The 221,570-nt window shown below is 63.4% G+C and carries 217 protein-coding genes, 1 tRNA gene and 1 riboswitch (1 of these 219 running past the window's edge); of the genes, 128 read left to right on the top strand and 90 right to left on the bottom strand.

Annotation, left to right across the window (positions count from 1 at the left end):
• Positions 1–32: 32 nt before the first annotated feature.
• The 5 genes from AC3IR3_RS16500 to AC3IR3_RS16480 all read right to left on the bottom strand — a co-directional run bounded on the left by AC3IR3_RS16500 (position 33) and on the right by AC3IR3_RS16480 (position 6,001).
• Complete coding sequence (locus tag AC3IR3_RS16500; RefSeq protein WP_489193711.1) at positions 33–722, bottom strand: response regulator; 690 nt, start codon at positions 720–722, stop codon at positions 33–35.
• A gap of 178 nt (positions 723–900) precedes the next feature.
• Positions 901–2,817: an ATP-binding response regulator gene (locus tag AC3IR3_RS16495; RefSeq protein ID WP_489193709.1), complete on the bottom strand. Its 1,917-nt coding sequence runs from the start codon at positions 2,815–2,817 to the stop codon at positions 901–903.
• A gap of 132 nt (positions 2,818–2,949) precedes the next feature.
• A complete protein-coding gene (locus tag AC3IR3_RS16490; RefSeq protein ID WP_489196949.1) occupies positions 2,950–3,660 on the bottom strand; it encodes a TVP38/TMEM64 family protein in 711 nt (236 codons plus the stop codon).
• Positions 3,661–3,719: 59 nt separating this feature from the next.
• Entirely contained in the window at positions 3,720–4,274 is a 555-nt protein-coding gene (locus AC3IR3_RS16485; RefSeq protein ID WP_132144142.1) for a nucleoside deaminase, read from the bottom strand.
• A complete protein-coding gene (locus AC3IR3_RS16480) occupies positions 4,274–6,001 on the bottom strand; it encodes a glutamine--tRNA ligase/YqeY domain fusion protein (RefSeq protein WP_489193706.1) in 1,728 nt (575 codons plus the stop codon). Before AC3IR3_RS16480 ends, AC3IR3_RS16485 begins: the two co-directional genes overlap by 1 nt.
• A gap of 121 nt (positions 6,002–6,122) precedes the next feature.
• Here AC3IR3_RS16480 and AC3IR3_RS16475 point away from each other — a divergent pair, with 121 nt between their 5' ends.
• The 3 genes from AC3IR3_RS16475 (at position 6,123) to msrA (ending at position 7,659) form a co-directional block, all read left to right on the top strand.
• Entirely contained in the window at positions 6,123–6,392 is a 270-nt protein-coding gene (locus AC3IR3_RS16475; RefSeq protein WP_489193704.1) for a putative signal transducing protein, read from the top strand.
• 37 nt (positions 6,393–6,429) lie between these two features.
• Positions 6,430–6,948 (top strand): adenine phosphoribosyltransferase, encoded by a 519-nt coding sequence (locus AC3IR3_RS16470; RefSeq protein ID WP_132144149.1) that lies wholly within the window; start codon positions 6,430–6,432, stop codon positions 6,946–6,948.
• Positions 6,949–7,011: 63 nt separating this feature from the next.
• Complete coding sequence (msrA, locus tag AC3IR3_RS16465) at positions 7,012–7,659, top strand: peptide-methionine (S)-S-oxide reductase MsrA (RefSeq protein WP_489193702.1); 648 nt, start codon at positions 7,012–7,014, stop codon at positions 7,657–7,659.
• 19 nt (positions 7,660–7,678) lie between these two features.
• Here the strand turns inward: msrA and AC3IR3_RS16460 are convergent, their stop codons facing one another.
• Positions 7,679–8,281: a hypothetical protein gene (locus AC3IR3_RS16460; protein ID WP_489193700.1), complete on the bottom strand. Its 603-nt coding sequence runs from the start codon at positions 8,279–8,281 to the stop codon at positions 7,679–7,681.
• Positions 8,282–8,293: 12 nt separating this feature from the next.
• Positions 8,294–9,259, bottom strand: a complete 966-nt coding sequence (oxyR, locus tag AC3IR3_RS16455; protein ID WP_489193698.1) for a DNA-binding transcriptional regulator OxyR — start codon at positions 9,257–9,259, stop codon at positions 8,294–8,296.
• A gap of 150 nt (positions 9,260–9,409) precedes the next feature.
• On the opposite strand from oxyR, the gene AC3IR3_RS16450 reads away from it, so the two are divergent.
• From AC3IR3_RS16450 to AC3IR3_RS16435, 4 genes are all read left to right on the top strand, one after another.
• Positions 9,410–9,958: a peroxiredoxin gene (locus AC3IR3_RS16450; protein WP_132144157.1), complete on the top strand. Its 549-nt coding sequence runs from the start codon at positions 9,410–9,412 to the stop codon at positions 9,956–9,958.
• Positions 9,959–10,147: 189 nt separating this feature from the next.
• Entirely contained in the window at positions 10,148–10,690 is a 543-nt protein-coding gene (locus tag AC3IR3_RS16445) for a carboxymuconolactone decarboxylase family protein (RefSeq protein ID WP_489193696.1), read from the top strand.
• 85 nt (positions 10,691–10,775) lie between these two features.
• Positions 10,776–11,132: a DUF1428 domain-containing protein gene (locus AC3IR3_RS16440; RefSeq protein ID WP_489193694.1), complete on the top strand. Its 357-nt coding sequence runs from the start codon at positions 10,776–10,778 to the stop codon at positions 11,130–11,132.
• A gap of 97 nt (positions 11,133–11,229) precedes the next feature.
• Positions 11,230–13,911, top strand: coding sequence for a M1 family metallopeptidase (locus AC3IR3_RS16435; RefSeq protein ID WP_489193692.1), 2,682 nt, complete (start codon positions 11,230–11,232; stop codon positions 13,909–13,911).
• A gap of 70 nt (positions 13,912–13,981) precedes the next feature.
• On the opposite strand, the gene AC3IR3_RS16430 is transcribed toward AC3IR3_RS16435, so the two are convergent.
• Positions 13,982–14,500: a DUF4879 domain-containing protein gene (locus tag AC3IR3_RS16430; protein ID WP_489193690.1), complete on the bottom strand. Its 519-nt coding sequence runs from the start codon at positions 14,498–14,500 to the stop codon at positions 13,982–13,984.
• Positions 14,501–14,742: 242 nt separating this feature from the next.
• On the opposite strand from AC3IR3_RS16430, the gene AC3IR3_RS16425 reads away from it, so the two are divergent.
• The 4 genes from AC3IR3_RS16425 to AC3IR3_RS16410 all read left to right on the top strand — a co-directional run bounded on the left by AC3IR3_RS16425 (position 14,743) and on the right by AC3IR3_RS16410 (position 17,678).
• On the top strand, positions 14,743–15,156 hold the full coding sequence (locus AC3IR3_RS16425) for a hypothetical protein (protein WP_489193688.1): 414 nt from the start codon (positions 14,743–14,745) through the stop codon (positions 15,154–15,156).
• A 124-nt stretch (positions 15,157–15,280) separates the two neighbouring features.
• Positions 15,281–15,652: a hypothetical protein gene (locus AC3IR3_RS16420; protein WP_489193687.1), complete on the top strand. Its 372-nt coding sequence runs from the start codon at positions 15,281–15,283 to the stop codon at positions 15,650–15,652.
• A gap of 102 nt (positions 15,653–15,754) precedes the next feature.
• Complete coding sequence (locus AC3IR3_RS16415; RefSeq protein WP_489193686.1) at positions 15,755–16,798, top strand: LacI family DNA-binding transcriptional regulator; 1,044 nt, start codon at positions 15,755–15,757, stop codon at positions 16,796–16,798.
• A gap of 181 nt (positions 16,799–16,979) precedes the next feature.
• Positions 16,980–17,678, top strand: a complete 699-nt coding sequence (locus tag AC3IR3_RS16410; protein WP_489193684.1) for a hypothetical protein — start codon at positions 16,980–16,982, stop codon at positions 17,676–17,678.
• Positions 17,679–17,726: 48 nt separating this feature from the next.
• Here the strand turns inward: AC3IR3_RS16410 and AC3IR3_RS16405 are convergent, their stop codons facing one another.
• Together AC3IR3_RS16405 and AC3IR3_RS16400 are read right to left on the bottom strand one after the other, a co-directional pair.
• Positions 17,727–18,206 (bottom strand): DUF4879 domain-containing protein, encoded by a 480-nt coding sequence (locus AC3IR3_RS16405; protein ID WP_489193683.1) that lies wholly within the window; start codon positions 18,204–18,206, stop codon positions 17,727–17,729.
• Between the two features lie 217 nt (positions 18,207–18,423).
• The gene (locus AC3IR3_RS16400; RefSeq protein WP_489193681.1) at positions 18,424–19,551 is read right to left on the bottom strand and encodes a Gfo/Idh/MocA family protein; all 1,128 of its coding nucleotides are present in this window, start codon (positions 19,549–19,551) and stop codon (positions 18,424–18,426) included.
• A gap of 134 nt (positions 19,552–19,685) precedes the next feature.
• On the opposite strand from AC3IR3_RS16400, the gene AC3IR3_RS16395 reads away from it, so the two are divergent.
• Entirely contained in the window at positions 19,686–20,585 is a 900-nt protein-coding gene (locus AC3IR3_RS16395; RefSeq protein ID WP_489193680.1) for a phytanoyl-CoA dioxygenase family protein, read from the top strand.
• A 3-nt stretch (positions 20,586–20,588) separates the two neighbouring features.
• On the opposite strand, the gene AC3IR3_RS16390 is transcribed toward AC3IR3_RS16395, so the two are convergent.
• Positions 20,589–21,464, bottom strand: a complete 876-nt coding sequence (locus tag AC3IR3_RS16390) for an alpha/beta hydrolase (RefSeq protein ID WP_489193679.1) — start codon at positions 21,462–21,464, stop codon at positions 20,589–20,591.
• Positions 21,465–21,513: 49 nt separating this feature from the next.
• Between AC3IR3_RS16390 and prmC the strand changes: the two genes are divergently transcribed.
• Both prmC and AC3IR3_RS16380 read left to right on the top strand, forming a co-directional pair.
• On the top strand, positions 21,514–22,356 hold the full coding sequence (gene prmC / locus AC3IR3_RS16385) for a peptide chain release factor N(5)-glutamine methyltransferase (protein WP_489193678.1): 843 nt from the start codon (positions 21,514–21,516) through the stop codon (positions 22,354–22,356).
• Positions 22,357–22,491: 135 nt separating this feature from the next.
• The gene (locus AC3IR3_RS16380) at positions 22,492–23,652 is read left to right on the top strand and encodes an alginate lyase family protein (protein ID WP_489193676.1); all 1,161 of its coding nucleotides are present in this window, start codon (positions 22,492–22,494) and stop codon (positions 23,650–23,652) included.
• 51 nt (positions 23,653–23,703) lie between these two features.
• Here AC3IR3_RS16380 and dxs read toward each other — a convergent pair whose 3' ends face one another.
• Positions 23,704–25,599, bottom strand: coding sequence for a 1-deoxy-D-xylulose-5-phosphate synthase (gene dxs, locus AC3IR3_RS16375; protein ID WP_489193673.1), 1,896 nt, complete (start codon positions 25,597–25,599; stop codon positions 23,704–23,706).
• Between the two features lie 75 nt (positions 25,600–25,674).
• Positions 25,675–26,283, bottom strand: coding sequence for an HNH endonuclease (locus tag AC3IR3_RS16370; RefSeq protein WP_132144671.1), 609 nt, complete (start codon positions 26,281–26,283; stop codon positions 25,675–25,677).
• Positions 26,284–26,557: 274 nt separating this feature from the next.
• On the opposite strand from AC3IR3_RS16370, the gene AC3IR3_RS16365 reads away from it, so the two are divergent.
• On the top strand, positions 26,558–27,313 hold the full coding sequence (locus AC3IR3_RS16365) for a SapC family protein (protein ID WP_489193671.1): 756 nt from the start codon (positions 26,558–26,560) through the stop codon (positions 27,311–27,313).
• A gap of 96 nt (positions 27,314–27,409) precedes the next feature.
• Here the strand turns inward: AC3IR3_RS16365 and AC3IR3_RS16360 are convergent, their stop codons facing one another.
• The 3 genes from AC3IR3_RS16360 to AC3IR3_RS16350 all read right to left on the bottom strand — a co-directional run bounded on the left by AC3IR3_RS16360 (position 27,410) and on the right by AC3IR3_RS16350 (position 30,297).
• Complete coding sequence (locus tag AC3IR3_RS16360; protein WP_489193669.1) at positions 27,410–27,889, bottom strand: GNAT family N-acetyltransferase; 480 nt, start codon at positions 27,887–27,889, stop codon at positions 27,410–27,412.
• Positions 27,890–28,007: 118 nt separating this feature from the next.
• Positions 28,008–29,783, bottom strand: coding sequence for an acyl-CoA dehydrogenase C-terminal domain-containing protein (locus AC3IR3_RS16355; RefSeq protein WP_489193667.1), 1,776 nt, complete (start codon positions 29,781–29,783; stop codon positions 28,008–28,010).
• Between the two features lie 22 nt (positions 29,784–29,805).
• Entirely contained in the window at positions 29,806–30,297 is a 492-nt protein-coding gene (locus AC3IR3_RS16350; RefSeq protein WP_489193665.1) for a hypothetical protein, read from the bottom strand.
• A gap of 188 nt (positions 30,298–30,485) precedes the next feature.
• On the opposite strand from AC3IR3_RS16350, the gene AC3IR3_RS16345 reads away from it, so the two are divergent.
• A complete protein-coding gene (locus tag AC3IR3_RS16345; protein ID WP_489193663.1) occupies positions 30,486–30,965 on the top strand; it encodes an SET domain-containing protein in 480 nt (159 codons plus the stop codon).
• Positions 30,966–31,134: 169 nt separating this feature from the next.
• On the opposite strand, the gene AC3IR3_RS16340 is transcribed toward AC3IR3_RS16345, so the two are convergent.
• A complete protein-coding gene (locus tag AC3IR3_RS16340) occupies positions 31,135–31,623 on the bottom strand; it encodes a GreA/GreB family elongation factor (protein ID WP_489193661.1) in 489 nt (162 codons plus the stop codon).
• Positions 31,624–31,683: 60 nt separating this feature from the next.
• Positions 31,684–33,723 (bottom strand): elongation factor G, encoded by a 2,040-nt coding sequence (gene fusA, locus AC3IR3_RS16335; RefSeq protein ID WP_489193659.1) that lies wholly within the window; start codon positions 33,721–33,723, stop codon positions 31,684–31,686.
• A gap of 340 nt (positions 33,724–34,063) precedes the next feature.
• Here fusA and AC3IR3_RS16330 point away from each other — a divergent pair, with 340 nt between their 5' ends.
• A complete protein-coding gene (locus tag AC3IR3_RS16330; protein WP_489193657.1) occupies positions 34,064–35,098 on the top strand; it encodes a hypothetical protein in 1,035 nt (344 codons plus the stop codon).
• 44 nt (positions 35,099–35,142) lie between these two features.
• Entirely contained in the window at positions 35,143–37,113 is a 1,971-nt protein-coding gene (locus tag AC3IR3_RS16325; RefSeq protein ID WP_489193655.1) for a hypothetical protein, read from the top strand.
• On the opposite strand, the gene AC3IR3_RS16320 is transcribed toward AC3IR3_RS16325, so the two are convergent.
• Entirely contained in the window at positions 37,106–37,585 is a 480-nt protein-coding gene (locus AC3IR3_RS16320) for an RDD family protein (RefSeq protein WP_489193653.1), read from the bottom strand. The genes AC3IR3_RS16325 and AC3IR3_RS16320 overlap by 8 nt on opposite strands.
• A gap of 113 nt (positions 37,586–37,698) precedes the next feature.
• On the opposite strand from AC3IR3_RS16320, the gene xerD reads away from it, so the two are divergent.
• From xerD to AC3IR3_RS16295, 5 genes are all read left to right on the top strand, one after another.
• Positions 37,699–38,592 (top strand): site-specific tyrosine recombinase XerD, encoded by an 894-nt coding sequence (gene xerD, locus AC3IR3_RS16315; RefSeq protein ID WP_132144211.1) that lies wholly within the window; start codon positions 37,699–37,701, stop codon positions 38,590–38,592.
• Positions 38,593–38,686: 94 nt separating this feature from the next.
• Positions 38,687–39,442 carry a DsbC family protein gene (locus tag AC3IR3_RS16310; RefSeq protein ID WP_489193651.1) on the top strand — a complete coding sequence of 252 codons (756 nt, stop codon included), beginning with the start codon at positions 38,687–38,689 and terminating at the stop codon, positions 39,440–39,442.
• 266 nt (positions 39,443–39,708) lie between these two features.
• Entirely contained in the window at positions 39,709–43,569 is a 3,861-nt protein-coding gene (gene purL / locus AC3IR3_RS16305; protein ID WP_489193650.1) for a phosphoribosylformylglycinamidine synthase, read from the top strand.
• A 93-nt stretch (positions 43,570–43,662) separates the two neighbouring features.
• Positions 43,663–44,532 (top strand): glycosyltransferase family 2 protein, encoded by an 870-nt coding sequence (locus AC3IR3_RS16300; RefSeq protein ID WP_489193648.1) that lies wholly within the window; start codon positions 43,663–43,665, stop codon positions 44,530–44,532.
• The gene (locus AC3IR3_RS16295; protein WP_489193646.1) at positions 44,529–45,425 is read left to right on the top strand and encodes a DMT family transporter; all 897 of its coding nucleotides are present in this window, start codon (positions 44,529–44,531) and stop codon (positions 45,423–45,425) included. The genes AC3IR3_RS16300 and AC3IR3_RS16295 overlap by 4 nt, the downstream gene beginning before the upstream one ends.
• 155 nt (positions 45,426–45,580) lie before the next feature.
• Here AC3IR3_RS16295 and AC3IR3_RS16290 read toward each other — a convergent pair whose 3' ends face one another.
• Both AC3IR3_RS16290 and AC3IR3_RS16285 read right to left on the bottom strand, forming a co-directional pair.
• Complete coding sequence (locus AC3IR3_RS16290; RefSeq protein WP_165973578.1) at positions 45,581–45,787, bottom strand: YbdD/YjiX family protein; 207 nt, start codon at positions 45,785–45,787, stop codon at positions 45,581–45,583.
• A gap of 11 nt (positions 45,788–45,798) precedes the next feature.
• On the bottom strand, positions 45,799–47,874 hold the full coding sequence (locus AC3IR3_RS16285) for a carbon starvation CstA family protein (protein WP_489193643.1): 2,076 nt from the start codon (positions 47,872–47,874) through the stop codon (positions 45,799–45,801).
• A 335-nt stretch (positions 47,875–48,209) separates the two neighbouring features.
• Here AC3IR3_RS16285 and def point away from each other — a divergent pair, with 335 nt between their 5' ends.
• Together def and AC3IR3_RS16275 are read left to right on the top strand one after the other, a co-directional pair.
• A complete protein-coding gene (gene def, locus AC3IR3_RS16280) occupies positions 48,210–48,746 on the top strand; it encodes a peptide deformylase (protein ID WP_489193642.1) in 537 nt (178 codons plus the stop codon).
• A 42-nt stretch (positions 48,747–48,788) separates the two neighbouring features.
• The gene (locus AC3IR3_RS16275) at positions 48,789–49,067 is read left to right on the top strand and encodes a DUF427 domain-containing protein (RefSeq protein ID WP_489193641.1); all 279 of its coding nucleotides are present in this window, start codon (positions 48,789–48,791) and stop codon (positions 49,065–49,067) included.
• Here AC3IR3_RS16275 and AC3IR3_RS16270 read toward each other — a convergent pair.
• The 4 genes from AC3IR3_RS16270 to AC3IR3_RS16255 all read right to left on the bottom strand — a co-directional run bounded on the left by AC3IR3_RS16270 (position 49,064) and on the right by AC3IR3_RS16255 (position 52,950).
• A complete protein-coding gene (locus tag AC3IR3_RS16270; RefSeq protein ID WP_132144227.1) occupies positions 49,064–49,447 on the bottom strand; it encodes a helix-turn-helix domain-containing protein in 384 nt (127 codons plus the stop codon). The genes AC3IR3_RS16275 and AC3IR3_RS16270 overlap by 4 nt on opposite strands.
• A 100-nt stretch (positions 49,448–49,547) precedes the next feature.
• Entirely contained in the window at positions 49,548–50,378 is an 831-nt protein-coding gene (pyrF, locus tag AC3IR3_RS16265) for an orotidine-5'-phosphate decarboxylase (protein WP_489193639.1), read from the bottom strand.
• 69 nt (positions 50,379–50,447) lie between these two features.
• Positions 50,448–52,106 carry an energy-dependent translational throttle protein EttA gene (gene ettA, locus AC3IR3_RS16260; protein WP_132144231.1) on the bottom strand — a complete coding sequence of 553 codons (1,659 nt, stop codon included), beginning with the start codon at positions 52,104–52,106 and terminating at the stop codon, positions 50,448–50,450.
• Positions 52,107–52,281: 175 nt separating this feature from the next.
• Positions 52,282–52,950 (bottom strand): hypothetical protein, encoded by a 669-nt coding sequence (locus tag AC3IR3_RS16255; protein WP_489193637.1) that lies wholly within the window; start codon positions 52,948–52,950, stop codon positions 52,282–52,284.
• A 280-nt stretch (positions 52,951–53,230) separates the two neighbouring features.
• On the opposite strand from AC3IR3_RS16255, the gene AC3IR3_RS16250 reads away from it, so the two are divergent.
• Positions 53,231–54,355, top strand: coding sequence for a hypothetical protein (locus tag AC3IR3_RS16250; protein WP_489193636.1), 1,125 nt, complete (start codon positions 53,231–53,233; stop codon positions 54,353–54,355).
• 148 nt (positions 54,356–54,503) lie between these two features.
• Here AC3IR3_RS16250 and AC3IR3_RS16245 read toward each other — a convergent pair whose 3' ends face one another.
• Together AC3IR3_RS16245 and AC3IR3_RS16240 are read right to left on the bottom strand one after the other, a co-directional pair.
• Entirely contained in the window at positions 54,504–55,427 is a 924-nt protein-coding gene (locus tag AC3IR3_RS16245) for a zinc metalloprotease (protein WP_489193634.1), read from the bottom strand.
• A 199-nt stretch (positions 55,428–55,626) separates the two neighbouring features.
• Positions 55,627–56,730, bottom strand: a complete 1,104-nt coding sequence (locus AC3IR3_RS16240; protein WP_489193632.1) for a hypothetical protein — start codon at positions 56,728–56,730, stop codon at positions 55,627–55,629.
• Between the two features lie 287 nt (positions 56,731–57,017).
• On the opposite strand from AC3IR3_RS16240, the gene glyA reads away from it, so the two are divergent.
• The 12 genes from glyA to AC3IR3_RS16180 all read left to right on the top strand — a co-directional run bounded on the left by glyA (position 57,018) and on the right by AC3IR3_RS16180 (position 67,596).
• The gene (glyA, locus tag AC3IR3_RS16235) at positions 57,018–58,274 is read left to right on the top strand and encodes a serine hydroxymethyltransferase (RefSeq protein WP_489193630.1); all 1,257 of its coding nucleotides are present in this window, start codon (positions 57,018–57,020) and stop codon (positions 58,272–58,274) included.
• An 18-nt stretch (positions 58,275–58,292) separates the two neighbouring features.
• Positions 58,293–58,811, top strand: coding sequence for a transcriptional regulator NrdR (gene nrdR / locus AC3IR3_RS16230; protein WP_489193628.1), 519 nt, complete (start codon positions 58,293–58,295; stop codon positions 58,809–58,811).
• Positions 58,812–58,948: 137 nt separating this feature from the next.
• A complete protein-coding gene (ribD, locus tag AC3IR3_RS16225) occupies positions 58,949–60,049 on the top strand; it encodes a bifunctional diaminohydroxyphosphoribosylaminopyrimidine deaminase/5-amino-6-(5-phosphoribosylamino)uracil reductase RibD (RefSeq protein ID WP_489193626.1) in 1,101 nt (366 codons plus the stop codon).
• Positions 60,046–61,026 carry a Gfo/Idh/MocA family protein gene (locus AC3IR3_RS16220; protein ID WP_489193624.1) on the top strand — a complete coding sequence of 327 codons (981 nt, stop codon included), beginning with the start codon at positions 60,046–60,048 and terminating at the stop codon, positions 61,024–61,026. The genes ribD and AC3IR3_RS16220 overlap by 4 nt, the downstream gene beginning before the upstream one ends.
• Positions 61,027–61,089: 63 nt before the next feature.
• Positions 61,090–61,262: riboswitch (FMN riboswitch) on the top strand.
• A 124-nt stretch (positions 61,263–61,386) separates the two neighbouring features.
• Complete coding sequence (locus AC3IR3_RS16215; protein ID WP_489193622.1) at positions 61,387–62,028, top strand: riboflavin synthase; 642 nt, start codon at positions 61,387–61,389, stop codon at positions 62,026–62,028.
• Between the two features lie 50 nt (positions 62,029–62,078).
• A complete protein-coding gene (ribB, locus tag AC3IR3_RS16210) occupies positions 62,079–63,176 on the top strand; it encodes a 3,4-dihydroxy-2-butanone-4-phosphate synthase (RefSeq protein WP_132144249.1) in 1,098 nt (365 codons plus the stop codon).
• A 52-nt stretch (positions 63,177–63,228) separates the two neighbouring features.
• Positions 63,229–64,170: a muramoyltetrapeptide carboxypeptidase gene (gene ldcA, locus AC3IR3_RS16205; protein ID WP_489193620.1), complete on the top strand. Its 942-nt coding sequence runs from the start codon at positions 63,229–63,231 to the stop codon at positions 64,168–64,170.
• A gap of 45 nt (positions 64,171–64,215) precedes the next feature.
• Positions 64,216–64,683, top strand: coding sequence for a 6,7-dimethyl-8-ribityllumazine synthase (gene ribH, locus AC3IR3_RS16200; RefSeq protein WP_132144253.1), 468 nt, complete (start codon positions 64,216–64,218; stop codon positions 64,681–64,683).
• Positions 64,680–65,123 carry a transcription antitermination factor NusB gene (gene nusB / locus AC3IR3_RS16195; protein ID WP_207906828.1) on the top strand — a complete coding sequence of 148 codons (444 nt, stop codon included), beginning with the start codon at positions 64,680–64,682 and terminating at the stop codon, positions 65,121–65,123. The genes ribH and nusB overlap by 4 nt, the downstream gene beginning before the upstream one ends.
• 46 nt (positions 65,124–65,169) lie before the next feature.
• Positions 65,170–66,123 (top strand): thiamine-phosphate kinase, encoded by a 954-nt coding sequence (thiL, locus tag AC3IR3_RS16190; RefSeq protein WP_489193617.1) that lies wholly within the window; start codon positions 65,170–65,172, stop codon positions 66,121–66,123.
• Entirely contained in the window at positions 66,120–66,617 is a 498-nt protein-coding gene (locus AC3IR3_RS16185; protein WP_489193615.1) for a phosphatidylglycerophosphatase A family protein, read from the top strand. The genes thiL and AC3IR3_RS16185 overlap by 4 nt, the downstream gene beginning before the upstream one ends.
• 10 nt (positions 66,618–66,627) lie before the next feature.
• The gene (locus tag AC3IR3_RS16180) at positions 66,628–67,596 is read left to right on the top strand and encodes a potassium channel beta subunit family protein (protein WP_489193613.1); all 969 of its coding nucleotides are present in this window, start codon (positions 66,628–66,630) and stop codon (positions 67,594–67,596) included.
• A 37-nt stretch (positions 67,597–67,633) separates the two neighbouring features.
• Here AC3IR3_RS16180 and AC3IR3_RS16175 read toward each other — a convergent pair whose 3' ends face one another.
• Positions 67,634–68,365, bottom strand: coding sequence for a 16S rRNA (uracil(1498)-N(3))-methyltransferase (locus AC3IR3_RS16175; protein ID WP_489193611.1), 732 nt, complete (start codon positions 68,363–68,365; stop codon positions 67,634–67,636).
• 82 nt (positions 68,366–68,447) lie between these two features.
• On the opposite strand from AC3IR3_RS16175, the gene AC3IR3_RS16170 reads away from it, so the two are divergent.
• Positions 68,448–69,074, top strand: a complete 627-nt coding sequence (locus AC3IR3_RS16170) for a 2-hydroxychromene-2-carboxylate isomerase (RefSeq protein ID WP_489193609.1) — start codon at positions 68,448–68,450, stop codon at positions 69,072–69,074.
• 228 nt (positions 69,075–69,302) lie between these two features.
• Here AC3IR3_RS16170 and AC3IR3_RS16165 read toward each other — a convergent pair whose 3' ends face one another.
• Positions 69,303–70,676, bottom strand: coding sequence for an adenosylmethionine--8-amino-7-oxononanoate transaminase (locus AC3IR3_RS16165; protein ID WP_489193607.1), 1,374 nt, complete (start codon positions 70,674–70,676; stop codon positions 69,303–69,305).
• Between the two features lie 59 nt (positions 70,677–70,735).
• On the opposite strand from AC3IR3_RS16165, the gene gspN reads away from it, so the two are divergent.
• The 5 genes from gspN to mazG are packed head-to-tail and all read left to right on the top strand — an operon-like array spanning position 70,736 to position 74,472.
• Positions 70,736–71,509 carry a type II secretion system protein N gene (gene gspN / locus AC3IR3_RS16160; protein WP_489193605.1) on the top strand — a complete coding sequence of 258 codons (774 nt, stop codon included), beginning with the start codon at positions 70,736–70,738 and terminating at the stop codon, positions 71,507–71,509.
• Positions 71,506–72,306 (top strand): inositol monophosphatase family protein, encoded by an 801-nt coding sequence (locus AC3IR3_RS16155; RefSeq protein ID WP_489193604.1) that lies wholly within the window; start codon positions 71,506–71,508, stop codon positions 72,304–72,306. The genes gspN and AC3IR3_RS16155 overlap by 4 nt, the downstream gene beginning before the upstream one ends.
• Complete coding sequence (gene nudE, locus AC3IR3_RS16150) at positions 72,303–72,860, top strand: ADP compounds hydrolase NudE (RefSeq protein WP_489193602.1); 558 nt, start codon at positions 72,303–72,305, stop codon at positions 72,858–72,860. Before AC3IR3_RS16155 ends, nudE begins: the two co-directional genes overlap by 4 nt.
• Positions 72,857–73,666 carry a 3'(2'),5'-bisphosphate nucleotidase CysQ gene (gene cysQ, locus AC3IR3_RS16145; protein WP_489193600.1) on the top strand — a complete coding sequence of 270 codons (810 nt, stop codon included), beginning with the start codon at positions 72,857–72,859 and terminating at the stop codon, positions 73,664–73,666. The genes nudE and cysQ overlap by 4 nt, the downstream gene beginning before the upstream one ends.
• An 8-nt stretch (positions 73,667–73,674) precedes the next feature.
• Positions 73,675–74,472, top strand: a complete 798-nt coding sequence (gene mazG, locus AC3IR3_RS16140; RefSeq protein ID WP_489193598.1) for a nucleoside triphosphate pyrophosphohydrolase — start codon at positions 73,675–73,677, stop codon at positions 74,470–74,472.
• A 122-nt stretch (positions 74,473–74,594) separates the two neighbouring features.
• Here the strand turns inward: mazG and AC3IR3_RS16135 are convergent, their stop codons facing one another.
• Positions 74,595–75,113 carry a hypothetical protein gene (locus tag AC3IR3_RS16135; protein WP_489193596.1) on the bottom strand — a complete coding sequence of 173 codons (519 nt, stop codon included), beginning with the start codon at positions 75,111–75,113 and terminating at the stop codon, positions 74,595–74,597.
• A 171-nt stretch (positions 75,114–75,284) separates the two neighbouring features.
• Between AC3IR3_RS16135 and AC3IR3_RS16130 the strand changes: the two genes are divergently transcribed.
• Positions 75,285–76,049, top strand: a complete 765-nt coding sequence (locus AC3IR3_RS16130) for a DUF4097 family beta strand repeat-containing protein (protein ID WP_489193594.1) — start codon at positions 75,285–75,287, stop codon at positions 76,047–76,049.
• Positions 76,050–76,263: 214 nt separating this feature from the next.
• Entirely contained in the window at positions 76,264–77,406 is a 1,143-nt protein-coding gene (locus AC3IR3_RS16125) for an SLC13 family permease (RefSeq protein ID WP_489193592.1), read from the top strand.
• Here AC3IR3_RS16125 and AC3IR3_RS16120 read toward each other — a convergent pair.
• The gene (locus AC3IR3_RS16120) at positions 77,395–78,291 is read right to left on the bottom strand and encodes a LysR family transcriptional regulator (protein ID WP_489193591.1); all 897 of its coding nucleotides are present in this window, start codon (positions 78,289–78,291) and stop codon (positions 77,395–77,397) included. The genes AC3IR3_RS16125 and AC3IR3_RS16120 overlap by 12 nt on opposite strands.
• 128 nt (positions 78,292–78,419) lie before the next feature.
• Here AC3IR3_RS16120 and AC3IR3_RS16115 point away from each other — a divergent pair, with 128 nt between their 5' ends.
• The gene (locus tag AC3IR3_RS16115) at positions 78,420–79,481 is read left to right on the top strand and encodes an aldo/keto reductase (protein ID WP_489193589.1); all 1,062 of its coding nucleotides are present in this window, start codon (positions 78,420–78,422) and stop codon (positions 79,479–79,481) included.
• 62 nt (positions 79,482–79,543) lie between these two features.
• On the opposite strand, the gene AC3IR3_RS16110 is transcribed toward AC3IR3_RS16115, so the two are convergent.
• From AC3IR3_RS16110 to AC3IR3_RS16090, 5 genes are all read right to left on the bottom strand, one after another.
• Positions 79,544–80,827 (bottom strand): polyhydroxyalkanoate depolymerase, encoded by a 1,284-nt coding sequence (locus tag AC3IR3_RS16110; RefSeq protein WP_489193587.1) that lies wholly within the window; start codon positions 80,825–80,827, stop codon positions 79,544–79,546.
• Between the two features lie 148 nt (positions 80,828–80,975).
• Entirely contained in the window at positions 80,976–81,737 is a 762-nt protein-coding gene (locus AC3IR3_RS16105) for a class I SAM-dependent methyltransferase (protein WP_489193585.1), read from the bottom strand.
• Between the two features lie 10 nt (positions 81,738–81,747).
• A complete protein-coding gene (locus tag AC3IR3_RS16100) occupies positions 81,748–84,024 on the bottom strand; it encodes a xanthine dehydrogenase family protein molybdopterin-binding subunit (RefSeq protein WP_489193584.1) in 2,277 nt (758 codons plus the stop codon).
• A complete protein-coding gene (locus AC3IR3_RS16095) occupies positions 84,021–84,569 on the bottom strand; it encodes a (2Fe-2S)-binding protein (RefSeq protein WP_489193583.1) in 549 nt (182 codons plus the stop codon). Before AC3IR3_RS16095 ends, AC3IR3_RS16100 begins: the two co-directional genes overlap by 4 nt.
• Before the next feature lie 47 nt (positions 84,570–84,616).
• Entirely contained in the window at positions 84,617–85,930 is a 1,314-nt protein-coding gene (locus AC3IR3_RS16090; RefSeq protein ID WP_489193581.1) for an amino acid permease, read from the bottom strand.
• A 190-nt stretch (positions 85,931–86,120) separates the two neighbouring features.
• Between AC3IR3_RS16090 and AC3IR3_RS16085 the strand changes: the two genes are divergently transcribed.
• Genes AC3IR3_RS16085 through murD form a run of 3 tightly spaced genes read left to right on the top strand, consistent with a single transcriptional unit; the run spans position 86,121 to position 91,367 of the window.
• Positions 86,121–88,682 (top strand): bifunctional aspartate kinase/diaminopimelate decarboxylase, encoded by a 2,562-nt coding sequence (locus AC3IR3_RS16085; protein ID WP_489196948.1) that lies wholly within the window; start codon positions 86,121–86,123, stop codon positions 88,680–88,682.
• On the top strand, positions 88,679–90,025 hold the full coding sequence (gene murL / locus AC3IR3_RS16080) for a UDP-N-acetyl-alpha-D-muramoyl-L-alanyl-L-glutamate epimerase (RefSeq protein WP_489193579.1): 1,347 nt from the start codon (positions 88,679–88,681) through the stop codon (positions 90,023–90,025). Before AC3IR3_RS16085 ends, murL begins: the two co-directional genes overlap by 4 nt.
• Complete coding sequence (gene murD, locus AC3IR3_RS16075) at positions 90,012–91,367, top strand: UDP-N-acetylmuramoyl-L-alanine--D-glutamate ligase (protein WP_489193577.1); 1,356 nt, start codon at positions 90,012–90,014, stop codon at positions 91,365–91,367. Before murL ends, murD begins: the two co-directional genes overlap by 14 nt.
• A 153-nt stretch (positions 91,368–91,520) precedes the next feature.
• Here the strand turns inward: murD and AC3IR3_RS16070 are convergent, their stop codons facing one another.
• Both AC3IR3_RS16070 and fliK read right to left on the bottom strand, forming a co-directional pair.
• Entirely contained in the window at positions 91,521–91,790 is a 270-nt protein-coding gene (locus AC3IR3_RS16070) for a flagellar biosynthesis protein (protein WP_489193576.1), read from the bottom strand.
• Positions 91,787–92,941, bottom strand: coding sequence for a flagellar hook-length control protein FliK (fliK, locus tag AC3IR3_RS16065; protein ID WP_489193574.1), 1,155 nt, complete (start codon positions 92,939–92,941; stop codon positions 91,787–91,789). Before fliK ends, AC3IR3_RS16070 begins: the two co-directional genes overlap by 4 nt.
• 158 nt (positions 92,942–93,099) lie before the next feature.
• On the opposite strand from fliK, the gene tgt reads away from it, so the two are divergent.
• The 4 genes from tgt (at position 93,100) to secF (ending at position 97,631) form a co-directional block, all read left to right on the top strand.
• Positions 93,100–94,230, top strand: a complete 1,131-nt coding sequence (tgt, locus tag AC3IR3_RS16060) for a tRNA guanosine(34) transglycosylase Tgt (protein ID WP_489193572.1) — start codon at positions 93,100–93,102, stop codon at positions 94,228–94,230.
• Positions 94,231–94,387: 157 nt separating this feature from the next.
• A complete protein-coding gene (gene yajC, locus AC3IR3_RS16055; protein ID WP_489193570.1) occupies positions 94,388–94,732 on the top strand; it encodes a preprotein translocase subunit YajC in 345 nt (114 codons plus the stop codon).
• Positions 94,733–94,777: 45 nt separating this feature from the next.
• Positions 94,778–96,652 (top strand): protein translocase subunit SecD, encoded by a 1,875-nt coding sequence (gene secD, locus AC3IR3_RS16050; RefSeq protein WP_489193568.1) that lies wholly within the window; start codon positions 94,778–94,780, stop codon positions 96,650–96,652.
• 16 nt (positions 96,653–96,668) lie between these two features.
• Positions 96,669–97,631 carry a protein translocase subunit SecF gene (gene secF / locus AC3IR3_RS16045; RefSeq protein WP_489193566.1) on the top strand — a complete coding sequence of 321 codons (963 nt, stop codon included), beginning with the start codon at positions 96,669–96,671 and terminating at the stop codon, positions 97,629–97,631.
• 826 nt (positions 97,632–98,457) lie between these two features.
• Here the strand turns inward: secF and AC3IR3_RS16040 are convergent.
• Positions 98,458–98,697, bottom strand: a complete 240-nt coding sequence (locus tag AC3IR3_RS16040; protein WP_489193565.1) for a hypothetical protein — start codon at positions 98,695–98,697, stop codon at positions 98,458–98,460.
• A 169-nt stretch (positions 98,698–98,866) separates the two neighbouring features.
• On the opposite strand from AC3IR3_RS16040, the gene AC3IR3_RS16035 reads away from it, so the two are divergent.
• Positions 98,867–99,157 (top strand): hypothetical protein, encoded by a 291-nt coding sequence (locus tag AC3IR3_RS16035; RefSeq protein ID WP_489193563.1) that lies wholly within the window; start codon positions 98,867–98,869, stop codon positions 99,155–99,157.
• Between the two features lie 4 nt (positions 99,158–99,161).
• Here AC3IR3_RS16035 and AC3IR3_RS16030 read toward each other — a convergent pair whose 3' ends face one another.
• Positions 99,162–99,530: a response regulator gene (locus AC3IR3_RS16030; protein ID WP_165973580.1), complete on the bottom strand. Its 369-nt coding sequence runs from the start codon at positions 99,528–99,530 to the stop codon at positions 99,162–99,164.
• A 168-nt stretch (positions 99,531–99,698) separates the two neighbouring features.
• Between AC3IR3_RS16030 and AC3IR3_RS16025 the strand changes: the two genes are divergently transcribed.
• From AC3IR3_RS16025 to AC3IR3_RS16010, 4 genes are all read left to right on the top strand, one after another.
• Complete coding sequence (locus AC3IR3_RS16025; RefSeq protein WP_489193561.1) at positions 99,699–101,036, top strand: two-component system sensor histidine kinase NtrB; 1,338 nt, start codon at positions 99,699–99,701, stop codon at positions 101,034–101,036.
• Between the two features lie 129 nt (positions 101,037–101,165).
• Positions 101,166–102,020, top strand: coding sequence for a flagellar motor stator protein MotA (motA, locus tag AC3IR3_RS16020; RefSeq protein WP_489193559.1), 855 nt, complete (start codon positions 101,166–101,168; stop codon positions 102,018–102,020).
• A 9-nt stretch (positions 102,021–102,029) separates the two neighbouring features.
• Positions 102,030–103,061: a flagellar motor protein MotB gene (gene motB, locus AC3IR3_RS16015; protein WP_489193557.1), complete on the top strand. Its 1,032-nt coding sequence runs from the start codon at positions 102,030–102,032 to the stop codon at positions 103,059–103,061.
• A gap of 291 nt (positions 103,062–103,352) precedes the next feature.
• A complete protein-coding gene (locus tag AC3IR3_RS16010; protein WP_489193556.1) occupies positions 103,353–103,595 on the top strand; it encodes a hypothetical protein in 243 nt (80 codons plus the stop codon).
• On the opposite strand, the gene murU is transcribed toward AC3IR3_RS16010, so the two are convergent.
• Positions 103,592–104,269 carry an N-acetylmuramate alpha-1-phosphate uridylyltransferase MurU gene (murU, locus tag AC3IR3_RS16005; protein ID WP_489193554.1) on the bottom strand — a complete coding sequence of 226 codons (678 nt, stop codon included), beginning with the start codon at positions 104,267–104,269 and terminating at the stop codon, positions 103,592–103,594. The genes AC3IR3_RS16010 and murU overlap by 4 nt on opposite strands.
• Positions 104,266–105,279, bottom strand: coding sequence for an aminoglycoside phosphotransferase family protein (locus tag AC3IR3_RS16000; protein ID WP_489193552.1), 1,014 nt, complete (start codon positions 105,277–105,279; stop codon positions 104,266–104,268). The genes murU and AC3IR3_RS16000 overlap by 4 nt, the downstream gene beginning before the upstream one ends.
• Positions 105,280–105,541: 262 nt before the next feature.
• On the opposite strand from AC3IR3_RS16000, the gene AC3IR3_RS15995 reads away from it, so the two are divergent.
• The 4 genes from AC3IR3_RS15995 to AC3IR3_RS15980 all read left to right on the top strand — a co-directional run bounded on the left by AC3IR3_RS15995 (position 105,542) and on the right by AC3IR3_RS15980 (position 109,340).
• Complete coding sequence (locus tag AC3IR3_RS15995) at positions 105,542–107,119, top strand: flavin monoamine oxidase family protein (RefSeq protein ID WP_489196947.1); 1,578 nt, start codon at positions 105,542–105,544, stop codon at positions 107,117–107,119.
• The gene (locus AC3IR3_RS15990; protein WP_489193550.1) at positions 107,116–107,514 is read left to right on the top strand and encodes a c-type cytochrome; all 399 of its coding nucleotides are present in this window, start codon (positions 107,116–107,118) and stop codon (positions 107,512–107,514) included. Before AC3IR3_RS15995 ends, AC3IR3_RS15990 begins: the two co-directional genes overlap by 4 nt.
• Positions 107,511–107,999, top strand: coding sequence for a RidA family protein (locus tag AC3IR3_RS15985; RefSeq protein WP_489193548.1), 489 nt, complete (start codon positions 107,511–107,513; stop codon positions 107,997–107,999). The genes AC3IR3_RS15990 and AC3IR3_RS15985 overlap by 4 nt, the downstream gene beginning before the upstream one ends.
• A 63-nt stretch (positions 108,000–108,062) precedes the next feature.
• Positions 108,063–109,340 carry a nucleotide sugar dehydrogenase gene (locus tag AC3IR3_RS15980; protein ID WP_489193546.1) on the top strand — a complete coding sequence of 426 codons (1,278 nt, stop codon included), beginning with the start codon at positions 108,063–108,065 and terminating at the stop codon, positions 109,338–109,340.
• Between the two features lie 784 nt (positions 109,341–110,124).
• Here AC3IR3_RS15980 and AC3IR3_RS15975 read toward each other — a convergent pair.
• Positions 110,125–113,139: a TonB-dependent receptor gene (locus AC3IR3_RS15975; RefSeq protein WP_489193544.1), complete on the bottom strand. Its 3,015-nt coding sequence runs from the start codon at positions 113,137–113,139 to the stop codon at positions 110,125–110,127.
• A gap of 328 nt (positions 113,140–113,467) precedes the next feature.
• On the opposite strand from AC3IR3_RS15975, the gene AC3IR3_RS15970 reads away from it, so the two are divergent.
• The gene (locus AC3IR3_RS15970; RefSeq protein WP_489193542.1) at positions 113,468–114,091 is read left to right on the top strand and encodes a glutathione S-transferase family protein; all 624 of its coding nucleotides are present in this window, start codon (positions 113,468–113,470) and stop codon (positions 114,089–114,091) included.
• Positions 114,092–114,274: 183 nt separating this feature from the next.
• On the opposite strand, the gene AC3IR3_RS15965 is transcribed toward AC3IR3_RS15970, so the two are convergent.
• Positions 114,275–115,606 carry an ammonium transporter gene (locus AC3IR3_RS15965; RefSeq protein ID WP_489193540.1) on the bottom strand — a complete coding sequence of 444 codons (1,332 nt, stop codon included), beginning with the start codon at positions 115,604–115,606 and terminating at the stop codon, positions 114,275–114,277.
• Positions 115,596–115,934: a P-II family nitrogen regulator gene (locus tag AC3IR3_RS15960; protein WP_132144347.1), complete on the bottom strand. Its 339-nt coding sequence runs from the start codon at positions 115,932–115,934 to the stop codon at positions 115,596–115,598. Before AC3IR3_RS15960 ends, AC3IR3_RS15965 begins: the two co-directional genes overlap by 11 nt.
• A gap of 247 nt (positions 115,935–116,181) precedes the next feature.
• On the opposite strand from AC3IR3_RS15960, the gene AC3IR3_RS15955 reads away from it, so the two are divergent.
• The 11 genes from AC3IR3_RS15955 (at position 116,182) to AC3IR3_RS15905 (ending at position 126,971) form a co-directional block, all read left to right on the top strand.
• Positions 116,182–116,625: an SUF system Fe-S cluster assembly regulator gene (locus tag AC3IR3_RS15955; RefSeq protein ID WP_132144349.1), complete on the top strand. Its 444-nt coding sequence runs from the start codon at positions 116,182–116,184 to the stop codon at positions 116,623–116,625.
• Between the two features lie 26 nt (positions 116,626–116,651).
• Positions 116,652–118,112 carry a Fe-S cluster assembly protein SufB gene (sufB, locus tag AC3IR3_RS15950; RefSeq protein WP_489196946.1) on the top strand — a complete coding sequence of 487 codons (1,461 nt, stop codon included), beginning with the start codon at positions 116,652–116,654 and terminating at the stop codon, positions 118,110–118,112.
• Positions 118,113–118,162: 50 nt separating this feature from the next.
• On the top strand, positions 118,163–118,948 hold the full coding sequence (gene sufC, locus AC3IR3_RS15945) for a Fe-S cluster assembly ATPase SufC (protein ID WP_489196945.1): 786 nt from the start codon (positions 118,163–118,165) through the stop codon (positions 118,946–118,948).
• Positions 118,945–120,282, top strand: a complete 1,338-nt coding sequence (gene sufD, locus AC3IR3_RS15940; RefSeq protein WP_489193537.1) for a Fe-S cluster assembly protein SufD — start codon at positions 118,945–118,947, stop codon at positions 120,280–120,282. Before sufC ends, sufD begins: the two co-directional genes overlap by 4 nt.
• Positions 120,283–120,307: 25 nt before the next feature.
• The gene (locus tag AC3IR3_RS15935) at positions 120,308–121,555 is read left to right on the top strand and encodes an aminotransferase class V-fold PLP-dependent enzyme (protein ID WP_489193535.1); all 1,248 of its coding nucleotides are present in this window, start codon (positions 120,308–120,310) and stop codon (positions 121,553–121,555) included.
• A gap of 32 nt (positions 121,556–121,587) precedes the next feature.
• A complete protein-coding gene (locus tag AC3IR3_RS15930; protein WP_489193533.1) occupies positions 121,588–122,148 on the top strand; it encodes a GNAT family N-acetyltransferase in 561 nt (186 codons plus the stop codon).
• A complete protein-coding gene (locus AC3IR3_RS15925; RefSeq protein WP_132144357.1) occupies positions 122,145–122,459 on the top strand; it encodes a non-heme iron oxygenase ferredoxin subunit in 315 nt (104 codons plus the stop codon). The genes AC3IR3_RS15930 and AC3IR3_RS15925 overlap by 4 nt, the downstream gene beginning before the upstream one ends.
• Positions 122,460–122,757: 298 nt before the next feature.
• The gene (locus AC3IR3_RS15920) at positions 122,758–124,161 is read left to right on the top strand and encodes a TolC family protein (RefSeq protein WP_489193532.1); all 1,404 of its coding nucleotides are present in this window, start codon (positions 122,758–122,760) and stop codon (positions 124,159–124,161) included.
• The gene (locus AC3IR3_RS15915) at positions 124,161–125,294 is read left to right on the top strand and encodes an ABC transporter permease (protein ID WP_489193531.1); all 1,134 of its coding nucleotides are present in this window, start codon (positions 124,161–124,163) and stop codon (positions 125,292–125,294) included. The genes AC3IR3_RS15920 and AC3IR3_RS15915 overlap by 1 nt, the downstream gene beginning before the upstream one ends.
• A 4-nt stretch (positions 125,295–125,298) precedes the next feature.
• A complete protein-coding gene (locus AC3IR3_RS15910; RefSeq protein ID WP_489193530.1) occupies positions 125,299–126,063 on the top strand; it encodes an ABC transporter ATP-binding protein in 765 nt (254 codons plus the stop codon).
• Positions 126,060–126,971, top strand: coding sequence for an HlyD family secretion protein (locus AC3IR3_RS15905; protein WP_489193529.1), 912 nt, complete (start codon positions 126,060–126,062; stop codon positions 126,969–126,971). Before AC3IR3_RS15910 ends, AC3IR3_RS15905 begins: the two co-directional genes overlap by 4 nt.
• 19 nt (positions 126,972–126,990) lie before the next feature.
• Here the strand turns inward: AC3IR3_RS15905 and AC3IR3_RS15900 are convergent, their stop codons facing one another.
• Positions 126,991–127,725: a MipA/OmpV family protein gene (locus AC3IR3_RS15900; RefSeq protein ID WP_489193527.1), complete on the bottom strand. Its 735-nt coding sequence runs from the start codon at positions 127,723–127,725 to the stop codon at positions 126,991–126,993.
• Positions 127,726–127,905: 180 nt separating this feature from the next.
• Here AC3IR3_RS15900 and AC3IR3_RS15895 point away from each other — a divergent pair, with 180 nt between their 5' ends.
• Positions 127,906–128,610, top strand: coding sequence for an MtnX-like HAD-IB family phosphatase (locus tag AC3IR3_RS15895; RefSeq protein WP_132144367.1), 705 nt, complete (start codon positions 127,906–127,908; stop codon positions 128,608–128,610).
• Positions 128,611–128,625: 15 nt separating this feature from the next.
• Positions 128,626–130,029: an aspartate aminotransferase family protein gene (locus tag AC3IR3_RS15890; protein ID WP_132144369.1), complete on the top strand. Its 1,404-nt coding sequence runs from the start codon at positions 128,626–128,628 to the stop codon at positions 130,027–130,029.
• A 64-nt stretch (positions 130,030–130,093) separates the two neighbouring features.
• On the opposite strand, the gene AC3IR3_RS15885 is transcribed toward AC3IR3_RS15890, so the two are convergent.
• Both AC3IR3_RS15885 and AC3IR3_RS15880 read right to left on the bottom strand, forming a co-directional pair.
• Positions 130,094–131,323, bottom strand: coding sequence for a beta-ketoacyl-[acyl-carrier-protein] synthase family protein (locus tag AC3IR3_RS15885; protein WP_489193524.1), 1,230 nt, complete (start codon positions 131,321–131,323; stop codon positions 130,094–130,096).
• Between the two features lie 56 nt (positions 131,324–131,379).
• Positions 131,380–131,643, bottom strand: coding sequence for an acyl carrier protein (locus AC3IR3_RS15880; RefSeq protein WP_489193522.1), 264 nt, complete (start codon positions 131,641–131,643; stop codon positions 131,380–131,382).
• 90 nt (positions 131,644–131,733) lie between these two features.
• On the opposite strand from AC3IR3_RS15880, the gene AC3IR3_RS15875 reads away from it, so the two are divergent.
• On the top strand, positions 131,734–132,804 hold the full coding sequence (locus AC3IR3_RS15875; protein ID WP_489193520.1) for a GNAT family N-acetyltransferase: 1,071 nt from the start codon (positions 131,734–131,736) through the stop codon (positions 132,802–132,804).
• The gene (locus AC3IR3_RS15870; RefSeq protein WP_489193518.1) at positions 132,785–133,663 is read left to right on the top strand and encodes a hypothetical protein; all 879 of its coding nucleotides are present in this window, start codon (positions 132,785–132,787) and stop codon (positions 133,661–133,663) included. Before AC3IR3_RS15875 ends, AC3IR3_RS15870 begins: the two co-directional genes overlap by 20 nt.
• A gap of 696 nt (positions 133,664–134,359) precedes the next feature.
• Here the strand turns inward: AC3IR3_RS15870 and AC3IR3_RS15865 are convergent.
• On the bottom strand, positions 134,360–135,379 hold the full coding sequence (locus tag AC3IR3_RS15865; protein ID WP_489193516.1) for a YeiH family protein: 1,020 nt from the start codon (positions 135,377–135,379) through the stop codon (positions 134,360–134,362).
• Between the two features lie 90 nt (positions 135,380–135,469).
• Here AC3IR3_RS15865 and AC3IR3_RS15860 point away from each other — a divergent pair, with 90 nt between their 5' ends.
• Entirely contained in the window at positions 135,470–136,345 is an 876-nt protein-coding gene (locus tag AC3IR3_RS15860; protein ID WP_489193514.1) for a LysR family transcriptional regulator, read from the top strand.
• A gap of 75 nt (positions 136,346–136,420) precedes the next feature.
• Here the strand turns inward: AC3IR3_RS15860 and ptsP are convergent, their stop codons facing one another.
• From ptsP to AC3IR3_RS15800, 12 genes are all read right to left on the bottom strand, one after another.
• Entirely contained in the window at positions 136,421–138,196 is a 1,776-nt protein-coding gene (ptsP, locus tag AC3IR3_RS15855) for a phosphoenolpyruvate--protein phosphotransferase (RefSeq protein WP_489193512.1), read from the bottom strand.
• A 32-nt stretch (positions 138,197–138,228) separates the two neighbouring features.
• Entirely contained in the window at positions 138,229–138,498 is a 270-nt protein-coding gene (locus AC3IR3_RS15850) for an HPr family phosphocarrier protein (protein ID WP_489193510.1), read from the bottom strand.
• Positions 138,491–138,883 (bottom strand): PTS sugar transporter subunit IIA, encoded by a 393-nt coding sequence (locus AC3IR3_RS15845; RefSeq protein WP_132144387.1) that lies wholly within the window; start codon positions 138,881–138,883, stop codon positions 138,491–138,493. Before AC3IR3_RS15845 ends, AC3IR3_RS15850 begins: the two co-directional genes overlap by 8 nt.
• Before the next feature lie 39 nt (positions 138,884–138,922).
• The gene (gene rapZ, locus AC3IR3_RS15840; protein WP_489193508.1) at positions 138,923–139,819 is read right to left on the bottom strand and encodes an RNase adapter RapZ; all 897 of its coding nucleotides are present in this window, start codon (positions 139,817–139,819) and stop codon (positions 138,923–138,925) included.
• A 7-nt stretch (positions 139,820–139,826) separates the two neighbouring features.
• Positions 139,827–140,729 (bottom strand): HPr(Ser) kinase/phosphatase, encoded by a 903-nt coding sequence (gene hprK, locus AC3IR3_RS15835; protein ID WP_243649262.1) that lies wholly within the window; start codon positions 140,727–140,729, stop codon positions 139,827–139,829.
• Positions 140,730–140,918: 189 nt separating this feature from the next.
• The gene (gene hpf, locus AC3IR3_RS15830) at positions 140,919–141,239 is read right to left on the bottom strand and encodes a ribosome hibernation-promoting factor, HPF/YfiA family (RefSeq protein WP_132144393.1); all 321 of its coding nucleotides are present in this window, start codon (positions 141,237–141,239) and stop codon (positions 140,919–140,921) included.
• A 123-nt stretch (positions 141,240–141,362) separates the two neighbouring features.
• Complete coding sequence (locus tag AC3IR3_RS15825) at positions 141,363–142,835, bottom strand: RNA polymerase factor sigma-54 (RefSeq protein WP_489193506.1); 1,473 nt, start codon at positions 142,833–142,835, stop codon at positions 141,363–141,365.
• Between the two features lie 148 nt (positions 142,836–142,983).
• Entirely contained in the window at positions 142,984–143,703 is a 720-nt protein-coding gene (gene lptB / locus AC3IR3_RS15820; RefSeq protein ID WP_489193504.1) for an LPS export ABC transporter ATP-binding protein, read from the bottom strand.
• A 2-nt stretch (positions 143,704–143,705) separates the two neighbouring features.
• Complete coding sequence (lptA, locus tag AC3IR3_RS15815) at positions 143,706–144,326, bottom strand: lipopolysaccharide transport periplasmic protein LptA (RefSeq protein WP_489193502.1); 621 nt, start codon at positions 144,324–144,326, stop codon at positions 143,706–143,708.
• The gene (lptC, locus tag AC3IR3_RS15810; RefSeq protein ID WP_489193500.1) at positions 144,289–144,894 is read right to left on the bottom strand and encodes an LPS export ABC transporter periplasmic protein LptC; all 606 of its coding nucleotides are present in this window, start codon (positions 144,892–144,894) and stop codon (positions 144,289–144,291) included. The genes lptA and lptC overlap by 38 nt, the downstream gene beginning before the upstream one ends.
• Positions 144,891–145,439 carry a KdsC family phosphatase gene (locus tag AC3IR3_RS15805; protein WP_489193498.1) on the bottom strand — a complete coding sequence of 183 codons (549 nt, stop codon included), beginning with the start codon at positions 145,437–145,439 and terminating at the stop codon, positions 144,891–144,893. The genes lptC and AC3IR3_RS15805 overlap by 4 nt, the downstream gene beginning before the upstream one ends.
• A gap of 69 nt (positions 145,440–145,508) precedes the next feature.
• Entirely contained in the window at positions 145,509–146,522 is a 1,014-nt protein-coding gene (locus AC3IR3_RS15800; RefSeq protein WP_489193496.1) for a KpsF/GutQ family sugar-phosphate isomerase, read from the bottom strand.
• A gap of 153 nt (positions 146,523–146,675) precedes the next feature.
• Here AC3IR3_RS15800 and AC3IR3_RS15795 point away from each other — a divergent pair, with 153 nt between their 5' ends.
• Positions 146,676–146,915, top strand: coding sequence for a BolA family protein (locus AC3IR3_RS15795; RefSeq protein ID WP_132144407.1), 240 nt, complete (start codon positions 146,676–146,678; stop codon positions 146,913–146,915).
• Positions 146,916–146,956: 41 nt separating this feature from the next.
• Positions 146,957–148,216 (top strand): UDP-N-acetylglucosamine 1-carboxyvinyltransferase, encoded by a 1,260-nt coding sequence (gene murA, locus AC3IR3_RS15790; RefSeq protein ID WP_132144409.1) that lies wholly within the window; start codon positions 146,957–146,959, stop codon positions 148,214–148,216.
• Between the two features lie 47 nt (positions 148,217–148,263).
• Here the strand turns inward: murA and AC3IR3_RS15785 are convergent, their stop codons facing one another.
• The 3 genes from AC3IR3_RS15785 to purM all read right to left on the bottom strand — a co-directional run bounded on the left by AC3IR3_RS15785 (position 148,264) and on the right by purM (position 150,763).
• Positions 148,264–148,977, bottom strand: a complete 714-nt coding sequence (locus AC3IR3_RS15785; RefSeq protein ID WP_489193494.1) for a DUF3108 domain-containing protein — start codon at positions 148,975–148,977, stop codon at positions 148,264–148,266.
• Between the two features lie 71 nt (positions 148,978–149,048).
• On the bottom strand, positions 149,049–149,720 hold the full coding sequence (gene purN, locus AC3IR3_RS15780) for a phosphoribosylglycinamide formyltransferase (RefSeq protein ID WP_489193493.1): 672 nt from the start codon (positions 149,718–149,720) through the stop codon (positions 149,049–149,051).
• A 5-nt stretch (positions 149,721–149,725) separates the two neighbouring features.
• The gene (gene purM / locus AC3IR3_RS15775) at positions 149,726–150,763 is read right to left on the bottom strand and encodes a phosphoribosylformylglycinamidine cyclo-ligase (RefSeq protein ID WP_489193491.1); all 1,038 of its coding nucleotides are present in this window, start codon (positions 150,761–150,763) and stop codon (positions 149,726–149,728) included.
• Between the two features lie 298 nt (positions 150,764–151,061).
• Between purM and AC3IR3_RS15770 the strand changes: the two genes are divergently transcribed.
• The 3 genes from AC3IR3_RS15770 to hda all read left to right on the top strand — a co-directional run bounded on the left by AC3IR3_RS15770 (position 151,062) and on the right by hda (position 154,004).
• Positions 151,062–152,051 (top strand): DUF8605 domain-containing protein, encoded by a 990-nt coding sequence (locus AC3IR3_RS15770; protein WP_489193490.1) that lies wholly within the window; start codon positions 151,062–151,064, stop codon positions 152,049–152,051.
• A gap of 112 nt (positions 152,052–152,163) precedes the next feature.
• Entirely contained in the window at positions 152,164–153,312 is a 1,149-nt protein-coding gene (locus tag AC3IR3_RS15765) for an AI-2E family transporter (protein ID WP_489193488.1), read from the top strand.
• Positions 153,309–154,004, top strand: a complete 696-nt coding sequence (hda, locus tag AC3IR3_RS15760; protein WP_489193486.1) for a DnaA regulatory inactivator Hda — start codon at positions 153,309–153,311, stop codon at positions 154,002–154,004. Before AC3IR3_RS15765 ends, hda begins: the two co-directional genes overlap by 4 nt.
• 41 nt (positions 154,005–154,045) lie before the next feature.
• Here the strand turns inward: hda and AC3IR3_RS15755 are convergent, their stop codons facing one another.
• Both AC3IR3_RS15755 and AC3IR3_RS15750 read right to left on the bottom strand, forming a co-directional pair.
• Positions 154,046–155,062: a metallophosphoesterase gene (locus AC3IR3_RS15755; protein WP_489193484.1), complete on the bottom strand. Its 1,017-nt coding sequence runs from the start codon at positions 155,060–155,062 to the stop codon at positions 154,046–154,048.
• 199 nt (positions 155,063–155,261) lie between these two features.
• Entirely contained in the window at positions 155,262–156,065 is an 804-nt protein-coding gene (locus AC3IR3_RS15750) for an inositol monophosphatase family protein (protein ID WP_489193483.1), read from the bottom strand.
• A gap of 131 nt (positions 156,066–156,196) precedes the next feature.
• Between AC3IR3_RS15750 and AC3IR3_RS15745 the strand changes: the two genes are divergently transcribed.
• Positions 156,197–156,976, top strand: coding sequence for an RNA methyltransferase (locus AC3IR3_RS15745; protein ID WP_489193482.1), 780 nt, complete (start codon positions 156,197–156,199; stop codon positions 156,974–156,976).
• On the opposite strand, the gene AC3IR3_RS15740 is transcribed toward AC3IR3_RS15745, so the two are convergent.
• The gene (locus AC3IR3_RS15740; RefSeq protein WP_489193481.1) at positions 156,955–157,089 is read right to left on the bottom strand and encodes a hypothetical protein; all 135 of its coding nucleotides are present in this window, start codon (positions 157,087–157,089) and stop codon (positions 156,955–156,957) included. The genes AC3IR3_RS15745 and AC3IR3_RS15740 overlap by 22 nt on opposite strands.
• Positions 157,090–157,461: 372 nt before the next feature.
• On the opposite strand from AC3IR3_RS15740, the gene AC3IR3_RS15735 reads away from it, so the two are divergent.
• The 3 genes from AC3IR3_RS15735 to AC3IR3_RS15725 all read left to right on the top strand — a co-directional run bounded on the left by AC3IR3_RS15735 (position 157,462) and on the right by AC3IR3_RS15725 (position 161,608).
• Complete coding sequence (locus tag AC3IR3_RS15735) at positions 157,462–158,004, top strand: RNA polymerase sigma factor (RefSeq protein ID WP_489193480.1); 543 nt, start codon at positions 157,462–157,464, stop codon at positions 158,002–158,004.
• On the top strand, positions 158,001–159,059 hold the full coding sequence (locus AC3IR3_RS15730) for a FecR family protein (RefSeq protein WP_489193478.1): 1,059 nt from the start codon (positions 158,001–158,003) through the stop codon (positions 159,057–159,059). Before AC3IR3_RS15735 ends, AC3IR3_RS15730 begins: the two co-directional genes overlap by 4 nt.
• A gap of 110 nt (positions 159,060–159,169) precedes the next feature.
• A complete protein-coding gene (locus AC3IR3_RS15725) occupies positions 159,170–161,608 on the top strand; it encodes a TonB-dependent siderophore receptor (protein WP_489193477.1) in 2,439 nt (812 codons plus the stop codon).
• Here AC3IR3_RS15725 and AC3IR3_RS15720 read toward each other — a convergent pair.
• Together AC3IR3_RS15720 and AC3IR3_RS15715 are read right to left on the bottom strand one after the other, a co-directional pair.
• Positions 161,596–162,567, bottom strand: coding sequence for a DUF535 family protein (locus AC3IR3_RS15720; protein WP_489193476.1), 972 nt, complete (start codon positions 162,565–162,567; stop codon positions 161,596–161,598). The genes AC3IR3_RS15725 and AC3IR3_RS15720 overlap by 13 nt on opposite strands.
• A gap of 73 nt (positions 162,568–162,640) precedes the next feature.
• A complete protein-coding gene (locus AC3IR3_RS15715) occupies positions 162,641–163,960 on the bottom strand; it encodes a hemolysin family protein (RefSeq protein ID WP_489193474.1) in 1,320 nt (439 codons plus the stop codon).
• A gap of 128 nt (positions 163,961–164,088) precedes the next feature.
• Between AC3IR3_RS15715 and AC3IR3_RS15710 the strand changes: the two genes are divergently transcribed.
• Both AC3IR3_RS15710 and AC3IR3_RS15705 read left to right on the top strand, forming a co-directional pair.
• Positions 164,089–164,718, top strand: coding sequence for a DUF47 domain-containing protein (locus AC3IR3_RS15710; RefSeq protein WP_132144440.1), 630 nt, complete (start codon positions 164,089–164,091; stop codon positions 164,716–164,718).
• 13 nt (positions 164,719–164,731) lie between these two features.
• Complete coding sequence (locus tag AC3IR3_RS15705) at positions 164,732–165,856, top strand: inorganic phosphate transporter (RefSeq protein ID WP_489193473.1); 1,125 nt, start codon at positions 164,732–164,734, stop codon at positions 165,854–165,856.
• Between the two features lie 13 nt (positions 165,857–165,869).
• Here AC3IR3_RS15705 and AC3IR3_RS15700 read toward each other — a convergent pair whose 3' ends face one another.
• Positions 165,870–166,274, bottom strand: coding sequence for a hypothetical protein (locus AC3IR3_RS15700; protein ID WP_489193471.1), 405 nt, complete (start codon positions 166,272–166,274; stop codon positions 165,870–165,872).
• A 91-nt stretch (positions 166,275–166,365) separates the two neighbouring features.
• Between AC3IR3_RS15700 and AC3IR3_RS15695 the strand changes: the two genes are divergently transcribed.
• From AC3IR3_RS15695 to AC3IR3_RS15670, 6 genes are all read left to right on the top strand, one after another.
• Entirely contained in the window at positions 166,366–166,728 is a 363-nt protein-coding gene (locus AC3IR3_RS15695) for an MGMT family protein (RefSeq protein WP_489193470.1), read from the top strand.
• Between the two features lie 59 nt (positions 166,729–166,787).
• Positions 166,788–168,602, top strand: coding sequence for a DNA helicase RecQ (recQ, locus tag AC3IR3_RS15690; protein WP_489193468.1), 1,815 nt, complete (start codon positions 166,788–166,790; stop codon positions 168,600–168,602).
• Positions 168,603–168,913: 311 nt separating this feature from the next.
• Positions 168,914–170,632 carry a YbaL family putative K(+) efflux transporter gene (gene ybaL / locus AC3IR3_RS15685; RefSeq protein ID WP_489193467.1) on the top strand — a complete coding sequence of 573 codons (1,719 nt, stop codon included), beginning with the start codon at positions 168,914–168,916 and terminating at the stop codon, positions 170,630–170,632.
• Positions 170,633–170,682: 50 nt separating this feature from the next.
• A complete protein-coding gene (locus AC3IR3_RS15680; protein WP_489193465.1) occupies positions 170,683–172,497 on the top strand; it encodes a glycoside hydrolase family 15 protein in 1,815 nt (604 codons plus the stop codon).
• Between the two features lie 59 nt (positions 172,498–172,556).
• A complete protein-coding gene (gene zwf / locus AC3IR3_RS15675; RefSeq protein WP_489196944.1) occupies positions 172,557–174,377 on the top strand; it encodes a glucose-6-phosphate dehydrogenase in 1,821 nt (606 codons plus the stop codon).
• 118 nt (positions 174,378–174,495) lie between these two features.
• Positions 174,496–174,939 carry a hypothetical protein gene (locus AC3IR3_RS15670; RefSeq protein ID WP_489193464.1) on the top strand — a complete coding sequence of 148 codons (444 nt, stop codon included), beginning with the start codon at positions 174,496–174,498 and terminating at the stop codon, positions 174,937–174,939.
• Here the strand turns inward: AC3IR3_RS15670 and AC3IR3_RS15665 are convergent.
• Entirely contained in the window at positions 174,914–175,123 is a 210-nt protein-coding gene (locus tag AC3IR3_RS15665) for a hypothetical protein (protein ID WP_489193462.1), read from the bottom strand. The two genes, AC3IR3_RS15670 and AC3IR3_RS15665, sit on opposite strands and share 26 nt — an antisense overlap.
• Before the next feature lie 157 nt (positions 175,124–175,280).
• On the opposite strand from AC3IR3_RS15665, the gene AC3IR3_RS15660 reads away from it, so the two are divergent.
• The gene (locus AC3IR3_RS15660; protein WP_489193460.1) at positions 175,281–175,544 is read left to right on the top strand and encodes a hypothetical protein; all 264 of its coding nucleotides are present in this window, start codon (positions 175,281–175,283) and stop codon (positions 175,542–175,544) included.
• Positions 175,545–175,587: 43 nt separating this feature from the next.
• Here the strand turns inward: AC3IR3_RS15660 and AC3IR3_RS15655 are convergent, their stop codons facing one another.
• From AC3IR3_RS15655 to AC3IR3_RS15620, 8 genes are all read right to left on the bottom strand, one after another.
• Positions 175,588–176,103 (bottom strand): molybdopterin-dependent oxidoreductase, encoded by a 516-nt coding sequence (locus tag AC3IR3_RS15655; RefSeq protein WP_489193458.1) that lies wholly within the window; start codon positions 176,101–176,103, stop codon positions 175,588–175,590.
• A gap of 126 nt (positions 176,104–176,229) precedes the next feature.
• Entirely contained in the window at positions 176,230–176,925 is a 696-nt protein-coding gene (locus AC3IR3_RS15650; RefSeq protein ID WP_489193456.1) for a tetratricopeptide repeat protein, read from the bottom strand.
• Between the two features lie 111 nt (positions 176,926–177,036).
• Positions 177,037–177,774 (bottom strand): LytR/AlgR family response regulator transcription factor, encoded by a 738-nt coding sequence (locus tag AC3IR3_RS15645; protein ID WP_489193454.1) that lies wholly within the window; start codon positions 177,772–177,774, stop codon positions 177,037–177,039.
• Positions 177,774–178,880 carry a sensor histidine kinase gene (locus tag AC3IR3_RS15640; RefSeq protein WP_489193452.1) on the bottom strand — a complete coding sequence of 369 codons (1,107 nt, stop codon included), beginning with the start codon at positions 178,878–178,880 and terminating at the stop codon, positions 177,774–177,776. Before AC3IR3_RS15640 ends, AC3IR3_RS15645 begins: the two co-directional genes overlap by 1 nt.
• Positions 178,881–179,078: 198 nt before the next feature.
• Positions 179,079–179,519 carry a hypothetical protein gene (locus AC3IR3_RS15635; protein WP_489193450.1) on the bottom strand — a complete coding sequence of 147 codons (441 nt, stop codon included), beginning with the start codon at positions 179,517–179,519 and terminating at the stop codon, positions 179,079–179,081.
• A gap of 106 nt (positions 179,520–179,625) precedes the next feature.
• Positions 179,626–180,432, bottom strand: coding sequence for a TolB family protein (locus AC3IR3_RS15630; protein WP_489193448.1), 807 nt, complete (start codon positions 180,430–180,432; stop codon positions 179,626–179,628).
• 338 nt (positions 180,433–180,770) lie between these two features.
• Positions 180,771–181,658: a class I SAM-dependent methyltransferase gene (locus AC3IR3_RS15625; protein WP_489193446.1), complete on the bottom strand. Its 888-nt coding sequence runs from the start codon at positions 181,656–181,658 to the stop codon at positions 180,771–180,773.
• A complete protein-coding gene (locus tag AC3IR3_RS15620) occupies positions 181,655–182,152 on the bottom strand; it encodes an EamA family transporter (protein ID WP_489193445.1) in 498 nt (165 codons plus the stop codon). Before AC3IR3_RS15620 ends, AC3IR3_RS15625 begins: the two co-directional genes overlap by 4 nt.
• A 59-nt stretch (positions 182,153–182,211) precedes the next feature.
• On the opposite strand from AC3IR3_RS15620, the gene AC3IR3_RS15615 reads away from it, so the two are divergent.
• Positions 182,212–183,333, top strand: coding sequence for an acyltransferase family protein (locus tag AC3IR3_RS15615; protein ID WP_489193444.1), 1,122 nt, complete (start codon positions 182,212–182,214; stop codon positions 183,331–183,333).
• Positions 183,334–183,475: 142 nt separating this feature from the next.
• On the opposite strand, the gene AC3IR3_RS15610 is transcribed toward AC3IR3_RS15615, so the two are convergent.
• The 6 genes from AC3IR3_RS15610 to ftsY form a co-directional block, all read right to left on the bottom strand.
• The gene (locus AC3IR3_RS15610) at positions 183,476–184,534 is read right to left on the bottom strand and encodes an acyltransferase family protein (protein WP_489193442.1); all 1,059 of its coding nucleotides are present in this window, start codon (positions 184,532–184,534) and stop codon (positions 183,476–183,478) included.
• A 173-nt stretch (positions 184,535–184,707) separates the two neighbouring features.
• Positions 184,708–184,783: transfer RNA gene (locus AC3IR3_RS15605), tRNA-Phe, on the bottom strand.
• Positions 184,784–184,851: 68 nt separating this feature from the next.
• On the bottom strand, positions 184,852–185,130 hold the full coding sequence (locus tag AC3IR3_RS15600; RefSeq protein WP_489193440.1) for an oxidative damage protection protein: 279 nt from the start codon (positions 185,128–185,130) through the stop codon (positions 184,852–184,854).
• Positions 185,127–186,173, bottom strand: a complete 1,047-nt coding sequence (gene mutY, locus AC3IR3_RS15595) for an A/G-specific adenine glycosylase (RefSeq protein ID WP_489193439.1) — start codon at positions 186,171–186,173, stop codon at positions 185,127–185,129. The genes AC3IR3_RS15600 and mutY overlap by 4 nt, the downstream gene beginning before the upstream one ends.
• A 1-nt stretch (position 186,174) precedes the next feature.
• Positions 186,175–187,224 (bottom strand): AsmA family protein, encoded by a 1,050-nt coding sequence (locus tag AC3IR3_RS15590; RefSeq protein ID WP_489193437.1) that lies wholly within the window; start codon positions 187,222–187,224, stop codon positions 186,175–186,177.
• Between the two features lie 81 nt (positions 187,225–187,305).
• Positions 187,306–188,457, bottom strand: coding sequence for a signal recognition particle-docking protein FtsY (ftsY, locus tag AC3IR3_RS15585; RefSeq protein ID WP_489193435.1), 1,152 nt, complete (start codon positions 188,455–188,457; stop codon positions 187,306–187,308).
• Between the two features lie 76 nt (positions 188,458–188,533).
• Here ftsY and rsmD point away from each other — a divergent pair, with 76 nt between their 5' ends.
• The 7 genes from rsmD to AC3IR3_RS15550 all read left to right on the top strand — a co-directional run bounded on the left by rsmD (position 188,534) and on the right by AC3IR3_RS15550 (position 194,278).
• Positions 188,534–189,118 (top strand): 16S rRNA (guanine(966)-N(2))-methyltransferase RsmD, encoded by a 585-nt coding sequence (gene rsmD, locus AC3IR3_RS15580; protein ID WP_489193433.1) that lies wholly within the window; start codon positions 188,534–188,536, stop codon positions 189,116–189,118.
• A gap of 26 nt (positions 189,119–189,144) precedes the next feature.
• The gene (coaD, locus tag AC3IR3_RS15575) at positions 189,145–189,648 is read left to right on the top strand and encodes a pantetheine-phosphate adenylyltransferase (protein ID WP_132144481.1); all 504 of its coding nucleotides are present in this window, start codon (positions 189,145–189,147) and stop codon (positions 189,646–189,648) included.
• 22 nt (positions 189,649–189,670) lie between these two features.
• Entirely contained in the window at positions 189,671–190,174 is a 504-nt protein-coding gene (locus AC3IR3_RS15570) for a hypothetical protein (protein WP_489193430.1), read from the top strand.
• A 92-nt stretch (positions 190,175–190,266) separates the two neighbouring features.
• Complete coding sequence (locus AC3IR3_RS15565; RefSeq protein WP_132144485.1) at positions 190,267–190,521, top strand: YfhL family 4Fe-4S dicluster ferredoxin; 255 nt, start codon at positions 190,267–190,269, stop codon at positions 190,519–190,521.
• Between the two features lie 79 nt (positions 190,522–190,600).
• Positions 190,601–192,301, top strand: a complete 1,701-nt coding sequence (ggt, locus tag AC3IR3_RS15560) for a gamma-glutamyltransferase (protein ID WP_489193428.1) — start codon at positions 190,601–190,603, stop codon at positions 192,299–192,301.
• Between the two features lie 54 nt (positions 192,302–192,355).
• The gene (locus tag AC3IR3_RS15555; protein ID WP_489193426.1) at positions 192,356–193,207 is read left to right on the top strand and encodes an MBL fold metallo-hydrolase; all 852 of its coding nucleotides are present in this window, start codon (positions 192,356–192,358) and stop codon (positions 193,205–193,207) included.
• A 21-nt stretch (positions 193,208–193,228) separates the two neighbouring features.
• Positions 193,229–194,278 (top strand): TMEM43 family protein, encoded by a 1,050-nt coding sequence (locus AC3IR3_RS15550; protein WP_489193424.1) that lies wholly within the window; start codon positions 193,229–193,231, stop codon positions 194,276–194,278.
• A gap of 304 nt (positions 194,279–194,582) precedes the next feature.
• Here AC3IR3_RS15550 and AC3IR3_RS15545 read toward each other — a convergent pair whose 3' ends face one another.
• From AC3IR3_RS15545 to AC3IR3_RS15525, 5 genes are all read right to left on the bottom strand, one after another.
• On the bottom strand, positions 194,583–195,857 hold the full coding sequence (locus tag AC3IR3_RS15545) for an EAL and HDOD domain-containing protein (RefSeq protein ID WP_132144493.1): 1,275 nt from the start codon (positions 195,855–195,857) through the stop codon (positions 194,583–194,585).
• A 48-nt stretch (positions 195,858–195,905) separates the two neighbouring features.
• On the bottom strand, positions 195,906–196,349 hold the full coding sequence (locus tag AC3IR3_RS15540) for a flagella synthesis protein FlgN (protein WP_132144495.1): 444 nt from the start codon (positions 196,347–196,349) through the stop codon (positions 195,906–195,908).
• Positions 196,346–196,651 (bottom strand): flagellar biosynthesis anti-sigma factor FlgM, encoded by a 306-nt coding sequence (flgM, locus tag AC3IR3_RS15535; protein ID WP_489193421.1) that lies wholly within the window; start codon positions 196,649–196,651, stop codon positions 196,346–196,348. The genes AC3IR3_RS15540 and flgM overlap by 4 nt, the downstream gene beginning before the upstream one ends.
• Before the next feature lie 105 nt (positions 196,652–196,756).
• On the bottom strand, positions 196,757–197,452 hold the full coding sequence (gene flgA, locus AC3IR3_RS15530; RefSeq protein ID WP_489193419.1) for a flagellar basal body P-ring formation chaperone FlgA: 696 nt from the start codon (positions 197,450–197,452) through the stop codon (positions 196,757–196,759).
• Complete coding sequence (locus tag AC3IR3_RS15525) at positions 197,449–198,774, bottom strand: methyl-accepting chemotaxis protein (protein WP_489193417.1); 1,326 nt, start codon at positions 198,772–198,774, stop codon at positions 197,449–197,451. Before AC3IR3_RS15525 ends, flgA begins: the two co-directional genes overlap by 4 nt.
• A 178-nt stretch (positions 198,775–198,952) precedes the next feature.
• Between AC3IR3_RS15525 and AC3IR3_RS15520 the strand changes: the two genes are divergently transcribed.
• The 22 genes from AC3IR3_RS15520 to fliG form a co-directional block, all read left to right on the top strand.
• Complete coding sequence (locus AC3IR3_RS15520) at positions 198,953–199,870, top strand: chemotaxis protein (protein ID WP_489193416.1); 918 nt, start codon at positions 198,953–198,955, stop codon at positions 199,868–199,870.
• 219 nt (positions 199,871–200,089) lie between these two features.
• Positions 200,090–200,509, top strand: coding sequence for a flagellar basal body rod protein FlgB (gene flgB, locus AC3IR3_RS15515; RefSeq protein ID WP_489193414.1), 420 nt, complete (start codon positions 200,090–200,092; stop codon positions 200,507–200,509).
• Positions 200,506–200,925 (top strand): flagellar basal body rod protein FlgC, encoded by a 420-nt coding sequence (flgC, locus tag AC3IR3_RS15510; protein ID WP_489193412.1) that lies wholly within the window; start codon positions 200,506–200,508, stop codon positions 200,923–200,925. Before flgB ends, flgC begins: the two co-directional genes overlap by 4 nt.
• Before the next feature lie 12 nt (positions 200,926–200,937).
• On the top strand, positions 200,938–201,588 hold the full coding sequence (locus AC3IR3_RS15505; RefSeq protein WP_489193410.1) for a flagellar hook assembly protein FlgD: 651 nt from the start codon (positions 200,938–200,940) through the stop codon (positions 201,586–201,588).
• Between the two features lie 18 nt (positions 201,589–201,606).
• Complete coding sequence (flgE, locus tag AC3IR3_RS15500; RefSeq protein ID WP_132144511.1) at positions 201,607–202,830, top strand: flagellar hook protein FlgE; 1,224 nt, start codon at positions 201,607–201,609, stop codon at positions 202,828–202,830.
• A gap of 68 nt (positions 202,831–202,898) precedes the next feature.
• Positions 202,899–203,639: a flagellar basal-body rod protein FlgF gene (flgF, locus tag AC3IR3_RS15495; RefSeq protein WP_489193408.1), complete on the top strand. Its 741-nt coding sequence runs from the start codon at positions 202,899–202,901 to the stop codon at positions 203,637–203,639.
• A 61-nt stretch (positions 203,640–203,700) separates the two neighbouring features.
• Complete coding sequence (gene flgG / locus AC3IR3_RS15490) at positions 203,701–204,486, top strand: flagellar basal-body rod protein FlgG (protein WP_132144515.1); 786 nt, start codon at positions 203,701–203,703, stop codon at positions 204,484–204,486.
• Between the two features lie 8 nt (positions 204,487–204,494).
• Entirely contained in the window at positions 204,495–205,175 is a 681-nt protein-coding gene (gene flgH / locus AC3IR3_RS15485) for a flagellar basal body L-ring protein FlgH (protein ID WP_489193406.1), read from the top strand.
• Between the two features lie 74 nt (positions 205,176–205,249).
• On the top strand, positions 205,250–206,353 hold the full coding sequence (locus AC3IR3_RS15480; RefSeq protein ID WP_489196943.1) for a flagellar basal body P-ring protein FlgI: 1,104 nt from the start codon (positions 205,250–205,252) through the stop codon (positions 206,351–206,353).
• On the top strand, positions 206,353–207,375 hold the full coding sequence (gene flgJ, locus AC3IR3_RS15475; protein WP_489193404.1) for a flagellar assembly peptidoglycan hydrolase FlgJ: 1,023 nt from the start codon (positions 206,353–206,355) through the stop codon (positions 207,373–207,375). The genes AC3IR3_RS15480 and flgJ overlap by 1 nt, the downstream gene beginning before the upstream one ends.
• Positions 207,376–207,399: 24 nt before the next feature.
• Entirely contained in the window at positions 207,400–209,271 is a 1,872-nt protein-coding gene (gene flgK / locus AC3IR3_RS15470; RefSeq protein WP_489193402.1) for a flagellar hook-associated protein FlgK, read from the top strand.
• Positions 209,272–209,273: 2 nt separating this feature from the next.
• A complete protein-coding gene (gene flgL / locus AC3IR3_RS15465; protein WP_489193400.1) occupies positions 209,274–210,479 on the top strand; it encodes a flagellar hook-associated protein FlgL in 1,206 nt (401 codons plus the stop codon).
• Positions 210,480–210,838: 359 nt separating this feature from the next.
• Positions 210,839–212,269 (top strand): flagellin N-terminal helical domain-containing protein, encoded by a 1,431-nt coding sequence (locus AC3IR3_RS15460; protein ID WP_489193399.1) that lies wholly within the window; start codon positions 210,839–210,841, stop codon positions 212,267–212,269.
• A gap of 328 nt (positions 212,270–212,597) precedes the next feature.
• Positions 212,598–214,028, top strand: coding sequence for a flagellin N-terminal helical domain-containing protein (locus tag AC3IR3_RS15455; protein ID WP_489193398.1), 1,431 nt, complete (start codon positions 212,598–212,600; stop codon positions 214,026–214,028).
• A gap of 141 nt (positions 214,029–214,169) precedes the next feature.
• A complete protein-coding gene (gene fliD / locus AC3IR3_RS15450) occupies positions 214,170–215,543 on the top strand; it encodes a flagellar filament capping protein FliD (RefSeq protein ID WP_489193396.1) in 1,374 nt (457 codons plus the stop codon).
• Between the two features lie 27 nt (positions 215,544–215,570).
• Positions 215,571–215,987 (top strand): flagellar export chaperone FliS, encoded by a 417-nt coding sequence (gene fliS / locus AC3IR3_RS15445; RefSeq protein ID WP_489193394.1) that lies wholly within the window; start codon positions 215,571–215,573, stop codon positions 215,985–215,987.
• A complete protein-coding gene (locus AC3IR3_RS15440; RefSeq protein ID WP_489193392.1) occupies positions 215,984–216,280 on the top strand; it encodes a flagellar protein FliT in 297 nt (98 codons plus the stop codon). The genes fliS and AC3IR3_RS15440 overlap by 4 nt, the downstream gene beginning before the upstream one ends.
• A 28-nt stretch (positions 216,281–216,308) precedes the next feature.
• Positions 216,309–216,878 carry a PilZ domain-containing protein gene (locus tag AC3IR3_RS15435; protein WP_489193390.1) on the top strand — a complete coding sequence of 190 codons (570 nt, stop codon included), beginning with the start codon at positions 216,309–216,311 and terminating at the stop codon, positions 216,876–216,878.
• A gap of 294 nt (positions 216,879–217,172) precedes the next feature.
• A complete protein-coding gene (locus AC3IR3_RS15430; RefSeq protein ID WP_489193388.1) occupies positions 217,173–218,588 on the top strand; it encodes a sigma-54 dependent transcriptional regulator in 1,416 nt (471 codons plus the stop codon).
• A gap of 128 nt (positions 218,589–218,716) precedes the next feature.
• On the top strand, positions 218,717–219,046 hold the full coding sequence (fliE, locus tag AC3IR3_RS15425; RefSeq protein WP_489193387.1) for a flagellar hook-basal body complex protein FliE: 330 nt from the start codon (positions 218,717–218,719) through the stop codon (positions 219,044–219,046).
• A 36-nt stretch (positions 219,047–219,082) separates the two neighbouring features.
• Positions 219,083–220,783 (top strand): flagellar basal-body MS-ring/collar protein FliF, encoded by a 1,701-nt coding sequence (gene fliF / locus AC3IR3_RS15420; RefSeq protein WP_489193385.1) that lies wholly within the window; start codon positions 219,083–219,085, stop codon positions 220,781–220,783.
• A gap of 13 nt (positions 220,784–220,796) precedes the next feature.
• Positions 220,797–221,570: the 5' portion of a flagellar motor switch protein FliG gene (gene fliG / locus AC3IR3_RS15415; protein WP_489196942.1), read on the top strand. The gene runs 216 nt beyond the window's last position; 774 of the gene's 990 nt are visible here — the first part of the coding sequence; it begins with the start codon at positions 220,797–220,799; its stop codon lies beyond the right edge, outside the window.

Here is a 221,570-nt window from a genome sequence, read left to right as displayed (position 1 = left end):
GCTCGCGGCGCAGTGCCCTGTCCGGCAGCAGCTTACGACGAAACTTGCTGGCTTGGGGCGGGGAGGTCCAGTTTGGCGGCTACCGAGACAGCCTCGGTGCGATTGCGGACGCTGAGCGCGCGGAAAATGGCGGCCAGGTGGATTTTCACTGTGCCCTCGCTGATTCTCAGGTCACGGGCTATGACCTTGTTCGGGCTGCCCTTCTTAAGAAGGAAAAGGACTTCCATCTGGCGATCGGTCAGCAGGAGTGCCAGCTGGTGGTGCAGAGGAGCCCTGCCGGGGCCGCCCTTGCCGGGATAGGCTGCGCCGTCGCCGGCCGCATCGATTTCCGCCAGGGCCATCTGGGGTACGTAAACGCCGCCGGAAAGCACCAGGCGAATCGCGCTCAGCATCACGTCGGGGGAATAGGACTTGGGGATATATCCGCGTATGCCGATATGCAGGACATCGCGGATGACTGCAGGGTCTTCGGAACCGGACAGGACGAGGATGGGCAGGGACGGCAGCGCGGCATGGAGTGCTTCGAGATGGTCGGTGCCGTGGGCGCCGGGCATGGCCATGTCGACCAGAGCCAGATCGGGAGGAGGTGTCTGGCCGCTTGCGGCGCGTATTTCGTCGGCATTCGACGCGACGACAAACTGAGTGTCGGGGCCCAATTCGGCAAGCTTAACCTTGACCCCCTCGACAATCAGCCGATGGTCATCCGCAATTAGGATCAGCATAGTTTGTACTTCTCTGCCGGCTGAAAGCCCGCCCCAACGCCGACCATAACTCTGCGAGGAACGCGCTGCAACATTTGCAATCAGTACATGTGTATTTCTCGTCGAAGATGCGTTACGACAAACATAACTGTTTGCATGATTAATGCCTGTGTATGCGGCAGGGCAACAAGGGCAGCTGTTATGTGCTTTTCTGGTTTGAGGTGGTGGCACGTTTCGCAGCGGTCGAGATCAATACTTCCCGCAGGCGTTCGGGCGAAACGGGCTTATAGAGCACAGGGGTGGTTTCCTGGTCGACCGCGCGCAGGTGTTCGCTACGGGTTTCGCCAGTAATGAGTACGCGTGCGAAGGGAGGGGGATCGCCTGGGCGGCGCCGGAAATATTTGTCCAGAAGAGCCAGTACATCGAGTCCGCTGCCTTCGCGAAGGCGCAGGTCCGAAATGACGAGATCGGGTGCGTGCTGCCACATCTGGACCGCTTCCATCGCCTCCTGCGCATCCTCGGCCGTTGCGACTTCGCAACCCCAGCTACCCAGTAGATAACTGATGCCGGAGAGAATACTCGGTTCGTCGTCGATGATGAGGACGCGCATGCCCGCGACATCGTGGGCCGGCATGGCGGTTTGCGGAAGCGGTATCGTGTCCATCGCCGGAGCGACTTCCGGAAGCATGACGCTGAAAACACTGCCCGTGCCGGGCTTGGACCTTACGGTCGCGTGCGTGCCGAGAAGGCGCGCAAGACGCTGCACCGTCGACAGGCCCAGGCCAAGCCCGCGACGCGGTCCATCGTGCCGCCCCGAATCCGGATGGCCTTCTATACGGAAAAATTCGTCGAAAATATGCTCATGATGTTCCTCGGGTATGCCGCTGCCGGTATCCCATACGTCAAGGCGAATCAGTTGCCCGCGTCGCTGCCGTGCCGCCACGAGAACGCCGCCGCACTGCGTATAGCGCAGGGCATTGCTCACCAGGTTGTTGAGGATGCGTGCGAGCATGGTGCGATCGCTGCGCACCCATAGATTCGTCGGACGTACGACCAGGCGAAGATCGTGCTGCTCGGCCACCATGCGGAAGTTGACGCTGACTTCCTCGAAAATGTCGTCTAGCGGGAACGGCCGGAGTACCGCCGACATGGCGCCGCTTTCCAGGCGCGAAAGATCGAGCAGCTCGCTGAAAAGATGGTCGAGCGCATCCACGCATTCCTGGATATGGGCGATGCGGTCCAGTCGTCCCGGATCGTATTCGTCCACGGCCAGTCCCGACGAAAACAGCGTTAGTGCGTATAGCGGCTGACGCAGGTCGTGCGAAGCCGCCGCGAGGAATCGCGCCTTGGCGACGCTTGCCGCTTCCAGTGCGGCGTTCTTGCGTGCCAGTTCTTCCGTGGCCGCGGCGATTTCCCGCTCCATGCCGATCTGCGCGTCCAGCAGTTTCGATGCCGCGCCATTGAAGCCGCGTTGCAGATCGCCGATCTCGGTATCGTCCGTTACGGGTACGACTACCGTACGGTCGCCAAGACCGAGCTGACGCACGGCGATGGCGAGTCGTCGCAACGGTGCGCTCATCCAGCGCGCGGTCGACCAGCCCATGATGATCGCCATGATCAGACTGAGTACCAGCCATATCAATGCGCTGCGCAGGCTGGATCGTTGCGCCGTTACCGCTTCGGTCACGCTGACGTCGACGGTGACCGACCCGATCGATTGCCGCGTTGCATCGTCGATGACCTCGCGCGACACGGTCAGGGCATCGCTGTCGTCGACGCTGCCGTTGCGGCGATCGGCAAGGATCTCGCCGTCGCGGTCGGCGATGCGTACGCGTGCGACTTGCGGCAGCTGGATCATCGATTGCGCGATGCGACCCAGCTCCCGGCGTTGGCCTTCGCGAAGCGCGTCTCCCGCCACCGAGGCCGCCTGTTGCGCGATAGCGTCCGCGGTGGAGCGGCCCATGTCGCGCAGGGTGTCCATCTGGTGCCGCGTCAGAAGGGCGAATAGCAGAATGGCGCTGGTGGCTGTCGGAACGAGCGCGACAAAGGTCAGTCGCTGGACCAGCGACGTACGACGCCACACTTTCTCCAGCCACGAAGCCGATGACTCGCGCATGGAACCCCCCGGCGGCCCCGTCCGGGGGCGCCAAGCGCACAGCCTACCGCAGATCGGATGGCGGGTGTCCTTGAGGGTTATCGAGTTCCGGGGCGGACGTGACGGCTGCGGGTCGGTTGCGTCATTGCACCGTCAGGACCGATTGCGCCGCGCCCTTCGTTCGCGCAAGGCATTCACGCCCAATGGCAGCAGCGCCAGCACAGCCAGTGCGCAAAGCGGCAGCAGCAGGCGGGGTTCGAGCAGAAGGGCCGGGCCGAAGGTCTGGCCCGCGCCCAGTGCGTCGCCCAGACCGGCGCCCACCGACGTTTCGAAGATCAGTGAGACGGTACCGCCAAGCCAGGTAGCGCCAAGGAACAGCCAGAGTGGACAGCGTAGCCACGCCAGCGCCATCGTCATCGCGCCGAACGGCATGATCGGAATGAAGCGCAGTGCCAGCGTATAGCTGACGGGATGAGCCGAGAAGCCGTGTCTTAGCCGTTCGACCAGTGCGGGCGGAGATTTGCCGCCCGCGCCGAAGGCATAGCGGCTGGCAAGGTAAAGAAGCAGCGAACCCAGCGTCAACGCTATCGAGGAAAGCATGGTCCCTGTCGCGACGCCGAACACGAGACCGCCGGCGAAAATGATGACGACCGTGCCGGGGATGCCCGTCGATACGGCAAGCGTCAGCAAGCCGATATACGTAAGCCCCGATAGCCACGGGTGACTGGCGACCGAGGCGCGCAGATCCGTTTCCCTGGCGAGCAGGTGTGCCGGGTGGAAGCGATCCAGCGCACCGGAATACAGCAACACGATGCCGGCCAGCACCAGCAGAATCAGCGGAAGCGCGGCGCGCCAGCGGCTCAGCGTGGCCACCGGTGTTCGGAGGGGCGGGACGATGGGGCGCGAGTGGCCATGCGATGGACTCAGTAATGAACGCCGCTTTCGCCGTAGCGGCGAAGCACTTCGCGCGCTTCGTCGCGGCGGATGTCCCGGCGCACGGCGACGCCACGTTTTTCCAGTTCACCGATCCAGTCGGCCGGCAACGGGCCTTCGTCGAACTCGGTCAGTTCCTCGACGTCCTCGGCGCGTGCGCCGATCAGCAATTCGTCGACCCCTGCCCAGACCGTGGCGCCGTAGCACTGGCAGCATGGCTGGGAACTGGTGGCAAGACTGAAGCGGCTGCCGTCTTCATTGAGGCGGAAACGCTGCAGGCGTTGCTGCGCGAGCATGTACGCCATCATTTCGGCATGGGCGACCGAGCACGAATGCGGCACGACCCGATTGACGCCGACAGCGACGAGACGGTCGCCATCGAATACGGCGGCGCCGAACGGACCGCCGGTCGCGAGGTCGACATTACGGCCCGAAAGTTCGATGGCGAGGCCGACCTTCGCTTCGTCGCCGACATACATGGCGCCGGCATCGACGGCTTCGTGAACCCAGGCAGGAAGGGTGAGATGCACCTGTGCGTAAAGCATTACTGCTGCTTCGCCCACGAATCGCGCAGCGTTACCACGCGGTTGAACACCGGGCGGTCGGCCGTGTGATCGGCGATGTCGGCGACGAAATAGCCGAGACGTTCGAACTGCATGCGATCCTCGCGCGTGGCGCCGGCAGCGGCCGGTTCGACGTAACCCTGCACCACGCGACGTGAATTCGGGTTCAAGTGGTCTTTATAGGTTTTGCCGTCGCTGTCGTCGTCCGGATCGACCACATCGAACAGGCGGTCGTACAGGCGCACTTCGGCCGCAATCGCATGGCGGGCACTGACCCAGTGGATCGTGCCTTTCACCTTGCGCTCCGAGCCGGGCATGCCTGTGCGGCTGTCGAGGTCGAGGGTGCCGCGAAGCTCCGTGACGTTGCCGTCCGCGTCCTTGACGACCTCGTCGCAACGGACGATGCCGACACCGCGAAGACGAACCTCGCCTTCGGGCTTCAGGCGATGGAAACCCTTCGGCGGCACCTCGGCGAAGTCTTCGCGTTCGATCCACAGCTCCGGCGAGAACGGAACGCTGCGCGTGCCGAAGCTCTCGTCCTTCGGGTGGTTGGGGAAGGTCAGCTCTTCGTTATGGTCGGCGTCGAGATTGGTGATAACCAGCTTCAGCGGATCGATGACACCGAGACGGCGCGGCGCAGCGGCGTCCAGATCCTCGCGCACGCAGCCTTCGAGTACGCTCATGTCGATGATGCTGTTCTGCTTGCTGACACCGATGCGTTCCCAGAACAGGCGGATCGATGCGGCTGTGAAACCGCGCCGACGAACGCCGACGATCGTCGGCATGCGCGGGTCGTCCCAGCCGTCGACGAGGTTCTCGGTCACCAACGTGAGCAGCTTGCGCTTGCTCATCACCGTGTAATTCAGATTGCCGCGCGAGAATTCGATCTGGCGCGGTTTGGTGGGCGTCGTGGGCAGGCCGGCGTCGACCAGCGGCTGCCACAGGTCGGGGTGGTTCTTCAGGTCGACGTTGTCCACGCACCAGTCGTACAGCGGGCGATGATCTTCGAACTCCAGCGTGCACAGCGAATGGGTAATGCCTTCCAGTGCGTCGGACAGGCAATGCGCATAGTCGTACATCGGATAGATCGGCCACGCGTCGCCGGTGTTCTGGTGATGGACCTTGCGGATGCGGTAAATCGCCGGATCGCGCATGTTGATGTTGCCCGACGTCATGTCGATTTTCGCGCGCAGCGTTTTCGCGCCGTCGGCGAACTCGCCCGCGCGCATGCGCTCGAACAGGTCCAGGTTTTCTTCGACGGAACGATCCCTATACGGCGAATTGCGACCCGCTTCGGTCAGCGTGCCGCGGTATTCGCGCATCTGTTCGGCCGAGAGATCATCGACATACGCCTTGCCGTCGCGGATCAGTTTCAGCGCCGAACGGTAGAAGACCTCGAAGTAATCCGAGGCGTGCCGCAGTTCGGCCCAGCCGAAGCCCAGCCACTTCACGTCGCGCTGAATGGCCTCGACGAATTCCACGTCTTCCTTGCTGGGATTCGTGTCGTCGAAGCGCAGGTTGCACGTGCCCGCGAACTCGGAGGCAAGCCCGAAATTCAGACAGATCGACTTTGCGTGGCCGATATGCAGATAACCGTTCGGCTCGGGCGGAAAGCGCGTATGGATAACGCTGTGCTTACCCGAGGCGAGGTCGTCGCGAACGATCTGGCCAATGAAGTGGAGCTGCGAAGCAGGCGTTTCGGTCGACATCGGGAGGGCTCGGTAGGTCGGATGCGGCAAACGGATGAGTTTACCCGCATGGGCGCATTCGTGGGGCGGCCTTGCCGGAGCGCCGCTTGCCGTTGGCCCGACGGCGGGTTAGCTTGGGTCCATGCGTATCGCCTATCACGCCGAATCCCTCATCGACGCCCATCTGGTCAAGGATGCGCTCGAGCGGGCTGAGATTCCGGCGTTCGTTTCCGGCGAGTTCCTGACCGGTGCTGTAGGCCAGCTTCCCGCCCGCGATTTCGTCGCCGTCATGGTGCCCGAAGGCTGCTCCGAAGCCGCCGAGACCATTGTGCGTGCGGTCGATGCCCAACTGATGGAAGCGCGCGCGGCGCTGGCCGACGATCCGGGCGATACCGATATCCTGTTCGCCTGACGGCGAGCGCGTCCCGCAAAGCGAAGGGATTCCCCCCATGCAAGCTATTTCCGACCTCATCCGCGACGTGCCGGACTTTCCCCGGCCGGGCGTTCTCTTCAAGGATATTTCGCCCTTGCTGGCCGATGCCGACGGTTTCGCCCTCTGTATCGAAGCGCTGGCCGACCCATGGCGGCAGTTGGGCGTGCAGGCCGTCTGCGGCATCGAATCGCGGGGTTTCATTTTCGGCGCCGCGCTGGCCCGCACGCTGCATGCGGGCTTCGTGCCCGTACGCAAGAAGGGCAAGCTGCCGCCGCCGGTTATCGGCATCGACTATGGCCTGGAATATGGCGTCGATCGTCTGGAGGTTGGCGCCAGCGCGTTGCGCGCGGGCGAGCGGGTGTTGATCGTCGACGATGTGCTGGCGACGGGCGGCACACTGGAAGCCGCACGGCGTCTGGTCGACGGCCTCGGCGCCGAAGTGGTCGGCGGCAGCGTGGTGATCGAGCTGGCGGCCCTGGCCGGACGTCCGCGCTGGACGGGCGCCACGCCCCTGCACGCGCTGATCCTGTCCTGATTTCGCGTTGCAAACCGGTGGGGACGACCGCATCTTCCGGGACATCCCCAAGGAGGTCTGGCCATGCTCGGTATCGGTGCCTATAAACAGCGTCTGCCCCAGCCCGACAAGGCACTACCCGGTCGCGCCAAGCCGCTAGAGGTCGAGGACCGTCATTACGTGACGGGCCAGTCCTTCAAGGACGTGCCCGCCGGCGCGGACGTCGCGGTGTTCGGCATGGGTTGCTTCTGGGGCGCGGAGCGCAAGTTCTGGTCGGTTCCCGGCGTGATTTCGACCTCGGTGGGTTATGCGGGCGGATACACGCCGAACCCGACCTATCGCGAGGTGTGCTCGGGCGAGACCGGTCACGATGAGGTCGTGCGCGTGGTGTACGACCCCGCGAAGGTCGACTTCGACACATTGCTGAAGGTGTTCTGGGAGAATCACGACCCGACCCAGGGTATGCGTCAGGGCAACGACGCGGGCACGCAGTACCGTTCCGCGATCTACGTCGGCGACGCCGAACAGCTGGCGGACGCCGAGGCGTCGCGCGATCTTTTCCAGAAGCGGTTGTCGACGTCGGGTTACGGCGCGATTACCACCGAGATCCGGCAGGACGTTCCGTTCTACTTCGCCGAAGACGAACATCAGCAGTATCTGGCGAAGAACCCGGCTGGCTATTGCGGGCTTGGCGGTACGGGCGTTACATGCCCGATCGGTGTGGATGCCTGACGCGGGCTTCGCGCCGGCTTCAATTCGCCAGCGTTTCCCCGATGTCTTCCACCAGCACCACTTCGCACGCGCCGGCGCCTGTGTCGTCGCGTGTCAGCGATGTGTTCCAGACGCGGCCGTCGTCGCGATGCACGTTCACCAGGAACCCTCGCAAGTGCACGATTTGGCCCTGACGAATAGCGCGTAGCGCACGGGCGACCGCGTCGCTGGCCGGAATCATGTGCATGTTCGCACTGGATTCCTCGATCTCGCGACGAGGGATCGGAAAATCGTCCGTGTACCAGAAGTAGAAGCGGTTGGACTGCGAGATACGGATGCGGTCGAGGACGGCCGTATCGGACATCCGTCCCCAGCCAAGGGTCAGATCGGTCGGGGATATCGGCGCGAGGTCGTCCATCTGGTAGTCCTCGCGCGACAGTACCCGGGCGGTGATATCGAAGTTGGCGCGCGGGTCCAGCGTGAACCGGCCGCTATGCAGCTCGGCGGGATGCCCGTCGATGTCCGTCTGGGCGGGTGCGCTCGCTGCGAGCATGCCCGAGGCCGCATGCGCGGGCCGGTGCTGCCACCAGTTCGCCATCCCCAGGCCGCAAAGTAGCAATAGGGCTATTAACCAGATTCTCATCAAGAAGCCCGATCACGCAGGATTGCTGTGACCGGCAACGTTGGAGGCGGCGTCCCGTTGACGCGAAGCGCATCCGTGCGTGGTCAGCAGTTCGGCGGGAACGTCGCGAATGACGTCCGCAAGGCTTTGCAGGAAGGGTGTCATCGACGAACTCTTGCGCCAGAGCATGGCGATGCGCCGGCTGGGCGCCGGTGCCTCGAACTCGATCAGGCGGATGTTTTCCGATCGCGCGACGGGCGGTTGCACGGCCAGTGTGGGCAGCAGCGTGATGCCTACGTTGGCCGAAACCATCTGACGCAGGGTTTCGAGGCTGGTCGCACGAAAACCGGATTTTTCGCCGGCGCCGGCCATATGACAGACCTCCAGCGCCTGATCGCGCAGGCAATGACCGTCTTCCAGCAAGAGCAGGTTCTGATCGGCCAGGTCGTCCATGCGCAGGCATTCGCGATCCGCGAGTGCGTGACTCGCGGGCACCGCCAGCACGAAGGGCTCTTCGAACAGGAATTCGGTGTGCAGCGTGTCCTCGTGGACGGGCAGGGCAAGGATGCCCGCGTCGAGGGCGCCCTCGCGCAGCATGCGGATGATCTGTTCGGTTTTTTCTTCGCGCAGCAAGAGCTCCAGCCGGGGAAAGCGGGTACGCAGGTGCGGAATGACATGCGGAAGCAGGTAGGGTCCAAGCGTCGGGAAAATGCCGAGGCGAATGGTGCCCGATTCCGGATCGCGCGTGCGCTGGGCGATAGCCTTGATCTCGTCGACTTCGGACAGCACGTCGCGGGCCCGGCGCGCGATTTCGCGACCCGTATCCGTTAGCAATACTTTTCGCGGTGTACGCTCGACGAGCGCGACACCCAGTTCGTCCTCGAGCTTCTTGATCTGCGTCGAAAGCGTTGGCTGACTGACGAAACTGGCTTCCGCGGCACGGCCGAAATGGCGATGCTCGGCCAGTGCAACAAGGTACTGAAGGTCGCGCAGGTTCATGAGAATAGCCCGCTGGTCTGATAGTCGTACCCTATCATAACCATGCTTACAATTGATTTGAGATATGCCTTCCCGAGGCGTAATCTTGTCGTCAGTCGCGTCCCCAAGCGCGCCGACACATCTGTCCCTTTTTAACCAGGAGAGTCAACCATGCTGACCATTGGCGATAAGTTCCCGAAGTTCAACCTCGATGCCGTGCCGGGCGGCAAGCTGGCCGACAAGATCGAAAACGCGTTTTCGAAAATCTCGGACACGTCCTACGAGGGTAAGTGGAAGCTCGTCTTCTTTTACCCGAAGGACTTCACCTTCGTTTGCCCGACCGAGATCAAGGGTTTTGGCGATCTGAACGAAAAGTTCGCCGACCGCGATTGCCAGATCCTGGCCGCTTCGACCGATTCCGAGTTCGTCCACCGCGCCTGGCGCATGGACCACGCCGACCTGCGCGACCTGCCGTTCCCGATGCTGGCCGACATTAAGAAAGACCTGACCTCGGCGCTCGGCATCCTGACCGAAGACGGCGTTGCCCAGCGCGCGACCTTCCTGGTCGACCCGAACAACGAGATCCAGTTCGTCTACGTCACGGCCGGTTCGGTCGGTCGTAACCCGGACGAAGTCCTGCGTGTTCTGGACGCCCTGCAGACCGACGAACTGTGCGCCTGCAACTGGAAGTCCGGCGACGAGACCCTCAAGGTCGCCTAAGCTGTAAAGGCCGTAAGTCCCACGCCGCATCGCTCCTCCCCGCGCGGCGTGGGCAACCTCCAGAGACGGTGAAGTCCGCTTCGCCGGCTCGTTTAAAGACCCGACACCTGAGCGTGTCCCGCGTGAACCGGCGATCGCGCCGAGCCATTCCGCGCCTCTTTCCTATCGTTCAAGACAAAGGTGCTTCCCATGAGCGTCGCCGATCTTCGTAGCCAGATTCCCGATTACGCCAAAGACCTCAAGCTCAACCTCGATTCCGTGCTGAGCGAGGCGGGTGCCCCCGGTCTGAGCATGGCGCAGATCGCCATGGTCGCACTGGGCTCCGCTTACTCGTCGCGGTTCAAGCCGTTGACGCAGGCCATCGCCGCGTTCGCCGCCGAACACGCCAGCGCAGAGCAGCTGACCGCCGCCAGGGGTTCGGCCGCGATCATGGGCATGAACAACATCTATTACCGCTTCCAGCACCTGGTCAGCCATCCGGAATACGCCACCATTCCGGCGAAGCTCCGCATGAACGTGATCGGTGCCTACAAGGGCGACGCGAAGAACGACTTCGAGCTGGTCTCGCTCGCCGTCTCCGCCGTGAATGGCTGCGGCATGTGTATCGATTCGCATGACAAGGTGCTTCGCGACGGCGGCGTTTCCGTGCAGGGCATCCAGAGCGCCGTGCGCATAGCCTCGGTGATCCATGCGGTGGCCGTGGTGCTCGAACAGGCCGAAGTTGCAGGTTGATCGATCCGCGGCGGAGCCTGCTTAACGTTCCGTTCGCATGTAAAGGACGAGTCTTCCTCTCCCTGTGGGTGAGGAGGACTCTGTCATGTATGTCGATGGTTTCGTAGTACCGGTTCCCGAAGACCGGCTTGCCGAATACCGGAAAATGGCGCGCCGTTCGGGCAAGGTCTGGCGCGAGCACGGCGCCCTCGAATACTGGGAATGCGTCGCCGACGACGTAAAACCCGGCAAGACGACCTCCTTTCCGCAGAGCGTGAAGCTCAAACCCGGCGAGACCGTGATCTTCGCCTGGGTCATCTATCAGTCGAAACGCGATCGGGACCGGGTGCTGAAGGCGGTCATGAGCGACCCCCGCCTGGCTGATCTGATGGATCCAAAAAAGCTGCCGTTCGACGGCAAGCGTATGTTCTGGGGCGGATTCAAGCCTCTGGTTACCCTGTAGGCGCAAACATCGATTGGGTCGCCCATGCCTTCTGGCACTGGGTCAGAGGTCATGGTCGTCCCTACGTTACGGGCTCATCCGAAGGAGCCCCACCCTCATGCGTCGTCTCGTCCGTCCCCTCGTTCTCACCGCGCTCGCCGCCTGCTGTGGTGCGGCGCTCGCCGCCGGCACGGACGCCGCCGCGCCGCTCGGCCATTTGCCGGGCTGGGCTACTCCCGAAGCCTACCGTCTGTCGTTCAAGGTCGATCCCAAGCAGGAGACCTATAGCGGCAGCACGACGATCAAGGTCAAGCTGTCGCAGGCATCCGACTTCGTCTGGCTGCACGGACACGACCTGAAAGTCAGCAAGGTCACCGTCACCGACGCCGCCGGCAAGAAGCATGTCGGCAAGTACACCGTCGCCGCCGAGAAGGAAGGCGTCGCCCGCGTGGACTTCGGTGCCAAGCTCGAGCCGCAGGAAATCTCCCTCGCGATCGAATTCACCGCACCGCTGAACAAGCAGTTGCAGGGCCTGTACAAGGTCTCGCACGAGGGCGTGCCCTATGCGATGACCCAGATGGAGCCGGTCTCCGCGCGTTACGCGTTCCCGGGCTTCGACGAGCCGTCGTTCAAGACGCCCTACGACATCAGCCTGACCATTCCGGCCGACGATGTCGGCGTGGCCAATACCAAGCAGATCAAAGAAGAGAAAGCGGGCGAAGGCTGGAAGACGCTTACCTTCTCGACGACCAAACCGTTGCCGACCTATCTGGTCGCATTCGCCGTCGGTCCGTGGGATGTCGTAAAGGGTCCGGACATCGCTCCGACCGCATTCCGCGCCAGCCCGACCGAGCTGCGCGGCATCGCCGCCAAGGGCGAAGGCCACCGCATGAAGCATGTGCTGGGCGAGACGCAGTCGATCATCCACACGCTGGAGGATTACTACGGTTTCGGCTATCCCTTCGACAAGCTCGACCTGCTCGCCGCCCCCGACTTCAGCGCTGGCGCTATGGAAAACGCGGGCCTCGTCACCTTCCGCGACTGGCTGCTGCTGATCGATCCGGATTCCCCGGCCCAGTACGTCCGCGGTTCGTTCAACGTCAACGCGCATGAGCTGGCGCACCAGTGGACCGGCGACACCGTCACTATGGCCTGGTGGGACGATCTGTGGCTGAACGAGGCCTTCGCGACCTGGATGCAGCAGAAGATCACGACCAAAGTCCACCCGGAATACCGCGCCGACCTCGACCGTGTTCGCGGTGCGCAGGGTGCGATGTCCAACGACAGCCTCGTCAGCGCCCGCAAGATCCGCCAGCCCATCACCGGCAACGGCGACATCGAGACAGCGTTCGACGGCATCACCTATCAGAAGGGTGCCGCCGTCCTGGGTATGTTCGAGGGCTATGTCACCGACCCGGTCTTCCAGAAGGGCATGCGTGCCTATATCGAAAAGCACAAGTTCGGTAACGCCAGCGCGGACGACCTCATCGATTCGATCGCCGAAGCTTCCGGCCAGGGCGCGCCGTTCAAGGATGCCTTCCGTAGCTTCCTCAATCAGTCGGGCGTGCCCTATGTGGCGACCGAAGTGAAGCAGGAAGGCGGTAAGACCGTGCTGCACCTGACGCAGAGCCGTTACCTGCCGTTGGGCAGCACGGGCGACGCGAACCGCGTGTGGGGCGTGCCCCTCTGCGTGCGTTATGGCACGACCGGCGGCGGCAACAAGGTCGCGTGCGAACTGCTCGACAAGGCCACCGGCACGATCGTGCTGGAAGGCGCGAGCTCGCCGACATGGGTACTGCCGAACGCCAACGGTCGCGGTTACTACCGTTTTGCGCAGAGCAAGAAAGACCTTGCCAACCTCTCGAAGGTGGTCGGCTCTCTGACCGATGCCGAACAGTTGGCCTACGCCGATGCCGTTCGCGCTGGCTTCCAGCATGGCGACATCGATGCGGGCGACGCACTTGCCGCGCTGAAGCCGCTGACCGCATCGAAGACGCGCGAAGTGTCGACGGCGCCGATGGCGCTGCTTGGCTGGATCGTGTCGCACGAAGCCGTGACGGATGCACAGCGCGCGCATCTGCGTGCCTGGGCCAAGGACGCCTACTACCCGAAGCTGCAGACGCTGGGTTTCCGCAAGAAGGCGGGCGAGCAGGATAACGACACGCTGACCCGCAGCGCGCTGGTCGACTTCCTCTCCGGTTCCGAAATCGCCGTACCGGAAGTCCGTGCCGAACTGCTCAAGCAGGGCGATGCGGCACTGAAGGTCAAGGACGGTCACCTGGATCTCGATGCGGCCGATCCGGACCTGCTGGGCCTGGCTCTGGAAGTTACCGTGCAGGAGCGTGGCAAGCCCGCGGTCGACGCACTGATCGCCGAGATCCCGAAGACCAGCGACCCGGCTAAGCGCAACGCCATGCTTCAGGGCCTGTCGGCCGCCAGGGGCCCGCTCGCCGATCAGGCGCGCGACTTCGCTCTGGGCAAGGACGTCAAGGTTGGTGAAATGGCCGCCATCCTCCGCGGTGCCCGCGATACGGAAGCAAGCCGTGACGGCCTGTGGAAGTGGTTCGTGACGAACTACGACAAGGTCGTGGCCCGCACCGGCAGCTTCGCCGGCGGTCAGCTCCCGGGTCTTGCCGGTGGCGGCGGTTGCTCCAAGGTCGAAGCGGATCGTCTGACCGCCTTCTTCCAGCCCCGTCTGAAGGAAGTCACCGGTGCCGAACGTGGTCTGGCCCAGACCACGGAATCGACGCTGCTCTGCGCGGCGCTGAAGGAAAAGCAGGATCCGAAGTCGATTCGTTGATCGTTCGGAAGTCATGTTGAAATAAGAACGCCGGGCGAGAAATCGTCCGGCGTTTTTTTGGTTCGTCGGATTACTGGATGGTGATGCTTGCCGAGCGAACACTGCCTCCGCCGTTGCTCGGATACACGGTGAAGTGGAAGTTTCCACCCTGGTAGCCCGACGCATTCCAGTAGCGCCGGTAGCCGACGATCGTGCCGCGGTTGCACGGCTGTGGGCTCGCGGAATTACAAAGCGGTTCGGTACGAATTTCCTGCAGAGAATTGTTAAGCAGGGTTGCCTGAGCATATCGGCCGTAGCCGATTTCCTCGGTGATGATCGTCATGTTTGCTCCGCCATGGTCGTGCTGGGTGAAGCCGGAGCCGCGCACTCCAATTTCCTCCCACCCTCCGGTCGACGAGTTCACCGCGAGGACGTAAGCGGCGGCCAACGCCGTCGCCGACCCGGCTTTTACGCTATAGGTGCCTTCGACTTCGGATTCGGCGGTCCGGTCGATCAGATTGTCCGCACGCGCTTCATACACTGTTGCCCCCGCGCTTAAACAAGCGCACAACGATAGCGATCGAGCGAAATTTCTGATTACAGTTTTCATGTTACCTCCCGTTACAAGCAGGGCTGAATGCCCGGGGCAATGATCGTGCGACCGTTTATGCTGGCGAAATCAGTGGTGTCCTGACCCTGTGAAAGTTGCGACTTTCGTGTGTGTCGGCGGGTGCGCGCGAACCGGGTCGGAAAAGGAGGCGCCAGAAGGGAGGTCTCGGGCTCGTCATGTCGGTGCCTGGTGGAATCGAAGTTGCTTGCTTATGCAGACGTCTCACTCCGATAGGAAGCGCTATGCAAATCAATGGATCGATGTCATTGCCTGTACTGCGGGCAGGCCCGGTGTTGCAAAGTAAGGCACAGGCGGCCTCCGGTGAATTGCATGCGGCGGAGAATGCTGCGTCGCCATCCGGGCGTCGCTTCGATTTCACCCGAATAACTCCGCGCGAGCTGGGAGAGCAACTGAGCGAATGGATATGGAGTGGGCAACTCAGTGTCGAGGAGGCGTCGTTTATCGGGGGAGCGTTACCTACCAATGCCTACCGTGATAGCCCGGACGTACCCATCGACCTCTTCGCCACCATCAATGGCATTTCAGAATTTCATACCTATATGGGTGATCCCGAGGGGGCGTCCTTCTGGCTTGAAGTGGGGAGCAAGCTTCGTTACCTCGAAACCAATACGCGCGGCATTTCCGAGCAGGCTTAGGTGAAGTACACGGCGGCGTCCGATATGCGCGTAAGCGATTGGCCAGCACGATGCGCGAAGGTACTTGTTGGTCGCCGCATTGCTTCATTGCGTCTACGACCCATCGGCCATCAAGGAAGAAGTCATGATCCCCTCTGCCACCCATTTCGGTGCGCGCAATCAGGGCGTTGCCCGCAATAACGCAAATGACGTAAAGGACACCACTAAGCCGTCGTACCGTGAAATCGCAAAGCAAGCGAACGCGAACGTCAAAGGTTCGACGCCGAACGCCAGGAAGACGCCGCTGTCGCGGTTAACCGTCCAGAACATAGGTTTGGGTCGGAAGGATATGAGTGCGACATCGAAACAGAAAGTCATCGACCGGGTGCGGCAGACATTGCACGGGATAGCGACGAATCGGCAGAAGGTGTACGCGGAGCGCCATAGGGAACAGGTCGAGATGTCGTGCAAAAGTACGGACAGGCACGCCAGGCACGGGCTCAACGTCCGTTGTTGATGGGGTCCGTCGCGAGGAGGGCGGAACGACACGGTTCCGACCCCCGTGACTTTCCCTGCGCTCCGGGCATACTGCCCACATGACGTCGGCAAACCTCACAGCATGACCGCCCGCCACCGGACGAACGACAGCGGCGTACTTCGCGCCACGGCGCGCGATGTCGCCGATGCGGCGGGCGTTTCGATATCCGCCGTATCGCGGACCTTTACCGAGGGCGCAAGCGTCTCGGCGAAAACGCGCGAACGCGTGCTAGCAGCTGCGCAGCAACTGGGGTACCGGCCGAACCATCTGGCGCGCAGTCTGATGACCGGGCGGACGGAACTGATCGGACTGGTGTCGAATCACTTCGCGAACCCGACCTTCATGGAAGTGTTCGACCTGTTTACCCGCGAGCTTCAGTCGCGTGGCCTGCGTCCGCTGCTGGCGAATCTCGGTGCAAACGACGATGGTCGGGCCGCGCTGGATATGTTGCAGCAGTACAACGTCGACGCGGTGCTGATTGCCACGTCCGCGCCGCCAGATGGGTTCGCCGAATCGTGTCGCGCGGCTGGCTTGCCCGTGTTGCATGTCTTTGGTCGGGCCGGACGAAAGACGCCGGCACCTGTCGTAACGGTAGACAACGTGGCGGGCGGGCGGTTGGTGGGTGAGACCATGCTGGCGCGCGGATTGCGGAAACTGGCCTTCCTCGGCGGCGCCGAGCGCGATGCGGCGACACTGGATCGCGGGCGCGGTTTCGCCGAAGCCGCCGGTTCCTCGATGCGCGTCGTTACCTATGCTGGCGATTACACGCACGAACACGGCCGTCGTGCGATGCATGCGCTGCTCGATGCCCATGCCAGTCTGGATGGCGTCTTCTGTGGCGACGACGTGCTGGCGCTTGGCGCAATCGATGCGTGTCGCGAGCGAGGCATCGACGTTCCTTCACGCATCAGCGTCGTCGGTTTCGACGACATGCCGCTGGCGGCATGGCCTGCCTATAATCTGACGACGGTGCGGCAGCCGATCCGGGACATGGTGCTGCACGCCATCGAACGTATCGTGGCATGGATGGCGGATGGCGAATCGGTACCGCGCAGTCGTCTCTTTCCCTGCGAATTGATCGAGCGCGGAAGTCTGCGTGCGATTGTCCGGCGATCTCGCCGATAGCTATCCAGCGGTGATATGACCCGGTAGATGCAGCGGGAGCGACGGCCCGTACTCCAACATATCGCCGAGGTCGTCGCCGATATGTTTGTCGGGTTGCGACGCGTTTTGTGATGGCTCCCGATATCTGGCGAAGCTATTGCTTCAGCCTCTGCGCGCATACCGCGCTCGCCAGGATGGTGTCATGACGCAAGTAAACAGTGTTCCAACTCAGACGGTCGCGCCTGTGGATCAAAGGAAGGGGGCACCTCCGGAAACGGAGTTCTATCGCAACCTTCCGCAATACGGTGCACCAAAAAAATCGTCGGCACAGGCGGCGGTTCGATCGCGTGAACCCGGAACAAGTCCTCGTGCGGTGGGAAATGCTTCAGTCAATCGAACGGTTTCACCGTTCAAGATCGCTATCCATAACATCATGACGGAGTATCGGGCGAAGGGCTCGCAAGGTACGGCGCGCAACGAGCCAGATAAAGACGACATAGCCAACCATGCGCCACCCGCGGCGGAACGTGCCGACATGGCCGGCCGATACGATTTCAGGCATATGACGGGGATGGAGGCGCGTCGTGCGGGATGGGAAATATCCAAAGCCGGTGGTATGAGTCTTCAGGACGCAGTTGGTTTTTCTCCGATTCGCGACATGCCTTTCGACCAGAAAGAATGCGCATTTCATATGCCGAGCAACAATCGGCCTGTTGATATTCTTGCCGGGATGCAGTTTCAAGCAGACCATGGGCAGGTGAGCCATGGGGTCAATCGCGATACGTGGTTAAGGATGAAGGCGATTGCAGAGCAATGGCAGGGGCGTCCAAAGCTTCCGGAAGTTCAGGCTCATTGTAGATGCGACGCTGCGGGGCGATCGCCGAAGAACTGGCAGGCGTGAATGTGAAGTGCCAGGCAAACGCCTGGCACTTCACGGCGAAGCTATTCCTTATCGAATGAAGACTCGGGCTGAGAAGCGTTGGCTTCGACTCGAATAGGTCACTTGCTCGAATGTGCCCGACTGGTGGCCGTTGAGTTTCCAGTACCGCATGAAGGCCTGGACTTCCTCACCGGGCCTGCAGACATGCCACCCTCCGCCAGCGCAATAGTTATCCGTTCTGTAGTGCGAGCCATGCGGCAATGTCGCACCATTCATCGATGCACTTCTGCTGGAAGCCAAACCTGTTTCGAATACGGCTACGATCATTTCTGCGCCGCCGTGATCCCATTCCGTCTGCGGCAGAAACTGCGATGGAGGTACATTTTCACCCCCGCCCAACGTTGATTCGACATACGCAACATAGGTATTTGTCAGCAGCGGAGCGGGCCGGCTGTTTGCGTCGGAGCTGGGTGTGTCGCGGAAAGCTTGCGCGAATGTCATTCCGGGAAGTGCGGCGAAGACTGCCGCAACCATGAGCAGACGTTTCATTGGTTGACCTTCTCATGCAGCCGAATGCTGCGGATCGAAGACCTGCGCCGTCACCAGTAGTAGGGCACGAGGAGCCCGTTCGCGAGATATGCCGGAAGCCGCGGGCAATTCGGCCCGCAAGGCTTCAATCTCCCTCTCGTTGTGCACAGCTATTCGCGGACGAAGATCAGTGCTTCCTTCCGACAAAGCGAACGGATGGAACGCAGTAGCGCAACCGTCAGGCGACCTCGCCGATGGTTACCCAGCGACGTTCCGCATTGGAACGCAGTGCGGCGGCGATGATGCGGTCGACTTCGTATCCGTCGCGAAACGTCGGCCATATGGCTTTACCCGTTGCGATGGCCTCAAGGAAATCGCGCATTTCTATGACGATCTGTTCGTTGTATCCGGTGCCGTGTCCCACGCCTTGGTTGAAGGCCAGATAGTCCGGATGCGCGGGACCCATGACGATTTTCTGGAAACCGCGCCGTTCGACCGGACGCGTTGCGTCGTAGAGCCATAACGCATTCTGATCCTCCTGGTCGAATGCCAGGGCACCGCGTGTGCCGGTGACGCGATACGTGTAGCCCATCTTCCGACCGGCGGCCATGCGGCTGAAACTGAGCGAGCCCGACGCACCGTTGGCGAAGCGCAGGAGCATCTGGCCCTGGTCGTCGTTCTCGACGGTTTCCGGGCCGTTCGGCCCCGGGCGCGTCGACTGTACGACGTGTGCGTCGGCGACCAGCGATTCGACAGGCCCGACCAGCCGAAGGCATGCGTTGACGATATGCGGCGCGACGTCGCCTAGCGCCCCGGCTTCGGTACCCGTGGCGATGCGCGTGCGCCAGGATGCGGGCAGGGCGGGGTCGTGCAGATAGTCCTCGACGTGTTCGGCGGTGATCTGGATCACGTCGCCGATGTCGCCAGAAGCGATGATCTGTCGGGCCAGCTGGCTCGCGGGTGTGCGGATGTAGTTGAAGCCGACCATGTTCGGCAATCCCGCACGCTCGATAGCTTCGGTCATAGCCAGCGATTCGGCCGGATGGCAGCCAAGCGGTTTTTCGCAGAACACAGGCTTACGCGCCGCGATACAGGCCATGACCATATCGCGATGCGTACGCGGTGGCGTGGCGATAATGACCGCCTGTACGGCGGGGTTGTCGATCAGTTCGCGCCAATCGCCGGTGGAGTCCCGCCAACCCCAGCGCGCCGCATGCTCCGCGGCGCCTTCGGCGGTCGATGTCGCAATGGATACGCAGGTCGGCCGCAGCACTGTCCCGAAGGTGGCGTCGACTGTCCGCAGCGCCAACGTATGCGCCTTGCCCATGTATCCCGCACCGATAAGGCCGATTCCTAGTTCACGCATTTGTCTGGTCCTGGAGGGGTGACGGGTCGACTCTACGGATGCTGCACTGCAATTTGCAAGCGCTTGCAAAAAGGCCTAGCTTGGATGCCGAGATCGACATCCATCCATCGCCGCCCAAGGCAGGAGTCTCCTTCATGAACGCGTCCGTCCCCTCTCGCCGTCCGCTTGTCTCGCCTCGGATCTTTACGGTCGACGACCTGGATACCGATACGATCGTGGGTGAATTGCTGGAGGGAGTTGGCGCCATCACATTGCGCGGTCTGTTCGGCGCCGATGAGATCGCCGAAGCGCGCGAGATCGTCATGCGCGAGTCGAGTGGCGATGCGGAGGCCGCCAAGGTCACGCATTTCCAGGGGGCCGCGGAACGCGAAGGCAAGCTCAGTCTTCAGAGGCGCGTGTGGAACCTATTGGCGAAAGGCGACGTTTTCTCGCGCATGGCGGCGCATCCGGCACTGATGCGGACGATGCGCGCGTTCCTCGGCACGGAGTTCATCATGGGTTCGATCGCGGCCAATCGCATTCTTCCCGGCGGCCCGGGGCAGGAGCCGCACATCGATTATCCCTACTGGGACTACCACACGCCGCAAACCCATCCGGTGCGGCTGAATTCGTCGTTTCCGCTGAATGCGCAGGCGACGATCATGCTCGATCCGTTTACCGAAGAAACCGGCGCGACGGCTTATGTACCCGGTTCGCAGCGCAGCCTTCGTTATCCCGACGAAAGCGACCGCTTCTTCGATCGCTGCGAACGCATGCTGGGCGAACCTGGCGATACGGTCGTTTTCTTCGGCGCGGTCTGGCATTGCGCGATGCCCAATCATTCGCGCGCCGATCGTTCGGCGATCCTGATTCAGTACCTGCCCAAATGGGTCAAACCGATGGAGAATATTCCCGCGGCGTTGCCATCGTCGTTCGTCGACGCCGCCAGTTCCGACATGCGTCAGCTGCTCGGTCTGCACTATCCCTATCCCGAAATCCTCGACGCGGCGCGCGGCGGCAACGCCGAAGGCCGGACGACGATGCAGGCAAAATAATCGTCAGTGCGTGACGTGCGCATGGATGAACGAAAGGGTATCGGGCAGGGCGGTCGACTTGCCGGTCCATGGTCCGAACGAAAATAGCAGGCCCATGTGGCCCGTGCCGGGATACATGCGTACGTCGACCGGTTCGCCTTGCTCGCGCATGCGTCCTTCCAGCGAAATGGCGTTGGATGGTTCTACGATGCCGTCGCTCTCGCCTTGCAGCAATAGCATCGGCGGTTCGTCGCCGTCGACGAAATGGATCGGTTGCGAACGCGCCTGTTCGGCAGCGGTATGGCCGAACATGTCGACATAGTCGTCTTCGTCCAGGGGCAGGAAGTCGTAAGCGCCGGCCAGACCGATGAAGCCGGCCAGGTCGCGCGGCTTCATGCCGACCTCGCCCAGCCATCGCGCGTCGGTCGCCAGCAGTGCGGCGATCTGGCCGCCCGCGGAATGGCCCATCACGAATAACGAACGCGGGTCACCGCCGTAGAACGCGGCATGGTCGCGCGCCCAGACAACGGCATGGGCGCCGTCCCGCATGAATCCATCCATGCGCACCGTGGGCCAGAGGCGGTAGTCCGGCACGATGGCGACGATGCCTTTAGCGGCGAGCGCTTCGCCCATCCAGCGATACCACGCGCGATTGCCGTTCTTCCAGCTGCCGCCGTAAAAGAAAACCACAACCGGTGCATGGATCGGATTGACCGGCGAGTAGACGTCCAGCGCGAGGCCTGTCGTGCGGTCGAATACGATGTTGCGTTGTTGGACAACGCCACCCGAGGCCTGTCGCGCATTGACAGCTCCGTAAAAAAAGCCGTGACAGCCGGACAGCAGCAGGATGCCGAGGGCGATCGACGCGAAGCGCCATGGACGCGATGAAGGCGGGGTCATTTGGGCAGTTTAGGGGTTGTGCGGGCCGGGATTGCTAAACTCTCCGGCAATGAACGCATCCAGCCCCGCCACCGATGTGCGAACCCTGCTTCGCGACGCGACCATCCTGCTCGGCGACCGACTCGAGGCGGAGCTGCTGCTGCTCCATGTGCTTGGCGTCGGGAGGGCATGGCTGTTCGCCCATGCCGACGACGTGCTCGCGGACGCATCGATCGCAGGTTTTCACGAGTTGACAAAGCGCAGGGCAGGCGGCGAACCCGTGGCTTACATCATGGGCCAACGGGGCTTCTGGTCGCTGTCGCTTGAAGTGACTCCCGCCACGCTGATCCCGCGTCCGGAAACCGAGCTTCTCGTCGAACTGGCACTCGAGCGCATGCCGAAAAACGCCGCGGTAATCGATCTCGGTACGGGCAGCGGCGCGATCGCGCTGGCCATCGCCAGCGAGCGAGCGGATGCCCGCGTCGTCGCGGTCGACGCCAGTGCGGCTGCCCTCGATGTAGCGAAGCGCAATGCGGAGCGGCTGGGCTTGCAGCGCGTGCGATTCGGACTCGGAAGCTGGTGGGAGCCTGTTGCTGGGGAACGTTTCGATATCGCGGTGAGCAATCCGCCGTACATCGAAGCGGGCGATGTGCATCTCGGCGAAGGCGATCTGCGCTTCGAGCCGGTAACGGCGCTGGCCTCCGGGACGGATGGCCTCGATGACATACGGCGCATAGTCGACGGTGCCCTCGCGCGACTCTTGCCGGGCGGCTGGCTGCTCATTGAGCATGGATGGAGGCAGGGGCCTGTTGTGCGTGCGTTGCTCGAGAGCGCGGGTTTCATCGCTATTTTCACCGCGCAGGATATTGAAGCGCGTGATCGCGTCAGCGGTGGGCGATCGATTCCGGAATAGGGCGGCAGTATCCCGCACAGGCGAGTCCGACGGCTTCGGTAGGAGTTATGCGCGATCCCTTCTTGCCGTCTGGCGGACATCTTTCTCCGCGCATAACTTCCTTGTCGGCGCTTTCGCCGCACAAGGAATCGAAATATGAGAAAAATTTTCCACGGAGTCGCGCTGTTCGTCGTCGCGACATGTGCATGCGCGAGCGGTGTTTCACCTGCGCTTACGCATCCCGGTATTCTGGTGGGCAATGAGCAGCTTGACATCGTTCGTCGGCATATTTCCGAAGGTAATCCGCTCGCGTTGAGTGCGTTGGCGAAGGCGCGGGATTCCGATCTCGGTAGCCTCGAGTACATTCCGAATGCATGGTCCACGGTAGAGTGCGGGCCTTACTCGAAACCCGATTACGGTTGCACCGACGAATGGCGGGATGCGCAAGCGGCATATACCCATGCGCTGCTATGGGCATATCTGGGTGACGTAAGGCACGCCCGCAAGGCGATCGACATTATGAATGCCTGGTCCCGGACATTGCGTGGGGGGCACACAAATACCAATGCACCGTTGCAGGCGTCCTGGTCCGCGCAGCTCTGGCCGCGGGCTGCGGAGATCGTTCGTTATACCTCCGGCGAGTGGCAGGATAACGATATCGACGCATTCTCACGCATGCTGCGCGAACAGTATCTTCCCGACATCGCCCGAATGGGCCGATGCAACGAATTCAACTGGCAGACGAGCGCTATCGAGGCCAGGGCGAATATCGCGATTTTCCTCAACGACAGGCGGGCCTTCGATGAGGCCGTGAATCTTTGGCGCGACCGGATCAAGACCAGCATCTATCTGCCGAAGGATGGTGTCGTTCCGCTAACGTCGGCGATGTGTCCGAAGGTCGGAGACGAACTTATTGCAAGCTGGTACGGGCAGTCGGTGTTCGTAGCCGGTCATGCCAAGGAAACCTGCCGCGACCTTGAACACAATGCCTATGGCATCGCCGGTCTTATCAACGTAGCCGAGACGGCGCGTATCCAGGGAATCGATCTTTACGGCGAGGAGCCGGAGAGACTGATAGCGACGATGGAATATCACTCTGGCCTGAAGAGCGCCGACGTGCCCGCATGGATATGCGGTGGCGTACTCAAGGGCGATCTTAGTGGCACGTTCGAAATTGGCTACAACCACTACGTAAACCGGTTGGGTGCCAGTTTGCCGGAAACGAGTCGATGGCTACCGGAGCGACGTCCGACCCACGGCCAGTTCCACTATTTGTGGGAGACATTGACCCACGCGGAAACCGGTACCGCCCAGTGACGTTGCGGCTGTGTTGCGCACCCGCGCTCACAGCCGCATGGCCGGCAGTGGTTAGCCTGCGCTGGCTACTGCCGTTGCGACATGCTGCGGAAACCGCGTGCGAATGGCGGAGCGAATGCCCGGAAGGTCGAGGCCTGCCATGGTCAGCACTTCCTCGCGGCTGCCGTGTTCCAGATAGACGTCCGGAAGGCCCAGGTGAAGGATGGGTAGCGTCACGCCGCGAGCGGCGAGCAGCTCCGCGACGCCTGCGCCGGCACCGCCTGCTATGGCGTTGTCTTCGATCGTGACGAAGGCCTTGTGCGTGCGTGCGAGTTCGAGGATCAGTTCCTCGTCCAGCGGTTTGACGAAGCGCATGTTGGCGAGTGTCGCGTCGACTTCCGCCGCGATGACGGAGGCTTGCGCGAGCATCGTGCCGAACGAAAGGATCGCCAGCCCGTGGTGTCCGCGACGGCGCACTTCGGCCTTGCCGATGGGGAAGATATCCAGTTCTTCGCGCATGACGGCGCCCGGACCCGTGCCGCGCGGATAGCGCACCGCGGCCGGGCCGTTGTAACGGAAACCGGTGGTGAGCATGGTCCGGCACTCGGCTTCGTCGGCTGGCGCCATGATCACCATGTTCGGCAGGCAGCGCATGAACGACAGATCGAAGCTACCCGAATGCGTGGCGCCGTCCGGACCGACGACGCCTGCGCGATCGATCGCGAAGGTGACGTCCAGATTCTGCAGCGCCACGTCGTGGATGGCCTGATCGTACGCGCGCTGCAGGAAGGTGGAATAGATCGCGACGACCGGTTTGGCGCCTTCGCAGGCCATGCCCGCGGCAAGCGTCACGGCATGCTGTTCCGCGATGGCCACGTCGAAATAGCGCTGCGGGTATTCCTTCGAGAAGCGAACCAGCCCCGAGCCTTCGCGCATCGCCGGGGTGATGCCCAGCAGACGATCGTCGGCGGCGGACATGTCGCAAAGCCAGTCGCTGAAAATATCGGTATAGGTCGGTTTGGCCGGCGCACCCTTCTTGACCAGTCCGGCCACCGGATCGAACGGACCGACGGCGTGGTATTCGATCTGCGCCTTCTCGGCGGGCTCGTAGCCCTTGCCCTTGGTGGTCATGACATGCAGCAGCTGTGGGCCGGGCAGGTCCTTGACCGTGTTCAGCGCGGTGAGCAACTGGGGCAGGTTATGGCCGTCGATGGGGCCGGTGTAATGGAAGCCCAGTTCTTCGAACAGCGTCGACGGGACAAACATGCCCTTGGCGTGTTCTTCCCAGCGCTTGAAGAAACGGCCGAACAGCGACTGCTTCGGAATGGCGCGCTTGGCACGCTCGCGCCAGACGTTGAGCGTGCGGCTGGACATCGCGCGCGCCATCATCTTGGTCATCGCGCCGACGTTCTCGCTGATCGACATGCCGTTGTCGTTGAGGATGACGAGCATGTTGGGTTCGACATCGCCACCGTGGTTCAGCGCTTCGAAGGCCATGCCGGCGGTCATCGCGCCGTCGCCGATCACGGCGACCACTTTGCGATGGTCGCCCTTGCGCTGCGCGGCGATCGCCATACCCAGTGCGGCGGAGATCGAGGTCGACGAGTGGCCGACGCCAAAGGTGTCGTACTCGCTTTCCTCGCGACGCGGGAAGGGGGCCAGGCCCTCTTTCTTCTTGATCGTGGTGATCCGGTCGCGTCGGCCGGTAAGGATCTTGTGCGGGTAGCACTGATGTCCGACGTCCCAGACCAGCCGGTCGCGCGGTGTCTCGAAGACATGGTGCAGGGCGACGGTCAGCTCGACCACGCCAAGCCCCGCGCCGAAATGACCGCCCGACGAGGCTACGGCCTCGATCAGGTAGCCGCGAAGCTCGTCGGCGATCGCGGGCAGTTCGTTCTCCGTGAAGCGCCGGAGATCCTCCGGCGAGTCGATCTGCGCCAGGTAGGGGTAGCGGGAAAGGTCGGTCATAGTGCGTATTGTTCGCCGACGCGCCGGGCCGGGCAAGGGAGAAATCGTGAACAGGCGGGGGCAAGCCCCGTCGGATCATGCCGGACGGCGGTTTTTCGGCAGGTGGCTGACCAGGAATTCCATCTGATCGGTAAGGATATTGCGATTGGAAAGGATCAGATGCTCGACCCAGCTGGGACGGTAAGGCACCGCGAGCAGGGGCATATTGGCCTGGGTCGGCGTCCGGTTGCCCTTGCGCAGGTTGCAGGCCAGACAGGCGCTGACCACGTTCTCCCATTCGTCCGCACCCCGTTTGGAGAGGGGCATCACATGGTCGCGGGTGAGTTCGTGGCGGGTGTACTGGCTGCCGCAGTAAAGGCAGATATGGCGGTCGCGGGCGAACAGCGCGGTATTGGTCAGGGCCGGGGCGGGGTCGATCGCGTGCTCGCGGCAATGGCCGGTGCTGGCGACGATGGGGTGTAGCTGGAGGGTGCTCTGGTTGCCACTGAGGCGGTTGGTACCGCCGTGGACCGTGAGACAGGCCTCGCCAAGGGTCCAGGCAACGGCGCCGCGCACGTACAGACAGACGGCGTCCTGCCAACTGATCCAGTCCAGGATACGTCCAGCCGCGTCGAGGGACAGCACCCTCGTCGCATGCAGGGCGGCGACCTGAGGTGTCTCCATAGGTGGCACTTCCATCAGCATCTGTGTCTCGTCCTTCGTATCAGCGAAAGAGCGTTCCAGCAAAGCGAACTCCGTGCGAACCGGGTAAATACCCGGTCGGCTCCGCCGTAAAGGGGGCCGACAGCCCGAGCATAGCCCACTTTTGCTACGTTTCGCAGTCGCAACGGTACGGATCTTGCGGGGCTGTCCGACGGCCTTCCCGCTGATATAGTGGGCGTTCGATAGCTGAGCCCGGCCGGGTTTGGAAGGGGGGCCGGGGTGGCTTCCCAGGCGCGGCGGGCCTGAGGGTTACAACGTGGCAGAAGTGCTTTTCTACGAGCGTCCGGTTCCTCTTAACCGTACGACCCATCGCGACCTGCGTCTGAAGGCCGTGAACAACGTCCGTTTCGCCGAGAAAGTGCACTCCGTACCGTTGACCGGTGTCGAGTTCGCTCCGGCCGCGCGCGATTTCCCGATCCTCTTCGCCGGCAATGCCGTGGAAGACGCGGGTCCGATGGCGCTGCTGGGCCTTCGTCAGGGCGAGAACCTGATGATCGGCGATAACGGTTTCTGGGAGCAGGGTATCTATATCCCGGCTTTCGTTCGCCGCTACCCGTTCGTGCTGGCCGAAAAGCCGGTCGGCACCGAGGGCGACGACTTCACCGTCTTCCTCGACGAAGGCTACGAAGGCTTCAACCCGACCGAAGGCGAGCGTCTCTTCAACGAAGACGGCACCGACGCGCCGGTCCTGACCAACGCCGTGAACTTCCTCGGCGAATTCCAGGACCATGTCGCCCGCACCCAGTGGTTCATGGGCAAGCTGCGCGAGCACAACCTGCTCGAGCCGCGCACCATCACCCTGCAGAAGGACGGCAAGGGCATCAACCTCAATGGCCTCTTCGTGATCAACGAAGAGAAGCTTCGCCAGCTCGACGAGAAGGTTGCGCACGAGTTCCTGAAGGAAGGCGCGTTCGGCTGGATCTACGCACACCTGGTGTCGCTGGCCAACATCGACCGTCTTGCCGCACGCCTCGACGTGCGCGAGAAGGCCGAGGTAGCCGTGCAGGCCTGATAGGTCCGCGCAGCGTTCAACGAAAAGGCCGCCCTTGGGCGGCCTTTTTTCATTTGCAGGAGCCCGCAAGCGGGCTCCTGCAAGGAGAGGCGTGCGCTATCGCGAAACGGGCTTGGCCAAACGCATCAGGTCCTCGCCGTAGCCGCTGCTTTCGTACAGCGCCCGCGCACGTTCGTTGCCGGGAAATACCGCCAGCGTCACGAACTGGCAGCGGTGTTCGCGAGCCCAGGTTTCGGCATGGCGTAGCAGGGCCTGCCCAACGCCCTGGCTCTCGTATTCCTCGGCCACGGCGATGTCCGAGATGTGGCAGTTGGTGCGGCCGTTGAAGAAGTCCTGCGTTTTTTGCAGGTGGATGAAGCCGACGCGATCGCCGTCTTCGTTCTCGGCGACGAACAGGAAGCTATTGGGCGGCTGGTCGTCCAGATGATGGACGAGGTCCTTGCGGATGCCCTCGATACACTCGTTGCGTCGACGCCAGGTGGGAAGCGTGAAGTCGACGAAGCGGGGAACCTGCTCAAGGATGAAGTCGTCGTCGTCGCCTTCAGCCAGGCGGATCGGAAACGCTGGATCGCTCATCGTGCGGATACCGTTGCGGCGAATGGCTCTGGAACGCCCGTTTCTACACCTTCGTCATGTCGGACGAAAGTCCCCGACGTCCGATGGACGGTATGACCCGGCCATCGGACGTGGGGAATCAGATGACTTCGGGCAGCGTTGCCACGCCCGCGTCGATCGCCGCCTTGTGCATGTGCATGCGGGGCAGGATGCGGGCGAAGTAGAAACCTGCCGTGTCGCGCTTGGACTGACGGACAGCGGCCGGCACGCCGGCCACGGACGCCGCCAGTACGCTGCGGGCCCAGAAATAGGCCAGTGTCACGTAGCCGGAGTAATACAGATAATCGACGGCGGCAGCGCCTAGTTCTTCCGGATTGCCCGCGGCGCGCCTGGCGATGTCCTGGGTGAGATCGCCCCAGCCCTTCGCGGCGACGGCAAGCGGACCGATGAAGGGCGCCAGGGCTTCGTCGCTGGCATGGGCGTGGCAGAAATCGGAAATCTCGCCGAGGAAGTGCTTAAGACCAGCCCCCTGCAATTGCATGATCTTCCGGCCCAGCAGATCCAGCGCCTGGATCTGCGTGGTGCCTTCGTACAGCGTGATGATGCGCGCGTCGCGGACGAACTGCTCCATGCCGTGCTCGGCGATGTAACCGTGGCCGCCGAAGATCTGCAGGGCTTCCTTCGTGCATTCCTGCGCCGCTTCGGTGAGCAGGCCCTTGGCGATGGGGATCAGGAAGGAGAGCAGTTCGCCAGCCTTCTTGCGTTCGTTCTCGTCGGTGCCGCGCGTTTCGATATCGCTTTGCAGCGCCGCATAGGCGGCGAGTACGCGACCGCCTTCGACGAACGCGCGCTGCGTGAGCAGCATGCGACGCACGTCCGGGTGCGCGGTGAGCGGATCGGCGGGCTTGTCGGGATTGACCGGACCGGAGAGCGCACGCATCTGCAGGCGCTCGCGTGCGTAGTTCAGGCTGTTCTGAAGGGCTCGCTCGGAAATGGCCAGGCCCTGGATGCCTACCGCGAGGCGGGCGGCATTCATCATGGTGAACATGGCCATCAGGCCCTTGTGCGCCGGGCCGATCAGCCAGCCTTCGGCATCGTCGAAGTTCATGACGCAGGTCGCCGAACCGCGGATACCCATCTTGTGTTCGATGGCGCCGGCGGCCACCTTGTTGCGCTCGCCGAGCGAGCCATCCTTGTTCACCCGGAATTTCGGTACCACCAGCATCGAAATGCCACGGCTGCCGGCCGGCGCATCGGGCAGGCGGGCCAGCACGAGGTGGACGATGTTTTCGGCGAAGTCGTGATCGCCGGCGCTGATGAAGATCTTGGTGCCGCTGACCTTGTAGCTGCCGTCGCCATTGGGTTCGGCGCGCGTCTTCAGCAGGCCGAGGTCAGAGCCGGCCTGGGGTTCGGTGAGGCACATCGTGCCCGTCCAGCGCCCCTCGACCAGCGGCTTCAGGAAGGTGTCCTGCTGCCATGCGTCACCATGGTGTTCCAGCGCGTCCGTGGCGCCCTGCGAGAGCAGGGGATAGATGCCCCAGGCAATATTTGCCGAGTCGATCATTTCCTTAGTCAGCGCGCCGAGAACGTGCGGCAGGCCCTGGCCGCCGAATTTTTCGTGTGCCGTGAGACCGGCCCAACCACCGTCCGCATACTGGCGATAGGCTTCCTTGAAGCCCTTCGGCGTGGTGACGGATGCGGTGGCCTTGTCGTAGTGGCAGCCTTCTTCGTCGCCCGATGCGTTCAGCGGTGCCAGCACCTGCTCGTTGAAGCGCGCCGCTTCGTCGAGCACGGCGTCGATCAGTTCGCGGTTATGGTCGCCGCCGCCTTCGAGACCGGCCAGTACCTTTTCGGCGCCAAGCACGTTGTAGAGCGCGAAGCGCATGTCATCGAGCGGGGCTTTATAGATCGTCATGGTGAGTCCTGGATGTGCGCGCTCAGGGCGAGCGATAGGTGTCGGGAATGCCGGGAACCGGCGAGAGCCAGTTATTGCCGTGCACCTCGAAGGTGCGCGGCTTCTTTTCCTGTTCCGGAAGACCGGTCACGCTGCCGGAAAGCGTGTAAGGCAGCGCGCCGCTGCTGCCCTTGGCCGCAAGGGCGGCCAGGGCGGCGGACATGTCGGCCGTGGGAAGAATGTCGACATTCGCCACATCGGCGGCGAACGAAGGGATATCGAGGTCCAGCTTGGCGTCGAGCAGCACGGCGCCCATGTCGCCGACGCGCAGCTGCCCCTGGAAATTCGTGAAGGACATGCCGCCATAGCTGTTATTGCGCAGGCGCAGGACGATGTGCCACACCCCACCGGGTTTCGCATGCACTTCCTGCAGCGTGACGGAAGGTGGGAAGACGCTTTTCTTTGCCGGGCCGCAGGCGGCGACTAGCAGCATCAGCGCGACGATCGCGCAGCGGAGTGGAAGCGAGCGATTCATGGGCGCGGGGTCGACCTGTGTATAACGTGGGACGGCGGCTGCTCGAACAACCGTTCGATGTTCGCATGAGGTAGCCTGTCGATGCGAGTGGCCCGTTTGAAACGCCGCTTCAAGCGCGGTTCCCAATCGCGATGCCAGCAGGCATCATCACGACCCGACCCCATCCGTACTTCCAGCCCGGTAAACACATGTCCCGACGTATCGCCGCACGACGCTCCCCCATTCACGGCAACGGCGTTTTCGCCACAGCGCACATCGAAGCCGGCGATGACATCATCGAATACAAGGGCGACCGCATCACCCATGCCCAGGCGGACAAGCGCTATGGCGACGGCGGCGAAACAGGTCATACCTTCCTGTTCACGCTCAACGACAAATTCATTGTCGACGGCAACAGCCATGGCAACACGGCGCGCTGGATCAACCATAGCTGCGATCCCAACTGCCAGGCGCTGATCGAGGAAGCCGTCGACGGCAAGCCGTCGAAGAGCGATCGTGTGCTGATCGAGGCCATCCGCGATATCGCGCCGGGCGAAGAACTCACCTACGACTACGGCATCGTGCTGGACATGCCGCATACCGCGCGCCTCAAGAAACTCTGGGCTTGCCGCTGCGGTTCGTCCAACTGCATCGGCACGATGCTGAAGCCGAAGCGCAAGGCCGCCTGAGTCAGCTCCTCGTTGTAGGAGCCCGCTTGCGGGCGAAAGCCAACGAAGCGTTGGAGATGTGCGTGACATCCGCAGCCCATAGATCGGGCTCGCGGAGGTGAGCATCAGGCTTCCTCACCCTGTTGGCTTTCGCCCGCAAGCGGGCTCCTACAACGGGAGGCCGCGCTGTTTATTCGTAGTTGACCGCCACGATTTCGATATGCCGGTCGCCGGCCGGGCGTTTCCACAGCACCTCGTCGCCCACGCGTGCGCCGAGCAGCGCGTGCGCCAGCGGCGAGAGATAGCTCACGCTGCCTTGCTCCGCATCCGCTTCGTCCTCGCCGACGATGCGATAGCGCCGCTCGCCGTCGTCGTCGCGCACGGTGACGGTCGCGCCGAATGCCACGTGATCGCGCGGCTGTTCGGCCGGATTCACTTCGATCGCCCCGGAAACGCGTGCCTGCAACCAGCGAATATCGCGATCGAGCGGCGCAAGCGACGCCTGCTTCTCGACGGATTCCGGTTCCGCCGCCAGCGCGGCGCGGTGGCGGAGCGCGCTATCGAGTCGCGCTCGCAAGCCTTCCAGACCACGCGGTGTCACGTAGTTCGGATGCTCGCTGACCGGCGTGTCCGGCAGGGCCTCGGGGCTATCGTTTTCCTTGACGAATGCGCGACTCATACTTTCTTTCCTCCTCATTAACCACACCACCAGCGAGCGGAATATCGGGACGTGCGACCGTCAGTCGTCGTCCGCGTGGGGTTTCCACGCTTCGGTGAGTTTGCGTTGCACCACCGGGGGCACCGGTTCGTAGTGGCTGAAATCCAGTGCGTAACGACCCTGGCCACCCGTCATGGCTTTCAGTTCGATCGGATAGTCGTCCAGCTCGGCCAGGGGAACTTGCGCCTTGATGACGATTTCGCCGCCGCGCAGCGCATCCGTGCCGAGAATGCGGGCACGCTTGGCCGCAAGGCCGCCTGTCACATCGCCTACGTTGTGTTCCGGTATCGACACTTCCAGGTCGACGATGGGCTCGAGTACCTGCGGATGCGCTTTGACGACCGCATCGAGGAACGCTTTCCTGCCCGCGCTGACGAAGGCGACTTCCTTCGAGTCGACCGGATGGTGCTTGCCGTCGTAGACGATCACGCGAAGATCCTGGATCGGGTATCCCGCGACGGCGCCGCCATCCAGCGCCTGTCGGACGCCTTTCTCGATCGCGGGCATGAACTGACCGGGGATCACGCCGCCCTTGGTTTCGTCTGCGAACACGAAACCTTCGCCACGTCCCAGGGGTTCGATGCGCAGGAATACTTCGCCGAACTGACCCGCGCCTCCGGTCTGTTTCTTGTGCCGGTGATGGCCCTCCGCCGCGCCGCCGATCGTTTCCCGATAGGCGATGCGCGGCGGATGCGTCGTGACGTCGACGTCGTAACGCGCCTTCATCCGTTCGAGCATCAGTTTCAGGTGCAGATCGGAGAGCCCGCGAATAACGGTCTCGTTCAGTTCCTTGTGGTGTTCGACGCGGAAGCAGGGGTCTTCTTCCGCAAGTTTCGCGAGGGCCTGGGAGAGTTTCTGTTCCTGTCCTTTATGCGCGGGTATGACGGCCAGACCGAACATCGGCTGGGGATAAGCCACCGACGCCAGATGGATGCGTTCGCCGTTGGCGGCGTCGTGCAGGATGGCGTCGAAATGCACGTCGTCGATTTTCGCCACCGCGGCGATATCGCCGGGCAATGCCTCGTCGATCTCGACGTGTTCCTTGCCCTTCAGTCGAAACAGATGCGCCACCTTGATGGGCTTGCGTCCGTCGTCGACGACAAGCAGGGCGTCCTTGCGCACGGTGCCCTGATAGACGCGGAAGATGCCCAGCTTGCCGACGAACGGATCGTTGACGATCTTGAAAACGTCGGCGACTACATGTCGCGCGGGGTCGGCAAGCACGTCGACCGGTGTGTCTTTTCCGTCCAGAAAGGGCGGCGGATTGACCTCTTTGGGGCAGGGCAGGATGCGTTCGATAAGCTGCAGGAGTTCAGGCACACCTATGCCGTCGCGTGCGCTGGTAAAGCAGATCGGAACGAGGTGCCCGTCGCGCAGACAATGTTCCAGTGCGTTGTGAAGCTCGTCCGCTGTGAGCGATGTTTCTCCACCTTCGAGAAAATGTTCCATGACCTCGTCGTCTATCTCGACGACCTGGTCGATGATATGGCGATGCGCTTCGTCGGGCGATGAAAAATCGCTTTCGCCGCGTGTCTGGAAGTACACGTCGCGTACCGAATGGCCCTGCGTCGCGGGCAGGTTCACAGGCAGGCAGCGGTCGCCGAATTCCTCGCGAAGCGCATCCACCACACCCTTCAGATCGATATTCTCGACGTCGATACGGTTGACGATGACGATGCATGCGAGACCGCGTTCCCTGACGTGGTTCATCATGGTTCGCGTGCCGTGTTCGATCCCGTTGGCGGCATTGACGACAACGGCCACCGTATCCACGGCGGTCAGGGCCGCGAACGCGGGACCGCGGAAGTCCGGATATCCCGGTGTGTCGATGAGGTGAAAACGGAAGCCGTCGCGCTCGATGCTCGCGATGGCCGAATCGATGGAATGGCCTCGGGCCTTTTCCTGCGGATCGGAATCGGACACCGTGCTGCCGCGTTCGACGGTTCCGGTCGTTGCGATGGCGCCGCCGGCGTGAAGCAATGCTTCGAAAAGCGTGGTCTTGCCGGCACCCGCGTGGCCGGCAAGGGCGAGACTGCGGATGCGTTCCGTGACGTGCGACACGATGCGACCCTCCTCTTGTGAGAAGCGGCTTCGGCGGCGTCGGGTGCGGCGTCGCGTCTCGTCCGCTATCTGCGTGACGACAAGCGGGCCGTCACGGTCGTCCGGATGGCGGACGGTCATGGCGGTGGGGCGGGCGGTTGAGCCCGTCCCCTAGACTTCTCCCAATCGGGACGGGAATCAAGTGCGGTGAGGTGAAGGGAGGTCGAGGGAATCTTTCCCCCGATCCGGGGTCAGTCAGCAGGGACTCACCGCGACGCCTTACACTCGGGCGCGCTCCACCACATCTCGCGGGACATCACCATTGAACAAGCCTGTCGACATCGGGACCGCGGTCTGACGCATGCAGTATCCCGGTAAGGAATCTCCCGAATTTTTACGGCATCACCGGCTCGATACGTCGGGGGTGGGCGGCCGTTCGGGTCTGACGCCACTGGATGGCGCGACGCGCGACCTGCTGCATGGCATGCGCTGGCGCAAACCGCCGCGCGATCCTTTCCGCTTTGGCGTCGCCTTCGCATTGGCGCTGATCTTCCATATTGTCCTTATTTTCGTCGTCCGCTACGAAATGCAGCCGCAGCCGATGGTGCCCGCCGACGTGCCCGTCAGCGACGAGGACGTGCTGCAGGTTCGTCTGCTCGATGCGCCGCGCCCGCCACCGGCAGCGCAGGTCGTGACGCCTCCGCCCACGGAGCCGCCGCCGAAAGTGAGTTCGCCCGAAGCGACCCGTCCGGCGCCGAAGCCCGTGCCGCATCGGGAAGCGCCGGCGAAGGATGCGATGACCGCCACGGTGGAAGCGCCCGCTCCCGCACCGGCCACTTCCGTGGCGCCGAAGCTCACTATTTATGGAACCGACGGCAGTATCACGCTGACCCCCGAAGCGAAGGGAAACCAGCCGAAACCGGACTATGTTCAACCGCATCCGACCGGCGACAGCCAGATCATGGAACACAAGACCGCCGTCAAATACACGGAGACGCGGTTCGAGAAGGACTGGGCGCCGCGCGATGAAAACGTCATCAACAAAGGCCTGCGCAAGGCGATAGAGAAAACCACGGTCAAGAGCACGATGAACCTTCCCGGCGGTGCTCGCCTGCACTGCTCGACCGTGTTCTTCGTATTGCCCGTGGGCTGCGGTGGCGACCCGCCGCCACCGCCGTCGAAGAAGGATGGCGACGTGCGCCTCAACATGGCGCCGGCCAATCCGCTGGTGAAAGACCTGCCCGACGATCCCAACGCGCCGCCTAAACAGACGGAAGCCCAGTGCATCGCGGCGTTCCGTGCCGATAAGCCGTTGCCGCAGGGCTGTCCTTCGGACACGCCGATCAAGGCGATGGATCAGGAAAACGCGGAACGGAAGCGCAGGACCGGCAGCTAGGTCTCATTGTCATTGCGGTCGGCGGTGCCCCACACTACCGACCCATGCCAACACCGCCCATTCCGGACAGCGACACGCCTGCTTCGCTGCCCGCCTCGCCGCGCGAGGCGGCGATGAATGCGCTCGTCTATCGCCGGCGGTTGCGCGAGCGTCCTCGCGATCGGCTGCTGCGTGTCATGGCGATGGTGGGTACGCTGGTCATCCACCTGGTTTTCCTGTTCGGAATGATCCTGGGGCCGGCGTACGACGTGCTGCCTCCGCCACCGGATCGGGATTCCGAAGCCGCGCTGGAAGTGCGGCTGATCGACAAGCCGCCTCCGCCCGTGCCTCCGGTACGTGGCACGCCGTCGAAGGCGCCGGTCGAGAAATCCCGGCGTGCGAATGCGAACGCGACGGCCAGCAAGGCGTCGCGCGATACGCGCGCGGCGGCGGTCGCGACGAACGCGCGTTCGGCGATACCGGCTATTGCCGTTCCCGCCGCCGTGCCGCCGGTCGTGAAGCCAAGTATGAAAGTCGTTGCACCGATGCCCAGCATCGAAGCGACGCCCGAGCGTCCCGTCGTCCAGTCCAAGGCGCCGCCTCCGCAGCCGGATATGGAGAAGGTTCCCATCCCCGAGCAGGCGCCGCCCGATCTGGCAATGGACCAGCCGCAGCCGAAAGTCGTACCGCCGCGCTTTCAGCCCGAACCCGTGCGCAAGGCGCAGATCGAAGGCACGGTGGCGATGCCGCCGCCGGCGTCGCTGGCCATTCCGCCCACGCCAGCCTCGCAACCGGATGTGCGTCCCACGCCGCCGCAGATCGTCGCCGACTCGGCGGCCAACGTTCCGACGACGTCCATGACGCTGGCAACCGTGCCGCGTCCCGAGGTCGAAGCCACGGCCGCGCCGCCGACTCCTCAGGAAGAGCCCTTGCCGGCCGTCGCGGCAGAGCCCACGGCACCTGCGCTCGACCTGAAAGTCGACGCCCGTTCCGTGCCGCCAAAGGTCTCGCCGGACAACATCCGTGCGCCCAGCGTAGACACCACGGCGGAACTCGCCGCCATTCCGCTACCGGATGCGGTGCCGCGCCCGGCGATAGGCGCGCCCGTGTCGACGGCCGATAAACCCGCCGTACAGGCACCGGAGGTCGCGCCCGGCGACGTCCAGCGACCGCTTGCCGGCATCGACACGACGGCGGCGAAGCCCGGCGAAGCGCCCGGCGATGTCGCTTCGGGAGAATCGACGGCACAGACGCGGAACGAACAAGGCAAGGCCGCCGGCGAACATGCGGCCGCGACGGTCGAAGGTGCACCGGGCGCACCCGGCGAAAGCGCCCCTGCCGCCTCGGGATCGAATACGCCGGGTGCCGTTGCGGAGACCGGTAAGCCGGGTGCGGCCAATGGCGCCGACATGGGCACGAAGACCACCGGCGCCAACGGGATATCGCAGCGCGACGACGGCGTCGCGGGCGGGCAGGGCGACAAGCGCGGTGCCGTTGGTACCTACATACAGGTCCGTCCGCACGGCAATACCGACGTGATGACCCGCGGCAAGGTGCATATCGATTATCAGGCCACGCGCTTCGATGGCGCCTGGACGCCGAAGGGCGAAAGCTCCGTGGACACCGCCGTACGGCATGGCATGGAAGGCAGCACGGTCAAGTCGGCTATCTCGCTTCCGCGTGGTGTGCGCATCGATTGTTCGGGTAGCCCCGGTATGAAGAATCCGGCGATGAATGCGATTTCGCTGTTGTCCTTCGGTTGCCACGGCGACAAACCCGGCGAAGCCGTTGCGCAGGATGCACTGGCGAAGAACCAGACGATGGCGCCCTCGAAACCGCTCGCGGCCGACCTGCCCCCGGCGAACGCCGCGACGACAGCCGCTCCGGCGGTGGTACTCGACAACAGCGCGCTATGCGCGACTGCGCGTGTCTCGGGCGGCCCGTTGCCGCCCGGTTGTGCGGCGGACGTGCAGATAGCGCGTCCCGCCCCGAAACCCGGCGATTCGTGGGTGCCCGCGAGCGATCAGTTCAAGTAACCAGGAGCCGGATTTCGGTGCCGGCGATCATGTCGTAGATGGCCCGGCGACGGGCATCGAAAAGTGCGGGAGCGAGCAGGATGGCCCAGCCGATGGCCGGTGCCCACGCGGCGACACGCAGCGACGTGAGCGGATAGATCGTCAGCAGCGCGATCGGCAAAGCGGCAACGACCAGACGGATCGCGGCGCGCTGCCAGGTCAGCGGACGGCCTTCGCGGTCTGTAACGCGGATGCGCCAGGGGCGCATCCCCAGCGTCTGTCCGCCGCGCAGCCACGAAAAGAAGAAGTACGCGCCGACGACCAACCCTTGCACCGGCTGGAACCACCAGGTCAGCAACTGGCCATGCTCGTCCGCGATGCGCCCACCGGTCGCCATCTGGGCAAGCAGCCCCACGACCATGACAATCGCAATGACGGCGAGCAGGTCGTAGACGATGGCGGCGAGGCGGCGCCAGAAGGGGGCTGCGTGCATGGGCGGAAGCTTCGGTGGATGCAGTCGCGGATTGTAGACGACTGACGGATCTGACCTGTGGTGTGTGTAGCAACGCCGCGACGCCAGGGATGCCGCGACGGTAGACTCCCTTCATGATTTCTCCTGCCGACGAAACCCTGATCGCCCGTTTTATCGAGCGCGTCTGGTCCGAGGACGGGCTGGCGGATCGCACGCTCGAAGCGTACCGGCGCGACCTCGAAGGTCTGGCCCGCTGGCTGGCCGGGCGGGGTCGCAGCCTTGCCGATGCGGGTCGCGAAGACCTTTCCGCGTATCACGGCGAGCAGCCGGTTGCGGTGCGCAGCATGGCCCGCCGGCAATCGGCGTTTCGCCGGTTCTATGCCCAGCGGGCCCGCGACGACGGCGCGCGCGAGGATCCCACGTTGCTGATGCAGCGCCCGCGCATGCCGCGAGGCCTGCCCAAGGCGCTTCCCGAACGCGATATCGAAGCGCTGATCGTTGCCCCGGACAGCTCGACGACACTGGGTCTGCGCGACCGGGCGATGTTGGAGCTGATGTACGCCTCGGGTCTGCGTGTGTCGGAACTGGTCGAGTTGCCGCTGTCGGGCCTCAACCCACGGCAAGGCGTGCTGCGCGTGACGGGCAAGGGTGGCAAGGACCGGTTGGTGCCCGTCGGCGAGGAAGCACTGACGCATATCGATGCCTATCTGGCTGGCGCGCGGCCGCAACTGGCGCGCGGTCGTCAGCCGGTGGCGCTGTTCCTTTCGCAACGGGGCGAGGGCATGACGCGGCAGATGTTCTGGACCCTGGTCAAGCGATACGCGATGCAGGTGGGTATTCCGGGCAAGCGCGTGTCTCCGCACGTATTGCGTCACTCGTTCGCCACACACTTGCTCAATCATGGTGCCGACCTGCGCGCGTTGCAGATGCTGCTCGGTCACAGCGCGCTGAGCACGACGCAGATCTATACCCTGGTCGCCAAGGAAGGTCTGAAACGCCTTCACGCCCAGCACCATCCCCGTGGGTGACCATGGGGCCTGTGCAACAATAGGGAACCGATCGGCCTGTGCCCGTGTCAAAAGCGGCTAGCCCAATCGTCGGTTCGACATGGAGTAGTACCCGATGTTCAAGAAGACCCTGCTGGCCCTCGCCGCCAGTGCATTCGCCTTCGCGGCCGTGGCCGCGGACAACGACGAAAAAACCGTTCGCGCCGCCGTGGAAGCACTTGGCCCGGGCATCCAGGTCGACAGCGTCGCGCCCGCGCCGATGCCGGGCTTTTATCAGGTCGTGGCCTCCGGGCGTCTGGTTTATGTCAGTTCCGACGGGCGGTACATGCTCAACGGCAATCTGGTCGACCTGAAAGCCAAGACCGACCTCAGTGCGCAGAGCTGGGCCGCCACGCGCAAAGCCGAACTCGCCAAGGTTCCCGCGTCGAGGCGTCTCATTTTCTCGCCGCCGAATCCGAAGCACACCGTCACGGTCTTCACCGATGTCGACTGCGGCTATTGCCGCGAACTGCACAAGCACATCGACGAATTCAACAAACAGGGCATCGCGGTCGAATATCTGTTCTGGCCGCGCGAAGGCCTGCAGACGACGTCCGGCGGCGCGACGCCGTCGTACACCAAGGCCGTGTCGGTCTGGTGCGCGTCGGATCGCAAGAACGCCTTCAATCAGGCCATGACCGGCGCAAGCGTCAAGCCGGCGACCTGCGAGAACCCGGTGAAGGACGAATTCGAACTGGGCGAGCGTCTTGGCGTGAATGGCACGCCGACGATCCTCACGGAGAACGGCGATGTGGTCGGCGGCTACGTCACCCCGGCCCAGCTTCTGAAAGCCGTGAACGCGCCGGCCGGTTCGGCGGCGAAGGGCGGCTGACGAAAAGCCGGGTTGGGGGGTTGGAAATGGGGGCGTGCTTCCGGCGAACGCTCGAGGGTGCTGGTGTCGCCCGGCGGATGCAGCTCCTGCTTGGCGTTTGTCGTTCCCTCAGGCGTTCGCCGGAAGCGCGCCCCCATTTCCAACCCCCCACCCCCAACCCCAAAGCGGCCTGCGGCGAATTGACGCACCCCTCCTGACGCCCTCCAACATGCTGTTCCGCAGCATGATGTAGAATGCCCGTTTTCCCGTAGCGCCATCCCTCCCGCATGATCGCACTCGACGGGCAGAGCGCCCTCTCGCCTTTCCGCCTCGAACGCCTGAACGCCCGCCTGGATGCCCTGCATCACGGCACGCGCGTGCAAGCGGCGTGGCATACGTATTTCATCGATGCCGCCGACGCGCCGCAGGGCGAAGCTCGCGCGCGTCTTCTGCAGGTGCTGGAGGCGAAGGACACCGCGCCCGAAGCGGCCACACTGTGGGTCGTGCCGCGTCTGGGCACGATCTCGCCGTGGTCGAGCAAGGCCACCGATATCCTGCACGGCGCCGGCTTCGACGTCCGTCGCGTGGAACGTGGTCTGGCATGGCGCATCACGGGTTTGCCCGACGCCGACGAGACGAGCTACGACGCGGTGATGACGTCGCTTTTCGATCCGATGACCCAGTCGGTGCTGACCGGCATCGAAGATGCTCATGGCCTGTTCCTTGTCGGCGAGCCCGGTCCGCTGGGACGTATCGAACTTGGCGACGACGCGCGTGCCGCGCTGTCGAAGGCGAACGTCGAACTGGGCCTTGCCCTGGCCGACGACGAAATCGACTACCTCGCGGAACGTTATGCCGAGATGGGGCGCGCGCCTTCGGACGCCGAGCTGATGATGTTCGCGCAGGCGAACTCGGAGCATTGCCGCCACAAGGTATTCAACGCCACGTGGACGATCGACGGCGCGGAGCAGGATATTTCGCTGTTCGGCATGATCAAGAACACGCACCAGAAATCGCCCGCGCATACGCTGTCCGCTTATCACGACAACGCCGCGGTGATCGACGGCTACGAAGGCAAGCGTTTCTTCGCCGATCCGGCCGATGGCGTTTACCGCCCGCACACCGAACGCGCGCCTTTCGCGATCAAGGTCGAGACGCACAACCATCCCACCGCCATCGCACCGTGGCCGGGTGCCGCGACCGGTGCCGGCGGCGAGATTCGCGACGAAGGCGCGACGGGACGCGGCGGCAAGCCGAAGGCCGGTCTTACCGGGTTCTCGGTGTCGCATCTGCGCATTCCCGGTCTGAAGCGTCCGTGGGAAACCGATCGTCCGTTGCCGCCGCGCATGGCGTCGGCGTTCGAGATCATGCGCGACGGTCCGCTCGGCGCCGCCGCGTTCAACAACGAATTCGGCCGTCCCGCACTGGGCGGTTACTTCCGCACGTTCGAACAGGAAACGGGCGAGAAGGGCGTTCGTCGCGGCTACGACAAGCCGATCATGATCGCCGGCGGCCTTGCCGCCATCCGTCCCGATCTGGTCGACAAGCGCGCCGTACGTCCGGGCGACAAGGTCATCGTTCTCGGCGGTCCGGCCATGCTCATCGGTCTGGGCGGCGGTGCGGCCTCGTCGGTCGCTTCGGGTACGTCCAGCGCCGAACTCGATTTCGCCTCGGTGCAACGCGACAACCCCGAAATGGAACGTCGTTGCCAGCAGGTGATCGACGCATGCTGGTCGCGTGGCGACAAGAATCCGATCGTCAGCATTCATGACGTCGGCGCGGGCGGTCTGTCCAACGCGATTCCCGAAATCCTCAACGACGCAGGCGTCGGCGGTGTCATCGATCTGTCCGCCGTGCCGTGCGACGACCCCACGCTGTCGCCCATGCAGGTGTGGAGCAACGAATCGCAGGAGCGCTACGTTCTCGCCATCGGCGGCGAAGACCTGCCGCTGTTCGAATCGTTCTGCGCGCGCGAGCGCTGCCCGTACGCCGTGGTCGGCGAAGCCACGGCCGAACCGCGCCTGCTCGTGCGCGATCCGCGCCGTGACCTGACCGTGATCGACCTCGGCATGGACGTGCTGTTCGGCAAGCCGCCGCGCATGCATCGCGATGCGAAGCGCGTCAAGCCGCGCGTGGACCTGGTCGCCGACCTCACCGGCATCGGCATGGACGAGGCGCTGATGCGCGTCCTGCGTCTGCCGGTCGTGGGTAGCAAGAACTTCCTTATCACCATCGGCGATCGCACCGTCGGCGGCCTGAACACGCGCGACCCGATGGTGGGTCCCTGGCAGGTGCCGGTGGCGGACGTCGCCGTCACGATGACCGGTTTCGACGGTTATACCGGCGAAGCGATGGCCATGGCCGAACGTTCGCCGATCGCGCTGCTTTCCAGTGCCGATGCCGCGCGCATGGCCGTCGGTGAGGCGATTACCAATCTCGCCGCCGCACCGCTGAAGCTCGACGAGCTGCGCCTGTCCGCGAACTGGATGGCCGCCGTGAACCATCCGGGCGAGGACGCCGCGCTGTTCGACGCCGTGAAGGCCGTCGGCATGGAGCTGTGCCCCGAACTCGATATCTCCATTCCGGTCGGCAAGGACTCGCTGTCCATGACGACGGTGTGGAAGGACGGCGAACAGAAGCAGAAAACCGTATCGCCGGTGTCGCTGGTCATCACCGGCTTCGGCCGCGTGGAAGACGTGCGTCGCACGCTGACGCCGCAGATCAAACTCGACCGTGGCGATACCGAACTGTGGCTGATCGATCTCGGTGCCGGTCGCGATCGCCTTGGCGGTTCCGCGCTGACCCAGGTCTTCAACCGTGGCGGTGGCGTGCCGCCGGACCTGGACGATCCGAAGCGACTGCGCGCGATGTTCGAACTGATCCAGGAAGCCAGCGCCAGCGGCATGCTGCTGGCATACCACGACCGTTCCGACGGCGGCGCCATCGTCACGCTGCTGGAAATGGCGTTCGCGGGTCACTGCGGTCTCGAAATCCGTCTGGACGGCTGGGCCGACGCGACGCTGCGTGCACTGTTCAACGAGGAACTGGGCGCCGTCGTGCAGGTGGCCGCCGCGAATCGCGAAGCATTCGAGTCGCTGCTGGTGAAGCACAACCTAGCCGGTATGACACACCAGATCGGCCGGCCGAAGGAAAAGCTCGGCATCAAGCTCTATCTGGGTGGCGATGCCGTTTTCAAATGGTATTGGTCGGAACTCTTCGCCGCGTGGAACGAAACCAGCTACGCGATGCAGCGTCTGCGCGATAACCCACAGAGCGCCGATTCGGAGAACGACTGGCGCAAGGACGATGCCGATCCGGGCATCACCCCGAAGCTGACGTTCGATCCTGCGCAGGACATCGCCGCACCGTATATCGCGAAGGGTGCACGTCCTCGCGTGGCCATCCTGCGCGAGCAGGGCGTCAACGGTCAGGTGGAAATGGCCGCGGCATTCGACCGCGCCGGTTTCGATGCCGTGGACGTCCATATGTCCGATCTGGCCAGCGGCCGGATTCATCTGAACGATTTCCGCGGCTTCGCTGCCTGCGGCGGTTTTTCGTTCGGCGACGTACTGGGCGCGGGTCGCGGCTGGGCCACGTCCATCCTCTACAACGAAAAGCTGCGCGCGCAGTTCCAGTGGTTCTTCGAGGACACCACGAAGTTCGCCCTGGGCGTTTGCAACGGCTGCCAGATGATGTCGGGTCTGAAGGACATCATTCCCGACGCGAAGCACTGGCCGCAGTTCCTGCGCAACGCGTCGGAGCAGTACGAAGCGCGCCTGTCGACGCTGGAAATCCTCGACTCGAACAGCCTCTTCTTCAAGGGCATGGCCGGCTCGCGCATTCCCGTGGCGGTCGCGCACGGCGAAGGGCGCGTGTACTTCCCGAGCGTGTGCAGTCCGTCGAAGAGCCACGGTGCCGCCCGCTTCGTCGACAACCGCGGCCGACCGACCGAAAGCTATCCGCTGAATCCGAACGGATCGCCGGGCGGTCTCGCGGCGTTCACCGCCGCCGACGGTCGCGTCACGATCATGATGCCGCACCCGGAGCGCGTATTCCGCACGGCGCAGCTCAGCTGGCATCCGGATAGCTGGGGCGAGGATTCGCCCTGGATGCGCATGTTCCGCAATGCGCGGGTGTGGTGCGGCTAACCCCGTACCCTTCTTGTAGGAGCCCGCTTGCGGGCTCCTACAGAGCGCAGATGGGTTTCGGCCGCATGGCATAATCGGCGCGTGAACAACTCCATGAACCCTTCGCCGAAAGTCAGCGTCGTCATCGTCCTTGCCGACAGTGGCCCTTTCGCGCGCGAATGCGTGGAGCATGCGTTGCTTTCGCCGCTGCCTGTCGAAGTCATCGTGGTCGACAACGCCTCGTCCGATGGCGTGCCGCAGGCCATCGATCGCGCCTATGCCGACGACTCGCGCGTGCGGGTTATGTATAACGGCGCCAATCTGGGTTTCGGGCCCGCGATGAACCGCGGCGTCGCGACGGCGAATGGCGAGAGCGTTCTTATCCTCAATCCCGACTGCCTGCTGGAGGTCGACACGCTTCCCCGCATGCTGGCCTGCATCGGCCCGCGGACAGGCATTGTCGGTGCGGTCGTGTGCGACAATCAGGGGGTGCCCGATCCGGCCTCGCGGCGACGCGATCCGCTGCTTGCACGGGCGATCAACACGATGACCGGTCGCGACAGGGACGACGCCCGCTATCCCGGCGTCAATATTCCCGGTCCGCTACCCGATGGCCCGGAGCGGGTCGAAGCCGTGTCCGGTGCCATCATGCTGATGCCGCGCAAGGTATTCGCGGCATTGCATGGTTTCGACGAAACCTATTTCCTGCATTGCGAAGATCTCGATCTGTGCCGCCGCGCACGCGATGCGGGCTACGAGGTCATTCTCGCCGGCGACGTGCGCGTACTGCATGGCAAGGGTGGATCGAGCCGGCATCGTCCCGTGTTCGTCAGCCGCTTCAAGCATCGCGGCATGTGGCGATGGTTCCGGTTGCACGATCCGGCGGCGCGCAAACCGCTCGTCGCCGCGGTCGTCTGGCTTAGCATCTGGGCGCACTTCGTCGTCAGGATTCCGGGACAGCTGTGGCGACTGGCACGGCGATGACGTCGCCGCGCGCGACCGGTCTCGCCACGATCGGCCTGCTCGCGGTCACCGCGGTGTGGGGTTCTACGTTCGTACTGATCAAGGACGTCGTCGGGCGCATGTCCGTTGTCGATTTCCTTGCCGTGCGCTTCGCTATCGCCGCCGCCGTCATGCTGGTGCTGTTCGCGCGTCCTGTTCTTCGACTGGATTGGCCGCAGTTGGCGCGCGGTTTCGGTCTCGGCGTGCTCTATGGATTCGCGCAATGGTTGCAGACCGAAGGGCTGTCGCTGACCTCGCCAAGCGTCAGCGGATTCGTTACCGGCATGTATGTCGTCTTCACTCCTCTGCTTGCATGGGCGCTGCTGGGACAGCGCATGCCCGTCGTGACCTGGGTCGCCGTCGCGCTCGCTACCGTCGGTCTCGCTGTGCTTGCACTGCACGGTTTCGACGTCGATCTTGGCGTCTGGCTGACGCTGGCGTCGGCGGCGCTGTATGGCTTGCACATCATTGGCCTCAGCCGCTGGTCGCGGCCTGGCGAAGCATTCGGTATGTCGGCTGTGCAGATGGTAGGCATCGCGACGGTAAGCCTTTGCGCCACGCTTCCCCACGGACCTTCGCTCCCGCCCGATAACGCGGCATGGATCGCGGTGCTTTACATGGCGCTGGTGGCCGGTGCCGGCGCGATGCTGGTGCAGACCTGGGCGCAGGCCCATCTGCCGGCGACGCGCGCGGCGATCGTCATGACGACCGAGCCGGTATTCGCGGCGGGATTCGCTGTGGTGCTCGGTTACGACGCACTCACGCTACGCATGGCGATCGGCGGACTGATGGTGCTGGCCGCGATGTATCTGGTGGAGCTGATGCCCCGGCGGAAGGGCGAGCCCTCCGCCGAGACGCTTCATCATGAGGTGTAAGAGCGGGGATGGGGGGTAGTGGGGGCGCGTTTCCGGCGAGCGCTCGAGGGTACTGGCGAGATCCGGCGGACGTTATCTCCGCGTGGCGCTTATCGTTCCCTCGGGCGTTCGCCGGAAACGCGCCCCCACTACCCACCCCCATCCCCGCTCTTCAATCAGCAACAACGCCCGCCCGTACCCTTGTACCTCGCGATCTGCCGCTCCCTGAAGAAGTCGCCGTAACTCGGTATCGGCCGGTCCGGGTGATGCTCCTTCAGATGTTTCACATAGACGTCGTAGTCGGGTACGCCGCAGCAGAGGCGGGCGGTTTGCACCGCCCACTTCCAGATCGACCGCGGCTGTTGTGACAGGTTGTCGGTCATGACGTTCTCCTTCAGGAGGCCACGCTGCCGACGGCAACATACGGTTCCTCGTTCGCCGTCGGATGGTTCGTGCGCCACGCCTTCGCGATAGCGCGCAATGCGAAGAACACCATCGTCAGCACCAGCAGCATGAAGATGCCGGTGAGGGCCATGTCCACGCGGTTATTGGTGACGATGCGCTGCATTTCCTCGGCGGTCTTGGCCGGAGCGAGCAGCTTGCCTGAGGCCATAGCGTCGGCGTACTTCTGCGCGGCGGCGGTGAAGCTGATCTTGTCGTCGAACAGTTTCTGCCAGCCCGCCGTCAACGTGCACACCACGAGCCAGATCGCCGGAACGCCCGGCACCAGCACGTAGCGCTCGCGTTTCAGCTTCACCGTGACCACGGTGGCAAGCATCAGCGCGATAGCCGCCAGCATCTGGTTGGCGATACCGAACAGTGGCCACAGGGTGTTGATGCCGCCCAGCGGATCCACGGCACCCTGGTAGAGGAAATATCCCCACAGGCCGACGCAGATAACCGTGGCGATGACGTTGCTGGTCCACGATTCGGTGTGTTTCAGCGGCGCGTAAATAAGACCCGCGATTTCCTGGATCATGAAGCGGCCCACGCGCGTACCCGCATCCACCGTCGTCAGGATGAACAGCGCTTCGAACAGAATGGCGTAGTGGTACCAGAAGGCCATCATGCCCTCGCCAGGCAGTACGCCGTGCAGCAGCTGGGCCATGCCCACCGCCAGCGTCGGCGCACCGCCGGCACGACTGAGGATGGTCCCCTCGCCGATGTTCCTCGCGGTGTCGCTGAGTTCGGCGGGTGTAACGAGGAAACCCCACTGGCTGATGGTCGCGGCCGCCTGTTCGACGGTGGTGCCGATCAGCGCGCCAGGCGAGTTCATCGCGAAGTAGACGCCTGGATGCAGCGACGCAGCGGCGATCAGCGCCATGATGGCGACGAAGGCCTCCATCAGCATGCCGCCGTAGCCGACCATACGTGCTTCGCCTTCGCTGGCCAGCAGCTTGGGCGTGGTGCCCGAGGCGATGATCGAATGCCAGCCGGACACGGCACCGCATGCGATGGTGATGAACAGGAACGGGAACAGGTTGCCGCTGAAAACCGGACCGCTGCCGTCGATGAACTTCGTCACGGCCGGCATTTGCAGGGTCGGGGCGGCAAGGAAGATCGCCAGCGCGAGCAGGGCGATAGTGCCGATCTTGAGGAAGGTCGACAGGTAGTCGCGCGGAGCCAGCAGCAGCCACACGGGTAGCACCGAGGCGAAGAAGCCGTAACCGATCAGCAACCAGGCCAGCGCCTTGGCGTCGAAATCGAACATCGGAGCGATCGTCGGCGAAGCGGCGATGTGCGCGCCGTACCAGATCGACCCCAGCAGCAGGATCAGGCCGATGATCGACACTTCGAGGATGCGACCCGGGCGGATATAACGCAGGTAGATGCCCATCAGCAAAGCGATGGGAATCGTGCAGGCGACAGTGAAGGTGCCCCAGGGGCTGTGCGTCAGCGCTTTGACCACGACCAGCGCGAGCACCGCCAGCACGATCATCATCAGGACGAGGACGCCGACCATGGCGATGACGCCCGGTACTTCGCCCAGTTCCTCGCGCAGCATATTGCCCAGCGAACGGCCGTCCCGGCGAAGCGACAGGCCCAGAATCATGAAGTCCTGCACCGCGCCGGCGAAGACCACGCCGACGAGGATCCAGAGGGTGCCGGGCAAGTAGCCCATCTGTGCCGCCAGGACCGGGCCGACGAGCGGGCCGGCGCCCGCGATCGCCGCGAAATGGTGACCGAAAACGACCCATTTATCGGTGGGTACGTAGTCCAGGCCGTCGTTGCGCAGCACGGCAGGCGTAGCGCGGGTCGGGTCCATTTGCAGGACGCGATTGTTGATGAACCGGCTATAGAAACGGTAGCCGATCAGAAAGACGGCGATAGAGGCCGTGACGACCCAGATCGCGTTGATGGGTTCGCCGCGCCGCAGCGCGACGACGCCCAGACACCAGGCGCCTACGATAGCGATGGCGGCCCAGAGGATTTTTCCTGCCGGACTCGGTTTTACCTGAACAGTTTGCATGTGTGACGCTCCCCTTGCGGATAGGACAAGGGTCGTCCCGTGCGTCGCGGGGGTCAATGGCGTGGGGCGGTTCGGCGTATTAGCCATTGGTCGTATGGCGTTGGGACGCAGGGGATGTTGCGGCGCAATGGAGCGGGGGTTGGGGGGGGAGTGGGGGCGTCGGCCCGGCGATCGCTTGAGGAGACTGGTGTCGTCCGGCGGAGGATACGTCTGCTTGGCGCCTGTCGCTCCCTCAGGCTATCGCCGGAAGCGCACTCCCACTACCCACCCCCAACCCCCTTGAGAGCCCCCCAGTAAAACTCCACCTCCATGAGATAACCACCGAGAGACACACCATGATCCGCGACATTCTGAGGATGGGAGACGAGCGCTTGCTGCGCATCGCGCCGCTCGTGCCGCCCGAACTGATAGGCACCGCGGAGCTGGACGAGCTGATCGCGGATATGTTCGACACGATGTATCACGCGGGTGGCGTGGGTCTCGCCGCCCCGCAGATCGGTATCGATCTTCAGTTGGTCATCTTCGGATTCGACAGCAGCGAGCGCTATCCCGATGCGCCAGCCGTGCCGCGCACGATTCTGCTGAATCCCGTGATTACACCGCTGTCGCAGGACATGGAGGAAGGCTGGGAAGGCTGCCTGTCGGTACCCGGTCTGCGCGGCGCGGTGAATCGTTACTCGCTGATCCGGTACCAGGGCATCGATCAATCGGGCGCGCCCATCTCGCGGACGGCCGAGGGGTTTCATGCACGTGTCGTCCAGCATGAGTGCGATCACCTGATCGGACGCCTGTATCCCTCGCGAATCACCGATTTCTCGAAGTTCGGCTACACGGATGTCCTGTTTCCCGGGCAAGACATCGGCGACGATTGACTCCACGGGCGATGGGTCTTGGCAGCATTGAGGAGAACCGGCATGCGTGCGACTTGGAAAGGCCAGCTACTCGCCGAAAGCGACGATACCGTCATTGTGGAAGGCAACCATTACTTTCCGGAGGCCACGCTGAAGCGCGAGCACTTCCGTGCAAGCGACCATCACTCGATATGCCCCTGGAAGGGCACGGCAAGTTATTACGACGTGGTCGTCGGCGACGAGGTCAACGCCAATGCGGCATGGTTTTATCCGACGCCGTCCGAAGCCGCCGCGTCCATTCGCGGTCGCGTGGCGTTCTGGAAGGGCGTCGAGGTGGTCTAGGTAACGTCGGCCAGGGCTTCGGCAATCAGCAGCAACGCATTGCGCCGCTCTCTGGGCAGGCGAGTGACGATGCCGACGAGTCGCAGCTGTTCCCGGGTTTCCGGCCGGTACATCGCGGGCGGTTCCCGTACGCCGGTGACACCTTCGGGTGCGCCGCGGCCGGTCGCAAGCCATTCGAAATTGACGCCGAAACGCACCGCCATATCGATCTGGCGTGCCAGTTCGGGCAACCCTTCGGCATTAAGCCATTTGCGGGCCGTTTCGCGACTGACGTCGAAAAGGTCGGCGAGCTGGGTGGTGCGGCCTCGTCCTTTCTTCAGGCCTGACATGTCCAGCGCCATATGCAGCCGCTGCGAGAAACCTCGGTTGGAAGAAGGCATGACTACTCCGGTTCAATACAATCGCGTCCTTGAGCCGGTTATTGTTCGTTAGCGACGCGCGATCTTCGTCGATTTGCGGTTGTGGAAGGGGACAAGTTGCTCATGGTTTCGCGAATCGACCGCGATGACTGTTCACTGCCTGCCTTAATTCGTCGGTTGCCTTACGCGCGGCCTGGGCGAAATCCGGTGCCGACGATGCATAAAGAATGGCGCGCGACGATGAGATCATCAGGCCGTCGCCCGCTGCGGTGAGGCCGTAACGCAGTGTGGCTTCGAGATCGCCTCCCTGCGCACCGATGCCCGGGACGAGAAGCGGCATGTCGCCGACGACCGCACGGACTTTGCCGAGTTCTTCCGGCCATGTGGCACCCGTGACGAGCGCGCAATTGCCATGGCCGTTCCATTCGCGGGCAATCGTTTCCGCCACGCGCAGATAGAGCGGTTCGCCGCCGCAGTCGAGCGCCTGAAAATCCTTGCCGCCGGGATTGGACGTACGGCACAGCAGGATAACGCCCTTGTCGGCACGCTCCAGGAAAGGCGCGACAGAGTCGTGGCCCAGATAAGGATTCAGCGTAACGGCATCGGCGTTGTAGCGATCGAATGCTTCGCTGGCGTAATGCCGGGCGGTGGAGCCAACGTCGCCCCGCTTCGCGTCCAGGATGACGGGCACGCCGGGGTGCCGCTCGTGGATGTGTGCGATCAATCGTTCCAGCGCGTCTTCGGCCCGCTGCGCGGCGAAGTGTGCGATCTGCGGTTTGTATGCGCAGACCAGGTCGGCCGTGGCGTCGACGATGTCGCGGCAGAACGCGAAGATCGCATCGGCATCGCCTGCGATGGATGCGGGAACGCGGCCGGGCTCGGGGTCGAGGCCGACGCAGACAAGGGAATCGTTGCGACGCCAGGCGTCCTTCAGAGACTGCATGAAGTGCATGATGAACCTCGAATCGGGCGGACGCTTGAGAACTAAGGGGCGGGCGCACGGCCCGCCCCCTCAGCCGGATCAGACCAGCTTCTTGTACTTCACGCGCTTCGGGCCTGCATTGTCGCCGAGGCGGCGCTTCTTGTCGGCTTCGTACTCGTTGTAGTTGCCCGGGAAGAACTCGACGTGCGAATCGCCTTCGAACGAGAGGATATGCGTGGCGATGCGATCGAGGAACCAGCGATCATGCGAGATGACCATGGCGCAGCCGGGGAATTCCAGCATCGCGTCTTCGAGGGCGCGCAGCGTTTCGACGTCCAGATCGTTCGACGGTTCGTCGAGCAGTAGCACGTTGCCGCCCTGCATCAGCGTCTTGGCCAGGTGCAGGCGACCGCGCTCACCGCCGGACAGGCTGCCGACGATCTTCTGCTGGTCGGTGCCCTTGAAATTGAAGCGGCCGATGTAGGCACGCGACTGAAGTTCGTAGCGACCGATCGTGATGATGTCGGCACCGCCGGATACTTCTTCCCAGACATTCTTCTTCGGATCGAGGTTGTCGCGCGACTGGTCGACATAGGCCAGCTGAACCGTATGGCCCAGTTTCACTTCGCCGCTGTCCGCCGTTTCCTTGCCGGTGATCAGCTTGAACAGCGTCGACTTGCCGGCGCCGTTGGGACCGATGACGCCGACGATGGCGCCGGGCGGCACCTTGAACGACAGGTCGTCGATCAGCATGCGGTCGCCGAAGGACTTCGAAACGTTCTTGAACTCGATGACTTCCTGGCCCAGGCGCTCGCCCGGCGGGATATACAGTTCGTTCGTTTCGTTGCGCTTCTGGTAGTCGACCGAGTTCAGTTCCTCGAAGCGGTTCAGGCGTGCCTTGCCCTTCGACTGGCGTCCCTTCGATGCCGAGCGGACCCACTCGAGCTCGCGCGCGATGGCCTTCTGACGGCCCTTTTCGGTGGCTTCCTCGCGCTTCAGGCGCTCGTCCTTCTGCTCCAGCCACTCGGTGTAATTGCCCTTCCAGGGAATGCCGCGGCCGCGATCGAGCTCGAGGATCCACTCGGCGGCGTTGTCGAGGAAGTAGCGGTCATGGGTCACCGCGACGACCGTGCCCGGGTAGTCGTGCAGGAACTGCTCGAGCCAGTCGACCGACTCGGCGTCCAGATGGTTGGTGGGTTCGTCGAGCAGCAGCATGTCCGGTTTGGAGAGCAGCAGGCGGCACAGCGCTACGCGGCGTTTCTCACCACCGGACAGAGGGCCGATCTTCGCGTCCCATGCCGGCAGGCGGAGAGCGTCGGCGGCGACTTCCAACTGGCGCTCGAGCGCGTGCGCGTCGTTGGCTGCCAGCAGGTTTTCGAGTTTCTGCTGTTCTTCGGCCAGCTTGTCGAAATCAGCGCCTTCTTCGGCGTAGGCCGCGTAGATTTCGTCGAGACGCTTCTGGGCGTCCAGGATTTCAGACACGCCCTCCTCAACGGCCTCGCGGACGGTCTTCTCGGGATCGAGCTGTGGTTCCTGAGCCAGGTAGCCGATCTTGGTGCCGGGATTGGCGCGCGCTTCGCCCTGGAAGTCGGTATCGACGCCGGCCATGATCTTGAGGACCGTGGACTTACCCGCGCCGTTCACGCCCAGCAGGCCGATCTTGGCGCCGGGGAAAAACGAGAGGGAGATGTCCTTGATGATCTGGCGCTTCGGGGGAACGATCTTGCTGACCCCGTTCATGGTGTAGATGTATTGCATGGGCGCTCCGTCAGGCGATGCCGCGCCCCCGGTGCGGTGGCTCCGGGTGGGCAAACCCCAATTATATCGTGTCCCGGAGGGGTCTGCCCTGTCTTCGCGGGAAGGGAGGGCTTCGTTCATGAAGGCGGCCGGGGCAAGCCCGTTTCCCAGCCCCCGCCCAGCCCCAGCCCCGGGATCAGGGGGACGGCAGGGCCAGTTCGGTCACATAGGTACGGATGCGCACCTGGTTTTCCGGGCTATAGGCTCGGCAATTTTTATAAATCAGGGCAGCGGCGGGAGCCATATTGGTCTGGCACCACCAAGCGTCGCTGCCCCGGACCCTGGCATCCTCATGCGTCGCGCCAAGGGTGTGCCCGAATTCGTGCGCGACGGCGCTGGCATTGCCGTTGATGGATGCCAGTGCGAAATGGTCCTGATGCTTGGCGATTCCGACCGCGCCGGGGAAGGGGTTGGTGCTGGTGAGCAACATGAATTTGTTCCAGCCGTCGATTCGTAGACCGTTCTTCCCGGCGAAGTCGGTGACCTTTTCCTTCCAGCGTTCATGGGATTCGTTGTCGCCGTACGCAACATCCGTAACGCCAGGCACGTGCCGGTAAATTTTCGTCTGGATATTCCAGCCCCGCAGCACTGTGTCGACCATGTCGGCCAGCCACCAGGACAGCAGCCGGGTTTGCACCCGCTGTGCTTCGCTGTCCTGGATATCGTCGTGCGCGAATATGTGGAAGGTCAGTGGCGGCTCTTTGGCTGACTCCGCGGCGAAAGCGATAGTCGGGAAACCGCCGAGGCAGAGTGCGGAAGCGGCGGCGATACATCGGTTCCGGATTCGGATGAGCGGGGGTGTCATGGGCTTCCTTGTTCATGATGTGGATGGGGGTGATGTTGCTGTGTATCGCGGCGAATGGATGGCCATATGTCGTGACGCGTACCGTATGGAGTGTGTTCCGGAACAGGCGGGAAACGGACGAGGGCGAGATCGCGAGAGAACGTCGGATTGGATCGTCGGAGGTTGTCGGGAGATGCGGTGACGACTGTCCCGGGACGTTCGAAGACGTATTGATTTTGTATGGTGAGTGCCGGTGTCGATATGGGACACCGGTTTACCATTCGATAGCGAAGGAACGTCCATGATCTTTTCTCCCTTGATTCGCCGATCCCTGATCTGGCTGCCTTGTGCGGCATTCGCCGGCCTTCCCGCCGTGGCGTTTGCTCAAGGCAAAGATGGCAATGCACCCCGTGACATTGTGTCCCTCTTCGATGAGGCGGTGGCGGCCGGATTGCCCCGCACGCTTGTCGTTCCCGGCGCATCCCCCGGCGTCACGCGAAAGACCGGCCTGGCGGACCTGATTATCGAGACGTCCCTTGATGTCGACGTCGTCTTTCCCGGCGAAGCGCCAGGCACCATGTACGCGGCTATGTGGCAGGGAAGTCCGGCTGTCGTGACGCGCTCGGGCGAACATCTGGATATCAGTATCCCCGGCAAGGATGGCGTCGTCGTCACTGGCTTCGTCACCGGCAATGCCGAGCCGCATATCTATATCGGCGGCGAGACGGACAATGCGTCTGAATCTGCCGATTCGGCGGCGCGCGCGAATGCCGGTGCGAAAGCGGCACCGCCCGGGCTTCCATCGCCGCGATATCCCGACGACGAGCTGACTTTCTACCTGTTCCCGCACGACGATACGAGTGGTACCGATCCACATGACATTCATGCCGGATTCGTCGCCTGGTGGTTAGCCGATTTGCGAAGAGTATTGCTCGGCGAGCCAGTACACGTTCTGTACAGCGGTCGCGTGGCCGGCGTTACCGATATCCCCTACGGCCAGAAAAAAATTCTCGACGACTGGTCCGATGCGGTACATGCGTATGCTCAGGTCGAAGGTCTTCCGCTGGAAAACCAAACGTGGCGTCACAAGTACCTGCTCATCACCAAAGCGCTGCCCTACTACGGTGTCGCCGGCATCAGCTGGCAGCTCGGCATCGAAGGCATTGCATCGATCCGGGGGCCGTATCCAACGTTCGCACACGAGTTCGGTCATATGCTCGGCGCCACCCATGCCAATGCCGACACAGGTTTCAATGGTTGGGCTTGCGAAACCAATATGCTCGATGCGCACTCGTTGCTTCGTTCGAACTGCTATACGTACTCGCCTGCGAATCAACGGACTATCCGGCAAGTATACAAAAATGGATCTTTCCCGGTTCTGAAGGAGCATTCGCCAAGCACGTTGCGCGATATGTCGGTGGATTGACATCCGGTCCTTCTCGGTGAGGCGATGGACGGATGCATTGCAGAAGGGCGGCCCGATGCCGCCCTTCTGCGTTCATGTGGAGCGATGCGCTATCGTTCCGTGTTCCGTGTTCCGCGGCATGCCGGCGGCATCGGACTCGGAACTGTGTTTATTGATATACATGTTCCCGTATATGCTCATCCGCTTTTTTTGAGAAGACATAACAATTGCTACGCAGCGAGATGCTCGGAGAAATCATGTTTGTCTCGCACCACCATCCGTAGAAACGCACCTCGCTGTCTTCGTGCCTTGCACCCAGTAAGTGGCCGAATTCATGCGCGATGACGGGGTAGCTATTGTCTATTGTCGCCACGGCGAAGTTTCCTCGCGGCCACGCGTGGCCGGCGCGCCCGGGCGAGGGTATGGTTGGTGTGACCAGTAAGAACTTGTGCCGGGGGGTATATGGGATGCCGTGTCCTTCCACGTAGTCCACCATGACGTCGGTCCAGTCCTGCAGCGTATCTTCGTGACCGTAACGGACGTCTGTCACACCCTTTATCCGGCGGTGATATACGACCTTCAGTTTTTCTTCTGGCAGCGCGTGTTTCTTCAAGTCGGCTATCCACCAGGCGACATGTGAGGCATCGAAACGGTCCGTCGCGAGGTCGCGATTGTCGTCGTGGATGAACAGGTGGAAAGTCAACTGGTCCGGGTCGAGTGCGGGCGGCGTGTTGGACGCTTCCTCCGTTCTTTCCAGCGAGGCTCCGGCACGCCCTGCTTTGGCGAGGTTATCCGGCGCGTGGGCGACGTCGTCCGGACATTCCGGCGGCACCCCGTCGTTTCCGGAAATGAACTCGGAGATGTCGAGGCCGTTCTCCGATACGGAAGAAATGCCCAGATGATTGCCCGCTCGGGTAACGACGGCCGGACTGCCGCGCCATGTCGCGTCGTAGATGACACTGGATATCTGGCACGGAAGGTGGACGTCGACATCCAGTGCCGAGAGGATTCGCAGATCGTCGGATGCGGCGGAATGCTTCCCGCGGCGGTTTGCTGCCGGTACTTTTATTTGTCCGGGAAGTCCGGCAGCCACTGTTGCATCGAAACGAACGAGAAGATCGTCGTTGCGAACTGGCGACGATGGCATGGCGAAGGCCGTGTTCTGGAACAGACATGTTCCGACACTTGCAATGCATACGAAGATCGCGGGGCTGATTAGTTTGAGTTCCACGGTGGTTGCTGCTCCATGAGCGTAGGGGCGACGGCGCGCGCACTGCCTTCCTGGCGATTTATCAGGGCAGGGATGCCCGGATATTGGCTTTATTCCTTGACGAGTAGTCGAATGTCGCCGCCCGGAAAAAACTCCCGAAAGAGCCGGGATCCATGGTGGTGTGACATGCCCACAATCCGCATCCGCGCACTTCGCTGTCTTCGTGGGTAGCGCCCAGCATGTGTCCGAATTCGTGTCCGATAACCAGGACATCGCCATGAAGACTGGCTAGCCCGGCTTCGCCCCCCTGCTGTGCTCGGCCTTCTACGTTATGGCGAATCAATTTCCGGGTCAGCAGCAGGTACTTGTCCTGGGGGCGACGTGGAGCCTCACGCTCCAGAAAATAGGCCCTTGCCGTGTTCTGCCACTCCGTAACCAGGGAAGGGCGGTCGGCGTAATTGAAATCGGTAACGGTCGGTATCTTGTGGCGATACCATACGCGCAAGTCCCGATCGGTGATGACATTGCGCTGGAGATCGGCGATCCACCACGCGACATACTCGGAGTGGATACGTTGGATTCCGGTCGCGAGCGCGTCGTCGTGGACGAATATCCAGAAATCGATGCCAGGGATATATGGCGAGGCGGTGCCCATGATCGGTGCTGCGCGCTCATTGACGACGGGGCTGGCATCGACGTCGGCTCTACGAGCATGCGGTCCGGCATCGACGGGAGAGCTGGAAACGGGGACGCCGTGGTGATCGACCCGATCGCTATTGGCGACAAATCCGGTGACGTCGATCGCTTCCGCGTCGTGCGAGGTAATGTCCAGGCGATCGCCGATGCGCGTAATCACGACGGGTGTGCCGTTCCAGTCGGCGTCGTAGAGTGTGGCGACCGTATCGTCGGGAAATATAACGGTCGATCGCATGCGCGATTGCACGACCAGGTCGAGCGACTGCGTGCGCTCGTCCGGGCTGAGACGTTGGGCGCTGGTGCGCGGCTCGTGCGGCAGGTGGGATTCGGGCGGTAGCCGAAGCACCTGGGGCAACCCGGCCGATACGGCCTTGTCGAATTCGGCGACCACCTGGGAAATGGCGGGAGTCGTTGCGTAGGCGCTGCCGGCCATATGCGCCGCCATGAGCACGGCGACAAAAGGTAGCGACCGCTGGATGTTTGATGGCATGGAAACCTCCTTGTTTTCTAACCTTGCCCGGCGCGATTGCCGGCCGGAAAGTATCCCCGTAGGGCATGCATCCCGGTGACGGGCATCGGCGCGCCGTCGACTGCGGCGAGCGCCCACGGCGCGTCAGCGAATGCGTGCTCGTAAGATCCGGATGGTGCTGAAGCGGTATATCCCGGCACGCACCGGCCTCCAGGGCGCTCCGCCGAGGTGTTTTTCGCGCCAGTGGCCGCAAACCCGCGTGGGCGCTACACTTTCGCTCTTCCCCGCTTCCCGCTAACGAGGTCAGGATGTTTCCGAAGGACTGCACCATCGCCGGTTACGACGACGAACTGGCCAAGGCTATCGCCCACGAGGCACGCCGCCAGGAGGATCACGTCGAACTGATCGCTTCGGAGAACTACGCCAGCCCGCGCGTCATGGAGGCCCAGGGCTCGGTCCTGACCAATAAGTACGCCGAAGGCTATCCCGGCAAGCGCTACTACGGTGGCTGCGAATACGTGGATATCGCCGAAAAGCTGGCGATCGAGCGCCTGAAACAGCTTTTTGACGCCGACTACGCCAACGTGCAGCCGCATTCGGGCTCGCAGGCCAACCAGGCGGTCTACTTCGCCCTCCTGCAGCCGGGCGACACCATCCTGGGCATGAGCCTCGCGCACGGCGGTCACCTGACCCACGGCGCCAAGGTCAATCTCTCGGGCAAGATATTCAATGCGGTCCAGTACGGTATCCAGCCTGACACCGGTCTGGTCGACTATGCCGAGATCGAGAAACTCGCCGTCGAGCACAAGCCGAAGATGATCGTCGCCGGTTTCTCGGCGTATTCGCAGGTGCTCGACTGGGCGCGTTTCCGCGAGATCGCCGACAAGGTCGGCGCATACCTCTTCGTCGATATGGCGCATATCGCCGGTCTGGTCGCCGCCGGCGTCTATCCCAGCCCCTTGCCGCACGCCCACGTGGTCACCTCCACCACCCACAAGACGCTGCGCGGTCCGCGCGGCGGCATCATCGTGGCGAAGGGTGCCGGCGAAGAGATCGAGAAGAAACTCCAGTCCGTCGTATTCCCGGGCATTCAGGGCGGCCCCCTGATGCACGTCATCGCCGCCAAGGCCGTGGCATTCAAGGAAGCGCTGGAGCCGGAATTCAAGACGTATCAGCAGCAGGTGGTGAAGAACGCCAAGGCCATGGCCAGAACGTTCATGGAGCGCGGTTACAAAATCGTCTCCGGTGGCACCGAAAACCACCTCATGCTGATCGACATGATCGGTCGCGACACCACTGGCAAGGACGCGGAAGCGGCCCTCGGCAAGGCGCACATCACCGTGAACAAAAACGCGGTGCCGAACGATCCGCGTTCGCCGTTCGTCACCTCGGGCCTGCGTGTCGGCACGCCCGCGATCACGACGCGTGGCTACAAGGAAGCCGACACCGTCGAACTGACGAGCTGGATCTGCGACGTGCTCGACGCACCCGCCGACGAAGCGGTGATCGCCACGGTTCGCGACAAGGTCACGGCGCAGTGCAGATCGTTCCCGGTCTACGGCTGAGCTGACTAAAGCTCAACCATGCACTGTCCTTTCTGCCAGCACGAAGACACCCGCGTCATCGACTCCCGTCTTACCGAGGACGGCAGCACGGTGCGGCGGCGACGCGAGTGTCCCCAGTGCGGCGAACGTTTCAATACGTTCGAGACGGCGGAACTGAAACTTCCGGCGATTGTCAAATCCGGCGATCGTCGCGAAGCGTTCGACGAACAGAAACTGCGCGTGAGCTTCGACCGTGCGTTGCAGAAACGTCCCGTCGCCAGCGATGCGGTGGATATCGCCGTACACGCCGTCATCAACGACCTTCGCCGCAGTGGCGATCGCGAAGTGCCTTCACGTCAGGTCGGCGAGCTGGTCATGCGCGAACTCAAGAAGCTCGATCAGGTCGCCTACGTACGATTCGCATCGGTCTATCGTCGCTTCGAGGACGTCCATGCGTTCCGCGAAGAAATCGAGAAACTGGAGCGGGATCTGCCGTCTATCGAGGGACTTCAGTTGCCTCTGCTGGATGTGGTGAAGAGGGGCAGGAAGGGGACGTAAAAGCGGAGGTGGGGGATGGGTAGTGGGGGCGTACATATGCGCGCCGACGGAGATCGAAACGCTCCGTGCGCTACTCTCAGTCATACCTCGCTGTACAACCATGCGCCCCCACCTCCCATCCCCCATCCCGCTCTCACATGACCCGTCCCTTCTTCCCCGCCGTCGACCATCTCCACATGGCGCATGCCCTGCGCCTGGCTGCGAAAGGTCTCTACACCACCCAGCCGAATCCTCGCGTTGGCTGCGTCGTCGCGCGTGGCGACACCGTGCTTGGCACGGGTTGGCATCCGCGTGCGGGGCAGCCGCATGCCGAAGTGTTCGCGCTGCGCGAAGCGGGTGAATCGGCTCGCGGCGCGACGGCGTACGTCACGCTGGAACCCTGCGCGCATCACGGCAGAACGCCGCCCTGTGCCGACGCGCTGATCGCCGCGGGTGTGGGGCGTGTCGTCGTCGCCGTGGAAGATCCGTTTCCGAAGGTCGACGGCGCGGGCATCGCGAAGCTGCGCGACGCGGGCATCGGCGTGCAGGTCGGTCTGATGCACGAGGCGGCGCGCGATCTGAACATCGGTTTCTTCAGCCGGATCGAACGGCAGCGCCCCTGGGTGCGCGTGAAACTCGCCATGAGTCTGGACGGACGCACCGCGCTCGCCAACGGCGAGTCGAAGTGGATCACGGGCGAAGCGGCACGTGCCGATGTGCAGCGGTTACGCGCGCGCAGTTCGGCCATCCTTTCCGCCAGCGGTACGGTACTCGGCGACGATCCGCGACTGACGGTGCGCTTGCCCGGCGACGAAGCGTTTGTTCCGCCGATGCGCGTGATCGTCGACCGGCTGTTATGTACACCTGCCGGGGCACACGTGCTGGACGATGCCGCGCCGACATGGCTGCTGCACGGGGCTGATACTCCGGTACCCGCCCACCTGACGGGTGTCCGGCGCGACACGATCCGCACCGACGGCGACGGGCTCGATCTTGCCGCGGTCATGCACTGGCTGGCCAGGCACAACGTCAACGAAGTCCACGTGGAGGCCGGTCCCACCTTATGCGGCGCGCTGCTCGCCGCAGGGCTCGCGGACGAACTGGTCATCTATATCGCGCCCATCCTCCTTGGACATACCGGCCGCCCGCTACTCAACCTTCCGCCGCTGGACGATATGACGACGCGCTGGAAACTGCGGACCGTGGATCGTCGCCAGGTCGGCGACGATATGCGCCTGACCTTGCGACCGGCGGCATGACGGCGTTGTCGGCGGTGCGCTGGGGCATTATCGGTTGCGGTAACGTCACCGAAGTCAAAAGCGGACCCGCGTTCGGGAAAATTCCGAACTCGTCGCTGGTCGCGGTCATGCGACGCGACGGCGAGCTGGCGCGCGACTATGCCGAGCGGCATGGCGTTCCTCGTTGGTACGACGATGCGGCGGCATTGATAGCCGATCCCCAGGTGGACGCCATATACGTCGCTACGCCGCCGTCGTCGCATCGGCAATACGCACTGATGTGCATCGAAGCTGGCAAGCCGGTCTACATCGAGAAGCCCATGGCGCTCGATCACGCCGAATGCGAAGACATCGTGCGCGCGGGTCATGTGGCCGGGGTACCGGTGTTCGTCGCTTACTACCGGCGCATGCTGCCGCGCTTCCGAAAAATCGCCGACCTGCTGGCGGCGGGAGCGATCGGTCGACCGCGCATCGTAAACACGATGCTGCACCATCCGCTGGACGACCGTTATCGCGATCCGGCGAACCTTCCGTGGACCGTGCTGCCAGACATATCCGGCGGCGGGATCTTCGTCGACATCGGCTGCCACACGCTCGACATCCTCGACTTCCTGCTGGGCCCGATCGTATCGGTCAGTGGCGTCGCATCGAACCAGCTTCGCGCCTATCCGGCCGAGGACACCGTGGCGATGAGTTTCGCGTTCGGAAGCGGCGTCCTCGGTACCGGCCTGTGGAATTTCGGCGCCGACCGACGCGAGGACCGCACCGAAATCGTCGGCGATGCCGGCCGCATCACATTCGCCACGTTCGGCGAGTCGCCGATCCTGCTGGATGCCGGTGGCCAGGTCGAGGTGTTCGACATCGCCAACCCCCAGCACATCCAGCAGCCGTTGATCGAAACGATCGTGGCCGAGCTGACGGGGCAGGGTCGCTGCCCGTCGACCGGCACGACCGGTGCGCGGACCAGTTGGGTCATGGATCGCGTTCTACGGCCTTGATCCCGGAGCCCCAGGCCCCACGTGATATCCTTGCCGGGCCTGCCTTCACGGGGCCGGCACTAGTAGCGTCTTCAGGGCGGGGCGAAATTCCCCACCGGCGGTAGGTCCCCTCGGGGACAAGCCCGCGAGCGCCTTCGTGAAGTTGCGAAGGGTCAGCAGATCCGGTCGAATGCCGGAGCCGACGGTTGAGGTGGCGTGCGAACGTCGCCCGAAAGTCCGGATGAAAGAAGACGGCCGGTACGCTCCCTTTCGGGGGAATGTGCCGCCATGCGCCTTGGGGCGTTTTTCGCATACTTCGCGCGGGAAACGTTTCATGAAAATCCGTACAAGCGTTATCGCCTCCGTAGGAGGCCACTGCTGATGTTTACCGGCATCATCCAGAGTGTTGGCCGCATCGCGCGGCTGGAACCCCGTGGCGGCGATGTCCGTCTGGTGGTCGGTACCGGCGATCTCGACATGCGCGATGTCGCCCTCGGCGACAGCATCGCTGTCTCGGGCGTCTGCCTCACTGTCATTTCTTTCGACGAACACGGCTTCGCGGCCGATGTCTCGAACGAAACGCTTTCCCATACCTCGCTCGGCAAACACAAAGCCGGCGATCCGGTGAATCTGGAAAAAGCGCTGCGTCTCGCCGACCGTCTGGGCGGCCATCTCGTATCCGGGCATGTGGACGGCGTGGGCAAGGTCGTTTCCGTCACGCCCGACGGGCGTTCGCAGCGCTGGACCTTCGAGGTTCCCGCATCCATTGCCCGCTATATCGCCGCCAAGGGTTCCATCTGCATCGACGGCACCAGTCTCACCGTCAACGAAGTGCAGGGTACGCGGTTCGGCGTCAATCTCATTCCTCATACGGTCGAGCACACCGCATTCGCGGCACGCCGCGCGGGCGATGCGGTGAATATCGAGGTCGACGTGATCGCGCGTTACGTGGAGCGGCTGCTGGCAAGCGGCGATGCGCCGCGCCTCGACGAGGCGTTCCTGAAGCAGCACGGCTTCGCCTGACTCCGCGCCATCCGTCGCACGGATGGCGCTTACCTATTACGGAACACCTCATGCCGTTCAACACCATCCCCGAAATCCTCGAAGACATCCGCGCCGGAAAAATGGTCGTCATCCTCGACGACGAAGACCGCGAGAACGAAGGCGACATCATCATGGCCGCGGAGAAAGCGCGGCCCGAAGACATCAACTTCATGGTGCGCGAAGCGCGCGGACTGCTCTGTCTCACGCTGACGGAGCAGCGCACGCGACAGCTTGGTCTGCGACCGATGGTCAGCGACAACAGTTCGCAGTACCACACCAACTTCACCGTTTCGATCGAAGCCGCCGAAGGCGTCACCACCGGCATCTCCGCGCACGATCGCGCGCATACCATCCAGGTCGCGGTGGCGCAGGGCGCCAAGCCTTCGGATCTCCATATGCCCGGTCACGTGTTTCCGTTGACCGCGCAGCCGGGCGGCGTGCTTACCCGTGCCGGTCACACGGAAGCGGGTTGCGACCTTGCCGCGCTGGCGGGCATGGGCGAACCGTCGTCGATTCTTATCGAAATCCTGCACGACGACGGCTCGATGGCCCGCCGGCCGGAACTGGAAATCTTCGCGCGAAAGCACGGTCTGAAGATCGGCACCATCGCCGACCTGATCCGTTATCGCCTCGAAACCGAGAAGACCGTCCAGCGCGTGCACGAAGAAGAAGTCGACACCGAGTTCGGTAAGTTCCACCTCGTGGCCTATCGCGACGCCATTCGCCACGACCTGCATTTCGCGTTGACGCGCGGCAATGTCACCGACGGCGAGCCGGTACTCACCCGTGTGCACGTACGCAACACCTTGTCCGATGTGCTGCACCTGCGCCGGTCCGACCTCGGCCATACGGTTACCGAGGCATTGCGGCGTATCGCGGACGAAAACCGTGGCGTCCTGCTCGTGCTGTCCGGTGAGGACACGGCGGAAGCGTTGCTGGCGCGCCTGAAAGGCGACACCGCACCGGTGGCTCCGCCGCGCGACGAGCATCGCGAATGGCGTCAGCATGGCCTCGGCGCGCAGATGCTCGCCGACCTCGGCGTCCGCCGGCTGCGTGTGCTGGGCACGCCGCGCAAGCTCGTCGGTATCGCCGGCTTCGGTCTGGAAGTCGTGGAGCAGGTTGGCTGATCGCTTTTCAGGCGACACTATGGCCATGCCCGTCCACCCGTAAAGAAGACCCATGCGTCCATCGCGCGACATTCGTCTGATCGCCCCCTCCGGTTACCCGCACGACCCCGACGCGATGCGCCGGGGCATCGTGCGGTTCGAGGAGGAGGGCCACCGTATCTCCGGCGCCGCCGTTCTCGAGCGCCGGCACCTGCGTTTCGCGGGAACGGACGCCGAGCGCGCCGTCGACATCAACGCGCTGGCCGATCCCTCGGTGCCGCTGCCTGACATCGTGCTGGCGGTGCGCGGCGGTTACGGCGCGCATCCGTTGCTCGCCCGGCTGGATTACGACGGCCTGCGCGAACGGCTCGGCGCATCGCCTCTGCCGATCGTCGGGCACAGCGACTTCACGGCGATCCAGTGCGCCCTGTACGTCAAAGCCGGACTGGTCACGTTCGGCGGACCGATGCTGGGGCCGGACTTTGGTGCGCCCGAGGCCGATTCCGTCACGCTGGCCCATTTCTGGGACACGCTCGGTTCCCGCGAGGGTGGCGCCCACTGGCCGGGAGCGGCGTCGGAGCGGCTCGATGTCGAGGGCATTCTCTGGGGCGGTAACCTGGCCATGCTTTCCGGGCTGGTCGGTTCGCCGTACTTTCCCGTGATCGACGGCGGCATATTGTTCGTCGAAGACGTTGCCGAGCCGCCGTACCGGGTGGAACGGATGCTCTATCACCTGCTTTACGCCGGGATTCTGGAGCGGCAGCAAGCTCTGGTTCTTGGCGATTTCACGAGCTATCGCCTCAGCTATTACGACAACGGCTACGACCTCGGCATCGCGATCGAGCGCATCGCGGCCGCGGCGGGCATTCCCATCGTGCAGGGGCTGCCATTCGGGCATGGCCCTACGAAATTCACGCTGCCGTTCGGCGTCCCCGCCCGTTTGCGGGTCGACAACGACGCGGCAACCCTGACCTTTGCCGGGCATCCCCACCTGCGCCCGGCCGAAAACCCGTAAAATACCAGGCCGCCCCGCGGCCGACGCCTTGAAGGAAATCCACCCATGAAGATCATCGAAGGCGATTTCGCCACCCCCAAGGGCCGTTTCGCCATCGTCGCCGGCCGTTTCAACGGTTTCGTGGTCGAACCGCTGGTTGCCGGCGCACGCGATGCGCTGGTCCGCCACGGTGTCGCCGACGACGCCATCGACCTCATCCGCGTTCCCGGTGCCTGGGAAATCGCACTGGCGGCCAACAAGGTGGCCCTGTCGGGCAAGTATGCCGCCGTGATCGGTCTGGGCGCGGTCATCCGCGGTTCCACGCCGCACTTCGACTACGTGGCCGGCGAAGCCGCCAAGGGTCTGGCCCAGGCCGCCTATGCGTCCGGCGTGCCGGTCGCCTTCGGCGTCCTGACCACCGACAGCATCGAGCAGGCCATCGAGCGCTCGGGCACCAAGGCTGGCAACAAGGGCGCGGATGCCGCCATTGCCGCGCTCGAAATGGTCAACCTGTACGCGAAGCTCGGATCATGAACAAGCCGTCCGGTATCGACCTCGCCGCCCGCTCGCGCGCCCGTCGTCGCGCGCTTCAGGCGTTGTATGCCTGGCAGGTCGGCGGCAGCGGCATGGGGCAGGTCATCGAGCAGTTCCGCCACGAGCAGGACATGGAAGTGGCCGACCTGGAGTACTTCGAGGATCTGCTGCGCGGCGTCGAACGCCACGTCGCCGAACTCGACAAGGGCATAAAGCCGTTCGTCGATCGCGAAGTCGAGCAGATCGACCAGATCGAACGCGCCGTCCTGCGTCTGGCGGCTTACGAACTGAAATACCGTCCGGACGTGCCTTACCGGGTCATCCTCAACGAAGCGATCGAAGTCACCAAACGCTTCGGTGCCGACCACGGCCACAGCTACGTGAACGGCGTACTCGACAAGCTCGCCACGCACTGGCGAACCGCGGAAAAGCGTTCCTGATTCCGGCGCGTCGATCCATGCATCCCTAATCAACGAGAGAGGCCGCATGGAATTCGATCTGATCGAACGCATCCGCCGGCGCACCGACACCCAGCGCGACGACGTCCGTACCGGCATCGGCGACGATGCCGCCATCGTGGCCGTCCCTGCGGGGCGCGAACTGGCCGTCGCCATCGACACACTGGTCGAAGGCGTGCATTTTCCGGTCGGCACCTCGCCCGAAGACATCGGCTGGAAGGCGCTGGCGGTCAATCTTTCCGATCTTGCCGCGATGGGCGCCACGCCCGCGTGGGCCTTGCTGGCGCTTTCCACACCCGACGGCAGTCCGGCATTTTTCGACGGACTGGCGGACGGTTTCGCGCAACTGGCCGGGTCCTACCGGCTGGCACTGATCGGCGGCGACACGACGCGCGGGCCCCTGACGGTGACCGTTGCGGTGCACGGCTTCACGTCGCCCGGCGAAGCGCTGCTGCGTAGCGGTGCGCGCGTGGGCGATATCGTGATGGTGACCGGTACGCTTGGCGATGCGGCGGCGGGATTGCGCTGTCTGGGCGAACCGGATGTCGCACCGTATGCCGCGCTGATCGAACGTCTGAACCGGCCCGTGCCGCGCGTGTCGGCCGGGCAGGCCCTGCGCGGCATCGCCACCGCCTGTATCGATATTTCCGACGGACTGGTTGCCGACCTCGGCCATATCTGCGCCGCCAGTGGCGTGGGCGCGACTATCGATGCCCCCATGCTTCCACGCTCGTCCGCGCTGTTCAGTCATTTCGACGATGCCGTAGCGCTCGATTTCGCGCTGTCCGGCGGCGACGATTACGAACTGTGTTTCACCGTACCCGCCGATCGTGCGGCCACCATGACCGCCGATCTTGCGCGCGTGGGCTGCGGCGTCACGCGTATCGGTCGTATCGTCGAAGGGCAGGGTGTCCGCGTGCTCGATGCGGCGGGCAACATTCTGTCTCCGTCACACACCGGCTGGAATCATTTCGCGCCATGAGCGACAAGTACGTTCTGGATGCGGCGTCGCGCCGCGCATTGCTGGCCCATCCGGCCGGCTGGGTAGCCTGCGGATTCGGTTCGGGACTCGCGCCGAAAGCGCAGGGAACCTTCGGCTCGCTTGCCGCCATTCTTCCGTGGCTGCTGTTGCGCGATCTGCCCGTCGCCGCGTGGCTCGTTATCATCGTCGTAGGCTTCGCCTTTGGCGTCTGGGTCTGCGACGTCGCCGGCCGTGCGCTGGACGTGGCGGATCATCGCAGCGTGGTCTGGGATGAATTCATCGGGCAGTGGATCGCGCTGCTGCCGGCGCTGGTCGCGCCGTGGTGGGCCGTTCTCGCGGGTTTCGTGTTGTTTCGCATCTTCGATGTATGGAAGCCCTGGCCCATCGGCTGGCTAGACCGTCGCGTGAAAGGCGGCATGGGTGTCATGCTCGACGATGTGGTCGCCGGTGTATTCGCGGCCGTGGTGCTCTGGATCGTCCTCCGCTTCGTTTGAGAGGTTTGCCATGGAATATCGTCGACTCGGCCGTACCGGCCTCCAGCTTTCCGCACTTTCCTATGGCGCCTGGGTCACGTTCGGCAGACAGGTCGGACGATCCGATGCACGCGAGATCATGGCGCTGGCCTACGATCGCGGCGTCAATTTTTTCGATAACGCGGAAACCTATAATGCCGGCGATGCAGAACGGCTGATGGGCGATGTACTCGCCGATCTTCGTTTTCCGCGCGATAGTTACTGCGTATCGAGCAAGGTGTTCTTCGGAGGCACGGCCCATCCGAAACCCACTCAGCGCGGACTGTCGCGCAAGCATGTCACCGAGGCTTGTCACCAGGCGTTGCAGCGGTTGCGGGTCGACTATCTCGATCTGTATTTCTGCCATCGGGCCGATCCCGACACACCCATCGCCGAAACCGTCTGGGCAATGGATGCGTTGATCCGGCAGGGTAAGGTGCTTTACTGGGGCACCAGCGAATGGACGGCCGATGAAATCGCCGAAGCGCACGATGTCGCGCAGACCGGGCATCTGCATGCGCCGAGCATGGAGCAGCCGCAGTACAACCTGCTGCATCGCGAACGGGTCGAGATCGAATACGAGCCGCTGTACGAGCGCTATGGAATGGGTACGACGATCTGGTCGCCGTTGGCGTCCGGGCTGCTTACCGGCAAGTACAACGACGGCGTGCCGAACGACTCGCGACTCGGCCATCCGGATTTTGCGTGGCTGCGCGATCGACTGTTGAACGACGGTGGCGCCGGATTGAAGTCCGTGCGCAAGCTGGCGGCCATCGCCGACGATCTGGGCATGTCGCTTACCCAATTGGCGTTGGTGTGGTGCCTGAAGAATCCCAACGTGTCGACGGTGATGCTGGGCGCGAGCCGCAAGTCGCAGCTCGAGGACAACCTGGGCGCGATCGATCATCTGTCGAAACTGGACGACGCGACGATGTACCGGATCGATCAGGCGCTCCTGTAACAGACCGCCGCGTCGTTTGTAGGAGCGTGCCGGGTCGTTACAAATCGCCGTAAAGGGTTTGTAGCGCGGCTATCGCCGCCAGTCCGGCCGTTTCGGTGCGCAGAATACGAGGTCCCAGACGAAGACCCGTGAACGAAGCAGCGGCCAGCGCGGCGCGATCGCGTTCGCCGAAACCACCTTCGGGGCCGATAGCCAGTATCGCGGGGCCTTCGAGTTTCAGATCGGCCGGACGGTGCGTACCTTCGGGCAATAACGCCAGCCGCGCCGGAACGTCTTCGTCCAGCGTGGCCAGCCACGCGGCCAATGGCTGCGCCGCCTCGATCGCGGGCAGCCGCGCACGTCCCGACTGCTCGCATGCACTGGCCGCGACGGCACGCCAGTGCAGCAGACGTTTCTCGGCGCGCGCGGCGTCCAGTTTTACCTCGGACCGTTCGGTAATCAGCGGCACGATGCGCGCGATACCGAGTTCCGTGGCTTTCTGCACGATCAGATCCATCTTCTCGCCACGCGCGACGCCCTGGGCAAGTGTCAGTGCCAGCGGCGATTCGTTGGCGACGGCACGCACATCGCCAATGTTTACTACGACTTCGCGCTTGCCCACGGAAACGATCGTCGCGTCGTAGTCGTTGCCATCGCCGGAAAACAGGATCAGCGGATGGCCTGCCTCCAGGCGCAGCACGCGAGCGACGTGTTCGCCGGCCTGCGGGGGCAGGATGAGGTCGTGGCCGCTGGCCAGCGGGGCGTCGACGTGGATGCGGATACTGCGCATGGGACTGGCTGTCGTTCGGGGGAATAGGGCATTGTACCGGGCGTCGCGCTATCGTCCCGCAGGGTCCTCAAGGAGCTATGCCATGCCCGTTGTCTGGTACTTCGACTTCATTTCGCCGTTCGCCTGGCTGCAATGGCCGCGTATTCGCGAACTGGCGGCCACCCGCGAGGTGGTGCTCCGGCCCATTCTTTTCGGGGCGCTGCTGAATCGGCTGGACATCAAGGGACCGGCGGAGATTCCGCACAAACGCGAGTTTTCTTATCGCTACGTACTCTGGCGCGCTCGACGGGCCGGCCAGCCGCTGGTGTTCCCCCCGACCCATCCGTTCAATCCGCTGCCGGCTTTGCGGTTATGCATCGCTGCCGGAGCGACCGTTGCGACGGTGGATGCGATTTTCGACTGGATATGGGCGCAGGGGCGGGCGGCGGATACGCCGGAGGCCATCGCTCCGCTGGCCGAATCGCTGGGGATTTCCGACCTTCGCGCGGCACTCCAGGCGCCTGACGTGAAGGCGGCCCTGCAGGCCAATTTCGAAGCCGCGACGGATGCCGGACTGTTCGGCGTGCCGACGCTGGCGATCGGGCCCGACCTGTTCTGGGGCGGCGATGCGCACGAGTTCGCGATGGAGTGGCTGGAGAATCCATCGCTGGCCAGCGATCCGGAGATGCTTCGGGTGGTGAGGTTGCCGGTGGGGGCTTCGCGGCTCTGACGAATACGTCAACGCAGCTCGTCGCTCCTGCGCAGGGGCGACGTTGAGATTTACGGAAATGTTTCTATAACCCTCACCGTCGCTCCTGCGCAGGCAGGAGCCCAGCGCGGTGAATCCGGTTTTCGCCGGATGGCTATTCGCGCTTTCAGAGCATGATCGGGCGCATTCGCTAAAACCCATCGCATCGTCCTGGGCCCCTGCCTGCGCAGGGGCGACGGTGAGGGGTTTCTAGCGTACGGCTATATCAATCCCCGCCATCGCCGTCTCCACCATGAAATCAATCTCGGCCTCGGTAATCACATACGGCGGCATGAAGTACACGATATTCCCGAGCGGCCGCAGCAATGCGCCGTTTTCCAACCCATGCCGATAAACGCGCAAACCACGCCGCTCTTCCGCAGCGAACGGACGACGCGTGCGCTTATCCGCCACCAGCTCCACCGCGGCGATCATTCCCGTCTGCCGTACATCGGCAACGTTCGGATGATCGCGAAGGGGAGCGAGGCGCGTGGCCATATGCGCGGCGAGCTGCCTGTTGCGTTCCAGCACGGGCTCGTCGCGAAACAGGCTCAACGTGGCGACGGCGGCGCGGCAGGCGAGGGGGTTGCCGGTATAGCTGTGCGAATGCAGGAAGGCTTTGCCACTGGCGTATTCCGCGTAGAAAGCCTGGTAGACATCCTGCGTGGTAACCACCGCCGATAGCGGAAGGAAACCGCCGGTCAGTCCCTTCGACAGACACATGAAGTCCGGCGAGATACCTGCCTGCTCGCAGGCGAACATGGTTCCCGTGCGCCCGAAACCGACGGCGATTTCATCGGCGATAAGGTGTACGTCGAACTCGTCGCACAGCGCACGCAGACCCGTGAGATAGGAAGCGTCGTACATGCGCATGCCACCCGCGCACTGCACCAGCGGTTCGACGATGACCGCGCAGGTTTCGTGCGCGTGGCGTTCCAGCAAAACGCGCATGTCGAGCAGGCGCCGCCGCGCGGTGTCGGCGGCGGGTTCCCCCGGTTCGCCCTCATAGGCATCCGGTGACGGCGCCAGTTCGGGTGTCAGCAGCAGCGGTGCATAGGTCTTGCGATAGAGGGCCACATCGCTGACGGACAGAGCGCCCAGCGTTTCGCCGTGATAGCTGCCGGTCAGTGCGATGAAGCGTGTTTTCTCGCCATATCCCCGATTCAGCCAATAGTGGAAACTCATCTTGAGCGCGACTTCGATGGCCGCCGAACCGTTATCGGCGAGAAAGACGCGTTCGAGCCCCGGAGGGGTGATACGTACCAGCTCTTCGGCCAGCTCGATGGCCGGTTCATGGGTGAATCCGGCGAAGATTACGTGTTCCAGGGTGTCCAGTTGCGCCTTGACCGCGTGGGCGATGCGCGGATGGCTATGGCCGAACAGGTTGGTCCACCAGGAACTTACGGCATCGAGGTAGCGTCGCCCGTTCGCGTCGACGAGCCACACCCCTTCGCCGCGAACCACGGGTACCATGGGGAGGGTTTCGTGGTCGTGCATCTGCGTGCAGGGGTGCCAGAGCACGTTGAGATCGCGCGCTGCGAGCGCGGCATTGGATGTGGGTGGAACGAGGAAGGCGTCGGTCATCCCGGCATGATCGGGCCGCCGCCCATCGGACTCAAGCGATAGCGAGAGGATGCAAGGTTTTGAAGTGGATTCGCTGGGTCGTTTTATGTGTCGTGCTGCTGATCGTGGCGGCCGGCCTCCTGTTCTGGTTCTTGCCCGCCCGGGTAGCGTTGCCGTTGCTTTCCAAGCGCATGCACGGCATGTCGTTCGAAGGCCTTTCGGGCTCCGTCTGGCAGGGGCACGCCGACCGCGTGGTGCTTCCCGATGGCACCGTGCTCGGTGCGGCGGACTGGCAACTGGGGCGGGAAGTGGTGCTGGGCCGTACGCATCTGATGCTCCACGTGGCCGGTGGGCGGGGTCGTTTCGATGGCCGGTACGATCAGGTGACAGCCGACTCGCGCGCATGGCACGGCGTGACTTTCCATCTGGATGCGGCAGCGCTGGCCGGTCAACCGCTGGCCGGCGATCTCCGTCCGCGTGGCACGCTGGACGGCCAGGTATCCGAGGCGGTATTCCAGGGCAACTGGCCGATGACGCTGAACGGCGAGGTTAGTTGGGCGGATGCGGCCATCCAGACGCCCGAGGGTCATATCGTGCTGGGCGGCCTGAAGCTGCAGGCGACGAGTGCGAGCGGTTTCCTGCGCGGTACGCTGGCCGACGACGGCAGTGGTTCGCTGGACACCAAGGGCGAGCTTGCCGCCTCGCCACTGGGTTGGCGCGCCGATGTGCTGCTGCGTCCGCGTATCGCCGATACGGCGCTGCGTCATCTCATCGCGCGCTTCGGGCCGGTCGGTCCGGATGGCAGCGTACATATCCAACGCAAGGCGGGGCTGGTTCCCGCGGAGTCGCCATGACCATCGTCGATACGGGTTTCCTCGAACAGGCGCTCGTCGCCGCGCGCGTTGCCGCCGATGCGGCCGCTACGGTGATTCGGCATTACTGGCGTTCCGGTGTCGACGTCATCGTCAAAAGCGACGACACCCCCGTGACCGTGGCCGATCGCGAGGCCGAACTGGCCATCCGCGAGATACTGACCCAGGCGCTGCCCGAGGCGGGTATCTACGGCGAGGAATTCGGCGTGGACGACCCGAAGCGCGAACTGCTCTGGCTGGTCGATCCGCTGGACGGAACAAAGAGCTTCGTGCGTCGCACGCCGTTCTTTTCCACGCAGATCGCACTCATGTGGCGCGGCGAACTCGTGCTCGGCGTCTCGTCGGCGCCCGTGTATGGCGAAACCATGTGGGCCGTGCGCGGTGGCGGCGCCTTCCTCGATGGCGAGCGCGTACGGATCGCATCGACGTCGGAGGTTGCGCAGGCTTCGGTGTCGACCGGCAATGTGAAGACGATGACCGCCGACGGGCGCTGGGACGCTCTCGGCCAGCTCATCCGCGACAGCAACCGCATTCGCGGCTATGGCGATTTCTGCCACTACCACCTGCTGGCCCGCGGCGCCCTGGACCTGGTGATCGAATCGGATGTGAATATCCTCGACATCGCGGCCCTCGCGGTCATCGTTCGCGAAGCGGGCGGTGTCTTCACCGATCTGGAGGGCAACGCGCCCGGCCTGGATACGCGCAGCGTCCTTGCCGGAACGCCCGGACTTCACGCCGAGGCGCTCCGTCGCTTCGCCGGCGTTACAATCGCCCGATGAACGAACGTCCGACGATCCTCGCCACGCGCGATGCCCCCGATAGCCATTTCCTCCATGTCGAGCAGGTGGACCTGCGTTTCTCCAATGGCGAAACGCGGACCTACGAGCGGCTGAAGGGCGGGGGACTCGGTGCCGTCATCATCGTTGCGATGCGCGATCCGGAAACCGTGCTGCTGGTGCGCGAATACGGCGTGGGCGTCGACCGCTACGAGCTGGGCGTGCCAAAGGGCCGCCTCGATCAGGACGAAACGGCCGAGCAGGGCGCCAACCGCGAACTGAAGGAAGAAGTCGGGTTCGGTGCGCGCAAGCTGAAGATACTGGGCACGCTGTCGCTGTCGCCCTCGTATATGACCCATCTGGCGCATGTGGTGCTGGCCGAAGATCTCTACCCCGAGCGCCTGCAGGGCGACGAGCCGGAAGAACTCGACGTCGTGCCCTGGCGCCTCGACGCGCTGCACGAACTGATCGCCCGCGACGACGTGACCGAAGGTCGCTCCATTGCCGCCTTGTTCATGGCGAGGGAATACCTCGCCGGCCGTTACCACCCCGCGTGAGCGCCGCGTCGCCACACGAGCTGCTTCCCGCCATCGCCACGCTGGCGCGTCGAGCCGGCGATGCCATCCTCGCCATCTATGTCGAGGACTTCGAAGTCATTCGCAAGGCGGATGCCTCGCCCGTGACGGCGGCCGATCTGGCGGCCCAGCAAGTCATCGCCGAAGGGCTGGCTTTGCTGACACCCGGCATTCCGCTGATTTCCGAGGAAGCGCTGGCCGCCCCCTGGTCGGAGCGCTGCACGTGGCGCCGTTACTGGCTGGTCGACCCGCTGGACGGCACGCGCGAGTTCGTGAAGCGCAACGGTGAGTTCACCGTCAACATCGCACTGATCGAAGATCATCGACCCGTACTGGGCGTGGTGCTGGCGCCGGTGTCGGGCGATCTGTACGCGGCCACGCGCGGAAACGGGGCGTGGCGCGAACGCAGCGAAGGTGCCGATCGCGAGCCCATTCGTACGCGCGCAACACCCACGCCCATGCGTGTCACCGGTAGCCGCACGCATGGCGACGCCCGTCTGTCGACGCTGCTGCAACGGCTGGGTCCGCACGAAACATTCGCGCTTGGTTCGTCGCTGAAGTTCTGCATCATTGCCCGCGGCGACGCCGATCTGTATCTGCGCCTGGGCGCCACGTCCGAATGGGATACCGCCGCCGCGCAGTGTGTGCTGGAAGAGGCTGGGGGTGCGGTGCTGGACCTGGCCGGCCGATCGTTCCGTTACAACACGCGCGATTCCCTCATCAATCCCGAATTCATTGCCTGCGGCGACCCGCGAACGGACTGGGCCGCGCGACTCATCGACCCCTGAAGGCTCCCATGTCTACCGCGACCCGCTCCCGCATCGACGAACTACTCGCCATCATGGCGCGCCTGCGCAATCCGGACGGCGGATGTCCGTGGGACCTGAAGCAGACGTTCGAGAGCATCGCGCCATACACCATCGAAGAAGCCTACGAGGTCGCCGATGCGATCGATCGCGGGGACCATGCCGATCTGCGCGACGAACTCGGCGACCTGTTGTTCCAGGTGGTGATTCATTCGCGTATGGCGGAAGAGGCGGGGCTGTTCGATTTCGACGATGTGGCCGGCGGAATCTGCGACAAGATGATCCGTCGCCATCCGCATATATTCTCGGACCGGAGCTACACGGACCTCACCGAGCAGATGGTGGACTGGGAACGGCTGAAAGCCGCCGAACGTGCCGCGCGCGGCGAAAACGATACGAGTGCGCTGGCGGGTATTTCGCGTGGACTGCCCGAATGGCAGCGCGCAACGAAGTTGCAGAAGCGCGCGGCGCAGACCGGTTTCGACTGGCCGGATCATCGCCCCGTCATCGACAAGCTTCTCGAAGAAGTGGACGAAGTGCGTGCCGAATTCGATGCCGGTGCCGATGTGGAACGTCTCACGGATGAGATCGGCGACGTGTTGTTCGTGGTCGCCAATCTGGCACGTCATGCGAAGGTGGATGTGTCGCGCGCGCTTCGTTCGGCGAATGCGAAATTCGAGCGGCGTTTTCGTGCGATGGAAAAAATCGCCGCGGACGAAGGGCGCGAGTTTTCGTCGTATTCGCTGGAAGAGCAGGAAGAGCTGTGGCGTCGCGTAAAACTCCAGTGATGCCATAGCTGTTGTGGGAGCGCGCAGGCGCGCTCCCACAGAAAACCGTGCATCAAGCCGCGCATCGCAATAAAAAGGGCGCGGTGGTTGAAGCACCGCGCCCTTCCTTTTACGCACTTGCCTTATTTGTTGCCGATATCCGTAGCGCGGGTTTTCGTTGCGCGCCACTGCTCCATCGCGGCCTGACGCTTGGCGTCCTGCGCCAGGCTTTCGTCGAGGCTCTTGCGCATGGTCGCGATGGCCTGGTCGACATTGGCCGGCTGCATCTGTGCGCGGGCCAGGTGGCGGTAGGCGTAGTCGCGTACGCGCGGGTTCTGCGATTTGGCGAGGACTTCGTTGTACAGCGCCGGCAGGTCCTTCGCGCGGCCCTGCATGATGTAGAGGCGTTCGAGGCCGCGCAGGTCGCCGATCACGCCGCCGTCGCCGCGCATGCCGCCGTCGCGGCCATGTCCGCTCCAGCCGTGCTGGTCGCCGCGCTGGGCATCCGGACGTCCCTTGGGAGCGTCTTTGGGCGACTGCATGGCATGGCTTGCGGCAGGGGCGGCCGGCGGGGGCGTCGTGCCATCCTGCGCGAACGCAAAGGTCGCCGAACCGGCGATGAGCAGGGTGGCGGCACTGGCGAGCAGGGTCTTGCGTTGCATAGGGTGTCTCCTGGGTGGGTGTTGCCGTCCCAAGAACGTGTCGCTTCACGGGTGGTTGACGGAGGCCATCGACGTTCGGTTCAGTTTCGCGACAAGGCTGCAACCTTTTGCGAGGCGGATGCATCTCATCGGGGTACGTACTCACTACCATCATGACGAGGGAAGGATTTCATGCGCCGATATCTGTTGACCGCATTGCTGTTTTCGCCCGCTCTGGCATTCGCCCACCAGCCGTGCGCGTTCCAGGCCGATCGCAATCTCGACATCGATCTGGCTGGCGCGAAAGCGATCCAGGTCGTCGTAAATAGTCACGACCTCCATCTCGAAGGCACTTCGACCGGCAAGGTGCTGGTGCGCGGTAAGGCCTGCGCTTCGGACAAGGATCGGTTGAACGGGCTCACGGTGGAGCAGCATCGCGAAGGCGATACGTTGATCGTCGAATTGCAAGACAACAGTCGTGGCTGGGGCTGGGGTAACAATTACTCCGATCTGAACGTGATTATCCAGATACCGTCGGCCTTGCCGGCGACGGTGAAGGTCGGGTCGGGCGAAGCCGACGTCCGCAATGTGGCCTCGTTGACGAGTACGGTCGGTTCGGGTGATCTGCATGTGCACAAAGTCGCCGGTGCTTTCAGCACGGCGGTCGGTTCCGGCGATGTCGATGCCGAAGACGTCGGCGATACCGAGGTCGGCGCGGTGGGTTCGGGCGATGTCGAAGCGAAGACGGTGCGGGGCAATGTTTCGATCGGCAGCATCGGCTCCGGCGACGCCAAGCTGCGCGACGTGTCGGGTAGCGTGAAGGTGAATACGGTCGGTTCCGGCTCCCTCGACGTGGACGGCGTGAAGGGCAATCTCACGGTCAATTCGCTGGGTAGTGGCGATGTCGATCATCGTGGCGTTACGGGTAAGGTCGACCTGCCGAACAAGAACCGCTGATCGTTCGCCGTGGCGTGCGGGGTTGGCCCTGCACGCTACCGTCACGTGTATTTTGGGGATGGGGGATGGGAGATGGGTAGTGGGGGCGTGGATCCGGCGATCGCTTGAGGGGGCTGGTATCGTCTGGCGGATGTAACGTCCGCATGGCGTATTTCGTTCCTTCAGTCGTTCGCCGGGAATGCGCCCCCCACTACCCACCCATCCCCGATCATTCGTGAAAACCCATCAGATAAAACCAAAGGCCCTGCGCTGGGTCCCCGAGTCCATTCGCGGACTGCGCCACGACTATCTGTTCCTGGCGCTGCTCGCCGCGCTGGTCGTGCTGACGGCGATATCGCCCGGGAAGATAGCCGGCTATCCGGGGCTGGTGGACTGGCGGACGATAGCGACACTCACCGGTCTGCTCATTCTCACGAAAGCCGTCGAGATGAGCGGTGCATTGCATCGCATCGGCAGCTGGCTGATCGAGCGCACCGCCACGCGTCGCATGACCGCGCTGGTTCTCGTGCTGGTGACAGCGGTGCTGTCGATGCTGGTGACGAACGACGTGTCGTTGTTCGTCATGGTGCCGCTCACGTTGAGCATGTGCCGTGCCGCACGCATGCCGGCGACAAAACTCGTCGTGTTCGAAGCGCTCGCGGTCAACGCGGGATCCGCGCTGACGCCTATCGGCAATCCGCAGAATCTGTTCATCTGGCAACAGTGGGGCAATGGATTCGGTTCGTTCGTGTGGTCGATGGCGCCGTTGGTTGCGATGCTGTTCGCCATGTTGATTGTGCTGACCGCGGTTTCGTTTCCCGCGACGGCGTTGAGGGTCCACGATCGTGTCGACGACCATGCATTCGATCGTCACCTTCTGACTATCGCCGCATTGCTGTACCTGCCGTTCCTCGTGCTCGCCGACATGCACTACACGACGCTGGCGCTCGCTGCCGTGCTCGTGGTTTTCCTGGTCGTCCGTCGCGATATCGTGGCGCGCATCGACTGGGGATTGCTGATCGTCTTCGTACTGATGTTCGTCGACCTGCGTCTGCTGGCGGGATTGCCTTCGGTGCACGACGTCATCGGCGGCCTGGGGTTGGCCGATCCGAAGCGGCTCTACGTGGCGAGCGCGCTGGCGTCGCAGGGCATCAGCAATGTGCCTGCCGCGATCGCGCTGGCCGAGTATTCGCAGAACTGGAAGGTCATCGCCTGGGGCGTGAGCGTCGGCGGTTTCGGTTTCATCCTCGGGTCGCTGGCGAACCTGATCGCGCTTCGTCTGCTCGGAGAGCGCAGGGCGTGGATAACGTTTCACCTGTACTCGGGACCGTTCTTCGTGGTCGCCGCCGTGCTGGGTTACTTTCTTCTACGGGTGTAGCCGCGCCTGCAGAAAGTCGATGAAGACCCGCAGTTTGCGCGGCATGTGCGCGCGGCTCGGGTAATAGAGATAGAACCCGGGGAAGGTCGGCCACCACGGTTCCAGTAACGGCACCAGCCGGCCACTTTCCAGATCGTCGCGCACGGTTTGCTCGAAGCAGCAACCGATGCCCGCACCCGCGCGCACGGCGTCGAGCAGCAAGCCGAGATGGTTGCTGATGAACGATCCGCTTACCGCGACATCGAAGGCGCGTCCCCGGTCTTCGTAGTCCCAGCGATAGAGGTCGCCGCCGGCGAACCGCATATTCATGCAGTTGTGTTCGTGCAGCGCTTCGGGAGTGTCGGGCGCGCCGTGTCGTTCGATGTACGAGGGAGTGGCGAATGTCACCTGGCGCATCGGGCCGCCCATGCGGATGGCAACCATGTCTTTTTCGACGCTTTCGCCGAGCCGGACGCCGGCATCGAAGCCATGGGCGACAAGGTCGATGAACTTCGTATCGCAGTGAAGCTCGACGACGATATCGGGGTAGGCCGCGAGGAAGTCGGGCAGATGAGGGGCCACGAGAATCGTCGCGACCGCATCGGACACGTTAAGGCGCAACAGGCCGGCGGGCCGGTCGCGCATCTCGTCTATACCCGCGACGGCGTCGGCCAGCGCGGTCAGCGCCGGCTGGGCATCGACCAGGAAGCGCTGGCCCAGTTCGGTGACGCCGACGCGCCGCGTCGTGCGATCGAGCAGGCGCACGCCGAGGCGCGCTTCGAGGTTGCGCACGGTCTGCGACAGTGCCGACGGCGATACGCCCATCTCGATCGCCGCGCGCGTGAAGCTCGCATGGTGGGCGACCCGGGCGAAGGCGGCGATGGCGGGTAACAGGTCGGGGGTCATGGCCCGACTATAAAGCACAACTTCAAAGTGCATGCGTTCGAAGGGGATGTTTGCGAGGTAATAAGCGGTCTAGCCTCCTCGTCTTGGGTGGCGCACTCCGCGCGACCCGATGAAACGGAACCCATGCCATGCATCTGGACGACTATCTGACCCTTGGCCGCACAGGCCTGCGCGTAAGCCCGATGTCGCTGGGCACGATGACCTTCGGCGACGACTGGGGCTGGGGCGCGGATGCCAGCGAATCGCGGCGCATCTACGATGCCTACCGCGAGCGCGGCGGCAACTTCATCGATACGGCCAACTTTTACACGGGTGGCAGCTCGGAACGATTGCTGGGGCAGTTCGTCGCCGGGCACCGGGACGAGGTGGTGATCGCCACGAAGTACACGATGAACATGCAGCCGGGCAATCCGAACGCCGGCGGCAATCATCGCCGGAACATGCTGCGCTCCGTCGAGGCGAGCCTGGAGCGGCTCGGCACCGACTACATCGACGTGATGTACCTGCATGCCTGGGATGGGCTTACGCCCGCCGAGGAGATCATCCACGCCTTCGACGATATCGTGCGTTCCGGCAAGGTCATGTACGTCGGCATATCGGACGCGCCCGCCTGGCAGGTGTCGCGCATGCAGACCGTGGCGGCGCTACGTGGTCTCGCACCGATCGCGGCGTTGCAGATCGAGTACAGCCTGATCGAGCGCACCGTGGAGCGCGAACTGCTGCCGATGGCTCACGAAATGGGCATCGGCGTGCTGGGTTGGTCGCCGCTCGCCAGCGGTGTGCTTACCGGCAAATACACGCGTGCGGATATGAACGGTGTCCCGGCGACGGAGGCCGTAGGTACGCGCAAGAGCGTCGCGGTGGGCAATGGCGCGTTGACGGCTCGCGGGCTGGACATCGCCGACGTGGTTGGCGAAATCGCGAAGGAGTCGGGCCGCTCGGCGGCCCAGGTGGCGCTTGCGTGGACCATGCGCCGTGTCGCGCCTTCGGTGATTCCGATCATTGGCGCGCGGACGCTGAAGCAGTTCGAGGACAACGTCGGTGCGCTCGATCTGGTGCTGTCGGACGATCAGGCGCGGCGGCTCGACGGGATCAGCGCGATCGAACTGGGCTTCCCGCACGATTTCATGGCGCGGCCGCTGACGAACGGGATTATTACAGGCGGTACGAAGGTGCGTCGCGGCTGGTAAGCGACACACCCGTTGTAGGAGCCCGCTTGCGGGCTCCTACACAACAAGCAGGCGATTTTCTATCAACCTTTCTTCGGACCCTTGGCACCCGTCGAGCTATTACCGCGATCGAAGCGCTTGATGAAATCGCGCACATCCGGATACACCGTTTCGCGCCAGCGACGGCCGCTGAAAATGCCGTAATGCCCGGCGCCCGCGACGGTGATGTGCTTGCGGTTTTTCTTCGCGATGCCGCTGCACAGATCGTGCGCCGCTTCCGTCTGGCCTGCGCCGGAGATGTCGTCGAGTTCGCCTTCGATCGTCAGCAGGGCCGTGCCCTTGATCTTCGCGGGTCGGACCAGTTCGCCGTCGATTTCCCAGGTACCCATCGGAAGACGATGTTCCTGGAAAACGGTTTCGATGGTGTCGAGGTAATACTCGGCCGGCATGTCCAGTACGGCGTTGTATTCGTCGTAGAACTTGCGGTGCGCTTCGGCGTCGTCGAGATCGCCCTTGCGCAGGTTCTCGTAGAAGTCCCAGTGCGACATGACATGACGGCTGGGATTCATGGCGATGAAGCCCGCATGCTGCAGGAAGCCCGGATACACCGAGCGGCCGGCACCAGGATACTGCCAGGGCACCTTGTGGATCAGCTGGTTCCGGAACCACGACAGCGGACGGGTGGTGGCCAGGTTGTCGACGCTGGTCGGGCTGCGACGGGTATCGATCGGGCCGCCCATCAGCGTGAGCGTCGCCGGCGTGGCTTCGCCGCGCGCGGCCATCAACGAGACGGCGGCGAGCACCGGCACGGTCGGCTGGCACACGGACACGACGTGCGCGCGATGCACGCCGACATGGCGGATGAATTCTTCGATGTACGCAACGTAATCGGCGAGACCGAACGAGCCCTCGTCGACCGGAACCATGCGCGCGTCGACCCAGTCGGTGATGTATACCTTGTGGTCGCGCAGCAGCGTGCGCACCGTGTCGCGCAGCAGGGTGGAATGGTGACCGGACAGCGGTGCGACGACCAGCACCGCCGGATCGTTCTTCATCTTGTCGACCGTCGCCTGATCGTCGCTGAAACGCTTGAAGCGCTTCAGCGTGCAGAACGGCCTGGCCATCGACACCTGTTCGACGATAGCCACTTCGTGGCCGTGCGCTTGCACGCTGTGGATGTCGAATTCGGGCTTCTCGTACGCCTTGCCCAGGCGGTACATCAGTTCGTATCCCGCCGCCGCGCGATCCGCGCCGGGCATGCGGGAAATAAAGCTGCCGCTATCGCCGAACATTTTCGCGCTCGCTTCGGCCCAGTAGGTCAGGGGGCCGAGCATCGAGCGTTGCCATTCGTGCATGAGGTAGAGCATGCAGAGCGTCCGGGGGGATGGGGAAGGTGGCGCATCTTAACTTGTGGCGGTGCACCACGTGTTAAGGCTTTGGTTTGATTGGGGAAAGAGGGGTGTCAGATGCATTCCTGGCGGTGTTTCCGCGTTCCTGCAAGGGAATCGAAGGGCATCAAACCCGCTTGCGGCAGACCAGCAGAATCTCGTCCACTTCCGGTCCCGCCACGAACCCGTCTTTCAGGGCCAGGGGCTTCTGGAACCGCACGCCCAGCGGCATGAAGACTTTGTTGTACCACCACATGGCGCGGGCCCTGCGGTGGGTCAGGAACCACTGGCCCAGATCGAGCAGCTTCGACGATTTCGGCTGCATGCCGTACACGGCGCTGCGTTCGATAACGAAGCCGTGGCGGGCGAGAAGATCCGTCACGACGGCCGGTTCGTAGCGCCGGTAATGGCCCACGAATTCGTCGAACGCGTTCCATGCGGAAGGATGCAGCGGAACCGACAGCAGCAGCGAAGCACCGGGACGGGCGACACGCGCAAGCTCGCCGAGCGCACCTTCGTCGTTCACCACGTGTTCGAGGATATCGAAGGCGCAGACGAAGTCGAAGCTGTTGTCGACGAAGGGCAGCGCACCGATCATCGCCTGGGCGACATGAGCGCCGTGACGGCCGAGTTCCGTCAGCGCGGGACGGCTGAGATCGACGAATTGGGTATCGACCAGCGGCAGGCGTGGCCGCAAACCCGGCGCGACCTCCAGTCGCGATGTCGATGTCGCAGCCAGTTCGGCGACGAGCGGCCACGTATTGAATCGCTCCGGCGCGAATAGTTTCGCGTCGCGCCAGAGCGCATCGTAGAAGCGCCGGTTGCTGCCGATCAGATCCGCATCCGTACGTGGGCCCGGAGATTCCGGAGAGAAGGATGCGAAGGTCATGGCGATTCCGTCAGCGTAGTCGGGCGAGCTCGCGTAACAGCGGCAGTCTGCGTACACGCACCGCGGTGGCGCGGAAGACGGCGTTGGCCAGTGCCGGCGCGGTCGAAGGTACGCCCATGACGCTGGCGCCCGTTGGATCGGCGGTCGACGAGACGATGGCTACTTCGACCTCGTTGGGCATCTGTGCCGTGGCGGACAATGGATAATCCCGGAAACCGCGCTGCTGGACCTGACCGTCCTTTACGGTGATGGCCAGATTCATCGCGGTGGACAGCGCATCCATCGTGGCCCCGGCGATCTGTGCTTCCAGACCGGTGGGGTTGACCACACGGCCCACGTCCACCGCACAGACGACGCGCTGGATATCGATGCCGTCGGCGGTGGGGGCGACCTCGATCGCATGCGCGACATAAGCGCCCCACACATACGCACAGGCGATGCCCAGGCCGTTCTCGCTACGTAGCCAGCGGGTCCAGTCGATCTTGTCCGCCGCCATCCGCAACACGTTCGCAAGGCGTGCGGTATCGATCGGACCACCGCGGCCGTTGTACGGAAGCTGGTGCGCGTCGCCAAGCATGGCCAGACGATAGTCGAGCGGATTGGCTTTCAGCGAGTGCGCGATTTCGTCGATGAAGCATTCGGTCGCGAACGTGGGCGTGACGTGCGGCGAGCCGCGCCATTCGCCGCGTGGCAACTGGGAGTCAAGCGAGTACCAGTCGCTGCGGAAATTCGGTACGAGGCCGGCCGGCAGCGCGTCGGGCATCAGTTCCGACTGCCAGAGACGATTGTCGGCGACACCGCGACCTTTCTGGATCGACGGGCTGGCCATGCGCTGGTGCCAACCGGCGATCTTCTTCTTCGCATCGATGGATGCGTTCAGGCGATGCACCGCCAGCGGGCGATAGAAATCGTGGGTGAGGTCTTCGTCGCGCGTCCAGATGACCTTGATCGCTCGCGTACGAATGTCGGTGGGCTTTTTCGCGAGCGCGATCAGCATCGCTTCGGCGACGTAATCGTGTTGCAGGCGACGACCGAATCCACCGCCGCCGCGCGGAACGCGGATATCGATCTGGCCGGGCTTGAAACCCGTCAGCCGCTGCACGACGGCATAGGCCTGACGCGGGGCCTGAGTGGCCGCGATCAGCGTAACGCTGGTATCGGGATCGAGGCGGACGATGCAGTTCGGCGGTTCGGCGGTGGCGTGGGCCACCCATGGCTGGAAGTACGTGGCTTCGAGCGCGCGGGCGGCTTTCTTGCGCGCGGTGGCGATGTCGCCGTCGTTGCGCACGATCGATGGCTGTACCGATTCGTCGTCGAACATGGCGACGGCGTGCTGCTCCAGCGCACCGGTGTTGGGTTCGGCATTGGCACCCGCTTTCCACGTGGCCTTCAGCGCCGCGCGGCCCTGCCATGCCGACCAGGTGTCCTTCGCCAGCACGGCGATGCCCACCGCTTGCGGCGTATATCCCGACTGCTGGCCCTGTTCGGGCTGGATGTCGATGACGTCGTAGACGCCCTCTACTTTCTTTGCCGCGTCGCGATTGGCGCTGTCCAGCGTGCCGCCGGGGAAGGGGCAACGCGAAAGCACAGCGACGACCGCATCGCCCAGCATCTCGTCGATGGCGTATTTCTGGCGGCCGGTGACGATGTCGTGGGCGTTGACATCGCCGGCGGGCTGACCGATCAGCGTGTAACGATCGGCGGATTTGACGGCGGGAGCTTCGGACGGTGCCTGCAATGCGGCCGCCGCCGAGGCAAGGTCGCCGTAGGGCAGGCGACGGCCGTCCGGAGCAAGCACGGCACCCTTGGCGCCGCGGATCTGTTCCGCCGGTACGCCGAGGCGGCGGGCGGCCGCCTGGAACAGCAGCCAGCGTGCGAGCGCGCCGGCCTGTCGCAGATCGGCCCATGCGGCGGGGATGCTGCTGGCATCGCCGCTGTGTTGCCGTCCGTAGGTCCAGCGAGGTTCGCCATTGCCCTCTTCGACGCCGAGGCCCAACGGCTCGACCACGACCTGCGACCAGTCGGCATCGAGTTCGTCCGCGATGATGCGGGCGAGCGATGTCGCCGTGCCTTCGCCGTTGTCGGGATCGCGCACGCCGATAAAGATGCGGCCGTCGGCCGCGATGCGCAGGTACGGGCCAAGCTGGGACCATGCGTCGCCGAGCAGGCCGAGCGGCACGGGACGATCGAGTGCCGACACGCTACCCACGCCGACGACGAGCGCACCGGCGGCGCCGGCGGCGAATTGCAGGAAGCGGCGGCGCGAGATCTGAACCTGTCCACTCATGCCTTGACGTCCTTCATGCTCACCGCGGCGCGTTTGATCGCTTTGCGAATACGCCCGTAGCTGCCGCAGCGGCACAGGTTGCCGATCTTGTCGATGTCCGCGTCGGACGGATTCTTCTGACGCGAGAGCAGGTCGACCGCCGCCATCAGCTGACCCGGCTGGCAATAACCGCACATGGTGGCGTCCTCGTCGATCCAGGCCTGCTGCACGGGATGCAGCTTGCCCTGACCGTCGGCCAGGCCTTCCACGGTGGTGACGCGCTTGCCGGCGAGCTTTTCCATCTTCGTGGTGCAGGAGGTCACGGCCTTGCCTTCGACCAGCACGGTGCAGAAGCCGCAGTCGCCCTGGTCGCAGCCGTATTTGGCGCCGGTCAGGCGCAGTTCGTCACGCAGATACCAGAGCAGGGGCATCGTTTTGTCGCCCGTGTGCCGGTAGAGCTTGTCGTTGACGACCAGGTCGATGCCTTCGCGCACGGGTTTGGACACCGGCGGGGTGCTGCCGGCTTTCGGTACGGGGACTGGGGCGGTCGGGCCTTGCTGTGCCATTCGGTTTCCTCACTCGAGCGCCGTCATTGTCGCATCGGTGTATGTGTTTAGTGAGCGACTTTACTGAACAGGCGACGCCATACGAAGTAAACCGGTATGCCCGCCACCACGATCAGGCCGACGACACCGGCGCTGAGCGGGTTCTTGATGGCGGTGGCCACCACCACGCCGACCACGGTCATAAGGAACAGTACCGGCAGAAGCGGGTAGGCGGGCGTCAGGAAAGCCGGCACTTCGCGGTCGCGCATGCGGTACCAGAACAGCGTGGCGACGGTGATGGCGCAGGCGGACCAGTCGCCGAACGTGGCGAAGTTCAGCAACTGCTCGAAGTCGGTCGTCATCGCCAGGACGATGGCCCAGCCGCTGAGCAGCACCAGGGCGATATTCGGCGTGTGGTAGCGCGGATGCAGGCGCGCGACGATTTTGAAGAACATGCCGTCGTCGCCCATGACCTGAAGCACGCGGGCGCCGGCGACCAGGGTGATATTGCAGAAACCCAGGGCCGAGATGGCAATGCCGATCGCGATGACTTTCGCGCCTGGCTCGCCGAAGACCCGGCGCATGACGTCCGCGGCGGGTGCGCGGCTTTCCGCCAGGCCGCCGTGGCCCAGTACCGACAGGTACGCGAAGTTCGTCAGGGTATAGGCGGCGACAACGATGATCATGCCGAGGAACAGGGCGCGCGGTAGCGTGCGCTGCGGATCGCGCACCTCGCCTGCCAGATTGTTCAGATAGGTAAAACCGCTATAGGCGAAAAGCACCGGCAGCAGCGCGCCGACGAAACCGACGTCGCTTGACGTCGGGTCCGCGGCCAGCGCCTGGGTGCTGCCCGCGCCGGCGAAGGCCAGGCCGGTCACCACCAGCACCGCCACGGCGGTGAGTTTCAGGATGGCGAAGACGTTCTGTACCTGGGCGCCGAAGCGGATGCCGAACAGGTTGAGTCCCGTGACGAAGACCAGCGCCCCGACCGTCAACGGCTGGGTCATGGAGGGAGGGAGGCCGAGGGCCGGTGTCGCGTAGAGGGCGAAAATCGTCGCCACCGCCGCGCTGCTGCCACTGTAGATAACGAGCAGCATGGTCCAGCCGAACAGGAACCCCGCGGGGCGTCCGAATGCTTCGCGCAGATAGACGTAGCTGCCGCCAGCCTGCGGCCGGCGCGCGCCGAGTTCCGCATAGCAGAGGGCACCGATCAGGGTCAGCAGACCGCCACCCACCCACAGCAGGAGCAGGATCAGGCCGGACGATGTCCGCTGCGCCGCGATATACGGATTGACGAAGATGCCACCGCCGATGATGCCGCCGACGACGATCAGCGCGGCATCCATGAGCGTAAGACGACGGACGTACCCGGTGGAGGACATTTGGCGGCTTCGTTGGGAGTGACCTTGAAGCATGGCGGGGAGGGGCTTTGGGGGCAAGAGCGGGGGCTCTCGTTGCCTTTTTCGCCTTGCAGCGCAACACTCCCGGACTTCCATTCCCCCCAACCGGCAAGATTCCTCAGTGAGCGAAAACGCAATAGCGCCGTTGCCCGCCAACGCGCCCTGGATCGTCATGAAGTTCGGCGGCACCAGCGTCGCCACCGTTGCGCGCTGGCGCAACATCCTCGAACTCGCAGCATCGCGTCGTGCCGAAGGCGCCCGCGTGCTGATCGTGGTGTCGGCACTGTCCGGCATTACCGATGGCCTGAAACAGCTTTGCACGCACACTGAATCGAAACGCCGCTCGGAAGCGGCCGCCGCACTGGCCGATCGCCACCACACGCTGCTTGCCGACATGGCGCTGGCCATGCCCGACACCCTGGGCGCGCGGCTGGCCGATCTGGCGGCGCTGGCCGACACCGGCGCCGCCGAACTCGGCGAGCTGGCGTGGCAGGCCCGGGTGCAGGCACACGGCGAACTGATGTCCAGCGCTCTTGGTGCGGCTTTTCTAAGTGCCAACGGTCTGACGACGGCATGGCTGGATGCGCGCGATTGCCTTGCGTCCGTTGCGCTGCCGAACCAGAACGAGCGCACGCGTCTGCTTTCGGCGATGGTCGAACCGCATTACGACGCGGAACTGTCCGCGCGCCTCGCCTCGCTGGGAGAGGTCTTCATCACGCAGGGCTTCATCGCGCGCGATGTTGAAGGCCGCACGGTGCTGCTCGGTCGCGGCGGATCGGATACGTCGGCCGCTTACTTCGGTGCCCTGTTGCGCGCCGAACGCGTGGAAATCTGGACCGACGTCGCGGGCATGTTCAGCGCCAATCCGCGTCAGGTGGCCGGCGCGCGTCTGTTGCAGCGTCTGGATTACGAAGAAGCCCAGGAAATCGCATCGACCGGCGCCAAGGTGCTTCATCCGCGCTGCCTGTCGCCGTTGCGCGAACCGCGCGTGCCATTGTTGATCAAGGACACCAACCGGCCCGAGTTGGAAGGCACGTCCATCGGTCCCGAAGTGCGCGAGCATGCGCCCAGCATCAAGGCGATCAGCGCGCGCAAGGGCATTACGCTGATCTCGATGGAATCCGTTGGCATGTGGCAACAGGTCGGCTTCCTCGCCGACGTGTTCGATGCGTTCAAGCGCCATGGTCTTTCCGTCGACCTGATCGGCTCGGCCGAAACCAACGTCACGGTTTCGCTCGACCCGACCGAGAACCTGCTCGATTCGGACGCGATCGCCGCACTGGCGGCCGATCTGGCGCGCGTGTGCCGGGTGAAGGTCATTGCGCCATGCGCCGCGATCACGCTGGTCGGTCGCGGCATGCGCTCGATGCTGCACAAGCTGTCCGGCGTGCTGGCCGAGTTCGGTCAGCTGCGCGTGCACCTTATTTCCCAATCGTCCAATAACCTCAACCTGACTTTCGTGGTCGATGAGGACGTGGTGGACGACATGCTGCCGCGACTGCATGAACTGCTGATCGGTGCCGGCGCGTTGCGCACCGACGACAGCCTGTTGTTCGGACCGAGCTGGCAGGCACTTTACGGTACGGGCGAGCAGGTGTTGCCGCCTGCGCAGTGGTGGCAGGCCGAGCGTCCGACACTGCTGACGCTGGCGCGGGAACGCACGCCGCGCTACGTCTATAACCTGCCCACGATTCGTGCGCAGGCGCGGCGACTGAAAACCCTGTCCGCTATCGATCGTGTCCATTACGCCGTCAAGGCGAATACGCATCCGGGCATTCTGAGAGCATTGGCCGAGGAAGGCATGGCGTTCGAATGCGTATCGCCGGGCGAACTGGCCGTCGTGCAGGCGGCGGTGCCGGAGACGGCGCCGATCCTGTTCACGCCGAACTTCGCCGCGCGCCGCGACTTCGTCGCCGCACTGGCGACGCGCGCGACCATCGGTATCGACGCGCTGCATCCCATCGAACACTGGGGCGACCTGTTCGCCGGTCGCGACATCATGCTTCGCGTCGACCTCGGTCGTGGCCTTGGCCATCACGAGAAAGTGCGCACGGGCGGCACGGGCAGCAAATTCGGCGTACCCATCGAACATATCGATCGCTTCCTGCGTCTCGCCGATGCGGCGGGCGCGCGCGTCATCGGCCTGCATGCCCATCTGGGCTCGGGCATTCTCGACGCGGCGCACTGGGGCGAGGTCTATTCGCAGCTCGCCGCGCTGGCCGAACGTATCGGCAGCATTTCCATCCTGAATATCGGTGGCGGACTCGGCGTGCCTTCGCACCCGGGCGAAACGCCGTTGGACATGAGTGCGCTGGACCGTGTGCTGAAATCGGTACGTCAGGCGTATCCGCAGTTCCAGGTGTGGATGGAGCCGGGCCGTTTCCTGGTGGCCGATGCGGGCGTGCTGCTTGCGCGCGTCACGCAGGACAAGGAAAAGGGTGCCAACGTTCGCTACCTCGGTCTGGATACGGGTATGAACAGTCTTATTCGTCCCGCGCTTTACGACGCGTGGCACGAGATCGCCAACCTCACCCGGTTCGGCGAACCGGCCACGACGATGTATCAGATCGTCGGTCCCATCTGCGAATCCGGCGACGTGCTCGGCTCGGATCGTCGTTTGCCCGAATCGAAGGAAGACGACGTGATCCTGATCGGACAGGGAGGGGCGTATGGTGCGGTGATGTCGTCGCGCTATAACCTGCGCGACGAAGCCGACGAGGTATTGCTTCCATGAGTGGCTTCGCCGATCCGCGCAACGCAGCATCCTTCCGTTTCGTTCGTCACGGGTTCGCCGATGGCGTCGCCGAACTGGTCTATGCCTTCGACGACGGTCCGGAACTGATCGAGCGGGTGACGTTCCCCGGCGCGCCGACCGTTCCGGCCGAACGGGCGGGTGCGTTCGGGGCGGCATTGCGATTGCTGCACCTGGTCGCCGGCGTCAGTTACTACAAGGCGGGTATTCCGGAACGGATCGTCGTCGAAGGCTGGACGCCCGACGAGGACACCGCGACCTTGCTGGACTCGCTGTATCTGCACGGTCTGGCCGAGTTCGCCTATCGCAACCGCCTCGATCTGCGTGGTCGCGTTCGCTTTCCGACCGGCGGCACGCGTCCGGCGCGTGCGGGCGCCATCGGATTGCCGCAGCGTTCGCTCGTGCCGATCGGTGGCGGCAAGGATTCGGTCGTGGCCGTCGAGGCGATCAAATCGATCGGTGCGGAAGCGACGGCCGTATGGGTAGGCAACTCGCCCCTGATCGCCACCTGCGCCGAACGCACGGGCCTGACCACGCTGAACATCGCGCGCGAACTGGCGCCGGGCTTGTTCGAGCTTAATCGCATGGGCGCCTGGAACGGACACATTCCGGTGACCGCGGTGAATTCGGCGATCCTTGTGCTGGCCGCCATCCTGTATGGCTACGACAGCATCGTGTTCGCCAACGAGCGTTCGGCGTCTGTCGCCACCCTCGAGTACGAGGGGCAGGAAGTGAACCACCAGTGGAGCAAGGGCTTCGGTTTCGAGAGATCCCTGCACGACTATCTGCACGGACACGTCGCCAGCGATCTCGATTACTGCTCGCTGCTGCGACCGTATTCGGAACTGGCGGTAACGAGCGCGTTCGCGCGTCTCGGTGCGCCGTATTTCGAAGTGTTCTCCAGCTGCAATCGCAACTTCCGTATCCTCGGCCCAAAGCCTGCGGATCGCTGGTGCGGGCAGTGCCCGAAATGCCATTTCGTTTTTCTGGCGTTGGCGCCGTTCATGCCCAAACAGCGTTTGCTGTCGATCTTCGGTCGCAACCTGCTCGACGACGAATCGCAGGTGGCCGGATTCGACGCATTGCTGGAATTCCAGGATCACAAGCCATTCGAATGCGTCGGCGAAGGTGCGGAAGCGCGCGCAGCGATGCATGCGCTGTCGCAACGGCCGGATTGGCGCGAAGACGCCCTGATCGTTCGCTTCCGTCGGGAAATCCTGCCGCAACTGGACGTGGCCGAACTCGCGCTGGAGCCCTGGCTCGAGCCGGGCGCGTCGCACCTGGTACCGCAGCGTCTGAGCGGAGCGTTGGATGCCCTGGGCTGATCTCCGGCAACGCGCCATCGCCGTCTGGGGATTCGGGCGCGAAGGGCGCGCGGCGCTGACCGCGCTGCGCGCGCACCTGCCGGGACGAGCGTTGGATCTTTTTTGTTCGCCGTCCGAAGTGGAGGCGGTACATCACGCGTTCGGCGACGACGTGCGCGTGCACGTCGTCGCACCCGACGCGGCCGCACTCGCGGCGTTCGACGTCGTCGTCAAATCGCCCGGTATTTCCGCTTACCGCCCCGAACTGTTGGAGGCGGCTGCACGCGGTACGCGATTCACATCGGGAACGGCACTGTGGTTCGCCACGCATCGCGACGCGCGCACCATCGCCGTCACCGGTACGAAGGGCAAGAGCACAACCAGTGCGCTTATCGCGCATCTGGCACGTTCGCTCGGCGTCCGTACCGCGCTGGCGGGAAACATCGGTCTGCCGCTGCTCGAACTCGACGACGTGCAGGCCGACTTGTGGGTGATCGAGCTGTCGAGTTTTCAGACGGGCGATGCGAGTGGCGTCGATCTTGGCGTCGTAACCAGTCTTTACGAAGAACATCTCGACTGGCACGGTTCGCGCGAACGTTATCTGGAAGACAAGCTGAAGCTTGCGAGCGCGTCTTCCCGCGTGCTGGCGAACGCGATGCAGCCCACGCTGCTGGCTCACGTTGCGGCGCATCCCGACGTGCACCGTTTCGGCGACGCGCAGGGCTGGCATGTCGCCGACGGCTGGATTCGTCGCGGCGACGAACGTGTGATCGAAGCCGCGTGCGTTACGGCACCGGGCCTGCATAACGCCGTCAATGCATGTGCCGCATTGGCGGCGCTCGAACTCATGGGTTTCGATGCGCGCATCGCTGCGCCCGCGCTCGCGACCTTCGCGCCCTTGCCGCACCGTCTGCAGCCGCTGGGCGAGCGCGACGGGCTGCATTGGGTCAACGACTCCATCAGCACGACGCCGTTGGCCAGTCTCGCTGCGCTGGAAAGCCTGCACGGCGAACGCATCGCACTCATCGTCGGCGGTCACGATCGCGGTCTGGACTGGCGTGTGTTCGTCGATGCGATGCGTGTCGATGCGCCGTTGGCCATCGTCTGTCAGGGCGCGAACGGCGAGCGCATCGCGGCAGCCCTTGAGAGCGCTGGTGTCGGGATTGTCCATCACGCGACCGATCTTGCGGATGCGGTGAGCAAAGCCCGTGCGCTGCTGGATGGCCACGGCTACGTCGTGCTGTCGCCGGGCGCGCCGAGTTTCGATCAGTTCCACGACTATGCCGATCGTGGCCGCCGATTCGCGGAGCTGGCGGGTTTCGATGCGGGTGTCGCATCGATTCAGGGGCTGGGCGTTTACTGAGGCGTTACGGCTTTATCGCTCCGTTGGCTTTCGCGCGCAGGCGCGCTCCCACAGAGATCAATAGCGCGCTCCTGCTTTCTGTGGGAGCGCGCTTGCGCGCGAAAGCCAACGGAGCGGATTAGCCGAACAGCGATTGCCCGGAAGACCCGCGAGTCAGCGATGTTCCTGCCCCGCCGACAGCAACGTACCCACCACCGCCGCCAACGCCGCATAGAGCTCGGTCGGCACGTCGTCGCGCAGCTTCACGGCTGCCAGCAGCGTCGCTATCTGCGGATCGAGATGCGGCGACAGCCCCAGCGACTGGGCGCGGTCGAGCATCGCCTTCACGCCGGCGGCATCGATATGTTTGCTGGTGCCGCTGTCGGTGGGTGACGCGACCCGCAGCGTCACGCTGCGGCGGGGTGAAGGCAGGCTGGCGGTCATGCGGTGGCTTCGAGTAACACGGCGCTGTACGCGCCGGCTGGCTGGGGTAGGCCATGGATGCAACTGAGGTGGTCTAGCTGCAGGCCGCTGCGTTCTAGTAGCTGACGCAACGTCAGGAATTCGTCTTCGATGCGGCTCACCGTCGGGCCGTGCTGTGCCCAGATGCGTACCGACACGCGCGTCGTGCGCAACTGGATTTCTCCCTGCACGGCGCCAAGCGACGGCAGATCGACGGCGAAGCCGACGGTCCATGCGCCTTCGCGATCTTCGGGACGCGGTGCGGATTCCTCGATGCGCAGTTGCAGGATGTCGTATCCGCGAACGCCGCCCAGCGGAATTTCGACCATCCATACGCCAGCCTGCGGCGGCGATTCCAGTTGGGCGATCTCCACGCGCGCGAGCGCGCTGCGGACATTCACACGCAACTGGGCGACGAGGTCTTCGACTTCGGTCTCCGTGGACATTTCAGGCAGACGCATCTGTGCGATCAGCGGTCGCTGGCGCAACGGTGGTGCGGTGTCGCTCAGCGAGGGCGGCAAGCCGCTGCGAGCTCGCGCCGGCGGGAGTTCGTCCAGCGTGCGGCGAAGCTGGAGCAGGGCGGCTTTCCAGTCGTCGGTGGTGGGTGCTTCGTCCGCGGGTGTGGACAGGCGCGACTCCAGGAATAGCCCGCTGCGGGCGATGGCTTCCTTCAGGCCGCTCGGACTGCCCACGTCGTCGGGTTTGCTGATTGCGGCTTCCAGCGTCGCCAGCGCGGCGCGCAGTGGTGCGGGCAGCAAGCGGGCCGCGGGTCGTCGCGCCAGCGCGCTGAGCACGCCGAGCAGCGGAGCGTATCCATTCTGCAGAGGCAGCCGGTCGCGCAGTCCTTGCATGGCAATGCGGTCGCCGGCCGGCTGGGCCAGGATTTCGAGCTGGGGTTGTGCGCCCTGGGTCAGGACCCGGACCTGGAACTGCTGGGGGAGCTGGGTGCCTGCGGCGTCGGCCTCGACCGTCATGCCACCCACTTGCAGCAACAACCGGCCCTGATCGCTCAGTCCGAGCAGATTCGCCGACAGCAACGTACCGACCCGCCAGCTATCCACCGAACCGGTGGTACCCGCAGCCGCGCCCGCCCATAGCTGGGCAGCCAGACTGGTGGTCGGTGGGATGTTCATGGGCAGGGCCTCCTGCTTACGTTGTCGCGGCCCGGATAGGCGCGTTCCTGTTGCTCAGGGCATCGGCCGATTTCGCAAGAACTTTAGAAGGTGCAGGGGCCTGTTCCCTGTAGGAGCGCGCTCCTACAGGCGATGCCTCGACCGGCTAAACTATGTACATGACTCAATTAGCTTTCGACCTCCTCGCCACCGATGGCGCGGCCCGGCGCGGCCGCGTCCGATTCGAACGCGGCACCGTGGAAACGCCCGCGTTCATGCCCGTGGGCACTTATGGCTCCGTGAAGGCCATGACACCGCGCGATATCAACGATATTGGCGCGGAAATCATTCTCGGAAACACGTTTCACCTGTTCCTGCGCCCCGGCCTCGACATCGTCGGGGAGTTCGGCGGGCTGCATAAATTCATCGGGTGGGAAAAGCCGATCCTCACGGACTCCGGCGGCTTCCAGGTCTTTTCGCTGGCGCACAAGCGCAAGATCACGGAAGAGGGCGTGACTTTCGCCTCACCGGTCGACGGCTCGAAGGTGTTTCTCTCGCCCGAGGAATCCATGCGCATCCAGAAGGTACTGGATTCCGATGTCGCGATGATCTTCGACGAGTGCACGCCGTATCCGGCCACGGAGAAAGTGGCCAGCGACTCCATGGAACTGAGCCTGCGCTGGGCGGAGCGGTCGCGGCAGGCGTTCGACGATCTGAAGAATCCCAACTCGCTGTTCGGCATCGTCCAGGGCAGCACGTACGAAAAGCTGCGCCACCGTTCGGCCGGGCGGCTGGTCGAGATCGGCTTCGACGGTTATGCGATCGGCGGTCTGGCCGTGGGCGAGCCGGAAGCCGAGCGCAACCACACGCTGGACCTGACCCTGCCGATGCTGCCGAAGGACCGTCCGCGTTACCTGATGGGCGTGGGCCGGCCGGAGGACATCGTCGAGGCGGTACGTCGCGGCATCGACATGTTCGATTGCGTGATGCCCACCCGCAACGCCCGCAACGGTTTCCTGTTCACGGACAGCGGCACCCTGCGCATCCGCAATGCGAAGTTCGCCATGGATACCCGGGTGATCGAAGAGGGTTGCGACTGCTACACCTGCGCCAGCGGCTTCAGCCGGGCCTATCTGCGCCATCTGGACCGCTGCAACGAGATACTCGGCGCCCAGCTCAACACGATGCACAACCTGCGGCACTACCAGCGCCTGATGGCCGGTCTGCGGGACGCCATCGAGCGGGGTGTTCTGGAGGACTTCATTGCCGCCTTCTATGCTGCGCGGCACAAGGGCGAGGTCGGCGGCTGACCCGCTGCCGGGCCGCCAGCCGGCTTGGGTTCGATCCCCACGGCCCCCCATCCCGTTCACTTCCGGTGCACGGCGCCGGGGTGCGTGGCATAATCCACGATCTTTTTCAGCGAACGGGCATTTTTTTCAGGCCGTTCCATAACTTGCGAGATATCCGATGAGCATCATGACCTCCGCAGCACTTGCCCAGGCCGCCGCTCCAGCCGCCGCGGCCCCCAATGGCGCGTTCGGCCTGTCGCCCCTGATCCTGATGGCGGTGCTGTTCGGCATCTTCTATTTCATGATGATCCGCCCGCAGATGAAGCGTCAGAAGGAGCACCGCGCGCTGCTCTCCGCGCTGTCCAAGGGCGACGAAGTGGTCACCAGCGGCGGTATCGCCGGTCGCATCACGGAAGTGGGCGAGTCGTTCATCAGCATCGAGATCGCGCCGAACGTGTCGATCAAGGTGCAGAAGGGCGCTATCTCGCAGGTCCTCCCCAAGGACTCGCTGAAGAACTCCTGACGCCCGCTGCCGCGGCTCGGTTGCCGCTTTAATGGAATGCAAGGCATGACTGATTTTCCACGCTGGAAATATGCGCTGGTCGTAATCGTGTTGCTGTTCGGTCTCGTTTACGCGCTGCCGAATATCTTCCCGCCCCAGAACGCCGTACAGATATCGGCCAATCGCGGTGCTACCGTCGACGCGGCCCTGAAGGCCAAGGTCGAAGGGGTGCTTCAGCAGAACAAGACGCCCGTATCGTCCGTCGAGATCGACGCCGCCGGTACGCGCCTGCTCGCGCGCTTCCCCGATGCCGACTCGCAGTCGAAAGCGGGCGATGCGTTGCGTCAGTCGCTGGGCGAGCAGTACACCGTTGCGCTGAATTTGGCCTCGACGGTGCCCAACTGGCTTCGTTCGATCAACGCCAATTCGATGCCGCTCGGCCTCGACCTGCAGGGTGGCGTGCGCTTCCTGATGGAAGTGGACCAGAACGCGGTCGTCGATACGCAGGAAACGCGTTACGCCGAGGACATCCGTTCCCTGCTGCGCGACAAGAACATCCCGTACGACTCGGTGAACCGCAATCCGCGTGGTCAGGGTGTGGGCATCGTCCTGCGTTCCGATGCGGACCGTCAGGCGGCCGCGACGCTGCTCTCCACGGAATACACCGACCTGCAGGTCGGCGATGGCCCGACGACCGGCGATCGTTTCGTGCTGAATGCGACGGTCAAGCCGGCAAAGCTGCGCGAACTGGCCCAGAGCACCATCCGCCAGAACGTCAGCACGCTGCGCAACCGCGTCAATGCGCTGGGCGTGTCCGAGCCGATCATCCAGCAGCAGGGCGAAAGCCAGATCATCGTCGAACTCGCGGGCGTGCAGGATACGGCCGAAGCCAAGAAGCTGATCGGGGCGACCGCGACGCTGCAATACCGCGCCGGCCTCTACAGCCCGCAGCAGGCCGTGGACGCCGCCCGTTCGGGCAGCGTGCCGCCCGATGCGAAGCTGTACTACGGCCGCGACGGCCGTCCGTACTTGCTCAGCAAGAAAATCATCGCGACCGGCGACGAGCTGATCAACGCCAACTCGGGCCGGGACCAGCAAAACGGTACGCCGAATGTCGATGTCCAGCTGAACAGTTCCGGCGCACGCAAAATGGCCGAGTTCACCAACGCGAACGTCGGCAAACCGATGGCGGTGCTCTACATCACCCGCGTGAACGAGGTGAAGATCATCGACGGCAAGGAAGTGAAGGTGCCGAAGACGACCGAAGAGGTCATCAACTACGCGAACATCAGCAGCCCGTTCAGCAGCAAGTTCCAGACCAACGGTTTGCCGAGCGATTCGGAAGCCCGCGATCTCGCACTGTTGCTGCGTGGCGGTTCGCTGGCCGCGCCGGTCGACATCGTTGCCGAAAGCGTCATCGGTCCGAGCCTTGGCGCGGACAACATCAAGAAAGGTTTCAATGCCGTGATGATCGGCCTTGGCCTTGTGCTGCTGGCCGCTGCGATCTACTACAAGCTCTTCGGTCTGGTTGCCGACATCGCGCTGTTCCTCAACCTGGTGCTGCTCGTTGCCGTGATGTCGCTGATCGGCGTGACGCTGACCATGCCGGGTATCGCGGGTATCGTGCTTACGCTCGGTATGGCGATCGATGCCAACGTACTCATCTGCGAACGCATTCGCGAAGAACTGCGCAATGGCTCCTCGCCGCTGGCCGCGATCCGCACGGGTTACGACAAGGCATGGGCAACCATTCTCGATGCCAACGTCACCCATCTGCTTGCCGCACTGGGCTTGATGACGATGGGTTCGGGTCCGATCAAGGGCTTCGGCGTCACGCTGTTCATCGGCATCCTGACCTCCATGTTCACCTCGGTGACCGTGACCCACGCCATCACCGCGCTGATCCACGGCGGCCGCAAGCTCAAGACGCTGTCGGTCTAAGGGGCAGGAGAACGACATGGAAATCTTCAACCACAATTCCAACTTCAACTTCCTGGGCCTGCGCCGTTTCAGCATCGGTCTGGCGATCCTGCTGATGCTGGGCTCGGTCGGCCTGATCCTGGGCAAGGGCTTCAATTACGGCCAGGACTTCACCGGCGGTATCGTGGTCGGCGTCGCTTACGACAATCCGATCAGCACCGCCGACGTTCGCACGGCGCTCGAAAAGGCCGGTTTGGAAAACACGCTCGTGCAGGCCGTGGGCGGTACGCGCGAATTGTCCGTGCGCCTGCAGGGCAAGGACGATACGGCGTCCACCGGCCTCTCCGGCGACGAAGCCGCGGGCAAGGTCGCGCAGGACGTTGTCGCGGCGCTGAAATCGGCGCGTCCGGACGTACGTATGACGAGCCGTTCGTTCGTCGGCCCGCAGGTAGGCGAGGAGCTGCGCAGCGACGGTATCGTTGCGGTCATCTTCGTCATCGTCGGCATCATGGGTTACCTGTGGATCCGCTTCGAGAAGCGCTTCGCCATCGCGGCGCTGGCCACGGAAGTCCATGACGTGCTGGTTACCCTGGGCATCTTCGCGCTTACCCAGCGCGAATTCGACCTGACGGTTCTGGCTTCGGTGCTCGCGGTGGTCGGCTACTCGATCAACGACAAGGTGGTCGTGTTCGACCGCGTTCGCGAACTGTTCCGCGTCAGCCGCAACGCCTCGCCGGAAGAAGTGCTGAATCGTTCGATCAACAGCACGCTTTCGCGAACCATCATCACGTCGCTGTTCACGGGTATCACGATGGCCGCGTTGTACTTCATCGGCGGCCCCGTGGTTCATGGCTTCGCGATCACGATGCTGATCGGCATCCTGGTCGGTACGCTCTCGTCGATCTTCGTCGCCAGCCCGATCCTGCTGTGGCTGGGCGTGTCGAAGAAGGACCTGATGCCGGTGGCCAAGGACGAAGGCGAGCTCGCTCGCCGGCCCTGATTCATCGCGTCAGTACCGAAAAGGCCCGGCTTCGCTCGCCGGGCTTTTTTTGGTTCTTTTCGCATGGTCGGGGCGGGCTCGGCTTTGCCATCGCTTTTGCGCTCGAACGTTGCGGGGAGAGCCGTCGGCCACCGCCCTCGACGCTCCGGCTTCACCGTCGCTCGGGAAGGGATAGCCGCTGCGCGGCTGGTGTTCTATGGCTGCGCCCCGTCGCGCCCGCGCGGCGGGCAGGGGTTTTCGATTCGGCTCCTGCCTCAGCGAAAACGGCGGACCGTCCGGGTCCGCCCCCTTCGGGCCTTTTCCGCCCGCCGCGCTCGGTTCCGCAAGTCGCGTCGAGGGCGGTGGCCGACGGCTCTCCCGGATGTTGCGGTTATTTGGGGGAAAGCAGCGCGTGACGCAGGACCCGTGATGGCGGCGTCCGGTTCGGTCTGTCACGTGCTCGGCTCGTGCTCTGTCCTCAGCAAACCGCAGTCGCTGGTGCCGTGGCCGGGTTGGTCCTTGGGGCCGCCTTAGCCGAGGGCCGCGATGACTCGTCGGAGCGAAAGCGGCACTACGGCCCGCTCCCGCAGGGACGGCGCCGAAGGCCCCAAGGGCCAACCCGGTCGCGGCCTCGCAAACGCACAAGTGTAAGGCGGCTGTCCTCGTCCGAAGCTCGACAAGACACGTCGAGCCGGCCCGCTAATGCGTGAAGAGCCTTTTTATTGTTCTTGTGTAGCTCGCAAACGGGCTACACAGGTAGGCATCATGCCCCCACACTCCTGTGACCTGCGCGCGATGTCCTCGGTCCATACGCAACGGGAGGCACCGCAAGCGACCGGCCCGCTTCTCAGAACTCTTCGTCGTCCCGGCTCGCGCCTTCGGCGTCGTCACGCAGCGTAACGACGACATAGGCGGCACCGATCAGCGAGGCGCAGAGCCACGCATAGGCGATCTGAAGAGGCATTGGCGGTACGGCGGCAGCGACTTTGGGTGCGAAAGCCAGGCCGCTCGTGCCGACAATGGCAAGGAATGCGGCGACCGTCCAGACCAGCCTCCTGGACGGCACGTACGTGGTGGAAGTGTTCATCGACTGAGCCCCTGTGCTCGATTTCGTGACGCCGTGCAGACAAATGTGACGTCGACGCTTGTAGGAAATACCCTACAAAAGAGATCCCAGCAAGTGCCCAAACTCTGAACGGCAGGGGTGACCGCGCGCTAAACTAGCGGCTCACATCCTCCCCGTGCTGGAAAGAACCATGGCAGAACGCGCCTTCCCGAACTTTGTGATGCGATCTGGCGCCAGCAAGGACGGTTCCCGCTATACGGCGTATCTGTCGGTTCATCCCAATGGCTCGGGCTTCCCGCAGTACTTCACGGTGTACGATAACCGGAGTTTCCGCGAACTCGGCGTTGCTGAAGCGGCGGCCGAGAAGGCGCTCGGACTGGTCCTGGATGTCGAGGAAGACGGCACGCCGGTCTTCGCCGAAGGGGAGACCGGGTTCGACGACGACCGGCCGGGCGAAGAAGAAACCGACGAGCGCGACTAGGCGCTCAGCTGTGCAGCGCCGCTTCCACGGCCTGGAGAAGCTGGCGGCGGTCGTAAGGCTTGGGCAGGAACGACGTGCGGATACCGATACGGTGCTCTACGCCGCCCACGTCGCCGGACACGACCAGCACCGGAATGCTCAGTCCCAGGCGGCGTAGTTCGTTCAGCATTTCTATGCCGTCCATATCGCCGGGCATATTCACATCCGTAAAGACGAGGCCGATATCCGGATGTTCGCGGACAGCCGAAAGCGCATCGGTGGCATTCGACGCCGTGAGTACGTGGTAGCCCGCCAGTTCGAGCATGAAGCCCGTGATATCCAGCACGTTCCGGTCGTCCTCGACGATGAGTACCGTGGCTTCGTCTGACTGCATAGGGATCTCATTGCGAGGCGTCGGCCGGGAATGTGTCCCACTTCGCGTCGGTAAACCGTGACGCCTTCAGTACAACGGTAGAAGCCGCCTGGCGACAGCCGGACTTGACACTCCGCCGACGCTGCGTCTCCATACGGGTCGACACACAAAAAAAGCGAGCATTCCTTCGTGGCGAACAGTACCGACGGCAGATACCGGGAGTACGTGGAAGCTTCCGCCGATTGCATAAAGGAACTCGATCCGGATGGTGTCATCCGTTTCATCGGCGGCCGGGGTGCCGCGGTGCTCGGGTTCGACAATCCGGCGGACGCACTGGGCGTGTCATGGCTCGATCTGTGGCCGGCGGACGCCCGCGAGATGGTGGGGCGCTCCCTTGCCACGGCGCGGTCGGGCACCCGCGTGACGTTCGCCTGTACACGGCCGTCGCCCGTTGGCGCGCAGCGCTGGTGGGATGTATCCGTGACGCCGGCGCTGGCCGACGACGGCTCGTTCGATCATTTCATCGTCATCAGCCGCGACATCACCGACCGGGTGCAACTCCAGGTCGCGCTGGAGTCGATCAACGAACGGCTGCAGGACAAATTGAACGAGACTGTGGCCAGCTCGGTCTCCGCCACCAGCCGTTACGGAACGTTGCTGGAGCGCCTGGCGGCCGAGCATGACGCGCTCGAGGCGGCGGAGCGACGGCTCGCCCAGGTCAGTACCGAGCTGAACATGGCGACGACAGCTCGCCGGCTCGCCGAGGAAAGCGCCCGGCAAGCGCACAGGCAACAGGCGATCGGGCAACTGGTCGGAGGCATCGCCCACGACTTCAACAACATGCTGCAGACCGTCATCGTCAGTCTGAGCGGACTGGAAGAAGACATCGAATTGCTGGCTCCCCAGCATCGCAAGATGCTCCGCTACGCCGTCGAGGGTTCCCGGCATGCGACGGCGCTGACACGTCGCCTTCTTGCTTTCGCAAGGACGCATCCAGCACATCCGGAACCGCTTGATCTGGTGCACGTCGTCAACGAGTTCGGCGATTTCGCGCGGCATGGCATGGGCGGGCGTATTGGATTGGTTGTCGAAACGGCCGAGGAGAGGCTCCCCGCGTATCTGGACCGCCACGCCCTTGAGCAGGCGCTCATGAATCTGTGCCTGAACGCTCGCGATGCGATGACTGCCGGCGGTACGGTGCGTATCGAGCTGTTCGCTCGGGAGCTGGTGGCGATGCCGGACGTTTCGTTGCGCGACCGGGGAACGGGTCGCTACGTCGCCATCGCCGTGAGCGACAGCGGCGAGGGGATGAGCGAAGCGGTACGCCAGCGTCTTTTCGAGCCGTATTTCACGACGAGAGCCGGCGGCAGCGGCCTCGGCCTGGCCGAGGTGTACGGCAGCGTCGCCCAGGCGGGCGGTTTCATCGAGGTGGAAAGCGAAGCCGGACGCGGCACCAGGATTCAACTGGTCTTCCCGCGTTACTTCGGCGTCGTGGAGCCGATGAGCGATGCCGTGCGGAAAGTGTGACGAAAGTCGCTCAACTCATGGAGATCGCTGCCGATAAGACCTCAGAGATGCTCTGAATACGTTTACGCGGGCCTTGTTGCCTGTCACTCATTGCCGTTCAGAGCGTCCCTGGCTGAGAGGAATGTTTTCATGTTGGTCATTATCGGTTCCATTATTGTCCTCGTCAGCGTACTGGGCGGTTACGTACTTTCACACGGCACCATCGGCGCACTATGGCAACCCTACGAACTGCTGATCATCTTCGGCGGCGCGCTGGGTGCGTTCATCAGCGCCAATTCGATGGACATCGTGAAGGGCTCGCTGCGCGACATCGCCGCTCTTTTCAAAGGGCCGAGGTACCGCAAACAGGACTATGTCGATCTGTTGTCGCTGCTTTACGACATCTTCGTGAAGATGCGTAAGGAGGGACAGCTGGCGATGGAAGAGCATATCGAGAACCCGGCAACCAGTTCGCTGTTCTCGGCCTATCCGCGCCTGGTCGCCGAACACCATCTGGTCGACTTCATCACGGACTGCCTGCGTCTGATCGTCGGCGGCAGCATGGATCCGCACGAGCTCGAACAGCTACTCGACATCGAACTGGAAACCCATCACCACGAAGCGGTCGCGCCCGCGCACGCCATCCAGAAAATGGCCGACGCGCTACCCGGTTTCGGTATCGTCGCGGCGGTTCTCGGCATCGTCATCACGATGAAGTCCATCGACGGCGATGCCGTCGTTATCGGCGAGCACATCGCTGGCGCCCTGGTGGGCACGTTCCTGGGCATCCTTCTTTGCTACGGCTTCGTCGGACCGCTCTCCGCCGCAATGGAAGCACGGGTGTCGGAAGATGGCAAAGCGTTCGAATGCGTGAAGGTCGGTCTCCTTGCCTCGCTGCGCGGTTACAACCCGATGGTTGCGATCGAGTTTGCCCGCAAGTCGCTGACGTCGAGGACGCGCCCGAACTTCCAGGACATGGAAGCGCACCTGAAAGCCGCCCGTTAAGCCGTCGCCATGTCCGAACTGAAACAGGTCATCATCGTCCGGAGACGAAAGAACCGCGGCAGCGGCCATCACGGCGGTGCGTGGAAAGTCGCCTATGCCGACTTCGTCACCGCGATGATGGCATTCTTCCTGGTGATGTGGCTCGTCGGCGCCGGCACGAAACAGCAGCGCGCGGCGATCTCCGAATACTTCAGGAATCCCAGCATGACGCAGGGACAGTCGACCATGGCGCCCTCGGGCAGAACGGGTCCCGGTGGCGCGAGCACCAGCATGATCAAGCTGGGTGGGGCGATGAACCTGCCCACCGGTCCGGGCAAGGAATCGGCGTTTGCTCCGCCTAGTGCCGAAGAAGCCGAGAAGCTGGCGAAAGAAAAGGAAAAGAAGCGCCTCGAACAGCTGATGAAGGATCTCAATGAAGCGATCGCCAAAAGTCAGGCGATGGCGCCGTTCAGGGATCAGCTGTTGCTCGACATCACATCCGAGGGGTTACGCATCCAGATCGTCGATAAGCAGAACCGCCCCATGTTCGATATGGGCAGCGGTGCGTTGAAATCCTATACCGTCCAGATTCTGCACGAGCTGGCTGGGTTCGTGAATCAGGTGCCCAACCAGATCAGCATCTCCGGCCATACGGACAGCGCACCCTATGTCCGCGCGGACAGCCAGTACGGCAACTGGGAACTGTCCGCCGATCGCGCCAACGCCGCACGACGTACGTTGACCGATGGCGGCATGCAGGCGTCCAAGGTGGCGCGTGTCGTGGGTCTCGCGGCATCGGTTCCGTTCGACAAGAACGATCCCGCGGCCGCCATCAATCGCCGTATCAGCATCGTCGTCATGACCGAGGAGGCGGCCAGGGCCGCCTTGTCGTCGGAACTGGTGTCGGGGCCCAGGGCGCTGCCCATCGTACCGGTCCTTCACCCGTCCGAACCCGGGCACGCCGGTGCGGGCGTGCCAGCGGCACCGGCGTCGCATGCGGCCGAGGTGTCGACCCGGGAATCGGCTGCTCCGCCTCCGGCGCCGCCTCGGGCACCGATCTGAACGACGTACGTCAGGCGATCTGAACAGATACGCGATACGAGGGGCGTCGTGACGATGTCTCCATCCGGATATCGCTGGGTTTCTTGCCAGCGATAAACGTTTGGACGTCCAATTGGCGTTGCGGTGGATCGAGCCGGCACACTGCTGGCGGCAGGTCGTGCCGGAAGCTCGATTTGATGTGCAACCTCCGTAACTTAGCACGGCATGGCGTGCTGAATCCCCCGTGGAGACCGGCGCTTGCGCTCGGCTCCCGTGGGGCGCAGGATGGGGCAACAGGGGAAGGAGAAACTAGTGAATAGCAACAGTAGTAGTCACAGTAAACTTCGTGTTGTCGCCAAGGCCATGAAGCAGGACGACGATACCGGTCAATCGGTCTATCGTTCCAGCTATCGTATTCTCGATGCGCAGGGCGAAGAGATCGAAACCAGAACGGGCACCCATGCTTACAGCGATATTACCAGTGCTTACAATGAAGCCTTCGCGCTCGGACACGAGCGGCTGAAGCTGCTTGGCGCCGAAGATGCGGTAGTTTAGTCGCGAAGCCGCGCATCGAGTTCGTCCCGTTGTGCGGGCGTGCCGATGTTTCGCCAGAATCCGTCGTAGCGTTCGCCACGAAGCGTCCTTTCTTGCATGGCGCGGCGATACATCGGTAACAGTTTGAACCGCCCCGGTTCCTGACCGCTGACGATCTCGCGTCGATACACACCGATATTGCCGAATGTCAGCCGTTCGGCGGCGGTCGGCGCATCGTCTTCATAAAGACGTCCATCCGCGAGCGCGAAGTCCCCATTCGCATGCCAGTCGGGATTGGGAACCATGACGAGATGAGCTACGCCATCCGGCTCGACCGGCAGCGATGCGTAGTCGAAATCGCTGTAGATATCGGCACTGACAACAATGAACGGTTCGGGGCCGAGCAGCGGCAACGCGTTGAGGATGCCTCCCCCCGTTTCGAGCGGTTGCGGTCCTTCGTAGGCGTACCGGATACGCATGCCCCAGCGCGAACCGTCGCCCAGCGCAGCGGGAAACCGATCGGCAAGATGCGATGTGTTGATGACGACGTAACGCACGTCGGCGGCCGCGAGCTTTTCCAGATGCCAAACAATAAGCGGCTTGCCGCCGACCTCGAGCAGGGGTTTGGGCGTGTGCGTCGTAAGAGGGCGCATGCGCTCGCCGAGCCCGGCGGCCAGGATCAGGGCATGTCTCATGCTTCGAGCGGCCGGCGGATGTCGCGGCTGGCTGCTTTGCGTTGGATCAGATCGGCGAAGTCTGCCAGTTCGTGATGGCGCCGCGCGACGTCCAGTATATAGGCGAGTACGCGGGGCAGATCGTCGAGATAGCCGGGCTTGCCGTCGCGATACCAGAGGCGGCAAAAGAGGCCGAGTACCTTGATATGCCGCTGCAATCCGGCCAGGTCGAACCAGCGCCGGAAGCGGTCGCTGTCGATGTCTTCGCCGATGATATGCGTGTGGAGCAGGCGCAGGCGGTAGCCTTCCACCCAACCTTCCACGCGCTCGTTGTCCCACGCTATGTAGCAGTCGCGCAGGAGCGATGCGAGATCGTAAGTAACCGGCCCCACCATGGCGCCCTGGAAATCGATGATGCCCGGGTTATGCGGCGGGCAGATCAGCAGGTTGCGGCTGTGGTAGTCGCGATGCATGAAGGTGCGCGGCTGTTCCGCAATGCCATGCATGATCGTGTCGAATGCGGCTTCGACGACGTCCCACTCGTCGCACGATATGGGCAGACCGAGGTGCTTTTCGATGAACCATGTCGGCATGATTTCGAGTTCCATGGTCTGCCATGCGCGGTCGAACGCAGGGAGGTCATGGGTGTCGACATGCGTCTGCATGTGGACCAGGGCATCGAGCGCGTCGGCGTAAAGCGCGTCGACCGACGAGGTGTTCAGCTCTGGCAGGTACGTGCGCGTGCCCAGGTCTTCGATAAGCAGGAAGCCTTGCGTCGCATCGACGGCCTCGATAGCCGGAACGTGCAGGCCGGCAGCGGCGAGCCTGCCGCCGATGTCGATCCACGGCGTGGGATTTTCCTGCGCGGGCGGCGAATCCATGACGATGATGGTGCGACCTTCGAGGTCGCCTCGCCAGTAGCTGCGGAAGCTGGCGTCGGCGGAGGCGGATACCAGCGCGAGGCCGGGACGGCCGGTGGCGGCACGGGCCCAGGCGAGGCGGGCGGCGGAACGGTCGGTGGATGTGGGCATGGGGAGAATGATAGCGAAGCGGGGGATGGGGGATGGGGGATGGGAAGTGGGGGCGCGTTTCCGGCGATCGTTCGAGGGCACTGGTATCGCCCGGCAGACGTAGCGTTCGCCGGGCGATTGTCGTTCCCTCTGGCGTTCGCCGGAAACGCGCCCCCACTTCCCATCCCCCATCCCCGCTTTCCCCCGTTGTCGCCATCCGTTTCTTGTGCTTTGCTTCAGGCGGAGGGGAGAGACCATGCCAGATAACGCCAGTTCGTTACCCATGACCCGCAGGCAGCTCCTGAGGATGATCGGCGTCGCCGGGAGTGGGGCGCTGATGTATCAGGCGATGTCGGGGCTGGGTTTCGCCGCCGAGTCGACGTACCGGCGGCCGCCGCCGCTGACCGGCTCGGGCAACGGTGCATCCGTACTGATCCTTGGCGCGGGCCTTGCCGGGCTGGTCGCGGCGTACGAACTTCGCAAGGCCGGTTATAAAGTTCAGGTGCTCGAATACAACCAGCGCGCGGGCGGGCGGAACTGGACGCTGCGCGGCGGCGATACGTATACGGAACTCGGTGGCCATACCCAGACCTGCCAGTTCGACCAGGGGCAGTACTTCAATCCCGGGCCGTGGCGCATTCCCTATCACCACTACGGTGTGCTCGATTACTGCCGTCAGCTGGGCGTCGCGCTGGAGCCGTTCGTCCAGGTCAACCACAACGCCTATTTCCACGGTCGCGACGTCTACGGCGGCAAGCCGCAGCGACTGCGCGAGGTCAAGGCCGACTTTCAGGGTGGCATCAGCGAACTGCTGGCCAAGGCCTCGTCGAAAGGACGGCTCGACGACCTGGTAACGAAAGAGGATCGCGAGATTCTGCTCGAGGCACTACGCCAGTGGGGCGGCCTCAACAAGGACTTCGCTTACGCATCCGGCATCGAGAGCAGCGAGCATCGCGGCTATACCCGCGACGCGGGTGGCGGAGCGCTTGGCAAACCCGAATTCTCGAAGCCGGCGAATCTGCACGACGTGCTCAACGCACGGTTGTGGAGCAACATCGCTGCCAGCGATCAGTACGAATACCAGACGACGATGATGCAGCCGGTCGGTGGGATGGATGCGATCGCCCGCGCCTTTACCCGCGAAGTCGGCAGCCTTATCCGCTACGGCGCGAAGGTGACCGACATCGCGCAGGACGGGCAGGGCGTCACCGTCACCTGGGAAGACACGAAAGCGTCAGGCACGAAGCAGCAGTCGAAAGCGGACTGGTGCCTGTGCACCATACCGCTGTCGATCCTGAGTCAGATTCCCATCCAGGTAGGCAGCGCGATGTCGGCCGCGATCGGCGCCGTGCCCTATATGTCCTCGTCGAAGGTCGGGCTTCAGTTCAGCCGGCGATTCTGGGAAGAGGACGATGCCATCTATGGCGGCGTGTCGTTCAGCGACCTGCCGATCGGCATGCTGTCCTATCCCAGTCACGGCTTCGGCACGAAGAAAGGCGTCTTGCTGGGCTCGTATACGTTCTTCACGGAAGCATTCGAATTCACGGCGCTCGATCCGGCCGAACGGATACGCAAGGCCCTCGAATACGGACGGCAGATCCATCCGCAGTACGACAAGACGTTCGAGAACGGCATGGCTGTCGCCTGGCATCGCTCGCCTTTCACGCTAGGCTGTTTCGGCTGGTGGACCGACGAGAAGCGCGAGAAGCATTACGCCGATCTGTGCGCCGTCGATGGCAGGATCGCGCTGGCCGGCGAGCATGCATCGTATCTTCCCGCATGGCAGGAAGGCGCGATTCTTTCGTCGCTGAGCGCCATCGACCAGTTGCATCGACGCGCACTCGCGGGAGGCCACGCATGATGCGCTTGCCGATCTTCGTAGTGGCCCTTGCGGTTGCGGGTATGGCGCATGCCGGACACGACGATGCTTTCATCGACCGGAAAGACGCTGCGACGGCAGATGGTCGGACGATCTTTACCCACCTGTGCCAGGCCTGCCACATGGCCGACGGCAAGGGCGCGACAGGTGCGGGAGCCTATCCCGCGCTCGCCGGCAATCCGAAGCTGCTGGCGCCTCTGTATCCCGCCGCGATGGTCATGAACGGTCGTGGCGCGATGCCCGGGTTCGGCCAGATGTTCAGCGACGAACAGATCGCAAGCGTGGTGAACTACGTACGCACCCATCTCGGCAACCACTATCCCGATACCTTAAGCGCCGCCGATGTCAAAGCGCTTCGCCCACCGGAGAAACCATGAAAAATCTCGCGATGCTCCTGTCCGCCCTCGTTCTTTCGACCTCCGCGTTCGGCGCGGATGTCGTCAGGCACAAGATCCCGAACAGCACGTTTCCCATTTCCGCGGCGGTCGAAATACCGGCCGGAAAGACCCTGGTTTTCCTGAGCGGTGTCGTACCTCCCGTGGCCGATGCTTCCGCGGCGAAGGATTCCCTGGCGGCCTATGGCGATACGAAAACCCAGACAGTTGGCGTGCTGACGTCCATCGAGAAGCAGCTTAAGGGCATGGGCCTGGGCATGGGCGACGTGGTGAAGATGCAGGTCTTCCTGGCAGGCGATCCGGCCAAGGGCGGCAAGATGGATTTCGCGGGTTTCATGGCGGGCTATACGCAGTTCTTCGGCACGCCTGCACAGCCGAACCTGCCGTCGCGTTCCGCGATGCAGGTCGCGGCGCTGGCGAACCCGGCCTTCCTGGTGGAAATCGAGGTTACGGCGGTCCGCCCCTGACGACCAGTTCCTGATCGGCGGTCCGACCATGTACGCTTCCTTTCTTTTAAGCTCGGTTGCGACATGGTCTCTACCTCGGATCCGCGGATCGGCATCATCGGCCTCGGCTACGTCGGACTGCCTCTGGCGGTCGAATTCGGCAGGCATTACGACACGCTAGGTTTCGACATCAACCCGGCGCGCATCGCGGAGCTTCGCTCGGGCCGCGATCACACCATGGAAGTGCCGGCGGACGCGCTGACCGACGCGGCGCGTCTGCGTTACACCGAATCGGTACACGACCTGCGCGATCGCAATGTCTATATCGTGACCGTGCCCACGCCCATCGACGAGGCACAGCGCCCCGACCTGGAACCGCTGGAACGTGCGTGCCGCATGCTCGGCGAGTTGCTGACACCAGGCGATCTGGTCGTTTTCGAGTCCACGGTTTATCCGGGTACCACCGAAGAAGTCTGCGTGCCGATTCTCGAGGCAGGCTCCAGTCTTAAGTTCAACGTCGACTTCCATTGCGGATACAGCCCGGAACGGATCAATCCCGGCGATCACGCGCGTCGCGTCGTGGACATCCGCAAGCTCACGTCGGGCTCCACGCCGGAGGCCGCCGAGCGCGTCGATGCGCTCTATCGCACGATCATCCGCGCGGGCACGCACAAGACCTCGTCGGTGCGTGTCGCGGAGGCCGCCAAGGTCATCGAGAACGTGCAGCGCGACGTAAATATCGCGCTGGTGAACGAGCTTGCGCTGATCTTCAACCGGCTGGGCATCGACACGGAAGAAGTGCTGGAAGCCGCGGGTACGAAGTGGAATTTCCTGCCGTTCCGTCCGGGTCTGGTGGGCGGTCATTGCATCGGCGTGGACCCTTACTACCTCACACACAAGGCGGAGGTCACGGGCTACCACCCCGAACTGATCCTCGCCGCGCGGCGTATCAATAGCCGCATGGGAACCTATGTCGCCGACCGTGTCATCCGGTTGATGAGCGAGCGCCGTCTGCATATCGTCGATGCGCGCGTGCTGGTGCTGGGGCTGGCGTTCAAGGAAAACTGCCCGGACCTGCGCAATACGCGTGTCGTGGATATCACGCGCGAGCTACAGCACTCCATGGCCAGCGTCGATGTCTACGATCCCTGGGTCGATGCCGACGAAGCCGAACGCGAATACGGCCTGCGTCCTATCGTGCGGATCGAGGAAGGCGTCTATGACGCGGTCATCATTGCCGTGGCGCACTCGCAGTTCCGCGACTTCGGCGCGGAACGCATCCGCGCGTTCGCGAAGCCGGGCGGTGTGGTTTACGACGTGAAGTCGGTACTTCCGCAGAATGCGGTAGACGGGCGCCTCTGACTCATACGTGCGTAGAGGGGTTCTTCACGCATGGTCGGGGAGGGCTCGGCTTTGCCATCGCTTTTTGCTTTCGGGCGCTTCGCGAAGAGCCGTCGGCCACCGCCCTCGACGCTCCGTCTCCACCGTCGCTCGGGTAAAGAGAGCCGCTGCGCGGCTGGTGTTCTATGGCTGCGCCCCGTCGCGCCCGCGCGGCGGGCGGGGGTTTTCGATTCGGCTCCTGCCTCAGCGAAAACGGCGGACCGTCCTGGTCCGCCCCCTTCGGGCCTTTTCCGCCCGCCGCGCTCGGTTCCGCAAGTCGCGTCGAGGGCGGTGGCCGACGGCTCTTCCGGATGTTGCGGTCGCGTGGGGGAAAGCCGCGCGTGACGCAGGACCGGTGGTGACCGCATCCGGTCCGATCACCTGCTCGGCTCGCACTCTTCCTTCAGCAAACCGCAGTCGACGATGCAGCGGCCGGGTTGGTCCTTGGGGCCGCCTTAGCCGAGGGCCGCGATGACTCGTCGGAGCGAAAGTGGCGCTACGGCCCGCTCCCGCAGGGACGGCGCCGAAGGCCCCAAGGGCCAACCCGGTCGCGGCTTCCACGACGCACGAGCGTGAGCCGACCACGTAGCTGGTAACACGAGCCGCCCAGCGGCTGTCCTCACCCGCAGAGCGGCAAGACGCGTGAGGTCGTCCCCGGCAATGCGTGAAGAACAAAAAAACCCGGCCTGGGGGCCGGGTCCGAGATATCTCGAAGAAGTCAGCAACGCCGTGCGGGAGGGAGGTCCCGCACGGCGCTTTGTCACAGTTACAGGTCGTAGCGAACCGCGAAGCGGAAGTAACGCGGCGTGCTGTAGGACACCGGACGCAGGTACGTGGTGACCGGGACACCGGCGCTGTTCTCGCCGACTTCGATCACGCTGGTCTTGCGCTGCTGGGTGAACACGTTGAACACGTCGACGTTGAACGCCAGCTTGTGGTCCGCGAACGCCGGACGGTATTCCGCACCGAGGTTAAGCTGCTCGGTCCACGGCAGACGGCCACGGCTGCCGCGCGGCGAAACCTTGCCGTCGCAGTAGAAGTAGGCGGCGCCGTACTTGACCGGGTCGCCCGGGGCCACGCCGAGGCAGTTGACCGGACGACCGGAAGCTACCGTGAGATTGGCGCTGAACAGCCACTCGGGGTTGTACTGGTAGTAGCCATATGCCTTCAGCTGGTGCTTGCGGTCGTTCGGCAGCGAGCCGTTCGAGCCGACCATCAGTTCCGGTGCATCCCAGTCCTGCGTGACTGACGGGTCGCGCTGACCGATGTCGGACTTCAGCATGCCTTCGGAGTTGCCGTAGCTGTGCGACCAGACGTAGTCGACCTTGCCGTACCACTGCTGGTTGAACTGGTGTTCGGCGTACAGGTTCAGCGCGACGTACTTACGCTTCAGCTCCGGGAAGCCGATGCCGTTGTTGGTGAAGTCTTCCTTGGTGAGCGTGACGTCGCGGAATGAGCCCTTGCCGTCCATGTTCACCTGGAAGGTGTTCGCCTTGCCCGGGTTGAACAAATAACAGCCCGATACGACGGCCTTGCTCATGTCGACGCCGTTGCGCTTGCCCCAGTTCGTGAACGGACGCGAATCGCAGAAGTCGTCGATCGAGCTCTTCAGCTTGCGGTACGTGCCCTTGGCGCCGACCGTCCAGTTGTTGTCGAACATCTTGTCGAAGCCCAGGATGTACTCGTCCTGGTAATAGGCGCCCATGCCCTTGGCCGCGATGGTGCGCGAATCGGGGTTGGTGCCGTCGTGGCCGTTCGACGGATATTCCTTGCCGTTCGGCTTAAAGCCGATGGGAATGCCCGTGACCGGATCGATGCTGTCGAACGTGCCGAACTGGCGCAGATAGTACGAGCCCGAAGCGGCGCGCACGGCGACGTTCGACGGAATGGCCAGGTGGTACCGGCCGGCATTGCCGTAGATCTTCAGCGTCGAATCGCCGAAGACGTCCCAGCTCACGCCGAGACGCGGAGCCAGCTGATGACGCTGCTTGACGTACACGTCGCCTGCGCCGTTCAAGTTCTTGAACTGCTCGTTACGCAGACCGACGTAAGCCAGCCAGCGATCCGTGACCTGCCAGTGGTCTTCGATGAACTGCGCTTCCTGCACGGTTTCGACGTTCGATGCCGCGTAGTAGTACACGCGCTGCACGTAGCGGGTCGTGCCGGTCGGGAACTGCACGTCCGGGTAACCGTTAACCTTGCCGTTAGCTGGTGCATTGCCGTAGGTCCAGTAGTACGAACCACCGTTGCCGCGCCCGGATTCCGGACCTTCGTACGAGTTGCCAGCGAAGGACTGCAGTGTCTGGTTGTCGAGACCTGCACGGATGTCGTGGTCACCGATACGGTATTCCGCATCGAGGCGCCAGCCGTGGGTTTTGTCTTTCGCACCCGGGGCCAGCAGCTGGCCGACGAGGTAGCAGCTCGGCGGGAACACGGCCTTGCCTGCGACGGTGAAGCTGCCGCTGATCAGCGGGCAGCTGCCGCCGACGCTGTTGGTCGTCTGCACGTGTTCCGTGGTGCTGCGGCCGTACAGCGCGTTGATCGTCAGGTTGTCCGTGATGTAACCGGTGTACTTGCCGATGTAAACATCACCGCCCGGCGTCGCACCGGCCGTGCCGTAGTTCTTCGTGTAAGCCGAACCACGATAGGCGCCGCGCGTGCCGGTGGTGTAGTCGTACGCGTAGATCTGATCGGTATTGGTCGTCTTGTCGCTGAAGCCGGTGAGCTCGAGCAGGTGGCTGTCCGTGATGTTCCAGTCGACCTTGGCAAGGTAACGCGACGTCTTCGTGCTGAAGTCGGTATGCGTCGGAGCGGCGGTCGACGCGATGGTCATGCCCTCCTGCTTGATGAAGTCGCCGGTCAGGTAGAAGAACAGCTTGTCCTTGATCAGCGGGCCGCTGACGTATGCGGAGTACTCGGTGTTCCAGCTCTTATTGCGGGAACGGTCCTGATACAGCTGACCATTGGCGAGGTAGATGTCGCGCGGGGAATCGCGCAGGCCGGTCGGCGTGTAGACGATCTGGCCGCCTGCCTTGAACGTGTTGCCGCCGCGCTTGGTGATCATGTTGACCACGCCGCCGGTGGAACGGCCGTATTCGGCGCCGTAACCGCCGGTGTAGATCTGCTGCTGGTCGATCGCGTCGTAGGGCAGGCTGGTGAGGCCCAGGCCGGTCAGCGCGTTGGTGACGGCGTAACCGTTGACGTAGTACTGGTTTTCAGCGGCCGAAGCGCCACCGAACGAAGCGACGTTGCCGTAACGCGAGTCGCCGCCAACGGCACCCGGAGCCAGCAGCGCGGCGGACGTGACGTCGCGCGCGATGGGCAGCTTCTGCAGCTGTTCGGAGGTCAGCACCGTGCGCGAGTCGACCGACGACACGTCGATGGCCGGCAGCACGTTGCCCGTGACCTGCACGCCTTCCAGCGTCTGGGCGCCGGCGGCTTCGGAAACGAACGAGACGTCCGTGCCCGTGCCGAGCTGGACGGCGACATCTTCGCGCGTCTGCACGACGGTGCCATTGCGCATGACCGATACGTCGTAACGGCCGACCGGCAGCGACGAAGCGCGGTAGCGACCGTCGGCATCGACCGTGATGTCACGGCTGAAGCCCGTGTCCTTGTTCTGCAGGTGGACGACCGTGCCGGCGTCGGCCGCGGTACGTCCGAATACAACGCCCGAGGCGTTGGACTGCGCGTGCGCGACGCCGCCGATCGACAGACCGAGTGCGAGTGCAAGCGCGGTAGGCCGCAAAAAGCCGGTGCGGCCGTGGATGGATCTGATCATGCAAAGAGCCCCTGTCAGGCCCCGCGAACGGGGCCCATCTTTTTATGGATTGAAGTGCGATCGCTTGTGGTAACGACCGCGATAGACAGCGTTCGCGTAGTCCTGGCCGGTGACTCCCCTGTGGCCAGAACCTGGGTATCGCAAAAAGCTGCGGGCGTAGGTTTATACGGACATTTCACTGTTGTCAAATTTTCGTGAAATGTCGATGACAATAGTGTCCTAGTAGGGTTTTTGCCGGATTTGCTTACTTGACAGCAGACATGGAACGGGCGCAGCTATTTGCGATTCCAAGGTCGTAGACTCGACGTTTCCCCACCGGAGAACCTCCATGGATACGAAGTCGCGCGTCACGTTTTTCTATTGTCCGCAGACGCGGGCCGGTGGAACGATGATCCTGCTGGAGGAACTGGGGGCCGACTACGATCTGCATCAGCTGAACATGCGCGCGGGCGAGCAGCGCGGTGCGGAATACCTGGCGGTCAATCCCATGGGCAAGGTGCCGGCGATCGTCCACGACGGCGCGCTGGTGACGGAGCAGGTCGCGGTTTTCCTGTATCTGGCCGACCTGTATCCGGAGGCTGGTCTTGCCCCCGCGATCGGCGATCCGCTGCGTGGGCCGTATCTGCGCTGGATGGTTTTTTATGCCAGCTGCTTCGAGCCAGCCGTGGTGGACAAGTCGCAGGGTTACGGTCCCACGCCGCCGTCGATGTGTCCGTACGGCGACTACGACACGATGCTGTCCACGTTGATGGGGCAGCTTGAAAAAGGCCAGTACATCCTCGGCGAGCGTTTCTCGGCGGCGGACATACTCTGGGGTAATGCCCTGACCTGGATCACCGCGTTCAAGCTGGTGGAGGCGACGCCGTTGGTGCAGGCGTACATCGATCGCGTGAATTCGCGTCCGGCGGTCGTGCGGGCACGGGCTCGCGATGAGGCGCTGGCAGCGGCCTGAGACACGCGGAGCTCGCTTGCGAGCTTGTGCCAAGCAAAAGATCAATGACGGTGCGAAAGCCAATAGGGCGAGGAAGCCTGATGCTCACATCCGCCAGCCCGATATCCTGGCTGCGGATGTCGCCCACGGCATCGCCGCTTCGTTGGCTTTCGCTCGCAAGCGAGCTCCTACAAAAAAACAGGTTTACGACAGGTTGTAACCGCGCTCTTCGTGCAGCGCGATATCCAGGCCGACCTGTTCCTGCTCTTCGTCGACACGCAGACCCATCGTCAACGCAATGCCCTTGAAGATGGCGTACGACAGCACCGCGCTCCACACGACGGTGAATGCCACCCCCTTGAACTGAATCCACAACTGCAGGCCGAGGTCGGTGACGTTGCCGAAACCGCCGAGCGTGGCCGAGGCCAGCGGTCCCGTCAGCAAGGCGCCGACGATGCCGGCGATGGCATGCACGCCGAAGACGTCCAGCGAATCGTCGTAACCGAAATAACGTTTGAGTCGCGTGGCGCAGAAGAAGCTCACGATGCCCGACACCAGTCCGAGAACCAGCGCGCCACCCGGGCCGGCTGTGCCCGCCGCGGGCGTAATGGCGACGAGGCCGGCGACCGCACCCGATGCGATACCGAGCACGCTGGGGCGGCGATGGGTCAGCCATTCGACGGCCGTCCAGCCGATGGCGGCGGCGGCCGTCGCGATCTGCGTCACCAGCATCGCCATGCCGGCGCTACCGTTCGCCGCCACGGCGGAACCCGCGTTGAAGCCGAACCAGCCCAGCCAGAGCATGCTCGCGCCGACCAGGGTGTAACCGAGGTTGTGCGGTGGCATCGGTGTCGTCGGATAACCGCGACGCTTGCCGATCACCAGACAGCCAACGAGGCCCGCGATACCCGCGTTGATATGGACGACGGTACCGCCCGCGAAGTCCAGTACGCCAAGGTCGCCGAGGAACGATCCCTTGCCGCCCCACACCATGTGCGCAATGGGCAGATACACAATCGTGAACCACAGCGCCGTAAAGACCAGCAGTGCCGAAAACTTCATGCGTTCGGCGATGGCGCCGACGATCAGCGCGGGTGTGATGATCGCGAACGTCATCTGGAACATGACGAACACCGCTTCGGGCACGGTGTTGTAGAGGCTGTTGGGCGTCAGCCCTGCGAGCATCGCATGGCCAAAACCTCCGACGAACGAATGGATGTTGGTGCTGCCTTCCACCATGCCGGTGGTGTCGAAGGCGATGCTGTAGCCGTAGACGATCCACAGTACGGTCACCAACGCCGTGATGGCGAAACATTGCATCAGGACCGAGAGCAGGTTCTTCGCACGGACCATGCCGCCGTAGAAAAGCGCCAGGCCCGGAATGGTCATCAGCAGCACGAGCATGGTGGACGTCAGCATCCATGCGGTATCGCCGCTGTCGAGTTTGGGTGTCGTCGTCTGCGCGAAGGCCGTCAGCGGCAGGCAGGCGAGGGCGGCGGCAGGCGCCCGGAGCATACGTCGGAATTCAGAGCGCATCGGCGTCGATCTCCTGGGTGCGGATACGGATAGCCTGTTCAAGGTCGATGACGAAGATTTTCCCGTCGCCGATCTTGCCCGTGCGCGCGGCGGTCGTGATGGCCTCGATGGCGCGTTCCAGTTGCTCGTCGGATACGGCGATTTCGATCTTCAGCTTTGGCAGGAAGTCGACGACGTATTCGGCGCCGCGGTAAAGCTCGGTATGTCCGTGCTGGCGCCCGAAGCCCTTGACCTCGGTCACCGTCATGCCTTGCACCCCCACCTCGGCCAATGCCTCGCGGACATCGTCCAGCGTGAATGGCTTGATGATCGCGTTGATCCACTTCATGCGACTCGCTCCCCGGTTGATAACCCTGAGTGCACTCAGCAGATTGCGTGCCAGCGATTTTCAAATCGCTAAATCAAGTCATTACAGTGGGTTGCATGGTTAGACGTCGGAGTAGCGATCCGACCTGCCTCCATATCGCGCACGTCTATGGGGCATGTTGCCCGCTTATGGTGCAGTGCAACCGGATTGCGTTGGGACGCCACAATCTGTACCATTTTGGTCCTGTATCCACACCCGACCTTTCCCGATGCTCCGTGTCAGCCGACTGACCGATTACGCGACCGTGGTGATGACCGTCATCGCCGCGCACCCTGCCGACGTGCTCAGCACGGCGCAGATCGCGGATGGCGCCCGTCTGGAACTGCCCACGGTCAGCAAGCTCCTGAAGCTGCTGGGGCATGCGGGTCTGGTGGAATCGTTTCGTGGCGTCAACGGTGGCTACCGGCTTGCCCGTGCGCCCGAGGCGATCAGCCTTGCCGATATCGTCGAGGCGATGGAAGGACCGATCGGCATGACCGAGTGCAGCGCGGCGCAGGGCCAGTGCGAGCGCGAGTCGCAATGCGGCGTGCGCGGTAGCTGGCAGCAGGTCAGCGGTGCCGTCGACGGTGTGCTGCGCGCCATGACCCTGGCACAGATGCTTGCCGGCGCCCCGCAGGCGACGGCAAAACACGCGGCGACCGCCGCGGGATAAGCAAACGCATGAACGAGAGCGAAAACATGACACGCGAAGTGGCAGCGCCCGTGCGCGACAACGCCGAAGTCGAAGCGGCCCTCAACCGGCGCTACGAGGCGGGTTTCGTCACGGATATCGAATCGACGAGCCTTCCGCCCGGACTCAGCGAAGACATCGTCCGCCAGCTTTCCGCGATCAAGCAGGAGCCGGAGTGGATGACCGAATGGCGTCTTGCCGCCTACCGTCACTGGTTGACCATGCAGGAGCCGGACTGGGCGAAGCTCGAGATCGCACCCATCGACTATCAGTCCGTCAGTTATTACTCGGCACCGAAGGCCGGGCTGAAATCGCTGGACGAAGTCGACCCGAAATTGCTGGAAACCTACGAAAAGCTCGGCGTGCCCTTGCACGAACGCGCGAAGCTCGCGGGCGTGGCGGTCGACGCGGTGTTCGATTCGGTGTCCGTCGGCACCACCTTCCGTAAGGAACTGGCCGAAGCGGGTGTGATTTTCTGCTCGATGTCCGAAGCCATCCGCGAGCACGGCGACCTGGTCCGCCAGTACCTGGGCAGCGTCGTGCCGACCGGCGACAACTATTTCGCGGCGCTGAACTCCGCGGTGTTCTCCGACGGCAGCTTCGTCTTCATTCCGAAGGGCGTGCGTTGCCCGATGGAGTTGTCGACCTATTTCCGCATCAATGCGATGAACACCGGACAGTTCGAGCGCACGCTGATCGTCGTCGAGGACGATGCATACGTATCCTATCTCGAAGGCTGCACCGCGCCGATGCGCGACGAGAACCAACTGCACGCGGCGGTGGTCGAGCTGGTCGCGCTGGAGCGTGCGCAGATCAAATACTCCACCGTGCAGAACTGGTATCCGGGCGACGAGAACGGCGTCGGCGGTATCTATAACTTCGTGACGAAGCGTGGCGATTGCCGCGGCGCGGATTCCAAGATTTCCTGGACGCAGGTGGAAACCGGTTCGGCCATCACCTGGAAGTATCCCAGCTGCGTGTTGCGCGGCGACCGGTCGGTGGGCGAGTTCTATTCGGTCGCGCTGACCCATCACCGTCAGCAGGCCGATACCGGTACGAAGATGATCCACATCGGCAAAGGCACGAAGTCGAAGATCGTGGCCAAGGGCATCAGCGCCGGCCGTGGACAGAACAGCTACCGCGGCCTGGTGAAGATCGAGAAGGGCGCCGACGGTGCGCGCAATTACACGCAGTGCGATTCGCTGCTGATCGGCAAGAAATGCGGGGCGCATACCTTCCCGTACATGGAAGTGAAGAACCCCACCGCCATCGTAGAACACGAGGCGACCACGTCGAAAATTTCCGACGACCAGCTCTTCTACTGCCTGTCCCGCGGTATCGGCGAGGAAGACGCGGTGTCGATGATCGTCGACGGTTTCTGCAAGCAGGTATTCCGCGAGCTGCCGATGGAATTCGCCGTCGAGGCGAAGAAGCTGCTCGAAGTATCGCTCGAAGGCGCCGTCGGCTGAGCCGGCGAAGCGACTGACGCACTCACGTTTTGATGGATAGCACCATGCACATGCTCAAAATTCACAATCTTCATGCCCGCGTCGAAGGCAAGGAAATCCTGAAAGGCCTTTCGCTTGAAGTGAAGCCCGGCGAGGTCCACGCGATCATGGGACCGAACGGTGCCGGCAAGTCGACGCTGGCCAACGTGTTGTCCGGTCGCGAAGGCTACGAGGTCACCGAGGGCAGCGTGCTGTTCAACGGTCGCGACCTGCTGGCGCTGGAGCCGGAAGAGCGTGCCGCCGAAGGCGTGTTCCTCGCTTTCCAGTATCCGGTCGAAATTCCCGGGGTGAACAACACCTATTTCCTGCGTGCGGCGCTCAACGCGCAGCGGAAGTATCGCGGCGAAGAAGAGCTGGATTCGATGCGCTTCCTGAAGCTGGTGCGCGAGAAGCTGAAGATCATGCAGATCTCCGACGAGCTGCTGCATCGCGCGGTCAACGAAGGCTTCTCCGGCGGCGAGAAGAAGCGGAACGAAATTTTCCAGATGGCCGTGCTCGAACCGAAGCTGGCCATCCTCGACGAAACCGATTCGGGCCTGGATATCGATGCTCTGAAACAGGTGGCCGAAGGCGTGAACGCGCTGCGTTCGCCGGATCGTTCGTTTGTCGTCGTCACGCATTACCAGCGGCTCCTCGATTACATCGAACCGGACTTCGTGCATGTGCTTGCGGGCGGCCGTATTGTGGAAAGCGGCGACAAGAGCCTGGCGCTTAAGCTGGAAGAACAGGGTTATGCATGGCTCGCGGATACCCATCCGGAGCTTGCGAAGGCGGAGCTCGCGGGAGACCGCGCATGACCGAAGTCCAGGCCAGCCGCACGCCGTTCGTGCAGGCGGTGCTGGATGCCGCGGGGGCTGATGCTTCCGAAGGTACGGGCATCGCCTGGCTCGACACGGCACGCCGCGAGAATCTCGATGCGTTCCTTGCCACCGGCTTACCGGAGGGAAGGAGCGAAGCGTGGAAATACACGTCGCTTCGCGCGCTGGCCCAGCGGGCGTTCGTGCCGGCCGACACCGACGCGGCACGCGCTGCGCACGTAGATGCCGCGGTATTCGCGTTGCCCGGCGTGGCCGGTCCGCGCATCGTCCTCGTCGACGGTGTATTCCGCGCGGATCTTTCCGCGCTCGACGCGTTGCCTTCCGGCCTTCGCGTAGAACCGCTTTCGGTGGCTTTGACGTCGGCGCCCGAACCGCTGCGTTTCGCCCTGGCGGCACGGCATCGCCGGGATGCCGCCGACGCGTTTTTGCATCTCAACGCGGCGCTGGCGCGCGATGGCGTGGTGGTGAACGTCGCTGAAGGCTGCGCGATCGAATCGCCTGTTCACGTGGTGTACGTCGCCACGCAGAATAACGTCGCGTGGCATGCGCGTGCGCTGGTCGAGGTGGGGCAGGGCGCCCATCTGAACGTCGTCGAGCACTACGTCGCAGTCGGCGATGCGAATGCGCTGGGCACGGTCGTTTCCGATGTCGTGCTGCGCGACGACGCCGTGCTCGAGTTCGTGCTGATACAGGATGCCTCGGCGGCCGCGACGCTCGTTCGTCGTAGCCATGTGCGCGTCGGCGCGCGTGCCGCGGCCACTGTCCACGCCGTAGAACTGGGTGGCGCGCTGGTGCGTCACGAACTGATGGCGGAGCTGGTTGGCGAAGGCGCGCGCTTCGATTCGCGCGGCGTCTTCGCGCTGAAGGCCCGTCAGCATATCGATACGCAGATGGACGTTCGCCATCAGGCCCGCGACACCACGTCCGATGCATTATGGCGTGGCGTGGCGGACGGTCGTTCGCGCGGCGTTTTCCGCGGGGCGATTGTCGTGGCCGAGGGAGCCGACGGTAGCGATGCCGCACTGAGCAACAAGAATCTGCTGCTTTCCGCACAAGCGGAAATCGATACCAAGCCCGAACTCGAAATTTACGCGGACGAGGTCAAGGCGGCACATGGCGCCACTATCGGCCAGCTCGACGAGCGTTCGATGTTCTATCTGCGCTCGCGCGGTATCCCGCAGGTCCAGGCGCGCAGCCTGCTGACGCTGGCCTTCTGTCGCGCGGCGCTCGGATCGCTGCCGAACGAAGCGCTTCGCGAGCACCTCGGTGCACTGCTGGTGGCGCACCTGCCGACCGGTCCCGCCGAAGCGTGACCTCCGGATCAATGACGGAATTGCTATGACTGCCAAGCCCGAATCCCATGCGCTACCGCTCGATGTCGAGCGCATCCGCGCCGACTTTCCGCTGCTGGCGCGCACCGTCCACGGGAAGCCGCTGATCTATTTCGACAACGCGAATACCAGTCAGAAGCCGGTATCGGTAATCGATGCTGTGGATAGGCATTACCGCGAACACAACGCCAATGTCGCCCGCGCCGTGCACCAGCTGGGCGAGGAAGCCACGGCGTCGTACGAAGGCGCGCGCGACAGTCTTGCGCGTTTCCTCAATGCGTCGTCGCGTAACGAAGTCATCCTTACCTCCGGCACGACGCAGTCGATCAATCTCGTCGCCTATAGCTGGGCGCTTCCGCGCCTGAAACCGGGCGACGCCATCCTGACGACTGTGATGGAGCACCACGCGAACATCGTGCCCTGGCAGATCGTGGCAGAGCGCACGGGTGCCGTGGTCAAGGCGGCTCCCATCGATGCGAACGGCGAACTCATCGTCGAGAAATTCGTGGAGATGCTGACACCGGACGTGAAGCTTGCCTGCGTCGCCCACGTGTCCAACGTACTCGGCACGGTCAATCCGGTGCGCGAACTGGCGCGCGAGTGCCGCAAGCGCGGCATCCCGTTGCTGGTGGACGGTTCGCAGGCGGCCCCGCATCGCCCGATCGATGTGCAGGCGCTTGGCTGCGATTTCTACGCGGTTACCGGTCACAAGATGCTGGCGCCGACGGGTACCGGTGCGTTGTGGGCGAAGCGCGAACACCTGGAGTCGATGCCGCCGTTCTTCGGTGGCGGCGAGATGATCCGCGAGGTGCGTTTCGACGGCACGGTGTTTGCCGATCCTCCGCATCGTTTCGAAGCGGGTACGCCGAACATCGCGGGGTTCGCCGGCATGACCGCCGCTATCGATTATCTGAACGGCATCGGCTTCGATCGGCTGGAGACTTACGAGCAGGGTCTGCTGGCCTATGCCACCGATGCGCTGGAGAGCGTGCCCGGCGTGCGTATCTTCGGCCGCGCGGCTGAAAAGGAGCCGGTCATTTCGTTCCTGATCGAAGGCGCGCATGCGAACGACATGGCGACATTGCTGGACCTGGAAGGCGTCGCCGTGCGCTCGGGTCACCATTGCGCGCATCCCCTGATGCAGTTCTTTGGCGTGCCGGCCACCCTGCGTGCCTCGCTTGCTTTCTACAACACCCGCGCGGAAGTGGATGGGTTCATCCGGGCGATAGAGAAAGTACGCAAGCTACTGCTCTGACAGAACGTCCCTGGCGGGGATATCATCTCCGCATGACGAACGCTCCTGCCTCGAAAACACTCTCCCCAGGGTTCCGTTACGCGACGCCGGCCGACGTGCCGGCGATCGTCGGACTTGTCGAATCCGCCTATCGGGGCGACGCCAGCCGGGCCGGCTGGACGACCGAGGCCGACCTGCTCGCCGGCAGGCGTACGGATGCCGAGGAAATAGGCCAGCTGCTGGCCGGTTCCGAAGGACGCTTCGTGCTTCTGGAAGAGGGCGGGGAGTTGCTCGCCTCCTGCTATATCGAGAAGAAAGGCGATGCCTGTTATTTCGGTATGTTCTCCGTGCGCCCGTTGCGACAGGGCGGCGGTATCGGCCGGCGCGTGGTCGCCGAGGTCGAGCGTCTCGCCCGGCAAGACTGGGCATGTTCGAGCGTCGAGATGGCCGTGATCGACGTGCGCGAGGAACTGATGGCCTGGTACGGCCGGCGCGGTTACGCGCGCACCGGGAGGTTCAGTCCGTTTCCCTATGGCGACGAGCGCTTCGGTATTCCCCTGCGCGACGATCTTCGTTTCGAGTACATGGTCAAGCCGTTGGGGGGTAAGGCATGAACGGTTGGGTCCGGGTCGGCACGCGCAGCGAGCTGCTTCCCGGGGAGCACCGCATTGTGTGGGACGGCGACACGGCGATCGCCGTCTACAACATCGACGGCGACCTTTATGCCATCGAGGACGTGTGTACCCACGACGGCGGCGAGCTGGCGGACGGACCGCTTATCGGCTTCGAGGTCGAATGCATCCGGCATGGCGCCCGGTTCGACGTGCGCACCGGCGCGGTAACCTGCCCGCCTGCCTACGAACCCGTGGCGACGTTCCCCGTGCGTGAAGACGAAGGCGCCATCTGGACCCAGGACAATCGCTGACCAACGGCACGTAGGCAGCTACCGGTCAAGGCCTTAGACTTGTCGGGGAACCAACATGCGAATGTGTTGTCTGAGGCGGCAATCGACGTGCGTCATGGGCATGTCTTTCGAAGTCCCTACGCTACAATGTCGAAAGATAAGTCTAAGGTTTGCCGCGCACTATCCGCTCGTCCCACAAGGCGAACGAAGCCCATGTGCCGGTACGTTAAAATTCCAGTGATCGGATGGCGGGAGTGGGCAGTGTCGTCTACTCGCACGGGCTTACCTTCTGACTGGCCGTATACGATCATAGGCCGTGATGACTAGACACTTCCTTGCCTGCGCGCTCGCGTCTTTCGCCGCCATGGCGGCTGGCTGCGCGGGGCTTGGCGTGAAGTATCCGCCGACGCCGCCCGAACTGCCGTCGCAATGGAGCGCGTTGCCGCCCGCGCCGGCGGCTACCGCGCCGGACCTGCACGGATGGTGGAAGGCATTCGGCGATCCCGCGCTCGACGCCGTCGTCGAGCGTGCGCTCAAGGACAACCTCGACGTCGCGCAGGCGATCGAACGACTGCAGGCAGCACGCAGTCTCGACCATCATTCCGGCGATCGTTTTCTTCCCTCGCTGAAGGGAAAGACGGACGACCTGTTCGATCCGGACGCCAGTGCGTCGTTCTTCGTCGCCGGGTTCGATTCGGTTTGGGAATTCGGTTTCTTCGGCCGTGCCACCGGTGCGGAGCGCGCCGCGCGCGGACAACTCCAGTCGAGTGTGGCCGAGGTGAAAGCCGCGCGCGTTACGGTCATCGCCGAAGTGGCTCGCAATTGGGTCGAAATGCGCGCCGCGCAGCAGCGGGTCCGGCTGTTGACGGATCTGCGCGACGAACGAGCCAGGCGCGTCGATCTGGTCGAGACCCGCGCGAAGCTGCGCATGGCGTCGCCCGTCGACGTCGCGAAGGCGCACGGCGAACTTGCTCGTGCCGAATCCGCGCTCATGGATCCCCAGCAGGCGTACGACACGGCATCCCGGCAGCTTGCGGTGCTGCTCGGCATGAACGCCCCGGATGCCGCGTGGGAGACGGTGGCCGACGTCCCCCAACTGGGCGACTGGAAACTCGACGGTGCGCCGGCCGAGCTGCTGCGCACCCGGCCGGAAATCGCGAAGGCGGAAGCGGATGTCGTGCGCGCGGCGGGCGAGCTCGGGCTCGCTCGCGCCGAAATGTATCCCAGCATCGGTCTGGGCGCCTCGATGATCTGGTCGACCAATATCGTCAGCTATCGCCGCACGCATACGCATGGCATCGCGTCTGTCGGCCCCATTCTGGATATTCCGTTGTTCGACTGGGGCATGCGCGCCGCCGCGGCGCACGCCAGCCGTCATCAGTTCCAGGCGACGGTGCTGGCCTATCGGCAAAGCGTCCTGCAAGGTGTCGCCGAAGTGCAGACGGCACTCGACAATCTGCAGATGCAACGCGAACGGGAACGTCACAGTCTGGATGCATGGCAGGCGTCCACGGTGGCCGACAACGCCATGGCTACCCGGAGGCGTCTGAAACTCGCGAGCGAACTGGATCGTGCGGATACCCGCGTCGCGGTGGCGGAAGCCGGCGTCGACATGGTGGATGCGCGGGCAACCCGCGACCTGGCTTATGTTGCGCTGTTCAAGGCGTTGGGAGGCGCTCCGGTAGTCGCGGATGAAGATCGCGACGCCGAGGCGGCGCGCTGATGGTTCCTCTCGCCCGCAAAACGCTTATCTACGAATGGCGCCGTTTTCTGCCGGCGATTCTCGCCGTCGGCTTCGCCGGCCTGCTGCAGGTGCTGCAGGCGGCGCTCGTCCTTGGCATCTTCAGCAGCGCCAGTGTTTACATCACCGGATCGACCGCCGATATATGGGTGGGTTATCCGGGCACGCAAAGCGTCGACCAGGGGCGCTCGCTCGATCCCAACGTCGAAATGCATATGCGGATGGACCCCGACGTAACGCAGGTCGAGCCATTCATCTGGCTGGATGGCGACTGGCGGGGCGACCGCACCACGGGTGGCGTATCGGTTTACGTGTCGGGAATCGATCCCCGTCCCGAAGGACTGATGTTCGCCCGCGTGCTGGACAAGGACATGCGCGCCCGTCTGGAAGAGCCGGACGCTGTCGTCGTCGACCGTGCGGATCTGGAGAAGCTCGGTGTCGGCGTGGGCAAGCAGGCCGCGATCAATGGGCATACGGTGCGCATTGTCGGTGTGAGTTCGGGCCTGCGCGCACTGGGCGGGGTGAACGTCGTGACGTCGCTGGAAACGGCGCGCCGGCTGAACCCCGATCCTCAGGATGCCGGTCGCCCGACGTATCTGGTAGCGAAGCTCGATGCGAACGCCGATACGAAATCGGTCGCCGCACGGCTGCGGCATGCCACCGGCTTCGGTCCCTACGATGTCTGGGCGGCGCGCGATTTCGCACGGCGAACGGTTCTTTACTGGATGCTGGATACAGGTGCCGGCGCGGGCGTGCTGTTCCTCGCGGGTATCGTCTTCCTGGTCGGTGCCGTCATCACCAGCCAGACGCTGGTCGCGGCGGTGGCCGGTTCCGTTCGCGAATACGCGACGCTCAATGCGCTGGGCGTCGGCTTGCCCGCACTGCGCCGGGTCGTGCTGGAGCAGGCGTTCTGGGTGGGTGCGCTGGGATTACTCGGCGCATCGTTCGTCGGGGCGCTGTTGATGGCGATCGCCCGAAGCCGCGACGTACCCGTGTACCTCAGCGTACCCGTCACATTGATATGCGCGCTGCTCGTCATGGCGCTGGCCGCGGTGTCGGGTCTCGCCGCCATGCGCAGCCTGCGCCGCGCCGATCCCGCCACGTTGCTGAGGTGATGCCATGAATTCACTTCTCGACAGTAAGCGTTATGCCGGACCCAGCCTGAGGGCCGAGCGGGTCACGAAGTCGTTCGTCACGGGGCGCGTTCGCACGAGCGTCCTTCACGAAGTGTCGCTGGAGCTTCACGCGGGCGAACTGACGCTGATTTCCGGACCGTCCGGTTGCGGCAAGAGCACGTTGCTGGCGATATTGAGCGGCCTGCAAAAGGTCGACTCCGGCGAGGTATTCGCTCTGGGCGACAAGCTGGACGACCTCGGGCAACGCGAGCTCGAACGGTTTCGCCTGGCTCACACCGGTTTCGTTTTTCAGGGCTTCAACCTGTTCCCCGCGCTGACGGCGCTGGAGCAGGTGGAACTTCCGCTGCATTACCTGGGGCTGCCTTCGCGCGAAGTTCGCGAGCGGGCGCTTCGTTCGCTGGACGAAGTGGGCGTCGCTCATCGGGCCTCCCTGCGCCCGACCGAACTTTCGGGTGGCGAAAAGCAGCGCGTCGCGGTGGCCCGCGCCATGGCGAAAGAGCCCGAGCTGCTCTTCGCCGACGAGCCGACCAGCGCACTGGATGCCGCGAACGGGCAGATGGTGATCGATCTGCTTCATCGTATAGCGCGTACCCATGGCACCACGGTCCTGTGCGTCAGTCACGATCCTCGTCTTCTGGGTCACGCGGATCGCGTGCTTGCCATGGAAGACGGGCGGATACTAAGCGATCAGCGCCACACGCCCGAACTGGCGCCGGGTCGCTCGAACCAGGAGATATCTTCGTTATGAACGCGATTGCAACGCACCGGAATGCGTGCCTGATCCTGCTTTCGCTCGCCCTCGCGGGGTGTTCGGGGCATGGGAATGCACCCGCGACCGCAAGCGCGCCCGAGTCGAACTACGCTGCCGCCGCGCGTGGTCGCGTCGACGTCGAGGGTGGACTGCTTTCGCTTTCGATGCCACGCGACGGCGTGCTTGTGCGGATGGATGTGCACGAAGGCGACAACGTGAAGGCGGGGCAGGTTCTGGCAGCCCTCGACGACACGCCGGCGAAGCTTGCCGTCACCGCGGCCGAAGCGGAGCGTGCCCAGGCGAACGCGCAGATCGCCTCGCTGGGCAAGCGCATCGCGGCTGCGAAGCAGCGCGCACAACGGCTTGCCCAGGCGGAAGCCAGTGGCGCGGGAGACGGGCAGAGCGCCGACGATGCGGCGGACGCACTGGTCCAGCTCGGCGCGGAACAGGATGCCGCCACGGCGCAGGTCGCGGTACTCGCCCAGAAAGTCAGCGCCGCAAACTACGAGCTTGCCCAGCGCACGCTACGCGCGCCCTCCAATGGACTGATCACCCGGGTGCTGGCCCGTCCCGGCGCGTCCGTGGGAACGGAGAGTCCGCTCATCGTTCTGTTGCCCGATACGCCGCGTCTCGTTCGCGCCGAACTCAGCGAAACCTTTGCCAATAACGTGCAGCCGGGCATGCATGCGGAAGTCACGGCCGACGGCGATGCGAAAGCGACGCCCCGGCAGGCGACGGTGGTGCGTGTCGGGTCCGTGATCGGCCCCGGCGTTCTGGACGACGACGCACAGGCACGGGCGAATGCGCGCACGGTGGAATGTGTGTTGTCTTTCGATACGCCGCAGGACCTTCGCATCGGGCAACGCGTTCTGGTGCGTTTCGCGAAGCAGGGCGCGAAGCCCTGACGCACGGCGAAGGGCTGGCTCAGAAGTGGTAGACGAAGGCCAGTGTCTGCGACATCTGGGTCCGCGAGCCATACGAACGGACCATCGGGCTGTTTGCCGCAGCCCCCAGCAGACGGCCAATATTGATCGACAGTGCGAAGCCCGTATGTTCGCTGGTGGGCAGGAAGGCGTCGTACTCGATATAGGCCATCTGTGCCCCGGCGCCCGGTCGCCATGGCGCGGTTCCGATGCTCGTGGCCTCGTCGGTACTCAGGCCGAAGAAGCGACGCATCGCCGGACCGTTCATCGCCTGCCATTGCAGCTCGAACGACTGCTCGATATAGCCGATATCGGGTAGCTTCAGATCGCCGTAGACATCCAGGTACGCTCCCGCTCCGGCGGTGTCGTGACTTACACGCGAGCCCACGCTCCACTGCTCGTCGAACGCGTATTCGACGTATCCGCCGCCCTGCAGTCGCGGCGAGAGCGACGTGACCTTGCCGCCAAGCGTGCCCAGGTCTTCATGGCTGCGGCCCCACATGTAATTTCCGTACAGGCCGCCATGCCAGTGCGTACCGTGGATCAGATCGACGGTCAGGCCGTCGACCGTCGACAGCTCGCCCAGCCCGGGCAGGTCGATGTCGACGTAGGGCAAGAGCTGGTTGCGATGGGTGTTGGCGCCGATCCAGGACGGCATGTGCTGCACCCCGGCGCCGAACGCGTAGCTGGGCTCCTCGCTGGCGGAAGCGAGGCCCGATACGACTAGCAGGGCCATCGGGATTCCGGTGAGGAGCGAGCGAAGCGGCATGGGCACGGATATGGGGGGTGATCGGGCGGAAATCATAGTCGGGCAAAGTGAACGGGAGCCTCCTTAGGGGAACCTTTGGCCGCTGGGAAAGGGGTGCGAAAGGTACCGTCCCTAACCTGCCGTCAATCCTGATGGTGGACTTTCTACGTGAATCATTCGGTTTCCTGGAACATTCTCTGCGACTTCGACGGCACGATTACCGTCGAGGACGTGATCGATTCGCTGCTCGACCGCTTCGGCCGCCCCGGCTGGGAAGTGCTCGAGCGCGACTGGCGCGCGGGCCGCATCGGTTCGGCCGAGTGCATGGCCGGGCAGGTCGGTCTTCTCGACGTCAGCCGCGAGGAAATGGACGCGCATCTCGACGGGCTGCATATCGACCATGGCTTTCCGGCGTTCGTCGGTCAGGCGAAGCGTCTTGGCATGCCCATCCGCGTCGTCAGCGACGGACTCGATTACGCCATCGATTCGATCCTGAGCCGTCATGGTCTGGATACGCTGCCGGTTGCCGCCAATCACCTGAACATGGCGGGCGAGCGCGAGTGGCGTCTGACGTCGCCGTTCCGCAAGCCGGACTGCCGTAGCGGTACCTGCAAGTGCGCCTGCGTTGCCGAAGCGCGCAGCGATGGTCGCAAGACGCTGTTGATCGGCGACGGCGCGTCGGATTTCTGCGCCGCCGACACCGTCGATTTCGTGTTCGCCAAGAACCGTCTGATCGAACACTGCCGCGCCGCGGGTATTCCCTATGTGCCCATCGCCAGTTTCGACGAAGCGCTCGAGCTTCTGCCCGCGCTTGCCGACGGACGTCTCCCGCCCGAGATCGTCGTCCACCCGATTTCCGCACTTACGACGTAACAGGATTTTCCTCCCATGAACGTTCTGACCAAGAATCCCAAGGTCGTCATCGACGACGCCCAGTTGCTCGTCGACGAGGCGAAATACTGTTCGTTCGGCGACACCGTGCATTATGTCGATCCGCCGAAGATCTTCCGTCATGCGGAAGGCAGCTACATCTACGACAGCGAGGACATCCCCTTCCTCGACCTGCAGATGTGGTACTCGGCCGTGAACTTCGGTTACGGCAACAAGCGCCTGAACGATTGCCTGAAAGACCAGATCGACCTGCTTCCCCAGGTGGCCAGCCAGTACCTGCACCAGACGAAGATCGAGCTTGCCAAGACGATCGCGGTCGACGCGAAGTCGAAGTTCGGTCTGGACGGCCGCGTGCATTTCAACGTCGGCGGTGCGCAGGCGGTGGAAGACTCGCTGAAGATCGTGCGTAACGCGCGTAACGGCAAGAGCCTGATGTTCGCGTTCGAAGGCGGTTATCACGGCCGTACGCTGGGCGCGTCGTCCATCACGTCCAGCTACCGCTATCGCCGCCGCTTCGGCCACTTCGGCGAGCGCGCGATGTTCGTTCCGTTCCCGTATCCGTTCCGTCGCCCGAAGGGCATGACGCCGGAAGAATACTCCGACGCCTGCGTACGCCAGTTCGAGCGTCTGTTCGAGACCGAATACAACGGCGTGTGGGATCCGAAGGCGGGGCAGGCCGAATACGCCGCGTTCTACGTCGAGCCGATCCAGGGCACCGGTGGCTACGTCATCCCGCCGAAGAACTTCTTCATCGATCTGAAGAAGGTGCTCGACAAGTACGGCATCCTGATGGTCTGCGACGAAATTCAGATGGGTTTCTGGCGCACGGGCAAGCTCTGGTCGATCGAGAACTTCGGCGTGAATCCGGACATCATTGTCTTCGGCAAGGCGCTGACCAACGGCCTCAATCCGCTGTCCGGTCTGTGGGCGCGCGAAGAACTGATCAATCCGACGATCTTCCCGCCGGGTTCGACGCATTCGACGTTCAACTCCAATCCGCTCGGTACGGCGCTCGGTCTCGAAGTCATCAAGATGGGCTACGAGCTGGACTACGGCACGAAGGTCGTGGAGAAGGGCAAGCACTTCCTCGATGGCCTGAAAGACCTGCAGAAGCGTCACAAGGAAATTGGCGACGTCGACGGCCTCGGTCTCGCGCTGCGTGCCGAAATCTGCACCGACGACGGCTTCACGCCGAACAAGGAACTGCTCGACCGCATGGTCGACATCGGCCTTGCCGGCGGCCTGGAGCACAACGGCAAGAAGATCGGCCTCGTGCTGGACGTGGGCGGCTGGTACAAGAACGTCATCACGTTCGCGCCGTCGCTCGACATCAGCCACGAAGAGATCGACCTGGCCATCTCGCTGCTCGATCAGCTGCTGACCAAGGCCAAGCGCGCCTGATGGGCCGGACGGGTGGGCCGGGCGTGAACGCCCGGCCCACCCGTTGCCGTGGAAGATCGCGGCCTCAACGAGGCTCGCACACCGCCAGGACGGCATTCAGGCCACCGAATGCGAATGAGTCGGACAGCGCCGCCCGCACGTGCATCACGCGGGCATCGTTGCGAACGATATCCAGATCGCAGTCCGGATCGCTGTCGATGAAGTTGGCCGTGGGCGGTACGATGCCTTCCTTGATCGCCCCGATCGTCGCGATGAGTTCGAGTGCACCGGAGGCACCAAGCGCATGGCCATGCATCGATTTGGTCGAGGAAACACATATGTTCCGCGCGTGCGCACCCAGCGCCATGTGGAGTGCACGGGTTTCCGTGACGTCGTTAGCCTGCGTGCCCGTGCCGTGCGCGTTGACGTAGTCGATCGCGGAGGGTTCCATACCCGCATCGGCAAGCGCCGCATGGATGGCTTGCGCGGCGCCGTTGGCGGAGGGCGCCACGATGTCGCCCGCATCCGAACTCATGCCTACGCCCGCGATCTCGGCAAGAACCGTCGCACCGCGTCGACGCGCATGCTCGATGGATTCGAGTACGAACATGCCGGCGCCTTCGCCCAGCACCAGTCCGCGCCGCTGCTTGCAGAAGGGGCGGCAGGTATCGTCCGCAAGAATACGCATCGCTTCCCACGCCCGGATGACTCCGAACGAGAGACAGGCCTCCGTGCCGCCCGTCACGGCGACGTCGACCATGCCGCTGCGGATCATGCCGACGGCCTGGGCGATCGCGTGGTTGGCCGATGCGCACGCGCTGGTCACCACGAACGCGGGGCCGGACAGGCCGAATTCGATGCCGATGTGGCTCGCTGGAGCGCTGGCCATGATGCGCACGATGCTCAGGGGATGGACGCGCTGTCCGTTGCCCTCGCCATACAGGTGGCGACTCGTATCGTCGTGCGAGGTCTCGCCGCCGGCGCCCGTGCCGATGACCACCGCCGTGCGGGTGCGCAGTCCGTCGTCGAACGCGATGCCCGACTGGGCGACCGCTTCGCGTGCCGCGAGCAGGGCGAACTGGGATATCCGGTCGAGCAGGGGAAGTACGTGAGGATCGAAGTGCGATTCGGGCGTGAAGTCGGGGACCTGCGCCGCGATGCGCGCGCGAAGTTCCGCCGAGCGGGGATGGACCAGTGGCCGGATAGCGGACTGGCCTGCCACCAGTCCATCCCACAATCGATCCGCTCCGATACCGAAGGCGCTTACCGCGCCCATACCCGTGATTGCTACACGACCTTCCTGGATTGCACGCATCGCCTGACTCCCCGGCTGGTTTCGTTTCGCCTTGCGGCGCGGAGTGAACCGGACGATCAGGGGGAGGGTGCGGCATCCTTGCGTGCCAGCGCTTCACGCAGCGCACCGATCAGTCCTGCGACCGTATCGCCGTCGAAGTTGGGATCGCGCTCGGGAAAGGTCACCTTGAACTCTTCCTCGATGTCGAAAATCACCTCGATAGCGTCGAGGGATGTCACGCCCAGATCCTTCAACGTCGATTCGGGCGTGATGGTGGACCGGTCTATCTTCGCGTCGTTGGCGATGATATCGAATACCTTGCTTTCAATCGGATCGCTCATAGTCCCGACCTCCCCGTTGCCGCGAACCCCGGAGCCAAAACGGCATCCGGCTGGCGTGGCACCCCGAGTCTAAACGCAAAAAGCTTACGCATGCCTTTCCTCAATCAACTCGAACCGGACAGCCTGCTCGGGCACTTCGACCGACACCCTCCCGTCGGCTTCGATACCTTGCGTTCGAAGGACGGAATGCCCCTGTTCGCGGCTCCGTTCGATCTGCTGACGACGGCCGATGATGCGTTGCGCCATCGCGTTCAGGGTTTGCCCTTGTATCGCTTATGGTCGCGCCTGCTCCGGCCGCGGACGTGCTTTGCCGGAACGACCGTGACCGAGTACGCGGTGTTCCCCGTCGGAGCCGATCCCGCCGCGCTGGCTGCGGAGCTTCGATCGACTGTCGGACGGGCGCATACGCTGCTGGTGGTCAAGGACATTCCGCTCGGATCGCCGTTGCTCGATGCGTCGTCCGGCGACTGGTCGCAGCGCTTCGTCGATGCCGCCGAAGCGCAGGGCTTCATCACCGTCGAAGGGCAGGCGCTTGCGTGGCTGCCGATCGATTTTGTTTCGGCGGAAGACTATCTGAGCCGGATGTCGGCGAGCCGGCGGAAGAATCTGCGTCGCAAGCTTCGTTCCCGCGACGAGCTGGAGATCGAGGCGATACCCACGGGCACCGCTTTCGCCGATGAAGGTCTCGTCGAGCGTTTCTATGCGTTGTATTGCGAGGTTTACGCGCAAAGCGAAACGCATTTCGATCTGCTGACGCTCGATTTTTTCCGGGATGCATTTCAGGATGCGGACGGTGGCGGCGTGGTGTTCGTTTATCGCAAGGACGGCGAGACGATCGGATGGAACCTCTGCTACGAACACCAAGGCCGGCTGCTGGATAAGTACATCGGCTTCTCCTATCCCCGGGCTCGCGACTACAACCTGTATTTCGTGAGCTGGATGCATAACCTCGAGTACGCCAGACAACGAGGTCTTACGCACTATGTGGCAGGGTGGACCGATCCGGAAGTAAAGGCATCGCTGGGCGCGAGCTTCCACATGACGCGTCACGCGGTATACATACGCAACCCTCTGCTCCGTTTCGTGCTTCGCCGCCTGGCGAAGCACTTCGAGAGCGATCGCCAGTGGCAGGAAAAGCACAATGCGTCCCGTCGTCCTTGATATCGATGGTTCGGTCGGGCCACTGGCCCGCCGGATCGTGCTGCCGCTGGAAGAGTGGCAGGAGTCGCTGCGCTTCGCCTGTTCGCTGGGAGCGCTGCGTCGTTTTCGCGAAACGCTGGATGCCACGTTGCCTGCCGATTTCGGTACCGTTTTCACGGGCAGCGGAGACTTCCATCACCTTACCTGGCCGCTGATCGAGAGAGTACCCGGCCGCGAGCCGTTCCAGGTCGTGGTATTCGACAACCATCCGGACAACATGCGCTTTCCGTTCGGCGTGCATTGCGGATCGTGGGTACGCCGGGTTGCGATGTCTCCGCGCGTCACGCACGTCCATGTCGTCGGCATTACTTCGGGCGATATCGGGCGTAAGCACGCGTGGGAGAACTATCTGGCCCCGTTGCGTGCACGCAAACTCACGTACTGGTCGTCCGGTGTGGATACCGGTTGGGCGCAGCGCATCGGACTTGGCCATGGATTCCGCAGCTTCGCCTCGTCCGCCGACCTGGTCGCCGCATTCGTCGACGAGCAGAAGGGGCGTAGCGATGCGACGTATCTGTCGATCGACAAGGATGTTTACGACGCGTCCGTTGCGATGACGAACTGGGACCAGGGTACGCTGGACGAGGCGGGCGGCGAGGCGATGATCGACGCGTTGCGCGGACGTATCGTGGGTAGCGACGTGACTGGCGAGATATCGCGTTATCGCTACAAATCGTGGTGGAAGCGTCGTCTGAGCGCGATGGACGGTCAGGAAGAAGTTGCCGAGGAAAGCCTCGCGGCATGGCAGGCACAGCAGCACGCACTCAACGAACGCCTGCTGCTAGCCATAGCACGCAATACCGCCAGCCCCGTGTTGTAGGAGCCTGCAAGCGGGGCCCTACAAAAAAGGTTCTTCACGCATGGTCTGGGAGGGCTCGGCTTCGCCATTGCTTTTGCGTTCGGACGCTTCGCGAAGAGCCGTCGGCCACCGCCCTCGACGCTCCGGCTTCACCGTCGCTCGGGAAAAGAGAGCCGCTGCGCGGCTAGTGTCTTAATGGCTGCGCCCCGTCGCGCCCGCGCGGCGGGCGGGGGTTTTCGATTCGGCCTCCGTGCCTCAGCGAAAACGGCGGACCGTCCGGGTCCGCCCCCTCCGGGCCTTGTCCGCCCGCCGCGCTCGGTTCCGCAAGTCGCGTCGAGGGCGGTGGCCGACGGCTCTTCCGGATGTTGCGGTGACGTGGGGAAAAGCAGCGCGTGACGCATGACCGATGGTGACCCGCATCCGGTCCGGTTCCGTCACGTGCTCGGCTCGCGCTCTGCCCGCAGCAAACCGCAGTCGACGGTGCCGTGGCCGGGTTGGCCCTTGGGGCCGCCTTAGCCGAGGGCCGCGATCACCCACTGACGTAGCGAAGTGGGCGCTACGGCCCGCTCCCGCAGGGACGGCGCCGAAGGCCCCAAGGGCCAACCTGGTCGCGGCTTCCCCGACAGCACAAGTGTAAGACGGCTGTCCTCGACCGAAGCTCGACAAGACACGTCAAGCCGCCCCCGCTAATGCGTGAAGACCCATAAAAAAATAGCGTTACAGCCTTCCGATCATGTACTGCACGATCAGGCTCGTCACCGCTACCGATGCCCACACGCCCAGTCCCAGCAGGATCGGGCGCGGGCCGGTCGAGGCCATGCGCCGCAGGTCGGCCGACAGGCCGATCGAGGTCAGCGCCACGACGATCAGGCACTCGGCCGCGAAGTGAACCCAGGGTAGTGCGACCTCGGGTACCAGTCCCGCGGTACGCACGGCCGAAGCGACCAGGAACCAGAGGATGAACCAGGGAAAGATGCTGCGCAGGCTGAAGTCGCTGCGGCCGCTGCGCTTTTCCTTCCAGCCGACGATCAGCGCGAGAACGAGGCAGATGGGGATGATCAGCGTGGCGCGCGTGAGCTTGACGATGGTGGCGTAGTCGCCGGCGGCATGACTGAAACTGTAGCCCGCCGCGACGACCGATGAGGTGTCGTTGATCGCGGTGCCTGCCCACAGGCCGAAGCCGAGGTCGGACAGATGCAGCAGATGGCCGAGCGCGGGAAACAGCAGCACCGCTACAAGGTTGAAAAGGAAGATGGTCGAAATCGCGAACGCGGTGTCGTGCTCGTCGGGCTTGAGGATGGGCACCACGGCGGCGATAGCCGAACCGCCGCAGATGGCGGTGCCCACGCCGATCAACAGGCGCAGCTTGTCGTGCACACGCAGGACCTTGCCCAGGACGAATGCGGAGATGCCGGCAGCGGCCACCGTGGTCACCGTGACCGACAGCGATTCGAGCCCGGTATGCGCCACTTGGGTCAGGCTCAGGCCGAAGCCAAGCGCGATGATCGACCACTGAAGAATCTGCTTCGACGCGAAACGGATGCCCGGCTGGAACGACGCGGCGGGCGGGGCGAAATGGCGCACGATCAGCCCGAGAACGATGCCGAACACGGCGCCGCCCACCAGCGGCAGCAGTTTCCCCAACCCGAAAGCGACGGCGGCGACGGCGAAAGCCAGGGCCAGGCCGGGAAGCTTGTTCTGTGCGGGAGGGATGGTGACGGTTTCGATGGCGGACATGAGGGTGGTTCCGGAGCGATGGCGCTATTTTCCGCTCCTGGAACATATAAGCATATTGAGTATGTCTTATTCAATGTATAAGAATGACTGATGATAGGAGTCAGCCCCCGCCAGCTCGAAGTCTTCGTGGCCATTGCCCTGGATGGCAGCGTTCGCGCGGCCGCCGAGCGTCTGTATCTCAGCCAGCCGGCCGCCAGCATGGCGCTGGCGGAGCTGGAGCGTCAGTTGGGTTCACCCTTGTTCGCCCGCGAGAAGGGGCGGCTGAGGCTCAACGCACGCGGCCGGGAACTGTTGCCGCTGGCGCAGGAGCTGATCGAACGTTTCGCGGAACTGGAGCGTCGCGCCGGCGATGCCAGTGCGGCGTTGAGTGGCGAACTTCGCGTCGGTGCAAGCAATACGGTCGGCAACTATCTGGTCGGCGATCTGCTCGGTCCGTTTGCCTCGGCGCATCCGGGCGTGTCGTTGCGGCTTGGCGTCGCCAATACGGCGCGCATTGCCGAAGGTGTGCTGGATCATGCTTACGATGTCGGTTGCGTCGAAGGCCCGGTCACGCACGCGTCGCTGGACGTACGCCCCTGGCGCGAAGACTGGCTGGCGGTATGCGTGCGTCCGGACCACCGTCTTGCGGGAAAACCGCGGCTGCGCCGCGAAGACTTCGCCGGCGAACGCTGGGTGCTGCGCGAACGCGGCTCCGCGACCCGCGCCATGAGCGAACGCGCACTGGCGGAACTGCCCGCCGGCACGACGGTCCTGGAGCTCGATCAGTCCGAGGCGATCAAGCAGGCGGTGATCGCGGGATTGGGCATCGCCTGTCTTCCCGCGGTGGCGATCGGCGATGCCGTTGCGGCGGGGCGGTTAGCTGTACTCAAAACGCCGTTTCTGGATATGCGCCGGGTACTGTCGGTGGTGGTGCACCGGTCGCGTTATCGCGGGGCGCTGCTGGATGCGTTTCTGGGGATGTTGTAACCGGAGCGCTTTCCATCCATCCCTTGTAGGAGCCCGCAAGCGGGCTCCTACAACGAGAAGGCGGGGTAGCGGTGGTTACAGCGCCTCGACCTCATCGGTATCGCATTCGCCGATGACACCGTGCGTAAGCACCGTGAGCAGGTGCGCCTCGACCTCGTCGCGGGTATGCGCGCGGAACAGCTTCGGGGCTGCCTGCCGCAATGCCTTGCAATCGAGCACAGTCAACTTGTCGCGCACCTGTAGTAACTGGCCCGGATGCATGCTGAATTCCTCGAGGCCCATGGCGACGAGGAGTGGCGTGAACGCGGTATCGCCCGCGATTTCACCGCAGAGACTGACTGGCTTGCGTGCCCGGCGAGCTGCGGCGATGACGTGTGCGATAAGGCGCAGGAACGCCGGTTGCAGCGGGTCGTAAATCCCTTCCAGTGCATCGTTGTTGCGATCGGCGGCCAATACGTACTGGGCCAGATCGTTCGTTCCGATGGATAGGAAATCGGCTTTTTGCAGAATGCTGGTCACACCGATGGCGGCGGCGGGCACTTCGATCATTGCGCCGATATCGAGGCGCTCGGGCAATTCGTGGCCTTCGCGGCTCAATGCTTCGCGGGCTTTCTTGATCAGCGCGCGTACGGCGACCATTTCGCCCATATGCGTGACCATGGGCACGAGGATCCTGATCGGGCCGTAACATGCCGCGCGCAGGATGGCGCGCAACTGCACGCTGAAAACATCCGGGTAGCGCAGGGACAGTCGCACGCCGCGCACGCCGAGCGCGGGATTTTCTTCGCCGCGAATGGTCAGTCCGGCGGCGTCGGCTTTGTCCGCGCCGAGATCCAGCGTACGGATGGTGACGGGCAGGCCGCCCATGCCGAGAACCAGGTCGCGGTAGGCCACGAACTGTTCGTCTTCGGAAGGCAATCCGCGTTGGCGCAGGAAAAGGAATTCGGAACGATAAAGACCGATACCGTCGGCGCCGCGCGCCCGCGCCTGGGCGACATCGCTTGCGATTTCCGCATTCGCGAAAAGACGCATATGCGCGCCATCGCGGGTAAGCGTCGGCGCGGAGGCCAGAGCGGCGAGGCGGCGGCCTTCCTGAGCCGCCTGACGCTGCCATTGACGGTAGCGCGCGAGATCCTGGGCGGTGGGATGGACGATGACATCGCCGTTCTCGGCGTCGATCAGTACGAGGTCGTCGTCGTTGATGGTGGCCAGCGCGTCGCGCGTGCCGACCAGCATGGGCAGGTTGAAACTGCGCGCCAGGATGGCGCTGTGCGAGTACACGCTGCCGGCGCTGGCGACGACGCCGAGCATGCCTTGCCCGGCCATGGATGCCATGTCGGCGGGGGCGACGGTGTCGCTGACGACGATTTCGCCGACACGTGCCGCGAGCTTGCGTTCTTCGCGACTGGACTGCTGCTGCAGCACCGACATCACACGACCGATGACCTGGTCGATGTCTTCGCCGCGGCTCTTGAGGTATGGGTCGTTCATCGCATCGAACACGGCGGCGAGCCGGTCGCGCTGCATCTTCAGCGCCGCGCTGGCCGTGTAATGGCCTACCGAGATGAGTTCGTCCAGTCCGCGTAGCAGTTCGTCGTCGTCCAGCAGCAGACTGTGCGCGTCGATGAAATCGCCGACCTCGCGGGCAAGGGCGCCATGCAGTTTGCTGCGCAGTTCGCGCAACTCCTGCCGGGCCGTGTCGATCGCCTTGTGCAGGCGTTCGATTTCCGGACCGATTTCGTCGTTCTCGAGCAGACGCGTGTCGACGGTGTAGATGCTGGGCTGAACAAGACGCGCGCGTCCGAGGGCCATGCCCCTGGCTGCGGGTGTGCCGGTCAGCACGTATCTCATTCGAACCTCGTCGTACTGCCTTCGGACATGCGTTAAGCGCCTTCGTCGAACTTGCGGTTGAACAGGTCGATGACGGCCGCGAGCGCGGCGTCCTCGTCCGGGCCGTCCGCGCGCACAGTAAGGGAAGTGCCCATTCCCGCCGCGAGCATCATGACGCCCATGATGCTTTGCGCATTCACTTCGCGTCCCTTATTGAGAAGCCACACGCCGGATTTGAAGCTCGAGACCAGCTGTACCAGCTTGGCCGAGGCTCGCGCGTGCAGGCCGAGCCGGTTGGATACCACGATGTCCTGTTCAAGCATGGTCGATGAAAATTCCCCCGCGACCGCCCGTGGCGGCGATTTCCGCCAGTTCGGGTAGCGTTTTTTCCGAGTAGTTGAGAACGCGTAGCAGCATTGGCAGATTCAGGCCCGAGACACAGCGCAGATGGACGCCGAGTTCGCCGAGCGACAGGCCGATATTGCAGGGCGTGGCGCCGTACAGGTCGGCCAGCACCAGCACGCCGTCGCCCTGGTCCAGGTCGCGGGCGTGTTTCGCCGTGAGCGTACGCATGATGTCGGGGTCGGAGTTGGCCGGTACCTCGACGGCATCCACGGTCAGCGGAAGCGAGGGTATGACATGGCGCGCGGCGGAGATCAGCGCTTTGCCGACCGCCTCGTGCGTCATGAGCAGAACGCCGACGCTCATGTCTGTGGATCGCGTGTTGTGAAAAGTTTCGTCATGGCGTCATTCGAGTTCGCGGTGGAAGGTGAGGACGTTGCCGCGCTCCGCGCGAAAATGCTGGGCGAGTTTCTCGACCAGGTAGACGGATCGATGACGGCCCCCGGTACAACCGATCGAGACGGTGACATAGCTGCGGTCGGCACCTTCGAAACGGGGTAACCAGGTTTCCAGCCAGCGCACCACATCGCCATAGTACTCGCCTGCCATGGGCTGCGCCTCCAGATACTCGCGCACGGGCAGGTCCTTGCCCGACAAAGGGCGGAGGGCGGCCTCCCAGTGTGGGTTCGGCAGGCACCGGGCGTCGAAGACGAAATCGGCGTCGGGCGGTAGCCCGCGACGGTAGGCAAACGATTCGAAGAGCAGGGTGGTGCCGTCCGACGCCTCGGCGTAGCCCGTGGCGAACAGCCGGCGAAGCTGGTGGACGTTGAGTTCGCTGGAATCGATCACCTTGTCGGCGATGTTCACCAGCGGACGCAGCAGCTTGCGTTCCTGGGCGATGGAATCGGCCAGCGACAGGCGCTCGATAGCCAGCGGGTGACGGCGGCGGGTTTCCGAATAGCGCTTGATGAGCACTTCGTCGCGGCTGTCCAGGAAGATCAGGTGGACCTGGACACCGGACGTGGCCAGTTCGGAAAGCACCTGGGGCATGCGCTGGAGGTCGGCGACGCGATTACGCACGTCGACGCCTACTGCGATCCGCTTGCGCGGACCGTGTTCGCCGTGGCTGACCGCCGCGACCAGTTGTGGCATCAGCGCGGCCGGCAGGTTGTCCACGCAGTAGAACTCGAGATCCTCGAGCGCGCGCAGGGCGACCGTCTTGCCGCCGCCGGACATGCCGGTCAGGACGACGAGATGAATGGCGTCGGCGTCGACGATGGGGGTAAACGGGCTCTCGGTCATCGTGTCTCTACCAGGGAGGAAGCCGACGCATCTGATGTGCCTGACGGTCGATGAATGTCTGGGCCGGATCGATGCCCTTGCTCTTCAGTACGTGGTTGCGCACGGCGGCCTCGACCAGCACCGACAGATTGCGGCCGGGGGCCACGGGAATGGTAATCATCGGCACGTCGACATCGAGGACGTTGCGCCGACTGACGTCGCCGGTGAGGCGGGTCATGGCGTCGGTTTCCTCGCCGTCGCGCATCGGCTTCAGGTGAATCACGAGACGAAGGTACTTGGAGGGCTTGACCGCCGTGTGACCGAACATCTCGCGGATATTCAGCACGCCCAGTCCGCGCACCTCCAGCAGGTCCTGCAACAGCTCGGGGCAGGCGCCGTCGATAACGTCCGGTGCGATCAGGGTGAACTCCGTCGCATCGTCGGCCACCAGGCGATGGCCACGGCTGATCAGTTCCAGCGCCAGTTCGCTCTTGCCCGAACCCGGACCACCGGTGATCAGGACGCCGATGGAGAAGACTTCGAGGAAAACGCCGTGCAAGGTGACCCGCGGCGCGAGGGTGCGCGCGAGGTGGTATTGCAAGTACGTCAGAAGTTCGTGTCCGCGCTTGGTGCTCTGCCAGAGTGGCGTGTCGGTTTCTTCTGCTACTTCGCGCAGGTCGGAAGGAATCGACTGGTCTTTCGTGACGATCAGCGCGGCTGGCTGGTAGGCGGCGATCTTGTGGATCGTTTCCCAGCGCTGGCGCGAATCGAGGCCATCGAGGTAAATGAGCTCCTCGGTACCGACGATCTGGATCTTGTTGGGGTAGATGACGTTGAGGTAGCCAACCAGCGAGGGCCGGCGGCTCTGCTTCGCGTTGGGCTCCAGGACGCGGGCTTCGCCACGCATGCCGGCGGCCCAGCGCAGCGCCATGCGCTCGTGCACTCCGTCGAACAGTTGTCTGGCGGTAAGCCGGTCCACTCGGGATCCTTTGACGGCAGGTTGCGACGCCACCTGCGGCGTCGTCGTGGACCGTATTGTGCCATCAAGAGGGTTCGGCTGGCCCGGCAAGGCCTGGTGGCTGGCAGGCCGCCCCGGATGGGGCGGCCTTAGGAGCGCGCATTAACCCGCGGCGCGGGCGTTGCGGACTTCCTGATTGTGGTGGTCGGTGAGTTTTTCCTTGTGCTTGCGCAACTGGTCGACCAGCTTGGCCATCATCGCGTCGATGGCGACGTACATGTCGGTGCCTGTGGCCTCGGCGTGCAGGTTGTCGCCGGCGCAGGCGAGCGTTCCCGCGGCCTTTTTCTCGGCATCGACGGAGAGGACCACGGTCAGAATTTTTATGTTTTCGAAAAGGCGTTCGAAGCGGCTGATTTGTGACTCGACTCGTTCGCGCAGAGCCGGGGTGATGTCGATGTGCTTGCCGCTGAGCTGTACTTTCATGACGCCTCCTTGTTGCTGAGGTTGTCGCCGTTTCGGCGACGAGGACGGAGCGGCCGTGGCCTGCTCCTCGAGCCTGAACTTATGAAGACACACTATTCGCAGTGGGGTTCCCGCAGCCGCGATTCAACCGGCGCGCGTTCGTTCGCTGGAGCTTGGAATGCGAAGTGCCTCGCGGTACTTCGCCACCGTACGTCGTGCGACCTGAATGCCGCGTCGATGCAATTCCTCCGCGAGTGCCTGATCGGATAACGGGCGCCGCGGATCTTCCGCGGTAATGAGTTTGCGCAGCATGGCCTGGATGGCCGTGGCCGAGGCGCTGCCGCCGTCTTCGGTGGCCACGCCGCTGGAGAAGAAGTGTTTCAGCTCGAACGTGCCGCGCGGCGTGTGCAGGTATTTCCGCGTGGTGACGCGCGAGATGGTGGACTCGTGCATGCCGACTTCTTCGGCGACTTCGCGCAGCACCAGCGGGTGCATGGCTTCGGGGCCGTAATCGAGGAAAGCGCTCTGCCTGCGGACGATGACCTCGGCCACCTTCTGCAGCGTTTCGGCACGGGACTGGAGACTTTTCAGCAGCCAGCGGGCTTCCTGGAGCTGGCCCTTCATCCATGTGGCGTCGTCGCCACGCGCGCGCGCGATGAGGTTGCAATAGTGCTGGTTCAGCCCGAGGCGCGGTTGTGCATCGGCATTCAGACTGACGTGCCAGCGGCCGTTGTCGCGCCGCGCGTATACGTCGGGTGCGACGTACTCCACGGGCGTGGCGTCAAGCGCAGCGCCGGGGCGCGGATCGAGGCTGCGGATGAGCGCGGCGGCGGCGGCGGTTTCGTCTTCGCCGGCGCGCATGCGACGTGCAATCTTGACGATATCGTTGCGGGCGAGCAGCTCGAGGTCTTCCCCGACGATGCGGATCGCCAGGTCGCGCTGAGGCACGTCCTGGGCGAACTGCAGGAGCTGGACCAGCAGGCAGTCCTTGAGGTTGAGGCTGGCGACACCCGTGGGATCGAAGCGCTGCACGCGTTGACGCACGGCGTCGATTTCGTCGTTGCTTGCATTCAGTCCAGCGGGCAGCGCGGCTGCGACGGCTTCGATACCTTCATGCAGGTAACCGTCTTCGTCGAGCGCGTGAATGATCGCCGTGGCGATCGCGGCGTCGCGCGGATTGAACTGCGACAGATTGAGCTGCCACTCCAGGTGTTGCTGGAGATTTTCGGGGGCGGCGTTCTGGGGTTCGAATCCGTCGTCGTCGCCGGACCCGTTGCGCGCCGGCGCGCCGGCGTAATCGCCCGAATCGCTGTGCGTTCGTTCGTCGTCCCATTCGGGGGCAACGTCTTCGCTGGACGCGCTGGCCGGTTCTTCGTCTTTCTTGGCCTTGGCCGTCGGTTCGTCGCGCGCCACGAATTCGGGCGCTTCGAACTCGGTGTCGTCCGCTTCTTCCGCTTCGGCGTCTTCCGCGAATTCCAGTAACGGATTGCTTTCGGCGATCTGGCGCAGTTCAGCCTCCAGCTCCAACTGCGACAGTTGCAGTAGCCGGATGGCTTGTTGCAGCTGTGGCGTCAGGGTGAGCTGCTGGTGAAGGCGAAACTGGAGTCCGGGTTTCATACCTGCCGTACGTGAGTCGTCAAGGGCATCCTAACCCCTCGCGAAGGCCCGGACCAGCAGGAAGTCGACGCCGCCTGGGCGCGGGCGCGTCCGACATGGGTAGGACGATCCGCGCGCGCCCCGAAAGGCGCGCGGGTGCTGACCGGGATCAGATCTTGAACTCGCGGCCGAGGTAAACCTCGCGGACCTTTTCGTCGGAGAGGATGTGCTGGGGCGTGCCCCGGGACAGCACCTCGCCGTCGTTCAGGATGTACGCGCGGTCGCAGATGCCGAGTGTTTCGCGAACGTTATGGTCGGTAATCAACACACCGATGCCGCGTTCTTTCAGGTGTCGCACGATGCGCTGGATTTCGCCGACGGAGATCGGGTCGACGCCCGCGAACGGCTCGTCGAGCAGCATGTAGCGGGGGCGTGCTGCCAGGGCGCGGGCGATCTCGACGCGACGGCGCTCGCCACCGGAGAGACTGATGCCCTTCTGATCGGCGATGTGACTGATTTTCAACTCGTCGAGCAGGCTTTCCAGTTCGTCGTTGCGCTGTTTCTGGCTCAGACCGTCGCGCAGTTCGAGCACCGCGAGGATGTTGTCCGACACGCTCAGGCGGCGGAACACCGAGGCCTCCTGGGGCAGGTAGCCGATGCCCAGTTTGGCGCGGGAGTGCATGGGCAGTCCCGTGATGTCCTGCTGGTCGAGCTTGATCACGCCGGCATCGGCCTGGATCAGGCCCACCACCATGTAGAAACAGGTGGTTTTGCCAGCACCGTTCGGGCCGAGCAGGCCCACTACCTCGCCCTCGCGGATGGAGAAGCCGAAATCGCGTACTACCTGGCGCGCACGAAAGCGCTTCTGCAGGCCTTGGGCTGAAAGCATCGTCAGGGTTTCTTCGGGGGAGTGGCGGGTGTGGCGGGAGCCTCGGCGGGCTTGGTGGGAGCCGCTCCGGGTTTGGGTTTGGGCTGGAAGTTCATGACGACGACGCCTTCGCCGTTGCTTTCGCCCTTCATCGTGCTGTCGTCGGTGTTGTAAGTGAGTTTGTCGCCCGCGGCATCGCCCTTGTTGGGTTGCTTCACGCTGGCGTTGCCGGTGAGGATGGCGACGCCCGACGTGGCCGGGGTAGTCTTCGTGGCGTCGGCACCGGGCTTGTAATCGATGTTGTTGGCGTGGCCATCCATCGGCTGGCCGGTATCGTCGAGCTGATGGATGGTCGCCGGATTGCCGTCGATCACGACGCGCGTGATCGAGTTGTCGGCATCCGTATAGACGGTGGCTTTTGAGCCGGTGACCTTCAGCGTGCCCTGGGTCATCACGACGTTGGTCGTGAATATCTGGATGCCGTTGGGCTGCTGCGATCCGTCGAAGGACTTCGACGTGACGTTGGCTGCCTGCTCGCGATCGCTCTTCTTGGCGGCCGCTGGCATGGCAGCGAGCAGTCCGATGCCGAACAGGGCGAGCAGGACGTTAGCGCTTGCGCGGCTGGAACGTGCTGTGGACGTCATCGAGTAGCTCCAGGTGCTTGGTGTCGAGATTGGCGCGCATGCCAATGCCGCTCATTGTAGATGTTCCCTGCACGATCTGCGCCGCTTCGTCGGTTTCCAGGCGGTTCTCCTTCGGCCATGCGGTGACCTCGGACGTGGTGATATGCGCGGCCTGGGTGTTTTCGAAGGCTGGCCGCGCCATGAAAACCTTGCCTTGCAGCTTCAGCAGGCTGCCATCCTTGTTCACCCAGCCGTACTGGGAGTTGCCTTTCCACGGCGGCGTATTGGGCGCATCGGGCTTGGTCGACGGCAGCACGAAATCGGGCGCATTGATGTACAGCGATTCGTCGCCTTCGCGGCGCTCCAGGTGAGGGGCGATCAACTGGAAGCTGGGCTTGCCGAGGTCGTTATACGAGTCGAGCGTGAAGTTCTTCAGCGTATAGCCCGAGCGCGGGGGGCCGACGAAGTCGTTTTTCTTGGGCTCCGGCGCGACCCAGTAATAGAGCAGCACGCTTACCCCGAGCGCCCCGGCGAGGACGAGCCCGATCGTGGTGCTGCTGCGGTCGCGCAGGAGGTTGAAGACGCTCACAGCCAGCGTTCCAGTTCGGCGGCGGCCTTGCCCTGGGCCGCGAGAATCATGTCGCAGACTTCGCGGGCCGCGCCGTAACCGCCCGAGAGGCTGGTGCACCAGTGGGCGCGCTCGGCTACCCAGGGATGCGCATTGGCAACGGCGATGGCCAGGCCCGAAATTCCCATGGCGGGGAGGTCGGGGAGGTCGTCTCCTACAAAAGCCACCTGTTCGGGCGTCAGTCCCAGGGCTTCGACCAGCTGCCGAAGGCAGCCGCGCTTGTCCTTCTGGCCCTGATAGACATGCGCGATATCGAGTTCCTCGGCGCGCAGCGCCACCGGATGGCTGATGCGGGCGGTGATGATCGCCACGTGCACGCCGTTGGCCTGCAGGCGCTTGAGGCCCAGCCCGTCGTGGACATGGAATACCTTGGTTTCGCGACCGTCCTCGGCGTACCAGAGCCGGCCGTCGGTAAGCGTGCCATCGACGTCGAAAACCACCAGGCGCACCTGCGCGGCACGTGCGGTCACGTCGGCGGGAACATCGATGTAGTGCTCATATGACATGGGGCAGGTTGCTCGAAGGTACGGTGCCGCTGCGGCGCGAGAGCCGCCGCGGGCATGACCGATGGCCGATCAGACTACGCGGGCGCGGAGCAGGTCGTGAATATTGAGGGCGCCGACGACGCGCTGTTCCGCGTCGACCACGAGCAGCGCGTGGATCTGGTGTTGTTCCATAAGCTGCGCCGCTTCGACAGCCAGCTTGTCCGAGCCGATGGTCTTTGGACCGCGGGTCATCAGTTCCGCCACGGTCGCGCCGCGCAGATCGACGCCATCGTCATCGAGGGCGCGTCGCAGATCGCCGTCGGTGAAGACGCCCAGCAGGTGTCCTTCGGCGTCGACGACGGCGGTCATGCCGAGGTGCTTACGGGTCATTTCGACCAGGGCCTGGGTCAGGCTGGCGTCCGGACCGACCACCGGAACGTCGTCGCCCGAGTGCATGACGTCGGCGATATGCAGCAACAGGCGGCGCCCGAGGCTGCCGGCGGGGTGCGACCGCGCGAAGTCGTCGGCCGTAAAGCCGCGGGCTTCCAGCAGGGCGATCGCCAGCGCGTCGCCTACGACCAGCGCGGCCGTGGTGCTGGCGGTCGGGGCCAGTCCAAGCGGACAGGCTTCCGAGGGGATGCCCGCGTCCAGATTGACGTTGGCCTGGCTGGCCAGCGAGGATTTCGGGTTGCCCGTGATCGAGATCATCGGAATGCCCTGGCGCTTGATCGCGGGCAGGATGAAGAGCAACTCGTCCGTTTCGCCCGAATAGGAGATGGCCAGCAGGATGTCGTCGGGCATGATCATGCCCAGATCGCCATGACTGGCCTCGCCCGGGTGGACGAAGAAAGCCGGTGTGCCCGTGGAAGCCAGCGTGGCGGCGATTTTCCGGGCGATATGGCCCGATTTCCCCATGCCGGACACGACGATGCGGCCCTTGCACCCCAGGATGAGGTGGCAGGCTTCGACGAACGAAGCGTCGATACGCGATTCCAGAGCCCGGATGGCGGCGGCTTCGGTGGCGATTACCGTGCGTGCGCTGCGCACCACGGCATCGGCGTTGACGACTGTGGGTTTAACGGGCGTTGCGATACGGGCGTTCATGCGGTCTCGTTGCCTTAAGGCGTCCATTTCTGCGACACCGGATTTCCATTACCATTACATATTCTCATTTTATCGTCGCTGCCATCGACCGGTGGTTCAGGGTTCGTTTCGAATCCCCCCGGCAAAAAGGCCGACCCCCATTCCGGAGATTTCATGGACGCTGCCCGTATCCAGGCATTGATCGAAAGCGGCCTGCCCGGCGCCCGGGCGGACGTACGCGGCGAAGATGGCGTTCATTTCGAGGCCGATGTGGTCGCGGAGCAGTTCGCCGGCAAGCTGCCGCTGGCGCGCCATCGTCTGGTTTACGCCACTCTTGGCGACCTCATGGGCGGCGCGATCCACGCGCTCGGCCTGAAAACACTCACTCCGGAAGAGGCTGCCGCGCGCCGCTGACGGCGCCGCTACGCCCCCTTCCTCCCAAGCTTAAGGTTCTCATGGCCAAGATCGTGATCAGTGGCGGCACGCCGCTCAACGGCGAAGTCGGTATTTCCGGTGCGAAAAACGCCGTCCTTCCCATCCTCGCTTCCTGCCTGCTCGCCGACGAACCGGTCAGCATCGGCAACGTGCCACACCTGCACGATGTCACCACGTTCATCGAGCTGCTCGGCCGCATGGGTGTGCAGCTGATTCTCGACGATCGCATGAAGATGCACATCGATCCTCGTCCGGAAAACAACTGCGTCGCCCCGTATGAACTGGTGCGCACCATGCGTGCGTCGATCCTGGTGCTCGGCCCGCTCGTCGCCCGCTACGGCAAGGCCGAGGTTTCGCTGCCCGGCGGCTGCGCGATCGGCTCGCGTCCCGTCGACCAGCACATCCGCGGCCTGCAGGCGCTTGGCGCCGAGGTCACGGTCGAAAACGGCAACATCAAGGCCACCGCGAAGCGTCTGAAGGGCGCTCGCATCGTCATGGACATGGTCACCGTCACCGGTACCGAGAACATCCTGATGGCCGCCACCCTCGCCTCGGGTACGACGATCATCGAGAACGCGGCGCAGGAGCCCGAGGTCGTCGACCTGGCCAACTGCCTCATTGCAATGGGTGCGCAGATCGAAGGCGTGGGCACGTCCACGCTCATCATCCATGGCGTGGAGCGTCTGCACGGCGCCGAATACGAAGTGCTGCCGGACCGTATAGAAACCGGTACGTTCCTCGTCGGTGCCGCGATGACGGGCGGCAAGGTCCGCGCCCGCAACGCGCGTGCCGGCACGATGGATGCGGTGCTGGCGAAGCTCGAGGAAGCCGGTGCGCACATCAATACGGGCGACGACTGGATCGAGCTCGATATGCGCGGCAAGCGTCCGAAGGCCGTCAACATCACCACCGCGCCGTATCCGGCATTCCCGACCGACATGCAGGCCCAGTTCACCGCGCTGAACTGCGTGGCCGAAGGCGTCGGCGTCATCACGGAAACGGTGTTCGAAAACCGCTTCATGCACGCGCACGAACTTCAGCGCCTGGGTGCCGATATCCGTCTGGAAGGCAATACGGCGATCATCACCGGTGTGCCGCAGATGAGCGGTGCGCCGATCATGGCGACCGACCTGCGCGCGTCCGCGTGTCTCGTGCTGGCCGGGCTGGTCGCGGAAGGCGACACCACGGTCGATCGCGTTTATCACATCGATCGCGGCTACGAGAACATCGAGGAAAAGCTAGGCGTACTCGGCGCGAAGATCCGCCGTCTGCCGTCGTGAAATTGTAGGAGCCCGCTTGCGGGCTCCTACAGCAGTAGCGCGGCGCGCTACTTGCCCGAATAGCTGACCAGCTGCATTGTCAGATTGCCGCCGTCTTTCTGCGCCAGTTTTACCGGCACGGGGAACTTCGCCGGCACGTACCAGGCGTTGAAGCCGCGATCGGCATCGACGCGGTCGATGCGCACCGCATCGAACGAGCCTGCGGGCACCTGCACTTTTTCCTTGCCCGATACTTTGAACTGCTGGTTTTCGACTTCCTGCTTCACGGCGACCGGAAGCGCGATCTGCTGATGGCCGGCGCGCAGCGCGACGCCCAGGGCGAGGGGTAGGGTATTGCGCTCGACCATACCGGGCGTGGCGGCATAGCCGAAGCTCTTGCCGTTGTCGTCCACGCTGACCTGCTTGCTGTTCCAGTCGACCTTGAGGTGGCGCTGCTTCGACTTGATCGACGCGGTCATGCTGTAGTCGTAACTGACGGCTTCGGGCACCAGGCTGGACCAGCGGAAATGCGAAACCTCGTCGACATTGGCGCCGAGCATGGCGGCCAGGCCCGAGGTGCCCTTCGTGCTGTTGGCATATTCGAACTGACCGCCGCTGGCCGACTTCAACGTGACGGTGGCTTCGCCGAGCGGCTCGCCGTCCTTCAGAACCTGGTAGGTGGCGGTGAACGCCTTCGGCACGGTGTCGGCGGCCACGGCCGAACCGGCGACAAGAGCGAGGGCGAGGGCGGTACTGCGGAGGAGGCGGGATGAGATAGTCATGGGCCCGAGTTTAGCCCGCGATGCTGAACGATGGCGTAGGGCACTATTTGTAGGAGCCCGCAAGCGGGCTCCTACAGAGAACGTTCCAGGCTGCCGTTTGCGGTCATTCGGAGCGGGTTTTCGACGGGTTTCCCATCGAAAACCGGCGCGCCGTCCCACGTCAGTCGCCCGTTCGCGATGGCCATCACGGTCGCCGGTAGCAACCGGTGTTCCTCGACCAGCAGGCGTTCGGCCAGCGTCTGCTCGGTATCGTCCGGGTGTACGGCGATCCGCGCCTGCGCGATGACCGGACCGCCATCGAGTTCGGCCGTGACGAAGTGCACGCTGGCGCCATGTTCGGCATCGCCGGCTTCGAGGCAGCGGCGATGGGTGTGCAGTCCGCGGTACTTCGGCAGCAGCGAGGGATGGACGTTGATGGCGCGACCCGCCCAGGGCGCGATGGCCTCGGCATCGACGATACGCATGAAGCCGGCGAGCACCAGCAGATCGGCGCCGCTGGCGGCGATGCGGCCGAACAGGTCGAGGTCGAACTCGCGTCGGTTCGCGTAGTCGCGGGGATTCAATGCGAGCGTCGGAATCCCTGCCGCCGAGGCGATCTGGAGTGCGCCCGCGCTCGCCTTGTCGCTACCGACCAGGACGAAGTCGACCGGAAGCCGCCCGTTGTCGCGGGCGGCGATCAGGGCGCCAAGATTGCTGCCGCGCCCGGAAGCGAGCGCGGCGATACGCAGCGGTGCGGCAGCCATCGACGTCAGGCGATGCGGACGCGTTCTTCGCCCGTGGCGGGAACGATCTTGCCGATGGCCCACGATGCCAGGCCGTGTCCGGCGAGCGCCGTTTTGGCGGCGTCGACGTCCCCGGCGGCGATCAGCAGGGTAAAGCCGATGCCGCAGTTGAACGTGCGCCACATTTCCTCGCGCTCGACCTTGCCTTCGCGCTGCAGCCACTGGAACACGGGCGGCAGCGCCCAGGACGCGCTGTCGAGTTCGATGCCCAGGCCCTCGGGCACCACGCGGATGATATTTTCCTTGAGACCGCCGCCGGTGATGTGAGCCATGCCGTGCACCGGCACTTTCTTCACCACGTCGAGGATGGGCTTCACGTAGATCGTGGTCGGCGCCATGAGGGCGTCGCCGAGCGACACGCCGCCCAGGTCGAGGTCCAGCGGACTGCCCGCGCGCTCGAGGATGCGACGAACCAGCGAATAGCCGTTCGAATGCGGACCCGACGAGGCGACGCCCAGGATGATGTCGCCAGCGGCGATGGCGCTGCCGTCGAGCAGGTCCGACTTCTCGACCGCGCCGACGGTGAAGCCGGCCAGGTCGTATTCGCCAGGCGGATACATATCGGGCATTTCGGCGGTTTCGCCGCCGATGAGCGCGCAACCGGCCAGTTCGCAACCCCGTGCGATGCCGCCGACGACCGAAACCGTCGTGTCGACGTCCAGCTTGCCGGTGGCGAAATAATCGAGGAAGAACAGCGGTTCGGCACCCTGGACCAGGACGTCGTTGACGCACATGCCGACCAGGTCGATGCCGATCGTGTCGTGACGTCCCAGTTGCTGGGCGAGCTTGAGCTTCGTGCCCACGCCATCGGTGCCGGAGACGAGCACCGGCTCGCGGTAGCGGCCGGAGAGGTCGAACAAACCGCCGAAGCCGCCGAGTCCGCCCATGACCTCCGGGCGGAACGTACGCTTCACCAGTGGCTTGATGCGTTCGACGACGGCATTGCCGGCGTCGATGTCGACGCCCGCGGCACGATAGGTAAGGGAGCCCTGGTCGGAGGACATAAGACGGTTCCGGCACTGACGAAACGCGCAATGATAGCAGCATGCCGGGGGTGCTCTGAACGAAGAGCGGGGATGGGGGATGGGGGGTGGGAAGTGGGGGCGTACTTCCGGCGAACGCCTGAGGGGGTGGATATCGCCCGGTGGGAGTAGCGTCTGCATGGCATTTGTCGCTCCCTCGGGCGTTCGCCGGAAGTACGCCCCCACTTCCCATCCCCCATCCCCCATCCCCGCTCGTGATGGACGTCATCGCCCGGATTGTGCAGACTTCCTGTCTCTATATATAGCGATATCCCCCGCCATGCGCCCAAGCCGCCTTCTCGCCGTTCTGCTGCTGCTCGCCCTGGCCGTGCTGTCGCCTGTCATGGCCCAGACCACCGTGTATTCGGTGACCGTGCCCGTGGCCGATACCACCCAGCCGGTCCGCGACCAGGCCTTTGCCTCGGCTCTGACCCAGGTGCTGGCGCGCGCCAACGGCGGGGCCGATCCCCGGACCAAGCCCGGTTATGCCGAAGCCATGAAGCAACCCGGCGGTCTGGTCCAGCAATACCAGTACGCCCGCGCCACCGGTGGCGCGGGCTCGCCGATGAGCCTCGAGGTCACGTTCGATCCCGGCGCAATCCGTCGTGTCCTCAGTGTCGGGGACAGTGCCGCGGCGGCCCCCAAGGCGCCGGTGCTGGTCATCGTTCGCGATGCCAGCGGCAGGGTACTCGCGCCCGAATCCCTGATTCCGCTGACGCAGATGGCGGACACGCGCGGCTATCCCGTCGTGTCGCCCAAGACCGACAACGTCCCCGATCCGGCCGCCATCGCGGGTGCCGATGCCACGACGCTGGCGAACATCGCCCGGCAGTACAACACCGCGGTCATCCTGCAGGGCACGGTCGACGCCGGTGGCGACACGGACTGGACGCTGGTTTCCGCAGGCCGTTCGCAGAGCTGGAAGGACAGTGGCGAGGCGTTGCCGGCACTGCTGGCCAATGGCGCCAATGCCATGGCCGATCGTCTCGACCGTCAGTTCGTCAGCTCCGCCAGCGGCAGCTCCAGCGGCAAGGTCTGGGTATCGGGCCTGCGTTCGGCGGCGGACTATGCCGCTTTACTGGCCACCTTCCAGAACGATCCGGCAGTGCGTTCGGTCGCCACGCTGTCCGCGCAAAACGACGGCGTCCTGCTTTCGGTAAGCGCGTCGGCGCCCCTTGCCCGTCTGGTTGCCGGCTATGCCACGGAAGGCCATATCCTGGCCGCCGATGGCCATGAAGGTGCCGATATCAGCACGCGCTGGGTTCCTTGACAGCCCACGTCCGGCCAGCCCGCGCCGCTCCGAGTGGCGTCTTCGGGCACACTTGCATCACATCCGCTGCAGGAAAGTCGCGGATTCCTTCCTTCAGTCGATCGGGACACGCATGACTCACGACACCTCGCGCCGCTGGCAGCTGCTGGCTATTGCCGCGGTCATCATCTTCGTGATCTGGCTGCTGGCGCCTGTGCTTATGCCTTTCGCGATCGCCGCGATGCTCGCCTATCTCGGCGACCCGCTCGCGGATCGCCTGCAGCGCCTTGGCATGGGGCGGACACTGGCTGTCAGCATCGTGTTCACCGTGCTGGTCATCGCGGTCATCGGCGCACTGCTGCTGCTCGTGCCGCTGATCCAGCACCAGTTCGAGAACCTGTCGGAGAACCTGCCGCGATACATCGAATGGGTGCGCGGAACGGCTCTGCCCTGGGTGCAGCAGCGGTTGCATCTGGAGCCGGACACGTTCGATACCGACAAGCTGATCGCTACGGTGAAGGAGCACATCGGTTCGGTCGGCTCCGTGGTTGCCGCGACCATCGCGAAGGTGTCCGCATCGGGCATGGGTATCGTCATGTGGCTGACGAATCTCGTGCTGATTCCCGTCGTCGCGTTCTATCTGCTGCGCGACTGGGACACGATGATCGCGACCATCCGTCGCCTGCTGCCGCGCTCGATCGAGCCGGTGGTCGTCCATCTTTCGAAGGAGTCGGACCAGGTGCTGGGCGCCTTCGTTCGCGGCCAGCTATTGGTGATGCTCGCGCTCGGCGTGTTCTATGGCCTTGGCCTCACGCTGGTCGGCATCTCGATCGGTCCGTTGATCGGCATGATTGCGGGCCTCCTCAGCTTCGTTCCCTATCTCGGCTTCATGATCGGCTTCGTTGCCGCGCTGATTGCCGCGCTCGTGCAGTACGGCGACTGGACCCACGTGCTGATGATCGCCGGTGTGTTTACTGTCGGTCAGTTGCTCGAGGGCTATGTGCTGGTTCCGCGACTGGTGGGCGGCAAGATCGGTCTGCACCCCGTCGCGGTGATTTTCGCCGTGCTGGCGGGCGGCCATCTGTTCGGGTTCCTCGGCGTGCTATTGGCGCTGCCGGCCGCATCGGTCGTGGTGGTGCTGCTGCGCTACGTGTTCGCCCGTTATCGCGAAAGCGAGCTGTATACCGAGCCGGCGACGGATGTTCCCGATGAGGTCGAAGTCGATGTGGACGTCTCGGTGACGTCGCACGTATCCCGAACGGTCGACGACGGAAGTCCATGACGACACAGCTTCCCCTCGCACTTCGCTGGCCGCGTCGCCAGCGTTTCGAGCACACCTACGCCGGGGAGAACGCGGCTGCGATCGAGGCGGTGCGTCTGGCGGCCGTTTCGCCCGAAGCGCCCTGGGTGTTCGTGGCGGGGCCGGCCGGTAGCGGTCGCACGCATCTGTTGATCGCGGCTTGCCAGGCCGCGATCGATGCCGGCCGCACCGCGCAGTATCTGCCGCTGGGCGGGATGCGCGGATCTCGTGCGGATGCCATCCGCGGCATGGCGGGTAGCGACGTTCTTGCCCTGGACGATGTCGACGCGATTGCTGGAGACGACCTTGCGGAGCATGCGCTTTTCGATGCCTTCAATCGTTATCGCGCCGAAGGGGCGACGTTGCTGTTCGCGGCGGATGTGCCGTCCATTGCGATCGATATCGTGCTGCCCGACCTGCGTTCGCGCCTGGGTTCATGCACGCAGTTCGTGCTGAAGCCATTGGCCGATGTGGAACGTCGCACGATCATGCGCGAACAGGCGAAGGTACGTGGCATCGAGTTGGACGAGAACGTACTCGATTGGCTATTCGCGCACCATGCGCGCGACCTGGGCGCACTGCTCGACCTGCTCGACCAGCTCGATCGTGCATCTCTTGCTGCGCAGCGACGCGTCACGGTGCCTTTTCTGCGCAATCTTCTGCGCAAGGATTGAAGTTGCGCGTCGCCATCCGGCGATGACGGCGCGCGGTTTACTCAGCCCTGACCAGGTACCTGGATTTCTTCGATCAGTTGCTTGTTTTCCGGGTCGTTATTGCGCACACCGTAGACGCGCAGCACCTTTGCCTTTGGATAGTGCTCGACGATAAGGTAGGTGCGCTGCGAGGCAGATCCGCTAAGGAAGACCGGTACGTTGCCGAGATTCGCCGAGTGGTAACGGCCCATCCGGCCGTGCAAATGCCCCGCGAAAACCACGGGTACTTTGTTTGTCCTTATCAGTTCGTTGACTTCGTTGTCCCATTTGGGCTGATGCACGTGGATCATCGTGAAGTCGAAGTCGCGGGTACTGGCCTTCAATCGCGGCATCAGTTCGTGAAGCCATGGCACCGATGAGTTGACGTTGAACTTATAGTTGAATGTCTTGTTCGTAGTGAACGAGACCTCGTAGGTGGGGTAGTTATTGAGCTGGATATTCGCTACGCGCTCGAAGCCCTTTGCCTCGAAGGCATACGCATAGCTACCGTCGAACTCGCCGCCAAACGCGCCCGTGTGGTCGGCGAAATCGAAGGCCAGCACGTTCCGGGACTTTACGTGGTCGCGCAATCCGTCAAGGCTGTCGCGTGCGCATCCGTTGTTGGCGCATCCGGAGCCATTCGACTGGCGGATGTTGTTGTCGTAGTCGTGGTTGCCCAGGCCGAGGTAGTAGTTATCGCCCAGGATGCGATAGAGGCGTTCCATGACGGTGCGCTGGTTGCCATGTCCATAAGCTGTCAGATCGCCGTTGACGATCACCGGAATATCCATGCCGGGGCGAGCTCGCCGATAGGCGGCAATACTTTCGTATTGCTCCTTGATAAGTTGCTCGGACCGGGCTTCCTGCAAATACTTCGGTTCGTCCTGATTTGCGTCCGTGCGGTCGGTCCACGGATATTGGGGGTCCGACGTGACGATCATCGTATGCGGCGTTTCGTCGAACTGGGCGTGAGCTGCCGACGCGAAGCCGAGCGACATCAGCGCGCCGAAAACGGCGCGACGTAGGGTATTGCGATTCATGGGGAAGTCCTTATCGATGTGAAAGCGCCGGCCGTGGGGACGGGCGGCGGGGTGGATTGTGCAAACCCCATCACATCGAAAACGGAACTTCGTCACACTTGTGCGGCGCATGAATATGGCCGCACGAAGTGCTGCGGACATCGCTGGCACGTTTGCCAGGCGAATGCCTACAAGAGCGGCCGGGCGCCGTTTGGTGTTATCAGGCCTGAAGCAGTCGCGGCGTTGCGTGGGCGCCGATGACCGTGGTCATGGCGGCAGCGATCTTGTGATTCGCCGCGATGATATTGCCATTGGTCGGCAGGCCTTCGCGGCCGGCGAAATCGCAATACACGCCACCGGCCTCGCGAACGAGCAGGCCACCCGCGGCCATGTCCCACGGCTGCAGGCCCGGCTCGAAATAGCCGTCGAGACGACCGGCCGCAACATAGGCGAGGTCGAGTGCCGCCGAACCCATGCGACGGATGTCTTCGGCCTCGGTGAGCAGGGCCTGGGTCATCGCCAGCTGGGACTCGATATGGTTGCGGGCGCGGTACGGATAGCCCGTGCCGAGCAGCGAGCCGGCGAGACCTTCGCGTTTGCTGACGCGGATGCGGCGATCGTTGAGGTACGCGCCATCGCCCTTGCTGGCGGTGAACAGTTCGTCGCGCAGCGGATCGAATACCACGCCGTAGACCGGCTCGCCCTTTTCGAGAAGGGCGATGGAAACGGAGAAGTGGGGGATGCCGCGAAGATAGTTGTGCGTGCCGTCGAGCGGGTCGATGACCCATACCAGCGGACCCTTGCCGATGGCGCCCGATTCCTCGCCGAGAATGGCGTGGGTCGGATAGGCGCGACGCAACTCCTTGACGATCTCGGCTTCCGCCAGTCGATCGACCTCGGATGCGAAATCCATCCGCTGCTTTTCGACGACGGCAAGGCCTTCGATGCGGTTCATGTAACGCAGGATGATATTTCCTGCGGAGCGCGCAGCGCGCGCCGCTACGTTGACTGCGGGTCTTGGCATGGGCTTGACTTGGTCGAGAGCAAAGGCCGCGGTCGTGCCGCGGCGGTGGGCGAGTTTAGCATCCCGGGCGCCGCGCCCCAAGTCGGACCCGTTGTAGACTTTCCCGCTTTCCGCCTTCACGCGTGCCCCCCATGGCCTTATCCGAGCTCAGCGACCGTTTCCGCTTCATTCTGGTGCGTACCTCGCATTCGGGGAATATCGGCTCCGCCGCCCGCGCTATGCGCACCATGGGCTTCGATGGACTGAGTCTGGTGGCGCCCAACCGCTTTCCCGATCCCGAGGCCACGGCCCTGGCGGCGGGTGCGGACGACGTCCTGGGGCAGGCCGAAATCCACGGTGACCTGGTGGAGGCGCTGGCGGGCACGACCTTTGCTCTGGGGCTCAGCGCCCGGCGCCGGGGCGTGACGTTGCCCGAACTGGATCCCCGGGAGGGGGCTCGCCAGGCCCTGGCGGCGGCGCGGCGGGGTGAAAAGGTGGCGCTGGTTTTCGGTAACGAACGTACGGGGCTGGAGAACGATGAGCTTTCGCGCTGCCACGCCATGGTGCGCATTCCCAGCGTGGACGATTTCAGCTCGCTGAATCTCTCGCAGGCGGTTCAGGTCGTTGCCTACGAGTTACGCACGGTCATGCTGGCCGAGGAATCCACCGCTGCCGATACCCAGGTGCCCGAGGAGGACGTGCCGGCCGATGCCGAGCAGGTCGAACGCTTCTTCGAGCACCTGTCCCGGACACTGGACGATATTGACTTCCATAAGGGCCGTTCGCCTGTGACGATCATGCTTCGCTTGCGCAAGCTGTTCCTGCGGGCGCGGCCCGATCTGCGCGAGCTACGCATCCTGCATGGCATTCTTGCCGACGCGCAGCGCATGGCCCAGCTGGCCGGACAGGATCAGAACAAATCGCGGACGTAGTCGGTCAGAGCGCGGCTGAAGATGGCGGATGCGATGACGATCGTCACCACGGCGGCCCATACGGCAAGCAACAGGGCACCGTCCCGCTCCACCCGCGCGAACGCGATCAGCATGCCGCCGAAGACATAGGAAGCGGGGCAGCCAGGGGGATGGGGGATGGGAAGTGGGGGCGTGTTTCCGGCGTTCGCCTGAGGGGGCCGGTATCGCCCGGTGGAAGTAACGTCCGCTTGGCGCTTGTCGTTCCCTCAGGCGTTCGCCGGAAACACGCCCCCACTTCCCATCCCCATCCCCATCCATCTGTAGCGGTTCGGAAGGGTCCATAGGCCCATAATGCGGCTTGGCCTTGAATGCGCTTTGAACCGGGGTCCGGTATCGGGCGAGCGGCATTTCAATTTTCGGCCCTGCGAACGTCATAGCTCTGGAACGTCTCAGACGCATGGTCAGCCACCCAGATGCTCAACCCGGAAAGTATGGATAACCGACACGTGAGCGACGACGTGCCCATCGACGCGCAAGCGCCGACGGACCGTGCCGCGCGGGTCGCGAAACTGTTCGACGAGCACAACCGTTCGCTGGTCGCGTTCCTGCAGTGCCGGCTCAATTCGCGGGCGGATGCACAGGAAGTGGCGCAGGAGGTCTACGTGCGGATGCTTTCGCTGGACGAGAGCGTCCGGGTCGACTCCCCGAAGGCGCTGATGTTCCGGATTGCCGCCAATCTGGCCGTGGACGGCATCCGCAAACATGCTGTCCGGAACAACGCGCCGGCCGACCCGGACACCGACGACTGGCACCGCCCCCCCCTACCCGAGCGGCACACCGACGCCATCCAGCAATGGAGCGTCATCGAGGAAGCCTTGCGCGAGCTACCCCCCAAAACACGCCGTGCTTTCGTGATGCACATGATCGAAGGGCGCGAGTTCGGCACCGTCGCCCAGGCCATGAATCTTTCCGAGCGCATGGTGCGTTACCACGTCAGCAATGCGCTGGCCCATTGCCGGGCACGATGCAACCGAGCGGAGACGCCATGATGGCCGCAATTTCCATGCAACCCGACGAACTCGTCCTGCGCGAGGCCGCGACCTGGTGGCTGCGCCTGCGGGAAACCCACCTGCCGGAGGAGTCGGTCGGACAGTGGTTGACCTGGATGGACTCCGACGAGTGCCATCCCCGTGCCTTCGACCAGATCGGGGAGCTCACCGAGCAGTTCGCGACAGCGGACGAGGCGACGCGTATGCGGCTCATCGCCGGGCTTGCGGCGCCTGCCGTCCCTCTCGCTGCGCCAGTTGCCCCGAAGGTCGAGCCACGTGCCCGGCGCGCGCGCTGGCCGGTTTATGTCGCTGCGATTGCCGCGTCCCTGGTCGTGGCGGTTTTCGCCGGCCGCCTTCTCGATCGTCAGGGACGCGACAACGTGTCGTCTGGTCAGCGTTACGCAAGTTCTGTGGGGCAGAACGAGGATATTTCGCTACCCGACGGATCGGGCATCGCGCTGGGCGGTGCCTCGGCACTGACGACGCGCTACGACAACGGTCATCGTCTGATCGAGCTGGATACCGGAGAGGCCTTCTTTCATGTGGCCCACGATGAGAAAAGGCCATTCGTGGTCACGGCGGGGCCGTTGGCGATCCGCGATCTCGGCACCGCATTCAATGTCCGTCGTACCGATCAGCGTGTGATCGTCGCGGTTACCGAGGGGCGCGTCCGCATCGCACCGGCCGGCCGTTCGACGACGAACGACGGGACCGCCCAGAGTGCTCTGGAAGCCGTGGCCGGTCAGCAGGTGTCGTACGACCCCGTGACGGCCGCGATGACCGTAAGCAACGTCGAGCCCGAGCACGCTGTGGCGTGGCGGAGCAATCGCCTGGAGTTCGATAACGAGCTGGTTTCGGTGGTCGTGGCCAATATCAACCGGTATAGCCGGCGGCCGGTGCAGATCGCCGATGCGCGCCTGGGCGCCATGACTTTCACCGGCACGGTCAAGATCGATTCCATCGACAGCTGGCTCGACGCATTGCCGCAGGTATTTCCGGTACGCGTAAGCTCGTTCGCCGACCGGATCGTCTTGTCCAGGGCGGAGCGCAAATAGTGCCCGGATGCGGCGGACGGCGCTGCGCTCGGGACGGCACTATGGTTTTTCCAGGGCTCATGCCAAGCTTTCCGTTTTAAATCGGCATGGGACGAAGGGGCTCTCCTCGCATGGTAAGGCTCGCGCTGTACGCGACGGGAGGATGTCTTTTGCTCTCGCTGGCGGCGGCCGGCGCATGGGCCGTTCCCGCGACGGGCTCGTCCGGAAGTCTGAACGCGCCGGCGAAAGTGAGCATCGCCATCCCGGCACAGGCACTCTCCACGGCGCTGATCGCGCTTGGGCAGCAGGCGAACGTGCAGGTCCTGACGGCTGGCGACGAAGTTGCCGATCTCCGCAGTGCGGGCGTCAAGGGACAGCTCACCGTCGACGAGGCCATGGCCTCGCTGTTGCGCGGCACCGATCTGGACTTTGCCGCGTACGACGCGGGTACGGTGGTGGTGAAGCAGCGCGAGGCACCGGACGTTCCGTCGTCCGGTCACGGACGGCAGACGATCGAACCGCTGGCACCCACGGTGACGCCGCTTGCGCCCATCAGCGTTCAGAACGCCGCGAACGACAACGGATACAAGATCGACGCAACGCGCGGCGCGACACGCACCGATTCGCGACTGGTCGACGTGCCGCAGTCGGTATCCGTCGTGACGCGCGATGCGATGAGTACGCAGCAGGCCATTTCCGTGGGCGATGTCGTTCGCCAGGTGGCGGGCGTGCAGTATGTCGATGGTTTGGTGGGACCGCCGCTATTCCGCATACGCGGATTCAATGCCGGTAACGGCATGACCGACGGTATGCCCAATGGCGTGGCCAGAACGGAAGACCTTCCGCCTTTGATCGCCATCGATCGTATCGAGGTACTCAAGGGACCGGAGGCCATCCTCGGCGATGCGTCCGTCAGCAATAACTTCGGCGGGTCGCTCAATGTGGTGATGAAGAAACCGCAGCGCGACCCCGTGCACGAACTCACGTTTTCCATGAGTCGCTACGACGGCGCGCGCGTCGGTATCGATCTGGCGGGCCCCGTCAACGGCTCGGACTCGGTCACCTATCGTCTGATTGCGGCTGGCAATTACGCCGACCATTCGCCTCAGGGTTATCAGGGCCAGCGTGGCGGTTATCTCGCGCCGTCGATCGCCTGGCAGGGCACATCCACCCGCGTCATGGTGGGCGCCGAGCGGGTGGACAACCGCGTGCCCAGTCCGGATCACACCGTGTTGCTCGGTAATACCCTCGCGACAGCGTCGCCGGAGAGTGTCCGGCTGGGCAGTCCCACCGACCACGCGATATTCAGGACGACCCGTCTCTTCTATTCGCTGGACCAGGCGATCGCTCCGAACTGGATGTTCCGGAGCCAGGGCCAGTACGTACGGCAGAAGAACAGCGGCCAGGGCTGGTCGCTCGTCGGCAATAGCGACGGACCGGGCGCGGTCGGCGCGGTTGCCCGCAGCTATCGTTATTCGGATGCGTACTACACGTTGCAGAACGACATCATGGGCTGTTTCGATCAGGGGTTCGTGAAGCATACCGTCGTGCTTGGTTTCGATTTCTCGCGGACACATGCGGGCAGCGGCAGCGACACGAATGCCGTCGTGCGCACCCGAGTGCTTCCGTACGATGTTTTCTCCAGCGCCATGCTGCCGTCCGCGCGCATGCAAACGACGTCGTCGCTAGCGGTCGACGACGTACAGCCGCTTGGCGGCTCCTGGTCGACCAGCACCGGTATCTTTCTGCAGGACCAGATAACGATCGGCGAGCGCTGGGACGTTTTGCTGGCGATCCGGCGCACGACATACGAACTTGAAACGCAGAGCACTCCCTACGCAGGGCAGCGCACGACGCGCGAGGCGCAATGGATTCCGAAGGCGGGTGTCGTTTACAAGGCGACACCCGACATATCGATATATGCGAACACGGTCAGCGGGTTTCAGGCGGACGCGTTGCTCGGCGAGAATGGACAGCCGTTACCGCCCGCCAAATCCCGGCAGGTGGAGGCCGGTGTCAAATTCGATCTGTTCGACCGGAATGCCCGTCTGACGGCCGCGCTGTATCGCATCCATCTGGATCACAGCGTCGATCTCGTATCGCCGGAACCGCCTTATTTCGCGACACCGGGCCCCGGCCAGACGAACCGTGGGCTGGAACTGGAGTTCGCCGGACAGATCGCTCCCGGGCTGGCGGTGCTGGCCAGCTATACCAATGCGCATATCCGCAATCACGACGGCACGCCGACAACGGGAGCGCCACGTCAGCAGTTCAGTACATGGGTCAGCTACCGGTTCCAGCAGGCGCCTCTACAGGCGTGGGGCATCGGTGCCGGCATCGTTGCCCGCAGTCATAGTCTGGGGCGCACGAGCGTCGACGGCGAGTATTTCGGTATTCCCGGGCAGGCGAGTGTCGAAACCAATGTGTCGTACTACGGCAGCAACTGGCGGGCGACGCTCGGGGTGAAGAATCTCTTCGCGCGCACGTTGTACGCGGTAAATTTCGACGCGGCATTCGTTCCCATCCGCGAAGGTCGCGTGGTGATGCTGAGCGGCGTTTACGACTTCTGAGTGTCCCATCGGAGCGTTCTCAATAGCAATTCGCAGGCGTCCTCACGGAATTGCTCGCGGCGACGCCGCGCTGCGCTGCGCTTCTCGTTCGCCACACCGGGATCTTCCACCGGTTCGGCACAGGGAAGTTCGTAGCAGCCATCGTTGCTCAGCAGTCCGCCATGTTCGATCCAGAACCGGTCGTAACTGTCTTCGGTCGTGCGGGTTCGTTGCGTGACCGGAAGCGCCGCGTGGGAGACCGCGCGAATACGCCTGAAGCCGTACATCGCCGCTAGCGACCGTACCAGCGACAGAAGCAGATTCCTCGGGCCCAGCCCGTTGCTGCCCTGGATGAACCGGCGAACGGGCCCGGTCCCCATGTATGCCCACGATCCGTGCATGGCGCCGACGAGGATGCCTTCATGTCCCGCGAAGGTGATCGTGCAGGATGAGAGAACTTCCTTGTCGCTATTGACCACGAACAGGTCGAGCTCGCCGGCCGTACCCGTCGTGGATTGCCGGAGATAGAGATGCGCCAGGGCACCCTGGTCGAGCACCAGCGTCGCCATGCGCGCGCCGTGCCCTTTCAGGATTTTTTCCCGCAGCTTTTTCGGGAAGCGTTGCAGCAGGAATCGATAATGCGCATCGACCATGCGATGGCGGGCCTCGCGCGAGAACCTCGCCGAGATGTAATGCGAATGCCAGCGTGCATAAAGCCTGGGATCGGTCCTGACCGCTTGCCGCATCGCTTCGTTGCCATGCAGGAAACGAAGCCAGTCGGTCTGCCGGCGCAGCATGAGGATGCTGCGCAAGGTGTACTTCGCCAGCCCCGCGACGCGTCGGGCGGTAGAGGCGCTGCGCAGATTCCAGTGATCGCGACAGGCGGCCGCCATCAAACGGTAGCCGTCCCGCGCCATCGGCATCGCAGCGTGTGCGCCCGCGCCGTCGTCGCCATCGTTCCACGTACTGAGAGCTTTCATTCCCGCCCCGATTCCATCGTGTTCAGCTGGATTACAAGCTAAGACGGGCGAGGGGGCTTTTTTTGAAATGGCGTCAGGTCGTGAATTCGGCCTGACCCTCGATGGCGCTGGAAACCAGTAGTTTGTCGATGCGCGCTCCGTCCATGTCCAGCACTTCGAACGTAATTCCCTGCCAGGTGAACGATTCGCCCGCTCGCGGAATGTGCCCGAATTGCGCCGTTACCATGCCAGCGGCTGTGCGGAAATCGTGCTCGTCCTCATTTGGCAGGCTATCGATCTGCAGCAATTCGCGCAGGTCGTCGGCGGGCAGCGAGCCGTCCACGAGATAGCTGCCATCGGTCCGGCGCACGATCGGTCCGTCCGTCGATGTGTCGTCGGTCGCGGGGGCGGTCGCGCCCACCACCGCGGTGAGCAGGTCGTTCAGTGTGATCAGGCCTTCGATGTCGCCGTACTCGTCGACAGCGAGGGCAAGTTGGGTGTCGGCGTCGCGGAAGGCTTCGAGCAGGTCGAGCGCGCGTGCGGTCACGGGGACGAACAATGCCTTGGCGACGTGCTCGAAGAGGTCGGGCGTGCCTTCCGAGAGCTGCGTGAGCAGCCGCTTGACCTCGACCACGCCCACCACGTCGCTTTCGTCGTGCCGGTATACCGGGTAGCGCGAATAGGGCGTTTCGCGCAGCACCTGCACGTTGTCCTCGCGGGATCCGGCGATGTCCAGCCACGCGATCCGCTTCCGGGGCGTCATGACCGAGTCCACGGTGCGGTCGCCCAGGCGCAGCACCCGGTTGACCATGTTGCGCTCGTCCGGATCGAGGATGCCCTGCTCGGCGCTTTCGGCCACCAGCAGGCGGATCTCGTCTTCGGTGGCCGCGCTGGAGCCCTTCCGGTGTAGCCGGAGGAGCCTGAGGATCGAGGTACTGAGCAGGTTCAGCAGCCAGACCAGGGGCAGGGTCAGGCGGGAAATCACCATCATCGGCAGGGCGATCTGACAGGCGATGCGTTCGGGCGCGGTCAGGGCCGCCCGTTTCGGCACCAGTTCGCCGATGACGATCTGTACCAGCGACATGAAGACGAAGCCCAGCAGCCAGCCGACGATCCGGGCGTAGGGCTCCATCCAGGCCGGTTCGCCACGGTGGAGCAGGGCGGTGAAGTATTCGCCCAGGCTGTCGCCGGCCACGGCGCCGGTGATCAGGATGATCAGGGTCATGCCTACCTGGACGGTCGACAGGAAGCGTTCGGGCGATTCGGCCAGGTGCAGGGCCATGCGGGCCCGGCGGCTGGTTCGTGCCATTTGCTTGAGCCGGCTCTTGCGGGAGGCGACGACCGACATCTCCGAGAGCGCGAAGAAGGCGTTGGCCAGGGACAGGAAAAGGACCAGCAGGAGTTCGGTGAGCATTGCGGCTCTTATAGCAAAACCGACGCGTCCGGTCCCGTACGTCTCTGTTCGGAGGCGAAAAGTTACCGATTCGCGAAGCGTCCTAGTAACATTATCGTCATATATCCCTCTTGTTCCAGGCAGCGTGCATGTTTTCACTCCAGACGATCTTCGGTAAGGGCGACAAGTTTTACGGGCTGCTCGAAGCCAGCGCGGACGCTGCCCGTGAAAGCGCGACCGCCATGCACGAGCTGGTCGTCCGCCCGGATCGCTCCCCGGTCATGGCGGCTTTCAGCACCGCCCGCGCCCGCGAGAAGGCATTGCACGCCCAGATCGGCGAGGAACTGGTCAACACGTTCGTTACGGCGCTGGACCGCGACGATATCGAGGCGCTGAATTCCGCGCTGTACAAGATTCCCAAGACGATCGAGAAATTCGCCGAACGCTATGTCATCGTCGCCGATCGTCTGGCGGGCATCGATTTCAGCCAACGTGCCGCTCTGCTGGAGAGTTCGGCCAAGGTCGTCGTCGAGATGATCGGCGAGCTGCGCCGCGGTCTGCGCATCGATCCGGTGAAGAAGTTGCGCGACCAGTTGCACGCGCTGGAATCCGAGGCCGATCGCCTGCTGCTCGACCCCTATCGCACGCTGTATGCCGAAGGCTCCGATCCGCTGCGCGCCATTCTGGCCAAGGACCTGTTCGAACTGATCGAGAAAGCGGTCGACAAATGCCGCGATGTCGGCAACGTCGTCTATACCATCGTACTCAAGAACTCCTGACGGCTGGCGACCCATGAGCATGGTCCTCGCGGTCGTCCTGATCGCTCTCGCCTTTACCTATATCAACGGTTTCCACGACACGGCGAACTCCATCGCCACCGTGGTGGCCACGAAAGTACTTACTCCCGGTCAGGCGGTGCTGCTGGCCGCGGTCACCAATCTCGTCGGTGCCCTGTGGGGCACGGCCGTCGCGGCCACCATCGCCTCGGGCCTGATCGATTCGGGTGTCGTGGAGGTGGGTTCGCAATTGCTGATCAGCGCGCTGCTTGGCGCAACGATCTGGAACCTCATCACCTGGTGGCTGGGCCTGCCGTCGAGTTCCAGCCACGCGTTGGTGGGCGCCCTGTGCGGAGCAGCCATGGCGGCGTCCGGCGACAACGTCCACTCGATCATCTGGTTCGAGAGCGGCGTCCACTGGTGGCTGGGCAAGGGCATCATCCCGAAGGTCATCGTGCCCATGGTGATTTCGCCCCTGCTCGGTTTCAGCATCGGTTTCGCCGTGATGGGCGGGCTTTACGCGATGCTGGGGTGGTTCTCCAGCCAGAAGGGGGTGTTGCACCGCTTCGGGCGTACGCCGTTCGTCAACAGCTTCTTTGGCAAGGCCCAGATCGTTTCGGCCAGTGCCATGGGCGTGTCCCACGGCATGAACGATGCCCAGAAAAGCATGGGCATCATTGCCCTGGCGCTGGCTGGCGCCACGGCGGCCGGGCAGTTCGACCATCTGCCGACCTTCCTGCACTTCCTGCGGATCCAGCACGACAGCGCGGCGGCCGGTGGCTTCCCGATTCCGATCTGGGTAAAGGTCGTCTGCGCGCTGACGATGGCCGCGGGTACGGCCGGTGGCGGTTGGCGCATCATCAAGACGTTGGGCCACAAGATGGTCAAACTGCATCCGATCAACGGGTTCGCGGCGGAGGCCAGTTCGGCGGCGGTGATTCTTTCGGCCTCGCTGATGGGCGTGCCGGTGTCCACGACACACAACGTCTCCGCGTCGATCATGGGCGTGGGCGCGGCCAAGCGTTTCAATGCCATCCGCTGGTCGGTGGTCGAGCGGATGGTCTGGGCGTGGATTCTCACGCTGCCGGTCACGGCGGCCGTGGCCTATGGCCTGGTCCGGCTGGGGCAGTGGTTGTTCTGATGAAGCGGGGGCCTTACAGCGCGTCCGACTCCCCGTTGATCGACTGCTCCAGTGTGTCGCCGAGTATCCCCAGTTCATCGATCAGGCGAGCCAGCTCCCGGTCGTCCAGATAGTCGTAGGGACGGTTCTCGCACAGGTGCAGATAGGGCGACCCATCGAGGTCCGCCGTGGCCAGGAAACCCGTTCGCTGTTCCCAGTTGAAGCGCAGGCAACGCTTCGCGTCCGTGCCCGCCAGCGGCCCGACGGGTGTGGAAATGCGCAGGTAGCGCTGTCCCGCGTCGTCTTCCAGTTCGGCCAGATAGATGCCCTGATGGCGGCCATCCCTCAGTTTCAGATCGAAGCTGATCAGATAGGGCTCGTTATGGCGGAGCTTATGGATGCCGCCGATGTGCGAACGGATCGCCTCGAAGTGACGCATGGCCGCGGTCCATCGATAAGGTGTGACCGATGGTAACCTCTGCGACGGCACAGGTGAGACGGCCGGCGCACTTCGGATGGCAACGGGAAACATGACAACCGACGAGATCGGCGACAAGGCACGGGCCCTGCGCGCCAAACGCATTCTGGCGGCCGTGGCCGCTATCCCGCGCGGTCGCGTGGCCAGCTACGGCGCCATTGCGGCCCGGGCCGGCTATCCCGGACGTGCCCGCCTGATCGGCCGGGTGCTGGGCGACGCACCGGATCGCCTCTCGCTGCCGTGGCACCGGGTGCTGCGGGCCGACGGGCGTATCGGCATACCGGAAGGCACGAAGAGCTATCGCGAACAATGCAAGCGCCTGCGTGCGGAAGGCGTGGCCGTCACCGACGGTCGTGTGGCGATGAGGCACTTCGGTCTGGACCATGATCTGGACCGGGCCATCTGGGGCGGCTGACCACTCCTCCGGACGAAAGACGCACACGGGACGAGCGCGCCGTTTGTTAGCATGTGTGGATGCAGTCTCAAGCTCTCGACCTTCTCCATAGTGTTTTCGGCTACTCCGAGTTCCGCGGCCAGCAACAGGCCATCGTCGAGCAGGTAGCGCAGGGCGGCGACGCGCTGGTGCTCATGCCCACGGGCGGCGGCAAGTCTCTTTGTTATCAGATCCCCGCGCTCATGCGCGAGGGCACGGGCATTGTCGTTTCGCCGTTGATCGCCTTGATGCAGGATCAGGTCGATGCACTGCGCGAAGCGGGGGTGCGGGCCAGATATCTCAATTCCAGTCTGGACGCCGAAACGCAGCGCGAGGTCGAAGGGCAGTTGCTGGCCGGCGAACTCGATATGCTCTACGTCGCGCCGGAGCGTCTGCTGACCGGGCGGTTCCTCGGTCTGCTCGAACGCACGCCGGTCGCGCTGTTCGCGATCGACGAAGCGCATTGCGTGTCCCAGTGGGGACACGATTTCCGTCCCGAATACCGTGAGCTGGCGCTGCTGCATCAGCGCTTTCCCGATATCCCCCGTATCGCGCTCACGGCCACCGCCGATCAGCGCACGCGCGACGAAATCGTGGAGCGTCTCGCACTCGACGACGCCCGCCAGTTCGTTGCCAGCTTCGACCGGCCGAACATCCGTTATCGGGTGGCGCCACGTCAGAACGCGCGGCGTCAGTTGCTGGACTTTCTCGATGGCCATCGCGACGAAGCCGGTATCGTGTATTGCCTCAGCCGTCGCAAGGTCGACGACACGGCAGCCTGGCTCGCCGAATCGGGCGTGACGGCGCTGCCGTATCACGCGGGCCTGGATGCCGAAACGCGCACACGGCACCAAAAACGTTTTCTCCGCGAAGAAGGCGTCGTCATGGTCGCGACGGTGGCCTTCGGCATGGGCATCGATAAACCGGACGTGCGTTTCGTCGCGCATCTGGACCTGCCGCGCAGCATGGAAGGCTACTACCAGGAAACCGGCCGCGCGGGTCGCGACAGCCTGCCGGCCGAAGCGTGGATGGTTTACGGCCTGGCGGACGTGGTCACGATGAGTCAGATGATCGCCTCGTCGGAAGCGGGCGACGATCGCAAGCGGGTGGAGCGTTCCAAATTGGAAGCGCTGCTTGGCTACGCCGAGACCACGCGTTGTCGCCGTCAGCTGTTGCTGCATGCATTCGCCGAGGATCATGCGGGTGCTTGCGGTAATTGCGATAACTGTCTTGCGCCGCCGAAAACATGGGATGCAACGGTAGCCGCGCAGAAAGCCATGTCGTGCGTCTATCGCAGCGGACAGCGTTTCGGCGCCGGTCACGTGATCGATATCCTGCGTGGCGAGAGCAGCGAGCGCGTGCGCCAGCTCGGACACGACCAGCTCACGACGTTCGGTGTGGGCGCCGACATGGACGAGGCGCAATGGCGTTCCGTATTTCGCCAGCTGCTGGCGGCAGGCTTGCTCGAAGCCGATCCCGAGGGCTTCGGGACACTGCGCCTTGCCGCCTCCAGCCGTGCCGTACTGAAGGGCGAGCAGAAGGTCTGGCTCCGTGAGGATGCCCGGGTAGAGAAGGGCACGCGTCGCCGCAAGGAGCGCAGCACGGCGCCCGGCGGCAGTCTCGGCATCGAGGCTTACGAGCAGCCGCTATGGGATGAATTGCGTCGCGTGCGCGCCGAACTGGCGAAACAGCACGGGGTACCGGCCTACGTCATCTTTCACGACGCCACGCTGCTCGCCATGTTGCGCGCATTGCCGGGCGACGAGGAGGAACTGGGCTCGATCAGCGGCGTGGGCGAGCACAAGCTCAAGCGCTATGGGAAAGATTTCCTCGCGGTGTTGACGGCGACTTCGTAGAGAGGTCGCCGTTTCCTCGCTGCGTAGGTTTTCGCGCGCAGGCGCGCTCCCACAGAAAGCCGGGATCTGCCTAACACCTGTGGGAGCGCGCCTGCGCGCGAAAGGTGCTTGTACAAACGCCGCAGGATCGCGGCAGCCAGCTCCCGCCCGGGTTTGAGAAATATCGTAGTCAATCCGTGCATCGCGAAATCTTGCGTCAGCCTTTGCCCGCCCATACATCTTCATTCCGGACGCAGATCGATGTCCGGTATCGGGGGTACCCAGCTGTTGCCACGGCGTGGCGCCAGTAAACGACGACTCAAGGAGCCGCCATGCACGACGCAACGCCTCTCATCGCCACCATTGTCGGTGGTCTCGTACTCGCCTTCTTCTTTGGCGCTATCGCCCATCGGCTGCGTCTGCCCATCCTGGCTGGCTACCTGCTCGCGGGTGTCGTGGCGGGACCGTTCACGCCGGGCTATGTCGCCGACGCGCATATCGCACAGGAGCTGGCGGACCTCGGCGTCATCCTGCTGATGTTCGGTGTGGGTCTGCACTTCTCCGTGAAAGACCTGATGGCGGTCAAAGCCATATCGATCCCGGGCGCGGCCGTGCAGATGGCGGTGGCCACGGCGCTGGGCATGTTGCTGGGCTGGGCGCTCGGGTGGCCGCTGGCGCAGGGTTTCGTGTTCGGTCTTGCGTTGTCGGTCGCTAGTACGGTCGTGCTTTTGCGCGCTATCGAAGAACGCCGGTTGCTGGATACCGACCGCGGTCGTATCGCGGTCGGCTGGCTGATCGTCGAAGACCTTGCGATGGTTCTCGCGTTGGTGCTGCTGCCCGCTATCGCCGGCTTCCTCAGCGCGGAGCAGGGTGCCCCGCAGCAGTCGATGGGCGAACTGGCGAAGGTCGTCGCGTTTACCTTCGGCAAGGTCGCGCTGTTCATCGCCCTGATGCTCATCGTCGGCAAGCGGCTCATCCCCTGGATGCTTCAGTCCGTGGCGCAGAGCGGCTCGCGCGAACTCTTCCGGCTGGCCGTGCTGGCGATTGCCCTTGGCGTCGCCTTCGGCGCAGCGCGGTTGTTCGACGTGTCGTTCGAACTGGGGGCCTTCTTTGCAGGCATGATGATGGGCGAATCGAAGCTGTCGCAGCAGGCCGCTGAAGAAACGTTGCCGCTGCGCGATGCGTTCGCGGTCCTGTTCTTCGTGTCGATCGGCATGCTGTTCAATCCCGGCATCCTTCTGGAAAGCCCGTGGATCGTGCTGGCTGCGTGCCTGATCATCATCGTCGGCAAATTCATTGCGGCGTTCGTTATCGTGCGCGCGTTCGGCCGTCCGCTGAAGACGGCTCTGACCATTTCGGTCAGCCTCGCCCAGATCGGCGAGTTCTCGTTCATCCTGGCTGGGCTTGGCGTGTCGTTGGGTCTGCTTAGTGCCGAAGCACGCGATGTCCTGCTGGCCGCGGCTATCGTGTCCATTCTCGTCAACCCTCTTCTGTTCGTTGCGCTCGATCGGTGGGTTCGCCGGGCCGAAGCGGCGGAAATACCGGTGGTGGAGGCTATCCCGGACGAGCTGGAGCCGCAGCCGGTGAGCGCGTTGAAGGGACATGCCGTACTGGTCGGCTTCGGCCGGGTCGGGCGCCGCGTCTTCGAGAAGTTGCGCAAGACCGGTCAGCCTATCCTGGTCATCGAAACCGACGAGGATGCCGTCCGTCCGCTGCGCGAACACGGCGGTGCCGAAGTCGTGGTGGGAAATGCGGCATCGGGCGCGGTACTCGCGGCGGCCAATCTGGCGCAGGCCGCCTCGCTGATCGTGGCCGTGCCCAATCCGTTCGAAGCGGGACAGATCGTGCGCTCGGCACGGGCGGAACGACCGGATCTGGACATCGTCGCACGTGCGCATTCGGAGGAGTGCGTCGAGCATCTGGCCAGCCTGGGCGCCAGCCGCGTCATCTACGGCGAGCAGGAGCTCGCGCGCAGCCTGTTCGAAGCATCCTGCGAGCGCCCCTCGGCACCGCCCGTTTTCCGAAGGATCGCCAAGCACACGTCGCACTAACGAACGGGCCGTTACCTTTTGCCGATCAATGATTCGATCGGGAGTGCGACATGGCGGGACGTATCGAGGACTACGCGATGATCGGCAACTGCCGAAGCGCCGCGCTGGTGTGCCGGGACGGCTCGATCGACTGGATGTGCGTTCCGCGTTTCGATTCGGCGGCGTGTTTCGCGGCACTGCTGGGTACCGAGGAGCACGGGCGCTGGCTGATCGCTCCCGTCGACGTACAGGCGACATCGACGCGCCGCTATCGCGATGGCGGACTGGTGCTCGAAACCGAATGGGTCACGACGACGGGCAGGGCGCGAGTCGTCGATTTCATGCCGATCGATGGCGACGCGGTCGGCATCGTGCGTATCGTCGAGGGGCTGGAAGGCCGCGTGGATTTCGCTACCGATCTCGTCATTCGTTTCGACTACGGATGCAGCATTCCCTGGGTGGTGAAGCAGGATGACGGTTCCACGCGTGCCGTGGCCGGCCCCGACCTCCTTATCCTGCGCAGTCCCGTCGGGCTGGAAGGAAAGGACTTTCACAGCGTCGCCGACTTCACCCTAGCTCAGGGGGAGTCAATTCCTTTCGTCCTCGGTTACGGTCAGTCGCATCTGGAGGCGCCTCCCGCGCTGGACCCGTATGACGCACTCGAAAGGACGGAGTCGTTCTGGAAGGCCTGGTCGTCGCGCTGCAACGGTACCGGCGAGTGGTCGGATATCGTGCGCCGCTCGCTTGTGACGCTGAAAGGCCTCAGTTATCTGCCAACAGGTGGCCTGGTCGCGGCGCCCACGACATCGTTGCCCGAGCATATCGGCGGGGCGCGTAACTGGGACTATCGATTCTGCTGGGCGCGGGATGCGACCTACATGCTGACCGCACTGGTCAATGCGGGTTATCACGACGAGGCCAGCGCCTGGCGCGATTGGGTCCGCCGCGCGATCGCCGGTACGCCAGATCAGTTGCAGGTGCTATACGGTCTGGCCGGCGAGCGGCGTCTGCATGAACACGAGCTCGACTGGCTACCGGGTTATGAAGGCTCCTTGCCCGTCCGCATCGGTAACGCGGCCGCCGAGCAGTTCCAGCTGGATATCTTCGGCGAGCTGGTCGGCGCGTTCGACCACGCGCTGCGCAACGGTGTCGATATGAAGCCGGAAGACGACAGCGTCCAGGCTCTGTTCCTCGATCATCTTGCCGGTATCTGGCGCAACCCCGACGAAGGGATCTGGGAAATTCGGGGCGAGCCGCAACATTTCGTCCATTCGAAGGTAATGGCTTGGCTGGCTTTCCGCCGTGCGGCGGATCAGCAGCGCGAGGGCCGGGATCCGGCGCTGACCGCGAAATGGACCAGTATCGCCAGTGAGATTCACGCCGATATCTGCGCCAAAGGCGTGCATCCGGAGCACGGCTATTTCGTACAGGCTTACGGATCGGAGCATCTGGACGCGAGCCTGCTGCTGGCGACGCTGACCGACTTTCTGCCTCCGGACGATTCGCGCATCCGGAAGACCGTAGAGGCGATCGAGCAACACCTGATGGTCGACGGATTCGTACGCCGCTACGACACGCTTTCGGGCGTCGACGGGCTCCCTCCGGGGGAGGGTGAGTTTCTTCCGTGCAGTTTCTGGCTGGTCGAAAATTACGTGGCCCTCGGTCGTTTCGACGACGCGCGGGAGCTTTTCAAGCGCCTGGTGGCGTTGTGCAACGATGTCGGTTTGCTCTCCGAGGAGTACGATCCGCGCAGTGGCCGCTTGCTGGGGAATTTTCCACAAGCCTTCTCGCACGTGGCTCTGGTAAATGCCGCTTTCAGTATTGCGCATGCGAAAAGCGCGACCGCCGACGTTCAGAGCGGAACGCACGCCGCGCAAGGCGCGTAATCTTATCTCTCATCGTTTGAAGGAGTTCGTGCATGAGCAACGCCCAACCGAAGCGCGCGATGTCGCGTTCGCATCCGGCCGATCCCTGTACCGTGGTGATCTTCGGTGCCAGTGGCGATCTCACCAGCCGGCTCGTGGTACCCGCGTTGTACAACATGCGCCGCACCGGTCTGCTGTCGGACGACTTCGCTATCGTCGGCGTCAACCACGGCAAGCTCGCCGATGCGACGTGGAAGCGCAACCTGCGCGGCGCACTGGAACGTTACGTCGGCAATGCCGGCGCGGGGACGGGCAAACTCGATAACGACGCCTGGGACTGGCTGGCCGATCGTATGACCTACCATGCCGGCGACTTCGACGACTCGACCACGTTCTCCAGTCTGGCGGAGAAACTCAAGGTCATCGAACGCCGCCGGGGTACGGAAGGCAATGTCCTTTTCTATCTCGCCACTCCCGAGCGCTTTTTTGGCGACATCGTCGAAAAGCTGAAAGAAGCGGGACTCGCCGGCGACAGCGAAGGCGGGTTCTGGCGCCGCGTCATCATCGAGAAACCATTCGGTCACGATCTTGCGTCCGCGCAGGCGCTCAACGAGCGCATCGGCAAGGTGCTGCGCGAGGACCAGATCTATCGCATCGATCACTTCCTCGGCAAGGAAACGGTGCAGAACATTCTGTCGTTCCGCTTCGCCAACGGATTGTTCGAACCGATCTGGAATCGCGACCGCATCGATCACGTGCAGATAACGGTCGCCGAAACCGTCGGCGTGGAACGCCGTGGTTCGTTCTACGAACAGACCGGCGCGCTGCGCGACATGGTGCCCAATCATCTGTTCCAGCTTCTCGCCATGGTGGCGATGGAGCCGCCGACGTCGTTCGGTGCCGAAGCCGTGCGTACCCGCAAGGCGGAAGCTATCGAGGCGATCCGGCCGATTGGTCCCGAGGATGCCGTACGCGGTCAGTACGGTCCCGGTGCCGTGGCTGGCGTGCTGGCACGCGCGTATCGCGAAGAGCCGGATGTCGCGGCGGACTCAGTGACGGAAACCTTCGTGGCGATGAAGCTCGCCATCGACACCTGGCGCTGGTCGGGCGTTCCGTTTTACCTGCGCACCGGCAAACACATGACGAGGCGCACTACCGAAATCGCCATCCGTTTTAAGTCGGCGCCGTTCGCACCGTTCCGCGGTACGGGCATGGATGCGTTCGGACCGGACTGGCTTGTGCTGCAGATCCAGCCCGATGAAGGTATCTCGCTGCAGTTCGACGTGAAACGCCCCGGTCCGCGCGTGGAACTCGCCCCCGTGCGCATGGATTTCAAGTATGCCGACTGGTTCCGCGCCGAGCCGAACGTCGGCTACGAAACGCTGCTGTACGACTGCATGACCGGCGACGCCACGCTGTTCCAGCGTGCCGATATGGTCGAAGCCTGCTGGCGTGCGGTGCAGCCCGTCCTGGACGACTGGGCGCAGCATAGCCCGGCGGATTTCCCGAATTACTCGTCGGGCAGCGCGGGTCCGGCATCGGCCGATACATTGCTGGCCATGGGCGGTCGTTCGTGGCGTCCGTTGAATGCCAACGTCGAGCCGGTTGGCCGTCGTACGGGCGCGCGCAAGGTCGCGGAGCCGGAAGCCACTGCGCCGGCGAAGCGTGCCCCGGCGAAGCGAGTTGCGAAAGCGGCCGTCAAGAAGGCGGCTGCGAAGAAAGTCGTGGCAGGGAAATCGCCAGCGAAAAAGCCGGTGGCAAAAAAGGCTCCGGCAAAGCCGGCTTCCTCTCCACGCAAGGTGGCGACGAAGAAAACCGCGGCCGCGAGAACGGCCACGGCGGCGAAGCGGGCGCCCACCCGAAAGACGGGTGCTTCTACCCGCGTGCCTAAAAGGCGCTGATGTCTCAGACCCGGATCGCCCGATGGGCGATCCGGGCTTTCACGATAGCTAGACCCCGTTGCGGTAACTCTGCATCCTGACGGCGGGTGGTTCCGGCCGATCTAGGGAGGGGGAAACCATGTCGTACGCTGGCCGTATGTACTTCAGGCTCTATCTGCCCAGTCTTCTGGTGCTTGGCTGCGGGCTCGGAGCAGCCGCTTCCGCCAAGGCCGCGCAGGAAATTCCCGGCGACTTCGGTGGCCTGGCCACGTATTCGAACCTGCCCGCATACCTTTTCTTCGTGGGCCTGATCCTGGCGGTCACGATTGGCGTTGCCCAGACTTTCCGCGTAAAGCTATGGGAGCGAGGTCGGATACCCGGCTGTTACGTATGCGGATGCCTGCTGGGCGCCGCGCAGGTCGGACGACGTGGCCTTGGCTTGTATCGCAAATGCCTGGGCTGCGGAAAGGCGCACGGCGTGAATCATCGTCTGAGTCAGGCTGCGGTCGTGCCTGTGCGGGTCGCGGCTATCGACCCGGCACAGACGGTAGCGCCGATCAGGAGCGCACGTTGGTCACGGTAATGCGATGACCGATCTTTTCGAGCAGTTGGCGGAGCTGCTCGGCTTCCTCCGGAGTGGTGTCGTCGTTAAGCGACAGCCAGAGCGTGTCGCCGCCCAGCCCGTGTATTTTCTCGTTGAACTCGATCTCGACGGCGACCTTGCCGCCGGGCTGGACTACCGATACCGCGAAGTTCCTTGCTTGCACGCCTGTGTTTCCCCTGAATTGCGTCGATGTATATGTAGCGCATTTTAACGGGAAGACCTACGAATAACCGCCCCCGCCGGGAGTAATTCGCGTCGCCACGGTGCATTCACCCGGGCACGACGTCGCATGTCCATAAATCCGCTCAAGGAGGAACGCCATGCTTCAGCTCAATCCGCCATTACCGATGAATACGCCCAAGGGTGAAGGCTTCGCCCATTTTCTGCTGGACTACGGCCCGGAGTCGGACCTTTACTGGACGGTATTCATTACCGGGACCGGCGAAATCTGGACGTTCTCGAATCGCGAGGTCCGCGCCTCGAAGAACATCACGCTGGGCCGGGTATCCCCTTCGGAACCCAGGGCAGCGCCCGGACGGAAGGCTACGAGCGACGCGGGCATCGTTTCGCTGGCCCAAGTGTAGCTCCGCTGGCTTGCCTGTCCGGCAGGTCGCGGCCACGGCCAGGTCAGTGCTTCGGCTCGTCGCCACCGAGGTTCAATACTTCGATGCGCGTGACGTTGCGCTCCCAGCGTGCGGCGCGTTTGTCCGCGGGGACGACCAGCCGGAACGGTCCGTCCTTCGCATCGATCGGTTTGCCGTTCTGTCGATCGGCGATCAGGACGGTCGCGGCGCCGAAATCCGGCGCCAGTTCGCCGAGCGAAAAAACCACGACATAGCCATCGCTGGCGGTCACACGAACGACGGTCGCCATCGCGCGGCCGCGTAGTTTTTCATCGAGGGGCAGGCCATTCCTGCGTAGCACCTCGATCAGCGCGACGCCTTCGAATTCGCTGGGGGCGTCGCCATGCGTCGAACCCGAGACCTTGGTGCGAGGCAGGCCGGCCAGTGCGGTAGCGTCGAGCGCGATGGTGCGATTCGTCGCAGGCGTGGCGACTTTCGCGGTGACGCCATCGGCCGCTATGACGGGTGCCGTGCATATCAGTGCACAGATAACGAGGCAACGTGACAGTGTCGATCGCATGCGAATCTCCGGGCCGGAAAACCCGGACTCTATCGATTATCGAGGGGGTGTGCGCGTTTTCGGTATTTGTGCGATTCGTCGGGCGAATCCCGTTCAGCCGTTACGAACGATGCCGGTACGTGCGCGCTACTTGAAGTTCCACCATTTCTTCGACTCGAGGCTGCGTTTGGCCGGGATGTATCCCTGCGCGGCTGCTTTGCGGTACCAGGCTTTGGCTATCGACGGATTGCGCGGCGTACCTTTGCCGATGGAATAAAGCCTGCCGAGTTCGAACTGCGCTTCCGGGACATTCTGGTTCGCGGCCGCACGAAGCAGCCGAAACGCGTCGGCGACGCCCCGGGGGTCGGTTCGGGTACCCAGCGTCAGCATGCCCAGCGCGTACTGCGCCTGTCCGTGACCTTGCTCGGCCGCTTGCGCATACAGCGCCAGCGCGTGGCCGATATCCTGCTTACCCTGGTATCCCACTTCGAGTTGCTGTGCTTTACGGAACAGCGCTTCGGCATCGAGGGGTGAGGGCACGTCGACAACAGTCGCGGGTGCCGGAGGTTCCCCTTTGAGCGCGGCGATGCGCGCCTCTGCGGACGTATGGCCATATATCCTGGCGATCTCATACCAGTGAAGGGCGAGCTCGCGGTCCGGGCGCACGCCCCGACCCAGCATATAGGCGGTGCCAAGCGCATAGGCCGCGGCGATGTTGCCGACGCTGGCCTTTGCCTCGAGCGCGGCAAGGCGTGCCCGCTCATTGCCGGCGATATCCGTGGAAAACCCATCCCTGGACACACTTTCCGTATGCGATATGACTTCGTCATGCTGCTCTGACATGTCCGCTCCTCCCCTGGAGTCGAGTCGACACAAGGCGGCCGGCTGGCCGATATTGTGACGCGGTCGACATTCTTACGGAGAACAAGGCCATCTGTCACGATGAAATGCCGGTCAAACCCCCAGCGCTGCCGAAAGTGCATCCATATAAGTCCGGCTGGCCCGCAACGGGGTGCCGTTGCGTAGCCGAATTAGTGCATCGCGGTTTGCCAGCGCTTTCAGTTCGACGACGCGATCGAGGCGGACGATCGCCGAACGATGGACCCGGACGAAGTGTTTTGGATCCAGAAGGCGTGCCAGCGCATGCAAGGGTTCGCGTACCAGGTAGGTGTCGTTGCCGGCATGCAGTGCCGCGTAATCGCCGTCCGCTTCGATCCAGTCCACGGTGTCGGCATCCACCAGGACGATCTTCGCGCCTACGCGCACGGTGAAGCGCTCGAGAAATACCGCTCTGCCTTCGGAGTGGGGCGTGCCCGAGGATGTGCCGCGGTGCCATGGCAGTGCCTGTCTGGCCCGGTCCAGTGCTTCGGCGAAACGCGCATCGTCCAGTGGTTTCAGCAGATAGTCGAGCGCACGCAATTCGAAGGCGCGGATGGCGAAGCTGTCGTACGCGGTGAGCATGATCGCCAGTGGCCGGTTTTCCCGGGGCAGGGCGGCGAGCAGCTCCAGACCGGTCATGCCCGGCATTTGTACGTCGACGAAAGCAACGTCGACGGCTTCGTATGTCATGGCGGCAAGAGCGGAGGCGCCGTCGCCGAACTCGCCTGCTATCTGGACGTCCATATGTTCGGCAAGCCGAGCGATCACACCACTGCGTGCGAGCGGCTCGTCGTCTATGACGGCCGCGCGCATCACGAGCCAATCGCCATAGCGACAGATGTTCGATGCTGCATGCGTAGCGGGATATCGATCGTCACACGATATCCGCCGTCGTCGAGCGAGCGCGTGTCTATGCGGTAGTCGTCCGGATAAAGGTTGGCGAGCCGTTCCCGAACATTGCGCAGGCCGATGGCGGACGATGTTTCCATGTCCGATGTTGGCCGGTCGACGCGCAAGCCTTCGTTCTCCATCTCGAGACGTAGCCGGCCGCCGTCGCGGAATGCCTTGAGTTCCAGCCGTCCGGGTTCCGTGCGTGGGGCGATGCCGTGCCGGATCGCGTTCTCTACCAGTGGCTGTAAAAGCAGGTATGGCATCAATGCGTCCATGACGTCCGGTCCGATCTGCGTGTGCACGATCAGGCGATGACCGAGGCGGGCTTTCTCCACGTCGAGATAGGTCTCGGTCAGCGAGAGTTCCTCGGCTAACGTTACTTCGTGTGTCGACCCGCCTTCGAGCGTGGCGCGAAGAAAATCGCCCAGGCGCGCGATCATGCGATTCGCGTCGCGATTGCGTTGACTCGCGACAAGCGCTGAAATCGCGTTCAGCGAGTTGAACAGGAAGTGCGGGTTGAGTTGATAACGAAGCGCTCTGAGCTCGGCTTCGCGCGCATGCGCCATGGCTCGCGCCGCGCGCTCCTGCGCGCAAGTCAGTTCGGTGTAGTAGGCGACCACCGCATGGATAGCGCAGAACGCGATCAACGCCAGCCAGCATCCATCCAGTCCACTGAAGATCAACCGCAGCCGCCACGCGGGTACCTGTCCCAGGACGACCGCCATATGCAGGCCGATGGCGTTGTTGATCAACGACATGACATAGGTGATCGCGAGAAGGATCAGCGATGCTTTCCACCAGACGAAGCGACGCTGCCACAGACGCCGCTGCACGAGAGCGACCGGCAGTGCCCATATTGCGAATGCGGCCAGGAAAAGAGAACGGTAAGCCCACGAGTGCCCGCGCCCGAGATCCGGCAGGCCCATGACCACCATGCACAAGGCGATGGGCAGACCCGCAAGGATCGGCAGCCACAAGGGCGGGGACGCCGCCAGGGAGGCGGGACTGGATTGATCGTTGGCTTCCACGCGCGCCACCTTGTCGACCGGGCGTCAGTCTAGCTTTACTTAGCCATCGGCATGAACGGGTGCATCGCGGGCTTCCGTCGCTGGAGGCATTCCAGGTCCGAAGCATTCAATCCCGTGGACAATCGGGACGCTACGCCGCAACGCCTTCGTTGCGGCGAGCCGTTGGATGGGTGCGCCAGGCCGGTGGGTCTGGCGGATCTAGCCGTCGTGTCCGCCGCGGCAGACCTGGCTTTGATCCGGATACTTCTCCACGCACCAGTTCTCCCACTTGCGCTTGATCGTCGCGCGTTGGCTGGCGCTGGCGTGACCGTCCGTTGCTCCCATGCCGTGACCTACCGTCTGCCGCAACACGGCCAGCAGGCCGTCGTGCACATACCAGACATGTTCCTGATGCCACTGGTCGCGCTGGATGATTTGCTCGGCCAACGGACGGCCATCGCCCAGGTGACCGATGATGTAGGGAACGGCTGGATTGCCGAGATCGATCAGCTGTGCGAAGGCGTGCCGCTCCGCTTCCGATGACTTCGTGGCGTCTTCCACGAGACGGTCGACCGTGCTTCCGATATCGGGAGGAGTCGCGAATCCACTGGTGCTGATCGACAAAAACATCAAGCCGGTTAAGGCGACGGTATACCGCATGGGTTACTCCCTTGATGGTCCATGGCTCGCCCCCGAGAGCCCGATCGTAGGACTTTACGGCGCCGGAGTGTCGGTGAAGATGTCTTAATGCGCTTCCACGTCGCGTTTACGGTTGTCGTTGTGCCTGCACGTTAAGGCGAATGGCATATATATCCGACTTGCCTCGCTGAGCTTCGGGGCGGCGTGCGGAAAACAGCAGCACGCCGGGGCGGGACAGGTCTTCCGCGGGCCCCAGTGTCCAGCTTCCGGCTACGTTGACGCGTCGATCCAGCGGCTTGGCGTGACGGTACGTACCATCGCTGTCTCGTATAGCCATCCATAGTTCGATCGGTTGATTGTCGACATCGGCTGAGCGCGCGAATACCAACGCGCGGCCACTGTCGATGTAAGCCGCATCGAAATCGTCGTCCGCGCTATTCACCTCGCCGGGCAAAGGGACGGCAGGTTGCCAGGCACCATTCCGCCATTCGCTGACGAACAAGTCGTGACGGCCGGAGCCACCCCGCCCATCCGTGGCGAATAGCAGGTGACGGCCGTCAGGCGAAGGCGAAGGTGCCCATTCGTCGCCCGCCGAATTGATGGCATTGCCGGGATGCTCGACTTTACCAAAACGTCCGCTGCGCGGATCGAAATCCACGCGATAGATGTCGTCGCCGCCGAAACCGCCCGGCCTGTTCGAAAAGAACCATACCGATCGGCCGTCTGCGCTGAAGGCAGGATCGAACTCCTTGTACGTGGTATCGAATGGAACCGGTGCGGGCGAACTCCATACGCCGTGCGTGCGCCGAACCATCCAGATATCCCATCCGCCGGGGCCACCGGGCCGGTCCGTGCTACCCCATAGCACCGTATTGCCATCCGGACTTACCGCGGCGCGAACTTCGGAATAGGCCGTCGACACGATGTCGGGCATGAATAGTCGAGCCGATTCGCTCGATATGGGCCGTATATCCTCAGCCGTCAATGCAGCGGTAACTAATGCGACGGACAAACCCCATGCGACTTTTACGCGCCATGACATCACGTCCACGCCCCCGCTATCGACAGGCGGTCATCATAGCCGCACTCAGGATCGATGGTGTTTGCAAGATCAACGATCAGTAATGGTGCGGGCCGAAATCGGCCCCTTTGTAAATCTTGCCGGGTATTTCTCAAGGCGGTGTAACCCGCGGACTTACGACCAGCGAAAAGTCGGTCGCCGGACCACCGAGGCGGCTAAGAAGCGCTTTTCAATCATTCCGCATCTCAGTATTACGCCGAGGATTGCGCCGTTGGTGCGGACTGCTTCCTCAGAAACCATACTTCGATGTCTGAAGGTAGGGCGCGGATAACTGGGGCGGCTAAACTGATTGTGGCCGTCATGAGCGCGGCCTTCACTGAGCTTACCTGGCCAGAGCAGTGAATGCGCGCATAAAGCCCTTTGACCGCGATCGAAGGCAGCGACATCTGCGCCTCGAGGGCGAAGTGATTGCGTTTCGCTAAGAGGCGTATGCTTTTCGTGTCCATGTAATGTACATGAGGCGATGGTAGACCGTTCTGCAATAAACGATCGAAGGGTCCCACCATCCCCGCCAGGGCCATCAGCGTGGCAATGCGATACAGCACACCCTGCCTTGACGGTGCATTGATTACCACTAGTCCTTCGTTGTTCAAATGATTCCAGCAAGACATAAGGGCGGCATTGATGTCTGGAATATGTTCTATAACGTCGTTAAACACGATGGCGTCGAATCGCTCGCCGTCCTTAAGTGCCTGTGGAAAGAATCCGTTTCGTACCGGAAGTCCTCGACTTGCCGTAGCCGTAGCAACCGCAATATCTGGCTCGATGCCAAGAATGTCGCACCGGTCTCGATTGGCCTCGATGAACCAGCCATGGGCACATCCAACATCGAGCATCTTCGGGCGGTCGTCAGTGGCCTTGACGATCTCTGAAATGCGTCGTGAAAGCCGATCGAAATTGGCTTGGCGCAAGCCTCCTAGGCCGAATTCTCTGGCTACCTCATCGATGTCGCCACCATCTGGGCGATCCTGGATGCTTGACTCGAGATGACTTCCCTCATAGCTGCACGATGAACAGCGGAAGTGCCAAGGGCGTACTCCGGAAACAAGAGCGCAATTGCAGGCGGGGCATGTCGTCATGAGCGAGATCCCAGCGAGGTGATCACGACGCCGATCATAATGACGACTCCGCCGATCAGAACGGGCGGTCGCAAAGGCTCTCTTAGCAACAGCCATGCAAAGATTGGGACGAAGATGAATCCCAGGCCATAAAACGGGAAGGCCATCGATAACGGGACGCGGGAAAGTACAGCCAGCCATGCGAGTGTTGCGAAACCGTAGACGGCAAGCGCGCCAATCAATGGAAGAGATATCAGCGTGATTGGCTTCGAAAAATCTATGCTTGCCGAGGCGTACTTAAAAAGTACCTGGCCTACGGATAGAAGCAATACCGTTCCCACGACCATTGTCAATGTGCTGAAGCTCATGCCTGAAGACCTCTCCATTCCCGCCCCCCGACTATCGCCAAACAATCCGGCTTTCTCCCAATTGAATTCGATGGTACAACGAGTTGCGGATGCGATGACGGTGAAGTCCGGAGCGGCGCATTTTTTCGGGAATCTCAGTGCCTTCATGGTCGCTGGGTAGTACCATGACTGGACACCCCGACCAGGAAAGGGGGTAAGGAGTAGTTGTGGTAGGCAGAGTCCGGCTTGACGGCATCGAATCGTTGCGCGCATATGCGGCCGTATCGATTATCTTCTTCCATCTTGTAGGGTCGGGTGGAGCCCTGTTGCCGGATGGCCTGAGTTTCATCGGGACACATTTCGGATTTGGCGTCCCTTTATTTTTCGTAGTCAGTGGATTCAGCCTGTCCTATGGCTACTGGGGGCGGCTGCACACGGAGCCGGCGCTTTCCACCTACTTCACGCGACGATTTGCACGAATCGCCCCGTTGTTCTATGCCGTTCTCATTTTTCAGCTATTCAACGTCTGGATTGAAGATGGCGTCACCTTCCCTGCGCTGGATGTGATGCTTAACGGGCTGTTCGTATTCAATCTTGTGCCTCACCTTACTGAAGGCATCGTGCCCGCATCATGGACGATTGGCGTTGAGATGCTGTTCTATGCGGCGTTTCCGCTCCTGCTTATTGCTTGTCGTTCCATGGGGAAGACGGTGATCGTGCTGGCCATCTCTATCGCAATGGCGACATCCTTCTCAATCGATATGAAGCCCATCCTGGATACCAGCGGAAGCTTTGTTTACCACAATGTGGTTACTCAGCTCCCTTACTTCGTTTGGGGCATGCTGATCTTCCACGTTCATCAGGCAATCAGGCCGCTACTTAGCGCGACGGGAGCTCGTCTTGCCTGTTGGGCTATCTGTGCGGCCGGCCTTTTGGCGATCTACACGTTGTATGCAAGCGGGCCGCTTTATCTGTTTTTCTGGGGTAGGGGGCTAAGGCCCACATGGGATTCCCTATGGGGCATCCCCTTCGGTCTTCTGTGTCTTGGGATGGCACTCCATCCCTCCCGCTTCATCTCCAATCCCGTAACTCGTTATCTCGGCAAGATCAGCTTTAGTCTATATCTGGTGCACCCGACCATTCTGTATAAGCTCGGCAAGGCTGGGTTTTATCAGTGGGTCTATGCGAAGTTTCCTGGTCAGGAGGCTGTCGCGTATTTCACGTGCCTCCTGATCTCGCTGGGCATCATAACGGTTATCGCCACCATCACCTTTCGGCTGATCGAGCAGCCTGGAATGGACTTTGGAAAACGCATCACCCGGCCCAGAACCGAACCGGCGACAATCTGACTTATCCTGGAGATGCCGGAACACTACCAGCGGTGAGTGACCGAGCCCGGAGCTTTCTGGAGGGGTGCGGGTTGCTGGGCGACCCTATTCTTGGTCGCTATCGTATGCAAGGGTAGGGCATGCCGACGCCAGGCAGCTATGCTTAGGCCGACGTTTTTGCTTGGGCGAGCCGATTGCGACGAAGAATGGATTGGCCAATACGCGACCGCAGCGTCATGATCGGTCGCTCCAGGTACATATGAATGAGCATGCCTGCCAGTAGAGACAATGCGATCGCCAGGCCGGCGCTAATCAGGCTGTTCGGCCGCCACTCTGTGAGCTTGGTAACAATGAACCAGTGGAATAGGTAAATCGGATAGCTCCATCGCCCGATGTTGGTCATTGCGGACGAAGAGAGAAATTTTCCCATTGCGCCTTCGTTGTCGAGATTGACAACCATGAACATTGACCAGAGTGCACCCAGCGGAATGAACTTGTTCCCAAGCCAGTAGTTCGGGGCGTCGGGATAGTACTTTGCTCTGAAGTAATCGGTCATCGCGACAATTGCAATGAACACGAGCGCGCTGACGAGGATGGCCGGAGCGCGGATCGCGCGCGCTCTGATTGTCGGATAGATAACTGCTGCCACCACCCCGAATAAGAAGCAGGGGATGTACCAGCGCAGGGAAGGGGAGTTCTCCGTCGTATCGGTGAATGGGAAAGCCACGGCGCAGAATAAGCCGACGACCAGTACGAACACCGCTGACCACGTTGGCCCCCATCGTCGTGAAATAGCAATCGTGGGCACGGCGAGCGGAAACAAAAGTACGTAGAACTTCATTTCCACCGGGACCGTCCACAAGTGCGCATATCCCTTTTCGAGGGTCAGCGCCGCGAAGATGTCGGATGGCGTGTCGATCCTGGCGGTGCCGAACACGTAATAGAACAGGACCGCGATCACGAAAAGAGGCACGATTCGAAATGTACGTGCCAAGACGTAGTCGATCATCGACCTGAGGCCGGTTCCTCGCAGAAACAGGTGATTGGTGAGAAGGAACGCGCTCAGGACGAAGAATAACCATACGCCGACCTTGCCCGTACCGGGAAGGTATACGCGACTGCCGGCGAATATGCCGTTGATGGTGTGTACGAAGAGTACCGTCAGGCAAGCGAGTCCTCGAATGCCGTCTGCATTTCTGAAATAGGCAGCACGGTCCATCATTCGGGACATCCTCGCAAATCGTCAATAGCACATGGTAACTGCCGGCGATCCAGCCGTCAGCCGCAGTTAGCACGCATGCTTGTGCGTGGGAGGACTAGAGGCGGAGGCGTTCGCGATAGCTGGGGTATGCGTTAAAACGCAAAAAGCTCCCATCTCTGGAAGCCCTTATCAAATGGTGGCTGAGGACGGAATCGAACCGCCGACACGGGGATTTTCAATCCCCTGCTCTACCAACTGAGCTACTCAGCCACGGGTGCTCGCAACAGGCGTTGCGTGCTGGGTGGAGCCGCGTATTAAAGCGGCTGACGGGCGGATCGTCAAGTCTGATCTTCGGGCGGGACGTAGCCGGTGGGCTGGGCTACGTCGCCGCCGAAGAAGAATTTTTCCATTTCGCCGCTCAGGAACGCGCGGGTCTTCGGGTCTAGCGGGCTCAGGCGCATTTCGTTGATGAGCATGGTCTGGTGGGCGAGCCACTGGGTCCATGCTTCCTTCGATATGCTTTCGTAGATGCGCCGGCCGAGATCGCCCGGCCAGGGCGCGAAATCGAGGCCTTCGGCGTCGCGGCCGAGTTTTGCGCAGGTAACGATGCGCGTCATGCGGGTATCTCCAGAAGTTGGGCTAACAGGGTGCGTACGGGCGCGGGCAGGCCCATGCCGGCGATCGCGGCGGCGTCGCACCAGCGCAGGCCGGGGGTGTCGCCCAGCGCGCGCAGCGGGCTGGCATGGTCGAACAGGATGGGCGAAACGTCCAGCCGGTAATGACTGAAAACGTGGGTGAACGCGGGCAGGGCGGTGGTCTCGTTTACGTTCGCCAGTTGCCGCGCGCGTTCGGCGGCGGTCCCGGCGTCTTCCGCTTCCGGGAGACTCCACAGGCCCGACCAAACGCCCTGAGGGCCCCGTCGTTCCAGCAGAACGCGGCCTTTGCCGTCTCGCATAACGAGCATGGCGGTCGTGCGTGTCGGGATTTTCTTGCCCGGTTTCGCGGTGGGCAGGACGGCCGTGAGTCCGTCACGGTGGGCGACGCAGCGCGTGGCCTGGGGGCAAAGCGGGCACAGGGGTTTCGAGCGCACACAGACGGTTGCACCGAGATCCATGATGGCCTGCGTGTAGTCGGCGGTGCGTTCGGCTGGTGTGTGTTCGTCCGCGCGCAGCCATAGCTGTTTTTCGATCGCGCTTGTTCCCGGGTCGCCGGCGATGCCGTGGTATCGCGTCAACACGCGTTTGACGTTGCCGTCCAGAATGGGAAAGCGCATCCCGTACGCCTGCGCAAGAATCGCCCCGGCGGTGGAACGGCCGATGCCGGGCAGTGCTACCAGTGCGTCGAGGTCGCGTGGCAATTCGCCATGGTGCCGTTCGACACAAAGTTGCGCGGCGCGATGCAGGAAGCGCGCGCGACGGTAATAACCCAGGCCGGACCACAGGGCGAGTACGTCGTCCTCATGGGCCTCGGCAAGCGAGCGCAGCGTGGGCAGGCGTTCGACGAAACGCTGGAAATAACCGGCGACCGTCACGACCTGTGTCTGCTGCAGCATGATTTCCGACAGCCAGACACGATACGCATCGCGCGGATGTTGCCAAGGGAGGTCTTTGCGGCCGTGGTGATCGAACCAGCGCAGGAGTTCGGTGGCGAAGGGATTCACGTTACGGGGTCTTTGCTTTCGGAGTGTCCGCGGTGGAACTCGTGCTTGCGGGAGCGTCGCCGGCCTGGATGCGCAGGCCTTCGATGTGGATGCCGCCGGCGTCGATGACATCCGCTGCGATGTTGCCGCGTACGGGTGGCAGCGTCAGCGAGCCGCCTGTTCCGAACGTCGACCACCATTGCGCGAGTTCCAGCGGCGGCAGGCGCACGTCAGCGTGATCGTTCTTGCCATCGAGACGCAGGGCGATGGACAGCGGGTCGCTCTGATTGGCGGGCGTCACGTTCGCGACGACGTCGTAGGTTTCAGCATCGGCCCGGGTGATTTTGCCAGCCAGTTGCGCGCCGATGTCCGCCCCGCCGCGCCATAGTGCTTCGCCGGCAAGCGCCGCTTTGAACCGGGGTTCACTGGCGATTGCGAGGGCAACGTCGCCCAACGTCAGGACGCCCTCCGTCAGCTGCGCTGTCGTTTTCAGATCGACGGAGTAGGGTGTGCCGTCACCGGTACGCGCGGCCAGCGTCAGGGGAAAACGTTGGCCGTTGGCGAGGCGCCCCGCGTCGACCTGGACATTGCTCAGCAGGAGACGATTGCCGCGCAGAAGCGTGCCTCGGGTAATCGAAAAGCCCGCGTCGATGGTGGGAAGAAAAGCGCTGGCCATGGACGAACGCGATGGCAACGTGTCGATGTACGCATTGATCGCGTCGAGATCGATGCGCGCGCCTTCAAGCTCGAGGCGCGAGACGACGGTGTCGCCGCCCAGAAGCGTATGCCATGGCAGAACGAGTCGCCCGTGCGACGCGGCGATCATCGGCGTACTGTTGCCGCGCGCGCTGAGGGATAAGCCGTTCAGTTCAAGTGCCGGCGTGGGCCAGAGGGTCGGGCTGGCGGGGTTGGCGAGCGTCAGTTCCAGACCTGCCTGGCGCGCCTGCGACTGGAGCAGGGCGGTGAAACGTTCCGGTTGCAGCACGACGTACATGGCGATGAACGCGGCGAGCAGCGTAGCGGCCGCGAGGCCGGCGATGGTGAGCAGAACGAGTCGGAGACGGCGGTTCATTCAGGCGTTCCGCTTCTTCGGTTTGTTGCCTGTCCTGCGCAGGCGCGCTCCCACGGAAAGCAAAGGAGCGGCATACATGTCTTAACTTCCCAGCGCGGGTGGCAGCAGGCCATCGACGAATGCTTCGGCGTCGAACGTGCGCAGGTCGGTGGCGGTTTCGCCCAGACCCACGTACCGGATGGGCAGCCCGAATTCGCGTGCCAGGGCGAATACGACGCCGCCCTTGGCCGTGCCGTCGAGCTTGGTGACCACAAGTCCCGTGACGCCGACGATCTGGAGGAACTGTCGCACCTGATTGATGGCGTTCTGCCCGGTGGTGCCGTCGATCACCATCAACACTTCATGCGGCGCGGCGGGGTCGAGCTTCTTCATGACGCGGGCGATTTTGCCCAGTTCGTCCATGAGGCCACCCTGCGTATGCAAGCGACCGGCTGTGTCGGCGATCATTACCTGGACGCCTCGGGCGCGCGCGGTCTGAAGCGCGTCGAAGATGACGCTGGCCGAGTCGGCATCCTGGCCCTGCGATATGACGGCGACCTTGTTGCGATCGCCCCACGTTTTCAGCTGTTCGACGGCGGCGGCGCGGAAGGTGTCGCCCGCGGCAAGGACGACCGAGCGGCCTTCATCGGTGTAACGGCGTGCCAGCTTGCCGATGGTCGTGGTCTTGCCCACGCCGTTGATACCTACCGTCAGGACGACGAACGGCGCATGCGTGCCGACGTCGAGCGGACGCTCGACAGGTTTCAGCAATGCGATCAGTTCCGAGCGCAGGGAGGCAAGCAGCGCCGCGGAGTCGGCGAACTCGCGTTTGTGCATGCGCTGGCGCAGACCTTCAACCAGGCTGGTACTCGCTTCGACGCCGACATCGGCGGTAATCAGCGCGGTCTCCAGCTCGTCGAGCAGGTCGTCGTCCAGTTTGGGATGGCGTACGAACAGGGACGAGAGGCTTTTGGCGAAGCCGCTGCCGGAGAGGCGTTCGCGCCAGCTACGCCGGGCGGGCTGCGCGGCTTCGACGATTTCGGTTACTTCGAATTCGGCTTCCACAGCCGGTGCCTCCGGCTCGGCACTGGGCGTTTCGGCCAGCACTTCTGCCAGCGGAAGTGCGCTGTCCAGCGAACCGGAATCGGCGGCTGGCGGCGCGGCCGGAGCGGTGCGCTCATCCGTCGTCACTGGCGCGTCCGGCGACGGCGTCGCGGAGGGTTCGGCGGGCTTCTTTTTCCAGAACTTGAGCATTGCGCGAAGGATTCAAAGACAATGCGCGCATGCTATCACTCCCGTTCCAACTAGCCGCTGAGCGGCGAGGCCGCGCATGACCGGCCGGGCCGCCCTCGGGCGCATCCGTATCATCGGCGGCAATCTGCGCAATTCGCGGTTGGAGGTACCCGACGTCCCGGGCCTGCGGCCTACGCCGGAGCGCGTCCGCGAGACGCTGTTCAACTGGCTGCATCCCATTATCGACGGCGCGCGTTGTCTCGACCTGTACGCCGGCACCGGTGCCCTGGGTATCGAAGCCCTGTCGCGTGGGGCCTCGGCCGTTCGCTTCGTCGAGAGGGATCCGCGTCTGGCTGCCTCGCTCAAGGCCAATCTCGCCCGGCTGAAGATCGTAAATCCCGACGTCGCGGTCGACGATGCCTCCCGGCTGGTCTCGGGCGCGCCCGCGCAGCCCTTCGATGTGGTCTTTCTCGACCCCCCGTTCGCGCTCGAGGCATGGGTTCCGATTGCCGGACAACTGGAGCGCGGCGGCTGGCTGACGGCGCACGCCTGGATCTATGTGGAGAAGCCCCGGCATGCCTCCATCGACGTCCCCGCGAACTGGTTGCCGCACAGGGAAGGAGCCGCCGGGGAAGTCGCCTACACGCTCTATCGCCGCCATCCGGTCGATCCGCTAAGCTAAGCCAGTTTCTTCAACCGCCCTACTCAATGACCTCTCCGGCCAATCCGCGTCTTGCCGTTTATCCCGGCACGTTCGACCCGATCACCAACGGGCATACCGACCTGGTGTCGCGTGCCGCTCCGCTGTTCGATCGCATCGTGGTCGCTGTGGCCGAGAGCCCTAACAAGGGGCCGGGTTTCAGCCTGGGCGAGCGCATTGCGCTGGCCCGGCTGGCTCTTGCCGATCTGCCGAACGTCGAGGTACGGGGCTTCGACAGCCTGCTTGCCCACTTCGTGATGGATATCGGTGCGGGCGTCATCCTGCGCGGCCTGCGGGCCGTGTCGGACTTCGAGTACGAATTCCAGCTGGCCAGCATGAATCGTCACCTGATTCCCCAGGCCGAGACGCTGTTCCTGACGCCGGCGGAGCAATACAGCTTTATCTCTTCTTCGCTTGTGCGTGAAATCGGTCGCCTCGGTGGCGATATCTCCGGCTTCGTGCATCCGGCGGTGCAGCAGGCCATGCGCCAGCGCTGGCGTAGTCCCTCATAAAATCCATCGAAAGGTGAAAATCATGCGTAAGTTTGTCCTTGCCGCATCCGTGGCCCTGACCGCCGCCCTGGCGCTGACCGCCTGCAATAAGTCCGAAGACGCCGACAAGGCCGCTCCGGTGCAGGAGGTTGCAGTCGCCAAGCCGACCAACGCAACCGATACCAAGGCATGGAGCCAGTATTTCGGCCAGATCGTGCGTAAGAACATGCAGGGCATGACGGCTGATCGTCCGTTCCCGTACTTCGTGCCGGCGGGCGACGACGATGCGGGCAAGGACGGTCGCGCGCGTCAGCTCGACAATGTGAAGGGCACCGTTGCCCGTGGCGTCACGCCGGGCAATATGCTCGTCTTCGGCGGTCCCGAGTCGTCCAAGACGGCCGAGCTGATGGTCGATGCCTTCAAGGACGCCCAGCCAGGCTCGTTCAAGAACGTCATTGTCCTGTTCATCGGTGAGCAGGCCGACCAGCAGCGCGTGTCGGACGCCGTCGCTCCCAGCGGGGCGATTTTCCGTTTCGTTGCGATGTAATCCGTCCCCCCAGGGGCGCAAAGCGAAAGGGCGCCGCGGTTTGCGGCGCCCTTTCGTCGTTTGGGGGCCGGCTGGAGTAAAATGGCCGGAACATGTCCCTCAAGATTCTCGATACCTGCGTCAACTGCGACGTCTGCGAACCGGTCTGCCCGAACAAGGCGATCTCGCTGGGCGAGGAGTATTACGTGATCGACCCGGCTCTCTGTACGGAGTGCGTGGGCCATTACGACGTTCCTCAATGCATCGAGGTATGCCCGGTCGAATGCATTCTGGTCGACCCCGAACACACCGAATCGAACGATCAGCTCACGCTGAAGTACGAACACCTGATGGCGAAGGCCTCTTAAGCCCTCGAAGGTCCCGGTTGCCACCAACCATGAGTTAACCTCTCCTACGCGTTCTTTCGTTTTGAGGAGATGCGTTTCCATGGTTCATGCCCATCCGTGGCGCGCGCTTGCCGCGAGCCTGCTGTTCGTCGTCAACGTCGCCGCCGCGCAATCCGCGCCCTCCGCCGCACCCTCGAAGGGTCCAGGCCATGCCGCTATCGCCAGCGCGAATTTTCATGCGACGAATGCGGGTTTCGAAGTGCTCGCGAAGGGCGGTAACGCATTCGATGCCGCCGTCGCCGTGTCGTCGACGCTTGCCGTCGTCGAGCCGCAGAGCTCCGGTATCGGCGGCGGCTTCATGGCAATGCTGCACCGTGCATCGGACAACCGCGATATCTTCGTCGACGCGCGCGAGACCGCGCCCAAAGCGGTCGACATGAAGGCTTACGTCGGAAAGGACGGTAAGCCGAACCGGGATTCGTCGATCAACGGACCGCTATCGGCGGGTATTCCCGGCGAACCCGCCGGCCTCGTCTGGATGGCCGAACACTACGGCAAGCTCCCGTTGCGCGAATCGCTGGCGCCGGCGATCCGTATCGCGAAGGAAGGCTTCCAGCCGGACGCGCGTTTCCTCTCGGCCATTGCCGATCGTAAGGACGTACTCAGTCGTTGGCCGGCCTCCTCCGAGTTGCTACTGCCCGGCGGCAAGGTGCCCGACAAGGGCTGGACCCTGCGCCAGCCCGATCTCGCCCGTACGCTGGAGCGTCTTGCCGACAAGGGTGTCGAGGGGTTCTACGCGGGCGAGACCGCAAAGATGCTGGTTTCCGCGACACGTGCCGCAGGCGGCAACTGGACCGCGGCGGACCTGGCGGCTTATCGCGTGAAGGAACGCGAGCCGCTTACCGTGGACTACCGCGGCTACCGCATCGTCACCGCGCCGCCGCCGTCCTCCGGCGGTGTCGCCATTGCCGAGATACTCAACATCCTCGCGGGTTTCGATCTGTCGAAGCTGGACAAGGCGCATGCCACGCACCTGATCATCGAGTCGATGCGTCGCGCGTTCCGCGATCACAACGAATATCTCGGCGATCCCGATTTCGTGAAGATGCCGCTGGATATGTTGCTGTCGCGCTATTACGCCGACGGTCTGCGCGCGACCATCTCGCCGGACAAGGCCACGCCTTCCGATCTGCTTCCCGCTGCGATGGCCAGGGAGCCGGGTATGCATACGACGCATTTTTCGGTTATCGATACCGATGGAAATATGGTGGCTTCCACCTTGACGGTGAATCTCGAATTCGGCTCGGCCTTCGTTGCGAAGGGGACGGGTGTCCTGCTGAACGACGAAATGGATGACTTCGCCCTGGTGCCGGGACAACCGAATGCGTTCGGTCTGCGTGGTGCGTACGCGAATGCGCCGGAGGCCGGTAAGCGGATGCTTTCGTCCATGTCGCCGACCTTCGTGTTCGGCAAGGACCGGACCGCCGTGATCGGTTCGCCGGGCGGTTCCACCATCATCACTCAGGTGCTGGAAGGCATTCTCGCGTTCGTCGATGGCAAGAGCGCGGCCGATATCGCCGCACAGAAGCGATTCCACCATCAGTACCTGCCCGATCGCGTTGACGTCGAGGCGGGCGTGTTCGACGACGCGACGGTAAAGTCGCTGACGGACATGGGCCATGTGCTGAAGGAACGTTCGCCATGGGGTTTCATGAACGTGGTGACGTGGGATCACGCGACCAACACGCTCGACGCGGCAAGCGACCCGCGCCGGCCGTCGGGTCTGGGTAAAGTCCAGTGAGCGCAGACTTACCGCGCTCTTATAAGAAAGCCTGTTCGCTGGAGGTTTGAAATCATGAAACTCTGGTCACTTACCGGCAATTCCCAACAACTGGATGGCGGCGCCATGTTCGGCAACGCGCCGAAGGCGCTGTGGTCGCGCTGGATCGAGGCCGACGAGCAGAATCGCATTCCGCTGGCGTGCCGCTGTCTTCTCGTCACCGGCCTCGACGGTCGCAACGTATTGTTCGAAACGGGTATCGGCGCATTTTTCGATCCGGCCATGCGCGAGCGTTATGGCGTGGTCGAGGACCGTCATGTGCTGCTCGACTCCCTGGCGGAAGCGGGCGTTGCTCACGAGGACATCGACGTCGTCGTCCTGTCGCACCTGCACTTCGATCACGCAGGCGGCCTGTTGGCGGCATGGAAGGAGGGCGAACCCGCGCGACTGCTATTTCCGAGAGCGACCTATCTGGTCGGTGCGGATCACTGGCGTCGTGCGTTGGAGCCACATCCGCGCGACCGCGCTTCATTTATTCCCGAGCTGACCACCCTGCTTCAGGAGAGCGGCCGGCTCGAACTGGTCGAGGCGGGACGCCCGACGTCGCTTGGCGAGAGCGTCCGCTTCGAATTTTCGGAAGGGCATACGCCGGGGCTTATGCTGGCGGAGGTCGGTGGCGTCGTTTTCTGTGCCGATCTGATTCCCGGCCGGGCGTGGGTCCATCTGCCCGTTACCATGGGCTACGACCGGTGGCCGGAAAAGCTGATCGACGAGAAGAAACGGTTTCTGGACGACAAGATCGCGCGCGGTGTGCGACTGTTTTTTACCCACGATCACGCGTGCGCGTTGGCGGCGGTCGTGCAGGATTCGAAGGGGCGTTATACGGCGGTCGATCCCGTGGATCGGCTGGCTGGCGTGAGCGCATAAGCGGAAGGAACGGGGGACGGGATGAGGTCGAAGGTCAAGGTAAAGCAGCAGGATGGCGGCTGGGTCGTCCGTATCGTCGGCGCGTTGCTGCTGGTGGCGAGTCTGGGGTTGGTGGCCTATAACGAGCGCCGCGTCATGGACTATGCCGCCGCGTCGGAGCGTCATGGCGCTCCTGTACTCGACCTGGGCGCCGCCGGTCGCCCCGAGGCCGGGCAGTACGGTTCGATGACCCGGGTAAGCGGAACGCCGCAGATCGTGGATGCCCCTCGCGACCCTGAATTCAATGTGCGCGCCGAATCGCCGGTATTGATCCGTCACGTGGAGATGTTCCAGTGGCGCGAGCTCAGCGTGGGCGGCAGCACGCACTACGAACTCGATTGGGTCGACCATCCGATCGACGCGTCGGAATTCGCTCATCCGCAGGGCCATGTAAATCCCGGCGCCTTCCCGGTTCAGGGACGTCAGTTCGACGCGGGTGAGGTCCGGATCGGTCACTTCCGTCTGTCGACCCCGTTGCTGCGCGCTTTTCCCGATAGCGTGCGTGTGCCGCCGGAGATCGAGCGCCTGCCGGCGAATCTGGCCGCCACCTTCCAGAAGCTGGATGACACCCTGGTCACCAGTGCCAAACCGGGACAGCCTCGCCTGGGTGACTTGCGGGTCAGCTGGGAAGCCGTACCACTGCAGTCGCTGACGGTGCTCGCCCGGATCGATGGCGATACGCTGGTGCCCGCGACGAATGGCAGCGTTGGCGGCGCAGGTTTCGATGTGCAAGTGGGCGAACGCAGTCTGCTCGATGTGTTGCCGACTCTGCCCGAGCCTCCGCAGGCTGTTCTTCCGCTGCGCGTCTTCGCGATCCTGCTGGCCGCCTTCGGCGGCCTGCTTCTCGCACACCGCAGTCGTTTGCAGCGGGACGCGCTCTTCGCACTTGGCGTCGGCGGCGTCGTGGTTTCGGCCATTGCCGGCATCATGTGGCTCGGCGCAGACAGTATGACCGCCAGCGTATGGCTGTTGGTCGCCGTGCTTGCGGCGGGTCTCGCTATCTGGCGGGTACAGCGTATTCAGGGTGCGTAGATCTGACAGAAAGCGGCACGTCGGGTCTGCACCCGCCGGCCACGGCACCGTCGACTGCGGTTTGCTGCGGGCAGAGCGTGAGCCGAGCACGTGATGGGACGGGACCGGATGCGGTCATCACGGGTCCTGCGTCACGCGATGCTTTCCCCCACGTGACTGTAGCATCCGGAAGAGCCGTCGGCCCCCCCTCGACGCGTCCGAGCGCGAAAGCGATGGCGAAGCCGAGCCCTCCCTCGAAGTGCGCGAAGAATCAAAAAAGCCCGGCGTTGCCGGGCTCTACTTTGCATGTGCGGATATGGGCGAATCAGGCTTCGGCGGTAACCGTGCCATCCGCGAACGCATAGACGTGATCCGCCCAGTTGGCTGCATCGACGTACATCGCAGCCATGGTCTGAAGGTGCTGGTCGCGTAGCGCCGTGTCGCTTTCCAGTTCGCCCTGTTCCCAGTGGCGAATCTGATCTAGCAACGGTGCGAACGGGCCGACGCCTTCCAGCAGGGCCTCGCGGATTTCGATGGCCAGCGGCAGGTGTTCCATCACATAGGCCATGGATACGTTCATCAACGTATCGAGCAGCGAGAACAGCCCGGCTGTGAACGCCATTTCCTGGAGTTCGGGTTTGATGCCGCGCGCCAGTTGCTCGCACATATGCGCGCGGATAAGCGCAAGGCGGAGCAGTTCGGGCGGACGTTCGTCCATGCCCGCGACGGCCATGGTGAAAATCCAGTTGCGCATGCGATTCACGCCGAAGAACACCGCGGCCTGTTCCACCGATTTCAGCTGGCGCGGCAGGGCGAAGTAGGCGGAATTGACGCAGCCGAGCAGTTTGTAACTGAGGATCGCGTCGTCGCGGATGATCTTGCCGAGTTCGATCGGACCGTTGTCCGGGTCCTGCAGCGCGCCCATGAGGCGCAGCACGCCGAGCTTGCTGGGAGCGAGGCGCGGCATGTCGACACGCTCGGGTCGCAGGAGATACTTGCCCTGGAATCCGTCGACATCCTGATCGGCGTAGTCGAGATAGGTTTCGTGCGAGTCGACACCGGTCACGATGACCTTGACGCCGAACGCGTGGACATAGTCCATGTGAGCACGGGCCGCGACCGGGTGACGATGATCGACGGCGACCTTCGCGAACTGGACGATGCGCAACAGCGCATCCACGCTGGCGCGGTGTTCGGGATCGGGAGAAAGGCTGAAGTCTTCCAGTACGAAAAGGCAGCCGTGGCCTTTCAGTTCGCGCAGCTTGGCGAGCAACTGCTCGTCCATGCCCACTTCCGCGCCGACACTGGCACCCAGGCGCGCATTGTGACGAAGAATGTCGGTGTGCTCGAGCAACAGGTCCCGCGACATATGCAGGAATGCACGATTGTCGCGGACCAGGCGCTTGAGGCTGCCATCGGCGATCGCGCTGAGCGTGGCCTGCGTATGCGCGAGCGACGCCGCTTCGATATCCGTGCCGGCCGGGCGCGGAAACAGCAGCTCGTACGCGAACAGCGACTGCTTCTTGTCGAGAATGGGAACACGGACGATCGGCAGGATTCCGTCGTCATTCACCGCGGTCGGCAGGGGTATGGCTGGCATTTCTTTCGGACGCCGTTGGGTGGTCGTGTGGGGAAGCGCGGGTACCGGTCAGGCCTGCGCCAGCGGCGCCGAACGAAGACTGCTGCGGGTGAGCCCCGTGGGGCCGTAGGTGACGTCGCCCGTTTTGCCGCCCGTAAGCAACGCCAGGGCGTCGCGCACATGCACGATGCGCTGCGCGACGATGCGTCCGTTCACCTCGTTGAGGTGTCGGCATTCGTTGAGAGAAGCAATCGTCGCCGTCCAGCGTTCGTCGGCCAGGGCGTCGATGCCCGCTGCGTCGGAAAGCTGGCGACGCTCGATGTCGAGTTTGTCGATCCGGTCGAGTAACGCGCCCTTGGTTTTGCCAACGGCTTCGAGCGCCGTTGCATCGCCGGCGTCGAGCGCCATGCGTTCTTCGATCAGGTTTTCGTGCAGAGCATCCGTCTCGCGCGCCAGATCGCCCATTACGGCGCCGAGCGCCGCGTGGAATTCAGGCTGCAGGGAATCGCTCATGCGTGGCCGCCGATCTGTCCCTCCATCGCCAGCAGCTTGCTTGCGATGGCCTGCGAGTCGGGTTTGTACGTGCCGTCGGTGACGCGCGCACGGATCTGATCGACACGATGGGTATCGATGCTGTCGCCAACGCTGGCCGCGCTCAGTGCCTTGGCCGAATCGGTCAGCCGGACGCTGTCGTCGCTGGGCAGCACCGCGGAGGTGTTCTGCACGGAAGCCGCGCCGGAGGCGCCGCTATCCTTGGAACGCACCTGTACCGGCTGCTGCTGTGGCTGAAGGCCGGGTTTGATTGTCGTATTCATGGGTTGTCCCTTGAGGGTTCGTTCCCTTCAGGTGATTTATCGACCACCCGTCGGGAAACTTTAACTGGCCCTAGGCCTTAAAGTGTGATCGGTTTGGGAATTCGTTCATGGAAGTACGGCCACGACGCCCTCGCCACTGACGACGGCGTCGAGCACCTTGCCGGAGGCGGCATTGCGTACACGTAGTCGCGTTCCCGTGTCGCCGGCGCCCATCGCCACGCCCTGGGCATGGACGACTACGCCGTCGATACGGGCGACCATGCTGACGGTATCGCCGATGCGAACAGCCTGGCGGCCGGCCAGCATGCCGGGGGTCAGCACGGTGCCGGCGCGGAGGGCGCGCGCCAGCGAGCGCCCCTCGATCTGATCGAGCTTGTCGACGTAGCCGTAGCCCATCGACGCGACATCGCGATCTTCGGAATGGACATCGTCCGGGCCCACGCCGTCGCCACGAGCCAGCGGCCGTGTCGTGACGAGAACCTGGGTGAACATCTGAACGCGAACCGGAACGCGGACCGTCCAGCTGCCGGGGCACTGGACGACGACGCTGACGCGCGCGCCGAGCGTACGGTTGCCGGGTACGTTGATGACCGGACGCGCGGGGCAGTCCGCAAGTTTCAGGCGACTGTCGAGCGTGCCTGCCTCGGCGACCATGCGGGCGCCGGGCAAGGTCCGGTTCTGCTGCAACCACTGGACCGCGGCATCGCGGACACCATCCACCGACTGCTCGGCGCGCACGGCCGCCGGCAGCACGAGAAGCGCGGCGAAGGGCAGGGCGAGCAGGCGGCGGGAAACGATCATGCGGCCGCTTCGCTCAGCGCACCGGACAGGTTCTGCACGATGGCGTCGAGTTCGCGATGCATCGCGGGCACGGCCTGTGTGGCGTCGGCGTGTTTTCCGTCGGCGAGCAACATGACGAACTGGCTGCTCTGAGCCGAGAAACGTTCCCCGGCTTCGACGAGAGCGTGGCCTACAACATCGCCACGACGCTGACGCAATTGGTCGATGCAGCGCATCAACGGGGTGGTGTCGAGCCAGCGGCGATCAAGGCCCGCCGGATCGCGAATGGCCAGATCGAGGGCGTAACGCATGCCCTGGCTGGCTTCGCGAATCATCTGGGTGAGGCTGGCCGGGTCCATGCCGCCTTCGGTTTCGAGACGGGACATACCCAGGCGGTGGGCAAGCACGGCGGCGCGCGAGGTGGCGTCCGCCTGGCGGCGCGCCTCGTTCGTCATGCGGCCGAGCGCGGCCTGCATGGCCTGGATGGCGGCAATGCGCGCGTGCAATGCACCCATGCCTTCGCGTGCGGTATCGATGCTGCCGCGAGCGTTGCGTACGGCATCGTCGACCTTGCCGAGCGATGTCTGCATGCCCGCTATGCCCGATTGCGTCTGCTCTAGGCGGCGCAGGCTGTTCTGGACGGCGTCGTCGAGCTGGCCGGAGAACTCGCCCACGGCCTGCGTCACCGAGTCGATCCCGGCGGTTGCCTGCGTGGTCTTCTCGGCAAGCTGTTTGACCTCGTCGGCGACGACCGCGAATCCGCGTCCGGCTTCGCCGGCGCGCGCCGCTTCGATGGCCGCGTTCAATGCGACGAGGTTGGTCTGGTGCGCAATGTCCTGCACCGCGGCGGTCAGCTTGCGGATTTCCGTGAAGTAATCGGAAAACTGGGCATGATTGCGGGTCATGCCGGACAGGGCACTGCGAAGCAGGCGCAACTGTCCGTCGAGATCGCCGGCGGATGCCGAACCCTGGCTGCCACTTTCCGCAACGCCGGAGATGCCGGCCTGGGCTTGATCCAGCGCCGTCGAAATCCTGGCGCCGGCGTCCGTCAATCTACCGACGGTGTCGCGTGCGCTTTCCACCGAACCCGTCAGCTCCTGCAACGTACCGCCGAGGGCCTGGGCATTGGTAAGCACCATGCCTTGCTGCTCGATGGCCTGGATCGTCGTGGCGGGCGCGATACGCGGCTCGATCGGCTTCAGCAATGGCGCCAGCGCTTGTGCGGCGGAGGGGTAGCGGGTCGAAATGGCACGCACGCGCGAAGCGTCGCCGGACGCGATGGCGTCGGCGAGAAGGCGGACGTGCTGGCTCCACAAAAGGCTCATGATTCGGCGATCGCTCATAAAGGACGCCTCTACATCGTCCAGAGGCTTCAGGACTTGAGAGAAGCAAGACGTATGCCATCGGCGACGAGACACCCGGTTTCCGTTGCGTAGGAGCGCGCTCCTGCACACAGAACTATCAAGAATACGGGGACGGGGCCGATACGCCATCGATCCCTCTATAAGTGCAGTGTCGCCCATGGCCCGCCCGCTTCTCGATACCGTGGAAACCTTCACCCGCCTCGCCGGCCACAATCGTGTGGCGATGCTGCTGTTCCGCCTGGGCGACGGTCAGGCCTTCGGTATCAATGTTTTCAAGGTGCGCGAGGTGTTGCGCCGGCCGAAGCTCGAGCGTATGCCCAGCATGCACCAGCTGGTCGCCGGCAGCTTCGACTACCGGGGCATGACCATTCCCGTCATCGATCTCGCCGCCGCGATGGGCTATCCGCCGCTGGCGTCCGATGCCGAAGCCCATCTGATCGTGACGGAATTCAGCCGTTCCATGCAGGGCTTCCTGGTGTCGACGGTAGACCGGATCGTCCACGTCGATGGCGTCAATATGGCCGCGCCACCGGGAGCACTGGGTTATGGCCCGCGCGTCAATGCGGTCACACGGCTGGACGGCGATCTCCTGGCCATCGTCGACGTCGAGCAGGTGCTGGCCAGCATCGAGCCGCAGAACGTGGCCTTGTCCGAACGCGTCCAGCAGGCTGCTCAGGGGCGCCCCAATCGCCATCGCCGTCTTCTGGTGGTGGACGACTCCCTGGTGGCACGCAAACAGTTGGTCGATCTTTTCCGGCAAATGGATCTGGAATGCATCGTGGCCCACGATGGTCAGGAAGGGCTGGAACGCCTGAGAGCTCTCGCCGAGGGGCCGGCCGACGAGCGCGTGGATCTGGTGATCTCCGATATCGAAATGCCACGCATGGACGGGTACGCACTGACCCGCGCCATTCGCGAAGACGCCAGCTTGCGTCATCTGCGCGTATTGCTGCATAGCTCGCTCAGCGGTGTCTTCAACGAGGCGATGGTGGCAGGCGTTTCCGCCGATCGCTTCATCGCCAAGTTCCAGCCCGACGTACTGGCCAATGCCGTGCTGGAACTCCTGCCGGGCTGATCGTTCCGGTGCCCGGACGCCTGTAAGCGCGCGTTCGTGCAATAACTGCCGACGACGGTACTACGACGTTTATTGCCTGCGCTGGGTGTCGGTTTTCCGTCACTCGCCCGGATGCTGGCGGCGAAAAACCGCATAACCACGCCGTTTCCTGCGTATTTCCTCTCGTGGCACGCTCCTTGCTCAAATCCTCTCGCTAAGGCAACGAGAGGGCACGAGCCCGTGATCGATAAACCCGACCCGCTATTCGGCATGCATACCCAGGCACTGGCCCTGTGGCAGAAGCGTGCCGAAGTATTGTCCTCGAATCTCGCGAATGCGGACACGCCCGATTTCCTCGCGCGCGATGTCGATTTCCGCAAGGCGCTTTCGGCAGCCACCGACGCGATGGACGGAAGCCAGCTACCCATGGCCGCGACCAGCTCCGGTCATATCGGGGGCAACACCGCCACCGGTCCCGGGGGCGCGGATGCGCTCGCTTATCGCATTCCCACACAGCCGTCGATGGACGGCAACACCGTCGATACGCAGGTCGAGCAGGCCGCATTCGCCAGCAATGCCGTTCATTACCAGGCAAGCCTGAGTTTCATCACGGGGCAGATCCACGCGATGCGTATCGCCATCACCGGAAGCAGCTCATGAGCCTATTGAAGATCTTCGATGTCGCCGGGTCCGGCATGGCCGCACAGTCCGCGCGTCTGAATACTACGGCCAGCAACATGGCCAACGCCGACAGCCTCGCCAGCAGCGAAGCAACCGCTTATCGCGCGAAACAGCCGCTTTTTTCGGCGGTACAGCAGCAGGTCGCGGCAGGTGGCGACAATTCGCCCGGTGGTGTGCGGATGCTTGGTATCTCCGAGAGCCAGGCGCCGGTGGAATCGCATTACGAGCCTGCCAATCCGATGGCCGATACGAATGGCTACGTGTATTCGAGCAACGTCAATCCCGTCGACGAACTGGTCAACATGATCTCCGCGTCGCGTTCCTATCAAAACAACGTCGAAGTCATGAACAGCGCAAAGCAACTCATGCAGAAGACGCTCGACCTCGGCAAGTAAGGAGCCGCTCCCATGGCAGTCAACGGTGTCTCCAATAACAATTCGACGAATAACCAGTCGGGCAGCAACGCGGTTTCCGATCAGTCGTTGAGTCAGTCCGATTTCCTGAAGCTGATGGTCACCCAGATGACCAATCAGGACCCGACCAAGCCGATGGACTCCACGCAGATGGTGTCGCAGATGGCGCAGTTCAGTCAGGTAGCGGCAACCCAGCAGCTGCAGTCCTCGTTCGATTCGCTGTCCAAGAACCTCACGGGCGATCAGTTCGTCCGGGCATCGGCGATGGTAGGCAAGGAAGCGATCGTTCCTTCGAAGGTCGGCACGCTGAAGGACGGCAAGCTCGATGGTGCGGTCAACGTCGGAACGTCGGGCACCTTCGTCAACGTACAGATCAAGGATAAGGACGGGAACGTCGTCCGCACCATCAGTCTCGATCAGCCCGACGCTGGCCTGCAGCAGTTCACGTGGGACGGTAAGGACGACTCCGGAAAGGCCCTTCCCGACGGGGTGTACACGCTCGGGGCAACTTCCAACGGCACGGCGATCGACACATTCGTGCGCGGGAAGATCGAAGGCGTCGGCGCTTCTGGCACCGACGGAACGTACGTACAGGTGGCGGGCTTCGGCGGCACGCTGCTCAGTCAGATCGCCATGGTCCAGTAATCCGTCCGAGGAATTTCTATGCCTTTCAATATCGCACTCAGCGGCATCAGCGCGGCATCTTCCGATCTGGAAGTCACCGCCAACAACATCGCCAACGTCAACACCACTGGCTTCAAGGGCTCGCGTGCCGAGTTCTCGCAGGTGTATTCGAGCGCAGGCCAGAACCTGTCGGCCAACTCGATCGGTAATGGCGTGCGCCTGACCAATGTCGCCCAGCAGTTCACTGCGGGCAACCTCAATCAGACGGGTAACAATCTCGACTTCGGCATCGCCGGCAACGGCTTCTTCACGATGAAGGACGGCGCCGGCTATACCTACACGCGTGCCGGTGCATTTCAGCAGGACGATAACGGCTACATCGTCAATGCGATGGGACAGCGCCTTCAGGCCTATCCGCCGGCGGCCAATGGCACATTCGACATGAGTACGCTGACCGATCTCAAGCTGCAGACGGGCCAGAGCCCGGCGAAGGCGACGACCAGCGTCGGCCTGCTGGCTAATCTGCCGGGCGATGCCAAGGTTCCGACGGTTACTCCGTTCAGCAAGGACGATGCGAACAGTTACAACAACGCGACGCCGTTCACTGCTTACGATTCGCTCGGCGCCACGCACAGCGGCATGGTCTATTACGTCAAGGACGCGGCCAGCAACGTGTGGAACGCCCACATGGTGATCGACGGCACAGAAGCGGGCACGCCCCAACAGATGGCTTTCACCACGGGCGGCGCACTGACGACGCCGGCCAACGGCAAGCTGAACTTTGGCGCGGTCTCGCCCAATCCCGGTGCGAATCCGCTGAACATCTCGATCGACGTGACGAAGATGACGCAGTACGGCAGCACGTTCTCGACGTCGGCGACCACCAACGACGGCTATGCCGCCGGCAAGTTCTCGCAGTTCGATGTGAGCAAGGACGGCATCGTGTCGGCGCAGTACAACAATGGCCAGTCGACGGTTGTCGGTCAGATTGCGCTGGCGACGTTCGCCAACAACCAGGGTCTGCGTCAGCTCAACAACACCGACTGGGCGGAGTCCTCCGATTCCGGTCAGCCGATTCGTGGCGTCGGTAACAGCGGCGACGTCGGTGCCGTGCAGTCCGGTCAGCTGGAAGCGTCGAATACGGCCGATCTCACGGCCCAGCTGGTGAACATGATCAAGGCGCAGCGCAACTACCAGGCGAATGCCCAGGTCATCTCGACCGACGACAAGCTGACCCAGACCATCATCAATATCCGTAACTAAGGTCGGCGCATGCGCGGGAGACGGCTTCGCCGTTTCCCGCATGCAGCGCAAGCCCGAGGAAGATCGCCATGGACCGTTCCGTATATGTCGCGATGACCGGCGCCACGCAGATCATGCGTGCGCAGTCGGAAGTGGCACACAATCTCGCCAACGCCAGCACTACCGGTTTCAAGGCGGAGCTTTCGGCGTTCAAGAGCGTACCGATCCAGGGAGAGGGCGCGCAGACCCGTATCAACAGCGTCGCCAATGGCAACGGCTGGGACATGAGCGCGGGCCAGCAGCAGACCACGGGCAACGATCTGGATGTTTCGGTTCAGGGCCAGGGCTGGATTGCGGTGCAGTCCGCCGACGGCACCGAAGGTTATACGCGTGCGGGCAATTTGCGCATGGATGCCGACGGATTGTTGACGGACTCGCGCGGCAATACCGTTCTCGGCGGCGGTGGACCGATCACGATTCCCCAGGCGGCCAACGTCAGGATCGGATCGGACGGCACGATTTCGGTCGTACCGCAGGGGCAGGGCCCGAATACCGTCACGACAATAGACCGGCTCAAGCTGGTCAACCCCGGCAACGACCAGCTCCAGTTGGGTGGCGACGGCCTTATGCACCTGAAAGACGGCAGTCAGGCGCAGGCCGATCCGGACGTGCGCGTGGTCCAGGGCACGCTGGAGTCGAGCAACGTCAATCCTTCCGATGTGCTCGTGAAAATGATTTCGCTGTCGCGCGAATTCGAAATGCAGGTGCGATCGATCAAGGCAGCCGACGAAAACGCTCAGTCGGCATCCAAATTGCTACAGCTCGGGTAAGCGGCGGAAAAGACGCCACACCGCCAAAGATATGACGCGCGAGAGCGCAGGAGACCCAACCATGTTCACGTCCCTCTGGATCGCCAAGACCGGCCTCGATGCGCAGCAGACGCGCATGGACGTCGTCTCGAACAACCTGGCCAATACCAACACCACGGGCTTCAAGCGCGCCCGCGCGGAGTTCGAGGATCTGGCTTACCAGAATCGTGGGCAGGCCGGCGGTCAGACCACCGAACAGAATCTCTCGCCCACGGGTCTCATGCTCGGTACCGGTGTGCGTGTCGTCGGTACGCAGAAGATGTTCAACCAGGGTGGCGTCACCCAGACGGACAATCCGCTGGACGTTCGCATCGAGGGTCGTGGCTTCCTGCAGGTCACGATGCCGGACGGCACCGTCGGTTATACCCGCGACGGTTCGCTGAAACGCGATCAGGACGGTCAGCTGGTTACGTCGGACGGCTACCCGTTGGAACCGGCCGTCACTATTCCGACCAATGCATCCAGCGTCACGATCGGAACGGACGGCACGGTCAGCGTGGTTGCGGCAGGTACGACCGGTAGCCAGCAGGTCGGTACGATCCAGCTCGCCGATTTCGTCAATCCCGCGGGCCTTCAGCCGCGTGGCGAAAACCTGTACCTGGAAACGGCTGCGAGTGGCGCGCCGCAGACGGGCACAGCAGGCCTGAACGGTCTGGGCACCATCAACCAGAACACCCTCGAAGCGTCGAACGTCAACGTCGTCGAGGAAATGGTCAACATGATCGAAACGCAGCGCGCATACGAAATGAATTCGAAGGCGATTTCCGCGTCCGACGCGATGCTCCAGACCATCACCAACAAGACCTGAGACACGTCATGAACCGCACTATCCTCCGTGCCCTGGCAGTCGCGCTCCCGTTCGGGATGCTCGCCGGCTGTGCCGTGGTTCCGCCGACGCCGATGCCCATGTATGCGCCGACCATGCCGGTCGATGCCGTGGCGCCCGCGCAGGCGACCGGTTCGATCTACGCCGATTCCAGTTCCATGGAGTTGTTTGCCGATCCACGCGCCCGCCGCGTCGGCGACATCCTCACGATCACGCTTGTCGAAAGCACGCAGGCAAGCAAGAAGGCCGCGACCAGTACCAACAAGAAGAACGGCAACAGCATCACGTCGCCGACGGTCCTCGGCCAGTCGCTGAAATTCGGCGGCAAGGCGGCCGACAGCTCGCTGGCCAGCAACAACTCGTTCGCGGGCGACGGTTCCAGCAGCCAGAGCAACCAGCTGACCGGCCAGATCACCGTGACGGTCGCGCGGCGCCTTTCCAACGGCGCGCTCGTCGTGCAGGGCGAGAAGTGGCTCACTATCAATCAGGGGCAGGAACTGGTTCGTATCTCCGGCATCGTTCGTCCGCAGGATATTTCCTCCGACAACATCGTGCCGTCGACGCGAGTCGCCGACGCGCGTATCGACTATATGGGCAAGGGCACGCTCGCCGACGCGAACACGCGCGGCTGGCTTTCGCGTTTCTTCGATTCCAAGTGGATGCCCTTCTGATGAACATGCCGCGTAACGTTTCGCTTTTTTCTGCAGGAGCGCGCTTGAGCGCGATTCTGCAAAGGCGGTTTGCCATGGTCTTGCGGGCACTGGTCGTCGTGTTGGCCCTCGGAGCTTTCGCTCCGGCGCACGCCGACCGCATCCGCGATCTGGCGCAGGTGGGCGGCGTCCGCAGCAACCAGCTGATCGGTTACGGACTGGTCGTTGGCCTCGATGGCAGCGGCGACCAGACCAGCCAGGCGCCGTTCACCACGCAGAGCCTGGAAAACATGCTCCAGCAGTTCGGGGTCACCGTTCCCGCCAATGTGCGGCCGCAGCTGAAGAACGCCGCCGCCGTGACCATCACGGCGGAGATTCCGCCATTCGCCAAACCGGGCCAGCGCATCGATGTCACGGTCGCCTCCATCGGCAACGCCAAAAGCATTCGCGGTGGCGAACTTCTGCTGTCGCCACTGAAGGGTGCGGATGGCAATGTCTACGCCATCGCCCAGGGCAGCGTCGTCGTCGGCGGCGTGAGCGCGCAGGGGAAAAGCGGTTCCAGCGTGCAAGTGAATATTTCCGCCAGCGGCCGTATTCCGGGCGGTGCGAGCATCGAGCGCAGTGTCGCGACGTCTTTCGATAAAGGCGGCGATCTCATGCTCAATCTCAATACCGCCGACTTCACGACAGCGGCACGCGTTGCCGAAGCCGTGAACCGCAGCTTCGGCGCGGGTACCGCTAATGCCATCGATTCGGGTTCGGTCGCCGTGCGCGCACCGATGGATCCGGCGCAGCGCGTTTCGTGGCTGTCGACGATCCAGGGCCTTGAGGTGAATCCCGGCGATGCGCCGGCGCGCGTCGTCGTCAATTCGCGTACCGGTACCGTTGTTATCGGTTCGGACGTGAAGGTTGGCGCCGCCGCGGTGGCGCACGGTTCTATCCAGGTCACGATCAGCGAACAGCCGCTGGTCAGTCAGCCGGGCGCATTCAGTCGCGGCGGTCAGACGGCCATCGTGCCGAGCAGCAATGTTTCGGTCAGCGAAGACGGCGGCCATATGTTCAAGTTTGGTCCCGGCGCCAGCCTCGATGCCATCGTGCGCGCCGTGAATCAGGTGGGTGCGTCGCCGAGCGATCTGGTTTCCATCCTGCAGGCACTGAAGGAATCGGGTGCGCTGCACGCGGAGCTGGTAGTCATCTGATGGCGACGATGCTCGACTCGCAGAAGCTTGGCACGTACACGGACATGTCCGGGTTTGCCGGCCTGCGTTCGGCCGCGCAGAAGGACCAACAGTCTGCGTTGCCGGCTGTCGCCAGGCAGTTCGAGTCGATCTTTACCCAGATGATGCTGAAGTCCATGCGCGACGCCAGTTTCGGCGACGGCATGCTCGACAGCCAGGCCAGCAATACCTATCGCGATATGTTCGACCATCAGTTGTCCGTCACCCTGTCGCAAGGCAAGGGCATGGGTATCGCCGATATGCTCATCCGGCAGTTGGGCGGCAACGCTTCGACCGCTTCCGCGGACGGTACGTCCAGCGACAATCCCCTTGGCGTACTCGCTTCGACAGGTGTCGCCGGATCGACGGACCAGGGCGGCGGTATTTCGTCGCCGTCGGATGCGGAAAGCGGCCTGATGAGCGATCTGCAACGATTGCTCGGCAAAACGGCGAAGGCCGCGTCCGATGGTGCGCAGTCCGTGGCGGGGGCCGTGACCCGTTTTGCGCCGTCCAGCCCCGAGGAATTCGTCCAGGCACTGGCGCCACATGCCATCGAAGCGGCGAAGAAGCTCGGTGTATCCGTTCGCGCACTGCTCGCCCAGGCCGCGCTCGAAACCGGCTGGGGCAAACACATGCCGGCGCAGGGCGGGTCGACCAGCTTCAACCTGTTCGGCATCAAGGCGGGCAGCAGCTGGGACGGCAAGCGCGTTAATGTGCCAACGCTGGAGTACGAAAATGGCGTGGCGGTCCGTAAGAAGGACAGCTTCCGTGCCTATGGGTCACCCTCCGATTCCTTCAAGGATTATGCCGACCTGGTCGCCAGCAGTCCCCGCTACGCGAAGGCGGTCGGACGCGGCGACGATGTCAAAGGTTTTGCAAAGGCGCTGAGCGAAGGCGGTTATGCCACCGACCCCGGCTACGCGCAGAAAGTCGCCGATATTGCCAATGGCCCTGTGATGAAGCAGGCGCTGGCCGCGCTAAAGAATCTGGCAAATCTTCCGTAACAGCAATAGATAAGGAAACCGATCATGGCCGATCTGCTCTCAACTGGTGTGTCCGGACTGCTCGCCTCTCAGGTAGGTCTGAGCACGATCGGTCACAACATCAGTAACCAGAACACGGTCGGTTATACCCGGCAGACGACGACGTTCAACGCCCGGAACTCCTCATACGAGGGCAGGTACTACGTGGGGCAGGGCGTGGATGCGGTCAGCGTCCAGCGTTCGTACAGCCAGTATCTGACGACCTCGGTATGGAATGCGACGGCCGGGCAGAGTCGGGCCACGACGTTCTCCCAGCTCACCGGCAGCCTCAACAACCAGCTCAGTGGCTCCTCGAATCTGCAGACTGCCCTCGATGGCTTCTTCAGCTCGGTCAGCAGCGTGGCCAATGCGCCGACGGATACCGCCAGCCGGCAGGCGCTGCTTGGCAAGGCGACATCCCTGGTGTCCTCGTATAAGTCGCTGGCAACGCAGTTCAATTCGCTCAATACCTCGGTCAACGACCAGATCAAAAGTTCGGTGGAAGCCGTCAACGGCCTGGCCCAGTCCATTGCCGACCTGAACCAGCAGATCCAGAAGGCGTCCTACGGCGGCGCGGTACCCAACGATCTGCTCGACGCTCGCGACAACGCCATCGAACAGCTATCCGGATATGCGGGCGTCAGTGTCATCCAGCAGTCCGATCACACGGTCAACGTATCGATCGGCAGCGGTCAGACACTGGTCAACGGTTCTTCCGCTTTCAAGCTATCCACGGCACCAAACCAGTACGACTCGTCGCGTCTGGAAATTCTGGGTCCCGGTGGCGGCAACCTGACGAACCAGATAGGCGACGGTGCACTGGGCGCGCTGGTCGACTTCCGTACCAACGTACTCGACCCGGCGCGTAACCAGCTCGGTCGCGCGGCCATTGCGCTGACCAGCGCATTCAATGCGCAGAGTGCGCAGGGCATTGATCTGAATGGCGCCGCGGGTGGCGACTTCTTTTCGGTGAGCGGTCCCACGGTCCTGCCAAGTTCGAAAAATACGGGTACCGGCACCGCGGGTGCGACGGTAAGCGACGTTTCCAAGCTCACAGCATCCGACTACACCATGCGTTACGACGGTACCAACTGGGCGTTGACGACCACGGATGGGCGCTCCGTTCCGATGACGGGTACGGGCACGGCAGCCGATCCGTTCAAGGCGGAAGGTCTTTCGATCACGGTGGGAGGCGCAGCCGCTGCCGGAGACAGTTTCGAGGTCATGCCGACGCGCAATGCCGCCGCAAGCATGTCCGTGCTGATCAGCGATACGAACAAGATCGCAGCGTCGGGTCCGCTCACTTCCACCGCGACATCGGGGAATACGGGGGCGGCGAAGCTCGGTGGCCTGACCATCGGCGATGTCGCCAATCCGGGGCTCAAGACGCCCGCGACCATCGTGTTCACTTCGGCCAATACCTATACGATCAACGGCGGTGCACCGCAGGCCTATGCCAGCGGTACGCCTATTACCTATAACGGCTGGTCGTTGACGCTGAACGGCACGCCCGCGGCGAACGACAGCTTCTCGGTCAATCCGGCCGGTAGCGGCAGCGGCGACAACGGCAATGCGCTCGCGCTGGCGGACATAGCGAACAAAGGCATCCTCGACGGCGGCATCACCACCGTAAGTAAGTCCTATAGTCAGCTGACCGCGGCAGCCGGCACGGCGGGTCAGCGCGCCAATACCGCGTTGGACACGCAGACCAGTATCTACAACCAGGCGGCCTCGGCGCAGCAGAGCGTTTCGGGCGTGAATCTGGACGAGGAAGCGGCGAACCTGATCCGCTTCCAGCAGGCCTATTCGGCATCGGCGCAGGTCATCAATGCCGCCAATACGATTTTCGATGCTCTTCTTACCGCGGTGCGAGGCTGATCATGCGTATTTCCACTTCCTGGGGGCAGCAGCAGTCCGTCAACTCGATGCTCGACCATCAGTACCAGTTGTCGCAGACGCAGCTTTCCATCACCACCGGCAAGGCTATCCTCACACCGGCGGACAATCCCGCGGGCGCCGCGCGCGTACTCGACCTGTCGCATGCCAGTGCGCAGAACGATCAGTACAAGGTGAACATGCAGTCGGCCACGTCGCGGCTCTCCGTTGAAGAGAGCGCATTGTCGTCCGCCGCGGATATTCTCGATCGCATCCGCACGCTTGCCCTGCAGGCCAATAACGGGACGCAGACCGACGAGTCGCGTGGGTCGATCGCGAAGGAAATGCAGCAGAATCTTAATCAGCTGGTCGCTCTGGCCAATACGAAAGACGGGCAGGGCGAATACATCTTCGCGGGCAGCAAGACATTGACCCAACCCTTCGTGACGAACGGCGGCAAGATCAGTTACATCGGCGATCAGTCCCAGCGCATGATTGCCGCCGGCGCGGGACTTCAGATTGCCACCGGCGACTCCGGCGACGACGTCTTCATGGCGATTCGCGGTGGAAATGGCACGTTTACGACGACAGCCGCCACGACCAATACCGGCACCGGTGTGGTTGGCGCCACCTCGGTTACCGACATGTCGCAGTGGGACGGTGGAAGCTACAAGATCAATTTTACCCAGGCGAATGCGAGCGGCGTCGGCACGGACTACGAGGTAAGGGCAGCGGACGGGACGCTCGTTTCGAGCGGTACCTATACCGGCGACAACGGCAGCATCGGGTTCAAGGGCGTGCAGATTCCGGTCACCGGTACGCCCGTGGTGGGCGACTCCTTCGCTGTCGCACCCTCGTCGTCGCAGGACATGTTCTCGACGATCGGCAATATGATCAGCGCCATCGAAAAACCCGGCGGGGGCGCCTCGATGAACAATGTCGTCAATGCCCAGCTGCAGAATCTGGACCAGGCCATGGGTAGTGTCGTCAATACGCGTACAAAGATCGGTGCGCGTATGAACACCATCGATCAGCAGACGAGTGTCGGAGACGATGTGGCGCTGCAGTACGCCAGTAGCATTTCCGATTTGCAGGATGTCGATATGGCGAGCGCGATCAGCAAATACTCACAACAGCAAACTGCGCTGAATGCAGCTCAGCAGACTTTCGTGAAAATGCAGAGTCTTTCGTTGTTCAATTACCTGAAGTAACCATTTCGCAGTGCGTTGCCTTGGCGGCGGCCCGGATATCCGGGCCGCCGTTTTCGTTATCGGGTTCCGCTTCGCCGCTTCGTAGGCTTTCGCGCGCAGGCGCGCTCCCACAGAGAGCCGTGTCGGTCGGATGCTTTCTGTGGGAGCGCGCCTGCGCGCGAAAGCCTACGAAGCATTGATGCGGCGTCCGGCCACGCCTACGCAGAAATCATCGACAGCTTCAGTCAATTCCAGCTTCCGCCGACCGTGCTCCCTCGTTCCTTCGCCGAAACCCTTAGGCGGCAGACGAATTCTCCTGGAGCCCGCCGGACGTCGCCGCAGCGACCGGTATCGGACTCGGAACAAAAAGGACTTGAAGCATGGCACTGACGATCAATACCAACATCAGTTCGATGAATGCACAGCGCAACCTCAACAAGACACAGAGCCGACTAAGCATGGCCATTGAGCGGCTCGGCACGGGCAAGCGTATTAACAGCGCGAGGGACGATGCCGCGGGCCTGGCTATATCCACACGCTTCACGACACAGATCAATGGTCTCAATCAGGCGGTGCGCAACGCCGACAATGGCGTCAAGCTCGCACAAACGAGCGAGTCCGCTCTGGACGAGGCAACAAATAATCTGCAGCGTATTCGCGAGCTGGCGCTTCAGTCGATCAATGGGAACAATTCGCCGGACGACCGAAAAGCTATCGATGCTGAAGTTACCAAGCGAATCGCGGAAATAACGCGAATCGCCACGCATACCAACTTCAACGGCATGAAGGTGCTCGATGGAAGCGCGAATGAACTTACTTTTCAGGTTGGCGCGAATGTTGGCGAGGTCATTACGATCAACCTCAACAAGGGTATGAAGGCAAACCAGATCGGTCAGCTGGCATCGGGTTCGGTCGATCTGGCTACGAAGTTCGGTGCGACATCGCCGGGTACGGTCACCAGTACGGATACGGCGACAGTTATCGCTAACTTTGACTATACGGCTACACCTACGACATTCGCTATCAATGGCAAAACCGTCACTCTAGATGCCGATTACACCGACGCCGCGGGATTGGCGACCGAGATCAATACCCGGCTCGCCGCGGCGAACGCCGGTGTCACCGTGTCGCAGGTCGGTGGCAAGTTTACTTTCACCAATACCGCCGTTGGACCTGCGAGCATTGCGTTCGATACCGCGGCGACGACCTTCTTTGGCGCAGCTACCGAAACACCGGGTACGGATCCCGTGGCGGCGGCGCCACTGGTTCTGGCTGCCGGCGAGCTTTCGTTGTCGGCCGGCGGACGAAAGCTCGACATTGTCGGAACGTTCAAGTCGGTACAGGATGTGGCCGATGCTATCAACGGTCAGTCGGGTGCTGCTATCAAGGCCTCGGTCGCCGCCGATGGAAAGCTTGCCTTCACGTCCTCTCACAACATTGATGTGGTGGACGCGCAGGGGCTTGGATTTGCAGCCAGCTACTCGGTCGATCCCTCGATGACTCTCGCGGATGCCTCGGTCCTCACAGCCGATGCCGCAAATCGCACGATCGCTCAGGTGGATGCATCGCTTGCCGCGATCAGTGCACTTCGTTCGGATTTGGGCGCGATGCAGAGTCGCTTCGAATCGACCATGGAGAATCTCAGGAACATCTCGGAGAACCTCTCGGCATCTCGCAGCGCGATTCGCGATGCCGACATTGCCGAGGAAATGGCCGAGTCGACGAACGCACAAATACTGCAGCAGGCAGGTGTGTCGGTACTTGCGCAGGCAAATGCAAGTCAGCAGATCGTGCTGAAACTCTTGCAGTAAAGCGTCGGCCGCTATCTGGCGGCTCCAGCTTGAGCGCGTTTCCCAGGCGCCGGACGGATGTCCGGCGCTTTTTCGTTTCCGCATCGGAAACTTGAAGATGGCCCCTAAATTCCTGCCGATAGCGGCCGATAGCTATTCCCTGACGAAGGCTGATCCGCATGGCTTACAGCCTTAAGTCAACGAAGTTGCTTGACATGTGGAATTTCCTCTCAAGTTTCCCCGGGGCGCGCCGAAAACCTCTTTGAGGCGGAAGGCTTCCATCTGGAACCCCGCCGGAATTCGCCGCACCAGGTCGGCATTCGGTTCCGCTTACAAAGGATTCAAGATCATGGCAATGACCATCAACACCAACGTTAATTCGTTGAACGCCCAGCGCAATCTGAGCAAGTCGCAGTCCAAGCTCAGCTCGGCTATCGAGCGCCTGTCCTCCGGTATGCGCATCAACAGCGCCAAGGACGACGCCGCCGGTATGGCGATCGCCACCCGTATGACCACGCAGGTCAACGGCCTGAACCGTGCCGTGCAGAACGCCAACGACGGTATCTCGCTGTCGCAGACGACCGAGTCGGCCCTCGACGAAGTCACGAACAACCTGCAGCGCATCCGCGAGCTGGCCGTACAGTCGACCAACGCGTCGAACTCCTCCAGCGACCGTGCCGCCCTCGACGCCGAAGTCCAGCAGCGTCTGTCGGAAGTGACGCGTATCGCCACGCAGACCAACTTCAACGGCATGAAGGTTCTCGACGGCAGCTCCAACAACCTGAGCTTCCAGGTCGGCGCGAACGTCGGCGAAGTGATCACGGTCGGCCTGAGCCAGGGCATGAAGGCCAACCAGGTCGGTGAGCTTGCCACCGGTTCGGCCACGCCGACCTTCGCCGCCGCCGTCCCGGGTACCCAGGGCAAGACGGTCGGTGCTACCGCCGTCGCCGCTTTCGATTTCTCCGCCGCCTCGAAGTCCTTCACGGTCGGTGGCAAGACGGTCAACCTCAACCAGAACTACACCGATGCTGCCGGCCTCGCCACGGCGATCAACAGCCAGCTGACGGGTTCGGGCGTCACGGCGAGCCAGACGGGCGGCACCTTCACCTTCACGAACGACGCCGCGGGCGCGGGCAGCCCGACGGTTGGCGGCACCGACGGTGCCGCGCTGTTCGGTGCGCAAACGGCAACCGCCGGTACCGACGCTGTTCCGTCGCAGCTGGTAGTGGCTGGTGGCGACCTGACGTTCAAGGTGGGTAGCGGCGCTGCATTCAGCATCACCGGCACCTTCAATAGTACGCAGGACGTCGTCGACGCGATCAACTCGAAGTCGGCTCAGGGCATCAAAGCCTACGTCGGTCAGGATGGCTCGCTGAAGTTCTCCTCGGCGCAGGACATCACCGTGGGTGGCACCAAGGCCGCCGCCGATGGCTTCACGGTCGGCACGACCGCGGTCAGCACCGCCAAGACCCTTGCGGATTCCAGCGTCAAGACGGTCGACGGCGCCAACGACACGATCAACCGTATCGATGCCGCCCTGCAGTCGGTCAGCAACGTCCGCTCGGACCTCGGCGCCGTCCAGAACCGCTTCGAGTCGACGATCTCGAACCTGCAGAACATCTCGCAGAACCTGTCGTCTTCGCGCAGCGCCATTCAGGACGCCGACTTCGCCCAGGAAACGGCGAACATGTCCAGCGCGCAGATCCTGCAGCAGGCCGGTGTCTCGGTGCTCGCCCAGGCGAACTCCAGCCAGCAGAACGTACTGAAGCTCCTCCAGTAACAGGTGGGGTAACCTCGCCAACCCCGAGCGTCATCGGGGTTGGCAGGGTAATTGCTTGAATGTCACGGCCGGCATCCGTCATGGGTGCCGGCTGTCGACAAAATGGCGCTCGGTTCCAGAGGCGCCCTCAAGGAGAGCTTCATGGCTACCACGATCGGTTCCAGTTCCATCGACGTCAATTCGATCGTCACCAACCTCGTCGCGAACAAGCGCGCGGCGCAGGACAAGAAGATCGCTGCGGACACGCAGACGACCAGCACCCAGGTTTCCGCCCTCGGTAACTTCACCTCGCAGCTCACTGCTTTGCAGAGCGCGATCAAGACGCTTACCGACGGCACCGCATTCAAGACCCAGACGACCAGCCTCAGCACCGACGGCGACAAATATCTGTCGGCCACCGCGAGCACCACGTCCGTCTCCGGCTCGTACAGCATCGCCGTCACGCAGCTCGCCACGGCGCAAAAAACCACCTCGACGGCCTACGCCAGCGGCACGGCCGCCGTGGGAACCGGCTCGCTGACGATTTCCGTCGGCAACAAGTCGATGAATCTGACGCTGGATTCGACGAACAATACGCTCCAGAACGTTCGCGACGCGATCAATAAGTCATCCACTAATCCCGGTGTCACGGCGACCATCGTCACGGGTTCCGATGGCGCCCATCTGGTCCTGACCTCGGCGTTGACGGGCGATGCCAACAAATTCTCGGTCACCTCCAGTGGCGGGGATGGCGGCCTTGCGGCCCTGAACTTCGATCCGGCCACCGGCAAACCCACCACGAAGGCGCAGGACGCGAAATTCGCGATCGACGGACTGGCGGCGACCAGCCCCACCAATACGATTTCCTCCGCCATCGACGGCATTTCGTTGACGCTTTCGAAGGTGACCGATCCTGCTTCGCCGGTTACCGTCACCGTGTCGACTGATCTGTCGGCCGCGAAGACCGCGATTAATAACCTCGTCACCTCGTACAACAGCTTCATCGGCATGTACAAAACGCTGACGAAGTACGACCAGGTAAACAACCAGGCGGGCGCGCTGCTCGGCGACGCCACGATCACCACAGTCAAGTCGCAGTTGTCCGGGATACTGGGCACCACGCTCACCGGCGCGCAGGCCGTCGACGGTATCGGCTCGCTCAGCGATCTGGGTGTTTCCCTGCAGGTGGACGGCACGCTCAAGCTGGACAGCAGCAAGCTGCAAACGGCTCTCGACAAGAATCCGCGCCAGGTACAGAACCTGTTTACCGGCGATAACGGCATAGCGACGAAGATCGACAAGTCGATCACCGACTGGACCGGCACATCGGGCATTTTCGCCACGCGTACGCTGAACCTGAATGCCAAGCTCAAGGATCTGACCAAGCAGACCACGGATCTCGATTCGCAGATGAGCGATTACGCGACGCGTTTGACGAAGCAGTACAGCGCTCTCGACGCGATGATGACGAAGCTGGCAGGCACCACCGACTTCCTCACCCAGCAGTTCAACGCGCTGACGAAGTCGTCGAACTAAGCGCCGCATCGGCACAGGAATTTAGATATGGCACTCGGATATGCACACGGCGCTGGCGCTTACCATCAGGTTCGGACGCACGGTGGCGTGGAAGCCGCGGATGCGCACGGTCTTATTACCATGCTGATGGACGGGGGGCTGGAGCGCATTCGTTTCGCCACCGGTTGCATCGCTAGCGGCAATATCGCCGGCAAAGGCGAAGCGATTTCCAGGGCGATCGAAATCGTCGGCACGCTGCAGGCCAGCCTGAACCACGACGTGAAAACGACGCTGGTCGGTCAGCTGGATTCGCTATACGACTATATGAGTCGCCGTTTGCTGCTGGCGAATGTGCAAAATGACGTCGCCATCCTTGACGAAGTGGCCGGTTTGCTTCGGCAACTGCGCGAAAGCTGGGTCGCGATTCCCGCCGATGCGCGCCAGCTTGCCGAGGCTACCCCGTGAACGACATCGTGTACTGCGACCTGGATAAGGTCATGAGCCTTACCGAAGCGATGCACGCCGCGGCCACCGAGTCGCGCTGGGATGAACTGGCCGCGCTGGAAGCCGAGCGTGACCCGGTATTGCATGCCGGGACCATGCGCCCGACGAACGAGACCCTGGAAACACTGAAGTCGATCATGCTGATCGACTCGCTGATTCGCGAGCTCGTATCCGCTGCGCGCGACGAAGTGGCTGTTCTCTGGGACGAGTCCCGGCGCATGCAGCGCGCCGTTGCCGCGTATAGTCAGGTCTGACGCGTTCCGCTGACTGGGGGCAGAGGCAATGAACGAAGAGATCTGGAGCTCGTTTTCCGAGCGCGTCACTTATGACGGTCGCTTCCACGCCACGTGCGAATTCGCTCCCCTGCCGGATAGTGCGGCGCTCGCGCTTCTGAACGACCGTAATGTCAGCGTACTTACGGCGGTGGCGGCCCTGGTCGAGAAGCGCGCCGAGACACCCGAGGACGATACGACGGTCACGAACGAGCTATCGCGGCTGGATGCGAAGCTCAACGTCCTGATGGAAATCGTCAACCGGTTGTTGCTGCCGCAGGCCGACCTGCCGCCCCGGATCGCTTTGCGTTTCAATGCCTCCGGCGCGGTCCTTCCGTGGGATGGCCTACCGGCTGTGGGGCAGTCCGTACTATTGCGCATCCATTTCGATGTCTGCCGCGCACTACCGCTGGAGCTTCCCGGACAGCGCCTTGCGGGCCCGTCCGATGGTCGCGGGTTCATTGGGTTTCAAGGACTTAGCGAGCACGTGCGCGATGCCATCGAGCGTCTGGTCTTCCGTCACCATCGTCGCCAGGTCGCCGAGGCGCGCCTGGCCGGGCGACCGATGGAAGGCGGCTGAGACACGATGTGACCCATCGCGTCACCTGACGAATTGTTGTCTCTGGCAATGAGCGTCACATTTGCGACGCGTGTCGTCAGATTTGACACCCGGCGTCCGCTGTCATCGGTGCTCATGCGTTGGAAAGGAAATACTCACGCGTCGGAACGCCGCCGTACGACGTAAAACTCCGCCGTGTGGCGCCGGTTTTCCGCCGCTGGCATGGAACTTGATTGATACCTTGCAATGAAGCCTGACAAGTCGCGCAGCGGCTGTCCGGATCCTTCGACCAACGCATTGCAGTGGGGTATTAAGGTGAAGTCTTCCAACTTTCTCGTGATCGAATCGGACGCCTCCCGGGCTCAGGCCATCGTTTCGGCGCTGTCGTTCCTCGGTTATCGCCCGGTACTGGCGGATCGTGTCGATGCCGACGAAACGGGTGAGCAATGGCGCGGCGCCTTTGTCGGCACCGTGGAAGACGAAACCCAGCTCGAGCAGTTCCTCGCCAGCCTGGGCCGTAACGCGCGCAACCTGCCGATGCTGGTTGCTGCCGACTCGCCGGTTGCCACCTCGCTCATCGCCGACGATGCACGCAGTCAGCTGATCGAGCTGATCGACCTGCCGCTGCGCTACGAGCGTCTGGCCGAGGCTATGCGCAGCTTGCAGACACGGGTCGAGCCGATCGCCGCCAGCCGCCGTTTCGTCGGCCAGTCCGGCCCCATGCAGCGTGTAAACGCGCTGATCCGGCAGGTCGCACCGTTCGATTCCAGTGTCCTGGTACTTGGTGAATCGGGTAGCGGTAAGGAACTGGTCGCGCGCACGATTCACGATTGTTCGCCGCGCCGCGACAAGCCGTTTGTTGCGATCAACTGCGGAGCTATTCCCGCCGAGCTGCTGGAAAGCGAGTTGTTCGGACACGAGAAGGGCGCGTTCACGGGGGCGATCAGCACCCGCAAGGGCCGCTTCGAGATGGCCGAGGGCGGCACGTTGTTTCTGGACGAAATCGGCGACATGAGCCTGCCGATGCAGGTCAAGCTGCTGCGCGTACTGCAGGAGCGCGTTTTCGAGCGTGTTGGCGGCAATCGCGCGCAGCGCTGCGACGTCCGCATCATCGCAGCGACGCATCGCAATCTCGAGGAATTCATCGAGCGTGGCTCGTTCCGCGAAGACCTGTTCTATCGCCTGAGTGTGTTCCCGCTGGAAATGCCGTCGCTGCGCCAGCGTCTGGAAGACCTGCCCGCCTTGATCGGCGAGTTCAATCAGCGCCTGGTTCAGCGTGGTCTGTCCCGGGTGCGTTTCGCGCCCAGCGCAATGAATGCGTTGCGTCAGCACGGCTGGCCGGGCAATGTCCGCGAACTGTCGAACCTGGTCGAGCGCATGGCGATCCTGATGCCGCATGGCGAAGTGCGCGGCATGGACCTGCCCGAGAAGTACCGCGGCGCGCTGCCGATCGAGGAAGTCTCCGGTGCCGCGCTGATCGCGATGATGGAAGAGCAGCCGGTGATCGCGGACAGCTTCGCGTACGGCGAGGGCGATCCGTCGGTCCTGCCGCTGGAAGGCCTCGATCTGAAGGATCACCTGGCTGGTATCGAAATCGGTCTGATCCGCCAGGCCCTGAATTCCGCCAACGGTGTCGTGGCCCACGCGGCCAAGCTGCTGCGTGTCCAGCGCACGACGCTGGTCGAAAAGCTGCGCAAGTACGGACTGAGCGAGACGGTGCAGGCAGGCTGATCGGGGGGGGGCGCCGTACCTGTGGGAGCGCGCAGGCGCGCTCCCACAGAGATCATGCAGTCTTTCATTCAGTTGGCACGCGTCGTGCTTCAAGCGTCATCAGACCTGATACGCGTTGGAATTCCGTCATGACCACGATCGATGTAAGCAGCCTGCTTTCCCAGATGCGCCGCATCAGCTCCCAGGCCGATCTTCCGGTACCGGGTGGCATCGGCGAGATCAGTCCCGCCACGAAGGATTCCTTCGGCAGTCTGCTCAGGCAGTCCATCGACGGGGTAGCTAAGACGCAGGAAAAGGCAGGCCAGCTTGCTACCGCTTTCGAGCGGGGCGATCCGGGAGTCGATCTTGCACAGGTAATGATCCAGGGTCAGAAAGCTGACCTTTCGTTTCGTGCGATGACTGAAGTGCGCAACAAGATGGTCGATGCGTACAAAGAAATCATGAACATGTCGCTCTGACGCGACTGACTCCCGGAAGAGATCACGAGTTGAACCATGGCAGATAACGGCGTCGCCACAACCCAATCGAACGACGCATCGCGCATGGGCTCGCTGAAGTCGCTGGCACAAACGCCGGCGGCTAGGCAGATTTTCCTGCTCGCCGGCATCGCCGCCGCCGTGGCGATCGGTATCGCTGCGGTACTCTGGTCGCGTGCTCCGAACTACGGACTGCTATATGGCGGTCTCGAGCAGAAAGATGCGGCTGCCGTGACCCAGGCGCTGCAAACGGGCAATACCCCGTATCAGCTCAGCAGCGATGGCAGTTCGATCTTCGTGCCGGCGGCCGATGTCGCGGGCATCCGCCTGAAACTCGCCGGGCAGGGCCTGCCGCAGGGCAGCGCGGCGAACGCCATGCCGCAAGCCGATTCACCTTTCGGCATGAGCGACATGGCTGAGCGCACGCGCTACCAGCAACTGCTCGAAACCGATCTTTCCAACACGATCGCCGGACTGCAGTCGGTGCGCGCCGCACGCGTGCATCTGGCCTTGCCCAAGCCCTCGGCCTTCATTCGCGATAACAAGCCGGCCAGCGCATCGGTCGTCATTACGCTGTATCCCGGTCGTCAGCTCGATCAGGGGCAGGTAGCGGCGATCGTCCACCTTGTCGCCGCCAGCGTGCCCGACCTCGATACGCGTCAGGTATCCGTCATCGACCAGCAGGGCAACCTGCTCACGGTCAGCGATCCGGAAAGCGCCGCTGCGATCGGCGACAACCGCCTGCGTCTGTCCAGCCGTATCGAAGCCACGTACACGCAGCGCGTTGAAGACTTGCTGACGCCATTGGTCGGTGCGGGCAAGGTGCGCGCCCAGGTATTCGCGGATCTGGACTTCGCCAAGACGGAGAAGGCCAGCGAGATTTTTAATCACGACAATCCCGCGTTGCGCAGCGAGCAGACCAATAGCGACACACGTCATGACAACGCCTCCGAGGGCGGCGTGCCGGGCGCGCTCAGCAATCAGCCGCCGAATACCGTTGCCCAGCCGACCGCGGCCAAGCCGAACGCCGGCGGCAAGGCGGGCCAGACGGCCGGCACGCAGACCGCGCCACCGTCGCAGCAGTCCAGCAGCGCCACGCGCAACTACGAACTCGATCGCACCGTCAGCCACGTCACCGATCCGGCCGGCAAAGTCGCGCGCCTTAGCGTCGCGGTGATCGTCGACAACAAGCAGGTTCCGGACAAGGACGGCAAATTCAAGAGCGTGCCGTTTACTCCGGAAGAACTCGAGCGCCTGACCACGCTTACCAAGAATGCCGTTGGCTTTAGTGCCGATCGCGGCGACAGCGTCAGCGTGATCAACGAACCATTCCGCACACTGGCGACGGACGATGCGCCGGTCAGCGTGCCGTTCTGGGAAAAGCCGGGCATGCTCGATCTGATCAAGCAGGCTCTCGGCGTCATGGTCGCGCTGATCGTCGGCTTCTTTGTCCTGCGTCCGATGATGCGTGGCTTGCTGAAGCCGCAGCATGCGCAGCATAGCGTCGCGCTGGAAGGTCCTCTCCCGACTGTTTCGGTCATGGTGGATGACGATGATCTGGCTACCGACGACGTGAGAGCGTCGCATGCCGCTAAGCTGGGCTCGCCGACAATGCTCGCGTACGAACAGAAAATCGGTCTTGCCAAGCGCATGGCCAATGAAAATCCCAAACAGGTGGCGCAAGTCGTGAAGAGCTGGGTGTCCGACGATGGCGGTTGATCAGAATGCGACCCTGACGGGCGCACAGCGGGCGGCGATCCTTCTTCTCACGTTGGGTGAGGAAGATGCGGCGACGGTTCTCAAACACCTCGGTGCGCGCGACGTGCAGGCGGTGGGTACCGCCATGGCCGCGCTTAAGAATGTGTCCAGAGAGCAGGTCGATTTCGTTCTCAGTCGCCTGCAGGAAGACATCGGCCAACACACCGCGATCGGTGTAGGTACCGAGGAATACATCCGCAAGATCCTGGTTAACGCGCTTGGCGAGAACAAGGCGGGCGGCCTTATCGACCGCATCCTTCTCGGCCGCAGCAGCAAGGGCCTGGAATCGCTGAAGTGGATGGAAAGCCGGGCCATCGCCGAGATGATCGGGCAGGAGCATCCGCAGATCATCGCGCTGGTGATGGCTCACCTGGAATCCGATCAGGCGGCGGAAGTCATTGGTTACCTCGCGCCGCGCGTGCGCAGCGACGTGGTCATGCGTATCGCGACGCTCGATGGTGTGCAGCCGCATGCGCTGAATGAGCTGGACGAAATCATGGAGCGTCAGTTCTCCGGCAATTCCAACAAACTGAAATCGGCAAGCGTCGGTGGCCTGAAAGCCGCCGCCGATATCATGAATGCGATGGAGACGGCGCGAGAAGCGGAACTGATGGCTTCGATCCGCGGCATGGACAATACGCTCGGCGAGAAGATCGAAGAGCTTATGTTCGTTTTCGACGACCTGGCCGAACTGGACGATCGCAGCATGCAGACGTTGCTGCGCGAAGTGCCGTCGGCTCGCCTGATC

It is taken from the genome of Luteibacter sp. GL_149 (assembly GCF_057834065.1).
Note: the sequence above shows the minus strand (reverse complement) of the source record. Positions and strands in the feature narration are given on the sequence as shown.

What these genes read in the sequence shown, in the direction of transcription:
- AC3IR3_RS16035 (WP_489193563.1), top strand. Translation starts at nt 98,867, where the DNA reads ATGGCAGAACGCGCCTTCCCGAACTTTGTGATGCGATCTGGCGCCAGC.
- AC3IR3_RS16105 (WP_489193585.1), bottom strand. Translation starts at nt 81,737, where the DNA reads ATGACCTTCGCATCCTTCTCTCCGGAATCTCCGGGCCCACGTACGGAT.
- def (WP_489193642.1), top strand. Translation starts at nt 48,210, where the DNA reads ATGATCCGCGACATTCTGAGGATGGGAGACGAGCGCTTGCTGCGCATC.
- secF (WP_489193566.1), top strand. Translation starts at nt 96,669, where the DNA reads ATGGAAATCTTCAACCACAATTCCAACTTCAACTTCCTGGGCCTGCGC.
- AC3IR3_RS16435 (WP_489193692.1), top strand. Translation starts at nt 11,230, where the DNA reads ATGCGTCGTCTCGTCCGTCCCCTCGTTCTCACCGCGCTCGCCGCCTGC.
- purN (WP_489193493.1), bottom strand. Translation starts at nt 149,720, where the DNA reads ATGGCTGCCGCACCGCTGCGTATCGCCGCGCTCGCTTCCGGGCGCGGC.
- ribH (WP_132144253.1), top strand. Translation starts at nt 64,216, where the DNA reads ATGAAGATCATCGAAGGCGATTTCGCCACCCCCAAGGGCCGTTTCGCC.
- yajC (WP_489193570.1), top strand. Translation starts at nt 94,388, where the DNA reads ATGAGCATCATGACCTCCGCAGCACTTGCCCAGGCCGCCGCTCCAGCC.
- AC3IR3_RS15435 (WP_489193390.1), top strand. Translation starts at nt 216,309, where the DNA reads ATGAACGAAGAGATCTGGAGCTCGTTTTCCGAGCGCGTCACTTATGAC.
- AC3IR3_RS15745 (WP_489193482.1), top strand. Translation starts at nt 156,197, where the DNA reads ATGGCCTTATCCGAGCTCAGCGACCGTTTCCGCTTCATTCTGGTGCGT.
- AC3IR3_RS15590 (WP_489193437.1), bottom strand. Translation starts at nt 187,224, where the DNA reads ATGAACCGCCGTCTCCGACTCGTTCTGCTCACCATCGCCGGCCTCGCG.
- AC3IR3_RS15905 (WP_489193529.1), top strand. Translation starts at nt 126,060, where the DNA reads ATGAACGCGATTGCAACGCACCGGAATGCGTGCCTGATCCTGCTTTCG.
- AC3IR3_RS15910 (WP_489193530.1), top strand. Translation starts at nt 125,299, where the DNA reads ATGAATTCACTTCTCGACAGTAAGCGTTATGCCGGACCCAGCCTGAGG.
- AC3IR3_RS15700 (WP_489193471.1), bottom strand. Translation starts at nt 166,274, where the DNA reads ATGCGTCACTTCGAGGCGATCCGTTCGCACATCGGCGGCATCCATAAG.
- AC3IR3_RS15930 (WP_489193533.1), top strand. Translation starts at nt 121,588, where the DNA reads ATGACGAACGCTCCTGCCTCGAAAACACTCTCCCCAGGGTTCCGTTAC.
- AC3IR3_RS15870 (WP_489193518.1), top strand. Translation starts at nt 132,785, where the DNA reads ATGCGTCCCGTCGTCCTTGATATCGATGGTTCGGTCGGGCCACTGGCC.
- AC3IR3_RS15755 (WP_489193484.1), bottom strand. Translation starts at nt 155,062, where the DNA reads ATGAATCGCAATACCCTACGTCGCGCCGTTTTCGGCGCGCTGATGTCG.
- AC3IR3_RS16185 (WP_489193615.1), top strand. Translation starts at nt 66,120, where the DNA reads ATGAGCGACAAGTACGTTCTGGATGCGGCGTCGCGCCGCGCATTGCTG.
- murL (WP_489193579.1), top strand. Translation starts at nt 88,679, where the DNA reads ATGAGTGGCTTCGCCGATCCGCGCAACGCAGCATCCTTCCGTTTCGTT.
- ptsP (WP_489193512.1), bottom strand. Translation starts at nt 138,196, where the DNA reads ATGAGATACGTGCTGACCGGCACACCCGCAGCCAGGGGCATGGCCCTC.
- secD (WP_489193568.1), top strand. Translation starts at nt 94,778, where the DNA reads ATGACTGATTTTCCACGCTGGAAATATGCGCTGGTCGTAATCGTGTTG.
- flgA (WP_489193419.1), bottom strand. Translation starts at nt 197,452, where the DNA reads ATGATCGTTTCCCGCCGCCTGCTCGCCCTGCCCTTCGCCGCGCTTCTC.
- AC3IR3_RS16320 (WP_489193653.1), bottom strand. Translation starts at nt 37,585, where the DNA reads ATGCACGCAGCCCCCTTCTGGCGCCGCCTCGCCGCCATCGTCTACGAC.
- flgL (WP_489193400.1), top strand. Translation starts at nt 209,274, where the DNA reads ATGCGTATTTCCACTTCCTGGGGGCAGCAGCAGTCCGTCAACTCGATG.
- AC3IR3_RS16085 (WP_489196948.1), top strand. Translation starts at nt 86,121, where the DNA reads ATGAAGTTCGGCGGCACCAGCGTCGCCACCGTTGCGCGCTGGCGCAAC.
- AC3IR3_RS16350 (WP_489193665.1), bottom strand. Translation starts at nt 30,297, where the DNA reads ATGAATCGCTCGCTTCCACTCCGCTGCGCGATCGTCGCGCTGATGCTG.
- AC3IR3_RS15710 (WP_132144440.1), top strand. Translation starts at nt 164,089, where the DNA reads ATGTTTTCACTCCAGACGATCTTCGGTAAGGGCGACAAGTTTTACGGG.
- AC3IR3_RS16295 (WP_489193646.1), top strand. Translation starts at nt 44,529, where the DNA reads ATGACGTCGCCGCGCGCGACCGGTCTCGCCACGATCGGCCTGCTCGCG.
- AC3IR3_RS16370 (WP_132144671.1), bottom strand. Translation starts at nt 26,283, where the DNA reads ATGCTGATGGAAGTGCCACCTATGGAGACACCTCAGGTCGCCGCCCTG.
- AC3IR3_RS16310 (WP_489193651.1), top strand. Translation starts at nt 38,687, where the DNA reads ATGTTCAAGAAGACCCTGCTGGCCCTCGCCGCCAGTGCATTCGCCTTC.
- hda (WP_489193486.1), top strand. Translation starts at nt 153,309, where the DNA reads ATGACGACACAGCTTCCCCTCGCACTTCGCTGGCCGCGTCGCCAGCGT.
- motB (WP_489193557.1), top strand. Translation starts at nt 102,030, where the DNA reads ATGTCCGAACTGAAACAGGTCATCATCGTCCGGAGACGAAAGAACCGC.
- AC3IR3_RS15865 (WP_489193516.1), bottom strand. Translation starts at nt 135,379, where the DNA reads ATGTCCGCCATCGAAACCGTCACCATCCCTCCCGCACAGAACAAGCTT.
- AC3IR3_RS15520 (WP_489193416.1), top strand. Translation starts at nt 198,953, where the DNA reads ATGGCCCGCCCGCTTCTCGATACCGTGGAAACCTTCACCCGCCTCGCC.
- AC3IR3_RS15915 (WP_489193531.1), top strand. Translation starts at nt 124,161, where the DNA reads ATGGTTCCTCTCGCCCGCAAAACGCTTATCTACGAATGGCGCCGTTTT.
- lptB (WP_489193504.1), bottom strand. Translation starts at nt 143,703, where the DNA reads ATGCTTTCAGCCCAAGGCCTGCAGAAGCGCTTTCGTGCGCGCCAGGTA.
- AC3IR3_RS15630 (WP_489193448.1), bottom strand. Translation starts at nt 180,432, where the DNA reads ATGCCCGACATCGTGTCGACGGCCTATTCCGAAGTTCGCGCCGCGGTA.
- AC3IR3_RS16450 (WP_132144157.1), top strand. Translation starts at nt 9,410, where the DNA reads ATGCTGACCATTGGCGATAAGTTCCCGAAGTTCAACCTCGATGCCGTG.
- AC3IR3_RS15620 (WP_489193445.1), bottom strand. Translation starts at nt 182,152, where the DNA reads ATGAAGGCACTGAGATTCCCGAAAAAATGCGCCGCTCCGGACTTCACC.
- murD (WP_489193577.1), top strand. Translation starts at nt 90,012, where the DNA reads ATGCCCTGGGCTGATCTCCGGCAACGCGCCATCGCCGTCTGGGGATTC.
- AC3IR3_RS16430 (WP_489193690.1), bottom strand. Translation starts at nt 14,500, where the DNA reads ATGAAAACTGTAATCAGAAATTTCGCTCGATCGCTATCGTTGTGCGCT.
- AC3IR3_RS15455 (WP_489193398.1), top strand. Translation starts at nt 212,598, where the DNA reads ATGGCAATGACCATCAACACCAACGTTAATTCGTTGAACGCCCAGCGC.
- zwf (WP_489196944.1), top strand. Translation starts at nt 172,557, where the DNA reads ATGTCGCGTTCGCATCCGGCCGATCCCTGTACCGTGGTGATCTTCGGT.
- AC3IR3_RS15975 (WP_489193544.1), bottom strand. Translation starts at nt 113,139, where the DNA reads ATGATCAGATCCATCCACGGCCGCACCGGCTTTTTGCGGCCTACCGCG.
- AC3IR3_RS16135 (WP_489193596.1), bottom strand. Translation starts at nt 75,113, where the DNA reads ATGCAACGCAAGACCCTGCTCGCCAGTGCCGCCACCCTGCTCATCGCC.
- AC3IR3_RS15715 (WP_489193474.1), bottom strand. Translation starts at nt 163,960, where the DNA reads ATGCTCACCGAACTCCTGCTGGTCCTTTTCCTGTCCCTGGCCAACGCC.
- flgK (WP_489193402.1), top strand. Translation starts at nt 207,400, where the DNA reads ATGGCCGATCTGCTCTCAACTGGTGTGTCCGGACTGCTCGCCTCTCAG.
- xerD (WP_132144211.1), top strand. Translation starts at nt 37,699, where the DNA reads ATGATTTCTCCTGCCGACGAAACCCTGATCGCCCGTTTTATCGAGCGC.
- AC3IR3_RS15565 (WP_132144485.1), top strand. Translation starts at nt 190,267, where the DNA reads ATGTCCCTCAAGATTCTCGATACCTGCGTCAACTGCGACGTCTGCGAA.
- AC3IR3_RS15680 (WP_489193465.1), top strand. Translation starts at nt 170,683, where the DNA reads ATGGCGGGACGTATCGAGGACTACGCGATGATCGGCAACTGCCGAAGC.
- AC3IR3_RS16000 (WP_489193552.1), bottom strand. Translation starts at nt 105,279, where the DNA reads ATGCCCACATCCACCGACCGTTCCGCCGCCCGCCTCGCCTGGGCCCGT.
- AC3IR3_RS16275 (WP_489193641.1), top strand. Translation starts at nt 48,789, where the DNA reads ATGCGTGCGACTTGGAAAGGCCAGCTACTCGCCGAAAGCGACGATACC.
- AC3IR3_RS15970 (WP_489193542.1), top strand. Translation starts at nt 113,468, where the DNA reads ATGGATACGAAGTCGCGCGTCACGTTTTTCTATTGTCCGCAGACGCGG.
- AC3IR3_RS15995 (WP_489196947.1), top strand. Translation starts at nt 105,542, where the DNA reads ATGACCCGCAGGCAGCTCCTGAGGATGATCGGCGTCGCCGGGAGTGGG.
- AC3IR3_RS15965 (WP_489193540.1), bottom strand. Translation starts at nt 115,606, where the DNA reads ATGCGCTCTGAATTCCGACGTATGCTCCGGGCGCCTGCCGCCGCCCTC.
- AC3IR3_RS15545 (WP_132144493.1), bottom strand. Translation starts at nt 195,857, where the DNA reads ATGCCAGCCATACCCCTGCCGACCGCGGTGAATGACGACGGAATCCTG.
- motA (WP_489193559.1), top strand. Translation starts at nt 101,166, where the DNA reads ATGTTGGTCATTATCGGTTCCATTATTGTCCTCGTCAGCGTACTGGGC.
- AC3IR3_RS15765 (WP_489193488.1), top strand. Translation starts at nt 152,164, where the DNA reads ATGACTCACGACACCTCGCGCCGCTGGCAGCTGCTGGCTATTGCCGCG.
- AC3IR3_RS16390 (WP_489193679.1), bottom strand. Translation starts at nt 21,464, where the DNA reads ATGACCCCGCCTTCATCGCGTCCATGGCGCTTCGCGTCGATCGCCCTC.
- AC3IR3_RS16110 (WP_489193587.1), bottom strand. Translation starts at nt 80,827, where the DNA reads ATGCTCTACCTCATGCACGAATGGCAACGCTCGATGCTCGGCCCCCTG.
- hpf (WP_132144393.1), bottom strand. Translation starts at nt 141,239, where the DNA reads ATGAAAGTACAGCTCAGCGGCAAGCACATCGACATCACCCCGGCTCTG.
- AC3IR3_RS16380 (WP_489193676.1), top strand. Translation starts at nt 22,492, where the DNA reads ATGAGAAAAATTTTCCACGGAGTCGCGCTGTTCGTCGTCGCGACATGT.
- AC3IR3_RS15505 (WP_489193410.1), top strand. Translation starts at nt 200,938, where the DNA reads ATGGCAGTCAACGGTGTCTCCAATAACAATTCGACGAATAACCAGTCG.
- AC3IR3_RS16155 (WP_489193604.1), top strand. Translation starts at nt 71,506, where the DNA reads ATGACCATCGTCGATACGGGTTTCCTCGAACAGGCGCTCGTCGCCGCG.
- AC3IR3_RS15555 (WP_489193426.1), top strand. Translation starts at nt 192,356, where the DNA reads ATGAAACTCTGGTCACTTACCGGCAATTCCCAACAACTGGATGGCGGC.
- AC3IR3_RS15935 (WP_489193535.1), top strand. Translation starts at nt 120,308, where the DNA reads ATGACTGCCAAGCCCGAATCCCATGCGCTACCGCTCGATGTCGAGCGC.
- AC3IR3_RS16120 (WP_489193591.1), bottom strand. Translation starts at nt 78,291, where the DNA reads ATGACCCCCGACCTGTTACCCGCCATCGCCGCCTTCGCCCGGGTCGCC.
- AC3IR3_RS15725 (WP_489193477.1), top strand. Translation starts at nt 159,170, where the DNA reads ATGGTAAGGCTCGCGCTGTACGCGACGGGAGGATGTCTTTTGCTCTCG.
- murA (WP_132144409.1), top strand. Translation starts at nt 146,957, where the DNA reads ATGGCCAAGATCGTGATCAGTGGCGGCACGCCGCTCAACGGCGAAGTC.
- sufB (WP_489196946.1), top strand. Translation starts at nt 116,652, where the DNA reads ATGACACGCGAAGTGGCAGCGCCCGTGCGCGACAACGCCGAAGTCGAA.
- AC3IR3_RS16100 (WP_489193584.1), bottom strand. Translation starts at nt 84,024, where the DNA reads ATGAGTGGACAGGTTCAGATCTCGCGCCGCCGCTTCCTGCAATTCGCC.
- AC3IR3_RS15600 (WP_489193440.1), bottom strand. Translation starts at nt 185,130, where the DNA reads ATGACGCGCATCGTTACCTGCGCAAAACTCGGCCGCGACGCCGAAGGC.
- AC3IR3_RS15825 (WP_489193506.1), bottom strand. Translation starts at nt 142,835, where the DNA reads ATGAAACCCGGACTCCAGTTTCGCCTTCACCAGCAGCTCACCCTGACG.
- AC3IR3_RS16485 (WP_132144142.1), bottom strand. Translation starts at nt 4,274, where the DNA reads ATGCTTTACGCACAGGTGCATCTCACCCTTCCTGCCTGGGTTCACGAA.
- AC3IR3_RS15625 (WP_489193446.1), bottom strand. Translation starts at nt 181,658, where the DNA reads ATGACGACATGCCCCGCCTGCAATTGCGCTCTTGTTTCCGGAGTACGC.
- AC3IR3_RS16400 (WP_489193681.1), bottom strand. Translation starts at nt 19,551, where the DNA reads ATGCGTGAACTAGGAATCGGCCTTATCGGTGCGGGATACATGGGCAAG.
- fliE (WP_489193387.1), top strand. Translation starts at nt 218,717, where the DNA reads ATGACCACGATCGATGTAAGCAGCCTGCTTTCCCAGATGCGCCGCATC.
- AC3IR3_RS16070 (WP_489193576.1), bottom strand. Translation starts at nt 91,790, where the DNA reads ATGACCGCCAGCCTGCCTTCACCCCGCCGCAGCGTGACGCTGCGGGTC.
- AC3IR3_RS16300 (WP_489193648.1), top strand. Translation starts at nt 43,663, where the DNA reads ATGAACCCTTCGCCGAAAGTCAGCGTCGTCATCGTCCTTGCCGACAGT.
- AC3IR3_RS16410 (WP_489193684.1), top strand. Translation starts at nt 16,980, where the DNA reads ATGACGCAAGTAAACAGTGTTCCAACTCAGACGGTCGCGCCTGTGGAT.
- AC3IR3_RS15695 (WP_489193470.1), top strand. Translation starts at nt 166,366, where the DNA reads ATGACAACCGACGAGATCGGCGACAAGGCACGGGCCCTGCGCGCCAAA.
- AC3IR3_RS15655 (WP_489193458.1), bottom strand. Translation starts at nt 176,103, where the DNA reads ATGCGATCGACACTGTCACGTTGCCTCGTTATCTGTGCACTGATATGC.
- AC3IR3_RS15955 (WP_132144349.1), top strand. Translation starts at nt 116,182, where the DNA reads ATGCTCCGTGTCAGCCGACTGACCGATTACGCGACCGTGGTGATGACC.
- AC3IR3_RS16215 (WP_489193622.1), top strand. Translation starts at nt 61,387, where the DNA reads ATGTTTACCGGCATCATCCAGAGTGTTGGCCGCATCGCGCGGCTGGAA.
- AC3IR3_RS16345 (WP_489193663.1), top strand. Translation starts at nt 30,486, where the DNA reads ATGTCCCGACGTATCGCCGCACGACGCTCCCCCATTCACGGCAACGGC.
- AC3IR3_RS15660 (WP_489193460.1), top strand. Translation starts at nt 175,281, where the DNA reads ATGCTTCAGCTCAATCCGCCATTACCGATGAATACGCCCAAGGGTGAA.
- rapZ (WP_489193508.1), bottom strand. Translation starts at nt 139,819, where the DNA reads ATGACCGAGAGCCCGTTTACCCCCATCGTCGACGCCGACGCCATTCAT.
- AC3IR3_RS16285 (WP_489193643.1), bottom strand. Translation starts at nt 47,874, where the DNA reads ATGCAAACTGTTCAGGTAAAACCGAGTCCGGCAGGAAAAATCCTCTGG.
- tgt (WP_489193572.1), top strand. Translation starts at nt 93,100, where the DNA reads ATGACTCAATTAGCTTTCGACCTCCTCGCCACCGATGGCGCGGCCCGG.
- ldcA (WP_489193620.1), top strand. Translation starts at nt 63,229, where the DNA reads ATGCGTCCATCGCGCGACATTCGTCTGATCGCCCCCTCCGGTTACCCG.
- AC3IR3_RS15850 (WP_489193510.1), bottom strand. Translation starts at nt 138,498, where the DNA reads ATGCTTGAACAGGACATCGTGGTATCCAACCGGCTCGGCCTGCACGCG.
- AC3IR3_RS16495 (WP_489193709.1), bottom strand. Translation starts at nt 2,817, where the DNA reads ATGCGCGAGTCATCGGCTTCGTGGCTGGAGAAAGTGTGGCGTCGTACG.
- lptA (WP_489193502.1), bottom strand. Translation starts at nt 144,326, where the DNA reads ATGACGTCCACAGCACGTTCCAGCCGCGCAAGCGCTAACGTCCTGCTC.
- ribD (WP_489193626.1), top strand. Translation starts at nt 58,949, where the DNA reads ATGACCCGTCCCTTCTTCCCCGCCGTCGACCATCTCCACATGGCGCAT.
- pyrF (WP_489193639.1), bottom strand. Translation starts at nt 50,378, where the DNA reads ATGCACTTCATGCAGTCTCTGAAGGACGCCTGGCGTCGCAACGATTCC.
- AC3IR3_RS16240 (WP_489193632.1), bottom strand. Translation starts at nt 56,730, where the DNA reads ATGCCATCAAACATCCAGCGGTCGCTACCTTTTGTCGCCGTGCTCATG.
- AC3IR3_RS15860 (WP_489193514.1), top strand. Translation starts at nt 135,470, where the DNA reads ATGATAGGAGTCAGCCCCCGCCAGCTCGAAGTCTTCGTGGCCATTGCC.
- AC3IR3_RS15540 (WP_132144495.1), bottom strand. Translation starts at nt 196,349, where the DNA reads ATGAGCGATTCCCTGCAGCCTGAATTCCACGCGGCGCTCGGCGCCGTA.
- msrA (WP_489193702.1), top strand. Translation starts at nt 7,012, where the DNA reads ATGCTCGGTATCGGTGCCTATAAACAGCGTCTGCCCCAGCCCGACAAG.
- nusB (WP_207906828.1), top strand. Translation starts at nt 64,680, where the DNA reads ATGAACAAGCCGTCCGGTATCGACCTCGCCGCCCGCTCGCGCGCCCGT.
- AC3IR3_RS15880 (WP_489193522.1), bottom strand. Translation starts at nt 131,643, where the DNA reads ATGAGCGATCCGATTGAAAGCAAGGTATTCGATATCATCGCCAACGAC.
- AC3IR3_RS15845 (WP_132144387.1), bottom strand. Translation starts at nt 138,883, where the DNA reads ATGAGCGTCGGCGTTCTGCTCATGACGCACGAGGCGGTCGGCAAAGCG.
- AC3IR3_RS15480 (WP_489196943.1), top strand. Translation starts at nt 205,250, where the DNA reads ATGGTCTTGCGGGCACTGGTCGTCGTGTTGGCCCTCGGAGCTTTCGCT.
- nudE (WP_489193602.1), top strand. Translation starts at nt 72,303, where the DNA reads ATGAACGAACGTCCGACGATCCTCGCCACGCGCGATGCCCCCGATAGC.
- AC3IR3_RS16325 (WP_489193655.1), top strand. Translation starts at nt 35,143, where the DNA reads ATGCCAACACCGCCCATTCCGGACAGCGACACGCCTGCTTCGCTGCCC.
- AC3IR3_RS16290 (WP_165973578.1), bottom strand. Translation starts at nt 45,787, where the DNA reads ATGACCGACAACCTGTCACAACAGCCGCGGTCGATCTGGAAGTGGGCG.
- ftsY (WP_489193435.1), bottom strand. Translation starts at nt 188,457, where the DNA reads ATGCTCAAGTTCTGGAAAAAGAAGCCCGCCGAACCCTCCGCGACGCCG.
- prmC (WP_489193678.1), top strand. Translation starts at nt 21,514, where the DNA reads ATGAACGCATCCAGCCCCGCCACCGATGTGCGAACCCTGCTTCGCGAC.
- AC3IR3_RS16360 (WP_489193669.1), bottom strand. Translation starts at nt 27,889, where the DNA reads ATGAGCGATCCAGCGTTTCCGATCCGCCTGGCTGAAGGCGACGACGAC.
- AC3IR3_RS15525 (WP_489193417.1), bottom strand. Translation starts at nt 198,774, where the DNA reads ATGAGCGATCGCCGAATCATGAGCCTTTTGTGGAGCCAGCACGTCCGC.
- AC3IR3_RS16460 (WP_489193700.1), bottom strand. Translation starts at nt 8,281, where the DNA reads ATGAGAATCTGGTTAATAGCCCTATTGCTACTTTGCGGCCTGGGGATG.
- AC3IR3_RS16500 (WP_489193711.1), bottom strand. Translation starts at nt 722, where the DNA reads ATGCTGATCCTAATTGCGGATGACCATCGGCTGATTGTCGAGGGGGTC.
- AC3IR3_RS15785 (WP_489193494.1), bottom strand. Translation starts at nt 148,977, where the DNA reads ATGACTATCTCATCCCGCCTCCTCCGCAGTACCGCCCTCGCCCTCGCT.
- AC3IR3_RS15805 (WP_489193498.1), bottom strand. Translation starts at nt 145,439, where the DNA reads ATGTCATATGAGCACTACATCGATGTTCCCGCCGACGTGACCGCACGT.
- AC3IR3_RS16175 (WP_489193611.1), bottom strand. Translation starts at nt 68,365, where the DNA reads ATGCGCAGTATCCGCATCCACGTCGACGCCCCGCTGGCCAGCGGCCAC.
- ettA (WP_132144231.1), bottom strand. Translation starts at nt 52,106, where the DNA reads ATGCAATACATCTACACCATGAACGGGGTCAGCAAGATCGTTCCCCCG.
- fliS (WP_489193394.1), top strand. Translation starts at nt 215,571, where the DNA reads ATGGCACTCGGATATGCACACGGCGCTGGCGCTTACCATCAGGTTCGG.
- flgJ (WP_489193404.1), top strand. Translation starts at nt 206,353, where the DNA reads ATGGCGACGATGCTCGACTCGCAGAAGCTTGGCACGTACACGGACATG.
- AC3IR3_RS16170 (WP_489193609.1), top strand. Translation starts at nt 68,448, where the DNA reads ATGCCCGTTGTCTGGTACTTCGACTTCATTTCGCCGTTCGCCTGGCTG.
- hprK (WP_243649262.1), bottom strand. Translation starts at nt 140,729, where the DNA reads ATGGCGCTGCGCTGGGCCGCCGGCATGCGTGGCGAAGCCCGCGTCCTG.
- AC3IR3_RS15990 (WP_489193550.1), top strand. Translation starts at nt 107,116, where the DNA reads ATGATGCGCTTGCCGATCTTCGTAGTGGCCCTTGCGGTTGCGGGTATG.
- AC3IR3_RS16270 (WP_132144227.1), bottom strand. Translation starts at nt 49,447, where the DNA reads ATGCCTTCTTCCAACCGAGGTTTCTCGCAGCGGCTGCATATGGCGCTG.
- AC3IR3_RS15670 (WP_489193464.1), top strand. Translation starts at nt 174,496, where the DNA reads ATGTCGTACGCTGGCCGTATGTACTTCAGGCTCTATCTGCCCAGTCTT.
- AC3IR3_RS15925 (WP_132144357.1), top strand. Translation starts at nt 122,145, where the DNA reads ATGAACGGTTGGGTCCGGGTCGGCACGCGCAGCGAGCTGCTTCCCGGG.
- glyA (WP_489193630.1), top strand. Translation starts at nt 57,018, where the DNA reads ATGTTTCCGAAGGACTGCACCATCGCCGGTTACGACGACGAACTGGCC.
- AC3IR3_RS16165 (WP_489193607.1), bottom strand. Translation starts at nt 70,676, where the DNA reads ATGACCGACGCCTTCCTCGTTCCACCCACATCCAATGCCGCGCTCGCA.
- AC3IR3_RS16355 (WP_489193667.1), bottom strand. Translation starts at nt 29,783, where the DNA reads ATGACGATCTATAAAGCCCCGCTCGATGACATGCGCTTCGCGCTCTAC.
- AC3IR3_RS15985 (WP_489193548.1), top strand. Translation starts at nt 107,511, where the DNA reads ATGAAAAATCTCGCGATGCTCCTGTCCGCCCTCGTTCTTTCGACCTCC.
- AC3IR3_RS16180 (WP_489193613.1), top strand. Translation starts at nt 66,628, where the DNA reads ATGGAATATCGTCGACTCGGCCGTACCGGCCTCCAGCTTTCCGCACTT.
- AC3IR3_RS15800 (WP_489193496.1), bottom strand. Translation starts at nt 146,522, where the DNA reads ATGAACGCCCGTATCGCAACGCCCGTTAAACCCACAGTCGTCAACGCC.
- AC3IR3_RS16425 (WP_489193688.1), top strand. Translation starts at nt 14,743, where the DNA reads ATGCAAATCAATGGATCGATGTCATTGCCTGTACTGCGGGCAGGCCCG.
- ribB (WP_132144249.1), top strand. Translation starts at nt 62,079, where the DNA reads ATGCCGTTCAACACCATCCCCGAAATCCTCGAAGACATCCGCGCCGGA.
- AC3IR3_RS15750 (WP_489193483.1), bottom strand. Translation starts at nt 156,065, where the DNA reads ATGCCAAGACCCGCAGTCAACGTAGCGGCGCGCGCTGCGCGCTCCGCA.
- nrdR (WP_489193628.1), top strand. Translation starts at nt 58,293, where the DNA reads ATGCACTGTCCTTTCTGCCAGCACGAAGACACCCGCGTCATCGACTCC.
- fliD (WP_489193396.1), top strand. Translation starts at nt 214,170, where the DNA reads ATGGCTACCACGATCGGTTCCAGTTCCATCGACGTCAATTCGATCGTC.
- purM (WP_489193491.1), bottom strand. Translation starts at nt 150,763, where the DNA reads ATGTCCTCCGACCAGGGCTCCCTTACCTATCGTGCCGCGGGCGTCGAC.
- flgF (WP_489193408.1), top strand. Translation starts at nt 202,899, where the DNA reads ATGGACCGTTCCGTATATGTCGCGATGACCGGCGCCACGCAGATCATG.
- AC3IR3_RS16040 (WP_489193565.1), bottom strand. Translation starts at nt 98,697, where the DNA reads ATGAACACTTCCACCACGTACGTGCCGTCCAGGAGGCTGGTCTGGACG.
- AC3IR3_RS15890 (WP_132144369.1), top strand. Translation starts at nt 128,626, where the DNA reads ATGAACGTTCTGACCAAGAATCCCAAGGTCGTCATCGACGACGCCCAG.
- AC3IR3_RS16340 (WP_489193661.1), bottom strand. Translation starts at nt 31,623, where the DNA reads ATGAGTCGCGCATTCGTCAAGGAAAACGATAGCCCCGAGGCCCTGCCG.
- AC3IR3_RS16440 (WP_489193694.1), top strand. Translation starts at nt 10,776, where the DNA reads ATGTATGTCGATGGTTTCGTAGTACCGGTTCCCGAAGACCGGCTTGCC.
- AC3IR3_RS15720 (WP_489193476.1), bottom strand. Translation starts at nt 162,567, where the DNA reads ATGAAAGCTCTCAGTACGTGGAACGATGGCGACGACGGCGCGGGCGCA.
- sufC (WP_489196945.1), top strand. Translation starts at nt 118,163, where the DNA reads ATGCTCAAAATTCACAATCTTCATGCCCGCGTCGAAGGCAAGGAAATC.
- AC3IR3_RS15460 (WP_489193399.1), top strand. Translation starts at nt 210,839, where the DNA reads ATGGCACTGACGATCAATACCAACATCAGTTCGATGAATGCACAGCGC.
- AC3IR3_RS16090 (WP_489193581.1), bottom strand. Translation starts at nt 85,930, where the DNA reads ATGTCCTCCACCGGGTACGTCCGTCGTCTTACGCTCATGGATGCCGCG.
- AC3IR3_RS15920 (WP_489193532.1), top strand. Translation starts at nt 122,758, where the DNA reads ATGACTAGACACTTCCTTGCCTGCGCGCTCGCGTCTTTCGCCGCCATG.
- murU (WP_489193554.1), bottom strand. Translation starts at nt 104,269, where the DNA reads ATGAGACATGCCCTGATCCTGGCCGCCGGGCTCGGCGAGCGCATGCGC.
- recQ (WP_489193468.1), top strand. Translation starts at nt 166,788, where the DNA reads ATGCAGTCTCAAGCTCTCGACCTTCTCCATAGTGTTTTCGGCTACTCC.
- sufD (WP_489193537.1), top strand. Translation starts at nt 118,945, where the DNA reads ATGACCGAAGTCCAGGCCAGCCGCACGCCGTTCGTGCAGGCGGTGCTG.
- ybaL (WP_489193467.1), top strand. Translation starts at nt 168,914, where the DNA reads ATGCACGACGCAACGCCTCTCATCGCCACCATTGTCGGTGGTCTCGTA.
- rsmD (WP_489193433.1), top strand. Translation starts at nt 188,534, where the DNA reads ATGACCGGCCGGGCCGCCCTCGGGCGCATCCGTATCATCGGCGGCAAT.
- AC3IR3_RS16115 (WP_489193589.1), top strand. Translation starts at nt 78,420, where the DNA reads ATGCATCTGGACGACTATCTGACCCTTGGCCGCACAGGCCTGCGCGTA.
- fliK (WP_489193574.1), bottom strand. Translation starts at nt 92,941, where the DNA reads ATGAACATCCCACCGACCACCAGTCTGGCTGCCCAGCTATGGGCGGGC.
- AC3IR3_RS16030 (WP_165973580.1), bottom strand. Translation starts at nt 99,530, where the DNA reads ATGCAGTCAGACGAAGCCACGGTACTCATCGTCGAGGACGACCGGAAC.
- AC3IR3_RS15770 (WP_489193490.1), top strand. Translation starts at nt 151,062, where the DNA reads ATGCGCCCAAGCCGCCTTCTCGCCGTTCTGCTGCTGCTCGCCCTGGCC.
- oxyR (WP_489193698.1), bottom strand. Translation starts at nt 9,259, where the DNA reads ATGAACCTGCGCGACCTTCAGTACCTTGTTGCACTGGCCGAGCATCGC.
- AC3IR3_RS15980 (WP_489193546.1), top strand. Translation starts at nt 108,063, where the DNA reads ATGGTCTCTACCTCGGATCCGCGGATCGGCATCATCGGCCTCGGCTAC.
- flgC (WP_489193412.1), top strand. Translation starts at nt 200,506, where the DNA reads ATGAGCCTATTGAAGATCTTCGATGTCGCCGGGTCCGGCATGGCCGCA.
- fliF (WP_489193385.1), top strand. Translation starts at nt 219,083, where the DNA reads ATGGCAGATAACGGCGTCGCCACAACCCAATCGAACGACGCATCGCGC.
- flgE (WP_132144511.1), top strand. Translation starts at nt 201,607, where the DNA reads ATGCCTTTCAATATCGCACTCAGCGGCATCAGCGCGGCATCTTCCGAT.
- AC3IR3_RS15885 (WP_489193524.1), bottom strand. Translation starts at nt 131,323, where the DNA reads ATGCGTGCAATCCAGGAAGGTCGTGTAGCAATCACGGGTATGGGCGCG.
- AC3IR3_RS15550 (WP_489193424.1), top strand. Translation starts at nt 193,229, where the DNA reads ATGAGGTCGAAGGTCAAGGTAAAGCAGCAGGATGGCGGCTGGGTCGTC.
- AC3IR3_RS15650 (WP_489193456.1), bottom strand. Translation starts at nt 176,925, where the DNA reads ATGTCAGAGCAGCATGACGAAGTCATATCGCATACGGAAAGTGTGTCC.
- AC3IR3_RS16255 (WP_489193637.1), bottom strand. Translation starts at nt 52,950, where the DNA reads ATGACACCCCCGCTCATCCGAATCCGGAACCGATGTATCGCCGCCGCT.
- AC3IR3_RS16220 (WP_489193624.1), top strand. Translation starts at nt 60,046, where the DNA reads ATGACGGCGTTGTCGGCGGTGCGCTGGGGCATTATCGGTTGCGGTAAC.
- AC3IR3_RS15610 (WP_489193442.1), bottom strand. Translation starts at nt 184,534, where the DNA reads ATGATGGACCGTGCTGCCTATTTCAGAAATGCAGACGGCATTCGAGGA.
- purL (WP_489193650.1), top strand. Translation starts at nt 39,709, where the DNA reads ATGATCGCACTCGACGGGCAGAGCGCCCTCTCGCCTTTCCGCCTCGAA.
- AC3IR3_RS15570 (WP_489193430.1), top strand. Translation starts at nt 189,671, where the DNA reads ATGCGTAAGTTTGTCCTTGCCGCATCCGTGGCCCTGACCGCCGCCCTG.
- flgG (WP_132144515.1), top strand. Translation starts at nt 203,701, where the DNA reads ATGTTCACGTCCCTCTGGATCGCCAAGACCGGCCTCGATGCGCAGCAG.
- thiL (WP_489193617.1), top strand. Translation starts at nt 65,170, where the DNA reads ATGGAATTCGATCTGATCGAACGCATCCGCCGGCGCACCGACACCCAG.
- AC3IR3_RS16395 (WP_489193680.1), top strand. Translation starts at nt 19,686, where the DNA reads ATGAACGCGTCCGTCCCCTCTCGCCGTCCGCTTGTCTCGCCTCGGATC.
- AC3IR3_RS16480 (WP_489193706.1), bottom strand. Translation starts at nt 6,001, where the DNA reads ATGTCGACCGAAACGCCTGCTTCGCAGCTCCACTTCATTGGCCAGATC.
- AC3IR3_RS15795 (WP_132144407.1), top strand. Translation starts at nt 146,676, where the DNA reads ATGGACGCTGCCCGTATCCAGGCATTGATCGAAAGCGGCCTGCCCGGC.
- AC3IR3_RS16130 (WP_489193594.1), top strand. Translation starts at nt 75,285, where the DNA reads ATGCGCCGATATCTGTTGACCGCATTGCTGTTTTCGCCCGCTCTGGCA.
- AC3IR3_RS16095 (WP_489193583.1), bottom strand. Translation starts at nt 84,569, where the DNA reads ATGGCACAGCAAGGCCCGACCGCCCCAGTCCCCGTACCGAAAGCCGGC.
- flgM (WP_489193421.1), bottom strand. Translation starts at nt 196,651, where the DNA reads ATGAATACGACAATCAAACCCGGCCTTCAGCCACAGCAGCAGCCGGTA.
- AC3IR3_RS15705 (WP_489193473.1), top strand. Translation starts at nt 164,732, where the DNA reads ATGAGCATGGTCCTCGCGGTCGTCCTGATCGCTCTCGCCTTTACCTAT.
- AC3IR3_RS15875 (WP_489193520.1), top strand. Translation starts at nt 131,734, where the DNA reads ATGCCTTTCCTCAATCAACTCGAACCGGACAGCCTGCTCGGGCACTTC.
- AC3IR3_RS15960 (WP_132144347.1), bottom strand. Translation starts at nt 115,934, where the DNA reads ATGAAGTGGATCAACGCGATCATCAAGCCATTCACGCTGGACGATGTC.
- AC3IR3_RS15645 (WP_489193454.1), bottom strand. Translation starts at nt 177,774, where the DNA reads ATGCGCGCGGCCGTCATAGACGACGAGCCGCTCGCACGCAGTGGTGTG.
- AC3IR3_RS16250 (WP_489193636.1), top strand. Translation starts at nt 53,231, where the DNA reads ATGATCTTTTCTCCCTTGATTCGCCGATCCCTGATCTGGCTGCCTTGT.
- ggt (WP_489193428.1), top strand. Translation starts at nt 190,601, where the DNA reads ATGGTTCATGCCCATCCGTGGCGCGCGCTTGCCGCGAGCCTGCTGTTC.
- AC3IR3_RS16405 (WP_489193683.1), bottom strand. Translation starts at nt 18,206, where the DNA reads ATGAAACGTCTGCTCATGGTTGCGGCAGTCTTCGCCGCACTTCCCGGA.
- AC3IR3_RS16445 (WP_489193696.1), top strand. Translation starts at nt 10,148, where the DNA reads ATGAGCGTCGCCGATCTTCGTAGCCAGATTCCCGATTACGCCAAAGAC.
- AC3IR3_RS16330 (WP_489193657.1), top strand. Translation starts at nt 34,064, where the DNA reads ATGCAGTATCCCGGTAAGGAATCTCCCGAATTTTTACGGCATCACCGG.
- coaD (WP_132144481.1), top strand. Translation starts at nt 189,145, where the DNA reads ATGACCTCTCCGGCCAATCCGCGTCTTGCCGTTTATCCCGGCACGTTC.
- AC3IR3_RS15635 (WP_489193450.1), bottom strand. Translation starts at nt 179,519, where the DNA reads ATGCGGTATACCGTCGCCTTAACCGGCTTGATGTTTTTGTCGATCAGC.
- AC3IR3_RS15740 (WP_489193481.1), bottom strand. Translation starts at nt 157,089, where the DNA reads ATGCTGATCGCGTTCGCGCGGGTGGAGCGGGACGGTGCCCTGTTGCTT.
- AC3IR3_RS15900 (WP_489193527.1), bottom strand. Translation starts at nt 127,725, where the DNA reads ATGGCCCTGCTAGTCGTATCGGGCCTCGCTTCCGCCAGCGAGGAGCCC.
- AC3IR3_RS16420 (WP_489193687.1), top strand. Translation starts at nt 15,281, where the DNA reads ATGATCCCCTCTGCCACCCATTTCGGTGCGCGCAATCAGGGCGTTGCC.
- AC3IR3_RS16475 (WP_489193704.1), top strand. Translation starts at nt 6,123, where the DNA reads ATGCGTATCGCCTATCACGCCGAATCCCTCATCGACGCCCATCTGGTC.
- AC3IR3_RS16415 (WP_489193686.1), top strand. Translation starts at nt 15,755, where the DNA reads ATGACCGCCCGCCACCGGACGAACGACAGCGGCGTACTTCGCGCCACG.
- dxs (WP_489193673.1), bottom strand. Translation starts at nt 25,599, where the DNA reads ATGACCGACCTTTCCCGCTACCCCTACCTGGCGCAGATCGACTCGCCG.
- mazG (WP_489193598.1), top strand. Translation starts at nt 73,675, where the DNA reads ATGTCTACCGCGACCCGCTCCCGCATCGACGAACTACTCGCCATCATG.
- flgH (WP_489193406.1), top strand. Translation starts at nt 204,495, where the DNA reads ATGAACCGCACTATCCTCCGTGCCCTGGCAGTCGCGCTCCCGTTCGGG.
- AC3IR3_RS16470 (WP_132144149.1), top strand. Translation starts at nt 6,430, where the DNA reads ATGCAAGCTATTTCCGACCTCATCCGCGACGTGCCGGACTTTCCCCGG.
- AC3IR3_RS15730 (WP_489193478.1), top strand. Translation starts at nt 158,001, where the DNA reads ATGATGGCCGCAATTTCCATGCAACCCGACGAACTCGTCCTGCGCGAG.